Source organism: Micromonospora sp. NPDC005163, assembly GCF_053599835.1.
This window is the reverse complement of record NZ_JBSFYP010000003.1, coordinates 107,588-294,216: the sequence shown is the minus strand read 5'-3', so window position 1 is coordinate 294,216 and position 186,629 is coordinate 107,588. Positions and strand designations below refer to the sequence as shown.

The 186,629-nt window shown below is 72.5% G+C and carries 182 protein-coding genes, 1 tRNA gene, 1 pseudogene and 1 riboswitch (1 of these 185 cut by a window edge); of the genes and pseudogenes, 82 read left to right on the top strand and 102 right to left on the bottom strand.

Translation table 11 applies throughout. The annotated features are described in order from the left end of the window. Positions 1 to 111 precede the first annotated feature (111 nt). The gene (locus ACWD6N_RS04830; protein WP_354964567.1) at positions 112 to 1,068 is read right to left on the bottom strand and encodes an HpcH/HpaI aldolase/citrate lyase family protein; all 957 of its coding nucleotides are present in this window, start codon (positions 1,066 to 1,068) and stop codon (positions 112 to 114) included. 129 nt (positions 1,069 to 1,197) lie between these two features. On the opposite strand from ACWD6N_RS04830, the gene ACWD6N_RS04825 reads away from it, so the two are divergent. Both ACWD6N_RS04825 and ACWD6N_RS04820 read left to right on the top strand, forming a co-directional pair. Next, positions 1,198 to 2,022 carry an SDR family NAD(P)-dependent oxidoreductase gene (locus ACWD6N_RS04825; RefSeq protein WP_354964636.1) on the top strand — a complete coding sequence of 275 codons (825 nt, stop codon included), beginning with the start codon at positions 1,198 to 1,200 and terminating at the stop codon, positions 2,020 to 2,022. Positions 2,023 to 2,032: 10 nt separating this feature from the next. After that, positions 2,033 to 2,308 (top strand): hypothetical protein, encoded by a 276-nt coding sequence (locus tag ACWD6N_RS04820; RefSeq protein WP_354964566.1) that lies wholly within the window; start codon positions 2,033 to 2,035, stop codon positions 2,306 to 2,308. 8 nt (positions 2,309 to 2,316) lie between these two features. On the opposite strand, the gene ACWD6N_RS04815 is transcribed toward ACWD6N_RS04820, so the two are convergent. The 3 genes from ACWD6N_RS04815 to ACWD6N_RS04805 form a co-directional block, all read right to left on the bottom strand. After that, complete coding sequence (locus tag ACWD6N_RS04815; RefSeq protein WP_354964565.1) at positions 2,317 to 3,696, bottom strand: WD40 repeat domain-containing protein; 1,380 nt, start codon at positions 3,694 to 3,696, stop codon at positions 2,317 to 2,319. Further along, a complete protein-coding gene (locus tag ACWD6N_RS04810) occupies positions 3,693 to 4,217 on the bottom strand; it encodes a SigE family RNA polymerase sigma factor (RefSeq protein WP_354964564.1) in 525 nt (174 codons plus the stop codon). The genes ACWD6N_RS04815 and ACWD6N_RS04810 overlap by 4 nt, the downstream gene beginning before the upstream one ends. Before the next feature lie 108 nt (positions 4,218 to 4,325). Beyond that, positions 4,326 to 5,285, bottom strand: a complete 960-nt coding sequence (locus tag ACWD6N_RS04805) for a DMT family transporter (protein ID WP_354964563.1) — start codon at positions 5,283 to 5,285, stop codon at positions 4,326 to 4,328. A 105-nt stretch (positions 5,286 to 5,390) separates the two neighbouring features. On the opposite strand from ACWD6N_RS04805, the gene ACWD6N_RS04800 reads away from it, so the two are divergent. Then, the gene (locus ACWD6N_RS04800) at positions 5,391 to 6,098 is read left to right on the top strand and encodes an HAD family hydrolase (protein WP_354964562.1); all 708 of its coding nucleotides are present in this window, start codon (positions 5,391 to 5,393) and stop codon (positions 6,096 to 6,098) included. An 18-nt stretch (positions 6,099 to 6,116) separates the two neighbouring features. On the opposite strand, the gene ACWD6N_RS04795 is transcribed toward ACWD6N_RS04800, so the two are convergent. Both ACWD6N_RS04795 and ACWD6N_RS04790 read right to left on the bottom strand, forming a co-directional pair. After that, on the bottom strand, positions 6,117 to 6,647 hold the full coding sequence (locus ACWD6N_RS04795; protein WP_450004514.1) for a hypothetical protein: 531 nt from the start codon (positions 6,645 to 6,647) through the stop codon (positions 6,117 to 6,119). 15 nt (positions 6,648 to 6,662) lie between these two features. After that, the gene (locus ACWD6N_RS04790) at positions 6,663 to 7,532 is read right to left on the bottom strand and encodes a PhzF family phenazine biosynthesis protein (RefSeq protein ID WP_354964560.1); all 870 of its coding nucleotides are present in this window, start codon (positions 7,530 to 7,532) and stop codon (positions 6,663 to 6,665) included. Between the two features lie 33 nt (positions 7,533 to 7,565). Between ACWD6N_RS04790 and ACWD6N_RS04785 the strand changes: the two genes are divergently transcribed. The 3 genes from ACWD6N_RS04785 to ACWD6N_RS04775 all read left to right on the top strand — a co-directional run bounded on the left by ACWD6N_RS04785 (position 7,566) and on the right by ACWD6N_RS04775 (position 10,731). Further along, positions 7,566 to 8,852 (top strand): magnesium transporter MgtE N-terminal domain-containing protein, encoded by a 1,287-nt coding sequence (locus tag ACWD6N_RS04785; protein WP_354964559.1) that lies wholly within the window; start codon positions 7,566 to 7,568, stop codon positions 8,850 to 8,852. Further along, positions 8,845 to 9,495 (top strand): DUF1003 domain-containing protein, encoded by a 651-nt coding sequence (locus ACWD6N_RS04780; RefSeq protein ID WP_450004513.1) that lies wholly within the window; start codon positions 8,845 to 8,847, stop codon positions 9,493 to 9,495. The genes ACWD6N_RS04785 and ACWD6N_RS04780 overlap by 8 nt, the downstream gene beginning before the upstream one ends. Positions 9,496 to 9,582: 87 nt before the next feature. After that, complete coding sequence (locus ACWD6N_RS04775; protein ID WP_354964557.1) at positions 9,583 to 10,731, top strand: Mrp/NBP35 family ATP-binding protein; 1,149 nt, start codon at positions 9,583 to 9,585, stop codon at positions 10,729 to 10,731. 85 nt (positions 10,732 to 10,816) lie between these two features. Here the strand turns inward: ACWD6N_RS04775 and ACWD6N_RS04770 are convergent, their stop codons facing one another. Both ACWD6N_RS04770 and ACWD6N_RS04765 read right to left on the bottom strand, forming a co-directional pair. Then, complete coding sequence (locus ACWD6N_RS04770; RefSeq protein WP_354964556.1) at positions 10,817 to 11,239, bottom strand: Sec-independent protein translocase family protein; 423 nt, start codon at positions 11,237 to 11,239, stop codon at positions 10,817 to 10,819. A gap of 76 nt (positions 11,240 to 11,315) precedes the next feature. Further along, positions 11,316 to 12,782 (bottom strand): S1C family serine protease, encoded by a 1,467-nt coding sequence (locus tag ACWD6N_RS04765; protein ID WP_387323590.1) that lies wholly within the window; start codon positions 12,780 to 12,782, stop codon positions 11,316 to 11,318. Positions 12,783 to 13,082: 300 nt separating this feature from the next. Here ACWD6N_RS04765 and ACWD6N_RS04760 point away from each other — a divergent pair, with 300 nt between their 5' ends. Further along, complete coding sequence (locus tag ACWD6N_RS04760; protein ID WP_074319132.1) at positions 13,083 to 13,652, top strand: O-methyltransferase; 570 nt, start codon at positions 13,083 to 13,085, stop codon at positions 13,650 to 13,652. A 6-nt stretch (positions 13,653 to 13,658) separates the two neighbouring features. On the opposite strand, the gene ACWD6N_RS04755 is transcribed toward ACWD6N_RS04760, so the two are convergent. Beyond that, the gene (locus ACWD6N_RS04755; RefSeq protein ID WP_354964554.1) at positions 13,659 to 15,134 is read right to left on the bottom strand and encodes a leucyl aminopeptidase family protein; all 1,476 of its coding nucleotides are present in this window, start codon (positions 15,132 to 15,134) and stop codon (positions 13,659 to 13,661) included. Between the two features lie 147 nt (positions 15,135 to 15,281). Beyond that, a complete protein-coding gene (locus ACWD6N_RS04750; RefSeq protein WP_007455245.1) occupies positions 15,282 to 15,449 on the bottom strand; it encodes a DUF3117 domain-containing protein in 168 nt (55 codons plus the stop codon). A gap of 190 nt (positions 15,450 to 15,639) precedes the next feature. Between ACWD6N_RS04750 and ACWD6N_RS04745 the strand changes: the two genes are divergently transcribed. Beyond that, complete coding sequence (locus ACWD6N_RS04745; protein ID WP_354964553.1) at positions 15,640 to 16,458, top strand: PaaX family transcriptional regulator; 819 nt, start codon at positions 15,640 to 15,642, stop codon at positions 16,456 to 16,458. Between the two features lie 4 nt (positions 16,459 to 16,462). Continuing rightward, the gene (locus tag ACWD6N_RS04740; RefSeq protein WP_354964552.1) at positions 16,463 to 17,254 is read left to right on the top strand and encodes an enoyl-CoA hydratase-related protein; all 792 of its coding nucleotides are present in this window, start codon (positions 16,463 to 16,465) and stop codon (positions 17,252 to 17,254) included. Between the two features lie 23 nt (positions 17,255 to 17,277). On the opposite strand, the gene ACWD6N_RS04735 is transcribed toward ACWD6N_RS04740, so the two are convergent. The 4 genes from ACWD6N_RS04735 to ACWD6N_RS04720 all read right to left on the bottom strand — a co-directional run bounded on the left by ACWD6N_RS04735 (position 17,278) and on the right by ACWD6N_RS04720 (position 19,652). Next, a complete protein-coding gene (locus tag ACWD6N_RS04735) occupies positions 17,278 to 17,901 on the bottom strand; it encodes a hypothetical protein (RefSeq protein WP_354964551.1) in 624 nt (207 codons plus the stop codon). Positions 17,902 to 17,913: 12 nt separating this feature from the next. Then, complete coding sequence (locus ACWD6N_RS04730; RefSeq protein ID WP_450004512.1) at positions 17,914 to 18,495, bottom strand: DNA-3-methyladenine glycosylase I; 582 nt, start codon at positions 18,493 to 18,495, stop codon at positions 17,914 to 17,916. A gap of 87 nt (positions 18,496 to 18,582) precedes the next feature. Next, positions 18,583 to 19,077, bottom strand: a complete 495-nt coding sequence (locus ACWD6N_RS04725; protein WP_354964549.1) for an SRPBCC family protein — start codon at positions 19,075 to 19,077, stop codon at positions 18,583 to 18,585. Continuing rightward, positions 19,074 to 19,652, bottom strand: coding sequence for a DivIVA domain-containing protein (locus tag ACWD6N_RS04720; RefSeq protein WP_354964548.1), 579 nt, complete (start codon positions 19,650 to 19,652; stop codon positions 19,074 to 19,076). Before ACWD6N_RS04720 ends, ACWD6N_RS04725 begins: the two co-directional genes overlap by 4 nt. 155 nt (positions 19,653 to 19,807) lie before the next feature. On the opposite strand from ACWD6N_RS04720, the gene folP reads away from it, so the two are divergent. Continuing rightward, complete coding sequence (gene folP / locus ACWD6N_RS04715; protein WP_354964547.1) at positions 19,808 to 20,677, top strand: dihydropteroate synthase; 870 nt, start codon at positions 19,808 to 19,810, stop codon at positions 20,675 to 20,677. A gap of 66 nt (positions 20,678 to 20,743) precedes the next feature. Here folP and ndhC read toward each other — a convergent pair whose 3' ends face one another. Beyond that, complete coding sequence (gene ndhC / locus ACWD6N_RS04710; protein ID WP_074316464.1) at positions 20,744 to 21,121, bottom strand: NADH-quinone oxidoreductase subunit A; 378 nt, start codon at positions 21,119 to 21,121, stop codon at positions 20,744 to 20,746. 129 nt (positions 21,122 to 21,250) lie between these two features. Here ndhC and ACWD6N_RS04705 point away from each other — a divergent pair, with 129 nt between their 5' ends. From ACWD6N_RS04705 to ACWD6N_RS04695, 3 genes are all read left to right on the top strand, one after another. Next, positions 21,251 to 22,693 (top strand): hypothetical protein, encoded by a 1,443-nt coding sequence (locus ACWD6N_RS04705; RefSeq protein WP_354964546.1) that lies wholly within the window; start codon positions 21,251 to 21,253, stop codon positions 22,691 to 22,693. Between the two features lie 316 nt (positions 22,694 to 23,009). Next, positions 23,010 to 24,857: a 2-oxoacid:acceptor oxidoreductase subunit alpha gene (locus tag ACWD6N_RS04700; protein WP_450004511.1), complete on the top strand. Its 1,848-nt coding sequence runs from the start codon at positions 23,010 to 23,012 to the stop codon at positions 24,855 to 24,857. Continuing rightward, the gene (locus ACWD6N_RS04695) at positions 24,850 to 25,887 is read left to right on the top strand and encodes a 2-oxoacid:ferredoxin oxidoreductase subunit beta (protein WP_354964544.1); all 1,038 of its coding nucleotides are present in this window, start codon (positions 24,850 to 24,852) and stop codon (positions 25,885 to 25,887) included. The genes ACWD6N_RS04700 and ACWD6N_RS04695 overlap by 8 nt, the downstream gene beginning before the upstream one ends. 226 nt (positions 25,888 to 26,113) lie before the next feature. On the opposite strand, the gene ACWD6N_RS04690 is transcribed toward ACWD6N_RS04695, so the two are convergent. Next, complete coding sequence (locus ACWD6N_RS04690) at positions 26,114 to 27,916, bottom strand: trypsin-like serine protease (RefSeq protein ID WP_354964543.1); 1,803 nt, start codon at positions 27,914 to 27,916, stop codon at positions 26,114 to 26,116. A gap of 346 nt (positions 27,917 to 28,262) precedes the next feature. Next, positions 28,263 to 28,907 carry an FMN-dependent NADH-azoreductase gene (locus ACWD6N_RS04685; RefSeq protein WP_450004510.1) on the bottom strand — a complete coding sequence of 215 codons (645 nt, stop codon included), beginning with the start codon at positions 28,905 to 28,907 and terminating at the stop codon, positions 28,263 to 28,265. A gap of 82 nt (positions 28,908 to 28,989) precedes the next feature. On the opposite strand from ACWD6N_RS04685, the gene ACWD6N_RS04680 reads away from it, so the two are divergent. Next, on the top strand, positions 28,990 to 29,478 hold the full coding sequence (locus ACWD6N_RS04680) for a MarR family winged helix-turn-helix transcriptional regulator (protein ID WP_450004509.1): 489 nt from the start codon (positions 28,990 to 28,992) through the stop codon (positions 29,476 to 29,478). Between the two features lie 22 nt (positions 29,479 to 29,500). Here the strand turns inward: ACWD6N_RS04680 and ACWD6N_RS04675 are convergent, their stop codons facing one another. Beyond that, positions 29,501 to 30,514, bottom strand: coding sequence for a potassium channel family protein (locus ACWD6N_RS04675; protein WP_354964540.1), 1,014 nt, complete (start codon positions 30,512 to 30,514; stop codon positions 29,501 to 29,503). A gap of 167 nt (positions 30,515 to 30,681) precedes the next feature. On the opposite strand from ACWD6N_RS04675, the gene ACWD6N_RS04670 reads away from it, so the two are divergent. The 5 genes from ACWD6N_RS04670 (at position 30,682) to ACWD6N_RS04650 (ending at position 34,677) form a co-directional block, all read left to right on the top strand. Then, the gene (locus ACWD6N_RS04670) at positions 30,682 to 31,194 is read left to right on the top strand and encodes a SigE family RNA polymerase sigma factor (RefSeq protein ID WP_450004508.1); all 513 of its coding nucleotides are present in this window, start codon (positions 30,682 to 30,684) and stop codon (positions 31,192 to 31,194) included. An 11-nt stretch (positions 31,195 to 31,205) separates the two neighbouring features. Beyond that, positions 31,206 to 32,318, top strand: a complete 1,113-nt coding sequence (locus ACWD6N_RS04665; RefSeq protein WP_450004507.1) for a hypothetical protein — start codon at positions 31,206 to 31,208, stop codon at positions 32,316 to 32,318. 111 nt (positions 32,319 to 32,429) lie between these two features. Then, positions 32,430 to 32,927 (top strand): helix-turn-helix domain-containing protein, encoded by a 498-nt coding sequence (locus ACWD6N_RS04660; protein WP_450004506.1) that lies wholly within the window; start codon positions 32,430 to 32,432, stop codon positions 32,925 to 32,927. A gap of 136 nt (positions 32,928 to 33,063) precedes the next feature. Then, entirely contained in the window at positions 33,064 to 33,663 is a 600-nt protein-coding gene (locus ACWD6N_RS04655; RefSeq protein ID WP_387323103.1) for a ClpP family protease, read from the top strand. A gap of 261 nt (positions 33,664 to 33,924) precedes the next feature. Further along, entirely contained in the window at positions 33,925 to 34,677 is a 753-nt protein-coding gene (locus tag ACWD6N_RS04650) for a hypothetical protein (protein ID WP_387323101.1), read from the top strand. A gap of 75 nt (positions 34,678 to 34,752) precedes the next feature. Here ACWD6N_RS04650 and ACWD6N_RS04645 read toward each other — a convergent pair whose 3' ends face one another. Next, positions 34,753 to 35,238, bottom strand: a complete 486-nt coding sequence (locus ACWD6N_RS04645) for a hypothetical protein (RefSeq protein ID WP_387323099.1) — start codon at positions 35,236 to 35,238, stop codon at positions 34,753 to 34,755. Between the two features lie 305 nt (positions 35,239 to 35,543). After that, positions 35,544 to 35,870: a zinc finger domain-containing protein gene (locus tag ACWD6N_RS04640; protein WP_450004505.1), complete on the bottom strand. Its 327-nt coding sequence runs from the start codon at positions 35,868 to 35,870 to the stop codon at positions 35,544 to 35,546. A gap of 100 nt (positions 35,871 to 35,970) precedes the next feature. Here ACWD6N_RS04640 and ACWD6N_RS04635 point away from each other — a divergent pair, with 100 nt between their 5' ends. Further along, positions 35,971 to 36,522, top strand: coding sequence for a hypothetical protein (locus ACWD6N_RS04635; protein WP_450004504.1), 552 nt, complete (start codon positions 35,971 to 35,973; stop codon positions 36,520 to 36,522). Positions 36,523 to 36,614: 92 nt separating this feature from the next. On the opposite strand, the gene ACWD6N_RS04630 is transcribed toward ACWD6N_RS04635, so the two are convergent. After that, a tRNA-Arg gene (locus tag ACWD6N_RS04630) sits at positions 36,615 to 36,687 on the bottom strand. Positions 36,688 to 36,935: 248 nt separating this feature from the next. On the opposite strand from ACWD6N_RS04630, the gene ACWD6N_RS04625 reads away from it, so the two are divergent. After that, positions 36,936 to 38,165: a trypsin-like serine peptidase gene (locus tag ACWD6N_RS04625; RefSeq protein WP_450004503.1), complete on the top strand. Its 1,230-nt coding sequence runs from the start codon at positions 36,936 to 36,938 to the stop codon at positions 38,163 to 38,165. Between the two features lie 64 nt (positions 38,166 to 38,229). Here ACWD6N_RS04625 and ACWD6N_RS04620 read toward each other — a convergent pair whose 3' ends face one another. The 7 genes from ACWD6N_RS04620 to ACWD6N_RS04590 form a co-directional block, all read right to left on the bottom strand. Beyond that, the gene (locus tag ACWD6N_RS04620; RefSeq protein ID WP_450004502.1) at positions 38,230 to 39,375 is read right to left on the bottom strand and encodes an alanine racemase; all 1,146 of its coding nucleotides are present in this window, start codon (positions 39,373 to 39,375) and stop codon (positions 38,230 to 38,232) included. Further along, positions 39,372 to 40,970 carry an IucA/IucC family protein gene (locus tag ACWD6N_RS04615; RefSeq protein ID WP_450004501.1) on the bottom strand — a complete coding sequence of 533 codons (1,599 nt, stop codon included), beginning with the start codon at positions 40,968 to 40,970 and terminating at the stop codon, positions 39,372 to 39,374. Before ACWD6N_RS04615 ends, ACWD6N_RS04620 begins: the two co-directional genes overlap by 4 nt. Further along, positions 40,967 to 42,592 carry an IucA/IucC family protein gene (locus tag ACWD6N_RS04610; RefSeq protein WP_450004500.1) on the bottom strand — a complete coding sequence of 542 codons (1,626 nt, stop codon included), beginning with the start codon at positions 42,590 to 42,592 and terminating at the stop codon, positions 40,967 to 40,969. Before ACWD6N_RS04610 ends, ACWD6N_RS04615 begins: the two co-directional genes overlap by 4 nt. Beyond that, on the bottom strand, positions 42,589 to 43,758 hold the full coding sequence (locus ACWD6N_RS04605) for an ATP-grasp domain-containing protein (protein WP_450004499.1): 1,170 nt from the start codon (positions 43,756 to 43,758) through the stop codon (positions 42,589 to 42,591). Before ACWD6N_RS04605 ends, ACWD6N_RS04610 begins: the two co-directional genes overlap by 4 nt. 87 nt (positions 43,759 to 43,845) lie before the next feature. Next, positions 43,846 to 45,333: an MFS transporter gene (locus ACWD6N_RS04600; RefSeq protein WP_450004516.1), complete on the bottom strand. Its 1,488-nt coding sequence runs from the start codon at positions 45,331 to 45,333 to the stop codon at positions 43,846 to 43,848. A 71-nt stretch (positions 45,334 to 45,404) separates the two neighbouring features. Then, positions 45,405 to 46,655, bottom strand: a complete 1,251-nt coding sequence (locus ACWD6N_RS04595) for an MFS transporter (RefSeq protein WP_450004498.1) — start codon at positions 46,653 to 46,655, stop codon at positions 45,405 to 45,407. Then, positions 46,652 to 47,362, bottom strand: a complete 711-nt coding sequence (locus ACWD6N_RS04590; protein WP_450004497.1) for a siderophore-interacting protein — start codon at positions 47,360 to 47,362, stop codon at positions 46,652 to 46,654. Before ACWD6N_RS04590 ends, ACWD6N_RS04595 begins: the two co-directional genes overlap by 4 nt. Before the next feature lie 203 nt (positions 47,363 to 47,565). On the opposite strand from ACWD6N_RS04590, the gene ACWD6N_RS04585 reads away from it, so the two are divergent. From ACWD6N_RS04585 to ACWD6N_RS04575, 3 genes are all read left to right on the top strand, one after another. Beyond that, a complete protein-coding gene (locus ACWD6N_RS04585; RefSeq protein ID WP_387323032.1) occupies positions 47,566 to 48,126 on the top strand; it encodes a GNAT family N-acetyltransferase in 561 nt (186 codons plus the stop codon). A 227-nt stretch (positions 48,127 to 48,353) separates the two neighbouring features. After that, a complete protein-coding gene (locus ACWD6N_RS04580) occupies positions 48,354 to 48,539 on the top strand; it encodes a hypothetical protein (RefSeq protein ID WP_450004496.1) in 186 nt (61 codons plus the stop codon). Between the two features lie 422 nt (positions 48,540 to 48,961). After that, a complete protein-coding gene (locus ACWD6N_RS04575) occupies positions 48,962 to 49,762 on the top strand; it encodes an SDR family NAD(P)-dependent oxidoreductase (protein ID WP_450004495.1) in 801 nt (266 codons plus the stop codon). Between the two features lie 22 nt (positions 49,763 to 49,784). On the opposite strand, the gene ACWD6N_RS04570 is transcribed toward ACWD6N_RS04575, so the two are convergent. The 4 genes from ACWD6N_RS04570 to ACWD6N_RS04555 form a co-directional block, all read right to left on the bottom strand. Then, positions 49,785 to 50,852, bottom strand: a complete 1,068-nt coding sequence (locus ACWD6N_RS04570; protein WP_450004494.1) for a DUF2855 family protein — start codon at positions 50,850 to 50,852, stop codon at positions 49,785 to 49,787. Between the two features lie 60 nt (positions 50,853 to 50,912). Then, entirely contained in the window at positions 50,913 to 51,086 is a 174-nt protein-coding gene (locus ACWD6N_RS04565) for a hypothetical protein (RefSeq protein ID WP_354964507.1), read from the bottom strand. 297 nt (positions 51,087 to 51,383) lie between these two features. Next, positions 51,384 to 51,716, bottom strand: a complete 333-nt coding sequence (locus tag ACWD6N_RS04560) for a nuclear transport factor 2 family protein (RefSeq protein WP_450004493.1) — start codon at positions 51,714 to 51,716, stop codon at positions 51,384 to 51,386. 39 nt (positions 51,717 to 51,755) lie between these two features. Continuing rightward, positions 51,756 to 52,547: an SDR family oxidoreductase gene (locus tag ACWD6N_RS04555; protein WP_450004492.1), complete on the bottom strand. Its 792-nt coding sequence runs from the start codon at positions 52,545 to 52,547 to the stop codon at positions 51,756 to 51,758. Between the two features lie 115 nt (positions 52,548 to 52,662). On the opposite strand from ACWD6N_RS04555, the gene ACWD6N_RS04550 reads away from it, so the two are divergent. Then, positions 52,663 to 53,166, top strand: a complete 504-nt coding sequence (locus ACWD6N_RS04550; protein ID WP_387323021.1) for a winged helix-turn-helix transcriptional regulator — start codon at positions 52,663 to 52,665, stop codon at positions 53,164 to 53,166. 54 nt (positions 53,167 to 53,220) lie between these two features. On the opposite strand, the gene ACWD6N_RS04545 is transcribed toward ACWD6N_RS04550, so the two are convergent. From ACWD6N_RS04545 to ACWD6N_RS04535, 3 genes are all read right to left on the bottom strand, one after another. Next, positions 53,221 to 54,402, bottom strand: coding sequence for an NAD(P)/FAD-dependent oxidoreductase (locus tag ACWD6N_RS04545; RefSeq protein WP_450004491.1), 1,182 nt, complete (start codon positions 54,400 to 54,402; stop codon positions 53,221 to 53,223). Positions 54,403 to 54,482: 80 nt separating this feature from the next. After that, positions 54,483 to 55,427, bottom strand: coding sequence for an RNA polymerase sigma-70 factor (locus ACWD6N_RS04540; protein ID WP_449935857.1), 945 nt, complete (start codon positions 55,425 to 55,427; stop codon positions 54,483 to 54,485). 145 nt (positions 55,428 to 55,572) lie between these two features. Further along, positions 55,573 to 57,150, bottom strand: a complete 1,578-nt coding sequence (locus ACWD6N_RS04535; RefSeq protein WP_449935859.1) for an MFS transporter — start codon at positions 57,148 to 57,150, stop codon at positions 55,573 to 55,575. Between the two features lie 174 nt (positions 57,151 to 57,324). Between ACWD6N_RS04535 and ACWD6N_RS04530 the strand changes: the two genes are divergently transcribed. Then, the gene (locus ACWD6N_RS04530) at positions 57,325 to 57,804 is read left to right on the top strand and encodes a winged helix-turn-helix transcriptional regulator (protein WP_354964500.1); all 480 of its coding nucleotides are present in this window, start codon (positions 57,325 to 57,327) and stop codon (positions 57,802 to 57,804) included. Positions 57,805 to 57,813: 9 nt separating this feature from the next. On the opposite strand, the gene ACWD6N_RS04525 is transcribed toward ACWD6N_RS04530, so the two are convergent. Then, a complete protein-coding gene (locus ACWD6N_RS04525; protein ID WP_387323013.1) occupies positions 57,814 to 58,989 on the bottom strand; it encodes a zinc-dependent alcohol dehydrogenase in 1,176 nt (391 codons plus the stop codon). Between the two features lie 259 nt (positions 58,990 to 59,248). Here ACWD6N_RS04525 and ACWD6N_RS04520 point away from each other — a divergent pair, with 259 nt between their 5' ends. Continuing rightward, positions 59,249 to 59,407 carry a hypothetical protein gene (locus ACWD6N_RS04520; RefSeq protein WP_450004490.1) on the top strand — a complete coding sequence of 53 codons (159 nt, stop codon included), beginning with the start codon at positions 59,249 to 59,251 and terminating at the stop codon, positions 59,405 to 59,407. A gap of 50 nt (positions 59,408 to 59,457) precedes the next feature. On the opposite strand, the gene ACWD6N_RS04515 is transcribed toward ACWD6N_RS04520, so the two are convergent. The 5 genes from ACWD6N_RS04515 to ACWD6N_RS04495 are packed head-to-tail and all read right to left on the bottom strand — an operon-like array spanning position 59,458 to position 66,842. After that, the gene (locus ACWD6N_RS04515; RefSeq protein ID WP_449935863.1) at positions 59,458 to 61,668 is read right to left on the bottom strand and encodes a glycoside hydrolase family 27 protein; all 2,211 of its coding nucleotides are present in this window, start codon (positions 61,666 to 61,668) and stop codon (positions 59,458 to 59,460) included. 48 nt (positions 61,669 to 61,716) lie between these two features. Further along, complete coding sequence (locus tag ACWD6N_RS04510) at positions 61,717 to 63,810, bottom strand: alpha-galactosidase (protein ID WP_450004489.1); 2,094 nt, start codon at positions 63,808 to 63,810, stop codon at positions 61,717 to 61,719. Continuing rightward, complete coding sequence (locus ACWD6N_RS04505; RefSeq protein WP_450004488.1) at positions 63,807 to 64,628, bottom strand: carbohydrate ABC transporter permease; 822 nt, start codon at positions 64,626 to 64,628, stop codon at positions 63,807 to 63,809. The genes ACWD6N_RS04510 and ACWD6N_RS04505 overlap by 4 nt, the downstream gene beginning before the upstream one ends. Beyond that, positions 64,628 to 65,545 (bottom strand): carbohydrate ABC transporter permease, encoded by a 918-nt coding sequence (locus tag ACWD6N_RS04500; RefSeq protein WP_354964494.1) that lies wholly within the window; start codon positions 65,543 to 65,545, stop codon positions 64,628 to 64,630. Before ACWD6N_RS04500 ends, ACWD6N_RS04505 begins: the two co-directional genes overlap by 1 nt. A gap of 1 nt (position 65,546) precedes the next feature. Further along, positions 65,547 to 66,842: an ABC transporter substrate-binding protein gene (locus ACWD6N_RS04495; RefSeq protein ID WP_387323004.1), complete on the bottom strand. Its 1,296-nt coding sequence runs from the start codon at positions 66,840 to 66,842 to the stop codon at positions 65,547 to 65,549. Between the two features lie 158 nt (positions 66,843 to 67,000). Between ACWD6N_RS04495 and ACWD6N_RS04490 the strand changes: the two genes are divergently transcribed. From ACWD6N_RS04490 to ACWD6N_RS04455, 8 genes are all read left to right on the top strand, one after another. Next, a complete protein-coding gene (locus ACWD6N_RS04490) occupies positions 67,001 to 67,747 on the top strand; it encodes an SDR family NAD(P)-dependent oxidoreductase (RefSeq protein ID WP_387323002.1) in 747 nt (248 codons plus the stop codon). A gap of 37 nt (positions 67,748 to 67,784) precedes the next feature. Further along, positions 67,785 to 68,495, top strand: coding sequence for a FadR/GntR family transcriptional regulator (locus tag ACWD6N_RS04485; protein WP_387323000.1), 711 nt, complete (start codon positions 67,785 to 67,787; stop codon positions 68,493 to 68,495). Beyond that, positions 68,492 to 69,637: a galactonate dehydratase gene (gene dgoD / locus ACWD6N_RS04480; RefSeq protein WP_387322998.1), complete on the top strand. Its 1,146-nt coding sequence runs from the start codon at positions 68,492 to 68,494 to the stop codon at positions 69,635 to 69,637. The genes ACWD6N_RS04485 and dgoD overlap by 4 nt, the downstream gene beginning before the upstream one ends. Continuing rightward, the gene (locus ACWD6N_RS04475) at positions 69,631 to 70,479 is read left to right on the top strand and encodes a hypothetical protein (protein ID WP_387322996.1); all 849 of its coding nucleotides are present in this window, start codon (positions 69,631 to 69,633) and stop codon (positions 70,477 to 70,479) included. The genes dgoD and ACWD6N_RS04475 overlap by 7 nt, the downstream gene beginning before the upstream one ends. 11 nt (positions 70,480 to 70,490) lie before the next feature. Continuing rightward, complete coding sequence (locus tag ACWD6N_RS04470; protein WP_450004487.1) at positions 70,491 to 71,114, top strand: bifunctional 4-hydroxy-2-oxoglutarate aldolase/2-dehydro-3-deoxy-phosphogluconate aldolase; 624 nt, start codon at positions 70,491 to 70,493, stop codon at positions 71,112 to 71,114. Continuing rightward, the gene (locus ACWD6N_RS04465) at positions 71,111 to 72,052 is read left to right on the top strand and encodes a sugar kinase (RefSeq protein WP_450004486.1); all 942 of its coding nucleotides are present in this window, start codon (positions 71,111 to 71,113) and stop codon (positions 72,050 to 72,052) included. Before ACWD6N_RS04470 ends, ACWD6N_RS04465 begins: the two co-directional genes overlap by 4 nt. Before the next feature lie 46 nt (positions 72,053 to 72,098). Continuing rightward, a complete protein-coding gene (locus ACWD6N_RS04460; protein ID WP_387322990.1) occupies positions 72,099 to 72,983 on the top strand; it encodes an SMP-30/gluconolactonase/LRE family protein in 885 nt (294 codons plus the stop codon). Between the two features lie 103 nt (positions 72,984 to 73,086). Then, positions 73,087 to 74,190, top strand: a complete 1,104-nt coding sequence (locus ACWD6N_RS04455; RefSeq protein ID WP_450004485.1) for an L-dopachrome tautomerase-related protein — start codon at positions 73,087 to 73,089, stop codon at positions 74,188 to 74,190. Between the two features lie 5 nt (positions 74,191 to 74,195). On the opposite strand, the gene ACWD6N_RS04450 is transcribed toward ACWD6N_RS04455, so the two are convergent. Continuing rightward, positions 74,196 to 74,951 (bottom strand): dienelactone hydrolase family protein, encoded by a 756-nt coding sequence (locus ACWD6N_RS04450; RefSeq protein WP_387322986.1) that lies wholly within the window; start codon positions 74,949 to 74,951, stop codon positions 74,196 to 74,198. 166 nt (positions 74,952 to 75,117) lie between these two features. On the opposite strand from ACWD6N_RS04450, the gene ACWD6N_RS04445 reads away from it, so the two are divergent. Genes ACWD6N_RS04445 through ACWD6N_RS04435 form a run of 3 tightly spaced genes read left to right on the top strand, consistent with a single transcriptional unit; the run spans position 75,118 to position 76,495 of the window. Then, on the top strand, positions 75,118 to 75,567 hold the full coding sequence (locus tag ACWD6N_RS04445) for a hypothetical protein (protein WP_449935881.1): 450 nt from the start codon (positions 75,118 to 75,120) through the stop codon (positions 75,565 to 75,567). After that, complete coding sequence (locus ACWD6N_RS04440) at positions 75,564 to 76,067, top strand: universal stress protein (RefSeq protein ID WP_450004484.1); 504 nt, start codon at positions 75,564 to 75,566, stop codon at positions 76,065 to 76,067. Before ACWD6N_RS04445 ends, ACWD6N_RS04440 begins: the two co-directional genes overlap by 4 nt. Before the next feature lie 44 nt (positions 76,068 to 76,111). After that, positions 76,112 to 76,495, top strand: coding sequence for an SAV_915 family protein (locus ACWD6N_RS04435; RefSeq protein ID WP_387322980.1), 384 nt, complete (start codon positions 76,112 to 76,114; stop codon positions 76,493 to 76,495). On the opposite strand, the gene ACWD6N_RS04430 is transcribed toward ACWD6N_RS04435, so the two are convergent. The 7 genes from ACWD6N_RS04430 to ACWD6N_RS04400 form a co-directional block, all read right to left on the bottom strand. Continuing rightward, positions 76,483 to 77,163 (bottom strand): response regulator, encoded by a 681-nt coding sequence (locus tag ACWD6N_RS04430; RefSeq protein WP_387322978.1) that lies wholly within the window; start codon positions 77,161 to 77,163, stop codon positions 76,483 to 76,485. The two genes, ACWD6N_RS04435 and ACWD6N_RS04430, sit on opposite strands and share 13 nt — an antisense overlap. After that, positions 77,160 to 79,712: a sensor histidine kinase gene (locus ACWD6N_RS04425; protein ID WP_387322976.1), complete on the bottom strand. Its 2,553-nt coding sequence runs from the start codon at positions 79,710 to 79,712 to the stop codon at positions 77,160 to 77,162. The genes ACWD6N_RS04430 and ACWD6N_RS04425 overlap by 4 nt, the downstream gene beginning before the upstream one ends. 76 nt (positions 79,713 to 79,788) lie before the next feature. Further along, positions 79,789 to 80,670: a potassium-transporting ATPase subunit C gene (locus ACWD6N_RS04420; protein ID WP_450004483.1), complete on the bottom strand. Its 882-nt coding sequence runs from the start codon at positions 80,668 to 80,670 to the stop codon at positions 79,789 to 79,791. Continuing rightward, positions 80,670 to 82,877, bottom strand: a complete 2,208-nt coding sequence (kdpB, locus tag ACWD6N_RS04415) for a potassium-transporting ATPase subunit KdpB (RefSeq protein ID WP_387322972.1) — start codon at positions 82,875 to 82,877, stop codon at positions 80,670 to 80,672. Before kdpB ends, ACWD6N_RS04420 begins: the two co-directional genes overlap by 1 nt. Positions 82,878 to 82,897: 20 nt before the next feature. Next, entirely contained in the window at positions 82,898 to 84,553 is a 1,656-nt protein-coding gene (gene kdpA, locus ACWD6N_RS04410) for a potassium-transporting ATPase subunit KdpA (protein ID WP_449935893.1), read from the bottom strand. Then, positions 84,553 to 84,642: a K(+)-transporting ATPase subunit F gene (kdpF, locus tag ACWD6N_RS04405; RefSeq protein ID WP_089017935.1), complete on the bottom strand. Its 90-nt coding sequence runs from the start codon at positions 84,640 to 84,642 to the stop codon at positions 84,553 to 84,555. The genes kdpA and kdpF overlap by 1 nt, the downstream gene beginning before the upstream one ends. A gap of 325 nt (positions 84,643 to 84,967) precedes the next feature. Then, positions 84,968 to 86,008: a TRM11 family SAM-dependent methyltransferase gene (locus ACWD6N_RS04400; protein ID WP_387322967.1), complete on the bottom strand. Its 1,041-nt coding sequence runs from the start codon at positions 86,006 to 86,008 to the stop codon at positions 84,968 to 84,970. Between the two features lie 72 nt (positions 86,009 to 86,080). Between ACWD6N_RS04400 and ACWD6N_RS04395 the strand changes: the two genes are divergently transcribed. Then, complete coding sequence (locus ACWD6N_RS04395; protein ID WP_387323578.1) at positions 86,081 to 86,887, top strand: zf-HC2 domain-containing protein; 807 nt, start codon at positions 86,081 to 86,083, stop codon at positions 86,885 to 86,887. A gap of 20 nt (positions 86,888 to 86,907) precedes the next feature. Here the strand turns inward: ACWD6N_RS04395 and ACWD6N_RS04390 are convergent, their stop codons facing one another. Beyond that, positions 86,908 to 87,552 (bottom strand): TetR/AcrR family transcriptional regulator, encoded by a 645-nt coding sequence (locus tag ACWD6N_RS04390; protein ID WP_354964474.1) that lies wholly within the window; start codon positions 87,550 to 87,552, stop codon positions 86,908 to 86,910. A 458-nt stretch (positions 87,553 to 88,010) separates the two neighbouring features. Here ACWD6N_RS04390 and ACWD6N_RS04385 point away from each other — a divergent pair, with 458 nt between their 5' ends. The 9 genes from ACWD6N_RS04385 (at position 88,011) to ACWD6N_RS04345 (ending at position 97,579) form a co-directional block, all read left to right on the top strand. Next, positions 88,011 to 89,177, top strand: coding sequence for an acyl-CoA dehydrogenase family protein (locus tag ACWD6N_RS04385; RefSeq protein ID WP_387322964.1), 1,167 nt, complete (start codon positions 88,011 to 88,013; stop codon positions 89,175 to 89,177). Continuing rightward, the gene (locus ACWD6N_RS04380) at positions 89,167 to 90,381 is read left to right on the top strand and encodes an acetyl-CoA C-acetyltransferase (RefSeq protein WP_387322962.1); all 1,215 of its coding nucleotides are present in this window, start codon (positions 89,167 to 89,169) and stop codon (positions 90,379 to 90,381) included. Before ACWD6N_RS04385 ends, ACWD6N_RS04380 begins: the two co-directional genes overlap by 11 nt. Before the next feature lie 14 nt (positions 90,382 to 90,395). Beyond that, positions 90,396 to 92,564 carry a 3-hydroxyacyl-CoA dehydrogenase NAD-binding domain-containing protein gene (locus ACWD6N_RS04375; RefSeq protein ID WP_450004482.1) on the top strand — a complete coding sequence of 723 codons (2,169 nt, stop codon included), beginning with the start codon at positions 90,396 to 90,398 and terminating at the stop codon, positions 92,562 to 92,564. Continuing rightward, positions 92,561 to 93,718, top strand: a complete 1,158-nt coding sequence (locus tag ACWD6N_RS04370) for a CaiB/BaiF CoA transferase family protein (protein WP_354964470.1) — start codon at positions 92,561 to 92,563, stop codon at positions 93,716 to 93,718. Before ACWD6N_RS04375 ends, ACWD6N_RS04370 begins: the two co-directional genes overlap by 4 nt. A gap of 253 nt (positions 93,719 to 93,971) precedes the next feature. Next, positions 93,972 to 95,291 carry a reverse transcriptase family protein gene (locus tag ACWD6N_RS04365; protein ID WP_449935900.1) on the top strand — a complete coding sequence of 440 codons (1,320 nt, stop codon included), beginning with the start codon at positions 93,972 to 93,974 and terminating at the stop codon, positions 95,289 to 95,291. Between the two features lie 136 nt (positions 95,292 to 95,427). Beyond that, the gene (locus ACWD6N_RS04360; RefSeq protein WP_354964468.1) at positions 95,428 to 95,886 is read left to right on the top strand and encodes a YbaB/EbfC family nucleoid-associated protein; all 459 of its coding nucleotides are present in this window, start codon (positions 95,428 to 95,430) and stop codon (positions 95,884 to 95,886) included. A 4-nt stretch (positions 95,887 to 95,890) separates the two neighbouring features. Further along, positions 95,891 to 96,232: a WXG100 family type VII secretion target gene (locus ACWD6N_RS04355; protein WP_354964467.1), complete on the top strand. Its 342-nt coding sequence runs from the start codon at positions 95,891 to 95,893 to the stop codon at positions 96,230 to 96,232. After that, a complete protein-coding gene (locus ACWD6N_RS04350; RefSeq protein ID WP_354964466.1) occupies positions 96,216 to 97,295 on the top strand; it encodes a WXG100-like domain-containing protein in 1,080 nt (359 codons plus the stop codon). The genes ACWD6N_RS04355 and ACWD6N_RS04350 overlap by 17 nt, the downstream gene beginning before the upstream one ends. A 14-nt stretch (positions 97,296 to 97,309) precedes the next feature. Further along, positions 97,310 to 97,579 carry a hypothetical protein gene (locus ACWD6N_RS04345; protein ID WP_354964465.1) on the top strand — a complete coding sequence of 90 codons (270 nt, stop codon included), beginning with the start codon at positions 97,310 to 97,312 and terminating at the stop codon, positions 97,577 to 97,579. A 21-nt stretch (positions 97,580 to 97,600) separates the two neighbouring features. On the opposite strand, the pseudogene ACWD6N_RS04340 reads toward ACWD6N_RS04345, so the two are convergent. Further along, positions 97,601 to 98,431, bottom strand: a pseudogene (locus ACWD6N_RS04340) (cytochrome c oxidase assembly protein). Between the two features lie 47 nt (positions 98,432 to 98,478). Next, entirely contained in the window at positions 98,479 to 98,970 is a 492-nt protein-coding gene (locus ACWD6N_RS04335) for a DUF2243 domain-containing protein (RefSeq protein WP_387322953.1), read from the bottom strand. Positions 98,971 to 99,248: 278 nt separating this feature from the next. On the opposite strand from ACWD6N_RS04335, the gene ACWD6N_RS04330 reads away from it, so the two are divergent. The 5 genes from ACWD6N_RS04330 (at position 99,249) to ACWD6N_RS04310 (ending at position 102,923) form a co-directional block, all read left to right on the top strand. Next, the gene (locus ACWD6N_RS04330) at positions 99,249 to 100,505 is read left to right on the top strand and encodes a DUF2786 domain-containing protein (RefSeq protein WP_449938639.1); all 1,257 of its coding nucleotides are present in this window, start codon (positions 99,249 to 99,251) and stop codon (positions 100,503 to 100,505) included. 148 nt (positions 100,506 to 100,653) lie between these two features. Continuing rightward, positions 100,654 to 101,010, top strand: coding sequence for a YciI family protein (locus ACWD6N_RS04325; protein ID WP_354964633.1), 357 nt, complete (start codon positions 100,654 to 100,656; stop codon positions 101,008 to 101,010). A gap of 32 nt (positions 101,011 to 101,042) precedes the next feature. Further along, entirely contained in the window at positions 101,043 to 102,260 is a 1,218-nt protein-coding gene (locus tag ACWD6N_RS04320) for an RNA polymerase sigma factor (RefSeq protein WP_449938645.1), read from the top strand. A 38-nt stretch (positions 102,261 to 102,298) separates the two neighbouring features. Continuing rightward, positions 102,299 to 102,829, top strand: coding sequence for a dihydrofolate reductase family protein (locus ACWD6N_RS04315; RefSeq protein ID WP_450004481.1), 531 nt, complete (start codon positions 102,299 to 102,301; stop codon positions 102,827 to 102,829). Further along, entirely contained in the window at positions 102,804 to 102,923 is a 120-nt protein-coding gene (locus ACWD6N_RS04310) for a hypothetical protein (protein ID WP_450004480.1), read from the top strand. The genes ACWD6N_RS04315 and ACWD6N_RS04310 overlap by 26 nt, the downstream gene beginning before the upstream one ends. 20 nt (positions 102,924 to 102,943) lie before the next feature. On the opposite strand, the gene ACWD6N_RS04305 is transcribed toward ACWD6N_RS04310, so the two are convergent. The 7 genes from ACWD6N_RS04305 to ACWD6N_RS04275 form a co-directional block, all read right to left on the bottom strand. Then, on the bottom strand, positions 102,944 to 104,419 hold the full coding sequence (locus ACWD6N_RS04305) for an alpha/beta hydrolase (RefSeq protein ID WP_449938637.1): 1,476 nt from the start codon (positions 104,417 to 104,419) through the stop codon (positions 102,944 to 102,946). A 122-nt stretch (positions 104,420 to 104,541) separates the two neighbouring features. Further along, positions 104,542 to 104,811 carry a hypothetical protein gene (locus ACWD6N_RS04300; protein WP_387322947.1) on the bottom strand — a complete coding sequence of 90 codons (270 nt, stop codon included), beginning with the start codon at positions 104,809 to 104,811 and terminating at the stop codon, positions 104,542 to 104,544. After that, on the bottom strand, positions 104,808 to 105,155 hold the full coding sequence (locus tag ACWD6N_RS04295) for an ArsR/SmtB family transcription factor (protein WP_354964458.1): 348 nt from the start codon (positions 105,153 to 105,155) through the stop codon (positions 104,808 to 104,810). Before ACWD6N_RS04295 ends, ACWD6N_RS04300 begins: the two co-directional genes overlap by 4 nt. A 161-nt stretch (positions 105,156 to 105,316) precedes the next feature. After that, the gene (locus tag ACWD6N_RS04290; protein WP_121656519.1) at positions 105,317 to 105,490 is read right to left on the bottom strand and encodes a CsbD family protein; all 174 of its coding nucleotides are present in this window, start codon (positions 105,488 to 105,490) and stop codon (positions 105,317 to 105,319) included. A gap of 72 nt (positions 105,491 to 105,562) precedes the next feature. Beyond that, the gene (locus ACWD6N_RS04285) at positions 105,563 to 107,818 is read right to left on the bottom strand and encodes a heavy metal translocating P-type ATPase (protein ID WP_449938632.1); all 2,256 of its coding nucleotides are present in this window, start codon (positions 107,816 to 107,818) and stop codon (positions 105,563 to 105,565) included. 12 nt (positions 107,819 to 107,830) lie between these two features. After that, positions 107,831 to 108,835 (bottom strand): hypothetical protein, encoded by a 1,005-nt coding sequence (locus tag ACWD6N_RS04280; RefSeq protein WP_354964456.1) that lies wholly within the window; start codon positions 108,833 to 108,835, stop codon positions 107,831 to 107,833. A gap of 14 nt (positions 108,836 to 108,849) precedes the next feature. Then, positions 108,850 to 109,059, bottom strand: coding sequence for a heavy-metal-associated domain-containing protein (locus ACWD6N_RS04275; RefSeq protein ID WP_387322942.1), 210 nt, complete (start codon positions 109,057 to 109,059; stop codon positions 108,850 to 108,852). Between the two features lie 154 nt (positions 109,060 to 109,213). On the opposite strand from ACWD6N_RS04275, the gene ACWD6N_RS04270 reads away from it, so the two are divergent. After that, the gene (locus tag ACWD6N_RS04270; RefSeq protein WP_030329541.1) at positions 109,214 to 109,510 is read left to right on the top strand and encodes a metal-sensitive transcriptional regulator; all 297 of its coding nucleotides are present in this window, start codon (positions 109,214 to 109,216) and stop codon (positions 109,508 to 109,510) included. A gap of 39 nt (positions 109,511 to 109,549) precedes the next feature. Here ACWD6N_RS04270 and ACWD6N_RS04265 read toward each other — a convergent pair whose 3' ends face one another. Continuing rightward, positions 109,550 to 111,643, bottom strand: a complete 2,094-nt coding sequence (locus ACWD6N_RS04265) for a heavy metal translocating P-type ATPase (RefSeq protein WP_449938629.1) — start codon at positions 111,641 to 111,643, stop codon at positions 109,550 to 109,552. Between the two features lie 310 nt (positions 111,644 to 111,953). Between ACWD6N_RS04265 and ACWD6N_RS04260 the strand changes: the two genes are divergently transcribed. Both ACWD6N_RS04260 and ACWD6N_RS04255 read left to right on the top strand, forming a co-directional pair. Next, positions 111,954 to 113,330, top strand: coding sequence for a YibE/F family protein (locus ACWD6N_RS04260; protein WP_354964454.1), 1,377 nt, complete (start codon positions 111,954 to 111,956; stop codon positions 113,328 to 113,330). A 166-nt stretch (positions 113,331 to 113,496) separates the two neighbouring features. Beyond that, positions 113,497 to 113,627: riboswitch (cyclic di-AMP (ydaO/yuaA leader) on the top strand. A gap of 4 nt (positions 113,628 to 113,631) precedes the next feature. Then, positions 113,632 to 114,651 (top strand): coiled-coil domain-containing protein, encoded by a 1,020-nt coding sequence (locus ACWD6N_RS04255; protein WP_354964453.1) that lies wholly within the window; start codon positions 113,632 to 113,634, stop codon positions 114,649 to 114,651. A gap of 55 nt (positions 114,652 to 114,706) precedes the next feature. Here the strand turns inward: ACWD6N_RS04255 and ACWD6N_RS04250 are convergent, their stop codons facing one another. Next, entirely contained in the window at positions 114,707 to 115,435 is a 729-nt protein-coding gene (locus ACWD6N_RS04250; RefSeq protein WP_354964452.1) for a carbonic anhydrase, read from the bottom strand. A 199-nt stretch (positions 115,436 to 115,634) separates the two neighbouring features. On the opposite strand from ACWD6N_RS04250, the gene ACWD6N_RS04245 reads away from it, so the two are divergent. Both ACWD6N_RS04245 and mycP read left to right on the top strand, forming a co-directional pair. Beyond that, positions 115,635 to 115,973 carry a helix-turn-helix transcriptional regulator gene (locus tag ACWD6N_RS04245; RefSeq protein ID WP_354964451.1) on the top strand — a complete coding sequence of 113 codons (339 nt, stop codon included), beginning with the start codon at positions 115,635 to 115,637 and terminating at the stop codon, positions 115,971 to 115,973. Between the two features lie 51 nt (positions 115,974 to 116,024). After that, positions 116,025 to 117,272, top strand: a complete 1,248-nt coding sequence (mycP, locus tag ACWD6N_RS04240; protein ID WP_354964450.1) for a type VII secretion-associated serine protease mycosin — start codon at positions 116,025 to 116,027, stop codon at positions 117,270 to 117,272. Between the two features lie 96 nt (positions 117,273 to 117,368). Here mycP and ACWD6N_RS04235 read toward each other — a convergent pair whose 3' ends face one another. The 6 genes from ACWD6N_RS04235 to eccCa all read right to left on the bottom strand — a co-directional run bounded on the left by ACWD6N_RS04235 (position 117,369) and on the right by eccCa (position 125,793). Next, positions 117,369 to 118,733: a WXG100 family type VII secretion target gene (locus ACWD6N_RS04235; RefSeq protein ID WP_354964449.1), complete on the bottom strand. Its 1,365-nt coding sequence runs from the start codon at positions 118,731 to 118,733 to the stop codon at positions 117,369 to 117,371. A gap of 16 nt (positions 118,734 to 118,749) precedes the next feature. After that, the gene (locus ACWD6N_RS04230; protein ID WP_354964448.1) at positions 118,750 to 119,316 is read right to left on the bottom strand and encodes a WXG100 family type VII secretion target; all 567 of its coding nucleotides are present in this window, start codon (positions 119,314 to 119,316) and stop codon (positions 118,750 to 118,752) included. Between the two features lie 37 nt (positions 119,317 to 119,353). After that, positions 119,354 to 120,880 (bottom strand): S8 family serine peptidase, encoded by a 1,527-nt coding sequence (locus tag ACWD6N_RS04225; protein ID WP_450004479.1) that lies wholly within the window; start codon positions 120,878 to 120,880, stop codon positions 119,354 to 119,356. Positions 120,881 to 120,963: 83 nt separating this feature from the next. Beyond that, positions 120,964 to 121,242 (bottom strand): WXG100 family type VII secretion target, encoded by a 279-nt coding sequence (locus ACWD6N_RS04220; RefSeq protein WP_074316323.1) that lies wholly within the window; start codon positions 121,240 to 121,242, stop codon positions 120,964 to 120,966. Between the two features lie 26 nt (positions 121,243 to 121,268). Continuing rightward, positions 121,269 to 121,577: a WXG100 family type VII secretion target gene (locus ACWD6N_RS04215; protein ID WP_074316322.1), complete on the bottom strand. Its 309-nt coding sequence runs from the start codon at positions 121,575 to 121,577 to the stop codon at positions 121,269 to 121,271. Positions 121,578 to 121,827: 250 nt separating this feature from the next. Next, a complete protein-coding gene (gene eccCa / locus ACWD6N_RS04210; protein WP_450004478.1) occupies positions 121,828 to 125,793 on the bottom strand; it encodes a type VII secretion protein EccCa in 3,966 nt (1,321 codons plus the stop codon). A gap of 169 nt (positions 125,794 to 125,962) precedes the next feature. Here eccCa and eccD point away from each other — a divergent pair, with 169 nt between their 5' ends. Beyond that, a complete protein-coding gene (eccD, locus tag ACWD6N_RS04205) occupies positions 125,963 to 127,360 on the top strand; it encodes a type VII secretion integral membrane protein EccD (protein ID WP_354964445.1) in 1,398 nt (465 codons plus the stop codon). Positions 127,361 to 127,418: 58 nt separating this feature from the next. Here the strand turns inward: eccD and ACWD6N_RS04200 are convergent, their stop codons facing one another. Beyond that, positions 127,419 to 128,606: a type VII secretion protein EccE gene (locus tag ACWD6N_RS04200; RefSeq protein WP_354964444.1), complete on the bottom strand. Its 1,188-nt coding sequence runs from the start codon at positions 128,604 to 128,606 to the stop codon at positions 127,419 to 127,421. Between the two features lie 162 nt (positions 128,607 to 128,768). Here ACWD6N_RS04200 and eccB point away from each other — a divergent pair, with 162 nt between their 5' ends. The 8 genes from eccB to ACWD6N_RS04160 all read left to right on the top strand — a co-directional run bounded on the left by eccB (position 128,769) and on the right by ACWD6N_RS04160 (position 135,313). Continuing rightward, positions 128,769 to 130,295 carry a type VII secretion protein EccB gene (eccB, locus tag ACWD6N_RS04195; protein WP_387322928.1) on the top strand — a complete coding sequence of 509 codons (1,527 nt, stop codon included), beginning with the start codon at positions 128,769 to 128,771 and terminating at the stop codon, positions 130,293 to 130,295. 88 nt (positions 130,296 to 130,383) lie between these two features. Then, positions 130,384 to 130,752, top strand: coding sequence for a hypothetical protein (locus tag ACWD6N_RS04190; protein WP_449938614.1), 369 nt, complete (start codon positions 130,384 to 130,386; stop codon positions 130,750 to 130,752). Further along, on the top strand, positions 130,745 to 132,040 hold the full coding sequence (locus ACWD6N_RS04185) for a WXG100 family type VII secretion target (RefSeq protein WP_387322924.1): 1,296 nt from the start codon (positions 130,745 to 130,747) through the stop codon (positions 132,038 to 132,040). The genes ACWD6N_RS04190 and ACWD6N_RS04185 overlap by 8 nt, the downstream gene beginning before the upstream one ends. Before the next feature lie 194 nt (positions 132,041 to 132,234). Next, positions 132,235 to 132,594, top strand: coding sequence for a hypothetical protein (locus ACWD6N_RS04180; protein WP_354964440.1), 360 nt, complete (start codon positions 132,235 to 132,237; stop codon positions 132,592 to 132,594). 80 nt (positions 132,595 to 132,674) lie between these two features. Continuing rightward, complete coding sequence (locus ACWD6N_RS04175; protein WP_387322922.1) at positions 132,675 to 133,541, top strand: hypothetical protein; 867 nt, start codon at positions 132,675 to 132,677, stop codon at positions 133,539 to 133,541. Positions 133,542 to 133,650: 109 nt separating this feature from the next. Continuing rightward, the gene (locus ACWD6N_RS04170) at positions 133,651 to 133,989 is read left to right on the top strand and encodes a YkvA family protein (protein WP_387322920.1); all 339 of its coding nucleotides are present in this window, start codon (positions 133,651 to 133,653) and stop codon (positions 133,987 to 133,989) included. A 31-nt stretch (positions 133,990 to 134,020) separates the two neighbouring features. After that, positions 134,021 to 134,428 (top strand): pyridoxamine 5'-phosphate oxidase family protein, encoded by a 408-nt coding sequence (locus ACWD6N_RS04165; RefSeq protein WP_354964437.1) that lies wholly within the window; start codon positions 134,021 to 134,023, stop codon positions 134,426 to 134,428. A 240-nt stretch (positions 134,429 to 134,668) separates the two neighbouring features. Beyond that, positions 134,669 to 135,313, top strand: a complete 645-nt coding sequence (locus ACWD6N_RS04160; protein ID WP_387322918.1) for a C39 family peptidase — start codon at positions 134,669 to 134,671, stop codon at positions 135,311 to 135,313. A gap of 9 nt (positions 135,314 to 135,322) precedes the next feature. On the opposite strand, the gene ACWD6N_RS04155 is transcribed toward ACWD6N_RS04160, so the two are convergent. Together ACWD6N_RS04155 and ACWD6N_RS04150 are read right to left on the bottom strand one after the other, a co-directional pair. Then, entirely contained in the window at positions 135,323 to 136,627 is a 1,305-nt protein-coding gene (locus tag ACWD6N_RS04155) for an FUSC family protein (RefSeq protein WP_450004477.1), read from the bottom strand. A gap of 153 nt (positions 136,628 to 136,780) precedes the next feature. After that, positions 136,781 to 136,951 (bottom strand): antitoxin, encoded by a 171-nt coding sequence (locus ACWD6N_RS04150; protein ID WP_450004515.1) that lies wholly within the window; start codon positions 136,949 to 136,951, stop codon positions 136,781 to 136,783. A gap of 202 nt (positions 136,952 to 137,153) precedes the next feature. On the opposite strand from ACWD6N_RS04150, the gene ACWD6N_RS04145 reads away from it, so the two are divergent. Next, the gene (locus tag ACWD6N_RS04145) at positions 137,154 to 138,287 is read left to right on the top strand and encodes an AI-2E family transporter (RefSeq protein WP_450004476.1); all 1,134 of its coding nucleotides are present in this window, start codon (positions 137,154 to 137,156) and stop codon (positions 138,285 to 138,287) included. On the opposite strand, the gene ACWD6N_RS04140 is transcribed toward ACWD6N_RS04145, so the two are convergent. Continuing rightward, positions 138,282 to 138,959: a dienelactone hydrolase family protein gene (locus ACWD6N_RS04140; RefSeq protein ID WP_450004475.1), complete on the bottom strand. Its 678-nt coding sequence runs from the start codon at positions 138,957 to 138,959 to the stop codon at positions 138,282 to 138,284. The two genes, ACWD6N_RS04145 and ACWD6N_RS04140, sit on opposite strands and share 6 nt — an antisense overlap. 221 nt (positions 138,960 to 139,180) lie before the next feature. Between ACWD6N_RS04140 and ACWD6N_RS04135 the strand changes: the two genes are divergently transcribed. Further along, positions 139,181 to 139,360, top strand: coding sequence for a hypothetical protein (locus ACWD6N_RS04135; RefSeq protein WP_210911137.1), 180 nt, complete (start codon positions 139,181 to 139,183; stop codon positions 139,358 to 139,360). Positions 139,361 to 139,468: 108 nt separating this feature from the next. Here ACWD6N_RS04135 and ACWD6N_RS04130 read toward each other — a convergent pair whose 3' ends face one another. From ACWD6N_RS04130 to ACWD6N_RS04085, 10 genes are all read right to left on the bottom strand, one after another. Next, positions 139,469 to 141,841 carry a glycoside hydrolase family 65 protein gene (locus tag ACWD6N_RS04130; protein WP_450004474.1) on the bottom strand — a complete coding sequence of 791 codons (2,373 nt, stop codon included), beginning with the start codon at positions 141,839 to 141,841 and terminating at the stop codon, positions 139,469 to 139,471. Next, positions 141,838 to 142,632, bottom strand: a complete 795-nt coding sequence (locus ACWD6N_RS04125; protein ID WP_450004473.1) for an HAD family hydrolase — start codon at positions 142,630 to 142,632, stop codon at positions 141,838 to 141,840. The genes ACWD6N_RS04130 and ACWD6N_RS04125 overlap by 4 nt, the downstream gene beginning before the upstream one ends. Positions 142,633 to 142,691: 59 nt before the next feature. Beyond that, complete coding sequence (locus ACWD6N_RS04120) at positions 142,692 to 143,156, bottom strand: DUF4442 domain-containing protein (protein ID WP_450004472.1); 465 nt, start codon at positions 143,154 to 143,156, stop codon at positions 142,692 to 142,694. A gap of 62 nt (positions 143,157 to 143,218) precedes the next feature. Continuing rightward, complete coding sequence (locus tag ACWD6N_RS04115; RefSeq protein WP_450004471.1) at positions 143,219 to 144,226, bottom strand: hypothetical protein; 1,008 nt, start codon at positions 144,224 to 144,226, stop codon at positions 143,219 to 143,221. Positions 144,227 to 144,318: 92 nt separating this feature from the next. Further along, positions 144,319 to 145,668 (bottom strand): ABC transporter ATP-binding protein, encoded by a 1,350-nt coding sequence (locus ACWD6N_RS04110; RefSeq protein WP_450004470.1) that lies wholly within the window; start codon positions 145,666 to 145,668, stop codon positions 144,319 to 144,321. Positions 145,669 to 145,742: 74 nt separating this feature from the next. Beyond that, positions 145,743 to 147,953 (bottom strand): bifunctional glycosyltransferase/CDP-glycerol:glycerophosphate glycerophosphotransferase, encoded by a 2,211-nt coding sequence (locus ACWD6N_RS04105; protein ID WP_450004469.1) that lies wholly within the window; start codon positions 147,951 to 147,953, stop codon positions 145,743 to 145,745. Positions 147,954 to 147,968: 15 nt separating this feature from the next. Next, positions 147,969 to 150,038, bottom strand: a complete 2,070-nt coding sequence (locus tag ACWD6N_RS04100) for a DUF5941 domain-containing protein (protein ID WP_387322900.1) — start codon at positions 150,036 to 150,038, stop codon at positions 147,969 to 147,971. Continuing rightward, positions 150,035 to 150,781: an ABC transporter ATP-binding protein gene (locus ACWD6N_RS04095; protein WP_074316275.1), complete on the bottom strand. Its 747-nt coding sequence runs from the start codon at positions 150,779 to 150,781 to the stop codon at positions 150,035 to 150,037. Before ACWD6N_RS04095 ends, ACWD6N_RS04100 begins: the two co-directional genes overlap by 4 nt. A 1-nt stretch (position 150,782) precedes the next feature. Beyond that, the gene (locus ACWD6N_RS04090) at positions 150,783 to 151,610 is read right to left on the bottom strand and encodes an ABC transporter permease (RefSeq protein WP_387322897.1); all 828 of its coding nucleotides are present in this window, start codon (positions 151,608 to 151,610) and stop codon (positions 150,783 to 150,785) included. A gap of 70 nt (positions 151,611 to 151,680) precedes the next feature. Continuing rightward, a complete protein-coding gene (locus tag ACWD6N_RS04085; RefSeq protein ID WP_354964425.1) occupies positions 151,681 to 153,051 on the bottom strand; it encodes an L-serine ammonia-lyase in 1,371 nt (456 codons plus the stop codon). Positions 153,052 to 153,622: 571 nt separating this feature from the next. On the opposite strand from ACWD6N_RS04085, the gene ACWD6N_RS04080 reads away from it, so the two are divergent. Continuing rightward, positions 153,623 to 153,832: a PspC domain-containing protein gene (locus ACWD6N_RS04080; RefSeq protein ID WP_354964424.1), complete on the top strand. Its 210-nt coding sequence runs from the start codon at positions 153,623 to 153,625 to the stop codon at positions 153,830 to 153,832. Positions 153,833 to 154,079: 247 nt separating this feature from the next. Here the strand turns inward: ACWD6N_RS04080 and ACWD6N_RS04075 are convergent, their stop codons facing one another. The 7 genes from ACWD6N_RS04075 to pdxH form a co-directional block, all read right to left on the bottom strand. After that, positions 154,080 to 154,895: a DUF4230 domain-containing protein gene (locus ACWD6N_RS04075; protein WP_387322894.1), complete on the bottom strand. Its 816-nt coding sequence runs from the start codon at positions 154,893 to 154,895 to the stop codon at positions 154,080 to 154,082. Between the two features lie 99 nt (positions 154,896 to 154,994). Continuing rightward, a complete protein-coding gene (locus tag ACWD6N_RS04070) occupies positions 154,995 to 156,158 on the bottom strand; it encodes an acyl-CoA dehydrogenase family protein (RefSeq protein ID WP_354964422.1) in 1,164 nt (387 codons plus the stop codon). Between the two features lie 44 nt (positions 156,159 to 156,202). Then, a complete protein-coding gene (locus ACWD6N_RS04065) occupies positions 156,203 to 156,508 on the bottom strand; it encodes a type II toxin-antitoxin system VapB family antitoxin (RefSeq protein WP_007454850.1) in 306 nt (101 codons plus the stop codon). 188 nt (positions 156,509 to 156,696) lie between these two features. Beyond that, on the bottom strand, positions 156,697 to 157,299 hold the full coding sequence (locus tag ACWD6N_RS04060) for a nitroreductase family protein (RefSeq protein WP_387322891.1): 603 nt from the start codon (positions 157,297 to 157,299) through the stop codon (positions 156,697 to 156,699). 24 nt (positions 157,300 to 157,323) lie between these two features. After that, positions 157,324 to 158,253, bottom strand: coding sequence for an aldose 1-epimerase family protein (locus ACWD6N_RS04055; RefSeq protein WP_449935562.1), 930 nt, complete (start codon positions 158,251 to 158,253; stop codon positions 157,324 to 157,326). Between the two features lie 18 nt (positions 158,254 to 158,271). Further along, positions 158,272 to 159,570, bottom strand: coding sequence for an MFS transporter (locus ACWD6N_RS04050; protein WP_354964419.1), 1,299 nt, complete (start codon positions 159,568 to 159,570; stop codon positions 158,272 to 158,274). Continuing rightward, positions 159,567 to 160,196, bottom strand: coding sequence for a pyridoxamine 5'-phosphate oxidase (gene pdxH, locus ACWD6N_RS04045; protein ID WP_387323566.1), 630 nt, complete (start codon positions 160,194 to 160,196; stop codon positions 159,567 to 159,569). Before pdxH ends, ACWD6N_RS04050 begins: the two co-directional genes overlap by 4 nt. Before the next feature lie 280 nt (positions 160,197 to 160,476). Here pdxH and ACWD6N_RS04040 point away from each other — a divergent pair, with 280 nt between their 5' ends. The 3 genes from ACWD6N_RS04040 (at position 160,477) to sepH (ending at position 164,247) form a co-directional block, all read left to right on the top strand. Beyond that, entirely contained in the window at positions 160,477 to 161,583 is a 1,107-nt protein-coding gene (locus ACWD6N_RS04040) for a citrate synthase 2 (protein WP_387322887.1), read from the top strand. 271 nt (positions 161,584 to 161,854) lie between these two features. Beyond that, positions 161,855 to 162,982, top strand: coding sequence for a phosphoserine transaminase (serC, locus tag ACWD6N_RS04035; protein WP_387322885.1), 1,128 nt, complete (start codon positions 161,855 to 161,857; stop codon positions 162,980 to 162,982). Between the two features lie 185 nt (positions 162,983 to 163,167). Continuing rightward, positions 163,168 to 164,247 (top strand): septation protein SepH, encoded by a 1,080-nt coding sequence (gene sepH, locus ACWD6N_RS04030; protein WP_387322883.1) that lies wholly within the window; start codon positions 163,168 to 163,170, stop codon positions 164,245 to 164,247. Positions 164,248 to 164,331: 84 nt separating this feature from the next. Here the strand turns inward: sepH and thpR are convergent, their stop codons facing one another. The 5 genes from thpR to ACWD6N_RS04005 form a co-directional block, all read right to left on the bottom strand. Next, positions 164,332 to 164,910: an RNA 2',3'-cyclic phosphodiesterase gene (gene thpR, locus ACWD6N_RS04025; protein ID WP_387322881.1), complete on the bottom strand. Its 579-nt coding sequence runs from the start codon at positions 164,908 to 164,910 to the stop codon at positions 164,332 to 164,334. Between the two features lie 11 nt (positions 164,911 to 164,921). After that, positions 164,922 to 165,431 (bottom strand): hypothetical protein, encoded by a 510-nt coding sequence (locus ACWD6N_RS04020; protein ID WP_354964414.1) that lies wholly within the window; start codon positions 165,429 to 165,431, stop codon positions 164,922 to 164,924. A 147-nt stretch (positions 165,432 to 165,578) separates the two neighbouring features. Further along, positions 165,579 to 166,862, bottom strand: a complete 1,284-nt coding sequence (locus ACWD6N_RS04015; protein ID WP_450004468.1) for an MFS transporter — start codon at positions 166,860 to 166,862, stop codon at positions 165,579 to 165,581. Between the two features lie 72 nt (positions 166,863 to 166,934). Beyond that, complete coding sequence (locus tag ACWD6N_RS04010; protein ID WP_354964412.1) at positions 166,935 to 167,384, bottom strand: MarR family winged helix-turn-helix transcriptional regulator; 450 nt, start codon at positions 167,382 to 167,384, stop codon at positions 166,935 to 166,937. Positions 167,385 to 167,501: 117 nt separating this feature from the next. Further along, positions 167,502 to 168,980 (bottom strand): NCS2 family permease, encoded by a 1,479-nt coding sequence (locus ACWD6N_RS04005; protein ID WP_354964627.1) that lies wholly within the window; start codon positions 168,978 to 168,980, stop codon positions 167,502 to 167,504. Between the two features lie 88 nt (positions 168,981 to 169,068). On the opposite strand from ACWD6N_RS04005, the gene ACWD6N_RS04000 reads away from it, so the two are divergent. Beyond that, complete coding sequence (locus tag ACWD6N_RS04000; RefSeq protein ID WP_354964411.1) at positions 169,069 to 169,314, top strand: DUF2530 domain-containing protein; 246 nt, start codon at positions 169,069 to 169,071, stop codon at positions 169,312 to 169,314. A 35-nt stretch (positions 169,315 to 169,349) separates the two neighbouring features. Here ACWD6N_RS04000 and ACWD6N_RS03995 read toward each other — a convergent pair whose 3' ends face one another. Then, the gene (locus ACWD6N_RS03995; RefSeq protein WP_354964410.1) at positions 169,350 to 170,189 is read right to left on the bottom strand and encodes a DUF3027 domain-containing protein; all 840 of its coding nucleotides are present in this window, start codon (positions 170,187 to 170,189) and stop codon (positions 169,350 to 169,352) included. Positions 170,190 to 170,276: 87 nt separating this feature from the next. On the opposite strand from ACWD6N_RS03995, the gene ACWD6N_RS03990 reads away from it, so the two are divergent. Then, positions 170,277 to 171,878 (top strand): MFS transporter, encoded by a 1,602-nt coding sequence (locus tag ACWD6N_RS03990; RefSeq protein ID WP_354964409.1) that lies wholly within the window; start codon positions 170,277 to 170,279, stop codon positions 171,876 to 171,878. Beyond that, positions 171,875 to 172,525 (top strand): futalosine hydrolase, encoded by a 651-nt coding sequence (locus tag ACWD6N_RS03985; RefSeq protein WP_354964408.1) that lies wholly within the window; start codon positions 171,875 to 171,877, stop codon positions 172,523 to 172,525. Before ACWD6N_RS03990 ends, ACWD6N_RS03985 begins: the two co-directional genes overlap by 4 nt. A gap of 15 nt (positions 172,526 to 172,540) precedes the next feature. Here the strand turns inward: ACWD6N_RS03985 and ACWD6N_RS03980 are convergent, their stop codons facing one another. Further along, positions 172,541 to 173,371 (bottom strand): GNAT family N-acetyltransferase, encoded by an 831-nt coding sequence (locus tag ACWD6N_RS03980; RefSeq protein ID WP_354964407.1) that lies wholly within the window; start codon positions 173,369 to 173,371, stop codon positions 172,541 to 172,543. A gap of 477 nt (positions 173,372 to 173,848) precedes the next feature. On the opposite strand from ACWD6N_RS03980, the gene ACWD6N_RS03975 reads away from it, so the two are divergent. Continuing rightward, positions 173,849 to 174,697 (top strand): 1,4-dihydroxy-6-naphthoate synthase, encoded by an 849-nt coding sequence (locus ACWD6N_RS03975; RefSeq protein ID WP_354964406.1) that lies wholly within the window; start codon positions 173,849 to 173,851, stop codon positions 174,695 to 174,697. On the opposite strand, the gene ACWD6N_RS03970 is transcribed toward ACWD6N_RS03975, so the two are convergent. Then, positions 174,658 to 175,044 carry a cold-shock protein gene (locus ACWD6N_RS03970; RefSeq protein ID WP_088986676.1) on the bottom strand — a complete coding sequence of 129 codons (387 nt, stop codon included), beginning with the start codon at positions 175,042 to 175,044 and terminating at the stop codon, positions 174,658 to 174,660. The two genes, ACWD6N_RS03975 and ACWD6N_RS03970, sit on opposite strands and share 40 nt — an antisense overlap. A gap of 27 nt (positions 175,045 to 175,071) precedes the next feature. After that, positions 175,072 to 175,695, bottom strand: coding sequence for an HAD family hydrolase (locus tag ACWD6N_RS03965; RefSeq protein ID WP_354964405.1), 624 nt, complete (start codon positions 175,693 to 175,695; stop codon positions 175,072 to 175,074). An 83-nt stretch (positions 175,696 to 175,778) separates the two neighbouring features. On the opposite strand from ACWD6N_RS03965, the gene ACWD6N_RS03960 reads away from it, so the two are divergent. Continuing rightward, positions 175,779 to 178,265: a helicase-associated domain-containing protein gene (locus ACWD6N_RS03960; protein WP_450004467.1), complete on the top strand. Its 2,487-nt coding sequence runs from the start codon at positions 175,779 to 175,781 to the stop codon at positions 178,263 to 178,265. A gap of 35 nt (positions 178,266 to 178,300) precedes the next feature. Here the strand turns inward: ACWD6N_RS03960 and ACWD6N_RS03955 are convergent, their stop codons facing one another. Both ACWD6N_RS03955 and ACWD6N_RS03950 read right to left on the bottom strand, forming a co-directional pair. After that, positions 178,301 to 178,537, bottom strand: a complete 237-nt coding sequence (locus ACWD6N_RS03955) for a hypothetical protein (protein WP_354964403.1) — start codon at positions 178,535 to 178,537, stop codon at positions 178,301 to 178,303. 98 nt (positions 178,538 to 178,635) lie between these two features. Beyond that, on the bottom strand, positions 178,636 to 179,526 hold the full coding sequence (locus tag ACWD6N_RS03950) for a L,D-transpeptidase family protein (RefSeq protein WP_354964402.1): 891 nt from the start codon (positions 179,524 to 179,526) through the stop codon (positions 178,636 to 178,638). Between the two features lie 173 nt (positions 179,527 to 179,699). Here ACWD6N_RS03950 and ACWD6N_RS03945 point away from each other — a divergent pair, with 173 nt between their 5' ends. Continuing rightward, entirely contained in the window at positions 179,700 to 181,379 is a 1,680-nt protein-coding gene (locus tag ACWD6N_RS03945) for a DNA repair helicase XPB (RefSeq protein WP_354964401.1), read from the top strand. Positions 181,380 to 181,390: 11 nt separating this feature from the next. Here ACWD6N_RS03945 and ACWD6N_RS03940 read toward each other — a convergent pair whose 3' ends face one another. Together ACWD6N_RS03940 and ACWD6N_RS03935 are read right to left on the bottom strand one after the other, a co-directional pair. Beyond that, positions 181,391 to 182,110: a hypothetical protein gene (locus tag ACWD6N_RS03940; protein ID WP_354964400.1), complete on the bottom strand. Its 720-nt coding sequence runs from the start codon at positions 182,108 to 182,110 to the stop codon at positions 181,391 to 181,393. A gap of 176 nt (positions 182,111 to 182,286) precedes the next feature. Then, on the bottom strand, positions 182,287 to 183,243 hold the full coding sequence (locus tag ACWD6N_RS03935; protein ID WP_354964399.1) for a zinc metalloprotease: 957 nt from the start codon (positions 183,241 to 183,243) through the stop codon (positions 182,287 to 182,289). A gap of 247 nt (positions 183,244 to 183,490) precedes the next feature. On the opposite strand from ACWD6N_RS03935, the gene ACWD6N_RS03930 reads away from it, so the two are divergent. After that, on the top strand, positions 183,491 to 183,976 hold the full coding sequence (locus tag ACWD6N_RS03930; RefSeq protein WP_354964398.1) for a carboxymuconolactone decarboxylase family protein: 486 nt from the start codon (positions 183,491 to 183,493) through the stop codon (positions 183,974 to 183,976). A 27-nt stretch (positions 183,977 to 184,003) separates the two neighbouring features. On the opposite strand, the gene ACWD6N_RS03925 is transcribed toward ACWD6N_RS03930, so the two are convergent. After that, entirely contained in the window at positions 184,004 to 184,756 is a 753-nt protein-coding gene (locus ACWD6N_RS03925; RefSeq protein ID WP_354964397.1) for a TIGR03089 family protein, read from the bottom strand. Between the two features lie 141 nt (positions 184,757 to 184,897). Here ACWD6N_RS03925 and ACWD6N_RS03920 point away from each other — a divergent pair, with 141 nt between their 5' ends. Further along, positions 184,898 to 185,947, top strand: a complete 1,050-nt coding sequence (locus ACWD6N_RS03920) for a hypothetical protein (RefSeq protein WP_387322870.1) — start codon at positions 184,898 to 184,900, stop codon at positions 185,945 to 185,947. Positions 185,948 to 186,001: 54 nt separating this feature from the next. Beyond that, a protein-coding gene (locus ACWD6N_RS03915; protein WP_354964395.1) for an esterase-like activity of phytase family protein crosses the window boundary here: on the top strand, positions 186,002 to 186,629 show its beginning. Its footprint extends 1,682 nt past the window's final position; the window shows 628 of its 2,310 coding nt (coding positions 1-628); the start codon lies at positions 186,002 to 186,004; its stop codon lies off the right edge, out of view.

Sequence of the window (186,629 nt, the reverse complement as noted above, 5' to 3'; positions counted from 1 at the left end):
ACTCCGATCTCTTTTGTTTTTTTTTGGTTTTTTTTTTTTTTCTTTTTGTAGAGGGCCATGGCGGGGCGGCTTGCTCTGACGGGCGGTCCGCCCCGCGCCGCCCCGGCACGGTCACTCCGAGGGCGGGGTGAACGACGACGTACGGCTCATCCCGGCGGCCCGGCCCTTGGCGGCGACCACCAGTGCCATCTTGCGGGACGCCTCGTCGATCATCTCGTCGCCGAGCATCACCGCGCCGAGCTTGCCGCCGGCCTCCGAGGTGTAGTGCTGGTACGCGTCGAGGATCAGCTCGGCGTGGTCGTAGTCGGCCTGCGCCGGCTGGTAGACCTCGTTGGCGGCGTCGATCTGGCCCGGGTGCAGCACCCACTTGCCGTCGAAGCCCAGCGCCGCCGAACGCTTGGCCACCTCGCGGAACGCGTCCACGTCCCGGATCTGCAGGAACGGGCCGTCGATGGCCTGCTTGTCGTGCATCCGGGCGGCCATCAGGATCCGCATGAGGATGTAGTGGTACGGGTCGCCCGGGTAGTCCGGGATCAGCGCGCCGACCACCAGCGACTTCATGTTGATCGAGGCCATGAAGTCGGCCGGGCCGAAGATGATGGTCTCCACCCGCGGCGAGGCGCCCGCGATGGCGTCCACGTTGACCAGGCCGGCGGCGTTCTCGATCTGCGCCTCGATGCCGATCCGGCCGACCTCCAGGCCGAGCGTCTTCTCGATCTGGGTGAGCAGCAGGTCCAGCCAGTGCACCTGCTCGGCGGTCTGCACCTTCGGCAGCATGACGCAGTCCAGGTTGGCGCCGGCACCCTCGACGACCTCGATGACGTCCCGGTAGGTCCACGGGGTGGTCAGGTCGTTGACCCGGACCACGCGCGTCTTGCCGGCCCAGTCACCCTCGTTGAGCGCGGCCACGATGTTCTTCCGCGCATCCGGCTTGGCCAGCGGGGCCACGGCGTCCTCCAGGTCGAGGAAGACCTGGTCGGCCGGGAGGCCCTGCGCCTTGCCGAGCATCTTGACGCTGGAACCCGGTACGGCGAGGCAGGACCGGCGGGGACGACCGACTGCGGCCATGGATGCGCTCCTTCCAGCGTCCGGCGGGCACGCCGACGCCACCTGACGACAGATCCGAGAAACTTAACGATCCCAAAGGGCGTGGTGACGCCACGGTAACCTCGCGCCATGACCGGGGTGAATGGACCTGTGGAAGATCTCACTGGGCGGCGACTGGTGGTGGTGACCGGCGCCAGCTCCGGCATCGGACTGGCCGCCGCCGTGGACCTGGCGTGCCGCGGCGATCAGGTGGTGCTGGTCGGGCGGGACCCGGCCCGGTTGCAGGCCGCGGCGGAACGGGTACGGGAGACGTCGGGCGAGCGTCCGGAGTTGTTCCGGGCCGACTTCGCGGTGCTGGACGACGTGCGCCGGCTCGCCGAGCGGCTGCGCGACGCGTACGGCCGGATCGACGTGCTGGCCAACAACGCCGGTGCCATCGCACTCCAGCCGCTCACGACCGTCGACGGCTTCGAACTGTCGATCCAGGCCAACCACCTGGCGCCGTTCCTGCTGACCAACCTGCTCGCCGACCGGATCGGCCGGATCGTGGTCACCGCCTCCGGTGCGCACCGCTTCGGCACGCTGGAGCCGGACGACCTGAACAGGCCGCTGGGCCGCTACCGGCCGATGGGCGCGTACGGCACGAGCAAACAGGCGAACATCCTGTTCACCGCCGAGGCTGCCCGCCGCTGGCCGGGCATTGCGGCACACAGCTTCCACCCCGGGGTGGTGCGGACCCGGTTCGCCAACGACAGCCGGCTGGTCGCCCTCGGCATGCGGCTCCTGCCGTTCCGCAGCCCCGAGAAGGGTGCCGAGACCCTGGTCTGGCTGGCCAACCAGGACCGGTCCCGGCTGATCGACGGCGGCTACTACCACGACCGGCGGCCGCGCCGGCCGTACCGCAAGGCCGTCGACCCGCAGCTCGCCGCCCGGCTCTGGGCGGCCAGCGCCAAGGCCGTCGGCATCGCGGACTAGCGTGGCCACCGTGCTGACGCTTGTCGCGCTCGTCGAGTTCCCCGTCGGGGCCGAGGCCGCCGGAAAGCGCTACGAGGACGCCGTGCTGGCGCTGCTCGGCCGGCACGGCGGCCACCTGGAACGGCGACTGCGCGGCATCGACGAGCGGGCCGAGGTGCACGTGATCACCTTCGAGGATCGGGCCGGTTACGAGTCGTTCCTCGTCGACCCGGAGCGGGCCGCGCTGCGCGCCGCACTCGGCGGGTCCGCGCCGACCACGCGCGTGATCGAGGTGTACGAGGCGTAGGGCGTGTCTCAGAAGCGCCGGGCGAGCCGCCGACCCCGCCAGCGCCGCAGCAGCGACAGCACCGGCAGGCCCACCACGAGCGCCAGGATGAACCCCATGGCGAGCAGCCAGAACGGCAGTGGCCCGTAGTCGGGTCGGCCGGTTTCGCGTACCGCGCCGTCGATCGCCAGGTCGGCGGCGACCGTCAGCTCGGTGATGCCCTCCGGGGTGCGGAAGAGCACCTCCGGCGCCGGTGCGCCCCGGCGCAGCACCACGAGTTCCACCCGATCCGTGCCCGGCTCGTGATACGGACCCCAGGCGATGTCGTGGTCCTCCGGCCGGTCCACCGCCTCCGGGCCGGGCACACCGACCAGCGCGACCGCCTCGTCCGCCGAGCGCCAGCCGAGCAGTTGGACGAACGTACGGGAGCGCAGCGGCGGGAACGGCGCCCCGGCCCGCGGTGCGTCGTCGACGGTGGACCGGACGGCCAGCGTCCAGGTACGCGGGTAGCCGGGCACCGGGCAGTCGGTACAGGTGGACCGGTCCAGGACCGCCACCGCACGCCCGTCCGGCAGCCAGGACCCGGCCCCGCCGAGCCGCCCGCCGTGCAGCGGCAGTTTCCGGTACGGCTCGGCGACGCCGTCCGCGTTGGCGTCGGCGACCCGGGCGAGCCAGACCTCGCCCCGGACCTGGAGGGCCAGTTCACCGCTGTCCGGGGAGAGCGCCGCCGTGCGTCCCGGCGGAATCCAGGCGGTGCCCACCGGGACCCGCAGGACGTCCTTCCCGCGCTCCCGGTCGTAGACCCCGACGTACGGGGTGGTGTAGGTGTTCGGCGGGGTGAAGGCGGCGTCGTCGTCGGCGTAGACGAGTCGCTCGCCATCCGGCGCGAACGCGAGCGGGTAGCCGTCCGTCCGGTCCGGGGTGAACCGCCCGGATGTCAGGTCGAGCAGGGACGCGCCGATCCAGGCGTACCGGCCGTCCGGGGACAGCAGCGCGTCGAAGCCCGGGGTGAGCTGCCCGGCGTCCAGTACCCGGTACCGGTCGGCGTCGGCTGCCAGCACGCCCATCCGGGTCTCGAACCAGTCGGTGCGCACGGCCGGGCCGCCGAAGAGCATCGCCGCCGCGCCGGGTGCCGAGTCCCGCACCGAGGCGGTGCGCAGCGGCGGGTCGACGATTCGGGTGGGCAGGCCAGGGGCATCGGAGTGTGGGGCGGCGGGCGACGGCAGGGCCACCGGGTGCAGCGCGTACCCGGTGCCGAGGAGCAGGACCAGCACGGCCAGCGCGCCGGCGGCGACGGCCCGGCGACGCCGGTGCCGGGTCCGCGCGGAGTCGAAGAGCCCAGCCGGTACGCGCGCGGGCGGAACGTCGTCGGCGAGGCGACGCAGCGCCTCGCTGAGCCGGGCGGTCATCGAGCCACCTCCTGCGGGTTACGGCCAACCAGCTCGGCCAGCTCGGGGGCGAGGACGCGCAGCCGCCCGAGGGCGTGCCGGGTCTGGCTCTTCACGGTGCCGACCCGGCAGCCCAGCAGCACGGCCGTCTCGGTCTCGGTGCGGTCCTCGTAGTAGCGCAGGACCAGGACCGCGCGCTGCCGAACGGTCAGCCGGGCCAACGCCGCTTGGAGCACCAGCCGCAGGTCCGTGTCGTCGCCCGGACCGGCCCGCTCCGGCAGCGCTCCGCCCAACCGCTCCGGCGGGCGGGCCCGGCGCCACCGCCACCAGTTCGCCGCCTGCGTGTAGAGCACCCGGCGCAGGTAGGCGGCCGGGTCGTCGAGCCGTTCCCAACGCACCGCGACCCGGGCCAGCGCCACCTGCACCAGGTCCTCGGCGTGGTGCCGGTCGCTGGTCAGCAGGTACGCGAACCGGGTCAGCCCGGCGGTCTCGGCCCGTACGAAATCGGCGAAGCCGTCCCGGGTGCGGTCCTCAGTCGTCAAACGGATCGCCCTCCTCATCCGGGCAGACGCCGGGCGGGCCCGCCCCGGAGGGAACCGCCATCCACGTTCCTCAGGTCGTCCCGGATTTCGCCCGGGCCGGGCGGGCGGTCAGTCTGTCAACGGGGCGGCGTCGGCGGGGAGCGGGGTGGGCGGCGCGGCGCGGCGGCCGGCTCGGGCGCCACCGAGCACCACCACCGCCACCCCGACCAGCAGCAGCGCCATTCCCAACAGCGCGTACGGGCGGGGCAGCTGCCCCAGCCAGACCCAACCGAGCAGCGCCGCGCCGGGCACCTCCAGCAGGATCAGCACGCTGACCGTGGTCGCCGGAATCCGGCGCAGGGCGTAGTTGAACATCGAATGGCCGAGCAGTTGCGCGCCGGCCACCAGGGCCAGGATGGCCAGCCAGGTACGCCCGTCGAAGCCGGTCATCCGGACCCCGCCGAGCAGGCAGACCACCAGCAGGATCAGCGCGCAGATCCCGTAGCAGATGGTGGTGTACGTGGTGGTGCTGATGCTGGCCCGGGCCCGCTCACCGAAGGCGGTGTAGACGGCGGCGAACAGGCCACCGGTCAGCGCGAGCAGGTCTCCGAGGACGGCCCGCCCGGAGATGCCCACGTCCGCGCCGGTGGCGATCACCGCGCCGCCGACCGCCACCGCGATGCCGATCCAGACCACCGGGGGCAGCCCGCGGCCCTGGGCACGGGCGATCAGCCCCTGCCAGACCGGCTGGGTGGCGACCAGGGCGGTGGCCGTGGCGACCGAGGTGAGCTGCGCGCTCGGCATCCAGGTCGCGAAGTGCGCGGCGAGCGCGACCCCGGAGAGCACGCAGTACAGCCCCTCCCGCCGGCCCGCCCGACCGGCCAGCGCACGGAACTCGGCGCGACGTCGGGCCAGCGAGAACGGGCTCAGCACGGCCACCGCGAGCAGGTTGCGCCAGAACGCGATGGCCAGCGCGGGAGCGGCGGCGTAGGCGATCAGCGGCGCGGATGACGACACGGCGACCACGGCCAGGCCGACCGCGCCGGTGGTCAGCGGATCCGGGGGCGGGCGGTGTGAGGAAGGGGGCACGGGAAGCAATCCTCACACGCTCGCGGATAACACAGAACGTCAGCACTCCGTTACGATCACGCGGGTCCGCGCCGGCGACCCTCGACCGCCCGGAGGCGCTCCCCCATGCCCAGCTACCAGGCGGTGCTGTTCGACTTCTTCGGCACCCTGACCCGTCCGGTCCAGCGCGGCGCCGCCCACCTCGGCACCGCCGAGCTGCTCGGATGCCACACCGACACGTTGACCGAGGTGCTGGACCGCACCTACTACGAGCGGGCCACCGGCGGGCTCGGCAACGCGGAGGCCACGCTGCGGTGGGTCTGCGCCCAGGCCGGCGTACACCCTAGCGACCATGCGGTGCGCGCGGCCGTGGCGTCCCGGCACCGCGCGGTCCGCGCGGACACCCGGCTGCGGGCCGACGCGGTGCCCGTGCTGGCGGCGCTGCGCCAGCGCGGCCTGTGCACCGGCGTGATCAGCGACTGTACGCACGAGCTGCCGGCCTTCCTGCCACAGCTCGCGGTCGCCCCGCTGCTCGACGTGCGGGTCTTCTCGGTGCAGGTCGGACGGTGCAAACCGGATCCGGCCCTCTACCTGACCGCCTGCCGGCGACTCGGGCTCGCGCCGCGCGACTGCCTGTACGTCGGCGACGGCGGCAGCCAGGAGCTGACCGGCGCGGAGCGGGCCGGGATGACCGCGGTCCGGCTCGCCGCGCCCGACCTCGCCGAGCACATGGTCTTCAACGCCGACCGGGACTGGCGCGGCCCGACACTCAGCACATTGCGCGACGTGCTCGACCTCGTCGACGCCGAGGTCATCGGCGTGGCGTTCGGCTGACCGCACCGCGGCGGCGGGTCAGCGGCGGCGGACCCGGTGCAGGCGGAACGGCTTGCGGGTGGCCCGGACCGCCGGGGTCTCCCGGGGCGGTTCGGCCTGCGCGTCGGCCGGCAGGTCGGCGCCGGCCAGCGGGTCACCGGCCGGGGCGAGCCGGTTCACCGCGCAGCCCTCGGCGGCCCACCGGGCCACCAGGTCGGCGGTCGGGCCGGACGCGTTCAGCCGCTTACCCGCCACCAGCGGCGCGGTGGTGTCCCATGCCTCGGTGCCCGGTCGCAGCCGGGTCACCCGGGCCGGCCAGGTGACGATCCGGCCGCCGTGGTCACCGCGCAGGGTGACCTGCGCCTCGGCCGCCTCGGCCAGCCCCGGCGCGGCCTGCTCACCCGGCCCGCTGACCACGAACAGCGCGCCCTCCAGCGGGGCGCACCAGAGTGCGAGCGCCGGCCCACCGGCCACGCTGACCCACGCCACCGCAGCCTTCTTCATCGCCTCGTCGACCAGTGGCGTGCCACGGGGGGCATCCTCGTCCGTCACACCCGCATTGTCCCGCATGAGGACCTCCGCCGGTCAGCCCACGAAGGGCGGCACGGCGATCTCGCCCCGGGCCACCGGCATCACCTGGCCGGCGACCGTCGCGCCGACCACCACGCCGTTCTCCGCGGTGACCGTGCAGGCCAGCGCGGACGGACGGTTCATCTCCACACCCTGGCGCACGGCGTATCGGGACATCCCTTCGCCGGGCAGCAGGCCGCTGGCCACGAGCCAGACACCGAGACCGAGCGCCGCCGAGCCGGTCGCCGGGTCCTCCGGTACGCCGAGGCCGGGAACGAAGACCCGGGCGTGCGCGGTTTGGGTGGTCGGGTCCCAGGAGAAGACGCTGACGTGCGCCACCCCGTACCGCTCCGCCGCCGCCGGGTTCAGCCGTGCCCGGGCCACCGACTCCGGCCGCACCGGCAGGTACGGAAACTCCAGCCCGCAGCCGGCGACCCGTGGGGGCGGCCCGACGTGGTCGTCCGGGACCAGCCCGGCGATCTCCAGCAGCGGCTCCGGGTCCAGCTCGGGGCCGAGGGTCGGGCTTCCACCGGTGAGGGTCGCCCCGGACGCGGTCACCTCGATCGGCAGCACGCCGGCGCCGCACTCCTGCATGACCTGCCCCACACCGAACATCCCGCGCCGGCTCGCGGTGACCGCCGCACCGACGCTGGGGTGGCCGGCGAACGGCAACTCCTCCACCGGGGTGAAGATCCGGGCCCGGTATGTGGCGCCGACCTGGGTCGGGGCCAGCACGAACACCGTCTCGGAAAGGTTGAACTCCAGCGCGAGCGCCTGCATCTGCTCCGCGGCCAGCGCCTCCGCGCCGAACACCACGGCCAGCGGGTTGCCGGCGAAAGGGCGGTCGGTGAAGACGTCCACGATCTCGTAGGACAAGGTCGACATGTTGATAAACACTAGGCGCTTAGGCTGGTGCCCGTGAGCACGCCGACCCGGGTCTACATAGCCCGCCTCGCCGGAGTCGCCGTCTTCGATCCGAACGGCGACCAGGTGGGCCGGGTTCGTGACGCGGTGGCCCGGCTGCGGGCGACCAAACGTCCCCCGGAGGTCGTGGGCCTGGTCGCTGAGATGCCGATGCGCCGGCGGATCTTCCTGTCCATCAACCGGATCACGTCCATCGACGCCGACGCGGTCGTGCTCGGCTCCGGCACCCTCAACCTGCGGCGCTTCGAGAAACGCCCGAACGAACTGCTGGTGCTCCAGGAACTGCTGGACCGGCGGGTGCAGCTCGAACCGGCCGGCCAGCCCGGCGCGGTGGTGGACGTCGCCATGGAATGCTCCCGGGGTGGCGAGTGGTCGCTCACCCGGGTCGCGGTCCGCGAGCACACCGGCCGGCTCACCCGCCGCGGCCACCTGCACCAGGTGGAGTGGGACCGGGTGCGCGGGCTCAGCGGCATCGCCGACAACCGGGGTACGGCGAATCTGCTCGCCGTACTGGAGGACATGCGCCCGGCCGACCTGGCCAACGCCTTGCAGGACCTGCCCGACGCGCGGCGCAACGAGGTCGCGGCGGCACTGGACGACGAGCGGCTGGCCGACGTGCTCAGCGAGTTGCCGGAGCACGACCAGGTGGAGATCCTCGCCGCGCTGGACCGGGAACGGGCCGCGGACGTGCTGGAGGAGATGGACCCGGACGACGCGGCGGACCTGCTCAACGAGCTGCCTCCGCCGGAGCAGGACGTGCTGCTGGACCTGATGGAGCCGGACGAGGCCGACCCGGTGCGCCAGCTCCTCAAGTACACGCCGGGCACGGCGGGCAGCGTGATGACCTCGGAGCCGGTCATCCTGCCGCCGGACGCCACCGTCGCCGAGGCGCTCGCCCGGATCCGGGAGCCCCAGCTCTCCCCCGCGGTCGCCGCGCAGGTCTTCGTGACCCGGGCCCCACAGAACACCCCGACCGGCCGGTACCTGGGCATGGTGCACTTCCAGGCGTTGCTGCGCGAACCCCCGGCCGACCTGCTGGGCAAGGTCGTGGTCAACGACATCGACCCGCTACGCCCCACCACCCCGCTCCCGGAGATCACCCGCCGGATGGCCACCTACGACCTGGTCGCCATGCCGGTGATCGACCGGAACAACCGGCTGGTCGGCGCCGTGACGGTGGACGACGTGCTGGACCATTCACTGCCCCGGGACTGGCGGGACCGGGACGCCCTGGGCGCCCTGAACTCCCCGGAACCGGCGCCGGATGGCGCGGATGGCTGACCAGCGGCGGGCCGAACGGCTCGATCAGCCACGCGAGCCCCTAGGGATCAAGCTGCCCCGGTTCGACGCGGAGGCGTTCGGCCGGTGGTCCGAGGGCATCGCGCGCGGCATGGGCACCGCCAACTTCATCGTCGTCATGACGGTGGTGATCGCGATCTGGTTCGGCTGGAACACCCTGGCCCCGGCCGATCTGCGCTTCGACCCGTACACCTTCACGTTCCTGACCCTGGTGCTGTCGTTGCAGGCCAGCTATGCGGCGCCGTTGATCCTGCTGGCGCAGAACCGGCAGGCCGACCGGGACCGGGTGGCGCTGGAGGAGGACCGGCGGCGGGCCACCGCGCAGAAGGCGGACACCGAGTACCTGGCCCGGGAGATCGCCGCGCTGCGCATCGCGCTGGGCGAGGTGGCGACCCGGGACTTCCTGCGCTCGGAGCTGGCCCGGCTGGCCGAGGAGCTGGACGAGGCGGGGCAGCGCCGGCAACGGTTGGAGCGCCGCCAGCAGGAGAAGGACAGCCGGCAGGAGAGGCGTGGCCAGCGGCCGACCGACGGTGCCGGGCTGGACGAACCCCGCGACGATCTGGACGGCGACGTCGCCCGCGAAGCCCGGCCGGACGCCACCGGGCCCCGCCCGCAGGACGGCTGACCGGAGGGTTCGAGCGGGCCATCGATTCGCTCACACCATTCCCGGCCAGCGGCCGGAGCGGATGCCCCGCGACGTAGCATTGCGGGCATGTCAGCACCCGTCAGCACCGTCGAGGACGCGATCCAGGCCGCCCTGGCCACCGTCAACGACCCGGAGATCCGCCGGCCGATCACCGAGCTGGGCATGGTCCGCTCCGCCGCGATCGACACCAGCGGCGTCGTACGGGTCGAGTTGCTGCTCACCGTCGCCGGTTGCCCGCTCAAGGACAAGCTGCGCACGGACATCACCGCCGCGGTCGCCGCGGTGCCCGGGGTGACCGGCGTGGAGATCGACTTTGGTGTGATGAGCCCCGAGCAGCGGCAGTCGTTGCAGTCGCAGCTGCGCGGCGGAGGTGCCAGCGAGGAGCCGGTCATCCCGTTCGCCCAGCCCGGCTCGCGGACGCGGGTGTACGCGGTGGCCAGCGGCAAGGGTGGCGTCGGCAAGTCCAGCGTGACGGTCAACCTGGCGGCGGCGCTGGCCGCCCGCGGGCTCTCGGTGGGTGTGGTCGACGCGGACATCTACGGCCACTCGGTGCCCCGGATGTTGGGCGCGGACGGCCGGCCGACCCGCGTCGAGGACATGATCATGCCGCCGCAGTCGCACGGCGTGAAGGTGATCTCGATCGGCATGTTCACCGCCGGCAACGCCGCGGTGGTGTGGCGCGGCCCGATGCTGCACCGGGCGTTGCAGCAGTTCCTGGCCGACGTCTACTGGGGCGACCTGGACGTGCTCCTGCTCGACCTGCCCCCGGGCACCGGCGACGTGGCCATCTCGCTGGCCCAACTGCTGCCCAACTCGGAGATCCTGGTGGTCACCACCCCGCAGGCCGCCGCCGCTGAGGTGGCGGAGCGGGCCGGTGCGATCGCCCTGCAGACCCACCAGCGGGTCGTCGGCGTCATCGAGAACATGTCCTGGCTGGAGCTGCCGGACGGCTCCCGGATGGAGATCTTCGGTGCCGGCGGCGGTGCGGCGGTCGCCGAGTCGCTGAGCCGGACCATCGGCGCGCAGGTGCCGCTGCTCGGGCAGATCCCGCTGGACACCCGCGTCCGCGAGGCCGGTGACGCCGGTAACCCGATCGTGCTGGCCGAGCCGGAGTCGCCGGCCGCGCAGGCGCTCGGCACGATCGCGGACCGGCTCGCGCTGCGCCGTGAGTCGCTGCTCGGCAAGCCGCTCGGCCTCAAGCCCGCCGGGCGCTGAGCGCCCGGTCCGTCGTTAACCCGCCGGCCGTCCGGCCGGCGGGTGCGGGCCGGGCAGGTGGCGGGCCGGTCTGGTGACGGGCCGGTCAGGTGGCGTCGTCGTAGCTGGCTCGGGGAGCCGGCGCCGACGGGGTGCCGGTGGCCGTGCCGGACCGGGTCCCCTTCGTCCGCGGGTCCGCGGCGTTGGCCACGTCCTTCAGCTCGTTGTGCACGCCGCCGACATCCGCGCGCAGGTTGTCGTAGACGCCCTGCAACGGCTTGCGGATCGCCGCCTCGTCCTCCTCGCTGAGGAGGTGCTTGCGGATGAAGGCCTTCGGGTGCAGATCCTCGAGCTGAATGTCGGTGCCCAGCTCACGACTCAGGTCGCCGGTGGCGTTGCGGGCCATGTTGCGAAGGTTGCGCACCATCCGCAGGCCGTCGGTGATCACGGCGGGCAGCCGGTCACCGAAGATCAGCAGTGCCAGGAGCAGCAGCGCACCGATCTCCCACCAGTTCAGGTTGTCGAGCATCCCGCGGGCCTCCTCTCGGCGTCAGCAGCAAGACTACGCACGTCGGACGGCTTTCGGGCAGGGGGTGACCCGCTGTTCACTTGGCATCCGCGGCGAGGGTGACCGAGGTGTTCTGCCGGTCGGCGCCGCGCCGGAACTCGACGGTCACCACCGAGCCGGGCGCGAACTTGCGGACCAGCGCGATCAGGTCTGTCGGCTCGGTCATCGGCCGGCCGTTGAGCTTCAGGATCACGTCGCCGACCCGCAGCCCGGCGCCGGCCGCCGGACCGGACGGCTCCACCGCGGCGAGCCGTACGCCGCCGCTGGCTCCCGCGCCCGGACCGCCGACCTGGGCGCCGATCACCGTACGCCGGGCCTTGCCGGTGCCGATGATGTCCTGGGTCACCCGTTTGGCCTGGTTGATCGGGATAGCGAAGGCGAGACCGATGTTGCCGGCCTCCTGACCGTCGGCGACCAGCGACTTGATGGTGGAGTTCACCCCGACCACCCGTCCGGCCCCATCGACGAGCGGGCCGCCCGAGTTGCCGTGGTTGACCGCCGCGTCGGTCTGGATCGCCGCGTAGTACCGCACCGGACCGCCCGGCTCGCCGGCCTGCATCGTCCGGTCCAGGGCGCTCACGATGCCGGCGGTGACCGTGTTGGCCAGCGAGAGCGGCGAGCCGATGGCGAGCACCGGGTCGCCGACCGCCAACGCGTCGGAGTCGCCGAACTCCACCGGCCGCAGCCCGGTCCGGCTCACCTTGATGACCGCGATGTCCGACTCCGGGTCCTGACCGACCACGGTCGCGGCCGCGGAGCTGCCGTCGTTGAAGATCACCGAGGCCTTTCCGCTGCCGCCGGCCACCACGTGGTCGTTGGTGATCACGTGCCCGTCGGCGCTGGCGATGAAGCCGGAGCCCTCACTCGTCCCGCCGAGACTGCTCACCCGCACGGTGACCACGCTGGGCAGGACCCGTTCGGCCACCCCGGCCAGCGACTCCGGCTTGCGCTGGGCCAACGCCGGCGGCTGCGCCGGCTCGGCGCCGAGCACCGTCCCGCCGGCCCCGCCACGTACGGCGAACGCGTAACCCAGCGCGCCGCCGAGGGTGCCGGCGAGCAGCGCGGTGATCACCGGGATGAGCAGCAAGTGGCGCAGCGTCGGCCGGCCCGGCGCATCGGGGTCGGTGACCGGCTCTGGCTCGGTGCCCGCCGCCACCACCCCGGGCACCATCACGGCGGCCGGCGCCGCCGGATCCCGCCACGGATCAGCGAGCGCGTCGGACCACCAGGGCGACGTGCCGGCGGCGCCGGGCCCACCCGGCGCCGCGGTCGACGCCGGCCAGGTGGTCGGCGGCGCGGTCGACGCCGGCCAGGTGGTCGGCGGCGCGCTGGATGCCGGTGGGCTCCCGGCCGTCGACGCCCCGTCGGCCGCGGGCACGCTGCCGGCCCCCGGCGCTACCGGCGACCCCGCCGACGGGGCCTCTGCCCCGGGCGGTCGTGCCGGAGCCGGAGTTTCACCGCCCCGGCGCCAGTCCCAGCCGTCGGTCACGTCGGTGCCTCCCAGTCCGTCCCCGGATCCCGCGCCGCGTCGTCCGGCCACCGACCGGCGCGGTCGCGGCTGACGGGATACCGCCTCCAGGATTGCACGGATGCGCGCGGTGGAGTCAGCGGTTGCCTCCGGTGATCGCGGGGGACGGAGGCGCGGCTGCGCCACGCGACGGTCGCCTCTACGCTCACAGTGCCAACCCGCCCCCGCACCACGCACCGCCCCCGGAGGTGCCCCATCGCCACGGTCGCCGGTTCCGGCAGTTCGACGACCCAGGCTCAGCAGTTCGCCGAGTCGTACGTCACCGAGGATCTCGTCCTGCGCACCGCCCGCAGCCTGGCCCACGAGGTGGGCCTCGACGCGGTCACCCCCGGCGCCGGAGCGGCGCTACGACTGCTGGCCGCAGCCGGCAACGCCCGCGCGGTGGTGGAGATCGGCACCGGCACCGGGGTGAGCGGTCTCTGGCTGCTCCGCGGCATGCGCGCCGACGGCGTACTCACCACCATCGACGTGGAGGTGGAGCACCAGCGGATCGCCCGGCGGATCTTCAGCGAGGCCGGCTTCGCCGCCGGCCGCACACGGATCATCACCGGTCGCGCCCTCGACGTGCTGCCCCGGCTCGCCGACGGGGCGTACGACCTGGTCTTCGTGGACGCCGAGGCGACCGGCTTCCACGCCTGCGTGGAAGCCGCGCTGCGGCTGCTGCGCCCGGGCGGCGTGCTCGCGCTCAACGGCATGCTGGCCGGCGGCCGGATCGGTGACCCGGCCGCCCGGGACGCGGAGACCGTGACAGTCCGGGAGACGATCAAGGCGGTGCGGGAGTCCGAACACTGGATTCCCGCGCTGCTCCCGGTCGGGCACGGGGTGCTCGCCGCGGTGAAGTGCTGACTCCGGTCAGTCGACGCTGGCCAGCCACCGCAGGAGCGAGCGGACACCCCACCCGGTCGCGCCCCGGCTGACTTCGGCGTGGTCGCTGTCCGCCCAGGACGGGGCCGACATGTCCAGGTGCAGCCAGCGATCCCGCAGCTCGCCGGTGAACTCGCGCAGGTAGAGTGCGGCCACCACCGACCCGGCACCCTGGGTCGGAGCGCTGTACAGGTCGGCGATGTCGCTGCCCAGGTACTCGACGTAGTCGGTGTGCAGCGGCATCCTCCAGGCAGCCTCACCGGCCGCCTCGGACGCGGTGAGCACATCGGCGGCCAGCCGGTCGTTCTCGCTGTACAGGGCGGCGGTCCGCTTGCCCAACGCCACGGCGTTGGCCCCGGTGAGGGTGGCCAGGTCGAGCAGCAGGTCCGGCGCGAGCTGCCGCACCGCGTACGCCAGCGCGTCGGCGAGGACCAGCCGGCCCTCCGCGTCGGAGTTGGTCGTCTCGCTGGTCGTCCCGCCGTAGTGCCGGACGATGTCGCCGGGGCGGAACGCCGAGCCGCTGACCATGTTCTCGGCCAGCGGGGCCAGCGCGGTGACCCGGACCGGCAACCGCAGCGTCGCGGCGCCGAGGGTGGCGGCGACGACCGCGGCCGCGCCGGCCATGTCCTTGCGCATCAGCTTCATCGCCGGCACCGGCTTGATCGAGATCCCGCCGGTGTCGAAGGTGATGCCCTTGCCGATCAGCACCACATGGGTACGCGCGCCGGCAGGGTTCCAGTCGAGCTCGACCAGGCGGGGGCCGCTGGCCGAGCCGCCGCCCACGGCGAGGATCCCGCCGAAGCCCTCGGCAGCCAGCTCATCCGGCCCACGGACCCGTAGACGCAGGTCCGGCAGGTCGGCCGCGGCGGAGGTCACCTGGTCGGCGAACCACTGCGGGTTCTTCACGGAGGAGGGCGTGTTGGTCAGGTCGCGGGCGAGTCGGGTCATCGCGGCGGTGGTCCGAGCCGTGGCGATGGCGGCCTCGTGCGCGGCCGGGTCGGCGAGCAGCAGGTCGACGCCGGCGAGCGCGGGCGGGTTACCCGCCTCGGTCAGCCGGAACCGGTACGAGGCGAGCAGCAGCCCCTCGGTCAACCCGCGGACTGCGGCCGGTGTCACCTCCGCGGGAAGCGCGAGAGTGATATGCGTCTCATCTACGGCGGCGCGGGCCAGGGCCGCGCCGGCGGTCCGCCAGGCCGCCTCGTCGCCGTCGCCGATGCCGAGCAGCAGCAGCCGGCCGGGGGTACGCCCGGGGCGCAGATGGGTGCGGATCTCGCCGGCCCGGCCGGTCAGCCGGGCGACCGGCGCCAGCGCGGCGGCCTCCTCGGCGGTGCCGTCCGGCAGTGCGACGGCGGTGGGCGCCGGTACGGCGGAGGCGTCGCCATCCGCTGCCTGGTCGGCGGGACGGACGGGCAGGACAAGGACGTCGAGCCGGTCAGGCTCGGCGATCAGACGGATGGCGAGCACGCGGAACCGCACCTCCAGGAAAGTGTCGCGGAGCGGGGCCGGACCCGTTTCTCCGCACAGATGAAGACCCTGAGCCACCGGCGATGCCGGTGGCTCAGGGACCGAGGAAGGTTCCGGGCGGCGTACGCCGCCCGGATCAATCCTCACTCAGCCGGCGGCCGCCTTCAACGCGTCACCGAGCGCGTTGGCCTCGTCGGGAGTCATCTCGACGACGAGCCGGCCACCGCCCTCCAGCGGGACCCGCATGACGATGCCCCGGCCCTCCTTGGTGACTTCCAGCGGACCGTCGCCCGTCCGCGGCTTCATCGCCGCCATGTTGTCTCCCCTCAGACCTACACCAGGGTCGGTGGGTTGCCCCACAGCCACTTCGTCACGACCACCCGCAACGGTCGCGGGGGTGTCGACCAACGATTTTCCCTGATGAACACCGCCGGACCCAAACCGGAGCAGCATTGATGTAACAGCATCTAGCATATCTTGAGAAGGCCTGTCACAATGTGCGGTCATGCAGGCACGGTCGGCACTCTTCGACCTGTACGGCGACCACCTCCGGCCGAGGGGTGGCCGCGCACCGGTCGCCGCCCTGGTCAAGCTACTGGCACCGTTGGGAATCGCGCCGCCGGCAGTGCGCACCGCCGTCTCCCGGATGGTGCGTCAGGGCTGGCTCGACCCACTCCGACTGGCGTCCGGACCGGGATATTCGATCACACCGAAAGCCGCCCGGCGACTGGACGAGGCGGCAGCCCGGATCTACCGGACCGGCCGGGTCAGCTGGGACGGGCGGTTCGATCTGCTCGTGCTGGAGGCGCCCGGCTCCCGCCGGGACCGGCAGCGGCTCGCCGCCAACCTCAGCTTCCTGGGCTACGGCACGCTGGATGAGCAGACCTGGGTGGCCACCCGGCCCGCCGAGGACGTCGACCTGCTGCTCGCCGAGGCCGGTGTCCGATTCGAGCGGTTCACCGCCTCGCACTTCGCCGGCACACCCGGCGCGATGGGCGTGGTCCGCCGGGCCTGGAACCTGAGCGAGATCGGCCGCGCCTACGAACGGTTCGTCGCGGACCAGCGCCCGCTGCTCGCCGCGGTCACCGCACGCAGCAGCGAGGAGGAGGCGTACGCGGCCCGGTTCCGGCTCGTGCACGCCTGGCGTACCTTCCTGTTCCGGGACCCGCAGCTGCCCCCGGCGCTGCTGCCCGAACGCTGGCCCGGCACCGCCGCGGCCAGTTTCTTCGACCGGCACGCGGCCCGCCTGCGTCCGGCCGCCGACCGGTACGTCGAGCAGTGCCTCGACGCCGGCAACCGCATCGTCCGACAGAAGGGTCGTTAGACACGTGACCGAACCGTTGCTGGTCGACCGGACCGACGCCGTCGTCACCCTCACGCTGAACCGGCCGAACGCGATGAACGCCCTCGACGTGGCGCTCAAGGAGGCCCTGCGGGACACCCTCGCGGAGCTGGAGACCGACCGGTCCTGTCGGGCGGTCGTGCTGGCGGGCGCGGGTGGGTCGTTCAGCGCCGGTCAGGACCTGCGCGAGCACGTGTCGACGCTGGAGGGCGCCTCGGGTAACCCGCTGGACACCGTACGGGCGCACTACAACCCGATCGCCGCCCGGCTGGCCAACCTGCCCAAGCCGGTGGTGGCCGCCGTCCGTGGGATGGCCGCCGGGGCGGGCGCGTCGCTGGCCTTCCTCGCCGACATCCGGATCGGTGGCCCGGCCACGAGCTTTCTGATGGCCTTCGCCCGGGTCGGCCTCGCCGCCGACACCGGCGCCTCCTGGACGCTGCCGCGACTGGTCGGGCACGCCAAGGCGGTGGAGCTGCTGATGCTGGCCGAGCCGGTACGCGCCGAGGAGGCCAGCCGGCTGGGGCTGCTCAACCGGCTGGTCGACGACGACGAGCAGGTGCTGCCGACCGCGCAGGAGCTGGCCGCACGCCTCGCCGCCGGCCCCACCGTCGCGTACGGGGCGATCAAGCGGCAGCTCTCCATCGCCGACGCCGGCACCCTCGCCGACGCGCTGGCCGCCGAGGCGCAGGCACAGGCGATCTGCGGCGCCACCGCCGATCACCGGGCGGCCACCCTGGCCTTCGTCGCGAAGCAGAAGCCGGTCTTCGAAGGACACTGAGCGCGGCAGCCCGACGGGGCCTTCTAGTCGTCCTCTTCCGGGTCCTGGTTGGCCTCCGCGCCCAGCACGAACGCCTGCATGGCCAGCTCGTCGCCGGAGGGTGACACGAAGGCGGGCAGCTCACGCGGCCCCAGCTCCTGCACGTATGACCAGAAGAGCCGGACCGCCTCGGCCGGTGTGCCGGCCTCGATCGGCAGATCGAGGCTGACCAGCCAGGTGCGCCGCGCCGGGGGCGGGCCGAGCCGGTCGGCGAGCGCCCGGAAGGCCGCCGGATCCAGCGCGGTGACGGGCCCGTCGAGCGTCAACCGGTCGGCCGGCACCGGCTCGTCGAAGGCCCTCCGGGTGTACGCCACGACGAGCGCTCCGGGCTCGACCGGGGACTGCGGATCGTCCGGGTCCTCCCGGTGCCGTTGGGCCGGCGCGGTGACCCGGCCGAGCGCCACCAGCCGGGGCGGCGTGTCGGTCAGCACCGCCACCCGGTCACCGGGGCCCGGCCGGCTGACGCCCGTCAGCCCGGTCAGCTCCAGCGTGTCGTGGTGCACGAGCCGCTCGGCCTCGTACCGCTCGGCGGGCAGCAGCACCGCCCAGGTGCCCGTCCCGTCAGCGTGCCCGGCCTCGCCGGCCCGGTGGGCGGTCTCGGTCGTCATGCTGCCATCCCATCACGCCGCGGGTGGGAGCGTGACGTGGCAGCCGACGATGTGATCGTCGACCATGCCGGTGGCCTGCATGAGCGCGTACGCGGTGGTCGGGCCGACGAACCGGAAGCCGCGCTTCTTGAGCGCCTTGGCCATCGCCGTCGACTCGGGGGTGATCGCCGCGAGCTCGGCGAACGAGGCGGGGCGGACCGGCCGGTGCGCCGGGGCGAAGGACCAGAGCAGCGCGGACAGCCCGTCGGGCAGCTCGAGCGCGGCGCGGGCGTTGGCGATCGCCGCCTCGATCTTGGCTCGGTTGCGGACGATGCCGGCGTCGGCGAGCAGCCGGGTCACGTCGGCGTCGCCGTAGCCGGCGACGGTCGGGATCCGGAACTCGTCGAAGGCCAGCCGGAACGCCGGGCGCTTGCGCAGGATGGTCAGCCAGGACAGGCCGGACTGGAACGCCTCCAGGGTCATCCGCTCGTAGAGCGCGTCGTCGCCGTGCAGCGGCCGCCCCCACTCGGTGTCGTGGTAGACGGCGTAGTCGGGGGTGCTCGCCCCCCAGGCGCAGCGTGGCAGCCCGTCGGCGCCGATCACCAGGTCAGTCACCTCGTACACGCTAGGCCATCGGGCCGACAGCCCATCGCCGCCGGCGGCCCGGCGGCCGGCGGTGCCCGGCGGCCGCCGCGAGCATGGTCAGGGCAGCCGGCCCTGCTCGACCAGACGGGCGAACCTCTTCAGCGCCTGGGTGAGGCCGACCTTGGAGCCGGGCCAGAGCACCGGCCACGCCAGCCGACCGGCCGGGCCACCCGGCAGGTGGAACCACTCGTGCCAGACCACCTGGGTGCGGGCCCGGTCCATCTGGGTGCAGCGCAGCACACCCGGGCCGCGCAGCAGCCGGCCGCAGTGCACCACGCCGATCTCGTACGGCTCGTCGACCCGGACCACCCGCATCTCGTCGCGCAGCACCACCGGGCCGAGCGCGGTCACCGCCTCGATCAGGCTGCCCTCACGGCCGTCGCCCTCGACCACCCGCAGTCGGGTGAACGGGATCCAGTCGGACTGACGTTCCCAGGCGAGCAGCGCGGTGAAGACCCGTTCCGCCGGGGCGTTCACGATCACCGTTGCGGTCACCTCGCCGGCGCCGGGTTGGGCGGCCTCGCGAAGATCGTCGGCGCCCGGGTCGGTCACGCCGACTCCGACCGGACCACCGCGCCGTGCTGTCCGGCGCCACCGGCCGGCTCACAGTCGGTCGGCTCGTCATCCGCTGGCGCGACGGCCGGGGCCACGCCGTCGGAGTCTGCCGGGGAGGAACTGGCAGCGGGCAGCGCGCCGGCGGCGCCGGAGTTGGCGTCGTCGCCCGGCCGCGGACCCTGACGAGCCGCCGCATCCTCGTTCGTCGCCGCGGTGGCGGACTGCTCACGGGCCTGGCGCAGCGCGTCCGCGTCGGCGGTGCGTCCCGCACGCAACGCGGTGACCTCCGCCTCCAGCACGCCGATCAGCTCAGACTTGTAGCCGATGTCGTAGGCGGCGCGGCGCATCGCGTGATCGACCTGGGCCATCCGGTACCCGCGCAGCCCGGTGTCGAAACGGACCGCGCCCACATCGGATTCGCGCAACGGCCGGGTGACCGGCAACGACACGGCCTGCGAGTCCGGTTCGGCGGGCGCCAGGCCCGGATCACGACCGGTGACCAGCACCGTCACGCCGAATACCACCGCCGCGACGGTCAACGCCACGACCAGGAAGAGCAGAAGCTGACCCATGCACTGATCGTGGCATGGCGACCGGCCGTGAGCGAGCCCACCACCCACCCCGATCACGATCATCGCCGACGCCGCCGGGCGTCCTGGCCGGCTGACCGGCTAGCGTCGGGACCGGCCGACGCGGCGGCGACGGTGCGGACTCTCAGGAGGCGGGCATGGCCGGGGCGCTTCGGCTGGGTGGGCGGACGTTCGCCCCCGGCGAGCTGGTGGTGATGGCGATCGTCAACCGCACGCCGGACTCGTTCTTCGACCGGGGCGCCACCTTCGCCGCCGACAGCGCGCTGCGCGCGGTCGAACGGGCCGTGGACGAGGGCGCGGCGATCATCGACATCGGCGGGGTGAAGGCCGGCCCCGGCGCCGAGGTGGACGTCGCCGAGGAGATCCGGCGCACGGTGGACACCATCGCCGCCGTCCGGGCCGCGTTTCCGGAGGTGGTCATCTCCATCGACACCTGGCGCGCCGAGGTGGCGGTGGAGGCCGTGGCGGCCGGCGCCGACCTGCTCAACGACACCTGGTCGGGCGCCGACCCGGCGCTCGCCCAGGTGGCCGCGCAGACCGGCGCCGGCCTGGTCTGCTCGCACGCCGGCGGGCTGGTCCCGCGAACCCGGCCGCACCGGGCCGCCTTCGACGACGTGGTCGCCGACGTGGTCGCGACGGTGACCGGCCTCGCCGAGCGCGCGGTGGCGGCGGGGGTACGCCCGGACGGAATCCTGATCGACCCGGCACACGACTTCGGTAAGAACACCCGGCACTCCCTGGAGATCACCCGCCGGCTGGACGAGTTGACCGGGACCGGCTGGCCGCTGCTGGTGGCGCTCTCCAACAAGGACTTCATCGGCGAGACCCTGGACCTGCCGGTGGCCGAACGGTTGGAGGGGACGCTCGCCGCGACGGCGATCTCCGCCTGGCTGGGTGCCCGGGTCTTCCGGGCCCACCAGGTCGCGCCCACCCGCCGGGTGCTGGACATGGTGGCCTCGATCCGCGGCGACCGGCCGCCAGCGGTGACCCGCCGGGGCCTGGCCTGACCGCTCGCCCGGCAACCGGCCGCGAACGGCCGGACGGACCGGCACGATCGCCGGAGGCCCGGGCGGTCAGGTCCAGCGCAGGATGTTCCTACGCCAGGCATAGAGGATGCCCAGCGCGAGCACCGCGACGAACACCGCCATCTCCACCACCGTGACCAGGCCGAAGCCCGGCCGGTCGAAGACGACCGCCCAGGGGAAGAGGAACACCGCCTCGACCGCGAAGAGGACGTAGAGGTAGGCGTAGACGTAGTAGCGGATCTGCATCTGCGCCCAGTCCGCGCCGACCGGGTCGAGCCCGCACTCGTAGCTGGTCCGCTTGCCGTGCGGCTCGGCCGGTCGGGCGGGACGTAACACCCGGTTGGCCGAGAACGCAGTAACGAAGAACAGGACGCTGGCGAGCAGCAAGAGCCCGAGCGTCGCGTACGAGCCCAGGTAACCGGTCACGTCCGGGAGCCTACCGCCCGCCCGAAAGGGCCGTCCCGAACACGTTACGGACTTGTTTCCGAATGGGACTAGTGCTCGAAGGCAACTGTTACCGAATACTGGACCCCCACCCATGTCACCGGAGGACAGATGGCCAGCGCGCAGGTTCCGCCCGGCTCCCGGGCCGCGGGGCGGCGTCCCGCGCCCCTGCTGGCGACCTCGCTCGCGCTCGGCCTGCTCGCGGCGCTCGCCGTAGCACCGGCCTGGGCCAGCGCGGCGACGCCGGACGCCAGCCCGGTCGCGGTGGTGAGCGATCCGGTGACCGAGCCCGAGCCCGTCCCCGAGACCACCCCGGCGGAGGAGCCCACCCCGACCGAAGAGCCCGGCGGCGATCCCCTGCCCACCGAGACGGCCCCGGAGACCACCGCACCGCCATCGGAGACGACGCCACCGGCCCCGCAGACCACCGCGCCGGACGTGACACCGGCGCCGACCACCGCCGCGCCCGCGCCGGGCAGCACCACCCGCCCACCCACGCCCGGACCACCGGCGCCCCCCGCGCCGTCAGCGCCCCCGGTCCGTCCGCCGGCACCGGGCCCGGACGCGCCGCCGCCGAACCCACTCGGCGTGCGGGTCACCACCGAGGACGTCACCCTCACGGGCGGGTACTGGAACGCCGCCAGCACCGCCACCACGCTGCGGGTCACGGTGACGAACACCGGCACCACCGCCCAGCGGATCCGACTCTCGTACACCCTGCCCGCCGGGCTGACCGACGCCGGGACGAAGGGCTGCACCGCCACCGGTGGTGGCGCGTACCGCTGCGGGGCCTGGACGGCCGAGGCGGGCGCTCGGTTCAGCAGCCTGCTCCGGCTGCGGGTCGCCGGCACCGCCTGGAAGCAGATGCCACTCAGCGGGTCCGTGCGGGTCACCGCGAGCGCGCCGGGAATCACCGGCGAGGCGGCCGACGTCCAGGGCTTCGCGGTGCTCTTCCCACCGGGCCCGCCGGTGCCCGGGATCTCGCTGGCCGCCGACGAGGTGAGCTTCGACATCAGCGGCGCGGCGAGCACCCTCGCGGTCCGGCTGGGCAACACCGGAACGGTGGACGCGGCCGGCCGGGTCGAGGTGGTCCTTCCGCCCGGGGTGAGCGTGCCGGCCCCACCGGCGGGCTGCGTGGCGATCGACCCGACCCGCACCCGGTGCGACACCGGCCCGGTGCCGGCGGGCAGGACCGCCGATCTGCGGCTGCCGCTGGAGGCGACCGCGCAGGCCCAGCAGGAGGCGCCGCTGTCCGGCGCGGTGATCGGGCAACTCGACCCGCGTAGCGGCCCGACCCGACAGGTGCAGATGAGTTTCCGGATCACCGCGGCCGCCGCGCTGGCCACCCCGGTGGTCTCCCCGCCCGCGCCCACCGGCTCGCAGGGCGTGCTCCCCGCCGGGGGTTCGGCCGACGACGGCGGGATGACCTCGGTGCAGCGCACCGCGATCACCCTGATCGTGATCTCCGCGTCGCTGGTGGTGCTGGCCCTCACGCTGGCCACCACCTCGCTGCGTCGCCGGCTCACCGACCCGACCACGGCCCGCACCGACTGACCGGCCACACCACGTGTCCGGCATGCGGCGAGGGTCGCTGGCGGGACGGCGACGGTGATCTGAATTACGGCGGGCTGCGCGAAACGCCGCAATACGGCGTAATCCTCAACCGGATCCGGTCCCAGTCGGCGGACCTCCGGGGAAGGTCGGGGGTCTGTTCGACGTAGGCTCTCAGGTGAGGAACGACAGCGGACCGGACCAGCCTGGAGCGGTGCGGTGCAGCGTTGCGTCAAGGAGGTCCCGTGACCGGGCAAGGCGAGGTCACCATCATGTTCAGCCGCCCGCGCGACCGCGCGCAGCGAAGCGAGGTGCAGGCGTGACCAAGCAGATCCGTCAACTCGACCGGGTGGTCATCCGGTTCGCCGGTGACTCCGGCGACGGCATGCAGCTGACCGGCGACCGGTTCACCTCGGAGACGGCGCAGCTCGGCAACGACATCTCCACACTGCCCAACTTCCCCGCCGAGATCCGGGCGCCCGCCGGCACCCTGCCCGGCGTGTCGAGCTTCCAGGTGCACTTCGCCGACTACGACATCCTCACCCCGGGCGACGCGCCCAACGTGCTGGTGGCGATGAACCCGGCGGCGCTCAAGGCCAACCTGGCCGACCTGCCCCGCGGCGCGGACATCATCGTCAACATCGACGAGTTCACCAAGCGCAACCTCGCCAAGGTCGGCTACCAGGCCAGCCCACTGGACGACGACTCGCTGGCCGGCTATGTCGTGCACCCGGTGGCGCTGACCTCGATGACCGTCGGCGCCCTGGCCGCGTACGACGTGTCCAAGAAGGACGCCGAGCGGTCGAAGAACATGTTCGCCCTCGGCCTGCTCTCCTGGATGTACTCCAGGCCCTACGAGTCGACGCTGCGCTTCCTGGAGCGCAAGTTCGCCGCCCGTCCCGAGCTGGTCGCGGCGAACGTGGCCGCCTTCAAGGCCGGCTGGAACTTCGGCGAGACCACCGAGGACTTCGCAGTCCGCTACGAGGTCAAGCCGGCGAAGATGCAGCCGGGCACCTACCGCAACATCACCGGCAACACGGCGCTCTCGCTGGGTCTGGTCGCCGCCGGAGTCCGCTCCGGGCTGCCGGTCTTCCTCGGCGCGTACCCGATCACGCCAGCGTCGGACATCCTCCACGAGCTGAGCAAGCACAAGCGCTTCGGCGTGCTCACCATGCAGGCGGAGGACGAGATCGCCGCGGTCGGGGCGGCGCTGGGCGCGTCGTACGGCGGGTCGCTCGGGGTGACCACCACCAGTGGCCCCGGTGTGGCGCTCAAGAGCGAGACGATCTCCCTCGCGGTGGCGCTGGAGCTGCCGCTGGTGATCGTGGACGTGCAGCGCGCCGGCCCGTCGACGGGCATGCCGACCAAGACCGAGCAGGCCGACCTCAACATGGCGCTCTACGGCCGGCACGGCGAGGCACCCGTCGCGGTGATCGCGCCCAGGTCGCCGTCGGACTGCTTCTTCGCCGCGCTGGAGGCGGCCCGGATCGCGCTGACCTACCGCACCCCGGTGATCCTGCTCTCCGACAACTACGTCGCCAACGGCTCGGAGCCGTGGCTGCTGCCCGACGTGGAGTCGCTGCCCGACCTGCGGGTGGAGTTCGCCACCGAGCCCAACGGCGAGGACGGCACCACCTTCCTGCCCTACCTGCGCGACCCCGAGACCCTGGCCCGGCCGTGGGCGATCCCGGGTACGGCGGGCCTGGAGCACCGGATCGGCGGCTTGGAGAAGGCCGACAAGACCGGCGACATCTCCTACGACCCGGCCAACCACGACTTCATGGTCCGCACCCGCGCGGCCCGGATCGAGACGATCCCCGTGCCGGACATCGAGGTGGAGGACCCGGACGGCGACGCCCGCGTGCTGGTGCTCGGCTGGGGCTCGACGTACGGGCCGATCGGTGCGGCGTGCCGCCAGCTCCGCCAGCGTGGCCTGTCCATCGCCCAGGCGCACCTGCGGCACCTCGCCCCGATGCCCGCCAACCTGGCTGAGGTGCTGCGCTCCTACGATCGGGTGGTCATTCCGGAGATGAACCTGGGCCAGCTCGCCCACGTCATCCGGGCCCGCTACCTGGTCGACGCGATCAGCTACAACCAGGTCCGCGGCCTGCCGTTCACGTCCACGGAGCTGGAGACGACGCTGGAAGAGGTGCTGAAGAATGTCTGAGCCCGTCGCCCTCAAGCTGACCGCCAAGGACTTCAAGTCCGACCAGGAGGTCCGCTGGTGCCCCGGCTGCGGTGACTACGCGATCCTGGCGGCCATCCAGCAGTTCATGCCGGAGCTGAACATCCCCCGGGAGCGGACCGTCTTCGTCTCCGGCATCGGCTGCTCGTCCCGCTTCCCGTACTACATGAACACGTACGGGATGCACTCGATCCACGGCCGCGCTCCGGCGATCGCGACCGGCCTCTCGGTGTCCCGGCCCGACCTGTCGGTCTGGGTGGTCACCGGTGACGGTGACGCGCTCTCCATCGGCGGCAACCACCTGATCCACGCGCTGCGGCGCAACGTCAACCTCAAGATCCTGCTGTTCAACAACCGGATCTACGGGCTGACCAAGGGGCAGTACTCGCCCACCTCCGAGGTCGGGAAGATCACCAAGTCGACCCCGGCCGGTTCGGCGGACGCCCCGTTCAACCCGCTCTCCCTCGCGCTCGGCGCGGAGGCCAGCTTCGTCGGCCGGACCATCGACTCGGACCGCAAGCACCTGCAGTCGGTGTTGCGGGCCGCGGCCGAGCACCAGGGCTCCGCGTTCGTGGAGATCTACCAGAACTGCAACATCTTCAACGACGGGGCGTTCGACCAGCTCAAGGATCCGGCGACCCGGGACGACTACCTGATCCGCCTGGAGCACGGGCAGCCGATCACCTTCGGCGGCGCCGACGGCCGGTTCTGCGTGGTGCACCCGCCGGGCGGGTTCGGCCTGGAGGTCCGGGAGACCAGCTCGGTCCGCCCAGAGGAGATCGTCGTGCACGACGCAACGGTGGCCGACCCGGCGTACGCGTTCGCGCTGTCCCGACTGCCCGGCCTGGACCTGCGCAACACCCCGATCGGAGTGTTCCGCTCGGTGGACCGGCCGTCGTACGACAGCGTGGTGCAGAGCCAGCTCGCCGCCGCCAAGGCGAAGGTCACCGAGACCCCCGAGCAGCAGCTCGCCGGCCTGCTGGGCAGCGGCGACACCTGGACCATCCTCTGACCGGACGTTCCGAGCACGGCCGGGCCGGCGCCGGAACGTCCGCGAGCGTTATACCTCTGAGGCATAGATATGACTCTGAGGTATAACGCTCGTGACTGTGTTGGGCTGGCACGAGGGTTGGGCCGAGGAACCGCAGGGGCGCTCGTGGCAGCTGGACAGCGATGAGAAGGGGCCCGCAACCGATCCGGTTGCGGGCCCCTTCCGTTCGCGGTGGCGCAGACCTCGATCAGAAGATCGGGTTGAAACCGCCCCAGCCGCTGGAGATCACCTTGCCGCTCGCGTCGAGCCACTGGCCGTAGCCGTTGGTGGTGTAGAGACGCATCTGGTTGCTGCTGTTGACGCCCAACAGATCCATCATGTTGTCGCCGCTCCAGTCACCCGGAACCATGATGTTCTTGTAGTTGGCCCAGCCGCTGCCGATCTGGGTACCGGACGGGTTGGTCCAGCCGCCCGTGCCGTTGGACTGGTACATCTTCAGCACGCCCGTGGAGGTGCGGCCGATCAGCACCTCCAGCCCGTCACCCTTCCAGGCGCCCGGGGTGAGGAACAGGTTGAACCCGTTCCAGCCGGTGCCGATCCGGGTGCCCGACGGGTTCTCCCAACCGCCCGCACCGTTGCTGGTGTAGCGGATCAGGTCGCCGTTGGACTTGCGGACCATCAGGCTCGGCCGGTTGTTACCCAGCCAGTTGTTCGTCACCATGAGAGCGGTGAAACCCGCCCACCCGCTGCCAATCTTCCGGGCCCCGCCGACGAAGTTGCCCGCGCCGTCGGAGTCGTAGATGAACAGCTCACCGGTCGGCTTCATGGCCATGATGGACGGCTTGTTGTCGCCGTTCCAGTTGTAGACCCGGAAGACCCGGGTGAAGCCGGACCACCCCGCGTTGATCTTCCGCTTGTAGTAGAAGCCGCCACTACCGTCGTTGGAGAAGCCGCTGCCGTAGTACAGCTGGAGGTTGCCCGCGCTGTCCCGACCGATCAGGTCGGTGTGCCCGTCGCCGGACCAGTCGGCGTTGATCAGCTTCGGCCGGGTCAGGTCCGCCTTGATGGCGTTGCTGTAGTAGCTCAGCCGCTCGTAGTAACCCGGGGACGACCCGCACGGCTCGAAGCCCCAGTCGGTGATGCCGACCTGGACCCCGTTGACGAGCAGCGGACCGCCCGAGTCACCCCCGCAGGTGTCGCTGCCCGGCGTGGTGTCGGTGCCCGAACCGGCGCAGATCATCCGGTCGGATCGGTAGAGCGCGCCAGCTGCACAGTCCTCGTTGGACCGCATCGGGACGGTCGCCTTGCGCAGCCGGCTGTCCATCACCGCGTCGTTCGACGAGGTGACGCCGTAGCCCGCGATCTGGGCCGGCGTGCCGGCCGCGTACGGGCTCTGGTCGCCCTGGGCGCTCAGAGCCACCGGGGTGTACGCGCTGGGCAGGTTCTGCTTGAGCGTGAGGACCGAGACGTCGTCCAGGATCGGAGCGTAGGGGTCCTGGTACTGCTGGGCGATGTTCCAGCTCGGGTGGGTCCAGGTCGAGCTGACCTCGGCGACGTAACCGCTGCCGGGGATGATCTGACCGTTGCTGTCGAACAGCCGGTCCTTGCCGGCGAGGACCCGCGTGGTGCCGGGCCCGTCGGCGGTGCAGTGCGCGGCCGTCAGCACCTTGTTGGGGGCGATGATCGAGCCGGTGCACCAGTACCAGTAGTACTCCCCACCTTCCTCAATACTGGTGACGATGCCCACGATGTACGGAAACTCGGAGGCGCTCGCCAGACTTCCCTGGAAGACCTTGGGAGACGCAATCGAGCCGGACTCGAACGCCCGGCCCTTGGCGCCCGGCTCGGGAAGCGTGAGCTTCCCCTTGTGCAGGTTCGGCAACTTGCTGAACCGGTCCGGTTGGGAACTGCTCGCCGCGTCGTACACGTCGCCCCCGGCGGGGGCGGCGTGAGCACTGGTCGCGGGTGCGACCGCCGCCGCGCCCGCGAGAGCGAGGCCCGCCGCGACACCGGCGTACCACCGCCGTCGGGCTCCTGCGGATGTTGCCACTTCAGCCACTGATTGTTTCCCGTCGTCCGATTAACGAGGTACTCGGAACGGCCCGGATGAGATGCGTCCGAACGGACGGGAAGGTGACGACCGACGCCGGAGCCTCCGGCGCCGTGCGAAATTGTTTCCCCCGTCGTGCCTGCGCCAGCGACACCGCGCGAGCACTCGCTGCGGCGACCTCATTGGCAGTTCCAAGCCGCCACACCGTAGCAAGCATCACGGCGCGAAAGAAGCTCCGAATAGAGGGTCTTCGCTCGGCCTAGGGGAGGAACGTGGGACCTCCGTCCGGGGGTGGCTGGCCTTCCGGCGCGGAACGGCCAGCCACCGTCCAGACCAGAGGTCTCGCTCAGCGCTGCGCGGAGGACGGCAGCCAGAGGTTGTCGATCTCCTTCTCGGTTGCCGCGAGGCTCGCCTCGTGCAGCGGGACCAGCTCGGCCATCGCCGGGACCGACGGGGCGAGGGTCAGCTCGGTGCTGATGAAGCGCGGCTCCATGCCGGTCAGCGCGAGGCCGTGCGGAAGCCACGGCTCGGCGTGGTCCCAGCCGTAGCGGGGCGTGCCCTCGCCGTAGCCACCACCCCGGGTGGCCAGCACGACGAACTCCCGCCCGCCGAGCAGACCCTGCTGGGAGGCCGGGTCGTACGCCAAACCGGGCACGATCAGGTGGTCGACCCAGGCCTTGACGCTGCTGGGCGCGCCGTAGTTGTAGAGCGGCAGCCCGAGCAGCACCACGTCGGCCTGCTTCACCTCGTGGATCAACTGCTCGCTGAGCTCCCAGGATTCGCGCTGCGCCGGGGTGTGCTCGTCGGGGGGCGTCATCCGGGCCAGGCCGCCCGCCGCGTCCAGGTGCGGCAGCGGCTCGGCGCCCAGATCTCGGTACGCCACCGTGCCGTTGGGGTGGGCCGCCTGCCAGACGGCGACAGCGCGGGCGGTGAGCCTCCGGCTGACGGACCATTCGCCACGGATGCTCGAGTCGATATGCAGCAGATGCATGATTCCTCCTCCAGGGATCGTTCGTGAAGCGCCAACTATTTATAGCAGGCCGATGTTCCATCAGCTCGGTAGACTGGGTCACATGTCCGCCGCATCGCTCGACTCTTCGGAGCACCGCTCCGGCCCGCTGCTGGACCATCTGGCCCGGCGTATGCGGCTGCGGTCCGAGTCGGTGCTGTCGCCGCTGGGCCTGCGCCCGCGGCATCTGGTCGCGCTCACCGTGCTGCGGGACGGCGGCGGCACCAGCCAGCAGGCGCTCGCCCGCACCCTGGCCATGGACGGCACCAACATCGTCGGGCTGCTCAACGACCTTGAGTCGATGCAGCTGGTCCAGCGGCGCCGCTCGGCCGCGGATCGCCGCCGGCACGTCGTCGAACTCACCGATGACGGGGCAAAACGCCTCAGCGAGGCCGAATGCGCCATCGCCGCCGCCGAGAACGAGGTGTTGGGGGCGTTGGAGCCCGACGATCGGGAGAAGCTCTACCTACTGCTCCGACAGGCCGCCAGCGGGACGACGGTCGCCTGCGAAGCGGTGATCCTCGAGGACACGTCTCCCGTCGACGGCCGCTGACGCCGTCGCAGCGGCGGGCGCCTCAGACCGCCGAGGTCGACTGGGGGCGGTCGTCGCGGACGTGCACCAGCATGTCGCCGGTCTCGATCACGGCGCCGGCCCGGTCGGCCAGGGTGACCACCTTGCCCCGCCGCACCAGGGCGATCACCAGAGAATCCAGCTCGCGCGGCGAACGACCCACCTCGTCCCGCTCCGCCGAGCGCATCGCCAGCGCCATGCCCTGACCCGGGGTGAGCAGGTCCTCCACCACGTCGATGAGCGGCGGGGCCGAGGTGGAGAGACCGAGCAGCCGACCGGCGGTGGCCGAGGAGACGATCACGTGGTGCGCACCGCTCTGCTTGAGCAGCGGGGCGTTCTCCGCCTCCCGGGCAGCCGCGATGATCCGGACCTGACCCGCGGTGAGTTGCCGCACGGTCAGCGCCACCAGCACCGAGGCGTCGTCGCTGTCGGTCGCGATGATCACTGCCTTCGCGTTCCGGACGTGCGCCTCGTTGAGCACGGACGACCGGGTCGCCGAGCCCTCGATCGCGACCAGTCCGGCAGAGGTGGCCTGCCGCAGGGCAGCGCTACTGCGCTCCACCACCACGATCCTCGACCGATCGAGGCCGTTCTCCAGCAGGGCGGAGACCGCGCTGCGGCCCTTGGTGCCGTAGCCGCAGATGATGACGTGGTCCTTCACGGTTCTCCTCCACCGCGACAGGCGACGGCCGGTCCGGTACTGATCGGTCAGGACTTCCAGGGTGGTACCGACCAGGATGATCAGGAAGAGCACCCGGGCGGGCGTGACGAAGAGAACGTTGACCAGCCGGGCCGACGGCGCGGCCGGGGTGATGTCGCCGTAGCCGGTGGTGGAGAGCGAGACGACCGCGTAGTAGAAGCAGTCGAGCAGCGTCAGGCCGTCCTCGTTGACGTCGCGGTAGCCGTCCCGGTCCAGGTAGACCGCGCTGACCACGGCCAGGACCAGGGCCAGCGCGGCGGCCAGCCGTAGGCTCAGCGCGCTCAGCGGACCCCGGCGCTGCGCAGGGAAATGGATCACCGTCGAACCTGCTCCGCCACTGTCACCTGCACGCCCACAACATAGCGGGTGGGCCGTACGCCGCACGTCCGGGTCGCGCGGCGGACAACCGGCCCCGGGCCCGCACCCGACTACCTGACGACAACGACGAACCGGTGCGGGCCGGCAGACGGAGGGGCGCGACCCTCGTGACGACAAGCGGCGGACGGCGAGCCGAGGCCGACGACGAATACACCGAGTACGTGAGATCCCGGATGGTCCAGTGGCGACGGACCGCGTACCTCATGTGCGGGGACTGGGACCGGGGCGACGACATCCTGCAACGGGTGCTCACCGAGCTGTACCGCTCCTGGAGCCGAGCGCGGCAGGCCGACCACCTGGACGCGCTGGTCCGCACCATGCTGCTGCGGCGGCTGATCGACGAGCGGCGGTTGCGCTGGTCCCGGGTACGGCTCGGCGCCGCACTGCCCGACGTGTCGACGGCCGCCACCGACCCGACCGACCGGATCACCCTGGTCGGCGCGTTGCGACAGGTGCCTCCACGCCAACGCGCGGTGCTGGTCCTGCGGTACTTCCAGGATCTCAGCGTCGAGGAGACCGCCCGGGCCATGGGCTGCACGACGGGAACCGTCAAGAGTCAGACCGCGAAGGGTCTGGCCACCCTGCGCACCCTGCTGTCCACCAGCCTGACCGGCAACTGAGAGGAGCGACGATGCTGGATGAACGCCAGATTGGCGACCTGATGCTGGCCGAGATCGAATCGGCGGAGCGACCCTCCGCGGTGTTGGACGTGGACCAGGCGATGACCACCGCGCGGCGGCAGCGCCGCCGCGCACAGGGGGTCGGTGCGGCGCTGCTGGTGGCGGCGCTGGCCGTCGGCGGGCTGACCGTCCCCGACCTGTTCGCCCCGGAGGGCCCGCCGGCACCGTCCGGTGCGGCAGCCCCCGCCGGCCAGACCGGTCTGCCGGCCGCACTCACCGCGGTGGATCCACAACGCGTGTACGTCCGGTTCGGCTGGCTGCCGGACGGGTTGCCCAATCTCCAGTACCAGGCCGGGCTGCTGCTCTCCGGTCCCGGGGTCTACCTCGGCGCGTCCAACGCCCCCGGCAGTGACCAGCGGCGGAGCGTCAGCGTCGACCTCTACCCGAAGGGAGTGGAGCCACCGGCACCGCAGCGCGACAGCGGGCAGCCGGCCACTGTGACCGACACCAGCGACGGGCCCGACCTGAACGGCGGGGCCAGCACCTTCACCGCGTACGGCGGCGCCGAGGCGCCGGAGGCCATCCTGCGCTGGCGGTACGCCTCGGACGGCTGGGCACAGCTCCGGGTGGTCGGCACCGGACCGGACGTACGGGGCACCGCGGTACAGGTTGCCCGATCGCTGCGATTCGGCGCGGACACCGTCCCGATGCCGGCGACCGTGGCGGGACTGCCCACCAACCTTCGGATGATCACGGTCAACGTGTCCGAGTCACTGGACGAGCCCCGGTCCTGGTACGCCGGGTGGACCTGGACCGCGGAGCCGACCACCGCCGAGCCCCAGTGGCAGCGGGCCCGAACGCTGTCCGTCGGGGTCTCCCGCTACCGCCACATCACCGATCCCGCCGACAATGAGTACGTCGACCCGAACACCACCGTCGACGGGCACCAGGCGCGGTTCGGTGGGCAGAACGGCAACGAGTCGCTGACCGTCTACGACGTGAACGGGGCGAACGTGTCGTTCGACGACAGCGCCCTGCTGCCCGCCGGCGGCACCCGGGCCCTGTTCCGGCACATCACGCTGGCCCGGGACCCGGCCGACTGGCACACCCACCTGACCCGATGAACCGTCGGGCCCGCGCCGAGCCGCGGGGCGGGCCCGGACGGGTCGGCCCCGACGGCCGGCAACGGGCATGATGGGGGTGGCCAAACCGACGACCGCGAGAGTGAGGCCCGCATGTCGTTGCTGCGACGAGTGATCGGCGGGGTGCTGCGCCGCGTGCGCCAGAGCCAGGGCCGCACGCTGCGCGAGGTGGCCGCGTCCGCCGGCGTCTCCGTGCCGTACCTGTCGGAGGTCGAGCGGGGCCGCAAGGAGGCCTCGTCGGAGGTGCTCGCGGCGATCTGCCGGGCGCTCGGCATCCGCCTCTCCGACCTGCTGGAGGAGGCCCGCGACGATCTGCGCCGGGTCGAGCCGCGCATCCCGGCCGCGCCGCGGGCGGTGCTGAGCCGGCTCGAGCGGGTCGAGGTGGCTCGACGCGACGCCGGCAACCACACGCTGCGGGTGGGCCCGCGCACCGCCGGGCCGATCCTGCACCGGGGGCCGGGGGCGGCCGGCCCGACCCTGCACGTCGGCGCGGTGCCCTCCGCCGGTGGCTTGCGCCCCGGTCCGCGTACCGCCGCCCTGCGGGGCTGTGCGCGGGCCCGGGCGGGTGCGCGGCGGCTGACCGCCGCGTAGGCCGCGCGGGTTCTGCCGTCGGCGGATCTGCCGGCGGAAGAATCCCTGGGCCAGCCACCGTCGCCGCGCGCACGCTGGAGGGGCCGGTCCACCGGGCGGTCCCACCGCCCGCCGGCACGGCGGAGGGCGACTGCGAATGATCGACAATGGTGTACGGATGCTGGACGGCGGGCAGCCGTCCTTCGGTGATCAAGTGTTCGAGCGGCTGCTGCGGGAGCGCATCGTCTTCCTCGGCACCGAGGTGACCGAGGAATCGGCCAACCAGATCTGCGCGCAGATCCTGCTGCTCGCCGCCGAGGACGCCGAGCGGGACATCTACCTCTACATCAACTCGCCGGGCGGCTCGGTCAGCGCCGGGATGGCGGTCTACGACACGATGCGCTACGTCCGCAACGACGTGGCCACGCTGGCGCTGGGGTTCGCCGGTTCGATGGGGCAGTTCCTGCTGTGCGCCGGCGCGGCCGGCAAGCGGTACGCGCTGCCGCACTCGCGGGTGATGATGCACCAGCCATCCGGCGGGATGGGCGGCACCGCCTCGGACATCACCATCCAGGCGGAGAACATGCTGCACGTGAAGCGGACCATGCAGGAGCTGATCGCACAGCACAGTGGACGGACGCTGGACGAGATCCAGCGGGACTGGGACCGGGACCGCTGGTTCACGGCCGAACAGGCCTTGGAGTACGGCCTGATCGACCACGTGCTCACCCGCGCCGAGCAGCTACCGTCGGTCTGACCTGTGCCAACGCCGGACGCGGCCCCCTCGATCCGCGTCCGACCAGGCACGAGCGGGCCTGAGTGGTGCCGGCCCCGATACGTCCGAGCCTATTCCCGCCGGTGGGAATAGGCTCGGCTGGAGAGGCGCAGCGCATTTCCACAGATTCTCGTTACAGAGATCGGCGTAAATCTGATGCGCCCCAGCCACCGACACCTCGGCATCGCGATGGGGGTGATGCTGGAGAAAGGCGGCCAGCGGCGGTCCGTTAGGGTCGCGTCTATGCGTCGACTGATCCCAACCCTTTCGATCGCCCTCGCCGCCGCCCTCGTGGCTGGCTGTGGCACCAACTCCACCGGCGACTCCGCCGCACCTGCAACGTCCACAGCGGACCCGGTCACCGCCATCCGGCAGGCCATGGATCGCAGCCTCGCCGACACGGTCACCATGGACGCCTCGATCAAGGCCGGCACCCAGTCGATCACGCTCAGCGGAAAGATGGACCCCGCCTCCCGGGCGGTCCAGGTCACCGGCAACGCCCCGGAGCCGATGGAGGCCCGGCTGATCGACGACGCGGCCTACATCAAGTCGGACTCGCTCGAGGGCGAGAAGCCGTGGATGAAGATCGACCTCAGCAAGCTCAAGCCGACCAGCTCGCTGCGCCAGTCCTTCGACCTCAAGGCGCAGACCGGCATCATCGGCGGCGTCGTGTCGGCGCAGGATGCGGGCGGCGGCCGCTACACCGGCACCGCCGACCTGGGCAAGGCGGCCGAGGCCGCCAGTTCCGATGGCGGCATGCGCCAGGGCCTGGAGTCGTCCGCGAAGCTGGCGAAGGACCCGACGGCGATCCCGTTCGAAGCGACTGTCGACGCCGATGGCCGCCTCACCGCGCTGTCCTACACGATCGCCACGAAGACGGTGGGCGACCTGGTCACCGACATGCGCATGAGCGACTTCGGCGAGAAGGTCTCGGTGACCGTACCGCCCGCCAACGAGACCGAGCCCGCCTCCGCGGAGATGTACAAGTTCCTCTGATTCCCGATAGAACGCGGTGCCCTCCGGATGGTCCGGAGGGCACCGACCGTTTCTGCGGGAACACCACCGCCGCGATCAGCCATCGCGATCGGCCGCGTACGAGGCCGGCGGTTGGGCGCTCTTTGCCGTCGTCGTGGCGAGGAGCCCGCACACGGCGGTGGCCAGTCCGAGGGCGACCGCGGCCGGGTTGACGTACCCCGGCACGGACGACGTGACGTACGTGTCGCCACCGTCGAGGTGGCATTCGAAACGGAGCGGCAGGTAGCTGACCCCGTACCCGGTGACCTGGCTCGCCAGTTGCGTCCCGGCTTCCCGACACGGCTGGATCGGGAAGGAGCCAGCTCCCCCGTCCTCCGCCTGCATCACCGCGACGCCGACGTGGAGCAGTCCCCACGCGTACATGGCGACGGCGGCGGCGCCGACGAGGAGCGCCGCCGCCCGCAGCCGCGCCGGCCGGGAGCGCCCGCCTCTACGAAACACCGCGACGAGCCCCCGAACGGTGAGGACCACCGTAGTGACGGCGCCGCCGAGCGCGGCGAGGAGCAACACGAGAAAAAGCATGGCGCCGTCCTTGGTCTCGCGGGGTCGTCACGGCGCCGAGCGGGCGGCGCGGTGACTCAGCCCAGGTCCTGTCAGCAGTCGAACGGTCGACTGCTTCGGGAACCCAATCACCCGCTGACGGCCACTGTCCAAGACCGCACGTCTGTCGGTCCGATAGGCGTCCGGATATCAGCCCTGCCTGTGGGGGTCTGCGGGTCGTCCCGGCGAGAGGCACGGCGGGAGGCATCCAGAGCCGAAGCCCCCGTCGCCACGGCCGGGAGCGCCTTCGCCTCGCCTCGCCTACCTGGATCTTGCCCCAGAGGTCATCAGCGGAGTGGAGTGGGGAGAGGCACTTCTCCGCTCAGCGCCTTCTCAGCCAACTCGATGCGCTGGCGGTGGAGCGCGTCGTCGCTCAGAGGGTGGCCAGGCACGTTGACACAGCGTTGGGCTGCCAGGGCATCGCAAACCGGACATTGAAGGAACATCCCGCCGGATGGCACCAGTTCGACACCTTGAGCCAGGGCCGCTCGGCCGATCTTGACGATCGCCCTGTAAAGGTCGTAGTCCTGGTGCCGTGCAGCGGCAGCGGCCACCGCCCGCATCCCTTCCCAGAACTGTTCGGCGGCCCTTGGTTCGTCTACGTCGATGCGCACGATTGCGCATCCCCGCCCTCTGACCGGCCAAACCTCACGGTGTTGCTGTCCACACGGTGGGGTTTGTGTATGGTCCGTCGGTGGTCTTGGGGAGATCCTGTTGCCGGCGTGGCTTGCCGTGACGCCGATATCGCGGTGGCCGGTGCTCGCGCCGGCAGTCGCGGTCGGGGTGCTGGTGCTCGGCCTGGCGCTCAACGCCGCAACGATCATTTACGACCTTACGCGTTACGACGCCGTGTACTACGTGCCGCCCGGGGAGGCGTCCAACCGGAGTGGTTCTGCAGACCTCGGCATCCAAGTCGTCAATCAACTGGCCTTGGTTCTGTCCGGCCTGGCCGTGGCTGGCCTGCTCCTGTCCATAGCGGGGCTCGTGCGCGGCAGGACGTGGGCACATGTGACGACCTGCATCCTGACCGCTCCATTCGCTCTTTGCTGTGGCCTGACGTTCATCAACGATCCAGGCTCATCCGCTGAAAACCCGGGGCATATCTGGGCGCCGACCTGGGTTCGCGTTGGCGATGCGCTGGTGCTACCCCTGCTTGTGGGCGCGGCAACCGTCGTCGTGATCCTGCTGTTTGTCCCGGCGGTGCACCGGCGCTTCCACCCGTCCGGTCGGCAGCGCGACCCGCGAGGGCTCCGTCATCACGAATAGCTGAGCCGTTGCTGGGCTGCCACCGCAGGCCGGCTCCTTGCGGAGCCGGTGCGTGTTTCCTGCTCAGGTAGCTTTCTGGCTGATCATCGAGGTGCCCCCGGCAGGATTCGAACCTGCGACACACGGTTTAGGAAACCGATGCTCTATCCCCTGAGCTACGAGGGCGCGAGCGCTCAGTTTAGCGACCTGCGTGGCGGCCTGCGTTGGCAGGGAGCCACCCGCTTTGACCTGCGTTTCCCCGGCCGGCGGGCCCAGGCGGCGACCACACGTGCGCCAGCAGCAGCCCGATGCCCGGGGAAGAGTTGGCGCGGCGGTGCGTAGATCAACATTAGATAGTTAAATTTACATATCTCGTTGGCCTCGGGTATGAAGTCTGCAAGCACGTCTGGGTGCTGTCCGTGGGAGGAGCGACGATGAAGCATGCCCTGCGCCGCCTACGAACGGTGGCGATCGCGCTCAGCGCCGGCACACTCGGGCTGAGCCTGCTGTCCGTACCCGCCGCCGAGGCGTACTCGGTTCAACCTCTCGCACCGCACTCCGAGCGTGCACCCGAATCCGAGCAGTTCTCCGCCGAGGGCGTCACCACGGTCGGTGAACTAGGGACCACCACCGGCTCGCTGTCCTACGCGCAGGACGGCGGGACGCAGATCATTCGGCACCCCGGTGCGTCGTACGTCAAGGTTTACTTCAGCTCCCTGCGCCTGGCCCACGGCGACTACGTGACCGTGTCGAGCCCCGACGGCCGGGAGAGCTACCGGTACGACCGCTACCTGAACCGGGCGACCGGCGCCGACTACACCACCGACGGGCAACCGGGCTTCTGGGCGATGTCGGTGGAGGGCGACACCGCGGTGGTGACACTGCACAGCAGCCGTGCCTCCCGCAGCAGCGCCGCGACCATCGACCGGTTCTGGCGCGGCTACGACCGCACGGAGATCACGCAGCACAACTTCACCACGCAATCGGTCTGCAGCACCGACGCCCGCCGCGACGTGGTCTGCTACCAGACCAGCCACCCCAACGAGTACGCCCGGGGCAGGGCGGTGGCGCGGCTGCTGATCAGCGGCGGCGGGATGTGCACCACCTGGCGGGTCGGCAACACCAACCGCATGCTGACGAACAAGCACTGCTTCTCGACGCAGTCCGCCGTCAGCGGCAGCGAGATGCAGTTCAACTACCAGTGCGCCACCTGCGACGGCTCCAACCCCGGCGCCGGCACCAAGGTCAGCGGCGCCACCCTCTACAAGGTGAGCAGCGGCGGCTCCAACCAACTGGACTACACCCTTTACTCGGTGAACAACTTCGCCAACATCCAGTCGTTCGGCACCCTGTACCTGGCGACGACCGCCACCACCACCGGCACGCGGATGTACGTCCCGGGGCACGGCGACGGCAGCCCGAAGCGGCTGTCGATCTTCGAGGACACCCAGAACGGCGCGACGTGCACCGTGCGGAACGCGAACTACAACACCTGGAACATCAGCTACAGCTGTGACACCTCCGGCGGCAACTCGGGCTCGCCGGTGCTGAACGCCAGCCACCGGGTGATCGCCCTGCACCACCTCGGCGGTTGCCCGTCGAACCAGGGCGCGAAGGCACACCTCATCTACAACGAGATCGCCAGTCTGATCGACAACGGCTGACGACGGCTGACGACAACGGGCCGTCTGGGCGCGATCCGCCCCGACGGCCCACCGGCATCGTGGGTCACGGACGCAACGGCCGGGCCGCCCAGTCGGCGGCGAGCTCATCCGGATCACCGGTCCGGAACAGCGGCGGCTCGTGCAGCAGGAAGTCGCGGTGGCTGATGTTCCAGGCGTACGCGCCGGCCATGGCGAAGGCCAGCACGTCCCCCACGCCGATCGGCCCCGCGGTGGCCGAGCGGGACAGCACGTCCTTCGGGGTGCAGAGCTGCCCGACCACGGTGACCGGGCCGCCGTCCGTGCGCGGGCCGTCGGCACCGCGCCGCCGGTGCACGCTGAACGGTTGCGGGTGGCCCTTCGCCGCGGGTGTACGCAGGTGATGGGTGCCGCCCGCCACCACCACGAACCACTCGCCGTAGGAGCGCTTCACGTCGACCACCTCGGTGAGGTACGCCCCGCAGTAGGCGGTGACCGACCGGCCCGGCTCGATGCGCAGCCGCAGGCCGGGGTACGCGTCGAGGACGTCGGCCAGGGCGCGGCCGTAGCTCACCCAGTCGAATCGCGCCGTCGGGTCGCCGTAGTCGACGGCCATTCCTCCCCCGACATCGACCTCGGCGGCACCGACCTCGGCGACGGACCAGCGGACCACGGCGGCGGCGACCGCGCCGGCGAGCGGGGCGTCCAGTCCGCTGGCCAGGTGGGCGTGGATTCCGCGCACCTCGACGCCGGCGGGCGGCCGGCGGGCACACTCCACCGCGTCGGCCGGATCCATGCCGAACGGGCTGGGCCCACCGCCCATGATCAGGCTCGCGCCGGGCGCGGCCACCGGCAGGTTCACCCGCAGCAGCACCTGGGCCGACCGGCCCGAGGCGGCGGCCAGCGCGCCGATACGCCGCAGCTCGGCCGGCGACTCGACGTGGATGCGGTGCACTCCGGCGGCGAGGGCCGCGGCAAGATCCTCGTCGGTCTTGCCGGGCCCGGCGTACGCGCCCGGCGCCCGGCCCGGCAGCACCTCGGCCAGCCTGCGCAGCTCGCCACGGCTGGCGGCCTCGAACCCGTCGACGACCGGGGCGAGGGTCCGCAGCACCCCCGGGTCCGGGTTCGCCTTGACCGCGTACAGCAGCTCGATCCCCTGCGGCAGCGCCGCGCGGACGGACCGGGCATGCGCGGCCAGCCCGTCGAGGTCGTGAACGTAGACCGGTCGGGTCACCGTGGCCCGCCCATCGGATTCGGCACCCGCACGAACGGGGCGGCACGGTCGGCGTCGCGTCGCCACCGGACCAGCAGGTTCGCCTTGGCCACCAGCGGCTCCCCACTCAACAGCACACGCAGCTCGGGCGGATCGCCGAGGTCGGCCGACACCGCCTCGACGACCGTACGGAGCTCCTGCCACAGCCGCGGCTCGATCCCCGGTCGCCCGTCGGCGAGAGCGCCGCAGACCCCGCCCAGGTGGTTGACGAACAGGCAGTAGACAATCCGGCGGCGGGCGTCCCGCGGACCGTAGCCGACCTGCGGCGGGACGCCGTCCGGCCAGCTGGCCCACCGGTCGGTGTCCAGCTTCACCCCCTCCAGGTCCCGCAGCAGCATCCGCACCGGGTGACGCTCCCGGTCGAGGACCACGACCACGTTCTGCAGATGCGCCTCATGCACGACGCCGTGGCTGAGCCAGCAGCGCAGCACCGCCGGCACCAGCAGCCCGATGTACGCGCGCCACCAGGGCACCGGATCCGGTACCGCCAGCGGCGTGGCGGCCAGCGCCGCCGCCAGCACCGGGGTGTCCCCGGGTCGCAGGTGCGGACGCAGGCCGGTGCGCAGGATCGTCCCGTACGCCTCGTCCGCGCCCGGGACGCCGACCGTGCGGTAGGCGGGCTCGGCGAGCACCCCGACCCCGGCCGGCATCGGCACCCGGGCCAGCAGCTCGGTCAGGGCGACCGCGCCGGTGAGTTCGTACCGTGCGTTCTTGCGCAGGCAGTTGGTGATCCGTACGTGCAGGCTGGTCTTGACGAACAGATCGGCGTCGGGGGCGTAGAGGGTGCGGACGCTCGCTGTCGGTCGCACCGGAACACCGGCCGCGCCGAGGTGGCGAAGCCGCGGGTCCGCTGGCGGAATCAGCGACAGCTGCCAGGGGTGCACCGGCAGCACCCGGTGCCCGGCCGGGGGCCGCGGCGGGTCGAGGGCGGTGATCAGCGGGTCGAAGGGCCCGGCGCCGGCGACGAGGTCGTCCGGTACGGCGAGCCAGTGCAGCCGGAACGCGGTGCGCAGCTCCGGCGCGTAGGCCCGCCAGCTGTCCGGATCACCGCTGCGCCACTTCGGCGTGGGGTGGTGGGGGTGGCCGAAGATCAGCGACTGTTCGGAATCGACGTACGCGTCGATCGCCGGCTCGCCGGTGGGGGTGGGATCCTGCGCCGGACGCTCGGCGAGCAGCCGGGCCACCGTGTCCCGGCTGGCCTGGACCTGCCCGAGGAACTCGTCGTTCACCTGGCCGGTACGAGCGGCGAGTTCCGCCGCGACCAGGGCGGCCAGGCCGGCAGCGTCCAGGTCCTCCCACCGGCCGTCGTCGGTGTTCCGCTGCACCGGCCCGACGTACCGGTGCGCGCCGAGCGGCGAGGTTCGCACGACGGCGCAGCGCAGTGTCACGCCGAGGTGCCGCAGCAGCAGGCGGGCGGCCCCGCCGACCACGGTGGCGTCGCCGTCGGGCAGGGCGATCTCGCGCAGCAGGCAGCCGAAGACGGTGTGGGCCGCGGCCAGGTCGGCGAGGTGGCTGGCGCCGACGCCGGGCCGGGAGCGCAGCTGTGCGCTCGTCATCGTGTCTCCCGGAGGTAGTTCGGGCCGGTGCGCCGGTAGTACTTGTTGACGTCAGAGCAGCCGAGCCGCTGCTTGGGCAGCAGGGTGCCGGCGGTGAGCATCGCCTTGATGGGTAGGTGGGCGGCCCGCAGGACCCGCTCGGTGAAGGATCGCACCGCCGGCCCGTCGCCCCAACGGTCCCGCGCCGCCGCCAGCCGGGGCGCGAGCGCGGCGGCCGGTGCGGGCACCGGCAGCCCTCTGTCGGCCAGGGCGATCAAGGGCGCCGCCGCGGCCAGGTGCAGGGTGATGGTGATGAACACGTCGGCCAACTCCTGCGGGTCGCGTGCCCACATCCGCTCGTCCCGCAGCGGGAGCCCCGCCGGGCCACCATGCCGGAGGTCCAGTCGGGCGCCGTCGTTGTCCTTGTAGAGCAGGCCGACCGACCCGTCCGGGTGCACCAGCAGGTGGATGTTCTGCGGGTGCGCCTCGAGGGCCACCCCGTGCCGTAGCCAGAGGCAGACGTGCCAGTCGAGCAGCAGATCCAGGTAGGAGTCGAGCAGCGTCTCGGGCCGTCCGCGGCTGACCCGTTCGAGGACGGTGCCCGCGACCGGATCGGGTGCGGCGAGGGCGGCGACCGGCACCACCTGCACCCCATCCAGATCGCGCGGATACCGGCGCAGCAGGAAACCGCGACGTTCGTCGCCGTCGACGTACGCGTAGGTGCTCTCGTCGGCATGACGGATCCGGCCGGCGAAGGCCGGTTCCGCAGTGGCGATCCGGTCGAGCAGCCCGGCAACCGTCGCACCGTCGACCAGCGAGCCCGGGTGCAGTGTCCGCCGGTTGCGGGCCCCGAGGCTCGCGGTCGGCAGCGGCACCTTCAGGTGCAGGTACGGGTCGTGGTCGAGCGCGACGGTCCGCATGGAGAGGGTGGGCCGCGCGGAGATCATCGGCAGGTCCGCCGTCGGTATCGCGTCGCGTGCCGCGGTGAGCGGATGCGCCGGCATCAGCACCTGATCCGGGCGGGGAGCCGACGGCCACCAAGACGGAAGGTCGCCGGTGCTGGTCACGTCCTCGACGGGAACGGCGTACCAGCGCAGGGGGAAGCGCGGCGCGTGCTCAGGCGCGTACCGGAGAAGGTCGTCGTCGTCGAGTCCGTGCCGGCACCGATCGGTGGGGTAGACCGGATGACCGTGGTGCGCGGCGAGCACGTCGTCCAGGAGCGCCGCCGCCATGCCGGTCGGGGTGATCGCACGCTGGGCCGCCACGTCGGCGAGCACGCGTGGCCGGGCACGGGCGGCGAGCCGCCGGGCCCGCAGGTCGCCTCGGCACTCGGCACCGAAGTCCCGCCAGCCCGCCTCGGCCTCGACGTCCCCGTGCGGAGCGAGCAACGTCAGCAGACCGTCCAGTGTGTCCGTCCGCCGGGTGTCCCCGTCGATGACGACGTGCACCACCGGTGCGGCGCTGCGCAGGACCTGCTGGAAGCCGTCCGCGCGAACCGGAATCCGGAGCATCCCGGCGTCGTGCGGGACCTCCCACCAGTCGGGAGCCGCCAGTCTGCCTCCGCTGAGCAGGCCGAGGTGGTCCTCGCGCAGCAGCGCGTCGAGCACCCGGAGGAACACCTCCCGCTCGCAGTCGTCGCTCACTCGACAATCGTCCACTGGAGGTCGCGGCGGAAGGTGGCCAGGGACGCTCGGACGCTGTCCTGGTCGGGGCCGATCGCGTGCAGCACAGCGAGGTAGTCGCGGTTGGTGCCGGTGCGGGCGGCGGTGCGGCCCACCTCGCGTAGGGGTCGGCAGCTCAGCCGGACGTCGCCCCGGGTCGTGTCCAGCCGGCCGGGTGCGGCGGCGAGCCGGCCCGTCCGGTCCGCGCAGACGTACTCGACCCGGGCGTACCGGTCGACGGTGGCGGGCAGGTCGAGGGCGGCCAGCGGTTCGCCGAGGTGCAGCCGGATGACGTACTCGAACAGCGGCACGCCGAGCAATTCGGCGAGGATCAGGTCCATCCGATCACCGATGAGGCGGTAGTTGACCTCGATGAGGCGGACCCGGCCGTCCTGGACCACGTACTCGGTGTGGCAGGCGCCGAGGCCGACCCCGAGCGCGTCGAGCCGCGCTCGAAGCTGGGTGCTGGTCGGCTGCGCCGGGGGTGACCAGTCGAGGCTCTCCTCGGTGAAGGTAGGCGGCGGCCCGAGGTGGGTGCGCCACCCGCCGAGGTCGGCCAGCGCCGTACCGTCGCCGAGGGTGTCGTAGGTCCGCAGCTCTCCCGCGAGGTACTCCTCGACCACCAGGGCGACGTCCGGCCGCCGGCCGCGGATCTCGGCGACCCGGGCGCCCAGCTCCCGGTGGTCGGCCACGAGGTAGGCATCCTCGCTGGCCACCCCCTCGCGGGGTTTGACCACCGCCGGGAACATCTCCTCCGACACGGCGGGCGGGACACCGGGGCCGACGGCGACGGAGCGGACCAGGTCGAGCCCGGCCGCCTCAATCGCCCCGCGGGCCGCAGCCTTGTCCTTGCAGAGACGTGCCGCGTCGGGATCCTTGCCGGGAAGACCGAGCTTGCGGGCGGCGACGGCGGTCACCTCCTGAAGGTGGTCGCTGTTGGACAACAGCGCCACCGGTCGGTCGGGTGCTGTCGCCGCGACCACCGCTGCCGCGTCCCGGATCGCACACCGCGCCACCGGCGAGCCGGCCGGCCACTCCCCGGGTCGATCGGTCAGCACGGTGACCGGCAGACCGAGCGATGCCGCCGCCGGGAGGAAGCCCTCCAGGACGGCGTCGGTGGGGTTGAGCGCGGTGATGTAGAGCCGCATACCGCCTCCGTCGACTAGGACTATCGCCGTCATTAGGCTAGCCTATCCTTATTGTGGAGGTATGCGCGGTCTGGGTGGCTCTGCTGCCTACCCCCCGACGGGCTCAGACTCCGACCGGTGCGCCCGGTGCAGCAGCCCGGCGGCCACCAGGCCACCGACCAGGACTGCGACGGCGCCCACCGTCTGCCCGGTCTCCAGCGCCGAGGCGAAGGCGACGGTGACCGCCTCCCGTTCCGGCCCTTCACGGGCCGCGGCGAGAGCCGCCGGGAACGATCCGGCACCGGCCAGGGTGGCCGGCAGCAGGGCGGCGAACCGGGCGTTCAGCACGGCGCCCAGCACGGCGATGCCGAGGCTGCCGCCGACCTCGGTCATGGTGCCGTCGACCCCCGCGCCGGCGCCGGCCTTCTCCGCCGGGATCGCGCTCATCACCGCCTCGACGATCGCCGGATTGGCCAGAGCGCAGCCGACACCCATGACGAGCAGCCCACCCAGCAGCACTCCGTAGCCGTCGGAGGGGAGCAGGGTGACCACCGCGAGACCACCCGCGAGCAGCGTCATGCCCACGGCGATGGCAGCCGCCAACCCGAGCCGACCGATCAGGGCCGCGGCGACGCCGCTGACGTTCAGCAGCACAATGGACAGGGCGAAGGGCGCCATCCGCAGGCCGGCCTCCCAGGCCGGGTAGCCGCGGACGAACTGCAGGTGCTGGGTGAGCAGGAACAGCGCGCCGGTGGCCCCGAACGTGATCAGGACGACGCCGGAGATCGCTCCGACGAAACGCCGGTCCCGGAAGAAGTGCATGTCCAGCATGGGGTCGGTGGTCCGCCGCTCCCAGTGGACGAAGAGCCCGAGCAGGAGTACACCGACGGCCGCCGTGCCGAGCACCCCGGCCGACACCCAACCCCGCTCCGGCCCGGAGATGATCGACCAGACGACGGCGGTCAGCCCGGCGGTGGAGAGCACCGCGCCGACCACGTCGAGGCGGCCACCGGCCGCATTCCGGGACTCGGGTATCAGCGCACGGCCGACCACCAGGCAGACCAGCACGACGGGGACGTTCATCAGGAAGATGGCGCCCCACGGCAGGTGGGCGAGGATGGTGCCACCGATCGGTGGTCCGACAGCGAAGCCCAACGCGCTGGTGGCAGCCCAGATGCCGATGGCCCGGGAACGTTCGGCACCGTCGAACACCTGCATCGCGACCGCGAGGGTGGCGGTGACCAGCAACGCACCACCGATGCCCATCCCGGCCCGCGCGGCGATCAGCTGCCCGCTGGTGCTGGCGAGGCCGGCGGCCAGCGAGCCGAGCCCGAACAGGACCAGCCCGGCGAGCAGCATCCGACGGCGCCCGTACCGATCGGCGGCGCTGCCGGCGGTGAGCAGCAGACCCGACAGAACCAGCGCGTACGCGTTGATCATCCATTGCACGTCGGCGGTGCTGGCGCCCAGCTCGGTGGTGAGCACCGGCACCGCCACGGTCAGCACCGTGTTGTCCAGCACCACGACGAGCTGGGCGGCACAGAGCACGGCCAGGATGAGCCACCGGTGGGGCAGCCGGGCCGACGCGGTGGTCAGGGTGGCTGACCGAACCGCCGTCCGACCGGCGGTCGGCGCGTCCACAGCCGCCCCGTGTCCGCCACCTGATGTCACGCCACTGCCTTCACAGCGTCCGGTGTGGGCTCCGTGGCCGACCCGGGGAGGGGCGCGCGGGGGAACCGTCGCTGGTGCGCGAGGCCCAGGGCGACCCCGGCGACCACCAGCAGGATGGCGGCGACCGCGACGGCCGGATAGCCGACCCGATCGGCCGCCGCGAGGCCGACGGAGGCGGCCACGAACGAGCAGACCAGCCCGAACGACGACAGCACGGTGAAGTCGGTGCCGCCGGTGCCCGGCCGGGAGTAGTCCATGTTGACCGTGTAGAGCACGACGTTGGCGATCGTGTAGGCGACCATGAAACAGCAGAGCGCGACGACCGTCCCGGCCAGCGGCGCGCGGCCGTTCATCAACGGCAGCAGCATCATCGTCGACACCACCAGGGCCAGTCCCCCGACCACCAGCACACCGCCGCGCCCGAACCGACCGATGCCGAGGCCCGCGAGCAGACCGGCCACGATGGCCGGCGCGCTGATCACCACACCCGTCACCACGCCGATCCGGCCCAACGACCATCCCGCGTCGACCAGGGCCGGCGTCACGAGGGCGTACGCCATGCCGGCGCCGACGTAGACCAGGGGCACCACGCCGAACGTCCACCACCGGCACCCCGGCTGGCCGAACACCGACAGCAGCGCCCGGTAGGCCGTGCCGACCCCGGCCACCCGGTCGGTACGGGCCGGCTCACGGAACCGCCACACCACCAGCAGGCCGACGGCTGTCAGCGCGGCCAGCAAGCTGATCGCCGGCACCCAGCCGAACCGGTCGTAGACCACCACGCAGGCGCCGCCGCCGAGCAGGTTGCCGAGGTAGCTCGCCGCCACCTGGATGCCGTTGCCGGTCCCACGGGCCGACTCGGTGAGCATCCGCACGGCGACCGCGTCCACGGCGATGTCCTGCGTGGCGGAGAAGAGGACGTACAGCGCGCAGATGGCGATGACCGGGCCGAGCGCGTCTGCCGGGCGGGAGAACGGCAGCAGCGCCAGCAGGGCGATGACCAGGGCGCTCTGGAGCACGAGCAGCCAGGATCGGTAGTGGCCACGGCGACGGGAGCCGTACCGGTCGAGGATCGGCGCCCAGAGGAACTTGACGGGCCAGATCAGACCGACGATCTGCAGCAGGGCCAGGGTGTCCAGTGAGGTGCCGCCGTCCCGCAGGATGGCGGTCAGCCCGACGGTGATGAAGCCGATGCCGAGATACTGCGTGACGTACAGCGCGGTCAGGGTGCCGAGGCGACCCGTCATGCGGCTTTCCAGTACGCGAGAGACGTCAGCTGACCCTTGTCGACGCTCAGGGTGCGCCGGACGTGCCGGACGATGGTGCGGGTGCTGGCCGCCTCGCAGGCCACCCAGTAGTGGGCCGCGTCGCTGGCGGGCAGGGCGGCGCAGACCGTGTCGACCAGGTGCTGCCCGGCGTCGCGCCGAGGCACCCAGGTGACGTCGTGGTGCGCCCGGGCCCGTGGCGTGAGCGCCTTCTCGCCCTCGTGGGCGTACTCCAGCCAGACCGTCGCCGGGAGGCCGGCGCCGGCGTCGAGCAGGCTGTTCACCGCCGGCAGGGAGGCCGCGTCGCCAACGAGGTAGAGGTGCCCGGGTGCGGGGTCTGGCAGCTGGAACGCGCTGCCCTGGACGGTGGCGCCGATGGTGTCGCCGACCCGTGCCGTGGTGGCCCAGCGTGCGGCGCAACCGTCGTGGATGGCGAATTCGAGGCTGAACCGGCCCGTCGCCGGGTCGGGGTCCACCAGCGTGTACGCGCGCTGGTGTGCGCGGCCGTCATTGTCGAACCACAGCCGGACCCACATCGTGGGGTGGACCCCGCACGCCTCCAGCAGGCCGCCGCCGTCCAGGAGCAGCCGCTGGTAGTGCCCGTCGATCGATTCGGCGCCCAGCACGGTCAACCGAAAGTCCCGGCCTCCCATGGCTTTGAGGACCAGGGCCTCCCAGTTCCGTTTCACGCACCCCTCCAGGTAAGGTGAGCCTTCGTTAGGGGAGGGTAACCTAACCTGACACCGGACGGAACACGTGTCCCCCTCGCTTCGGCGCAGTGCCTGAATGAGCCACGCCGACCGCGACGAGCGCCAGTTGTGGGCGGACGGGCATCGACGCACTCGCCCGGTCACGGCCCACCTCACCGCCCCTCAGCAAAGGACAGCGCGACATGACATACCAGGAGAAGATCCCCGGCCTCGGCGAGTTGTCGCTGGTGACCGTCGACCCCGACCGGCACGCCGAACTCCTGCACGTCTGGGTCACCCGCCCCCGCAACTCCTTCTGGGGCATGGGGTCCCACACGCTGGAGCAGGTACGCGAGATCTACGCCTTCGTCGACAGCCTGCCGACGCACCACGCGTACCTGATCATGATCGACGAGGAGCCGGTCGGCCTCTTCCAGACCTACCAGCCCGAGGCGGACCCGGTCGGCGAGCGCTACCCCGTCCAGCCCGGCGACGTCGGGATGCACCTGCTGCTCAGCCCCGACCGGCGCCTCGCCCAGGGCCTCACCGCCGCCGCCGGTCCCGCCCTCGCGCGCTTCCTGTTCCGCGACCCGGCCGCCCAGCGGATCGTCGTCGAGCCGGACGTGCGCAACCACCTCGCGCTACGCCGACTGGAGGTCGAGGGCTTCACCTTCGGGGCCGAGATCGAGATGCCGGACAAGCGCGCCCAGCTCGCTTTCCTCACGCGCGCGCGGTTCGAGTCGGACCACCCGACCCCGGCCTGACCGCCGACTCGGTCGGCAGCGGAGGGTGCTCGCGCACTGAGGTCATGCGCTGGCGCATGACGAACGGCGATGCCGGGTATGGTGCGGTGTATTGGTGTCGCCGGGCCTTCCCCGGGATCCAGACACCGCGCTCTGGCGCCAGTGCGAGCGCCGCGTTTGTCACGAGGTTGTGCGGCAGGAGTTGCCGACGGCCCAGACTCACTCCTTGTTGAACAAAGGACCCGTGCATGACATCGAACGGAACTGATCGACCCGTGTTGTTTCTCGCCAACGCGGCCGCCGACGGGCTGGACAGCTCGGGCGTGACCGTCGACGGCAGCGAGGAGGCCATGCGGCGCCTACGCCATCCGTTCGCGGTGAAGCCGGCCCGGCCTACTGCGACGGCGGGCGACAACCCGGAGCAGCGCGACTGATTTGAGGCTCCACTCCATCTGCCCCACCACGGGCTCCCCACTCACGAGCATCCTGCCCTCGCCACGCTGCCGGAAACCGGGCGCAGGATCCTGAGCCGCGCTTCCACGGCAGCCTGGCCCAGGCCCAGGTCGGCATCTCGCGACTGCACGCCTCCGGGCTGATCACCCAATCGTTGGCCGGGCTGCGCGGCCACCTGTCCGACGACCGCGCCCGGACCTGTTCCGGCATAGATTTTCTGGGCCGGCCGGGGCCAGCCTCGGCGGCAGGATCCAGCGCCGATCCGGCGGGCGGTAGGCGACGAGACCCTCCTGACAGCACCACTCACGCTGCCGGGTCCGGCCGGCGCCGTTACGGTCGAGGTTGCCGGAAGCGGTCCCCCGACCCGGGGGTGGCCGGGGAAACGCCGACGAACAGGACAGCCATGACGGTTCACATCGATCTCGCCGGCAGGACCGCGCTGGTCACCGGTTCGACCCAGGGGATCGGCGCGGCCATCGCGGCCGGCCTCGCTCGCGCGGGGGCCCGGGTGGCGGTCAACGGCCGTACCGCCGCCAGTGTCCAGAAGGCGGCGGTGGCGTTGCGGAGCGAGGTCCCCGGTGCCGACGTGATCGAGGTCGATGCCGACGTGGCCAGCGACGAGGGCACCGCCCGGACCCTCGACCTGCTGCCGACCGTCGACATTCTCATCAACAATCTGGGCATCTTCGGCCCCACTCCCGCGCTGGAGATCTCGGATGACGAGTGGCGTCGCTACTTCGAGGTGAACGTGCTGGCCGGCGTCCGACTGACCCGGGCCTACCTGCCCGGGATGATGGAGCGCGGCTGGGGACGCGTGCAGTACATCGCCAGCGACTCGGCGGTCGCGATCCCGGCCGAAATGATCCACTACGGTGTCTCCAAGACGGCACTGCTCGGCGTCTCACGCGGGTTCGCGAAGGCTGCCGCCGGCACGGGCGTGACCGTCAACTCCGTGCTCGCCGGGCCCACCCACACCGGCGGCGTCGAGGGCTTCATCTCCGACCTCATGGGCGACAGCCTGCCGTGGGACGAGGCGCAGCGGGAGTTCATGCGGCAGCACCGGCCGCAGTCCCTGCTTCAGCGGCTGATCGAGCCCGAGGAGATCGCCAACATGGTCACCTACCTCGCCTCTCCCCTCGCCTCCGCGACGACCGGCGCCGCGGTCCGGGTCGACGGCGGCTACGTCGACGCGATCATCCCGTAGGCGTTCCGACTGACATCACCACTCAGAGCTGGACGATGTGACCCACCCGTGGTGGCGTACGGCCGCCGAGGACCTCGAGCCACGCGTGCCGCAGGGCTTCCGGCCCCACGCCGACCCGGACGTCGAGCCAACCGCTCACCACCGCGGTGAACCCTTGCCAGGCCTCGCTGAACCGTTGGTCCAGCCCTTCGCGGCCCCAGTCCAGACTGCGCTTGCGCATCTGGACCGGCGCGAAGAACACCTCCTCGGCCGCGTCGGCGTTCGGGGTCTGGTTGGTGAGCCCGACCGCGATGTCCCGGACGAGTTGGTCACCGAGGTGTCGTCGCAGAGCGGTACGGGTCGATGGCGCTCCGGACAGATCGAGATAGACGGTCGGAACCACGTCGAGGACGCCGATGTCGTCGTAGGAGTGGACCTCGTCGTAGCAGCCGAGCGACCGTGTGAAGGCGACGTTGCCCGGTGCGGTGAGCCCGACCAGGCGCGGGCCACGGCCGTGCAGTTCGAACGCCGTGGCGTAGGCGGTCTTGCTGGACGCCGACGACAGCACCAGCGAGGTTGCGCCGTGGAAGCCGTTGTCGACGACCTGGTCGGCCAGCATGAAGGAGGTGAAGAACAGCGGCCGGAACAGGACCAGCAGATCCTCCTGCTCGGGCCGGTACGCCGGGTCGCCGGTGGTCGACCGGTAGGCGTTGTACGGCGAGGGCAGCCCGGCCCGGTGCGTGCTCGCGTCACGGAACCCGGACGCGTCCACCCGGTGTGGCCGCACCACGAGGTGACCCGCGGGCGGGAGGTAGCCGTAGACCCGCTGCCCCTCCGCGACCTCCGAAACCGTCGACGCGATCACCTCGGCGAAGCCCCACAGCGGCGGGAGCCCCCACTGCGACCCGAGCCCACGGGCGTCCGGCGGGAAGAACTGCCAGTAGCGCATCGAGTCACCGAGCACCGCGTAGGTCACGTTGTTGGCGGTCAGGCCGACACGGTCCACCCGGAGCAGCGCCTCACCGTCGGACAGAGCGGAGGTCGCGCCATCGACGATGGTGGTCCGGCCGAGGTCATCACGGGCCACGGCGAATGTCCATGAGGCAGGCATGGTCTGAAGCTAGACAGTCCCGGAAACGGAGACAAGTGCACTCTCAATGCAAAATCCCGCTCACGGGGAGGGCGCGTCGGCCAGGTCGGCCGGGTCGAGGTGCAGGGTGGCGAGCAGGCCGGAGTGCTTGGCCGGGTCAACCTGCTCCGGGAGCTCGCGCTCGACCCAGTCGGCTCTGGCCTGCTGGCCCCGATCACGAAGTGCGTTGACGATCCGGTCCCTGGCGATCTTCATCTGGTGCTCCCTGGTTGAGCCGTCCCCAACGGTCATGCTCGCCGGACGGCGGTGTGAACGGGTCGGACTCCACCACCGGCCATCGCGCCGAACCCGAATGTGCGGTGACCGGTTGATCCGACAGCCGGACGTGGTCGGTGATCAACCAACACGACCAGCACTCGCGGCGATGAAGATGACAATCGTTAACGCCCCTCGTGGGCTGGTGGCGACAGCGACTGCCGGCCACCGGGATCCCGGGCGACATGCCCACCGTACGCCCTCGCCCTGTGGAAACGCACAATCCGGCGCTGGCCGTCAGGGTGCGATGCGGAGGACCCGGATCGCGCTGTCGTCGTGATCGCTGAAGCGGTACCTGAGCCCGGCGAACGGGCTGCCGGGAAAGTCCCCGGTGATCGTCGTGGTCACGATGGTGCCGGCGGGAGTGCTGTCGACGTCGGTGATCTCGTACGACACCAGCGGCACCTCGCGGCGCCACTCACGGATCGCCTCGATGCCGCGGTACTCGGTCGACTCGTCCTCGACGACGGCGTCCTGCGCGAACAGGGCGAAGTAGTCCTCGGAATCCGGCTGGCCGGCGAGTTCGAAGTAGCGGCGAATGATGTCCGGCGTCGCCTGGTTGGCGGTCATTGTTCGGTGTCCCTTCTGGACGGTGCGGGTCGGGTCGGGTCAGACCGTCGGAATGGTGCCGCCGTCGATCACGTGCTCCGCGCCGACGATCGACGAGGCGCGGTCGGAGACCAGGAAGGCCACCAGGTCGGCCACCTCGTCCGGGCGTGCCGGGCGGCCCAGCGGGATACCGCCCAGGGAGTCCATCAACTGCCCGAGGGCGGTGTCGCGGTCGACGCCGTTCCCGGCGGCGAGGCGGTCGACCAGGGCGTCGGCGGCGGTGGTCTGAATGAAGCCGGGTGCCACGCTGTTGACCCGGACGCCGTACGGCGCCACCTCGTTGGCCAGGCCCTTGCTGTACGCGGTCAGCGCCGCCTTGGCGGCCGCGTACCCGAGGGTGGCCTCGTACATCGGCTTGCGGCGCTGGATCGAGGAGAGGTGCACGATGGCACCGGCGCGCTTCTCGATCATGGATGGAACGAGGCACCGGTCGAGGCGTACCGCGCCGAGGAGGTTGAGATTCAACTCGTCGGCCCAGGCCTGCTCGGTCAGCGCGGCGAAGCCACCCGCCGGGGCGTGCGACCCGCCGACGACGTGCACGACGATGTCGGCGCCACCCTCGCCGAGCAGGCGTTCGGCCACCGCCTGCGCGCCGTCGACGCTCGACGTGTCGGCGGCGATGAACCGGTCGGTGAACTCGAACTCCTCGGGCTCACTGCGGGCACTGACCCACACGTCCGCGCCGACCTCGCGCAGCCGGGCGGCGATCGCCGCGCCGGCACCCTTCGTGCCGCCGGTCACCAGGGCGCGGCGGCCCTGGAGCGAGTCCCGTGCGGACACCGTTTCGGACATCGGACACCCCTGTCTGCGCAGCATGAAGCGGGCGTCGTCGGGACGCCGTATAGTTGCTTTTGAAACAGAACCTACTGACTTCGACAGTAGCACCGACTCGAAAGAGGGCACATCCGTGGCAGGAAAGATCCGCTTGGAGGACCGCGAGTGCCCGCTGTCCAGCGCGCTGGGCTACGTGGGCGAGTGGTGGACACTCTTGATCCTGCACGACGCCTTCGACGGGTACACCCGGTTCGACCAGTTCCAGGCCAACCTGGGCGTCTCGTCCAGCATCCTGACCAGCCGGCTCAAGACCCTCACGGGCCAGGGGCTGCTCGAACGACGTCGCTACCAGACCAGGCCGGACCGCTACGAGTACGTCCTCACCGACCTCGGCCGCAGCCTGCGGCCCGTCGTGGTCGCCCTGGCCGCGTGGGGCAACTCCCGCCTGGACCCGAGCGAACGCAGCATGATCCTGGTCGACCGGAACACCGGCGTGGAAGCCGATCCGGTCATCGTCGACCGGATCACCGGTCGTCCGCTCGACGACGGCGACTTCGTCTTCGCCGCCGGCCCGGCCGCCAGCGAGATCATGCGCAGGCGCTACGAGCACATCCCGACCCAGTCGGCACCTCTCTGAAGCACGCCTTGGTGGCCGCAGTCGTAAGTTCTTCACGCCGGCAACGCTCTTTCGTCATGACCGGGCGAGGAGTCGGGTCTCCACTGCGTCGGTGACCGCGAGGTGCCGGCGGCGGCTCGGCATCATCATGGTCGGGTGGGAGATGCTCCAGGCCGCGCTAGCGCAGATCATCTCCTTGATGCGGGCGGCGGTCCGACCCGTGATGACGGTGGGCGTGACCTGATCCTCGGGGGTCACGCGCTGGATGATTCCATCGCGGCGTCCGAGGCTGATGCACTGCAAGGAGTAGCCGATCGTGGTCTCGGGAACCTTGCGACCGGTCAAGCGCGCGGCGATGACGTCGGCTGCCAGCCACGCCATCGGGTTTGCCGAGGCGCAGGACATCCGCAGTGGCTTGCCGCCCGCTCCTTCGGCGAGCGCGGCGTCGCCGACGGCGTACACATCGGGGTGCGAGACCGATCGCATACTGGCGTCGACGACGATCCGGCCACTGTCGGACACCTCAAGGGTGGTGGCGGCCGCGATCGGGTGCACGGTGAAACCCGCGGTCCACACGGTCACCTGAGCCTCGATCTTTCTGCCTGCACCGGTGACCACGCCGTTCGCTTCGACGCGCGCGATGTCGGCATGGTCGTGGACCGTGATGCCAAGCCGGTCCAGGGCGCCGCGCAAGTGGCGCTGGGCCTTGTCGCTGAGCAAGCCGCCGACGCGGCCACGGGCGGCGATCGCGACCTCAAGGTCCGGGTGGGCTTCGGCGATCTCGGTGGCTGCCTCGATGCTGGTCAGGCCGCCGCCCACGATCAGCACGGTCCCACCGCGCTTCACCTCGCTCAGGCGCGCCCGCAGCCGGAGAGCGGCCTGCTTGCCGGCCACGTCGTAGGCGTGCTCTGCGACACCGGGGACGCCGTGATCGGTGATGGCGCTGCCCAGGGCGTACACGAGAGTGTCATAGACGAGGGTCTCACCGCCGAGATCGACGGTCTTGCCTTCCACATCGACAGCGGCGACCCGCGCGGTCCGGACCTGTACGCCGGTGCCCGCGTAGACGTCGCGCAGTGGGCGAGGCTGCAGATCTTGCCCGCTCGCGAGCTGGTGCATGCGTACCCGTTCGACGAACTCCGGGTCGCCGTTGACCAGGGTGATCTCGATGTCGTCGCGGTGCAGCCGCTTGGCGAGGCGCCCGGCGGTGTTGGCTCCGGCGTATCCGGCTCCCAGGACGACGATGCGGTGCTTCATGGCTCGCTCCTATCTGGTTGCTTTCACCTCCTGAACCGGACAGGCGCGCGATCCCTGACAGGGGACGAGTGTGAACTGGGTCACCAATTGACCACCAGTGGGCGATGGGGTCCAGCGGCCGCCCACTGGCGCGCGACGCGCTGAAGTTTGTCCGGGTTGACCTGGATGTGGATCGACGCCAGACCGTCGGGGGTCGCATCGAGGCAGAACACGCCGATGACCTGCTCGTCGACCTCCGCCAGCACGGCAGGACCGCCGTTGACGACGACGGCGTAGAAGGCGGGAGTGCCACCGACGAGGGCTCGCTTGGCATCGCTCGGCTGGAACAGAGCACGCAGGTACTTCGCGATGTCCATCGCTCCGATGACCGGGGTCCTGCGGGCATGAACCTTGCCGCCGCCGTCGGCCATGCTGACCGCGTCGTCGACGAGCAGCCGGATCAGCGGCTTGGTGTCGCCACTGAGGGCCGCGGCGAGAAACTCCTCGACGATCTTCCGGGCGGCGACCGCATCGATCTCCGTGCGGGATCGTTCGACAGCCAGATGCTGCCTGGCACGCCGGTAGATCTGCTGGCAGTTCGACTCGGTGATGTCCAGAATCTCCGCGATCTCGCGGTGCGCGTACCCGAACGCCTCGCGCAGCACATACACCACGCGCTCATTGGGGGACAGCCGCTCCATCAGGGTGAGCATCGCCATGGAGACCGACTCGCGCTGCTCGAGGGTGTCGGCGGGGCCGAGTATCCGATCTCCGTCCAGCACCGGCTCAGGGAGCCACTGCCCCACGTACGTCTCCCGCCTGGCCCGCGCCGAGGTGAGCTGGTTGAGGCAGAGATTGGTGACCACCTTCGTCAGCCACGCTTCGGGCGTCTCGATCCGTTCCCGGTCCGCCGCATGCCAGCGCAGGTACGTATCCTGTACCGCGTCCTCCGCATCACCGGCCGATCCCAGCAGCCGATAGGCGATCGCCTCCAAGCGGCCCCTGGAGCTCTCGAACAGATCGGCCTCGTGCGTGCGGAGCGACATTGCCCCATGATTGATCATGCGCGCGGGCCGCGTCTACTCGCCCCAGACACCCTGGATCACCCGTGTGAGACCGTGGCCAGGGATGCGGGCCCTGCCGTACTGGACCCCGCCGCATGACCCCCGAAGGATTTACACCTCAGACCACTTAGTGCTGGTGCGGCCGGTTTCGGACGAGGGCGAGAGCGAGCACGGCGGTCGCGAGGAAGACGACGCCGTTGACCCGCAGGCCGGCCTGCACACCGGCGGTCAGTGCCTCGGCGAGCGCGGACCGGACCGGTTCGGGCAGCGCCGGGTCACCGGTGGCGCCGCCGGCCACCGCCGTCCGCACCGCCGTCCGGGTCGGCTCGCCCACCTGGTGAGCGGCGAGCCGGTCGGGCAGGTCGGCCAGCATCGTGGTGGTGAGCAGCGTGCCCAGCAGGGACGAGCCGAGCACCGAGCCGACCTGGCGGGCGGCGTTGACCGCACCGGAGGCCATCCCGGCCTGGGCGGGCGCGACGCTGGCCAGCGCCGCCGCGGTCGCCGGGGCCACCACCAGGGCGCTGGCGGCGCCGAACAGGGCCAGCAGCGGCCAGCGGTGGTCGAACGGGGTGGTCGGGCCCTGGGCGGCCAGACCGAAGCTGGCCAGGGCACCGAGGACGAGACCGGCGGTGAGGGGGGCCTTGAACCCGGTGCGGCGGATCGCACGCCCGGCGGCGAAGGCGGCGACCGCGTAGACACCGAAGAGCACCAGCATCCGCCAGCCGGTGTCCAGCGGGCTGAGCGCCTGAGCACGCTCGTGGAACAGGACGAGCAGGATCGCCACACCGGTGAAGCCGAACAGCGACACCGCCGCGACGACCATGACGGCGCTGAACGACGCGGACCGGAACAGCCGTACGTCGAGCATCGGCGCGCTGGTACGCAGCTCGACCAGCACGAACCCGACCAGCGCGGCGGCGGAGACGATCCAGGTCGTCGCCACGACCGGGCTGGTGTAGCCGTCCCGCCCGCCCCTGATCATGGCGTAGACGGCGGCGGCGATGGCGATGGTGCCGAGCAGCAGACCCGGCACGTCCAGGCGGCCCGCGCCCTGCCGGGACTCGGCCACCCCGATCGCGGCCACGACGAGGGTGACCACACCCAGCACGATCGTCGACAGGAAGACGCTGTGCCAGTGAAAGTGCCGCAGCAGGGTGCCGGCGATCAGCGGCCCGACCGCCAGGCCGATGCCGGAGGCGGCCGACCAGGCGGTGATGACCTCGGTGCGTCGGTGCGGGTCGGTGAAGGTCGCGCCGAGGATCGCCAGGCTGTTCGGCAGGATCAAGGCCCCGCCGAGGCCCGCCACCAACTGCCCGGCGATCACCCAGGCCGCGGTGGGGGCCGCGGCGACGACGGCGCCACCAACGATCATGGCGATGACGCCAGCGGCGAACATCCGCCTGCGCCCGTACCGGTTGCCCAGTGTGGCGGCGGACAGGACCAGGCTCGCCACCACCAGGGTGTAGGCGCTGGGGATCCAGATCAGGGTGGTCGGGTCGACGCCCAGGTCGCGCTGGATGGTGGTCAGGGCGGAGACCGTCGCGGTGATCTGGAGAAACGTGATCATCGCGCCCAGGCACATGGCGATCAGGGTCACCGCGCGGGAGCCGCGAACGGATGGACGCGCGGTGGCGGTCGGTGCGGGTGCGCTCGCGTGCGGCGGGCGTGCTGATCCGATCGGGGCCGTGGTGCGCTGGTCGGTCACAGGGGGTCCTAAGGTTCGGTCCACGCGGGTGCCGGGGTCGACGGCGACGGCGGGGAGGCGGACGGCGCCGGTCAGGCAGCGCCGACTGACGTGGGCTGACTTGCGCATAGCGAAGCCAGAGCCCAGTCAAGCACCTGACTAGCGGTTGCGCAAGTCAGGCCGTACGCTGGTGGCATGGCGGATCTACGTGACGACCGCGACTCCTGGTCGATGGCGAACTGCTCGGTCGCCCGCGCGATGGACATCGTCGGCAGCAGATCGACCATGTTGATCATGCGGGAGGCATTACTCGGTACGCGCCGTTTCGACGACTTCGTCCGTCGGGTCGGGGTCGGCGAGCCGGCCATGGCCGCCCGGCTCAAGGAACTGGTCGGCGCCGGCCTGCTCGAACGGATCCCCTACCGGGAGCCGGGGCAGCGCACCCGCCACGAATACCAGCTCACCCCCAAGGGCCGTGAACTGCTGCCGGTGGTCACCGCCCTGCGCAACTGGGGTGACACCTGGGCCGCCGACGAAACCGGCCCCGGCCTCCTCGTCACCCACCACGGTTGCGGCAAGCCGATCCGCGCGGTGCTCCGCTGCGAAGCTGGCCACGACGTCAAAGATGACGAGACCGACATCCTCGCCGGGCCGGGCCTGATCCGGCGCGGGTGACCGCAGGCGTCATCCGGCCGGTTCGAAGACGGCCCGTACGCAGCCGTCGATCCTGTTCTTGAACATGCTGTAGCCCTGCGGAGCCTGGTCGAGCGGCATGGTGTGGGTCGCCAGGTGCTCGGTGACCAGTTCGTCGCGCGCCATCCGTTCGAGCAGCATCGGAATGTAGCGGTGGCCGTGCTGCTGGGCGCCGCGCAGCGTGAGGCCCTTGTTCATCACCGCGCCGAGCGGGAACCTGTCCACCAGACCGGCGTAGACACCGAGCAGGAACACGCTGCCACCCTTGCGGCAGTTGTGGATGGCGTCCCGGGCGGCTACCGGCGCGTCCGGCTCCAGCCGCAACTGCTGCTTGATCTGGTCGTACCAGGACTGCGGGCCGGTGCTGTGCGACTCCATCCCGACCGCCTCGATGCACACGTCCGGCCCCCGCCCGCCGCTGCGTTCCAGCAGCTCGCCGCCCACATCGTGGCTCTGGTAGTTGAGGGTCTCCACCCCCAGGTGCGTCTCCGCCATCCGTAGCCGGTCGTCGAAGCGGTCGATCACGATCACCCGTTCGGCGCCCAGCAGCACCGCTGCCCGCGCCGCCATCTGGCCCACCCCGCCGGCGCCCCACACCGCCACCACGTCACCGGGCCGGACACCGCCCAGGTCGGCGCCCATCCACCCGGTGGGAGCGGCGTCGGAGGCGAACAGCGCACGCTCGTCGCTCACCCCGTCCGGAACCGGGAACGCCCCCTGGTCCGCGTACGGGACCCGGATGTACTCCGCGTGACTGCCCGCGAAGCCGCCGAGGGCGTGCGAGTAGCCGTAGCAGCCGCCGGGCATTGGGCCCCGGGGGCTCTCGATGACCGCCGGGTTGGTGTTGCCGTTGTCGCACAGCGAGAACTGCTGCTGCTGGCAGTACCAACAGCGACCGCACGAGATGAACGAGCAGACCACCACCCGGTCCCCCACCCGGTGCCTACGCACCTGCGGGCCGACCTCGACCACCTCACCCAGGAACTCGTGGCCGAGGACGTCGCCGCGCTCCATGAAGGGGAGGTAGCCGCCCAGCAGGTGCAGGTCGGAGCCGCAGGTCACCGTCTTGCGTACCTTGATGATCGCGTCCTGCTCGTTGCGCAGCTGCGGCTCCGGCACCTGGGTCACCGCCAGCTCGTCGGCGCCCTGCCACACCAGTGCCTTCACCGCCGCCCCTCCTGTCGGCCCTGCCGTCTCACCGCCCGGTCCGACGCTAGCGGCGGGCCGGCGCGGCGGCGGTGGTTCAGCCGGGTTGCTGCCAGGCGGCGAGGCGGAGCCCAAAATGACGCGCAAAGTACCCGTGACGTTACGCTTGTTTCCAAGGTTTCCGGCCGGTTACGAGCGCTTCTCGACGATCGATACCGCTCCTACGTTTCGGCCACCGTCATCAGTCGTGGCGGCCGGCACCGAACGTGGAGGCAACGACGTGCCACAACCGAACGCACATCGGACCGGACGGACGGCGGCGGGTGAACCGGCGCGGGCCGCGGGGGCGATGGCCGAGCTGGAGGCCGGCATCGAGGGCCGCGGCGCGCCACTCGCCCTGGCCGTCCTGCGCCGGTGCCGGGAGCTCGTTCCGGACTGACGCGTGGTGTGCCGCCGACGGAGGAGCCGCCGACGGCACACCACAATGGATCAGAGAACGATCTGATGCACCCGGTCGTCGACGCCGCGTACCGCCAGCCAGGCGCTGCCGTCGGCGCCTGCGGCGGCCCCCGGTGCGCCCCGGAACGCGTCGGTGGCGAACTCGCCACGACGGAACCAGCCGCCCCACGCCCCGTCGACCAGGTTGCGCTGCCAGAGCCGGTTGTCGGCGGCCAGCGCGAAGAGGTAGACCCGCCCCTCGGTGGCCAGCAGGGTCGGGCTGCCGCTGGTGGTGCCGCCCAGGCTGGTCCAGGCCGACCAGGTGGTGCCGGTCCGGCTGCGCCACCACACCTCGTCGGTGCGGCTGCGGACCGCGACGTGCAGCACGCCGGCATCGTCGACGACGGCACTCGGCCGGCCGTAGATCGGCCGGTCGTCGGGCGCGCCGATGCCCGTCCAGCCGCTGCTCGGGGTACGCGAGAAGAGCATGCCGTCGGCACCGCGGACGATCAGCGTCCACTGGGTCGGGCTGGTCCAGGCCACCGTGGGCCCGTCGGTCACCGTGCCGCCGAGGCTCCGCCACGGCCCCCACTTGCCGGCGACGTAACTGCGCTGCCAGGCCGCGTTGTCGGTGCCCCGTACGAAGACGTCGATCCGGCCGCCGGCGGAGCCGTACGCGGCCGGCTGGCCGAGGATCCGGCCGCCGACCGGGCCGCCGAGGGACGTCCACCGGGTCCCCCAGGTCGCACCCGAGCGGGTGTTCACCGCCAACGCGCCCTGCGCCGTCCGGACGAAGGCGGTGGCGTGCGTGTCGTCCACCCGGACCAGCGCGGGGCTGGCGCTGGCGGTGCCGCCGAGGCTGGCACCGGCGACCTGGTCGGCGCCGGTCAGGCCGAGCATGGCCACCCCGTGCGCCGGGACCTGGACGGTGTACGAGCCGGTGAACGGCTGGACCCCGGCCGTGCCGGGCTCGGCGTCGACGGTGTTGCGGGCCCACAGGTCGCGGACCGCGACCGGCCCGCCGAGCGCGACGTCAGCGAAGTTGACGGTGATTTCCTGGGCGGTGTCGTGCCGGTTCAGCAGCGCGACCGCCCGCCGGCCGGAGCCGGTGAGCACCTTGCTCCAGACCTGCGCGTCGACCCCGGTGTCGGCGACCTTGACGCCCTGCCGGACCAGCCGGTCCTGGTTCACCGCGATGATCTCCGGGTTGGTCAGGGCAGAGATCATCTCGCTGGGCAGGCCGCGCGGGTCGGAGCCGATGACCAGCGGGGCGGCCATGATGGACCACATGCCGAGCTGCGTCTTGGACTCCTCCAGGCTCAGCTCGTATCCGCCGCCGGGCAGCGGACGCATCGGCAGCAGGTAGTCCGGGTCGTTGTAGTGCCCCGGCCCGGTGGCCGCCGGGTGGTACGCGTTGACGTCCATGTTGCGCAGCACCCACGGGAACGCCCACTGCGGCGTCGGGTCGGTGAGCCCCACGTCCGTGTAGGTTCGCCAGGAGTCGGCGACGGTGGGCGCGTACGTGTAGGTCCAGGTGGAGAGCTGCTCCGGGGTGTACGGGCCGCCGCCCCAGTCGGAGCTGACCGGGTTGCAGATGTTCAGCAGCATCGGCCGGGGCGACTGGCGTACCGCGTCGGCGAGCTCGCGGAAGGTCGCCTCCGGGTCGAGGCCCGCGGCGCGGCCGCAGAGCCAGTCGGCCTTGAGCGCGTCGAACCCCCAGCCGGCGAACTGGGCCACGTCGGCCCGGTAGTGGCCGTTGCTGCCCAGCCCGCACTGCCCGGGCAGGTACGGCCCGGCGTCGGTGTAGATGCCGGCCTTCATGCCCTTGCTGTGGATGTACGCGGCCAGCGCGCCCATCCCGCCGGGAAACCGGGCCGGGTCGGCGACCAGCCGGCCGGCCTCGTCACGGGGGGTGGGCGCGGCCCAGTTGCCGTCGATCCAGACGTAGGTGTAGCCGGCGTCCCGCAGGCCGCTGCTGACCATGAAGTCGGTGACCGATCGGACCTCGGCCTCGGTGGGATCGCCACCGAGGCCGAAGTAGGTGTTCCAGCCCTGGTAGGGCGTCGGGGCCAGCCCGCTGTTGAAGAAGGTCGGGGCGCCCTGGTCCTCGGCGCCGGTGGCGGCGGGGGCGTGGCCGGGCCGGCCGTGGCCGTGGGCCGGGGACGGATCGCTGTGCGGTGGGCCGGCCGTGGCCGGCAGTGGGCCGACCAGGCCCAGGCCGAGCACGGCCAGGGCGACGGTCAGCGGTCGGATCAGGCGCATGGGGGGTACTCCTGTCCCTCGGGGGTGGGGTGCGGTGGTGCCCCGGCCTCAGTCGCGGCGCAGCACGATGAGGTCGGCGTCGTGGGTCGCGCTCCAGTTCACCGGCAGGCCGACCGAGCTGAGGTGGCTGCCGGAGTAGTGCTTGTCGCCGTGCCGGTAGTGGGCGGCCGGGTCGAGGCCCCGCAATGGCAGCCGGACCGGGCGGGACGGGAGCAGGCCAGCGCCGTCGAGCCGGCCGGTGTGCCAGGCCAGCACGACCACCCGGCGCTCGTCCGGCGCGGTGTACTGCACCGCACAGCGAGCCTGGTCGGGGCCGCCGATCAGGTGCGCCTCGCCGTACGTGACGACGTCCCGGATCTCCTTGTACCGGGCGATCCAGCCGGCCGCCTCGGCCCGCTCGGCGGCGCTCCAGGCCCGGATGTCCGCGCCGATGCCGAGCACGCCGGCCATCGCGAGCACGAACCGGAACGCCAGCGAGCGCGGACGCGGATCGAAGAGGCCGGGCGCGTCGGTGACCCAGGAGCTGAGCAGGTGCGGGGCGTTGGCGTGCAGGAAGCCGTACTGGATGGCCAGCCGGTCCAGCGGGCCGGTGTTGTCGCTGGGCCAGAACACGTCGGCGCGGGCGGCCATCGCCAGGTCGGTCCGCGCGCCCCCGCCGGCACACGCCTCGATCAGCACGCCGGGGTGGTTCCGGCGCAACCGCTCGTAGATCCGGTGCAGGTTGGTCACGTGCGCGCCGTCCAGGTCGAGCGGGCCGACCCCGCCCGGGCGCCCCGGCTCGGTACGCGGCCGGTTGAAGTCCCACTTCAGGTAGTCGATCTCGTACCGGCGGAGCAGACCGTCCACGGTGGAGTGGACGAACTCGGCGACCTCCGGCCGGCCCAGGTCGAGCAGGTACTGGTTGCGTACGGGGGTGAGCGGACGGCCGTGGACGGAGTAGACCCACTCCGGGTGCTCGGCGTAGAGCCGGGACCGTGGGTTGACGCACTCCGGCTCGACCCAGAGCCCGAAGTTCAGCCCGAGCGCGCGGACGTCGGCGATGAACGCGTCGAACCCGGCCGGGAACTTCGCCGGATCCGGCGTCCAGTCGCCCAGCCCGGTGGTGTCGTCGTCGCGGCCGACGAACCAGCCGTCGTCCACCACGAACGTCTCCACGCCCAGCTCGGCGGCGATCTCGGCGAGCGCCAACTGGCTCTTCGCCTCGACCGCGAAGTAGGTGGCCTCCCACGAGTTGTAGAGCACCGGGCGCGGCGTCAGCCGCTCCCCGGCGAGCAGCCGCTGGTGGGTGTGCCAGACCCGGGCCAGGCCGTCCAGGCCGTCCGGGCTGTACGCCCCGGTAACCATCGGCAGGGTCAGCCGGTCGCCGGGGGCCAGCTCCAGCGGGCCGTCGACCAACTGGCGGCCGGCGCGGACCCGGGTCAGGCCACCGGTGTCCCGCTCGGCGCTGATCTCCCACGAGCCGGTCCAGGCCAGCGCCGTCCCCCAGGTGGGGCCGGCCGGCTCGGCGGTGTCCCGCACGGCCAGCCAGGGAACGTGCAGGTGCCCGGGTACGCCCTGCGAGCTGCCGATGGTGAACGTGCCGTGGCCCAGCTCGACGTGGGAGAGCTGGAACTCCTGCGCCCACTGCCCCCACTGGTGGCTGAGCAGCGCGCCGTGCGGCGTCGGCACACAGAACCCGGCCGACCCGGCCCGCACGACCCGCAGCGGACCGCTGCCCTCGTTGGTCAGCTCGACCCACCGCTGCACCACGTCGGTGCCGGCGGGCACCCGGTAGTGCACGGTGACCCGTAGCCCGGTCACCGGGTCGGCGAAACCGACCGCCAGCTCCCGCTGGTCGGCGTCGACCCGCACGTCGGTGTGGCCGAAGCCCACCCGGCGCTCCCCGCTGGCCGTCTCCACCACCAGGTCGGCGCCGGTGAACGGCCGGTCGGCGTCGGTCGCGTACTCGATCGGGGCGGCGTCCCCGGCGGTGAGGAACGGCACCGGGCCGTCGTAGGCGACCGGGGACGGGCCGTCGGAGACGCCGTGCGGACCCCACGCGACAAGCTCCAGCCAGCGGCCGTGCGCCGGCACGGTCACGGTGTACTCGGTGTGCGCGCCGCGCAGCGTCCAGCGCTGCCCGCCCGGCGCGGGGGCGGTCACTTGACCGCCCCGAGCGCCAGGCCGGAGACGAAGTGCCGCTGGAAGCGCAGGAAGACCGCGACGGTGGGTACGGCCGCGATGACCGTGCCGGCGGCGATGACGTTCCAGGACGAGACGAACTGACCCTGGAGGCCGAGCAGTGCCGGGGTGACCGGCATGTTGTCGTCGGTGCGCAGCACGGTGATCGCCCAGAGCAGGTCGTTGAAGATCCAGGTGAAGGAGAGCGCCCCGAGCGCGGCCAGCGCGGGCCTGGTCAGCGGCAGCATCACCCGGGTGAAGATCTGCGCCGTGCCGGCACTGTCGATCGTGGCCGCCTCCTGGATCTCACCCGGCAGGTCCCGCATGAAGCCGTGCAGGACGAAGGTGTAGAAGCCGAGCCCGAAGCCGACCTGCACCGCGATCAGCGCCCACAGCGTGTCGTACAGGCCGGTCAGCTCGCTGAACTTGGCCACCGGGATGAGCAGGATCTGCGGTGGCAGGAGGTTGCCGGCGAGCATCAGCAGCAGGATGGTCCGGCGGCCGGGGATCCGGAAGCGGCTCAGCGCGAACGCGGCCATCGCGGCCAGCCCCAGGCTCAGCGCCACCGACGGGATGGTGACCAGCATGCTGTTGATGAGCGCGCGCAGCTCGCCGCCGTCGGTCCACGCCTGCCGGTAGGTGTCCAGGGTGAACGAGCGGGGCAGGCTGCCGACCCCGTGCGCGGCGATGTCGTCGAACGACCGGGTGGACATCACCACGACCCAGAGCACCGGGCCCAGCCAGAGCAGCGAGAGCAGAATCATGCCGGTGTGGAAGGCCCCGGTGCGGAGCTTGTTCATCACGCTTCCTCCCGGAACGCGCGGATCAGGTAGCCGAGGATGACCGCCAGCGCCAGCACGAAGATCACGACGGCGATCGCGGAGGCGTAGCCCAGGCGCAGGCTCTGGAACGCGGTCGAGTACATGTAGGTGCTGAGCAGCTCCGACGAGTGGTACGGCCCGCCCTTGGTCAGCGACCAGACGATGTCGAACGACCGCAGCGAGTCGATCACGATGACCGAGAGCACGACGGCGTTGACCCCCTTGAGCTGGGGGATGGTCACGTGCCGCAGCCGCTGCCAGGCGTTGGCGCCGTCCATCCGGGCCGCCTCGTGCAGCGCCGGGTCGATCGCCTTCAGCCCGGCCAGGAACAGCACCATCACGTACCCGATCTGCCGCCACAGCGCGGGCAGGATCACCGCGTACAGCGCGGTCTGCGGGTCGGCGAGCCAGGGTCGGATCAGCTGCTCCAGGCCGACCGACCGCAGGAACGAGTCGAGCAGCCCGTCGGGTTGGTAGAAGACCCGCCAGACCAGCGCGGTCACCACTAGCGAGAAGACCACCGGGGTGAACAGCGCGGCCCGGTAGAAGCCGACCCCGCGCCGTTCCCGTTGCAGGACCAGCGCCATGCCGAAGCCGCCCAGCACGGAGAGGCCGCCGAAGAGGACCAGCCAGATCACCGTGTTGAGCAGCGCGCCCCGGAAGGTGGCGTCGCCGGCCATCTCCACGTAGTTGTCGACGCCGACGAAGGTGGGCGGCGACATGCCGTCCCAGCGGGTGAGGGAGAACCAGAAGCCCTGGATCGCCGGCCAGAAGACCCAGACGCTCTCGACCAGGAACGGTACGAGGACGAACGCCACCAGCAGCGGCGACAGTCGAGCCGACCGTCGCCGCCGCCGGGTGGGGGTGACCGAAGTCGTGGAGATCGTTGCTGTCACGTCAGCCCTTGAAGACCTTCTCGGCGCCGCTCTGCCACTCCCGCAGGATCGCGTCGATCTGGTCCGGCTTGTCCATGAACTTGGTCAGCGCGGTGTCCGCGGTCGGCTGGAGCGCGTCGCTGGAGTCGCGGTTGAAGAACTGGGTCAGCTCCTTGGCGCCGTCGAGCATCGCCTTGCCCTTGACCACGAGCGGCGAGTCGGACGCCTTGGCCTTCGGGTTGGCCGGCAGCACGATTCCGGAGCTGGCCTTGACGTACGCCTCCTGCGCCTCGACGCCGGCCAGGTAGGTGAGCAGAGCCTTGGTGCCGGTGGAGTTGGCGGTCTTGGCGCTGGCGAAGAAGCCGTCGGTCGGGGCCTCCTCGGCCACCGGCACCGCCGGGTCGATGATCGGGAACTGGAAGAAGTCCAGGTCGCCGAGAGCATCCTTGGGCGCCGCATCGGCGAAGAAGGTGCCGATCAGGAACATGCCGGTCTTGCCGGCCAGCAGGGCAGTGGTCGCCTCCTGGAACGGGTAGGCCTTGCCCTTGGGGTCGAAGTAGGGCAGGGCCTCGCGCCAGCGGGTGAAGACAGCCTTGACCCTGGGGTCGTCGAAGCGCTGCTTGCCGGCGAGCAGTTCGCGGTGGAACGGGGCGCCGTTGATCCGGATGTTGAGGTAGTCGAACCAGGCGGACGCCACCCACGGGGTGTCGCCGAGACCGATGCCGATGGGCGGGATGCCCTTGCTCTTCAGCGTCTCGCACAGCGCCAGGAACTCGGTCCAGGTCTTCGGCTCCCGCACGCCCCACTTGGCGAAGTTGGACTTGCGGTAGAAGAAGCCCCACCAGTAGTTGTTCATCGGCACGAAGACCTGCTTGCCGCTGGCGTCGGTGGAGAGGGTGCGTAGCGACTGGGGGTAGTCGCCCAGCGACTTCCAGACGTCGGAGACGTCCAGCAGGAGGTTGCGGCTGGCGTAGTCGTTGGCGACCGAGCCCGCGTACCAGGTGTAGAGGTCCGGCGGGTTGGCCGAGGTCAGGTACGTCGGCAGCTGGGTCCGGAAGGTCTCCGAGGCGATCGTGTTGAGGCTCGCCGTGCCCTTGCCCTGCGCGTTGAAGTTCGCGATCAGCTTCTCCATCGCCGCCTTGGCCTGCGGCGAGGAGAGGTTGGACTGGATGGTGACCGCGCCGGAGCCGTTGCCCGCCGTCGGCCCGCTCGCGGAGCTGGCGCACGCGCTGAGGAACGAGCTGGCGCCGAGGGCGCCCAGGCCGGCGAGCCCGAGGTGGCCAAGGAATCGCCGGCGACCGGGGTCGAAGTCGCTCACGGGGGTGTCCTTCCTCTACGACACGTAGCGTCACGGCGCAATGTGTCGGCCATGTGAATGGTGTGACCAGAAGGTTGCATCGACCCTCGGCGGCTGTCAAGATATCTTCGTAATTAATGATTAGATGAGACCAAGGCGAGGGTCAGGTGGATCAGCTTATGCGCCGGCTTGAGGGTAAGAACGCGCTGGTCACCGGCGCGATGGGCGGGATCGGCGCAGCCATCGCCCGACGACTCGCCGCCGAGGGAGCGGCAGTCGCGCTGCTCGACGTGGCCGACTCGACCCCGCTGGCCGGCGAGCTGACCGCCCGGGGCGACCGAGCACTGTCCGTAATGGGCGATGTCAGCGATGAGGCCGACTGGTCGGCCGCCGTGGCGGCGGTGCACGGCAGCCTCGGCCCGGTGGACATCCTGGTCAGCACCGCGTACGCCGTGCAGGTCGCCCCGGCACACGAGACCAGCCGACAGTCCTGGGACCACCAGCTCGGGGTCAGCCTCACCGGCTCGTTCCTCGGCGTACGCGCCTGTCTGGACGATCTGCGGGCACGCGCGGGCTCGGTGGTGCTGATCTCCTCGGTGCACGCGCTGGTCGGGCTGCCCGGGCGACCCGCGTACGCCGCGGCCAAGGGCGGCCTCGTCGCGCTCGGCCGCCAGCTCGCCGTGGAGTACGGCCCACAGGTGCGGGTCAACACCGTGCTCCCCGGGCCGATCCTCACCGACGCCTGGGCCGAAGTGTCCGAAGAGGACCGTCGACGCAGCGTCGCGGAGACCGTGGCGAAGCGGTTCGGCACGCCGGACGAGGTGGCCGCGACGGTGGCCTTCCTCGCCTCACCGGACGCCGCCTACGTCACCGGCGCGAGCCTGGTGGTGGACGGTGGCTGGACCGCGGTGAAAGCCTCGGCCTGAGAGATCGATACCGACCAGCGAGAAGGCCAGGAGAGCATTGGCACAGTACGCACGCCGCGGCGTCCACGGGCAGACCGTCGAAGCCATCGCCCGCCGCATCCTCACCGGTGAGATCCCCGCCGGGGCGACCCTGAACATCGTCGCGCTGCAGGAGGAGTTCGACGTCAGCCTGACGGCGCTGCGCGAGGCGCTGAAGGTTCTCTCGGCCAAGGGCATCGTCGACGCCCGGCAGAAGCGCGGCACGTTCGTCCGGCCGCGGGCGGACTGGAACCTGCTCGACGGTGACGTGATCCGCTGGCAGTTCGCCGAAGGCCCCCACGAGCGCCTGCTCGACCAGTTGCACGAGGTCCGCGCCATCATCGAGCCGGCCGCCGCGCGGCTGGCCGCCACCCGGGCCACCGAGGACGACATCGCCGCGCTCGACCGGGCGCTGGTCGAGATGGCCGAGGCCAACGGCGACCCCGCCGCCGCCGTCGCCGCGGACCTCTCCTTCCACCGCGCGCTGCTCGCCGCCACCCACAACGAGCTGCTGGAGCGCATGGAGGTGGTGATGGAGACCGGGCTCGCCGAGCGGGACCGGCTGGTGCACGGCGGCGCGCCGCACGACGACCCGGTGCCCAGCCACCGCGCCGTGGTCGACGCGCTGCGGGCACGCGACGAGACGGCGACCGAGACCGCCATGCGTGAGTTGCTGGACAAGGCTGTCCGCGACGTCGAGAAGGCACGGGGACAGAGGGGCAGTCAGTGAAGATCGAGCGGATCGAGACCTTCCTGGTCGCGCCACGGTGGTTGTTCTGCCGGGTGGAGACCGACGACGGGCTGGTCGGGTGGGGTGAGCCCGTGGTCGAGGGGCGCGCCGAGGTGGTGCGCAGCGCGGTCGAGGTGCTCTCCGAATACCTGATCGGCGAGGATCCACTCCGGATCGAGCAGCACTGGCAGGTGCTCACCAAGGGCGGCTTCTACCGCGGCGGCCCGATCCTCTCCAGCGCGGTCGCCGGCCTCGACCAGGCGCTCTGGGACATCGCCGGGCAGGCGTACGGCGCACCGGTGCACGCCCTGCTCGGTGGGGCCGTCCGGGACCGGGTGCGCATCTACTCCTGGATCGGCGGGGACGAGCCCGACGAGGTGGCCGACGCCGCCGCCGCGCAGGCCGCCGCCGGTCTCACCGGGGTCAAGATGAACGCCTGCGGGAGACTGTCTGCCATCCCCACCTCCGCCGAGGTGGACGCGGTGATCGGCCGGGTCGCCGCAGCCCGGGAGGTGCTCGGCCCCGACCGGGACATCGCACTGGACTTCCACGGCCGGGCCGGGCTGGCCGCGATTCGCCGGATCCTGCCCGAGCTGGCCCCCCTGCGTCCGTTCTTCGTGGAGGAACCGGTCCTGCCCGACCAGGCCCACCACCTGCGCGACATCGTCGCCGGTACGCCGATCCCGGTGGCCACCGGGGAACGGCTCTACGGCCGCTCCGAGTTCCTCGGCCCGTTGCAGGCCGGGGTCGCCGTGGTCCAGCCGGACCTGTCACACGCCGGCGGGATCTCCGAGGTGCGCCGGATCGCCGCGCTGGCCGAGACGTACGGCGCGTTGCTGGCCCCGCACTGCCCGCTCGGCCCGATCTCCCTGGCGGCCAGCCTCCAGGTGGCCTTCGCGACGCCGAATTTCCTGATCCAGGAGCAGAGCATCGGCATCCACTACCACTCCGGCTCCGAGCTGCTGGACTACCTGGTCGACCCGGAGCCGTTCCGGTTCGTGGACGGGCACATCGGCCGGTTGGACCGGCCCGGTCTGGGCATCACGGTGGACGAGGCGGCGGTGCGGCAGGCCGCGCGTACCCCACACGCCTGGCGGAACCCGGTCTGGCAGCACCGCGACGGGTCGTTCGCCGAATGGTGACCGGGGGTGCCGGGCCCGCGCCGGTGCCGCTGCGGGTGGCGTACGACGCGGCACGAGGCGGCCGGTGGACCAGCCTGCGCGGCGGCGGCCGGGAGTGGCTCTGGCGGGGGCCGGAAACCGGCCGGCACGAGGTACGCCCCGACGCCGCGTTCATCGACGCCGGCGGGCTGGAGGAGTGCCTGCCCACCGTGCGCGGCCGGCCCGACCACGGCGAGGTGTGGTCCCGGCCGTGGCGGACAGCCGGTCCCGGAACGGTGGTCATCGAACGCCCCACGTTCACGTTGACCCGCCGGATCACCGACCGGGACGGCGTGGTGGTGGCCGACTACCGGCTGGCCGCTGAGCCCGGCCACCGGTTCGTGTGGGCGGCGCACGCCCTGCTCGACCTCTCCCCCGAGGCCCGTCTCGACGCGCCGGCCGGCACTCCGACCCGGCTGCACCCGGAGGCCGCCGCTCTGCTGTCCCCGGGCACCTGGCCCGCCGGCAGCCCCTGGCTGACCGGGCCCTGGCCCGCGCCGGCCGGGCTGGCGCTGGACACCCTCGGCCCGGACGACGGCACCGCGCTCGGTGCGGTGCTACTCGACTGCCCCCGGGTTCAGGTGACCGACGGCGCCGACCGGCTGACCCTGGAGCTGGAGTGCGCCGACCAACCCCGCAGCACCGCGCTCTGGCGCAACCTGGGCGGCTGGCCCGCCACCACGCCCTACCGCAGCATCGGTGTCGAACCGATGCTCGGCGCCGCCTTCGACCTGGCCGATGCCGGTCCGTCCGACGCGGCGGTCGTTCCGCCCGCCGGTGAGGTCGCCTGGCGGCTCACCCTCTCCGCCCACCGCTTCCGGTAAGGACGCCCGCGATGAACCTGCTCGACGAACTGCGTACCCACCGACTGCTGGCCATCGTCCGCGGCCCCGACCCGGCCGCCGCGCTGTCGGGGGTGCTCACCCTGGCCGAGAGCGGCGTCGCGCTGGTCGAGGTCTCGCTGACCGGGGCCGACGCGCTCGGCACCATCCGGCGGGCCCGAGCCGCCCTCGGGCCGGACTTCGCCCTGGGCGCGGGCACCGTGCTTAGCGCCGAGGACGCCCGCGCGGCGGCCGACGCCGGCGCCGGCTTCCTGGTCACCCCGGCGTTGGCGCCGAGCCTCGCCGAGGGCGGCCGGCTCGGACTGCCGGTGCTGGCCGGCGCGCTCACCCCCAGCGAGGTGGTGCAGGCCAGCAGCGGCGGAGCCACCGCGATCAAGCTCTTCCCGGCGGCCTCGCTGGGCGGGCCCGACTACCTCGGCGCGCTGCGCGACCCGTTCCCCGGCATCGCGTTCGTGCCGGTCGGCGGGGTTGACGCCGACGGCGCGCGGCGCTACCTCGACCGGGGGGCCGTCGCGGTCGGCGTCGGCTCCCCGCTGCTCGGCGACGCCGTCCGCGGCGGCGACCCGGCGGCGCTGCGCGAGCGCGCCGCCGTCTTCCTGGCTGCGGTCCGAGCGTGACCGACCTGCTCACCCTCGGCGAGACGATGGCGGCCTTCCGCGCCACCGGCCCCCTGCGGCTGGGTGGCACCGCCGGGATCTCGGTCGCCGGGTCCGAGTCGACCGTGGCCATCGGCCTGGCCCGGCTCGGCCACCGGGCCGCCTGGGTCGGGGTCACCGGCGCCGACGAGCCCGGCGAGCTGGTCCGCCGCACACTGCGCGCCGAGGGCGTCGACCTGACCTGGTCCCGGGTGGACCCGACGGCCCCCACCGGGCTGATCCTCTTCGAGTCCCGGGTCGCCGACATCAACCGGGTCACCTACCACCGCACCGGGTCGGCCGGTTCCCGGCTGCGCCCCGCCGACGTCACCCCCGCCTTCGACCCGCCCCGGCCACCGCCCCGGCTGCTGCACGTCACCGGCATCACCTGCGCGCTGGGCGCCGAGCCGTACCAGGCCGTCGTGGCGGCCGTGCGGCTCGCCCGCGCGGCGGGCAGCACCGTCTGCCTGGACGTCAACCACCGGCACCGGCTCTGGTCCATCGCCGAGGCCGCCGCCGCGCTACGGCCGCTGCTGCCCTCGATCGACCTGGTGGTCGCCTCCGACGACGAACTGGCCGTGCTGACCGACGCCGCCGACCCGGTCGCGGCGCTCCGGGCGGCCGGCGTGACCGAGGTCGTGGTGAAGCACGGCGCCGACGGGGCCACCAGCCACAGTGCGCTCGGCACCGTGCACCGCCCCGCCCGCGTGGTGCCGGTGGTGGACACCGTCGGCGCCGGCGACGCCTTCGTGGCCGGGCTGCTCTCCGCCTGGCTGGACGGGGCCGACGCACCGGCCCGGCTGCACCGGGCGGTCACCACCGGCGCGTTCGCGGTGGCCACCCGGGGTGACTGGGAGGGCCTGCCCGACCGGGCCGAGCTGGCGCTGCTCGACCACGGGCCCGGCGGCACCGTGCGTTGAGCGCCGGTACGGCCGACCGCCGGAGAAGATTCGTTGGAGGAGCGAGATGGAGCTGACCGAACCGACCGCGTGGAGCACGGACCGGTTGGAGCTGGGCGAGGGGCTGCGCTGGGTGGCCGGCCGCCTGGTCCTGGTCGACCTGCTGGCCGGGCGGCTGCTGGAGACCGACGGCGACCGGCCGGGCCCGCTGCGGGAGCTGCGCCGGCTGGACGTCCCACTGGGCGCGGTCGCCCCGGTGGCCGGCAGCCCCGGCGCCTGGCTCGCCGCCGCCGGCACCGGCGTCGCGCTGCTGCCCGCCACCGGTGACCCCCGGCCGGTCGCCGACCTGGTCGCCGGCGGGCCCGAGCCGGCCCGGATGAACGACGCGGTCGCCGACCCGCACGGCCGGTTCTGGGCGGGCAGCATGACGTACGCCGGGGTGCCCGGTGGGGGCACGCTGTACCGGCTGGCTCCCGGCGCGGCGCCGGTGCCGGCCGTCACCGGGTTGACGGTGCCGAACGGTCCGGCCTTCGACGCCGCCGGCACCACCATGTACCTGGCCGACTCGCCGCGCGGCGAAGTCGACCGGTTCAGCGTCGACCCGGACACCGGTGCCCTGCACGGGCGGGAGCCGTTCCTGCGGCTGACCACCTCCGAAGGCGGCCCGGACGGGATGACGGTCGACGCGGCGGGTCACCTCTGGGTCGCGCTGTGGGGCGGCTCGGCGGTGCGCCGCTACCGACCGGACGGCACGCTGGACCGGGAGATCCGACTCCCGGCGAGCCAGCCGGCCGGCATCTGCCTGGGCGGCCCCGACCTGCGCCGGCTCTTCATCGGCACCGCCCGGTACGGGCTCGCGCCGGCCGGACCACTGGACGGCGCGCTGCTCGCGGTCGACGTCCCGGTCCCCGGCCTGCCCACCGCGCTCGCCGCCACGCCGGGCGACGGCTGACCGGAGGCATATCGGACGCCGGGGCGGGAATGACCACCCTCGGTCGGCGTGGGCCCGACCGACCGGCAGGGGGCGAGGCGATGAGATCCGCGCGGCGGGCGTCATGAACGGGCCGGTCGGCGACGAGCCGCTCGGCGAGCTGGAGCTGGTGCACACCTTCACCGGCCCGATGCCGACCGGCGTGAGCGTCTCGCACCGGGGCCGGATCTTCGTCAACTTCCCCAAGTGGGGCGACGAGGTGCCGGCCACCGTCGTCGAGCTGCGCGACGGCCGGGAGGCGCCCTACCCCGACCAGCCGTGGAACGACCCGTCGGGGGATGACGACGCGGGCGCGTTCGTCTCGGTGCAGAGCATCGTGGTGGACCCGGCCGACCGACTCTGGGTGCTGGACACCGGCAGCCCGATGTTCCAGCCGACGAAGCCGGGCGGGCCGAAAATGGTCCGGATCGACCTGGACACCGACCGGGTGGCCCAGGTGATCACGTTCCCGCCGGACGTGGCGCTGCCCACGACGTACCTCAACGACGTTCGATTCGATCTGCGGCGGGGCGAGTCGGGGGTCGCGTACATCACCGACTCGGCGAGCACCGGGCCGAACGGGATCATCGTGGTGGACCTGGCCAGTGGGGCCTCCTGGCGACGGCTGCACGACCACCCGTCCACCAAAGCGGAGCCGCTGACGACGTTCCGCCCGGTGGTCGAGGGCCGGCCCTTCCTCGAGCGGCCGGCGGACGGGCCGCCGAACGCGGTGGGCATGGGCGCCGACGGCATCGCCATCTCGGCCGACGGCACCCGGCTGCACTACTGCCCACTGGCGTCCCGGCGCTGGTACAGCGTGTCCAACGAGGCCCTGGCCGACCCCGGGGTCACCCAGGAGGCGGTCGCGGCGACCGTGGTCGACGAGGGTGACAAGGGCACCGCGTCGGACGGGCTGGAGACCGACGACGCCGGGCGGCTCTACCTGACCTCGTACGAGCACAACGCGGTGCTGCGCCGGCGGCCGGACGGCGAGTACGAGACCGTGGTCCACGACCCTCGACTGCTCTGGCCGGACACCATGTCGGTGGCCGGCGACGGGTACCTCTACGTGACCGCCAACCAGCTGCATCGGCAACCGCAGTACCAGCGGGGGCAGGACCTGCGGCGCCGGCCGTACGCGCTGTTCCGCACCCGGATCGACGCCGGGCCGGTGCTCCTGCTCCGCTGACCGGGTCAGCCGATCGGCAGCGCCCGGTCCAGCAGGTCGAACAGGGCCACCCAGTGCCGCTCGGTGGCCGGCTCGTCGTACGCGGCGCTGTCCGCCATGGTGTAGCCGTGGTGCGCGCCCGCGTACACCTCGGAGCGGTACCGGACGCCGGCCGCGTCGAGCGCCTTCTCCAGCGTCGCGATCTGCTCGGGCGTCATCGACTGATCCTCGTCGGCGTGCCCGAAGTACACCTCGCCGGTGATCGAACCGACGCCCAGGTGGGGGCTGTCCGGCGCGTCGGTGACGATCCGTCCGCCGTGGAAGCTCGCCGCCGCGGCGATCCGGTCCGGGTGCGCCTCGATGGCCCGCAGCGCGTTCGTGCCGCCCATGCAGTAGCCGGTGACCGCCACGGGGCCGGGCCGCACGTCGTCCCGGGCCGCCAGGAAGTCGAGGTAGGCCGCCGTGTCCCGGCTGATCACGTCGGCGGTCAACCCCCTGACCAGCGGCATGATCTTCTCCAAGATCGCGCCGCGCTGGTCCGCCTCGCCGAGGCGGGACAGGTCGAACAGCGGCGCGCGGCCGGCACGGTGGAACAGGTGGGGCGTCAGCACCAGGTAGCCCCGGGCGGCGATCCGCTCCGCCATCTCCACCAGGCGCGGGCGCGGGCCGAACGCGTCCTGGAAGAGCAGCACCGCCGGGAACGGGCCGCCCCCGTCCGGCCGGGTGAGGCAGGCGTCCGCCACCCCTTCGCCGGTCGGGATGTCCACCGTCGTCGTCTGCACCGGGTCCTCCTCGTACGCCCACCGTCGGTCCGTCAGGAACGCTACCCGTCAGGTCAGGTCGCCCCACCGGCAGTCGGCGTGAACAGGGCGTCAAGGATTGGCGGTGGCCCGTCAGAACGGCGTATCGACGGGCGGTCCGCCGTCGCCGACTGGTGACGATGGGTCCATGAGCCCTTGGCGGATGACGCGCTGGGAACGGGGACACCTGCCGGCCGGCACCGAGACACCGTCGGCCCGGGACGGCACACCACGTGACGACCGCCCCGGCCCGCTGGCGGAACCTCGCACGACCGGGTCGGACGAGCCCGAACGTCGGCACGAGGCGCTGGTCAGCGTCCGACTCGGCTCGTCCGCGCCCGGCAGTCACCTGGTGGAGTACCTGCGGCACGAGCCGTGCGTGGTCGCCGCGTGGTGGATCGCGGCCGACGTGGACGCCGTGGTGCGGCTCTCCGCCGACAGCATCACCGTGCTGCACCGGGCCGTGGCCGACCTGCGACGTCGCGCCGGGGTGGAGGTCGTGGTGGCGCATTTCATCCTCCGCGCGCTCGACCTGGCCACGCCGGCGGACCCGCGCGTCGTACGCGACGCTCCGGCCTGGGCGGTGCCCGCAGCATGAGCCGCACAGCCATCGCCCCGCGGATCGTGGTGGGCGTCGACAGGTCGTTCGCCGGGATGCAGGCGCTGCGCCGCGCGGTGCAGCTGGCCCGCCGCGACGGCACTCAGCTGGACGCGGTGCGGGCGTGGGTCTTCGCCCCGACGTGGCGGCCCGGCACGCTGACCTGGCGCTGGCAGGACGAGTGCGACCGGGCGGCCCTGGCATACCTGCGGACCGTCTTCGACACCGCACTGGGCGGCATGCCCCGGGACGTGGCCGTGCGACTGGTGGCGGCACAGGGGTACGCCGGGCAGGTGCTGGTCGACCACGCGCACCGGGAGTCCGACCTGCCCGTCCTCGGCAGCCCAGAACGGGGACGGTTGGGCCGGTCGCGCGGGCACGTCACCCGGTACTGCGTGGAACGGGCCGCCGTGCCGGTCATCGCGGTCCCCGCGCCGGCCTGGGCGCGGGCCGCGACGATCCGCCGCTTCGCCCGCGACCTCGAACGTTTCAGCCGATGACCGTCGCCAGAGCGACGGCACGAACGGAAAGGATCGCCCCGACCATGGACGAGGCCCCGATAATCTATGCCGTTCCGGTGCGGGATCTGCCGGGACGGATGGTGCGGACGGTGCGAACCGGCCGGTCACCGCAGGGTCAGCGGGTGGGCATCGCCTTCACCCGGTCCGAGTTGCTGGTCACCGCGATGGGCGCCGATCAGCCGTGGCAGGAGCTCTGCGAGTCGGCGCTGCGCGGCATGCTGCGTCCGCTCGGCATCGACCGGATCCAGGTCGACCCGCTGCTGGTGGCGCCGCCGCTGGACCCGAGCATCGGCGATCGGGCAGCTCCGACCGTGCCGGCCCGGGGACCAGCCACCCTTGTCGGCCCACGCGACATGATCGACCCGGTCCCGGTCGGCACCGGATCGGGCGCCGGTCAGGGGCGGTAGCGGTAGCCCATCCCGGGCTCGGTGATGAGATGCCGGGGCCGGGCCGGGTCGTCCTCCAGCTTGCGCCGCAGCTGGGCCAGGTACTGCCGCAGGTAGTTGGTCTCGTTCTGGTACTCCGGCCCCCACACGTCCTGGAGCAGCTGGCGCTGGCTGACCAGCTTGCCGGGGTGGCGCAGCAGCTTCTCCAGCACACTCCACTGGATGGGGGTCAGCTTCACCTCGGTGCCGTCGTCCCGCCGGACGGAGTGGTCGGCGAGGTCGACGGTGTGTTGGCCGATCCGCAGCGCGGGTACCGCCTCACTTGACGCGCCGAGCCGCCGGGTCACCGCGCGGATGCGGGCCAGCAGCTCCTCCACCCCGAACGGCTTGGTGACGTAGTCGTCCGCGCCGGCGTCGAGCGCCGCGACCTTGTCCTCGCTGCCGGCCCGCCCGGAGAGCACGATGATGGGTACGGCGGTCCAGCCCCGCAGCCCGCGAATCACCTCGACCCCGTCGATGTCGGGCAGCCCGAGGTCGAGCACCACCAGGTCGGGCGGGTGGCTGGCGGCGGACTTCAGCGCGGCCGCCCCGGTGCCGGCGACGTCCACGTCGTACCGGCGGGCGCGCAGGTTGATCCGCAGGGCCCGCAGGATCTGCGGTTCGTCGTCGACGACCAGGATGCGCGTCATTCCTGCGGCCCCTCCGAGCTGGTCTGCGCGGCGGCGGGCAGCCGCAGCACCATGGTGAGCCCACCGCCAGGGGTGGTCTCGGGGCTGATGCTGCCACCCATCGCCTCGGCCAGACCCCGGGACAGGGCAAGCCCGAGGCCGACGCCGGTCTGGTTGTCCCGGTCACCGAGGCGCTGGAACGGCAGGAAGACGTGCTCCCACTGGTCCTCCGGGATGCCCGGCCCACGGTCGATGATCCGCAGTTCCACCTGGCCGGCGTGCGCGCTCGCGGTCACGGTGGGCGGCTGCCCGGACGGGCTGTACCGCAGCGCGTTCGCGATGACGTTGACCAGCACCCGCTCCAGCAGGCCGGGATCGGCGGTGGCCGCGGGCAGGTCGGCCGGGATGTCGGTCACGACGGCGGCGGCGGGTGGGCCGAGTTCGTCCAGCGCCCGGGGTACGGCGTCCTCCAGGCCGATCGCGCTCGCCGTGATGCCGAGGACACCGGCCTGGAGCCGGCTCATGTCCAGCAGGTTGCCGACCAGCCGGGCGAGCCGGTCCAGCGACTCCTCGGCGGTCTCCAGCAGTTCCGCGCGGTCCTGCTCGTCGAACTCGATGTCGGGGCTGCGCAGGCTGGTCACGGCCGCCTTCGCCGACGCCAGCGGCGTACGCAGGTCGTGGCTCACCGCGGCGAGCAGCGCGGTACGCATCCGGTCCGCCGCGGCCAGCGGCCGGGCGGTGGCCGCCTCCTCGGCCAGCCGTTCCTGGCGCAGCGCTACGGCGGCCTGGGCGGCGAACGCCTCGACGATCCGCCGGTCGGCCGCCTCCAGCCGCCGGCCACTCAACACAACGGTGATCCGCTCGTCCACCGGCACCGCCGTCTCACCGCCGTCCGGCGTGCAGGCCGGCCGCTCGCCGACGCTGGCCACCACGCACCAGGCGCGCTCCTCGCGGGCGCGTTCCGGGCGACCACCGGCCTCCTCGGCCAGCTCCAGCACGCTCACGGCGCGCAGCCCGAAGGTCTCCCGAAGCTGATCCAGCAGCGCGGGCAGCGGGCGTTCGCCGCGCAGCACACCACCGGCGACGGCGGCGAGGGTCTGCGCGTCGGCGGCCGCCCGCGCCGCCTCGCGGGTCCGCCGCGCCGCCACGTCGACGATCCAGCTCACCGCCAGCGCCACGCCGACGAAGACGGCCAGGGCGAGCAGGTTGTCCGCCTCGGCGATGGTCAGCGTGCGGTACGGCGGGGTGAAGAACCAGTTGAGCAGCAGCGAGCCGCCGAGCGCGGCGACCAGGGCCGGCCACAGCCCGCCGACCAGGGCGACCGCCACCACGGCCACCAGGAAGAGCAGGATGTCGTTGGTCAGAGTCAGGTCGGGCAGCGACCTCAGCAGCAGGGTGAGCAGCGGCACGCCGAGCACGGCCAGGGCGAAGCCGAGCAACCGGCGGCGCCGGGACAGCGCCGCCGGCACGGCCCCCGCCCGGCGTCCCCTGCCGGCCTCGGTGTGGGTGACCAGGTGCACGTCGATCGAGCCGGAGAGCGCGGTGGTGGTCACGCCGACGCCCCTGGCGAACAGCTGCGCGAAGCGGCCCCGGCGGCTGGCGCCGAGCACCAGCTGGGTGGCGTTCACGCCGCGGGCGAAGTCCAGCAGCGCGGCCGGCACGTCGGTGCCGAGTACCTGGTGGTAGGTGCCGCCGAGGCTCTCCACCAGCACCCGCTGCCGGGCCAGCTGCGCCGGGTCGGCGCCGGCGAGGCCGTCGCTGCGGGCCACGTGCACGGCGAGCAGGTCGGCGCCCTTGCTGCGGGCGGCGACCCGGGCGGCCCGCCGGATCAGCGTCTCGCCCTCCGGGCCGCCGGTCAGCGCTACCACCACGCGTTCCCGGGCCTCCCAGGTGGTTTCGATGCCCTGCTGACTGCGGTACCGGTCGAGCTGCTCGTCGACCTTGTCGGCCAGCCAGAGCAGCGCCAGCTCGCGCAGCGCGGTGAGGTTGCCGACCCGGAAGTAGTTGCCCAGCGCGGCGTCGATCTTGTCGGGGCGGTAGATGTTGCCGTGCGCCATCCGCCGGCGCAGCGCCTCGGGGGTCATGTCGACCAGCTCGACCTGCTCGGCGGCGCGGACGATCTCATCCGGCAGGGTCTCCCGCTGAACGGTGCCGGTGATCTGGGCGACGACGTCGTTGACCGACTCCAGGTGCTGCACGTTGACCGTGGAGAGCACGTCGATCCCCGCGTCGAGCAGCTCCTGGACGTCCTGCCAGCGCTTGTCGTGCCGGGAGCCGGGCACGTTGGTGTGCGCCAGCTCGTCGACCACCGCGATCTCCGGCCGGCGGGCCAGCACCGCGTCCAGGTCCATCTCGGTGAACTCGGCGCCCCGGTAGTTCATCGTGCGGCGGGGCACCTGCTCCAGGTCGCCGAGCATGGCCGCGGTGCGCTGGCGGCCGTGGGTCTCCACGAAGCCGATCACCACGTCGGTGCCGCGCGCGGCCCGCCGCTGGGCCTCCTCCAACATCGCGTACGTCTTGCCGACGCCGGGGGCGGCTCCGAGATAGATGCGCAGTTCTCCGCGTGGCACGAAACCATCCTCTCCGATCAGAAGGAAGGGCCCCTTCTTAACGCCTGGCGATAAGAAGGGGCCCTTCCCAACGCGGTCAGCGAGCGGGGAACTGCTTGTCGAGCGCGATGTTGAGCTCCAGCACGTTGACGCCCGGTTCGCCCATGAAGCCGAGCGCCCGCCGGGTGGTGTGCTCAGCCACCAGCCGGCGGACCGCCTCCGGGTCCGCGCCGCGCTCACGCGCGACCCGGTTCACCTGCAGCTCGGTGTACGCCGGGCTGATCTGCGGGTCGAGGCCGCTGGCGCTGGCGGTGACCGCGTCGGCGGGCACCGCCGGGTCGGCGGAAGCGTCGCCACGGATCGGGGTGACCACCCCACCGGCGGCCACGTAGTCCTCGCCGGGCTGGGCCAGCTCCACCTGCACCCCCTGGTACGAGGGGACGAACGGGGTGGCCGGGGCGGTCTGGTTGACGCTGACCACCCGGATGACCGGGCCGGTCAGACCGTCGGCACGGAAGACGGCGAGCACCGCGCCCACCCCTTCGGCGGTGCAGAACGGGCGCCCGCCGTCGACGCCGTTGAGCTCGCCGACCTCCTTGCTGCGCCCGCAGACCTGGGTGAGCAGGCTCTCGCTGGACTCCTCCGGGTCGGTGGCGATGGTGTCGACCACGCTCTCCGGGCCCAGGTTGCTGGCCGAGGTGGCGGTCGGGTCGTAGCCGTCGCCAGCGGCCGACGGGCGGGACTGGAAGTACCGCGGGACGGGGTTGCCGTCGCCGTCGGTGAAGGACTGGCCGATCAGCGAGCTGCCGACCGTCTTGCCTCCGGCGTCGATGAGCGACCCGTCGGCCTTGTGGTTGAGGCCGGGCAACTGGCCGACCGCGACCAGAGCCAGCGGGTAGACCAGCCCGAGCAGCACCGTGAAGACGAGCAGGGCGCGCAGGGCGGCGAGGTGTTGGGCGAGCCAGGTGGGTAGGCGCATCACGAAATCCCCGGGATGAACTGGATGAGCAGGTCGATGAGCTTGATCCCGATGAACGGCACGATGATGCCGCCCAGTCCGTACAGCAACAGGTTGCGGCTGAGCAGCTTCGACGCGGCGGCCGGCCGGTACCGCACGCCACGCAGGGCGAGCGGGATCAGCGCGATGATCACCAGGGCGTTGAAGATGACCGCGGACAGGATCGCCGACTCCGGGCTGGACAGCCGCATGATGTTCAGCGCGTCCAGGCTCGGGTAGAGGCCGGCGAACATGGCCGGGATGATCGCGAAGTACTTCGCGATGTCGTTGGCGATGCTGAACGTGGTCAGCGCGCCCCGGGTGATCAGCAACTGCTTGCCGATCTCCACGATCTCGATCAGCTTGGTCGGGTCGGAGTCGAGGTCGACCATGTTGCCGGCCTCCTTGGCGGCCGACGTGCCGGTGTTCATCGCCACCCCGACGTCGGCCTGGGCGAGCGCCGGCGCGTCGTTGGTGCCGTCACCGGTCATCGCGACCAGCCGGCCACCCTCCTGCTCCCGCTTGATCAGCGCGAGCTTGTCCTCGGGCGTCGCCTCGGCCAGGAAGTCGTCCACCCCGGCCTCGTCGGCGATCGCCTTCGCGGTGCGCGGGTTGTCGCCGGTGATCATCACGGTCCGGATGCCCATCCGACGCATCTCGTCGAAACGCTCCCGCATACCGGACTTGACGACGTCCTTGAGGTGGATGACGCCCAGCGCGCGGGCGGGCTCGCCGTCGACCTGCTCGGCGACGACCAGCGGAGTGCCGCCGGTGCCGCTGATCGCGTCCACGATCTCGCCGACCTGCTCGGTCGGGTGCCCGCCGTTCTCCCGGACCCACTTCATCACCGCGGCGGCGGCGCCCTTGCGGACCCGACGCGCCGTCCCGACCGCGCCGCCGTCCACGCTGGCGTCCGGCGTCAGGTCGACGCCGCTCATCCGGGTCTGGGCGGTGAACGGTACGAAGGTGGCGTGCGGCATCACGCCGGGCTCGCGCTCGCGCAGCCCGAACTCGTTCTTCGCCAGCACCACCACCGAACGGCCCTCGGGGGTCTCGTCGGCCAGGCTGGACAGTTGCGCGGCGTCGGCCAGCGTTGCGGCCGTCACCCCCTCGACCGGTACGAACTCGGCGGCCTGCCGGTTGCCCAGCGTGATCGTGCCGGTCTTGTCCAGCAGCAGGGTGTTGACGTCGCCGGCCGCCTCGACGGCCCGGCCGCTCATGGCCAGCACGTTGCGCTGCACCAGTCGGTCCATGCCGGCGATGCCGATGGCGGAGAGCAGGGCGCCGATGGTGGTGGGGATCAGGCAGACGAGCAGCGAGATCAGCACCACCCCGGTGACACCGGAGTCGGTGATCGCGCCGCTGTCCGGCGCGGCCGCCTGGTACGCCTTGGAGAAGATGGCCAACGGCTGAAGGGTGACCACGGCCAGCAGGAAGATGATCGTGAGCGCGGCGAGCAGGATGTTCAGCGCGATCTCGTTCGGCGTCTTCTGCCGGTTGGCCCCCTCGACCAGGGCGATCATCCGGTCGATGAAGCTCTCCCCCGGCTTCTGGGTGATTTTCACGACGATCCGGTCGGAGAGCACCCTGGTGCCGCCGGTGACCGCGCTGCGGTCCCCGCCGGACTCCCGGATGACCGGGGCCGACTCGCCGGTGATTGCCGACTCGTCGACGCTGGCGATGCCCTCGACGATGTCGCCGTCACCGGGGATGATCCCGCCCGCATCGACCAGCACGATGTCGCCCTGGCGCAGTTCCGGCGCGGGCACCGCCTCGTCGGAGTAGGCGTTCGCCCGGGCGCCCGGCGTCCAGTTGATCAGCCGGGTGGCGATGGTGTCCCGCTTGGCCTGCCGCAGCGTGGCGGCCTGGGCCTTGCCCCGGCCCTCGGCAACCGCCTCGGCCAGGTTGGCGAAGAGCACGGTCAGCCAGAGCCAGATGGTGATCGCCCAGGCGAACACCGACGGGTCGGTCACCGCCAGGACGGTGGTGAAGGCCGCGCCGACCTCGACGATCAGCATCACCGGGTTGCGCCACAGCGTGCCCGGGTTGAGTTTGCGCACAGCGTCCGGCAGGGACCGGATCAGCTGCTGGGGGTCGAGCAGACCCCCACCGACCCGGTTGCCCTGGGTCGCCGGGGTGCCGGGCGTCGGTTGCTCGCCGGTCCCCGATTTCACAGGGGTGACGGACATGTCCTCGTTCCTCATGATGGTCACAGCCCCTCAGCCAGCGGGCCGAGCGCGAGTGCGGGAAGGAAGGTCAGCGCGACGAGGACCACGGTGACGCCGACGACCATCCCGATGAACAGCGGTCGGTGGGTCGGCAGGGTGCCCTCGGACGCGGGGGTGGGTGCCTGGCGGGCCAGCGAGCCGGCCAACGCGAGCACGAAGATGAGTGGTAGGAACCGGCCCAGCAGCATGCACAACCCGAGCGCGGTGTCCCACCAGGTGGTGTTGACGGTGATGCCGCCGAACGCGGAGCCGTTGTTGTTGCTGGCCGAGGTGAACGCGTACAGCACCTCGGAGAGGGCGTGCGGGCCGACGTTGAGCGCGGTGGAGTTGTTGCCGGTGGCGAACGCGGCCGCCGTACCGACCAGCACCAGGATCGGCGTGATCAGGAAGTAGAGCGAGGCGAACTTGATCTCCCGCGAGCCGATCTTCTTGCCCAGGTACTCCGGGGTGCGGCCCACCATCAGGCCGGCCACGAAGACGGTGATCACCGCGAGGATGAGCAGGCCGTAGAGACCGGAACCGGTGCCTCCCGGGGCGACCTCGCCGAGCATCATGTTGACCATCGGCATCATGCCGCCGAGCGAGGTGTACGAGTCGTGGAACGAGTTCACCGCACCGGTCGAGGTCAGCGTGGTGGCGGCGGCGAAGGTGGCCGAGTTCGACACGTCGAACCGCACCTCCTTGCCCTCCAGCGCCGCGCCGACCGCCTGCGGCACCGTGCCGTGGCCGGCCAGCTCGAAGACGTTGGTGATGGCCACGGAGGCGAGCGCGAGGATGCCCATCACCGCGGCGATGGCGTAGCCCTGGCGGTTCTGTCCGACCATCCGGCCGAAGACCCGGGGCAGGCTGAACGGGATCAGGAGGATCAGGAAGATCTCCAGCCAGTTCGTCCACGAGGTGGGGTTCTCGAACGGGTGGGCGCTGTTGACGTTGTAGAAGCCGCCACCGTTGGTGCCCAGCTCCTTGATCACCTCCTGGCTGGCGACCGGACCACCCGTGATGGTCTGGGTGCCGCCGGTCAGGGTGCTCACGTCGGTGCCGGCGGAGAGGTTCTGCACCGCTCCGCCGATCATCAGGAGGATGGCGCCGAGCACCGCGACCGGCAGCAGGATCCGCAGCGTGATCCGGGTCAGGTCGACCCAGAAGTTGCCGAGCTGCCCGGTGCGGCTGCGGGCGAAGCCCCGTACCAACGCCACCGCGACCGCGATGCCGACCGCCGCCGAGACGAAGTTCTGCACCGCCAGGCCGGCCATCTGCACCAGGTGACCCATCGTCGACTCACCCGAGTACGACTGCCAGTTGGTGTTGGTCACGAACGAGACGGCAGTGTTCCAGGCGCCGTGCGGCACCACCGGGTCGAAACCCAGCGACAGCCACAGGTGGTTCTGCACCCGCTGGAACAGGTAAAGGAACAGGATCGAGACCGCGGAGAACGCCAGCACGCTGCGGGCGTACACACCCCAGGTCTGCTCGGCGGCCGGGTTGACCCCGACCAGGCGGAAGATCCCCCGCTCGACCCGGGACTGCCGGGTGCCGGAGACCGCCCGGAACATGTAGTCGCCGAACGGCTTGTAGACGGCGACCAGGGCCGCCACCAGCGCCAACACGAAGATGACGCCTGCTGTGGTCATCGTCATCAGAAGCGCTCCGGGAACAACAGGGCGAACACCAGGAACGCGCCCAGGACGATCGCGAGCACCAGGCCCACGGCGTTGACGGCACTCACAGCTTTTCCACCGCCCGCACGACCAGGGCGAGCACTGCGAACAGCGCCACCGTCAGGACCACGAACACCACGTCAGACACGCTGACTCCTCATACCGGAAAGGTTCGTCGCGACCGCCTCCCGGTCGCGCCGGGCAATCAAAGCCCCACCACCTCCCCGACGACAGGGGCCATAACGCGACCATGACGGCGGTGGACTTTTTCTTGACGCGGTTTTCACAACCGCACCCTCAACAGGTGAAATGCGGCACGAATCGCTCAGGTACGGCGGGGTGCGGCAGCGCCCGTGCGCGGGCGGAAGGAGAGGAGAGGAGGCGCGCGCCGGGTCAGGCCGGCCGGCGGGCCACCAGCACGTCGCGCATGATCGACTGGTCCACCCGGTGCCGCAGCGCCAGGTAGGGCTCCGCGTCGACCACAGTCAGGCCGGCGGCGGCCAGCGCCGCCGCCGCGTCGTCCCGGCCTGCGACGTGGGTGTTCCAGGAGATGCCGAGCGCCCCGCCGGGGCGCAGCAACCGGGCCCAGACCGGCGCGGCGTCCGCGAGCAACGCCAGCGGGTCCCGGGTCAACCCGTGCTCGGCGGTACGGCTGCCGTGCTGGACGCCGTACGGTGCGTCCGCCACGACAAGGTCGAAGGTCTCCGGCCGGAAGAACTCGGCGGCCCTGGTGGTGTCGGCGTTGACCACGTCCAGCAGGTGGAGCTGGCCGGCCTTGTGCTCCTCGCGGGTGGGCGCCAGCTCGATCCGCACCCGGCGACCGACGACCTTGCGCTCCCGTCGCACCGGCCCGGACTCCAGCACCCGATGCTTGATCCGCTTCTGCTTCAGCCAGGTGGTGATGAACGCCCGGTAGGCCTCGACGTCCTTCTGATCGCGCTCCACCCCGGCGGCGTCGAAGCCGTACATCAGCGCCTGGTTGAGGGTGGTGCCGCGACCGCAGAGCGGGTCGAGCACCCGGAACCGCCGGGTGGTCAGCTCACCGGCCCAGTCCGAGGCGAGCAGGGTGACGTTGAGCAGCAGCTTGGTGAACTGCTCGTTGGTCTTGCCCGCGTACTTCTGGATGGTGATCAGGTCGTCGTCGTAGCGGTCCAGCCGGCTCCACTCGATCGGGCGCAGCAGCTCGCCGACGACCTCGAACAGCGCGTACCCCGCGGAGAGGTTGCCCAGCATGGCCAGGTCGCGCTCGGTCAACCCGTCGCCGGCGAAGGTGAGGTACGTGGCCCCGCCGACCGTCGTCGTGTCCACGTCGCCGATCCGGCCATCGAGCGCCGACCGGCCGAAGATCTCCAGCTCGGCCCGGGTGAGGTCGATGGCGGAGCGGGCGTACACCCGGTTGGTCGAGGGCAGGATCAGCAGGCCGTAGCGCGTCATGGTCCGGCGAGTATTCCACAGGCAGCCAGGGTGCCCGGGAACTGGAGCGGGGGCCGGACCGACTACCCGTACATGGGGTGTGAGCAGTGGCGGGAGGTCCTGTCGGCGCAGTTGGACGGCGAGGAGACCGCCGCGGAACGGTCGGCGGCACAGCGGCACCTCGACGGGTGCGCCGAGTGCCGGGTCTGGTTGACGGCTGCGGCGGCGTTGACCCGTCGGGTCCGTACCCGTCTGGTCACCCAAGCGCCCGACCGGACCGACGCGATCCTGGCCGTCGCGGTGCCACCGGCGCGACGGTCGCGGTGGCGGTCGCGGTGGCGACCCGGCGCGGCCTGGCGCGGCCGGCTGGTCGCCGGGCTGCGGGCGGCGCTCGGGCTGCTCGGCGCGGTGCAGCTGGTGCTCGGCCTGGCCCAGGTGGGCCGTGGTGCGGCCGCCGACCACCTGCACCCGACCGGCCAGCACCTGTGGCACGAGTCGGCCGCCTGGAACGTGGCGGTGGGCGCCGGCTTCCTCTTCGTGGCGGTACGCCGGAGCCCACCGGCCGGCCTGGTGCCGATGCTCAGCGCGTTCGTCGGCACGCTGCTGCTGCTCTCGGTCAACGACCTGGCCACCGGCACGGTGGGTGCGCAGCGGCTGGTCAGCCACGGTTTCCTGGTGGGCGGTTACCTGATCACCGTGCTGCTGTCCCGGCCCGGACTGCGACCCGGAGGCCCCGCGCCGCAGCGGCAGCCGGCGCCGTCACATTGGCGGTTCCGGGCGGACGAGGTCGACCGGCCGCTGCGGGTGGTCCGCTCGGAGTCCTACCCGGCGCAGGCCGCCGACCGCCACGCCACCCCGGCCAAACGAGCTGGTCAGGCCGGTGACCGTCGCGCAGCCTGAGCGCCGGAGGCGCGGGCCGGTCAGCTCGCGCCGGCCTGGCCGCTGCCACCCACGATGACCTCCGGGATGACCTGCTCGACGATGGTCAGCAGCGTGATGGTGAGCAGCACGTGCACCTGGGCTCGGGTCAGCGCGCCGCGCTGGAGCCATTCCCGCGCGGTCGAGGTAGCCAGCCCGCCGTAGGCCCGAACCATCCCGCGCAACTCCTCGCGGTGCTCCGCCTCGTGGGCCAGGCCGACCGCGACCAGGATCCGGTCCGCGGCGACCTCCTCGGCCTCGGCGAGCACCCGCTCCACGTCGGCGTCGCCGCCCATCCCCCGGGCGGTCACGGCGGCCAGCCAGGAGGTGCTGTGCCGGGAGACCACGTCGAGGAACCAGGAGACGCTGGCGTCGACCCGGGACCTCAGGTCCCCCTTGGGCAGCCGCTCCAGGGCCACCTCGGGGATGGTCACCATGACCCGGACGACCTCCAGGTAGAGCTCTTTCTTCGTGCCGAAGTAGTGGTTGACCAGGCCGCGCGCGACACCGGCCTCCCGGGCGATGTCGGTGGTCGACACATCCGGGTACGCGCGCTCACCGAACAGCCGGACCGCGCAGGCCAGGATCTGCCCGCGCCGGGCGTCCGGCTCCAACCGGCGGCGGCGCGGAGCCGTCTCGACACTCATCTGCCCGACCCTATCGGCGGCTCACTGTTCCGGCCTAGGTTCGGGCTCACGCGGAGGGCACAGGTGGGGCCACGCCCTCCACACGCAGAGTCAGTGGACCGGCGTCCTCACGGTGGGTCGCCTCTGCGCCGGGAGCCCCTGGCCTCCATCTTCCCTTTGCTCTGCTTCACTCCACGCAACACAGGCTGTGAGCAGCAGGTACGCCCCGGTCGCCGTGCGACCGCGCGATTGCCAGAATGAGCGCACGGTAACTGTTGCGCCCGTTGAAGCAGAGCAAAGGGTGCAGGGTGGGAGCGCCCAGCTCAGGGACCCGTCACGTTGGGTCACGGGACATGGGGGCGCTGAGTAGTGCCGCAACCGCCCGCCGCCGACCCTCGTCGAGCCATCGGCAGTCGCGGCGTCCGCCCGATGATCGAGAGTTATTGACATGCCGCCAACAGGGCGCGAGGGTGTTGCACATGCCGACGCTCACATCCGACGGTTCCTCCTCACCCTGGCGTGAGGCGGAGCACGACGACCTGGCCGATCTCGCCCGCACCTTCTTCACCAAGGAGGTGCTGCCGCACGCCGAACGCCTGCTGGCGCAGGGCCATCCGGACCGCGAGCACTACCGGCGCGCCGGCGAGCTGGGGCTGCTCGGCCTGTCCGTCCCGGAGGAGTACGGCGGCGGGGGCGGCGGCTTCACCCACGAGGCGGTCATGCTGCACGAGCAGGCGTACACCGGGGAGAACAGCCTCGGGCTGGCCGTCCACAGTGGGATCGTCACCGGCTACCTGGCGGCGTACGGCAGCGAGGAGCAGAAGCGGCGCTGGCTGCCCGGCCTGTGCCGCGGCGACCTGATCGGCGCGATCGCGATGACCGAGCCGGACGGCGGCTCCGACCTCCAGGCGATGCGTACCCGGGCCGTCCGCGACGGCGACGACTACCTGGTCACCGGGGCGAAGACGTTCATCACCAACGGCGGCCTGGCCGACCTGATCATCGTGGCCGTGAAGACCGACCCCGAGCAGCGGGCCGCCGGTGTCTCGCTACTGGTCTGCGAGGTCGGTGGCGACCCGGCGGGCTTCCGCCGGGGTCGGCTGCTCTCCAAGATCGGGCTGCACGCCAACGACACCGCCGAGCTGTTCTTCGACGAGTTCCGGGTGCCGGCGGCCAACCTGCTCGGCGGCGCCGAAGGGCTGGGCTTCATCCAGCTCATGCAGCAGCTCCCGCAGGAGCGACTGGTGATCGGCGTCGGCGCGGTCGCCGCGATGGAGCGTGCGATTGAGCTGACCGTCGCGTACACGAAGGAGCGGGCCGCCTTCGGCAAGCCGCTGATGGGCCATCAGAACACCCGGATGGTGCTCGCCGAGTGCGCCACCCGCACCCGGGTCAGCCGGGTCTTCCTGGACGACTGCATCGTCCGGCACACCCGCGGCGAGTTGGACGTGGCCACGGCCGCGATGGCGAAGTTCTGGCTGACCGACGGCCAGTGCGAGGTCATCGACCGGTGCCTGCAACTCTTCGGCGGCTACGGCTACACCACGGAATACCCGATCGCCCGGATGTACGCCGACGCCCGCGTTCAGAAGATCTACGGCGGCACCAACGAGATCATGAAGGAGTTGATCGCCCGTGCCCTCTGAGGCGTACGTCTATGACGCGGTCCGCACCCCGCGCGGACGCGGCCGGGACACCGGCGCGCTGCACGGGGTCAAGCCGATCTCCCTGGTGGTCGGCCTGATCGACGCGCTGCGCGAGCGCAACCCCGGCCTGGACGTCGACCGGCTGGAGGACCTGCTGCTCGGCATCGTCACCCCGATCGGCGAGCAGGGCGGCGATCTCGCCCGGGCCGCGGCGCTCCTGGCCGGGCTGCCCGACCAGGTCGGCGGGGTGCAGCTCAACCGGTTCTGTGCCTCCGGGCTGGAGGCGGTCAACTCCGCCGCGGCGCGGATCCGCTCCGGCTGGGAGCATCTGCTGCTCGCCGGCGGGGTCGAGTCGATGTCCCGGGTGCCGATGGGCTCCGACGGCGCGGCCTGGGCCACCGACCCGCAGACCGCGCTGGCCACCTCGTTCGTGCCGCAGGGCGTCAGCGCCGACCTGATCGCCACCCTGGAGGGCTTCACCCGCGACGACGTGGACGGCTACGCGCTGCGTTCGCAGGAGCGGGCCGCCAAGGCGTGGGCAGGTGGCCACTTCGCCCGCTCGGTGGTGCCGGTCCGCGACGGCAACGGGCTGGACATCCTCACCGTGGACGAGCACCCCCGCCCGGAGACCACCCGGGAGGCGCTGGCCCGGCTCACCCCGTCCTTCGCCACCATGGGCGAGGCGGCCGGCTTCGACGCGGTCGCGTTGCAGAAGTTCCACTGGCTGGAGGCGATCGAGCACGTCCACCACGCCGGCAACTCCTCCGGCATCGTGGACGGCGCGGCGCTGGCCCTGATCGGCTCGGCGGAGGTCGGCCGGGACCTCGGCCTCACCCCGCGCGCCCGCATCGTCGGCGCGGCGGTCAGCGGCGCCGATCCGACGCTGATGCTGACCGGCCCGATCCCGGCCACCCACAAGGCGCTCGCCGCCGCCGGGCTGACCGTCGCCGACATCGACCTGTTCGAGATCAACGAGGCGTTCGCGGCGGTGGTGCTCAAGTACGTCCGCGACCTGGGCCTGGACCCGGACCGGGTGAACGTCAACGGCGGCGCGATCGCACTCGGCCACCCACTCGGCGCGACCGGAGCGATGCTGCTCGGCACCGCGTTGGACGAGTTGGAGCGCCGCGACCTGCGCCGCGCCGTGGTGACCCTCTGCATCGGCGGCGGCATGGGCGTCGCCACCGTCATCGAGCGCTGCTGACCCGGAGGACGACCATGACCGACACCATCCGGTACGACCGCGGCGCGGACGGCATCGTCACGCTCACCCTGGACGATCCCGACCAGTCCGCCAACACGATGAACCGGGCGTACGCCGCGTCGATGAGCGCGGTGCTGGACCGGCTGGAGGCCGAGCGGGACGAGCTGACCGGGGTCATCGTGACCAGCGCGAAGTCCACCTTCTTCGCCGGCGGTGACCTGCCGGAGATGGTCCGGGCGACGCGCGCCGACGCGCCCGCGCTGGCCGAACTGCTCGGCACCATCAAGCGGGACCTGCGCCGGCTGGAGACGCTGGGCCGGCCGGTGGTCGCGGCCGTCAACGGCTCGGCGCTCGGCGGCGGCCTGGAGATCGCGCTCGCCTGCCACCACCGGGTCGCGCTGGACGCGCCCGGCAGCCGGCTCGGGTTGCCCGAGGTGACCCTGGGCCTGCTGCCCGGCGCCGGTGGCGTCACCCGGACGGTGCGGATGCTCGGCCTGGCCGGGGCGCTGACCACGGTGCTGCTCACCGGCCGGCGGATGCGCCCGACCGACGCCCTGGCTGTCGGCCTGGTCGACGAGGTGGTGTCCACCCCGGCGGAGCTGCTGGACCGGGCGCGGGCCTGGATCGCCGCCAACCCCCGGCCGAGCCAGCCGTGGGACCGTCCGGACTACCGGATGCCCGGGGGGACCCCGGCCAGCCGGTCGCTGGCCGCGCAACTGCCGGCCTTCCCGGCCACCCTGCGCAAGCAGCTCAAGGGGGCCCGGCTGCCCGCGCCGGAGGCGATCCTGGCCACCGCCGTCGAGGGCGCCCAGGTCGACCTGGAGACCGCGTTCACCGTGGAGACCCGGCAACTGATCGGGCTGCTCACCGGGCAGGTCGCCAAGAACATGATCGGCGCGTTCTTCTTCGACCTGAAGGCGGTCAACGGCGGCGCGGCCCGACCGTCCGGAGTGGACGCCGCACCCGTGCGCCGGGTCGCGGTGCTGGGCGCCGGCATGATGGGCGCTGGCATCGCGTACGCCTGCGCCAGCGCCGGCCTCGACGTGGTGGTGAAGGACGTCTCGCCGGAGGCCGCGGGCCGCGCCCGGGAGCACGCCGAGAGGCTGCTGGCGCGGAAGGTCCGCAAGGGCCGCGCGACCGAGGCGGACGCCCGAGCCGTGCTGGACCGGATCACCACCACCGACCGGGTGGACGCGCTGACCGGCTGCGACGCGGTGATCGAGGCGGTCTTCGAGGACCCGAAGCTGAAACGGTCGGTCTTCGCCGAGGTGCTGCCGGTGCTGGCGCCGGACGCCCTGCTCGCCTCCAACACCTCCACCCTGCCGATCACCGGACTGGCCGCCGGGGTGGACCGCCCGGCCGACTTCATCGGCATGCACTTCTTCTCGCCCGTGGATCGGATGCCACTGCTGGAGATCGTCGTCGGCGAGCGGACCGGCGACGCGGCGCTGGCCCGGGCGTTCGACCTGGGCCGGCGGATCGGCAAGACCCCGATCGTGGTCAACGACGGCCGGGGCTTCTTCACCAGCCGGGTCATCGGCCGGTTCATCGACGAGGCGGTCGGCATGATCGCCGAGGGGGTGCCGGCCGCCTCGGTGGAGCAGGCCGCCCTGCAGGCCGGCTACCCGACCGGGCCGCTGGCGCTGGCCGACGAGGTGAGCCTCACCCTGATCCAGCGGATCCGCCGGCAGTTCGAGGCGGCCGGCGAAGGCTTCCTACCGCTGCCGGCGCACCGGCTGGTGGACGAACTGGTGGACGCGTACGACCGGCCGGGGCGCGCCGCCGGGCGCGGCTTCTACGGGTACGCCGACGGCACGCGGGGCCGGTTGTGGAGCGGTCTCGCCGAGCTGACCACCGACGCGGGCCGGGCGGTGCCGTTCACCGACCTCCAGGAGCGGATGCTCTTCGCCGAGGCGCTCGACGCGCTGCGCTGCCTGGACGAGGGGGTGCTGCGGACCGAGACCGACGCCAACATCGGCTCGATCCTCGGCATCGGCTTCCCGGCCTGGACCGGCGGGGTGATCCGCTACGTCCGGCAGTACGCGGGTGGCCCCGCGGGCTTCGCGGCCCGTGCCAACGAGCTGGCCGACCGCTACGGCGGCCGGTTCGCGCCCCCCGCCGACCTGGTCGACCGGCTCGCCTCCTCGGCCACCCGCCCCACCGAAGCGGTGAGCGCAACGTGACGGCCACCGACGTGCCGGCGGGCGGCAGGCCGGACGGGCCGGGGCGCGGTGGGCCGCTGGCCGGGGTACGGGTTGTCGAGCTGGCCAGCCTCGCTCCGGCGCCGTTCGGCTGCATGGTGCTCGCCGACCTCGGCGCGGACGTGGTGCGGGTGGACCGGCCGGGCGGCCCGGCCGCAGGACGGCTGGCGGCGCCGACCGGCGGGCCGCTGCAACGCGGCCGGCGGGTGACCACGCTCGATCTGAAGTCTCCGGCCGGAGTGGCGGACCTGCTGCGCCTGGTGGATCGGGCCGACGTGCTGGTCGAGGCGTACCGGCCGGGGGTGGCCGAGCGGCTGGGCTTCGGGCCGGAGACCTGCCGGGCCCGCAACTCCCGGCTCGTGTACGCGCGGATGACCGGCTGGGGTCAGGACGGCCCGCTGGCGCCCCGAGCCGGACACGACATCGACTACATCGCGGTGGCCGGGGCGCTGGAGCCACTGGGTCGGGCCGGCGAGCGTCCGTACGCCCCGATGAACCTGCTCGGCGACTTCGGTGGAGGCGGCATGCTGCTCGCCGTGGGCGTGCTGGCCGCGCTGCTGGAACGGGAACGCTCCGGCTCGGGCCAGGTGGTCGACGCGGCGATGGTGGACGGTTCCGCACTGCTCACCGCGTTCCTGCACGGGTTGCTCGGCACCGGCTTGTGGGCCGCACCGCGTGGGCGCAACATGTTCGACGGCGGGGCACCGTTCTACGACACGTACCGCACCGCCGACGACGGCTTCATGGCCGTCGGCGCGATGGAACCGGCCTTCTACGCCGAGCTGCTGACCGGCCTCGGCCTCGCCGACGAGCCGGACCTGCCCGCCCAGTACGACCCGAGCGGCTGGGACGAGCTGCGCCGGCGGTTCACCGAGCGGTTCGCCGAGCGGACCCGGAACGAGTGGACGGCGGTCTTCGCCGACCTGGACGCGTGCGTCGCGCCGGTGCTCGCCCCCCGCGAGGCGCACCGGCATCCGCACAACGCCGCCCGGGGCACCTTCGTCGAGGTCGGTGGCGAGATCCAGCCGGCCCCGGCACCCCGCTTCGACCGGACACCGACCGGCCAGCCTGCCCCGGCACCGGACCCGGAGCACGACGTCCTACCCGTCGACACGATCCTCGCCGACTGGCCGTGACCCGCGCGGCGGGCCGGCCACGGACCCGCCTGGCACCGGGCGACCGGGGATACGCTGCCCGGATGGCAGCGTGCCCCGAGCTGACCTGGCCGCGCCCCCACCGGGGACGCGGTCGGAGTCTCTCCGGGGCAACCCCGGGGGCGTCACATCCACCTGGGCACCACACCACAGGTGCGTCGGCACGCTCCGCGAGCCTGTGCACCCGTACGACCGGGATTCGTCGGGGCACGCTGTCATCCACCCCGGGCCGGCCGTGACGACAGTCGGCTCGCTGGCCGTCGCGCTCGCCGACGCGTTCCTGGCGGCCGACCGCTGGCAGCGCGGCGACCTGGTCGCGTCCGGCGGGCGGGTGCTGAGCGTACGCCGCCGTTGGCTGTGGCCGGTCGCGGACGCCGCGCTCGCCGCGTACCCCCGGGCCCCGCGTGACCGGCCCCGGGAGCTGGCCGCCTTCCTGGCCAACCTGGCGCTGCTGGGCGAGGTGGTCGGCGCGGCGCGGCAGCGCGGCCGACCCGTCGCGGTCCGCGCCCGGCCGGTGACGCCGACCCGCACGGTCCGCCGGCCCTGGTCGACCCCGGTCCTGGACGACCTGGCCGACCTGGCCCGGCTGCTCGACCTGGCTCCGGAGCAGCTCGACTGGTACGCCGACCGCCGGGCGATGAACCGTCGCGCCGACAATCAGCGTCTGCACCACTACCGGTATCGCTGGGCCGCCGGCGGCCGGTTGATCGAGGCGCCGAAGCCACGGTTGCGCGCGCTGCACCGGCGGCTGCTCGCCGAGGTGCTGGGCCCGCTGCCGGTGCATCCGGCGGCGCACGGGTTCGTGCCCGGCCGTTCGGCGCACACCTTCGCCACGGCGCACGCTGGGCGGGCGGTGGTGGTCCGCGTCGACCTGGCCGCGTTCTTCAGCAGCGTGCCGGCCCGACGGGTGTACGGGTTTCTCCGGACCGCCGGCTATCCGGAGCCGGTTGCACATACGCTCGCCGCGATCTGCACCACCCGAACTCCACCGGCGGTGCTCCGTGCCGCGCCGGCCGACCTGCCCGAACGGCCGTGGCGGCTGAGCGTGCTGCGCGGCGGGCACCTGCCGCAGGGCGCGCCCACCTCGCCTGCGCTGGCCAATCTCTGTGCGTTCCGGCTCGATCGCCGGTTGACCGGGCTGGCCGCCGCCTTCGACCTCGACTACCAGCGGTACGCCAACGACCTCGCCTTCTCCGGCGAGCTGCCGCCCCGGCGGGTCGCCGACCTGCTCGCCGCGGTGACCGAGGTGACCCGAAACGAGGGCTTCCGGGTGCACCCGGGCAAGACCCGGGTCCGTGGCCGGGCCGACCGGCAGCTCCTCGCCGGGCTGGTGGTCAACGAACGGCCGGCGGTGCCGCGCGACGAGTACGACCGGCTGCGCGCGATCCTGCACAATGCCGCCCGCACCGGCCTGGCCGCCCAGAACCACGCCGGCCACCCGGCCTTCGCCGAGCACCTGGCGGGCCGGGTCGCGTGGGTCGGTCACGACAGTCCCACCCGCGCCGCCAAACTTGCGCCCCTCCTCGCCGCCGCCCTGGCCTCCTCGGGGCCCTGACGGACCAGAGGGACGCGACGACCAGCAGGTCACCGGCCATCTGTGGAATCCACAAAGGACTTCAGGCCGCGAGGGCAGGCGTCGCGTTGGTACTGTCGCTCCCCGGACAAGGACTGCGAGTCGTAGGGGGACGAGCATGGCGAGCGGAATCGATCCGTCCGGCCTGAGTCGCTCACTCGAAGAGGCGATGCGCCTGCTGAGCCGGGCCACGGATTCCGCCTCGGCACAGCCGGGCGGGGCCGACGAGCAGGGCGACGGGCCTGTGCCAGCTGCCGAGCAGATGGTGGGGCGGGGCACCGGCGGTGACGGTCTCGTCGAGGCGGAGGTGTCCGCCTTTGGCGGCCTGGAAACTCTGGTGATCGACCCGAGCCTGTCCCGTGCTGGCACCAGCGCCATCGCCGAGTACGTCCTGGAGGCGGTCAAGGCGGCACAGGCCGACGAACGCGCCCGGCGCGCCGAGCTGACGGCCGCTGTCGGTGCCGACAGCGCGGCCCTGACCCGGCAGCTCGAACGTGTCTCGGAGGACGCGTTCCGCGGGTTCGAGCAGATGATCGGCGACCTGGACGCGGTCACCCGCCGGATGGATCGACGCTGAGCCCATGTCCGACGGGATTCAGGTCGACGTCGACGCCCTCCACGCCGCGGCGGGCTCGCTCACGACCACCGGCCAGCAGCTCGGTGCAGAGGTCAGCAGCCTCGAGTCGACGGTGAACGGCGCGGGTAATCCGTGGGGCGCCGACGAGGCGGGCTCCCTCTTCGGAGCCGTGTACGTCGAGGTGCTCACGCATGCGCTCGACGTGTACCGGTCGATGGCTGACCAGTTGCTGGAGGCCGCCGCGAACCTCGACCTCGGCGCCGACGCGCACGAGGCGACCGACATCGCCAACGCGGAACTCTTCACGAGGATGGAGCTGCCCGGTGGGTATGCAGCTACCTCCTGAGCTCGTCGAGGCTCTGGGCTGGGTCGGCTTCACCTGGCCGACCGCCGACGAGGAGCTGCTGTTCGAGGCGTCGCAGCTGTGGTTCGCGTTCGCCGGCCGACTGCGTACGGCGGTCGGGGAGGCGGAGGCGGGCGCTGCGAAGGTCGGGGCGACCAACATCGGGGACGACGTCCGGGCGTTCGAGCAGGCATGGCAGGGCGAGGAGGGCGCGCCGCGCCGGATGGAGGACGGCGCGCAGGCGGCCGAGCTGATCGGCATGGCGTTGCTGGTGATGGCCATCATCACTTTGACGCAGAAGATCCTCGTCATCGTCCAGCTGACGATCCTCGTCGTGCAGGTGGCGATCGCGCTGGCGGCGGCCGCGCCCACCCTCGGCGCCTCGCTGGCTCAGATCCCCGTCTCGATCGGCCTGGCCCGGATGGCGATCCAACGGATCATCAAGGAGGTCATCGAACGGGTCGTCAAGGAGATCATTCCGCGGTTGCTGAAGCGGGCGAAGACGCTGCTGCGCCGTTTCGCGCGCAAGGGCCCGAAGCGCGGCGGCCCGGGACGAACCCCGGTGCCCGGCCCGCACACCACGCCCCGTTACCACAACACCAAGCCGATGCTCGACAAGTACCGGAACGAGCACCTGCCGGGAGGGCACTTCCCGACGGCGGTGCGCCGACTCAGTCCGGAGGAACTCGAACAGCACCGGGTGTTCTTCGACAGCAACGGCGTCCTGCGCAGCGCGAAGAACGGCGAGCCGTTCGACACCTCGAGCGCCCAGACCGTGTTCAGCGGCAACGGCCAGGCGATCTTCGTGATGGACCGGAACGGCAACCTCTACGCGTCCAACTACCAGAAGGTGGGCGACTTCCACCACTCGACGCTGGGTAACGGGCAACCGGTCGCGGCGGCGGGCGAGCTGGTCGTCAAGGACGGTATGGTCCAGCACGCGACGGCGCGCAGCGGTCACTACCAGCCCGACGTGAGCCACATGGGCAACCTCGATGCCGAGTTCAAGCGCAACGGCCTCAGTGACGTCCCGATCATGGGCTGGGACGGCAGACAGATCTTCTAGGGGAGTTCACAATCATGGGTACGGACAGTTGGAAGGGCCACGTCAACGGGATCCTCTACGGGATCCAGTTCGACCGGGCGCTCGACGACACCGTGGTGACGCGGGTCGCCGACGGCGTGGTCGGCGGGCTCTACCCGGGTGACCGGGCCGAGACGCTGGACGCGCTCGATCAGGCGCTGCGCTACTCGGGCCCCCTCAACGACCAGGCCGAGACGCACCACAGCGAGGAGAACATCCGGGCGTTCCTCGGCCGACTCTCCACCGCCCTCTCAACCCGCGGCTGACCCCCCGGGCCTCCGTGTCGATCAGGAGGTTCCCGCCCGGGACCTGACCTCTCGTTCGGGGAACCTGGTCGACCGAGATGGTCGCGCCGGGTGGCGGCGCAAGGGGCGGTGGTACCAGGTGGCGAAGAGGGCGACGGCGAGCAGCAGCTCGGCCACGTCCCCGCCGTAGTACATGAGCTGGGCTGCGGAGCGGAACGCCGCCGGGTCGGGGTCGGCCAGCCCGGGCGGCAGGGTGCCGGCGTGCGCGTAGAGGTACTTGGCGAGCGCGGAGTGCCCGGCCGCCGCGCCCAGCAGCGCGCCGAGCCGCACGGCCAGCCCGGGACGGCGGGGTGCCGGGTCCAGGCCGACCAGCGACCACGCGAACAGGTATCCGGCGGCCAGGTAATGCAGATGCAGGGCGTGGTGCAGGGTGGGCTGGCGCTCCGCCGCCGCGTACAGCGGGGGTGAGCAGCACCAGGGCCAGCCCGCCCGTGCTGAACAGCGCGGCGGTGACCGGGTGGGCGATCAGGTGCAGCGGGCGGGCGCGCAGCAGCCGGCCGATGAACCGGCGGGTGGTGTGGACGCGATCCGCAGCAGCAGTGTCACCGGGGCGCCGAGCACCAGCCCGAGCGGGGCCACCATGCCGAGCAGCAGGTGCTGCGTCATATGTCCGCGCGGATCGTCGGGGAGCTGCGCGAACGGCCCGACCGCGACCGCCAGCACGGCGCAGCCGGCCAGCCAGGCGCCGCTGCGCCGGTGGTCCCAGCCCCTTGGATCGCGTGCGGCGGCCACGAGGTAGCCACCGGCCAGCAGACCGACCGCCGCCAGCGGAAACCAGCCCGGGCCATCCGCGGCGTGCCCCCCGTGCGCCATCACCGGCGCCGCGAACCAGCCCGGGGCGTCCGGGGCGAGGGTCGCCGTCACCGCTGGCCGTCGCCTGGCGGTCGGGATCGCGCCCGCCAGACCAGCGCGGCGCCCACGAGCAGCAGTATCGCGCCGCCCACGTTCCACACCACGTCGTACGGCACCAGGTGGACGCCGTAGCGGATCTGGTGCAGCCGGAGCACCTTGTGGTCGACCAGCCCGTCGAAGAGCTGGAAACCCCCGGCGCCGAGCAGGACGCCACCCCAGGCGAACCGGGCCGCCAGGGCGCCGCGCCGACGCAGGTCGGCGAACCAGAAGAAACCACCGACCAGGGCGATCAGCTCGGCTGCGTGCAGCAGCCCGTCGGAGAGCAGACCCACCGACAAGGTGGACCGGTCGTAGAAGTGGTGCCAGGCCAGCAACTGATGGAAGACGATCTCGTCCACCGCGGCCATCACCGCGACCCCGATCAGGACACCGGCGAGGATGGACGACCGGACCTCCGGCACGGCGGCGGTGCGCGCACTCGGCAGGCTCGAACCGACCACCACACACCTCGCATCCGCCTCAGGTGAGGGTCGAACTACCCGAGACCGGGCGGAACATGCCCACCGAGCCGCAACGCGCGTCCAGCCGGCGGTGATCGACACGAGATTGGCGATGTCGGGGTGTCGGACCTGATGGGACACCGCGACTTCCCGGACCTCGTGTTGATCGAGGCCCCGCCGGTCAGCGGGGCGACGACATCCCCGTTTCGCGCCTCCGGCACGGCTGACGGCATGATCATGGAGCCTGAGAGGCAGCGAACCCGGAGAGGGAGGTGCACGTGCCGGACGCGGACGAACTCGTCGCCGAGGCGCTCGCGGCGGTGCGCGGCACCGACGTACGGCAGGCCGAACGGCAGCTGGACCAGCTGATGGTCGGCACCGGCGCGACGGACGGCACGGCGGCGGTGGACACGGCGCTGCTGCGTCGCCTGGTCCGCGGCGTGGCGCGGCTGTGGCCGCGCGGCTGGCAGCCGGCCGACCTGGACCGGCTCACCACCCGGCGGCTCGGCGCCCGGTCGGCACGACTGGTGCGGGACGCGATGGCCGCCCAACGGCGCGAGCAGACCGGGCCGGTTCCGGCCTGGTGGGACGAGCAGTTGCGCGAGCTGGCCGCCGAGGTGTGGTGGGACGACGACCGGAGCGTGCTGGCCGGCTGGTCCGCCCGGGAAGGGCTGGACCGGGTCGACGCCCTGCGCACGGCCGTGGACACCCTCGTCCTGGTGGAGAGCCTGCCGCCGATCGCGGTGCTGCGTCCGCCACCCGGCACGACCGGGGCGGCGGCAGCGAGCCGCCCGGCCGGCGCGGCCCGCAGTGGGTCCGGCATGCTCGAACGGGTACGGGCGCTGCTGGCCAAGGCCGAGTCGACGACCTTCCCAGCCGAGGCGGAGGCGTTGACCGCCAAGGCGCAAGAGCTGATCGCCCGGCACAGCATCGACGAGGCGCTGCTGGCGGCCGGGGCCGACCGGGGCGACCTACCCGGCGGCGTGCGGCTCGGCACCGACACCCCGTACGCGGGTGCGAAGGCGCTGCTGGTGCAGGAGGTCGCGGCGGCGAACCGCTGTGCGGCGGTCTGGTCCGACGACCTCGGCTTCGCCACCGTGCTGGGCTGGCCGGCCGACCTCGTGGCGGTGGAGCTGCTCTACACCTCGCTGCTGGTCCAGGCCACCGCCGCGATGCTGCGCGGGCGGGCCGAGCGGCGACCGGGGGCCGGGCGGCGGACCCGCGTCTGGGACGAGTCCTTCCTCAACGCGTTCGCGCTGCGGATCGGCGAGCGGCTGCGCGCGACCACCGAGGCGGCGGACCGGGCGGCGGCCGAGACGGCCGGCCCGGAGCGGCTCCTCCCGGTGCTCGCCGCGCGCGGCGAGGCGGTCCAGGAGCGGCTCGACACCCTCTTCCCGGGCGTCACCCGGCACCGGCTCAGCGTCCGCGACGCCGAGGGCTGGTCGTCCGGCACCTCCGCGGCGGACCGCGCGTCGCTGGACGTCGGCGGGGGGCCACCGCCCCGACAGGTACCGGGACGCCCCGACCCACGTTGACCCAGGCAGCGTGGGAACCGCCACCGTCGAAAAATTCTGCGATGTTCTTCGGTAGGCGGTAGGGAACGGAGCTTCGGCTCCGACCCTCCGGTGAACCGCGTCCCGACCGGGGCGCGACCAGGACCCGAGGAGCATCGCCGTGAAGTACATGCTGCTGATCTGGAACCGGCCCGGCTTCACCGAGGAGCTGACCGAGCGGGAGCGCACCGCCCTGTTCGGCGAGGTCGACGAGATCATGAAGGAGCTGACCGAGTCCGGTGAGCTGGTCGGCGGTCAGGCGTTGGCCGACCCGTCGCAGACCCGGACGGTCCGGCTCGCGGGCGGCCACCCGGAAGTCGTCGACGGGCCGTTCATGGAGAGCAAGGAGCAGTTCGCCGGCTACCTGGCCGTCGACTGCGACACCCCGCAACGGGCCGCCGAGATCGCCGCCCGCTGGCCGGACGTGCGCTTCGGCGGCGCCCTGGAGGTCCGCCCGATCATGGACGAGGCCGGGACGGAGATGTGACCGACGACCGGACGGTCGAGGACCTGCTGCGTATGCTCGCGCCGCAGGTCCTCGGCCTGCTGGTCCGCCGGCACGGGCAGTTCGACCGATGCGAGGACGCGGTGCAGGAGGCGCTGCTCGCCGCCGCGACGCAGTGGCCCGGGCAGGGCTTGCCGGACAACCCGCGCGCCTGGCTGCTCACCGTGGCCAACCGCCGGCTCACCGACGAGTGGCGCAGCGAGCGCGCCCGCCGGGACCGCGAGGTGGCGGTGGCGCTGCGCGAGCCGGCGTACGCCGGGGTGGCGCCGGCGGCCGACGCGGAGCCCTCGGTGGCGGACGCCGACGACACCCTGACCCTGCTCTTCCTCTGCTGCCACCCGGCGCTGGCTCCCTCGGCGCAGGTGGCGCTGACCCTGCGCGCCGTCGGCGGGCTCAGCACCGCACAGATCGCCCGGGCGCACCTGGTGCCGGAGGCCACGATGAGCCAACGGATCCGCCGGGCCAAACAGCGGATCGAGGCCGCCGGCGCCCGGTTCAGCATGCCCGCGCCGGGTGAGCGCGACGAGCGGCTGCGGACGGTGCTCCGAGTGCTCTACCTGATCTTCAATGAGGGGTACACCGCGTCCAGCGGGCCGGACCTGCACCGGGTGGAGCTGACCGGCGAGGCGATCCGGCTCGCCCGCGTCCTGCACGGGCTGCTGCCCGGAGACGGCGAGGTGACCGGGCTACTGGCGCTGATGCTGCTCACCGATGCGCACCGGGCCGCCCGGGTCGGCCCGGACGGCGAGCTGGTGCCGCTGACCGAGCAGGACCGGGACCGGTGGGACCGGACGGCCATCAAGGCCGGCGTCGCGCTGATCACCGAGGCGCTGACCTGGTCACCGCCCGGCCCGTACCAGCTCCAGGCGGCGATCGCCGCGGTGCACGCCGAGGCGCCGACGGCGGCGGCGACCGACTGGCGGCAGATCGCCGCGCTCTACCGGCTGCTCGCCCGGATCGCGCCGAATCCGATGGTCACCCTCAACCAGGCGGTGGCGGTGGCCATGGTGGACGGTCCCGAGGCCGGGCTCGCCCTGCTCGCTCCGCTGGACGCCGACGAGCGCACCGCCGGGCATCACCGGCTCGCCGCGGTCCGGGCCCACCTGCTGGAGCTCGCCGGGCAGCTTCCGGCGGCGCGGGACGCGTACCGGGCGGCGGCCCGGGGCACCACCAGCCTGCCCGAGCGGCGTTACCTGGAGCTGCGGGCAACCCGACTGGCCGCCCAGCGATGAGTTCCGGCGGTCGCGGGAGTCGACGTGGCATGGGAATGGTGAGCAGTCAATTGTCGATCTCGTTGGACGGGTACGTGGCCGGGCCGGACCAGAGCCGGCAGGATCCGCTGGGCCGGGGCGGGCTGCGGTTGCACGAGTGGTTCTTCGGCCTGGACAGCTGGCGGGCGCAGCACGGGCTGACCGGCGGCGAGCGGGGAGTCGACGCCGACCTGGTCGACGAGCTGACCCGGGACATCGGGGCGTACGTGATGGGCCGGCGGATGTTCGGCGGCGGGGACGGCGACTGGGACGAGAGCTGGCAGGGCTGGTGGGGCGACGATCCGCCGTTCCACACCCCGGTCTTCGTGCTCAGCCACCATTCCCGGGCGCCGCTGGTGATGCGGGGCGGCACCGAGTTCCGGTTCGTCACCGACGGCATCGAGTCGGCGCTGCGGCAGGCCCGGGAGGCGGCGGGTGACCGGCAGGTGTCGATCGCGGGCGGCGCGAGCACGGTCCGGCAGTACCTGGCCCGCCGGGCTGATCGACACCCTGCATCTGCACCTGGTGCCGATCTTCCTCGGGGCCGGTGAACGGCTCTTCGACGGGATCGCGCCGCGGCTGGAACAGGTGGCGGTGGTGGCCGGGCCGACCGTGGCGCACCTGCGCTACCGCGTCCTGCGCTGATCGCGGCACCGGCGGGTCGGTCACGCCGACGGGTCGACGGCCGGGCAGCTGGTGCCCGGACGGGGCACGACCACGCTGGTCAGGTAGCGGTCAACAGCGCCGGCCACACACGGGCTGGTGGTATAGCTGCCATGCCCCCATCCCTGATAGGTGAGCAGCACGCCGTGCTCGCCCAACTGCCGCGCCACGTTGGTGGCCCAGTTGTACCCGCTGGCCGGGTCGTGCACGGTGGCGGCGAGCAGCAGCGGCACCTCGGTGCGGACCCGCAGCCGGTGCTGCGGGTTGGCGACCGGCGCCGGCGTTCCCAGGCAGGTCACGGGGGCGAACACCGCCGGCGGATAGCGCAGGTCGGGCGCGAGCCGGCCCATCCGGCGCAGGTGTCCGGCGTACTCGCGGTAGTCGCGGACGGGCAGGCTCCAGTCCTGGCAGAAGACCGCGAACGGGTACGGAGCCACGGCGTCGCCCGTCGACGTGTCGCCGGCCGGGGGTGCGGTCGTCGGCGCGGTGACGGCGTCCATTCTGGCGATCCACCCGGCCAGCTCCGGCCACCGGTGCGTCTCGTAGAGCTTCTTGTGGGCGAGCCGGCTCAGCTCGAACGGGGTGAGCGCCGCACCGGGCCGGTCCGGGTCGGTCAGCGTCCCGCGCGCGGCCCGGCCGTGCAGCCCGGCCCAGACCTCCCGGACGTCCCGCCCCCTGAGCGGGCAGCCGGCGGACCGGGCACACCAGGCGACGAATTCGTCGAACGCGCCTTCCGCGGTGACGGCCTGGGTGTCGAGGAAGGCACGGATGTCGAGGCTGTGATCCATCGCGGCCTCCAGCACCATGGCCCGGACGCGGTGCGGGAACAGCTCCGCGTACCGCTGCCCGAGCAGGGTGCCGTACGAGCTGCCGTGGAAGGTCAGCAGCCGCTCGCCGAGCGCGGCGCGGACCGCGTCGAGGTCGCGGGCCGCGCTGGTCGTGTCCACGTGGTCGTAGAGCGGCCCGGTCCGGGCCCGACAGTCGGCCCGCAGCAACGCGTTGCCGGCCAGCGTGGCGTCGAACTGAGCCTGGTCCGCTATCAGCTGCGGTTGCCGGGCGAGCAGGTCCGTCGAGCAGATCACCGGGTGGCTGCCGCCGGTGCCGCGCGGGTCGAAGCTGACGATGTCGAAGCGGCGGCGCAGCTCGGCGCTGAACCGGGAGCTGCCGGTCACCACCCGGTCGACCCCGCTGTCGCCCGGCCCGCCGGGGCCGAACACCAGTGCGCCGGTCCTTGCGGACGGGTCGGTGGCCGTCCGACGGGCCAGCGCCAGGTCGAACCTCTCGCCCCGAGGCCGGCGCCAGTCCACCGGCAGGGACAGCGTGCCGCACTCGGCGGTGGCGTCCCCGGGGCAGGGCCGCCAGTCGATGGTGGGGCCCGGTTGTGCTCGGGCGGCGGCCGGGCCGACCGGGGTCAGGCCGGTGACCGTGAGGGCCAGGGCGACCGCCCAGCCGACGGTGGATTTGCGTACGCGCAGCATGGAGTGCTGTCCTCTCCTCGAAGGAGCGTCACGGGAGAAACTCGCCCACCGGGCGAGGTGGTGCTGCTTCCACCGGGCCGTCGAGTAGCCGCTCGACGGCCCGGTCCTTTCGTGCGCCGGGTTCACTCGACCTCGCGCAGGACGCGTTCCAGCGCGCCCATCCGGGTCTCCATCCCGCTTAGCCGGCCGTCCAACGCCGCGAGCAGTCGGGCGTTCTCCGCCTGGGCCTGAGCGGCGGTCTCGGCGAGCCGGCGGTAGTCGTCCGCGCGGGCCGATTCGAGCCGGGCCCGTCGGGTCTTGGCGAGCTGCACGATGGTCACCGTGAACACGCTGATCAGCAGGGCGAAGATGCCGATCGCGCCGACCACCTCGGTCCAGTCGTGCTCGCTCATCGCTCCGCTCCGGGCTGCTCGGCCGAGTCGGGCACGGTCAGCGTCTCGACCGCCGCCGCGATGATCTCGGGGGTGAGTGTGAGCACGAAGGGCTCCACCTCGTAGTAGTTCATGGCTTTCCCGTCCTCCGACAATTCCAGGCGTGCGGTGACCAGCCCGGCCGCCGCCAGCTTCCGTAGGTGGACCTGCAACAGCGCCCGGCTGATGCCCAGTTGCCGGGCCAGCCGGCTCACGTAGGCGCGCTCGCGGGCCAGTGCGGCGACGACCCGCAGCCGGTGCGGGTTGGCCAGCGTGGCCAGCACCCGGACCAGGTCGTCACCGGTCGGCGGCGGAGCGGCACTCATAAGCAGCCCTTGCACATGCCAAGAGAAGTTAGCAGGTGCCGACGTGCGGCGACCGGGGTTCGGGAGCGAATCAGGGGGATCTCAGGGTCCACCGAGGGGCCGGACAGACAGCACGCCGGGCCGGTGAGATCACCGGCCCGGCGTGCGGAGTGCGTCGTACGTCAGCTCTTGAAGGCGTCCTTGATCTTCTCGCCAGCCTGCTTGAGCTTGGCTCCGGCCTGGTCGTTGCGACCCTCCGCCTCGAGCTGCTCGTTGTCGGTGGCCCGACCGGCGCCTTCCTTCAGCTTGCCGGCCGCATCCTCGGTGGCGTTGTTGATCTTGTCGTCGATACCCATGTGCCAACCTCCATCGCGAGCGTCGCTACGCCACCAGCAGTACCCCTGCCATCGCCGGTCCAACCATCCCGACTACACCCCGTCGACGGGGGCGGCCGGGCGGAACCGGCGCAGGCGCAGGCTGTTGGCCACCACGAAGACCGAGGAGAGGGCCATCGTGGCGCCGGCGATCATCGGGTTGAGCAACCCGGCAGCGGCCAGCGGCAGGGCCGCCACGTTGTACCCGAAGGCCCAGAACAGGTTGCCCCGGATGATGCCGAGCGTGCGCCGGGACAGCCGGATGGCGTCCACCGCGGCGTCCAGGTCGCCCCGGACGAGGGTGAGGTCCGACGCCTCGATCGCCACATCGGTGCCGGTGCCCATCGCCAGGCCCAGGTCGGCCTGCGCCAGCGCCGGGGCGTCGTTGACCCCGTCGCCGACCATCGCCACCGACCTCCCCTCGGCCTGGAGTCGCCTGACCACGTCGACCTTGCCGGCCGGCAGGACCTCGGCGATCACCTCGTCCACGCCCACCTCGGCGGCGACCGCCCGGGCCACGGTGACGTTGTCCCCGGTCAGCAGGACCGGGGTGAGCCCCAGGGCGCGCAGCCGGGCCACCGCCGCCCGGCTGGTCGGCCGGACCACGTCGGCGACCGCGAGCACACCGCAGGCCCGCCCGTCCCAACCGGCGACGATCGCCGTCCGACCGGTCGCTTCCGCGTCGGCGACCGCCCGCTGGACCTCCGGCGGTACGTCGAACCCGCGCTCGCGCAGCAGCCGGAGCCGACCGATCAGCACACTCCGGCCGTCCACCGTGGCGCTGACGCCCAACCCCTCGACGTTGGCGAAGCCGGTCACCGGGGGCAGCGTCCCGGCCTCGGCGGCGCCCGCCGCGACCGCCCGTGCGATCGGGTGCTCGGAGGCGGCTTCGACCGCCCCCGCGAGCCGGAGCAGATCGGCACGGTCCGTACCGGCCGCCGGCACGACGTTCACCAGGGTCATCCGGCCGGTCGTCACGGTGCCGGTCTTGTCCAGCACCACGGTGTCCACCCGCCGGGTCGACTCCAGCACCTCCGGTCCCTTGATCAGCACGCCGAGCTGAGCGCCCCGGCCCGTGCCGACCAGGAGTGCGGTCGGCGTGGCCAGGCCGAGCGCGCAGGGGCAGGCGATGATCAGCACGGCCACCGCGGCCGTGAACGCGGCGGTCGGCCCAGCCCCGCTGCCGAGCCACCAGCCGAGGGTGCCCACGGCGAGCGTGATGACGATCGGCACGAACACGCCGGAGATCCGGTCCGCCAGCCGCTGCACGGCCGCCTTGCCGCTCTGGGCCTGCTCGACCAGGTCGGCCATCCGGGCGAGCTGGGTGTCCCCGCCGACCCGGGTGGCGGTGACGACGAGCCGGCCGCCCGCGTTGATCGTGGCACCCACCACGCCGTCGCCCGGGCCGACCTCGACCGGGACCGACTCGCCGGTGAGCATGCTGGCGTCGACGGCCGACGTGCCCTCGTCGACCACGCCATCGGTGGCGATCTTCTCGCCGGGGCGGACCACGAACCGGTCACCGACGGCGAGCTGGTCCACCGGGATCAGGGTCTCCACCCCGTCGCGGAGCACCGCCACCTCCTTGGCGCCCAGTTCGAGAAGGGCGCGCAGGGCGGCGCCGGCGGTCCGCTTCGAGCGGGCCTCGAAGTAACGGCCGGCGAGGATGAACACCGTCACCCCGGCGGCGGCCTCCAGGTAGATGTTGCCGGCGCCGTCGGTGCGGGTGATGTCGAAACGGAACGGGTGGGTCATGCCGGGCATCCCGGCGTCGCCGAGGAAGAGCGCCCAGAGCGACCAACCGAACGCGGCGAGGGTGCCGAGCGAGACCAGGGTGTCCATGGTCGCCGCGCCGTGCCGCAGGTTGGTCCAGGCGGCCCGGTGGAACGGCAGCCCGCCCCAGACCACCACCGGGGCGGCGAGCGTCAGCGACAGCCACTGCCAGTAGTCGAACTGCCAGGCCGGCACCATCGCCAGCACGACCACCGGCACGCTGAGCGCCACCGACACCCAGAGGCGGGTACGCGGGCCACGCAGCGCGTCCACCGGCTCCTCGGCGGTGGAAGGTGGGGACGGCAGGGACGCCGTGTAGCCGGTCTTCTGCACCGTGCCGATCAGGTCGTCCGGCGTGACGCCGTCGACGTACCGGACAGTGGCTTTCTCGGTGGCGTAGTTGACGGTCGCGCTGACCCCGTCCATCCGGTTCAGCTTCTTCTCGATCCGGGCGGCGCAGGCGGCGCAGGTCATTCCGCCGATCGCCAACTCGATCCGGTTCGGCGCCTCGGGCAGCGGTCTGCTGGTGGTGGTCATCATCTGGTCCCGTCAGTTGTGCCCGTGCCCGGGGATGCCGTGGTCGGCGTCCCCGGTCGGCGCGGGTCCGCTCGGGGTGGGATCGGTCGGGGTGGGATCGCCACCGGTCGTCGGTGCGCCGGTGGGCGGGGTGGGCGAGGTGCCGGCGACCACGGTGAACTCGGCGGTGTGCACCGACCCGCCGTGCCGGAAGTCGAGGTAGAGCCGGTAGCTGCCGGCCGAGGGCACCTCGGCGAGGAAGGTGACAGCCGGACCGGGCGGGGTGCGCCCGTCGCCGGGTGTCCCCTCCGGGTGCACGTGCAGGTATGCCAGGTCACCCCGGCGCAGCGCCACGAGATGGCCGTACGCGCCCAGGTAGGGCTCCAGGTCGGTCACCGGCCGCCCGTCCCGGCTGACGGTCAGTGTGAGCGGCGAGGTCCGGCCGGGCTGCACCGCGCCGGCCAGGGTGACCGTGTAGCCGTCGACGGTCGTGCTGGTCGCCGGCGCGGGCAGCGGCCGTTCGGCCAGCGTTCCGGGGACCGTCACGTCCACCCCGAGGGTCAGCGGCTCTCCCCCGGTCGGGGCGAAGTCGGCGAACGCCCGCCACTGCCCGGGGCCGGCCAGTGGGGTGGCGACGCGCCACGTGCCGTCCGGGGCCAGGTCGGGATGCACGTGGCGGAAGCCGGAGAGGTCCCGCCGAGCGACGATGAGATGCATCCGCTTGTCGTGCGCCACGTCGAACCGGGTCACCGGTCGGCCGTCCGGGCCGCCGATCCGAAAGGCGAACTCGCCGGCCGGCGCGGCGACCGGTTCGAGGGTGTAGCCGCGGTCGGCGACGAGCAGGCCGCCGGGGAGCCGGTCGGCCGCCTCATCGTGCTCTCCGTGGCCGGCCGGGCCCGGCTCGTGGGCGGCCCCGTCGTCGTGCCGGTTCTCGGCGACCGGGGCGGCGGGACCGGCCACCTGACCGATCCCGTACGCCGCGCCGAAGACCGCCGCGAGGCCGAGGGCGAATCCGCCCAGTCTGGTCACCGTATTCATGCCGGGCCTCTCGATCAGGCGTCGACGAGGTCGTAGCCGGCCTCGTCGACGGCGGTCCGGACGACTTCCACGTCCAGCGGCTGGTCACTGCTGACGGTGACCCGGCCGGTGGCCAGGTCGACCTGAACCTCGCGCACACCCGCGATGGCGCCGACCTCGGCGCTGACCGAGCTGACGCAGTGCCCACAGGTCATGCCCTGCACCTGGTACGTCGTGTTGACCATCGAACCGTCTCCCTCCGCCACCTCCGAGCCTATACCCCCCAGGGGTAAATCGAAGGCGGACGTCTGTCCTTGTGTTGTACCGGTACCCGGTGGGGGTATCCCCGACAGAAAGGGACAGTACCATACCCCCCAGGGGTAGGCTACCCTGGTCGCCATGACCGCACCCACTCCGATCCGCGGATACACCGCCAGCAAGGATCAACTGCTCGCGCGGCTCCGCCGTGTCGAGGGGCAGGTCCGGGGCATCGAGAAGATGGTCGACGACGACCGCTACTGCATCGACGTGCTCACCCAAATCTCCGCGATCCAGGCCGCGCTGGACAAGGTGGCGCTGGGGCTGCTCGACGGGCACGCGCGGCACTGCATGCACGAGGGCGCCGCCGAGGGCCGGGCCGACGAGATGGCCACCGAGATGATGGCGGCGGTCGGCCGGCTGATGAAGCGCGGCTGAGACCGGGTGACGCTCGCCCGGTCCGACCGGACCGGGCCGTCACTCGGTCTCCGGGTCGAGGCGTACCCCACGCAGCAACTGGGCGTTGAGCGCCACCACGATGGTGGACGCGGACATCAGCACCGCGGCCAGCGCCGGGCTCAACGCCACCCCGGCCCACGCCAGCACCCCGGCCGCCAGCGGCAGCGCCACCACGTTGTAGCCCGCCGCCCAGGCCAGGTTCTGCCGCATCTTCCGGTACGACGCCCGCGAGAGCCGGACCACGGCACCGACCCCGCGCGGGTCCGACGAGGCCAGCACCACCCCGGCGGACTCGATCGCCACATCGGTGCCCGCGCCGATCGCGATGCCGACGTCCGCCCGCGCCAGCGCCGGCGCGTCGTTCACCCCGTCGCCGACCATCGCCACGGTCAACCCCCGCCGCTGAAGCTCGGCCACCCGGCCGTCCTTCTCCGCCGGCAGCACCTCGGCGAAGACCTCGTCGACACCCCGCCGGAAACCCAGGTCGGCGGCGACCGCCTCGGCCACCGGACGGGCGTCACCGGTGATCATGGCGATGGCGCGGACGCCCGCGGCGCGCAGCTCGACGATGGCCTCCCGGGCCTCCGGACGTACCTCGTCGGTCAGCGCGAACGCGCCGAGCACGGCGTCCGGCGGCCGTACCAGGTACAGCACCGCGGCGCCCCGCGCCGACCAGTGGCCGATCGCCGCCTCCAGCTCGGCCGGGAGCGACAGGCCCAGCTGCCGCAGCAGCGCCGGACCGCCCACCGCGTACTGCGTACCGTCGACGGTGGCCTGCACCCCGCGCCCCGGCAGCGACCGGAACCCGACGGCCGGGGCCGGTCCGACGCTCCCGGCCGCCGCCACGATCGCCCGAGCCAGCGGATGCTCGCTGTCGGACTCCACGCCGGCCGCGATCCGCAGCACCTCGTCCCGCGCGACGCCGGGTGCCGTCGCCAGGTCGGTGACCACGTGCTCGCCCCGGGTCAGGGTGCCGGTCTTGTCGAACAGCACCGCGTCGACGGTCCGCATCCGCTCCAGCGCCAACCGGTCCTTGACCAGGATCCCGGACCGCGCGGCCAGTGCGGTGGAGAGCGCGACGACCAACGGAATGGCCAGCCCGAGCGCGTGCGGGCAGGCGATCACGAGGACGGTGACCGCGCGGACCACCGCCTCGTCGGGCCGGCCCAGCGCGGTCCAGACCAGCACGGTCAGCACGGCGGTGCCGGTGGCCAGGTAGAACAACGCGGCCGCGAACCGGTCCGCCAGCAGCTGGGCCCGCCCGCCGGAGCGCTGCGCCTGCGCGACCATCCGCTGGATGCCGGCGAGCGCGGTCTGCTCACCCAGCGCCTCGACGCGGACCCGGATCGCCGAGTCGGTGGCGACGGTGCCGGCCACCACCCGGTCCCCTGCCGACCGGGCGACCGGACGCGACTCTCCGGTGATCATCGACTCGTCCAGCTCGGCGCCGCCGTCGACGATCCGCCCGTCCGCCGGAACCCGCCCACCCGGCCGGACCAGCACCACCTCGCCGACCCGCAGCTCGGTCACCGGCACCGGCTCGACCCGCCCGTCCGCCGCCACCCGCTCGGCATCGTCGGGCAGCAGCGCGGCCAGTGCCGCGAGCGCGCCCCTGGCCTGACCGATGGCCTTCATCTCCTGCCAGTGCCCGAGCAGCATGATGGTGACCAGCGCGGCAAGCTCCCACCAGAAATCCAGGTCGAAGGCGCCCACGCTGGTGGCCAGTGACGCGGTGTAGGCGACGGTGATGGCCATCGCGACCAGCAGCATCATGCCCGGCGCCCGATCGCGGACCTCGCGGACCGCGCCGACCAGGAACGGCCAGCCGCCCCACCAGAACACCACCGAGCCGAGCACGGGCCCGACCCAGGACCGGCCCGGGACGTCCAGCCCGAGGCCGAGCCGGTCCAGCACCAGGTGGCTGGTCAACACCACCGGCACGGTGAGCACGAGGCAGACCCAGAACCGGCGGCGGAACATCGCCGGATCGTGCCCGGCGTGCTTGTCGTGCTGATGTGGCCCGCCGTCGGCGTGTCGCTGGTGGCCACCGGGCCCGGCGTGGCGCTCGTCGGCGGCGGGACGATCGGGGTCGGGCGGCGACGGAGCGGGCATGACTCCAACATGCCGGTCCGGAACCCGCCACGCGAGCGGTTCGACCACCCGACACTCCGGCACGACCTGCGTCCCCGGGTCGGGCTGGTTAGCATTCCGACGATGGCCCTCCGGATCCCGCTACGCAGTTGGGCAGAGGTGCCGCCACGTTGTGGCGTCACCTCCCGCCGACCGGGCCGAGCTTTCACCCTGCGTGGTCACGAGGTCGCCGTCCAGCGATCCGGCGCGCTCGTCGCCGCTTTCCCGCGGCGGCGGTGAACCGACCGGCCCGTCGGCACGTACCCCGCACCGGATCGTTGGGAGTCTCGCATTGGGTTCCGACCACACCCGCTCCGCTCCGTCCGCCCCACCCCGGGTGCGACGGATCCTCGTCGCGACGGTGGTGCCCCTCTTCGTCGCGACCGTGCTCGCCGCGGTCGTGCTCTGGCCTCGCGACGGGTCACCGCGGACCGACGGCGGTGCGAACGTGCCGCGCTACCACGGCACGGTGACCCGGGTGGTGACCGAGCCGTGCCCAGCGGCGGCGCCGAACCCCGAGGGCACACCGAGCGTCGGGGACGGGCCGTGCGGCACGGTGGACGTCCGGGTGAACGACGGGCCGGCCTCCGGCCAGCGGATCCAGACACCCGTGCCCGCCGGACCCGGCGCGCCCCGGGTCGAGGTCGACGACGAGGTCATCCTGGTGGAGCTGACCGACCCGACCGATCCGACCGCCAGCAGTTGGAACATCGCCGAACACCAGCGCGGCGCGCCGCTGCTGTGGCTGGCGGTGATCTTCGCCGCCGCGATCGTCGCGTTCGGCCGGTGGCGGGGCCTGGCCGCTCTGGCCGGGTTGGCCGCCAGCTTCGCCATCCTGCTCACCTTCGTGCTGCCCGGAATCGGCGCCGGCCGGTCGCCGCTGCTGGTAGCGGTGGTCGGTGCCGCGCTGATCATGTTCGTGGTGCTCTACCTGACGCACGGGGTCAGCGCGCAGACCTCGGTCGCGGTGCTCGGCACCCTGGGCAGCCTGGTCCTCACCGGCGTACTGGCCACCATCGTCAGCGGCGCCACGCACCTCACCGGCTTCGGCAGCGAGGACGCCACCACCCTGTCGATGTTCCAGGCCGACGTGGACCTGCACGGCCTGCTGCTCGCCGGGATCATCATCGGCTCGCTCGGGGTGCTCGACGACGTGACCGTCACCCAGGCGGCCACCGTGACCGAGCTGGCCAACGCCAACCCCGGGCTGACCCGGTTGCAGCTCTACCGGGCGGCGACCCGGGTCGGCCGGGCGCACATCGCCTCCACCGTCAACACCATCGTGCTGGCGTACGCGGGCGCCTCGTTGCCGCTGCTGCTCCTGCTCACCGCTGACTCGCGACCGATCGGGCAGATCCTGACCAGCGAGTTCCTCGCGCAGGAGATCGTCCGCAGCGGGGTCGCCACGCTCGGGCTGATCGCCGCCGTACCGCTGACCACCGGGCTGGCCGCGATGGTGACCGCAGCCGGCCGGCAGACCACCGCGCCCGCCGCCGAAGCGCCCGCCCCGCGACCCCAGCCCGACCGCGCCGAGGCACTGGCGGCGCTGAGCTCCCCGCGCACGGATCGGCCCGACCTCACGTCGCCCGACCCGACGCGGACCACACCCTCATCCACCGCCACCGACCGGTGGCCAGAGCCGAACAGGAGCACGGATACGGCATGGTGACACTCCTCAACGTGACCACGTCGGGCGTCCGCCCTGAGAACCGCATCACTGGTCACTCAGCGCCATGGCGAAATGACGCTTTTAGTCGGTATCAGGGCGTAGCTCAGCCGGTGGGCTCTCGGGTAACCTCACTGCCGGTTACCGATGAAGGCGCGAAGCGGCGCCTGCGGTGCCACCGCCCAATCGCCAACCGGCGAGCCGGGAACCCAGGTACGTGGGGTGAATCCGCGACAGCGGTAGGGGCCACTTCCGCCCCGAACCCGTCAGCTAACCCGGTCGGCGGTCGACGGAAGGGAACATTGTGACGGCACCCCTACGCCGCTGGTTGACACCCGTGGTGGCCGTGATCGCCGCACTGACCGTGCTCGCCGGGCCCCTCCCGGCGCAGGCCGCCCCGACGACCCCCACACCGTCCGGGCACGAGGAGGACGGCGAGCCCCAGTTGCTCAACGACGTGATCGAGCAGACCAACCGCAAATTCTCCGCGGCCAAGTCCAAACTGAACACGTCGAAGAAGAAGCAGCTGCAGCTGGCGCTGGAGGTCGACCGGGCCAAGGCCGACCTGAACGCACTGGCGCCGCAGGTCGGGCAGATCGCCGCCCAGTCGTACCGCACCGGCCGGATCGGCCCGCTGGCGATGCTGCTGGAGAGCGAAGCCCCGGACTCGTTCGTCCAACGTGCCGCCGCGCTCGATGAGATGAACATGGTCAACGAGAAGAAGCTCGCCGAGGTCAACGCGGTGAAGACCCGCGCTGAGCAGGCCAAGCTGGCCCTCGACGCGGAGGTCCGCGAGCAGCAGAAGCAGACCGCCCTGATGGCCAAGGAGAAGCGCGAAGCGGACAAGGCCCTCGCCCTGGTCGGTGGGAAGGGCTTCACCGGCGGGCTGGTGTCGGCCACCTCACCGGTCGCCCGGCTCGGCCCGGGCCGGACCGCCGACGGCGACTGGAAGTCCGAGTCGTGCAGCCAGAACGACCCGACCACGTCCGGCTGCGTCACCCCGCGCACGCTGCACGCGTACAAGGAGGTCAAGCGGGCCGGATTCAACCGGTTCGTCGGCTGCTACCGATCCGGGGGGCCGTGGGAGCACCCGAAGGGCCGCGCCTGCGACTGGTCTCTGCAGAAGAGCGGCTTCAGCCCGTGGCACAACGAGGACACCCGGACGTACGGCAACAACGTCGCCGCGTTCCTCATCCGCAACGCCGACCGGCTCGGCATCTACTACGTGATCTGGAACCGGCAGATCTGGTTCCCGGCGACCGGCTGGAAGTCGTACAGCGGGCCGTCGAACCACACCGACCACGTACACATGTCGCTGCTCTGACCCACGCTCTCCGTCGAGGGCCGTTCCGCGTGACGCGGAGCGGCCCTCGACGCGTTCAGGCGGCGGGCGCGGCCGGACCGACCGGCGTGCTGGCGTCGATCGGTCCGTCGAGCGTCGTGGCCGGCACGGCGGCCACCGGACGCACCACTCCGGCGGCCAGCCGGTACGACACCCCTACCACCGCGCACCGCCCCCGCTCCACCTCGGTGGCCAGCACGGGCGACTGCCCGAGCAGCGCCTCGACGGTCTGTGCGATGTGGATGTCGACGATGCGGCCGATGTCGTCCACCCCCTCCGCCTCGGCCCGACGCAGGCTGGGCAGCACGGCGTCGACCACCGCGCCCAGGTGCCCCTGGGGCGGGTTGCCGGTGGCTGCCGACTCACGGGCGGCCTGCACCGCACCGCACGAGTCGTGGCCGAGCACCACCACCAGCGGGGTGCCGAGCACGGTCACCGCGTACTCCACGCTGCCCAGCACCTCCGGGCCGGTGGTGTGCCCGGCGGTACGGACCACGAACAGGTCGCCCAGCCCACGATCGAAGATGATCTCGGCGGCCAACCGTGAGTCGGAGCAGCCGACGATCACCGCGAAGGGGTGCTGCCCGTCGGCCACCGCGGCCCGGTGTCCGGCATCCTGGTTGGGGTGGCGGGGTGCGCCGCGGACGAAGCGCCGGTTCCCGGCGATCAGCTCGGCGTACGCCTGGGCCGGCTCGGTGAGTGCCGGCGTCGGGTCGGCAGTACGCTGCGAACCCGGCTGCTGGCCGGGTGTACCGGGACGGCTCATCCCCGCACCTCTTTCCACGCGTTGACCTGCTCAACCGACTCATCAGCGGGGCGGCGGCGGGCGCTGGTCCGGGTTCCACGGTCACACGCACCACAAGATGCGTCAAGTTATACGTGATATAGATTTCATACGTTGCCCCTCGGAGCGCCGCTCCGGCGACGCTCCAGGGGGTACGAAGCACCGGAGAGGCGGACCCACGATGGCGAGCTCGGCGACGGCGGCTGGCGACACCGGCGGCCGGAACTGGACGTTCCTCACCAACCACGGGCACGTTCTGCTGGCCATCGGCCGCGACCCCACCGCCCGGCTGCGCGACGTGGCGGCCGAGGTCGGCGTGACCGAGCGGGCCGCGCAGGCGATCGTCGCCGACCTGGAGGCCGGCGGCTACCTGCGCCGCACCCGGGTCGGGCGGCGCAACGAGTACACCCTCAACCCGGCCGGCCACTTCCGGCACCCCGCCGAGGCCGACCGCCAGGTCGGTGCTCTGCTCGCGCTCTTCGCCGAGACACCCGCCCCGGAGGCCGCCCCCCGCTCCTGAGCGCCCTCGCCGGGCCGTTGCCCGACCGCGACACAGCGGTAATCTCTGCGGGTGCGCGAATGCCTGCCGTTGAGCGCGACCGACCCGTCCCGCCGCCGTACCGGACGTGCCGTCCACGCTGTCCTCAGTGGAGCGCTGGCGGTCCTGCTCGGCGCCGCCCTGGCGGTCGTCCCCTCCCCGGCGGTCGCGGCGCCGCCCACCTGTGGCCCAGGTGGCGAGGACGGCCTGGTGGAGATGCCGTGGGCACTGCGCCGGCTGGACCCGGCCTCGGCGTGGCCGCTGTCCCGGGGCGCCGGCGTGACGGTGGCGGTCATCGACTCCGGGGTCTCCGCCGTCCACCCGCTGCTCAAGGGCCAGGTGCTTGAGGGCCGGGACTTCAACGGCCTGCCGGCCAGGCAGGGCCAGTGCGACGAGGCCGGGCACGGCACGATGGTGGCCGGCATCATCGCCGGCAAGGAGGGCACCGGCGTGCCGTTCAGCGGCATCGCCCCGGCGGCCCGCATCCTGCCGATCCGGGTGCTGCCGGACACCAAGGGCACCAACGACGAGGCGCTGCCCGGGCAGATCGCCGCGGCCATCGACTACGCGGTCGGGCAGGGCGCCGACGTGATCAACCTGTCCCTGGTGACCCTGGACCGCCCCGAACTGGAGGCGGCGGTCAAGAACGCGCTCGCGAAGCGGGTGGTGCTGGTTGCCGCCGCCGGCAACCGGCAGGAGCAGCAGCAGGAGAAGACGGGTTACCCGGCCGCGTACGAGGGTGTGATCGCGGTGGCCGGCGTCGACGAGCAGGGCGGCCACGTGGGCACCTCGGTCAGCGGCGCCTACGTCGACGTCGCCGCACCGGGGTTGAACATCGTCGGCCCGGCCCCGCGCGGGAGCGGCTACCGCGCCGAGCCGACCGGCGGCACCAGCTTCGCCGCCGCGTACGTGTCGGGAGTGGCCGCGCTGGTCCGGGCAGCCCACCCGCAACTCGACCCACAACAGGTCGCCGACCGGCTGGAACGGACCGCGGACAACCCGCCGGACGGGCACAACGCCGAGATCGGCTACGGCGTGGTCAACCCGTACCGAGCCGTGTCGAGCCTGCTGGGCACTCGTACCGATCCGCCCGCCGGTGCGCTCCCCGCGCCCGCCCGGTCGGACGACCCGCTGGGCTGGCAACGCAGCGCCGCGATCTGGGCGGCGGCGGTCGGCGGGCTGCTCGCCGCGCTGCTGCTGGCCGCCCGGCCGATCATGAATCGAGGCCGCCGACGCGGCTGGCGCCCGGGACGGCGCACCGACGCAGCGATCACCAACTGACCGGCGCCGCTTGATCGCGCCTGGCACGGTCTCCGGCGGCCGTGCCCGCCACGGCACCGACGAGTCGTCCCCGTCGGTGCCGTGCCGTCCTGACGATCAGCGCAGGATGCCGGAGGTGCCGCCCCCGTCCGCGCCCCACACGTCCTCGTCCTCCTCCAGCCAAGTGTTGCGGGGAGTCTCCTCCTCGCCGTAGCCGGCGCCCGCACCGGCGCCCATCCCGGCCATACCCGCGCCTCGCGCACCCGCGCCGCGGCCGCCGGCCCCGGCACCCGTCGCGCCCCGACCGGCACCGCCCCGGCCGGCACCGCCGCCGGCGGCGCCACCCATCCCGGGTGCCATGCCGCCGCCCGCGCCCAACTTGCCGCCCGCGCCGACGCGACCGCCGCCCCGGCCACCACCGCGGCCGGCGCCCGCCGCGCCACCACCCATCATCGGGCCCATGTTGGGGGAGACCGCCCGGCCGAGAGCGCCACCGCCCGCGAGAGCGCCCGTGCCAGCGCCGGCTCCGGCGCTACCCAGGCCGCCGCCGCTGCCGAGCCCACCGGCACCGCCGAGACCGGAGGAGCCCAGGCCGCCGCCCCCCAGGCCGGAGCCGAGACCGGGCGTCCCGCCGCCGCCGGCACCCGCGAGCCCGCTGCTGTAGTCGTCCTCCAGACCCCCGGTGCCCGGCACCCCGCCGGTGCCGGGGTAAGCGCCCGAGCCGGTGCCGTACCCACCGGAGAGGTCGGGGTGCGTGCCGGAACCGCCGGGCAGGTTGCCGGTGTCCGGCATGCCGTTGGCGTCGATCGAGGGCCTGGCGCCCAGGTCGCCGATGGACGGTTTGCCGCCGCCGATGTCCGGTACGCCACCGACCCCGCCACCACCGCCGCCACCGTTGTCCAGCTTCGGAATCTCGGTCTTCGGTGTCTGGTTCTGGAAGCCGCTCGCGTCACCCGGGGTGCCCGGGGCGATGTTCTGGTAGTCGCCGCTGACCCGCTGGTATACGCCCGCAGCCTCGTCGGACCGGTCGTTGATCCAGTCGGCGACCGCGGTCACCGGATCCAACCAGCCGAGGAAATCCGGCGCCACCTTGGCCTCGAAGAAGCCCACGCTGAGGGTCAGCTTGGCGTTCCGCGCCTCCAGCACGTCGTTGACGCAGGTCGCCGGGACCGGGAAGTCCCGCTGGGCGGCGGTGAGTTTCTCCGCGGCGCTCTTGAGCGACTGGACGATGCCGGTGCCCTTCTCGGCGTCCGCCACGATGTTCCCGGTGTCCTTGGCGATCTGCTCGACGTGCCCCTTGAACGCCTCGTACGCGGGGCCCTTCCAGACCGTGCCCAGGTCCTTGATGTTGGTGTCGAGACTCTGCTTGACGTTGTCGAGATTCTTGATCAGCTGCTCCCAGCCAAGGGCGGCGCTCTCCACGTCACCCGGCCGGCCGTCGATGACGACCTTCTGGCACATCTCTTCCCAGCTCAGGCCCATCTGCGTCCTCCCCGTTCTAGCGACCGTCGCCGTTGCCGGCCACGTCGCCGAAGACCCGCTGCATGTCGGCGGCGGACATCGCGTTGGCGTGCTCCGCCGTCTCGTAGTTCTCCTTGACCTGACGCAGTGCCTCCGCCGCGTCGTACAGGCTCTGGGAGAGCCGCCGGACGCCGCTCTCGGTGCCCTGGTAGAGCCCCTGGTGCTTGGCGGCCAAGCGACCGGCCCAGTCGAAGCCACCGAGCGGGCTCGCCGGGCCCCCGGGCGCCCCGGTCGCCGCGCCGGCGGCCGCGCCGCCCATCAGGTCCTGGATGTCGACCATGTCGTAGGAGAGCTTGTTCAGGTACGCCGCGTGGGTCTCCAGCCAGTCGATGGCCGAGTCCAGGCTGGTGGCGTCCCACTCGGTCTTGACGCCCGCCTCGCCGGGCGCGGTGACCAGACCCTTCGGCGTCGCGGCGTGGTTGACGTTGTCGATCTCGAAGCCGGTCACTGCCAGACCCGGCGTCATCACCCCGGCCGCCGGGACCGGGATGTAGATGTCGTTTGCCTCGAACCGTTCCGGCTGCTTGGTCGTGTCGTCCGTCATCGGTCCCCTCCCCGAAAACCTGACTGGTGGTCCGCGCTCACTGCTGCTGTGGGCCGGTTGGCGGTGGAGCGTGCCCCGGGCCGGCACCCGGCCAACCAGGCCCGCCCGACGGCGGTGCCGGCGCGGCCTGAGCCGGCGGGTAGCCGGGCGCGGGTTGGCCCGGCGGCGGATAACCCGGCGTGGTCTGAGCCGGCGGATAGCCCGGCGGCGGATACCCGGGCGCGGGCTGGCCCGCCGGCGGACCGTAGCCCGGGCCGGGATGTTGCGGTGGAGCCTGACCCGCTGACGTCGGCCAACCGGGCGGACCCGCGGGCCAACCCGGCGGCGGCCCCGGGGGGCCGGAAAGCGGACCGCCGACGGCCACCCCCTTACGCCGCTTGCGACGCCGCAGCACCACCAGCAGGATGACCAGCGCGACAATCGGCACAGCCAGGCAGAGCCCCACCTGGACGATGGCGCCGGCTTTGTTGGTGACCCCGAACTCGACCGCCGAGCCGCCATCGTCGCCGGGCCGGGCGGCGCCACCGCCGGGCCGGGTCGGGTCGGCCGCCGTGCCCTCCAGCAGCGGATTGGCCGTCACCGCCGGCACCGAACGGGTCAGCGCGGCGAGCGGGTCGACCGCACCGAAGCCGAACTGCGGGTCCCGACCGGCCGGCCCGGCATCCCGAGCGGTCTTGACCAGCCGGTTGATGACGTTGACCGCGTCGAGGTTCGGATATTTGGCCCGGACCAGCGCCGCCACCCCGGAGAGGATGGCGGCCGCCGAGCTGGTGCCGCTGGCCACCGTGTAGCCGTTCGGCGAGACCGCCTTGGGCGCCGGCCCGATGATGCTCTCCATGGGTGCGGCGAGCACGATCTCCGGGCCCTGCACCGAGCCGGCGAAGAAGCCACCGCGCTTGTTCAGCCCCGAGACGGCGATCACGCCGGGGATGTTGGCCGGGAGGGTGACCTGCCGGTCGCCCTCCTCGATGTTTCCGGCGGAGACGACCACCACCGCGTCCTTGCCCAACGCGTACTTGACGGCGTCCGTCAGGTCCGGATCGGGGCGAGCCGGGTCGCCACCGTAGGAGATGTTGATGACGTCCGCGCCCGCGTCCGCCGCCCAGCGGATTGCGAGGACCATGTCGACGCTGGCCGCACGGGGCCCCATGGAGACCGGGAGGATCTTCGCGGCCGGCGCGATGCCCAACTCCCGCGTCGTGCCCCCGCCGCGGCCGGCGATGATGCCGGCCATCGAGGTGCCGTGCCCGGACTCCGCGTCGTCGTCGCGCCGCCCGTCGGGAGCGGCGGCAGCATTCACGCCGTGCCCCGGCAGCACCTGACCGCGCAGGTCAGGGTGCGAAGGATCCACACCGGAGTCGACGACCGCGACCACGACGCCCTTGCCCCGGGTGATCTCGTGCGCCTGGGGAATCTTCAGCGAGTCGAGATACCACTGCAGGCCACGGACCGTGTCGGCGGCGCGGGCGGGTGCCGGGACCGCGGTGGAGGCCATCGCGGCACACAACGCCAACACGGCCGCGGCGGTGACCCGCGCCGAACGGAAAGACTTCCCCGTACCCATCGCTCTCCCAGAACCTGTGTCGACGCCAACGCAATGCGGCTCCGGTCCGGTCGAACCGGACCGGAGCCGCACCGGTGATTGTCTCAGCCCCACACCTTGGCGTTGCTCATCTCGGTGGAGACGTAGTTCTCGCGGGCGATGCCGACGGCGCCGCCGATCTCGTTCAGGATCCGGTTGATGTCCCGGACCGACGAGTCCCACTTCGCCTGGTGCTGCTCGTAGGCTGCCCGGTCCTCGCCGTCCCACTGGAGCTTGGACAGCATCGACCGCAGCGTGTCCAGCTTCTCGTCGATGGTCTTCGAGATGGCCTGCATCTGCTGGTTGCTGCTCTCGAGGACCGCGTAGTCAACCTTGATCGTCACGATTTCCTCCTCTGCTAACTACGGGATCACGGGTTGAGAGCAGAGTGGAACTTGTCCAGCATCTGCTGCTGCTCTTCGTCGTTGACCTGGTGCGTCGTACCCGACTTGTCGAGCAGGTCAGCGATGCTGTCCATCGCCGTCAGCAGGTTGACGGTGTCCTCGTTCCAGCGCTGCATGAGCGACTGGAAGCCAGTGGACGCCTGACCCTTCCACGCCATGGCCAGGTCGTCGACTACGTTCCACAGCTTCTTCAGCTCGCCGTCGACCTCGCTGCGCGTGGACCGCACGTCACTCGCGGCGGTATGCAGAGTCGCAGCTTCGACCTCGAACGCCATGCTTCACACCCTTCCGTCATGTTGTGGCGGCGGCTTTGCCGCGCCCCTCCCCCGCGGCAAGGCAGCAACACCCCACCGACGGACACTCCAGTGAAGACCGTAGCGGAACCGGTCCAGCCCGCGCAGCCCTGACCGGCCACGTTCGATGGATAGTGATGAATCAGGGCACGCGGATCCGATGGTCCGCGGCAATTCGAGCGTTCCGTGGCCTGGTCGGCCACCGGAACGACCCGGCCCGAGCCGACCCTCGTCACGACGGCTCGGACCAGGCGGTCTGGATCAGCTGCTGGCCGTCCCGGCGGCGAACGAGAGTGCCCCGGCCGGGTGGCTGCGGGCTCGGTCGCAACGTGCCGAAGATCGCGCCCTCCTCCCGGTTGCCGGACATCAGCAGGCCGGGCGAGTCCAGTTCGCGCAACCGTTGCAGCACCGGCTCGTAGAGCGCCCGGGACACCCCGCCGACCCGGCGCGTGACGATCAGGTGCAGGCCGATGTCACGGGCCTGCGGCAGCAACTCCTGCAGGGCGCTGAGCGGATTGCTGCCACCGGACGCCACCAGGTCGTAGTCGTCCACCATGATGTACAGGTCCGGGCCCTTCCACCAGCTGCGGTCACGCAGTTGCGCGGTGGTGACGTCCGGGCCGGGCAGCCGGTTGGCCAGCGCGCTGCGGATCGAGCCGAGGCCCTGGGCGAACGCCTGGTTGGACGGGGCGTAGTCCAACAGGTGGCCCCCCTCCACCGCGCCCAGCAGCCCGCGCCGGTAGTCGGCGATCACCAAACGGGCCTGCGCCGGCGTGTACCGCTCGGTGATGCCCCGGGCGATCAACCGCAGCAGGTTGGTCTTGCCGCACTCGGCGTCGCCGAAGACCGTCAGGTGCGGCTCGTTGGCCAGATCCAGGTAGACCGGTGCGAGCGCCGACTCGTTGACGCCGATCGGCAGGCCGGGCGCCGACCGGTCGATGATCCGGGCCAGCTCGGCCACGGGCAGCCGGCGCGGCAGCAGCCGCACCTTCGGCGCCGGACGGCCCGGCCAGTTGGCCGCCACGTGCCCGGCCAGGGCGATCGAGGCCTCGCTCAGGTCCTCGATGTCCCGGCGTCCGTCGATCCGCGAGATGGCGGTGAGGAAGTGCAGCTTGTCGCGGGTCAGGCCGCGACCGGGTGCCTTCTCTGGCACGTTCGTCGCCGCGCGCCGGTCGATCTCGGACTCCGACGCGTCACCCAGGCGCAGCTCCAGCTTGGTGCCGAGCAGGTCCCGCATGTTGATCCGGATCTCCGCCCAGCGCACCGCCGTGAGCACCACGTGCACGCCGAAACCGAGGCCCCGGTTGGCCAGCGTGGTGATGGTCTGCTCCAGCTCCTCGTACTCCTGGCGCAGCGTGTTCCAGCCGTCCACCACCAGGAACACGTCGCCGAACGGGTCGTCGGCGAACTCGCCGGCGGCCCGGCGACGGCGGTAGCTCGCGACCGAGTCGATGCCGTGCTGGGCGAATCGCGTCTCCCGGTCGTCCAGGACGGCGACCACCTCGGCCACCGTACGGCGCACCGCCTCGACGTCCCGCCGGCCGGCGACCCCGGCCATGTGCGGCAGCCGCTCCAGGCTGCGCAGCGCGCCGCCGCCGAAGTCCAGGCAGAAGAACTGCACCTCGCGCGGGGTGTGTGTGAGCGCCAGCGAGGCGAGCAGCGAACGCAGCATCGTGCTCTTGCCGCTCAGTGAGCGACCGACGATGACCACGTTGCCGCCGGCGCCGGCCAGCTCCACCATCATCGGGTCACGGCGCTGCTCGTACGGGCGGTCCACCACGCCGACCGGCACGGTGAGCCGTCCCCGGCCCGGCCAGGACGCGGTGCACAGCCCGTACGTCGGGTCGACGGCCAACTGGCCGAGCAGCTCACCGAGGCCCGGCGGGTCGGCCAGCGGCGGCAGCCACACCTGGTGCGCCGGCTGGCCCCGGCCCTTGAGCTGGTCGATCAGCACGTCGAGCATCGCCATGGCCTTGCCGTCGGCCGGCTGCTCCGGCTCCGGCGCGGTGTCCACCGGCAGCTGCGGGGTCTGCGCCGGGATGAAGTCGACGCCGTACGGCACGATCCGGCGCTGCACCAGGGCCTGCGACGCGGACGCCTGCTGCCCCGGCGCCCGGTACGGCCCCGACACGTACGCGGCACGGAACCGCAGCATCGTGCTGGTGTCCGTCTTCAGGTAGCCGTGGCCCGGCGCGTTCGGCAGCTCGTACGCGTCCGGAACGCCGAGCACGATCCGGCTCTCCACGGCCGAGAAGGTACGCAGACCGATCCGGTAGGACAGGTGGGTGTCCAGGCCGCGCAGCTTGCCCTCCTCCAGCCGCTGGCTGGCCAGCAACAGGTGCACGCCGAGCGACCGGCCCAGCCGGCCGATCATCACGAACAGGTCGATGAAGTCGGGCTTGGCGGCGAGCAGCTCGCTGAACTCGTCACAGATGATCAGCAGGCTGGGCATCGGCGCCAGTGGTTCGCCGGCGGCCCGGGCCTTCTCGTACTCGAAGCGGGAGACGTAGTTGCCGGCCGCCCGCAGCAGCTCCTGTCGGCGCACCATCTCGCCCGCGAGCGCGTCGCGCATCCGGTCGACCAGCGGCAGCTCGTCCGCCAGGTTGGTGATCACCGCGCTGGTGTGCGGCAGAGCCTCCAGCGAGGCGAACGTCGCGCCGCCCTTGAAGTCCACCAGGACGAAGTTCAGCTCCTCCGACGAGTGCGTCACCGCCAGCGCGGCCACCACCGTTCGGAGCAGCTCGCTCTTGCCGGACCCGGTCGCACCGATCACCAGACCGTGCGGGCCCATGCCCTCGTGCGCCGACTCCTTGAAGTCCAGCTCGACCACGTTGCCGTCCGGGCCGACGCCGAGCGGGATGCGCAGCCGGTCCCGGTGACCACGCGGACGCCAGGTCTGGTGCACGTCCACGGCCGCGGCGTCGCCCACGCCGAGCAGGTCGGGCAACTCCATGCTGCGGGCCAGCGGCTCCTCGTTGCTGGCCTGCTGCTGGGACAGCCGGTAGGGGGCGATCTGCCGGGACAGCCCCTCGGCGGCCTCGGCGGTGAGCCGGTCCGGTCGACCCAGCCGCGACGACGAGCTGCCCCGGACCAGCTCGAGGTTGCTTCCGTCGCCCACGTCGAGGCAGAGCAGCCAGCGCCCGGCGTCGCGCGGCACCGTCCCGGACAGGTCGATCAGCGTCGCGCCGAGCAGCCCCTGACCCAACAGCTGGCAGGTCGGCGCGATCTCACCGCCGTCGACCACCACGACCACGTGCGGCGCGGTGGTCAGCGGCTTGGCCTCGGACGCGAACCGGGGTCGCCCGGCCAGCTCCCCGGCGAGTGACTCCTCGGCCTCGGCCAGGCTGGCGAAGACCATCCTGCGGGCGCCGGCGGCGTCGGTGCGCCCACTGTGGTGGGCGTGCGGCAGCCACTTCACCCAGTCCCAGACCGACTGCCGATCCGGTGCGGCGACCACCGCGATCACCAGGTCGTCCGGGGCGTGGAAGGTGGCCAGCTGACCCAACGCCGCCCGGGTCAGGTCGAGGACCGGCTCCCGGTCGCCGCGCAGCACCACCCGGCTGAACGCGCGCACCGACAGCGCGGTCGGCAGGTCGGGCACGGTGGAGTGTGCCCGGACGAACCGGCGCAGCGCGATGGCGCTCATCGGCTCCAGGTCCTCGACCGGCTTCGTCTCCGGCGGGACGATCTCCACCGCCAGCCGCTGCGGGCCGAGCGCGATCCGGGTCTCGCCGAAATCGTCCTCGGTGATCCGCCGCTCCCAGAGCCGCCGGGACGCCGCGATCGACCAGAGCGCGTCGGGCTCCGGGTGCCGCCAGGCCATCGCCGCCCGCTGCTGCCCCGCCGCGCGCCGGGTGCGCTTGCGCATCTGGGCGAGGTAGCGCATGTAGTCGCGGCGATCGGCGTTCAGCTCCGCCTTGTCGTTGCCGCCGCCGTTGGTCAGCGACCCGATCGCCATCCCGAGCATCGAGACGCCGAACAGACCGCCGGCGACGTACGTCATCATGCCGCCGCCCCGGCCGGCGTAGAGGAAGGCCATCGCGCCGACCCCGCAGACCATCGGCAGGATCATGAGCAGCTGCCCCATCCCGCGGGGCGTCGGTTCGGGCAGCTCGGGCGGGGACTCCAGCAGTACCTCGCCGCGCGGCAAGGCCGGCCCCGGCTGACGCGGGAGCCGGCGGAACACCACCGTGCTCACGGCTGTCTCCTCCCCAGAAGCGGCCTCAACGACCTGCCGTCGCGGACCCAAGTCCGCGGGTGGGCATCGTACGTGCCCGTCATCGTAGGTAATCTCCCGTGGGCGCGGTGGACCCGCACCGCGCGGCACCGCGGGCCCGCTGATCGTAGAAGGACACCAGGAGGCCACTGTGGCAACGAAGACGGCGACCGGTGGTCTGAGCCGGATCACCATCGTGGCTCCCCGTACCCGAATGGATCTGGCCCTGCCGTCGGACGTGCCGATGGCCGACCTGCTCCCCACCCTGCTGCGCTACGCCGGGGAGGACCTGGCTGACGAGGGGGTGCGGCACGGCGGGTGGGCACTGTCCCGGTTGGGCGGTGCGCCCCTGGACGGTGGGCGTACCGCCGGGCAGCTCGGCGTCCGCGACGGCGAGGTGCTCTACTTCAACCCCCGGTCCGAGGCGGCCCCGGAGGTCGTCTTCGACGACGTGGTGGACGCGGTCGCCACCGCCACCAACCAGCGCCCCGGCGCCTGGCAGGTCGGCGCGACCCGTTCGTTCGCGGTGTTGTTCGCCGCGGTGGCGCTCGGCGCCGGCGCGCTGGCCGCGCTCTTCGCCGGCCCGCCGCACCTGCCCGGCGCGGTGGCCGCCCTGCTGGTCGCGGTGGCGCTGCTGGTCGGCGCGGCGGTGCTGTCCCGGGCCGCCGGGGACAGCCGGACCGGTGCCGTGCTGGCCATGGTGGGCCTGGTGTACGCCGGCACCGGCGGCCTGCTGCTCCTCGCCGGCGATCGCCCGCTGACCGAGCTGGCCAGCCCGCACATCCTGCTCGCGGCCACCGCCGTGGTGGTCGCCGGGGCGGTCGCCGCGCTGGCCGTCGGCGACCGCTACCCGCTCTTCTTCGCCGCCCTCGGCGTGGGTGCCGCGATCGGCCTGGGCGCGCTGCTCTGTCTGGCCTTCGGCATGGACGCGCCGGGCTCGGCGGCGGTCGTGGCAGCGGTGGCGTTCGGCGTGGTGCCGGCGCTGCCGATGGTGGCCTACCGGATGGCCCGGTTGCCGGTGCCGTCGATCCCGACCGGCCCGGAGGACCTGAAGACCGACAGCGAGTCGGTCGACGGCCGGCAGGTGCTCCAGCAGAGCGAGCGGGCCGACGAGTTCCTCACCGGCCTGCTGTGGACCGTGTCGCTGCTGGTGCTCGGCGCCCAGCTGGTGCTGGCCCTGGACGGACGCCTCCCGGCGGTGCTGCTCTGCCTGGTGCTGGCCCTGCTCTCACTGCTGCGGGCCCGTCCGCTGCTGGGCCGGGCCCAGCGCACCCCGGTGCTGCTCACCGGCACCGTCGGGCTGGGTCTGAGCGCCGCGGCCACCTTCGCCAGCGGGTCGCTGCCGGTCCGGCTCGGCCTGATCCTCGGTGGGCTGCTGCTGGCCGCCGTGATCAGCCTGATCTACGGGCTGACCGTGGCCGGTAAGCCCATCTCCCCGGTCTGGGGCCGGCTGCTCGACATCGTCGAGATCATGCTGATCATCGCGCTGGTCCCACTCGCCGTCTGGGTCTGCGGTCTGTACGGCTGGATCGTCAACCTGCGGCCCTGACCGGGGGCTTTCCCGCCCGCAGACCAACGAGCCGGAGGGCTGGTCGGCGGGCGGGCGATCAGCGCGGTTGCGGACGGACGGAGCCGCCCAGCACGGAGGCCACCGGCGCGCTGGCGTAGACACCCGGGCCGTGCTGACCGTCCACCGACCGAGCCGGCGTGCCGGCCCGCTGCGCGATGTCCCGGACAACCTTGACCAGCGCCTCGACGTGGTTGTCCATCGCCGCGACACGCAGCAGCGGCGCCGCCACCCGACCGTCCGGCGACACCGCCGCGGCCACCGTGTGCGACGGGGCGGAAGTCGCGGTGATCGCGTCCACCAGCGGGCCGAGCGGGGCGTCCGACCGGCTGCGCAGGGCCAGGCAGCGATGCGTCCAGCCGCCGCCGCGCAGCCCCTGCCAGGATTCCGCCGGGGGCTCCGGCACCAGGTCCAACCCGGCGGCCGAGACCACGGCCGCCCGCAACTCGTCGCGGCCCAGCGGCCGGTGGGCCAGCCCGGCGGCGGTCAGCGCCTTGCCCAGCCGGCCGATCCCGGCGGCCAGTGTCCGGTGTACGCCGGGCAGCCCGCCACCCCGGCTCACCGCCTCGACCCGCGCGTCGCGGACGGTGAGCCGCAGTGCGACCCACACCGTCCGGTGCGCGGCCGGCGGCGCACCGGGCGCCGGATACCAGACCAGGGTGTGCGCGACGACCTGAGCCCGGGACACCGGGGCGGCGAAGTCCGCGAGCACCCGCAGCGCCTGGTCCATGGTCGACGCCTCCACCGAACCGACGACCGCGCCGGTGGTGGGTTGCAGCGCGACCGCCGCGAACCAGCCCTGGTCGTCCTGCCCGATGCCGAGCCGGGTGCCCCGGTCGGTCAGCTCGATGACGCTCAGCTCGGGGGCGAGCGCGGCCAGGCGCGGGTCCGATGCCGCGCCGCTGGTCAGGGCCGCCGCCGCGCGCTCGCGGCGGCGTCGCAGCCGCCGGCGCAGCAGCAGGTCCTCGAACCACCAGCGGCCGCCCCGACGGGCGAACGCGGCCAGTACGACCAGCGCCGCCGCCGTGCCCACCGTGGCGAGCAGCCAGCTGGGCCCGGTCGCGGCGGCCCAGACGGCGACCGCGCACAACTCCAGCACGACGAGCTGCCCGACCAGCACCGGACCGACCCGTCCCCGGCCGGGCCGATCGGCCGGCGGCGTCGCCCGCGCCGGAACGTCGGACGGGTTCGTGGCCACTCGGGCGGGTCGCGCCTGGACCTGCGTCATCGGTGACTGTCCCTCCTGCACGGTACGGCTCCACGCCGGGTCGGTCCGGCGCCGGCCACGGGCGGTGGTCCCAAGGACCCGCCGTCGGCCCCTTATCGTAGGGAAGCCCGCGACGGCACCCCGACCCTGATCGTCGCGGATCCACCCCGCCGGAGGTAAGTCATGCGGACCCGCCGCGATCAGGTGCAGGCGTACCGCTTCGTCACCCGCCGGATCGTCTCCGCGTTGCTGTCGGGCGATCCGGAGACCACGAACCTGCCGATGCGACGGCTCGGCATGGCCGTCTTCGGCAGTGTGATCGCCGCGGCCGTGGTGCTCGGCGGTGTCGGCGCGTACGGCCAGTTGACCGGGAACACCGCGCCGCTGGAAGAGAACACGCTGGTCATCGAGCGGGAGACCGGTGCGACGTACGTGTTCGTGGAGGGGCAGCTGCACCCGACGCTCAACTACACCTCGGCGCGGCTGATCCTGAACGAGGCGGACCCGGCGGTGCGCACGATGTCCCAGGCGTCCCTGCGGGACCGGCCGCGGGGCGGCACTGTCGGCATCGTCGGCGCGCCGGACGCGTTGCCGGACCGCAAGTCGCTGACCGGGCTGCCGTGGTCGGTCTGCGACGTGCCCGACCCGGCGGACCCGCGCCACTCCACCACCCGGGTGGTCATCGACCGGGCGCTGCCCGGCGGCACGCCGCTGGGTGACCGCGCGGTGCTGGTCACCGTGGACGACCAGCGGCACCTGCTCACCGGCAACGCCCGCCTCCAGGTGCTCGGCGGCGACCAGGCGATCGCGGCGCTGCGGATGACCGGCACGGCACCACTGCCGGTCGGGCAGCAGCTGCTCAACGCCGTACCGGCCGGGCCGCCGTTGCGTAAGCCATCGCTGCCCGGCCTGGGCGAACGCAGCGGGTTGAGCCTGGCCGGCAAGCAGGCCTCCGTCGGTCAGGTGTTCCGGGCGGCCGGTCAGCACTACGTGCTGACCCGGGAGGGGCTCGTCTCAATCTCTGAGATCACGGCCCTGCTGATGATCAGCGGCGGCGGTCAGATCATTGACATCACGCCGGATCAGGCCGGCCGGCTCTACACCGACAAGCGGCTGGACGAGGAGGGGCTGCCGCAGACGCTGCCCGCCCTGTACCCGGCCAGGGCCGGGCAGACGCTGCTGTGCGCGACGTACCGGGCCGGCAGCGGCGGCGGGCCGCCGACCACCACCGTGGAGGTCTTCGACCGGGCACCGGCGGAGCTGACCGCGAGCGAGTCGGGCCCGGTGCCGGTGCGGCAGACCGACCGGGACGCGGTACGCACGGCCGAGGCCGTGCTGCTGCCCGGCGGTAAGGGCGTCCTCGCCCAGGCCGCGCCCGGCGCCGGGACCAGCGGATCCGGTGCCGCCGGGTCGACGGTCTACCTGATCAGCCCGCAGGGCATCCGGTATCCGCTCGGGTCCGGTGAGACGCTGGCTGTGCTCGGCTACGGCGGGGTCACCCCGCTGGCGGTGCCCGGCTCGCTGCTGGCGCTGATCCCGACCGGGCCCACCCTGAGCCGTGAGGACGCGTCGACCTACTTCTCGCCCGGCGGGAAGCCGTCGACGACGCCGCCACGGGAGCCGACCCCGTCCGCCACAGCCAGCGGCGCTCCGGCGACCGGCGGAACGGGTGGTGGAGTGGCCACGGCATCGATCGAAACCGACGACTGAGCGGCCCGGACGGGTCGCCCCGGATCGCACTGGTGGACTAACCTGGGCTCGCTGACGGTTGTCAACCAGAACGACGGGGATGTTTGCCATGACCGGGCGTACGGAAGTCGACCTGCTGTCCCTTGAGGACTTCCACCAGCACCTGGCGGCGCGGCTGAGCCAGGCCGAGTCGGTGCTGCGCAAGCTCAACACCGAGATGCAGTGCAGCCCCCCGGCACTGGGCTCGTTCACCGACGCCACCCACAACGCGCGTCGCTACAGCGAGGTCCACCAGTCCTATGTCGACCAGGCCGAGCGGCTGCGGCAGGCGGTGCTCGCCGCGCAGCAGGCGACCAGCAAGATCCTGACCAACTACCGCACCGCCGAAGCGCGTAACGCGGCCAACGCCACCGACATCACCGCCGCGCTGACCGGCGTCGACCGGGCGTTGCAGCCGAAGGGGGACGGGCGTGTCTGAGTACACCCAGCGCTACCAGGGCAGCAGCCACCAGCAGCTCTACGACGCAGTGATGGCCGGCAAGCCGGAGCAGATCGACGGCGTGGCCGCCCAGTGGGCCTCCCTCAAGGGCATCCTTGACGGTCTCGGCCGGGAGCTGAGCGGCGACCTCGAAAAACTCGGCAACACGTGGACGGGCTCGGCAGGTCGGGAGTTCCAGCGGCGGCTGACGCTGATCGTCGACCACGCCGAGTCGCTGGGCGCGGGGATGGCCGACGTCAAACAGGCGCTCACCATGATGGCCAGCCAGTTGCGCACCGCGCACAAGCAGGCGGAGAGCCCGGACGAGACCGACGACAACGACAAGGCGGTCTCCGGGGCGCTCAAGGGCGCCGCCTTCGGCCTGCCCGGCGCGATCGTCGGGGGCATCATGGGCCACCAGCAGGACAAGGAAGAGCAGGAGAAGGCCCACCAGCGGATGGTGAACGTGGTGGCCGAGCTGGCCGCCGGTTACGACCTCTCCGCCTACGACCGGGTGGTCAACCCGCCCCCGCCCCACCCGGACACGCCGAAGACCACCAGCGACGACGCGACGACGCCACGCAGCGTCCCGGCCACCACCACGCCGACCGCCGCGCCCACCGCCTCCCGTAGCACCGCGCACACCGGCGGCGCGACCATCGCGACGCCCGACGGCGTCGCTCCGCCCCCGGTCGCCGGCGACGGGTCCGGCCCCGGCCAGGACGGCGCGGGCACCGGCGGCACGCCGGCCGTTGCCACCGGTCCGGGCAGCGGCGCGGGTGGTTTCACCACCTCCCTCGCCGGTGCGGATCCGGTGGTCGGCGGTGCGCTGCTCGCCGGCGGCGCCGCCGGGCTGGCCAACCTGTCCGGGCCGACCACCGTGGCCGCCAGCGCCGGCGGCACCGGGCCGGGTCTGCTCTTCGGAGCGCAGGGCGGGGCACCGGCCGGCGGGGTGCTGCGGACGTCCGCCCTCGCCGGTTCGGGCAGCACGCCCAGCACCCCGGTCCGAGCGACCACCGGTGGTGCGGCCGCGGCCGAGAACCGCGCCGCCAGCGGAGTCGGGCGCAGCATGGACGGTCGGCGCGCCGAGTCCACCGGCCGGTCGGCGGTGGCCGGTCGGCAGGGGGCGGCGGGCGGCAGGGGAGCCAATCGCCCGGGGGTGCTCGGCGGGCACGGCCGACCGGAGTCCGAGGAGTCCGACGAGCGGATGACCTGGCTGACGGAGGACGAGATGGTGTGGCGAGACGGCGGAGACGCTCCGCCGTCGGTGCTCGGCACCGCCGACTGATTTCCGCACCGGCGCACGCCTGTCGGCGGCGCCGTAAGAACGCTCCGCCGTGACCCCTGCCGGACCAGATCCGGCGGGGGTCACCGCTGTTTCGGCCCGCCAGCTCCGTCCACAGTGCGCGGCGTGGTGACGGTCACGCGCGAACGGGCCGTTGCCGAGCTGCGTCGGCGCGGGGCGGGGGTTAGGTTGGTCGGGTGTCCTCCGCAGCGCCCGTCCGCCCAGCCCGGTGGGCCGTGCTGCGGTCCCTGCGGGAGCTGACCCGGCTGGCGGTCACCGCGCTGGTGCTCGCGGTCGGCCTCGGCGGCGCCCTCGCCGCGACCCCGCCCCCGGCACCGACACAGCTGCGGCCCAGCGTCGTGAGCAGCCGGGTGGAAACCCTCCGGCCCGACGCCGTTCCGGCCGCCCAGCGGGCGGACCAGCCGGCCGCGTCGCGGCCCGTCAGCACTGTCGACACCACCGCGGCGACCGGCCCGGTCACCGGTGGCGCGAAGCACCCGCCAGCCGATCAGTTCGGGCGTGGTATCCCGCCCCGGCGCGGCCCGCCCACTCGCTGACCCCGGCCGACCACCGGCCCGGCGATTTCCGCAGCCCGATCCGGCTCATCCGTCCGGGCGCTCCCGTCACCGTCTTCGACGTGACACCGCCGGCACACCGGACGTCCGCCGCCACCCGTCGACACCCGTCGTTCGACCCTGAGGTGCTGATCATGCAGACCGTCCTCTCCACCGTCCTGCCCGACGTGCCTCGAGCCGCCGCCATCTGGCTGAGCCTGCTCGGGGTGGTCGCTGTCACTGTCGCCGCCCTGCTGTTGCGGCCCGGCCGGATCCGTCTCGATCCGGGTGCTCGGATCCGCCGCGCGGCCATGCCCAGCCAGCTTGAGCAGGTGCAGGAGGAACGGGAGCAGAGTCGCTACGCGCAGGAGGTCGCGGTGGCCGCCGAACGGGCCGCCACCACCGCCCAGCGCCGCCGGGCGGAGTGGGTCGCCGCGCAGGAGGAGGTCGAGACCGCCTGGCAGGCCTACGAGGCGGCCGAGGCAGCCGTACGGCGACTGAGCGCCGCCGCCGCGATGCCGTTGCCGCACACCTCCCGGACCCCCGCCGAGTACGTCGACCGCGAGCGCTACCTGCACCGGGCAGCGCTGGACGCGTACTGGCGGCGGGAGCTGTCGGTGGAGCAGCTCAGTGACGTCTTCGCGCACCGCGACGGCTGGGACCCGCGGCTGCACCCGGTCGAGCAGGAGCTCGTGTTGCAGCGGGCGATCCGCGACAATCTGGCGGCCCGGCACGCCGCCGCAGGAGAGCGGGAGCAGGCCGCGTGGCGTGCCGCCGAGCTGGCCGTGGCGGCGGCGCGGAGCCTGCGGGAGGAGGCCCACGCGGCGAGCGGACGGCGGGTTGCGGAGTCGGCCTCCGTGCTGCCGCTGAGCGAGGTCGTCCCGTCGGTCGAGCAGACCCGGGAGACCCAGGTGATCGCCCGCGGCCGCGCGGCGGTGCCCGCGTTCTGACCGGCCGGCATGACCGGCTGCCCGGCGGCGCGTTCGGGAGCGGAGAACCAGGCCGGGTGCCGGCCCCCGTCACCGGGCCGTGCGGGCTCCGGTGGGTTAGCGTGACGGAATGTCCCGACAGGCATGGGTCCTCGTGGGGATCGCCGGCATTCTGGCGATCGCCACACTGGTCGGCGCGGTGGTGCTGGCGGTGCGGGTGGTGCGGACCCGACGGCTGCTGGCCGGGCTCGGCGCGGGCGGCAAGGTCGCCTTCTACGGGGCGCTGATCTACACGATCTTCCCGGTCGACCTGCTCCCGGACCCGATCTACCTGGACGACATGGGTGTGCTGGCGGGCGCCTTGATCTACCTGACCCGCCTGGTGCACCAGCGCCGGGCGGGCCGCCGGCTGCCCGGGCAGCCGGACGCGCCCCCGGACCCGGACCGGGCGCGCCGCTCCGTGCCATGATCGTGGTCGGGTCGGCAGACGGGGGACGGTCATGGCGGGCGATCATCGACTGGACGTACGTGATGAGCGCGTTGCCGCGTTCTGCGCGGAACGGCACCTCGCGACGCTGACCACCGTGCGCGCCGACGGCACCCCGCACGTGGTGCCGGTCGGGGTCACCCTCGACCCGGCGGCCGGGCTGGCCCGGGTGATCACCTCCGGCGCCTCCCGCAAGGCCCGGCACGTGGCTGCCGGGGGCGCGGCGGGCGTCCCGGTGGCCGTCTGCCACGTGGACGGCCGACGCTGGCTGACCATCGAGGGCCGGGCGGTGCTCCGCTCGGACCGCACCGCCGTCGCGGAGGCGGAGCGCCGCTACGCCGAGCGGTATCGGACTCCGCGTCCGAATCCGGAGCGGGTGGTCATCGAGATCACCGTGACCGGCCTGCTGGGCAGCCTCTGACCCCCGATCGGGGACGTCGGCCTGATGACCGTTTCCTGCCCTGACGCCTGATTGGCCGCTCACCGTCGCCCGTCCCGGTCAGCCGGCAGCGGAATGCCGGCCGGAGCAGGGCCGTTACACCCCCGGTACGCCCCGGCCGAGACTGCCGCGGGTCATCGCTCCTGTTGAGCCGACCGCCATTCCCGGTGCTGCCGCCCTCCGCCACTCGGAGGCGCCAACCCCCCGAACGGAGACTCGACCATGAATCCGATCATCCAGAAGAGCGGCCTGTCCGTCGCCGGCATGCTGGTCGCCGGCGGTTGCGCCCTCGGCCCCGCGGTGGCCGCGCAGGCCGCCCCGGTGCAGGGCGCACCGACCTCGGCGAGCCAGAGCGACCGTTCCGCCGAGCGGGTCCTCGGCATCGACTACCAGGCTCAGCCGAACTTCTACTACTGCGGCCCGGCCGCCACCCGCATCGCGCTCTCCGCGCAGGGCAAGGCGCTCTCCCAGGACGAGGTGGCCAAGCTGCTCGGCACGACCGAGGCGGGCACCCCGTCGGCCCTGGACACCACCCGGGTGCTCAACGACCTGACCGGCGGCAAGTACCGGACCACGGAGATCCGTGACTCGGTGGCCCGCCCGGAGCAGGTTGAGCAGCTGCGCCGGGACGTGCTGGCGGCGGTGGACGCCGGCCGACCGGTGGTGGCCAACATCAAGGGCACGACGGTGGACACCGACGGCAACCCGCACTCGTACGAGGGCGGGCACTATCTGACCCTGGTCGGCTACCGCGACGGTGGCGACATGATCCGGATCGCCGACCCGGCCGACCCGGCGCTGGGCGAGTACTGGATGACCCTGCCGAAGGTCGCCAACTGGATCGCCGAGCGGGGCTACTCGTCCTGACCCTGCCGTTCATCGGGCCGGTCTCCCCCTGTCGGGGAGGCCGGCCCGCTCATCGTCGCGGTTGCGGGCGGCGAGGTGCGAACGCCGTCGGGCCCGGGCGGCCCGGGTCGGCCGGGACCGGTGCAGGCGTCGCCGGAGCGGCGGGTGGACGACCGCCTCGCCGGCCCCGGCCGCCCGGCGGACGACCGCGTTCGCATAGTCCGGCTCGCATCCGGCGGCCCGGAGCAGATCGCTGGCCGCCGTACGCAGGCCGGTGACGAGCGCGTCGCCGAACGACTTGAGACCGGCGGCGGTGGCCCGCCCGGCCAGTTCGGCACACTGTTCGACCAGCCTGCGGGTGCACTCGGTGTCATTTCCGACCCGGCACTCCCTGCGCATCTCCGCCACCGCCTGGCCCAGTCGGGCGACCGCGTCCGGCAGCTCCGGCGGGATCGGCTCGTCGTACTGGAGGGCGGTCGTCGACCAGCGGGCCATGGCCCGGCTGTCCAGCGTCAGCCGCTGGAGGTAATCGGCACTGCGGGCGTACCGGTGGAACTGCTGGCGCCGGTGCCAGCGCACGGGTGCGATCGTCACCACCTCCTCCGCCCCGCTCAGCGAATCGTTCAGCCGACCCAGATCACCCTCGGTGGCGCGGAGCCGTTCCAGGACGCGCATCGCCCGGTCGGAGTCGCGCTCGCGCAACGCATGTGCCAGCTCGTCGAGCTGCTCGCAGAGGACCGCGTAGATCGGCGTCGCGGCGCGGTCGAGCGTCCGCACCGGGTTGATCGGCAACAGCAGCGCGACCACCACCAGGCCGACCACCCCACCGACCAGCGCGTCGAAGATGCGGGGCAGCTCCAGGCCGCGCTCCATCGGAGCCAGCGTGGCGATCAGCACGGCGGTACCGCCGGCCTGACCGACGAGCTGGCCACCCTTTCCTGCCACCAGCAGCGCGCTGGCGATGGCCAGGGCCACCACCATGCCGGTCTGCCACGGCCCCGAGCCGAGGAAGAACCGCAGCGTGTCGCCGATGACGATGCCCAGGCCCACGCCGGCCAGCAGCTCGAAGGTGCGCCGGGCCCGCTGGCCGATGGCGGTGGCGATCGTACCGACGGCGGCGGCGGGTGCGAAGACGTGCGCGCCGGGGCCGAGCAGGTGCTGGGCGATCAGGGCGGCGAGCGCCGCGGCCAGCCCGGCCTGGATGGCGATCACCAGGGTGACCTCCCACTGCCGGGCTCGGACCCGGCCGGCCTCCCCGCTGCGGCGCAACGCCCTCTCGGCGGCCTGGTCGAGCCGTGACCGGTCGCTCTCGGCTGGTGGTCGGTCATCGGCCATGGCGACGGTTACCCGGACGTCGGGGGGACAATCGTTCCCATCCGCCCCGGTGGCCCCCAGCGGCACCGATCGCTTCGGCGAGCTGCTCGCCCAGCGCCCGGCAGGGGACCCGGGCCGCCGCGTGCACGGCGACCCGGGGAACGGCCCGGTAGGTCAGCGGACCTGGTCGCCCTCGCCGGTACGCGCCTGAGCCTGGTCCACACCCTTGTCGATCTTGTCGTCGTACTTTCCGCCGGTGCGCTTGTCGGCCATGTCGCCGGCCTTGTCCAGCCCCTGGTCGACCTGCTTGTCGTGCTTGTCCGCGAAATCCTTGGCCTTGCCCATGAAGTCACCCACGGCGCTCCTCCTCCACTCTGGTCACTCCCGTCAGCGTTCCCTGGGCCCGGCAGCGCAAACCGGTCGCAGTGGGTGGCCAGGAACGGCCCGCTACACCCGCCACGCCGGCCGTTCACCCACCGTTGAAGCGGTACGGGTGTCGGCGCACGCCGGGCCGGGTACCGACCTCGCGAGATCGAGGAGGGCCGACATGGCGGCAGACGAGCCCGGGGCGGGCATCGGGGCGACAACGGGCGGCCCTGGGCCGCGCCAGGCGTGGGCGGCGCTGCCCTGGCTGGTCCGGATCGCGGTGCTGTGGAGCGCCTGCCTGGTGGTGGTCGTCGCCGGGCTCTATCTGCTGGGCCGGATCGCCGTGCTGCTGGCGCCGTTGGCCATCGCGCTGGCCGCCACCATCTTCCTCACCGCGCTGCTCGACCCGGTGCTGCTCCGGCTGCGCCGGTTGCGGCTGCCCGCGGCGCTGGCCGCGCTGCTCACCGTACTTTTGCTGCTCGGCATCCTGGTGGGGGTCGGCGCGCTCGTGTGGAACCTGACGGCGAGCCAGTTCGACCAACTCAGCCAGGAGCTGACCCAGGGGCTGGACCGCACCCGGGACTTCGTCACGTCCACCCTGCCCGTCACCGACGCGCAGCTCGACCGCCTGGTCGACCAGGCGCGGCAGGGGCTGAGCGGGAGCTCCCCGGACCCGGTGGCCGGCGCCCGGACGGTGACCGAGGTGCTGGGTTCCGCGTTGCTCGCCCTGGTGCTGCTCTTCTTCCTGCTCAAGGACGGCCGCTCGATGTGGCACTGGGTGCTGTCCCGGACGACCGGCCCGAACCGGCCTGTCGTGGCCGAGGCCGGCCGGGCCGGCTGGCGGACGTTGGGCGCGTACAGCCGGGGCACCATGCTGATCGCCGCGATCGACGCGATCGGCATCGGCCTGGCCCTGGTGGTGTTGCGGGTGCCGCTCGCCCTGCCGCTGGCGCTGATCACCTTCCTCGGCGGTTTCGTGCCGATCATCGGCGCGACGGTGGCCGGCGCGGTGGCGGTGCTGGTGGCCCTGGCCGCCAACGGGCCGACCACGGCGCTGCTCACCCTGGCCGCTGTGATCGCCGTGCAGCAGATCGAGGGCAACCTGCTGGAGCCGCTGGTCATGAAGCGGCAGGTCCGGCTGCACCCGGCGGTGATCCTGGTGGCCGTCACCGCCGGCACCCTGATCGCGGGCATCGCCGGCGCCTTCGTCAGTGTCCCGATCACCGCCGTCCTCTGGCGCATCATCGACACCGTCCAGCGCCACCACAACCCCAGCACTCCCGCCGGGGCGTCGGATGTCCCGTCAACCTCATGATCGACGCGACGGGGCGGTCGACCGGCTGAGGTGCGTGGTGAACCAGGTGCCGGCCTGGTCGGCGACCTGGTCGAGGGTGCCGGGCTCCTCGAAGAGGTGGGTGGCACCGGGCACCACCCGCAGCTCGCCGACCTCCCCCAGCTCGGCCAGCGCCTGCTCGTTGAGCGTGATCACCTCCTCGTCCAAGCCGCCGACCAGGAGCAACGTCGGCGTACGCACCTGTGCCAGAGCGGTGCCGGCCAGGTCCGGTCGGCCGCCCCGGGACACCACCGCGCCCACCAGGTCCGCGCGGGACGCCGCCGCGACCAGGGCGGCGGCGGCACCCGTGCTTGCCCCGAAGAGGCCGATCGGCACGTCACCGGCGGGGCGCTCGGCCGCCATCCAGTCCACGATCCCGGCCAGCCGGCCGGCCAGCAGCCCGATGTCGAACCGCAGTTCGGCGGTGCGCGCGTCCTCTTCGTCCTCGGTTGGGGTGAGCAGGTCCGCCAGTACCGTGCCGAGCCCACGAGCGTTCAGCGTCCGGGCCACCGCCACGTTGCGCGGGCTGTGCCGCGAGCTGCCGCTGCCGTGCGCGAAGAGCACCGCGCCCACCGGCTGAGCGGGCAGCATCAGATCTGCGGGGAGTTGGGCGTCCCCGATTGGGATGGTCACCGTGCTGCGCTGCTCGTCCATGCCCCACCTCCCCGTACTCGCCTGTGCTGTGGGTACCCAACTCGTCGCGCCGCACGCACCGCCGCCGTGCCGGGTCAGCGGACACGGCGGCGGGACGCCGCCGGCTGCCAGTGACCGCACCGGCCGTGGGTGGTGTTTGCCGGGTGGACCGTCGGGTAGCCGTGGGGCGACCGCAGACCGTGTCGGCGCACACCGCGCCCCGACGGATCGCGAGGATCGTCATGGCCCAGCAGCAGACGTCGCGGCAGCAGCAGATGGACGAGCGGAACCGGCGGGAACAGGACGCCGAGCGAAGCCGGGACTGGGGGGACGAGGCCGCGCAGGCGCGTACCTCCGAGGATCCCCGGGCGATGGCGCCCAGGGACGCGTTGGGGCGCCCTTCCACCGGCGAGCCCGTCTGACGCACCGGCCGGGTCCACCGATCCGACGGCCGGGGCCGGCCCGGCGCTCGACGGTCGGGGCCCACGTGAGATTCGAGGGCCGGGACGGGAGCTATCCCGTCCCGGCCCTCACTCCTCGTGCTCGGGCAACCGCAGCAGCGGTGACCTGCCCGGCGGCTGCTCCGGCTGCGGCCCGGACGGATCGGCCGGCGGCACCGGCACGGTCACCGGCTCGTCGCAGGTGACCCGCAGCACCTGGTCGTGGTGGCGCAGCTCCACCACGTCGTCCGGGCCGCCGTGGCGCAGCGAGTACGTCGTCTGGTGCGGCCGGACGTCCACCCGCAACGCCAGCCCGCGCCACTGGAGCGAGAACTCCAGACGGCTGAGTCGGCTGGAGAGCCGGGGCGCGAACGACAGGCGACCATCGTGGTCCCGCAACCCGCCGAGCCCACCGACCAGGGCGAGCCAGGCGCCGGCCAGCGAGGCCATGTGCACGCCGTCCCGAGTGTTCTCGTTGAGGTCGTGCAGGTCCATCAGCGCGGCCTCGCGCAGGTAGATGTGCGCCAACTCGGGATGGCCCACCTCGGCGGCGAGCACCGCCTGGGTGCAGGCCGACAGTGACGAGTCGCGTACGGTGCGACGCTCGTAGTACAGGAAGTTACGCACCTTCTGATCCGGCGTGAACGCGTCCCCCCGCCAGTGCATGGCCAGGACCAGGTCGGCCTGCTTGACCACCTGCTTGCGGTACAGGTCGAAGTACGGGTAGTGCAGCAGCAGCGGGTACTTCTCCGCTGGCGTGTGCGCGAAGTCCCACTCCTGAAGCCGGGTGAACCCCTCCGTCTGCTGGTGGACCTGGAGCTCTTCGTCGTACGGGATGTGCATCGAGCTGGCCGCGTCCCGCCAGCTCGCCGCCTCCTCGTCGGTGACCCCGAGGTGGAACGCCTCATCCTGGTAGCGCATCACCACCTCGGCGGCGGCGAGCAGGTTCCGCTGCGCCATCAGGTTGGTGTAGATGTTGTCGTTCTTGATCGCGGTGTACTCGTCGGGGCCGGTGACCCCGTCGATGTGGAAGTGCCCGTGCCGGTCGTGGTGGCCGATCGAGCGCCACAGCCGGGCGGTCTCCACCAGCAGCTCCAGCCCGATCTCCCGTTCCAGCTCGGTGTCCCCGGTGGCCAGCACGTAGCGCCGCAGCGCATCGGCGATGTCGGCGGCGATGTGGAAGGCCGCGGTGCCGGCCGGCCAGTACCCGGATGATTCCGGACCTTCGATGGTCCGCCAGGGGAAGGCTGCGCCCTTGAAGTTGAGCGTCTCGGCCCGCTCCCGGGCCTGCGCCAGGGTGCTGTGTCGCCAGTGCAGCGCGTTGCGCACCGCGCTCGGCTGGGTGTAGGTGAGCACCGGCAGGACGAACATCTCGGTGTCCCAGAATGCGTGCCCGTCGTAGCCGGGGCCGGTCAGCCCCTTCGCCGAGATCGGCCGACGCTCGGCCCGGGCACCGGCCTGGAGCACGTGGAAGAGGCCGAAACGGACGGCCTGCTGCACCTCCGGGTCCCCCTCGACCCGTACGTCGGCGGCGTCCCAGAACGCGTCGAGGTAGGCGCGCTGCTCGCGGCAGAGCCCGTCCCACCCGTCCAGTCGGGCCCCGGCCAGCGCCGCGCCGACCTGGTCCCGCAGCGCGGGCAGCGAGCGCCGGCTCGACCAGCCGTACGTCAGGTACTTGACGATCCGCAGTTTCTCGCCGGGCTTGAGCACGCAGGCGACCGTGGTGCGGACCCAGTCCTCGTACCCCTCGGACTCGATGGTGGTGCGGTCCGGGCCGTGCACCTCGTGCTCCATCGCGGCGGCCACCCGCAGGCCGGAGACCTTGGTGCGGTGGATCAGCTGCCCACCATCCGGTGTGGTCAGCTCCTCCTCGGCCTGCAACGGCGATTCCAGCACCGCCGCGACCCTGGGGTCCGAGCTCTGCGGTGGCAGCGTCTCGTTGGCGACCAGCTCGGACTGCACGATCAGCCGGAGCGGCCCGTCGACGGGCTCCACCTCGTAGCTGATGGCGGCGACCGACCGCTGGGTGAACGACACCAGCCGGGTGCTGCGGACCTTGACCTCGTGGCCGGCCGGCGAGCGCCAGTGCAGCTCCCGGTGCAGGGTGCCGGCACGCATGTCGAGAATCCGCTCGTGGGAGAGCAGCTCGCCGTAGCGCACGTCGAGTGGTTCGTCGTCGACCAGCAGCCGGATCAGCTTGCCGTTCGTGACGTTGACGATGGTCTGCCCGGACTCGGGAAAGCCGTAGCCGGCCTCCGCGTACGGCAGCGGACGGAGCTCGTAGAACGAGTTGAGGTAGGTGCCGGGCAGGCCGTGCGGCTCGCCCTCGTCGAGGTTGCCGCGCAGCCCGACGTGCCCGTTGGAGAGCGCGAAGACGGACTCCGACTGGGCCAGCACGTCCATGTCGAGCCGGGTCTCCCGAACGTGCCAGGGCTCGACCGGATAGGCCCGCTCCCGGATCACGCCGGGCCCCGCTCCGCCGTCGTGTGGCGAGCCGCGGGCGGGCTAGCGTCACCCGCGTCGAGCAGGTCGGCGAGGTCGCTGACCACGACGTCGGCGCCGTGCGCGCGCAGCTCGTCGGCCTGACCGACCCGGTCGACGCCGACCACGTAACCGAAGCCGCCGGCCCGGCCGGCGGCCACCCCGGAGAGCGCGTCCTCGAAGACGGCGGCCTGCGACCGGTCGACACCGAGCAGCCTGGCCCCGGCGAGGAAGGTGTCGGGGTGCGGCTTGCCGCGCAGGCCCTGGGACCGGGCGACCAGCCCGTCGACCCGCTCCTCCAGCAACGGTTCCAGCCCGGCGGCGGCGACCACCTCGCGCCCGTTGGCGCTCGCGGTCACCACGGCTCGACGCAGCCCTGCGGTGATCGCCGCCTCCAGGTAGCGCACCGAACCCGGGTAGACCTCGACGCCGGAGCTGCGCAGGCGTTGCAGCAGCAGGACGTTCTTACGGTTGCCGACCCCGTTGACCGTGTCGGCGTCCGGCGGGTCGTCCGGGCTGCCCTCGGGCAGCACGATCCCGCGGGAGGCCAGGAAGGACCGGACGCCGTCGGCGCGGGGTCGGCCGTCGACGTAGCGGTTGTAGTCCGGGCCGGGGTCGAACGGCTGGAACGGTTCACCGGTGGCTGTGGCGCGCTTCCGCAGGAATTCGTCGAACGTCTCCTTCCACGCGGCGTTGTGCACCTTGGCGGTCCGCGTCAGCACACCGTCCAGGTCGAAGAGACAGGCGGTCACGTGAGCAGGTAGGCCCAGCACGCTACGAATCTAACCATCCGTCCGGGTCGGCAAACCATGTTTCCGCCGCCAGACGGCGTTCAGTTCGGCCGCAGCGTCCAGACCACGGTCATCGCCGAGGTGGGCGTGCCGTCCTCGGTGGTGATCTCGACCTCGACCGGGAACTCCGGCCGCCTGCCGGACTCCAGCTCGTCGATCACCTCCAGAGCCGGCCGACCGAGCCGCGCGGTGGCCAGCACCGGGCCCCGTGCCAGTTTGCGGTAGGCGATCTCGGCGCGGACGGCGAGCGGCACGGCACGGTCCAGCAGCTGCCCGAAGGCGGCCAGCACGACCGCGCCGGAGGCCGTCTCACCCAGGGTGAACATGGCCCCGGCGTGCGGCCCGCCGACGTGGTTGTGGGTGGCCGGCGAGTCGGGGAGACGGACGACCGCCCGCACCCCGCCTTCCGCCTCGGGTGCCACCTCGACAAATTCGAAGCCGAGCGTACGGGCGAACGGCACCGCTTCCAGCATGCCGGCCGCCACCTGGCGGGAGTCGATGGTCATAGGCTGACGTTACTAGCCGGTAACCAGCCCGGCAACCAGGGATTTCCCGGTCCCGTCGGTGCTCAGAGGTTGGCGATGGTCCGCAGGATCTCCGCGTAGAAGTTGCCGTCGATGCTGCGGAAGAAGGCGAAGTCCTGACCCGGGTCGCCGAAGAACGGACGCAGCGTCCACGCCAGCTGGGTGCCGACGAAGCCGAAGAGCAGGATCCAGATGTAGAGCAGGGTCATGCTGGCTGGCCGCTGCGTCGGCTCGCCACGGCGTACCGGCTGGTTGGCCCACTGGCGGTGCGGCTGCGGGTAGCCGGGCGGCAGCATGCCGGGCGGGAACGAGGCGTCGGCCGGCTGCCCGCTCCACTGGGCGGGGACCTGCGCCGGGGCCTGCGCGGCGGTCGAGCCGGCCTCGGGGGTGGCGCCGTTCGGGACCGTACCGGCCGACCCGGCCGCCGCGGCGCCAACCGGCACGGCGACCGGCTCGGCGACCTGGCCAGCCGGCGCGGCAGCCGGCACCGGGCCGGCGGGCACGGCGGCCGGCACGGCCTGCGCCGGGGCCTGAGCCTGGGCCGCCGGGGCGAGCAGGCCGTGGTCGTTGAGCACCTGCATCCCGCCGGTCAGGAAGCGCAGCCCGACCAGCGCCGACAGGGTCAGGATCGCCACGTTGAGCAGCTTGAAGAAGCCGTAGTCGGGCGCGGTGATCAGGAAGAAGAGGCTGATCGGCGCGAACGCCACGGCGAGCATCGAGGTGACCGTGATCGCCACCATCACCAGTGCCAGTGACTGGCGCACCGAGAGGCGGGCACCGAAGACCAGATTGAACAGGTAGAGCGTGGGCAGGCAGATGGCCAGCGTGACCAGGAACAGCAGCGGCAGCTTCAGCGCGGAGGTCAGCGCCATCAACGGACTGTGAAAGGCACCCAGAACCGCCCCGTAGCAGGCGAGCGCGATGGCGGAGCTGACCAGCATGCGTCCGGTCAACGCGTTCAGGTCGCGCTCGGAAACGATCTGCTGCCAGATGCCCTGCCGGTCGCGCAGGATGCGCTCGATGACGAGCGGGCTGGGACGGTCACCCGACACGGATGCACCCCTCTCGGTGGTCTTTCATGTGGACTGGGTGCGCAGACCGTAGGACACCGGCAGCGCCTTCGCCACCCCGCTCCGGCGTGGCGTCAGCGCCATCCCACGTCGATCCGGCCCCCGCGCTCGTCGAAGAAGTGCAGCGCGTCCATCCGGACCGCCACGGCGAGTGGGTGACCCGCGGCGACCGCCGGGTACGGCGCCAACCGCACCGCCAGCTCCGCCGGGCGGCGATGGTGCCGACCGGGGTCGGGGAGCACGCTCGTCCGGGTGCCACCCGCGGAGTCGTCCGCCTCCACGTCCTTGCCCGTCAGCCGCTGCATGACCGAGCTGAACCGGCGCAGGCCGCGCTGGCCCACCGGCGGCTCGTCCAGCCGCGCACCCATCTCGTCGACCACGATCGCGGTGGCGCCGATGTCGAGGAACGCCAGCGACTCGTGCCCGTGGTGCTCCAGGTAGCGGATCCGGCCACGCAGCACGTCGCCGGGGCTGTCCGGGGAGACCGGGGTGAGCGCCTCGGCTCGCATGCCGACCACGATCCGCTCGCCGTGGTAGTGCGCCACGGCCCGGCTGCGGATGTCGTCCCAGGGTAGGTAGAGCGACTGCTCGCCAAGGTTGAGCGTGACGTACCGGTCCAGGTGCACGTAGACCGACGCCTCGAGCAAGTTCATCCGCGGGCTGCCCAGGAAGGCGGCCACGTAGAGCGTCGCCGGCCGCCCGTACACCTGGGTGGGGGTGCCCACGTCCTGGAGCACCCCACGGCGCATGATCGCCACCCGGTCGGCCATGGTGAGTGCCTCGGCCTGGTCGTGGGTGACGTAGACGGTGGTGACGCCCAGCTCCCGGGTGAGGCCCGAGATCTCCGCACGCAGCTCCGCACGCAGCCCGCTGTCCAGGTTGGACAGCGGTTCGTCCATCAGGAACAGCCCGGGCCGGCGGACGATGGCGCGGCCCATCGCCACGCGCTGCCGCTGCCCGCCCGAGAGCTGACCCGGCTTGCGGGCGAGCACGTCGCCGATGCCCAGCGCGCTGGCGACGTCGGTGACCCGCTCACCCCGCGGGGTCGGCTCCATCCCGGCCAGGCGCAGCGGGAAGGCGATGTTGTCACCCACCGTCATGTGCGGATAGAGGGCGAAGTCCTGGAAGACCATGGCGATCTTCCGGTCCCGCGGCGGCAGGTCGTTCGCGAGCTCCCCGTCGAGCAGCACCGCACCCTGGGTCGGGTCCTCCAACCCGGCGATCATCCGCAGCACCGTGGACTTGCCGCAGCCGGACGGGCCGAGCAACACCATGAACTCGCCGTCGTTCACGTCCAGATTGATGCTGTCGACGGCCAGCGTGCCGTCCTTGAAGAACTTGGTGACATCCTTGAGCGCGACGGTGGTCACCGTCTCCTCCCCCAGCTCGTCGACCGAACTCCAGAAGACTGTGACCAGGATCATTGAATCAGCACATCGGGTGAACGTCTCATGTTCGACTGATGACGCTGCCATTAAGCGACACCGGGCCGGTGCGATCAGCAGCGCGAGGCCCTCTCGTCCGGCTCACCCAGGAACACCCGGCGCACCACCCGCTCCGCCGCGCGCCCGTCGTCCAGCCCGCAGAACCGGCCCCGGAAATGGGCGCGGGCCTTGGTCGCCGCGTCCGAGCGCACCGCGTCGGTGCGGAACAGGTCGAGCAGGTCGGCGAACGTGGTGGCCATCGCGCCCGGCGGCTCCGCCGTGACGTCGAAGTAGACGCCCCGGGCCAGCCGGTACGCCTCCCAGTCCGGGGCGTAGAGCACGATCGGCCGATCCAGCACGGCATAGTCGAACATCGCCGAGGAGTAGTCGCTGACCAGCACGTCGGCCACCAGGTAGAGGTCCTCCACCCGCTGGTGGCCGCTGACGTCGCGGACCCGTTCCCGGTCCACCGCGCGGCGGGGGCTGCGATCCCGGTCGTGGAAGTAGTGGCTGCGCATCAGCAGCCGACCGGAGTCACCCAGCGCCTCGACGAACCGGTCCGGGTCGAACGGCGGCCGGTAGCCGGGCAGGTGCTCGCGGTGCGTCGGGGCGTACAGCACCACCTGCTCGTCGGGGCCGAGACCGAACTCCGCGCGCAGCCGGCGTACCTCGTCGGGGCCGGCGTTGACCAGTCGGTCGTTACGCGGGTAGCCCACCTCCAGAGTGGTGTACGTGGCCGGGTACGCGCGGTCCCACATCTGGGTGGAGAAGCTGTTCGCGCTGACGCTGTAGTCCCAGCGGTCCACCCGGCGCAGCAGCCCGGCGAAGTCCATCCGGCCGGCACCGATCGGGTAGCGCTGCTGGTCCAGCCCCATCACCTTGACGGGCGTGCCGTGGTGGGTCTGCACGTGCACCTGCTCCGGCCGCTTGCGGACGAAGTCCGGGAAGTTGACGTTGTTGACCAGCCACCGGGCCCGGGCCAGCGCCCGGTAGTAGGCCGGGGTGCCGGCGACCACGTACTCCGCCCCGGCCGGCACGGTGTCCACCCGGTCCCGGCGCACGATCCACACCCCGCGTACACCGGGGGCCAGCCGGCGGGCCACCTCGTAGATCGCCGCCGGGTTGCAGGCGTACCCCCGGTACCAGGAGGCGGCGTACACCGCGAGCGTCGGATCCACCGGCCGCCGCAGCTCGGCGCGGTAGTACTCGCGCAGCAGGCCGTCGCGGGTCAGTCGGGCGCCGCGCCGGGCGGCCGGCCCGACCCGACGCCGGGTGGTGCGAGCCCGCCGGCGGGCGGTGTCGCGGGCCCGGCTCGCCGCCCGCAACGCGCTGAACGTCCGCCAGCGGCCGGTGGCGACCAGCCGGTGCTTGATCCCTTCCACCCCGTCCGGCGCCGGGTACCCGCCGTCCGGCAGCCAGCGCGCGTAGTCGGCGGTGATCTGCGCGAAGAAGGCGGGCCGCAGCTCCGGGGCGATCCGCTGGCCGTTGCCGAGCACGGTCAGGTAGTGCCAGATCATCCGCTCGAAGACCGCCGGCCGCAGGGCGTCCGCCGCCGGCCCCCAGGTGTCCATGAGGTGGAAGACCCGGTGCCACTGCGGGAACACCTCGAAGTGCCGGTCACCCCGGGTCCGGGTGATCGCGCCCGCCCGGCGCTGCCGGTAGTTGACGCAGACCCGATCGAGTACGCCGATCCGCTGCGCCGCCATCAGCACCGGGTAGCTGAACGAGACATCCTCGTACCAGCCGGGCGCGAAGCGCAGCCCCAGATCGACGAGGAACTCCCGGCGTACCAGCCGGTTCCACGCGGTGTGCAGCAGCCGCATCGCCTCCGGCCGGTCCCGCAGTCGGAAGGTGGCCGCGCCGGGCGACTCCGGGAACACCTCCGCCATCGCGCTGCGCGTGGCGGTGTCGTTCCAGTGCGTCCGGACATGGTCGACCAGCAGCACGTCCGGCCGGGTGGCACGTAACCGCTCGGCGACCTCCGGCAGGCACTCCGGCGCCAGCCAGTCGTCGCCGTCGAGGAACCAGACGTACTCCCCGACGGCCCGGTCCAGCCCGACGTTGCGGGCCGGACCGAGGCCGACGTTCTCCGGCAGCCGGATCGACCGGACCCGCTGGTCGCGGGCGGCGTACTCGTCGATGATCTCGCCGCTGGAATCCGGGGAGCAGTCGTCGACCGCGATCACCTCGAGGTCGGTCTCCGGCTGGCCGAGGATCGAGTCCAGGCACTCGCGCAGGTATCCCTGCACGCGGAAGGCCGGCACCACGAAACTGATCAGGGTCATCCGGCCGTCCCTCCGTCAGCGCGGCGCGCCACCTCCCGCGCCCGCCGGCGCGGCCGACGCCCGCGCGCTACGGGCCGGCCGGACGAACCAGGCCAGGACGACGCTCGCCACGAAAACCACGAGAAGGTATGTACCGAGTGTAGCCATGCCGATACTCACGATTCCGGCAATCGCCGCGAGGGCCAGCAGCACCGAACGTCCCTCCCAGCCCAGCGTGGCCGGGTGCAACGGGGGCGCCGCCTGCCGCTTCTCCAGCCGGGCGGTCAGGTCGTAGTGGTGCACGGTGAGCACGAAGACGTAGCCGAAGATCAGCCACCCCGGCGCGCCGCCGACCACCCCGACCGCGATCGCGAACAGGTACTCGGCGGCCCGCAACGCGGCGGGCACCAGCCAGTCCAGCGGACCGTTGTGCGCGGCCCCGGCGCCCAGGCCACCGACCAGCAGCACCAGCAACGCCACCGGCACCGCCCAGCGCAGCCCGTCGGGCACGTCGCCCAGCAACGCCGCGACCAGCAACGCCGCCGAACCCAGCGCGGCGATCACCGCCAGGGTGAGCGGCCCCATCGGGCGGACCACCGGCAGCCGGCGGGCCAGCGGGCCGTCGTCGCGGTGCAGCGTGGCATCGACCGTGTCCAGCACCGGCACCCACATCCAGCGGGCCCGCAGCGTACGCAGCGCCCCGGTGTACGCGAACGCCAGCACACCCCACACCAGTACCGCGATCAGACTGACCAGCGGATTGAACAGCGCCACGGTCAGCGCGATCAGCGCCCACCGCTCGCCGATCGGAAAGACCACGGTCCGCTTCAGCCAGTACGACAGCGAGCCGGTGTCCGCCTGCACCCGGGTCGACGCGGCGTTCAACCGGTCACCGATGCCGCCACTGGCACCCGTCGCCGCCCGGGGCCGACGCGCCGCCTCGTCGTGCAGCACGCCGTACCAGGTGTCGGTCATGTGCCGGACGGTCTGCAACGTCATCGCGGCGATCGCCAGCGCCCAGCCGTTGCCCAGCCCGGCGTGGCTCACCCCGAAACCCAGCCCGGCGTAGACCAGGTACTCCTTGGCGCGGTCGGCCATCGTGTCCAGCCAGCCACCCCAGGCGCTGAAGTGCCGGGTGTAGCGGGCCAACTGGCCGTCCACGCAGTCCAGCACGAACCCGAGGTAGAGCAGCACCGCGCCGCTGACCAGCGCGGGCCGCCCGCCGACCCCGAACAGCACCGCGGCGGCCAGCGCGAAGAGCACCGAGATCACCGTCACCCCGGTCGGGGTGAGCCGGAGCCGGGCCGCCACCCGCACCACGTACGGCGACCAGGTGCTGACGAAGTAGGTCGAGAAGAAGTCGTCCTTCTCCTTCACCGCCAGCCGCAACTCGGCCCGGTCCTCGTCGACCGCGGTCACCGCCGCCTCGGCGGCGACCAGCCCAGCCGCGTCGTCGACCCGGTGTGCGACGAGCAGACGTACCCGCTGGGCGAAGATCAGGGTGCCGAGCGCGGCGAGACCCGCGACGAGCCGGTCCACGGCGGACCCGGGGCCGCCGGCCGGGACCGGCGCGAGACGCCCGGCCGGCCCGGCGCCCTCGGTGGGCCGGAACGCGGAAACCTCCCCGGGCGGACCGAGGGGGGTGGCGACCGGCAGCACGCCGATCGCGGCGGCCCGGGCGGCGGCGGCCAGGGTCGGCAGGTCAGCCACGCCGACCCGCAGCGCGCCGCCGAACACGCCGGTGGCCTCGCCGTCCAGGGCGTCCACCGCGCCGGCGTCGACCACCTGGCCACGTTCCTCGCGCACGGCGGTCCGCCCTGGCACCGCCGGGTCGGTGAGCACCAGTGCCACCGTCGGCCCCACCGGGCTGGTGGCCAGGTGTCTCAGCACGGCGGTGTGCGCGACCAGGTCGGTGCCGGTGATCAGCAGCGGGCCGGTGGCGTGGTCGGCCAGGGCGGCCAGTTCGTCCAACCCGGCGGCGAAGCGCACCTCGTCCGCCCCGGCCTGCCGCAGCTGGGCGGCGAGCCGGTCGGCCAGCGGCTCGCCGGTCGCGGTGGTCAGGCCCGCCGCGGACGTCCCGGCGGCGAGCACGATCGCGAGCGTCACCGCGGGACCGCGGCGTGGTACGCGTCGAGCGCCTCGGCGATGGTGCCGTCGAGCATCAACCGGCCCGCGTCGAGGTACAACCCCCGACGGCAGAACCGGGTCAGGTCCTTTTCGTTGTGTGACACCAGCACCAGCGTGCGCCCCTCCCCGAGCAGACGATCAATCGTCGCGTAACACTTCTTGCGGAACTCCGCGTCACCGACCGCGGTCACCTCGTCCATCAGCAGGATCGGGTGCGGCAGATGCGAGATGATCGCGAAGCCGAGCCGCACCTTCATCCCCGACGAGTAGTGCCGCACCGACGTGTCGATGGCCCGTTCCACCTGCTCACCGGCGAACTCGACGATCTCGTCGAAGTGCCGCTTCAGATAGCCCGTCGACAGCCCGTGCAGCCCACCGACCAGGTGCAGGTTCTCCCGCCCGGTCAGGTCGTTGGAGAAACCGGCGGAGAGCTCCAGCAGTGGCGCCACCGCGCCGTGCACCCGGATGCTGCCCTCGTCCGGAATGAGCACCCCGGCGATCAACCGCAGCAGGGTGCTCTTGCCGGTGCCGTTGCGGCCGATCACCCCGACCGTCTCGCCCGGCTCGACGGTGAACGACACGTCGCGCAGCGGCCAGAACTGGCCGGGCAGGGCACCCCGACCGCCCCGGTGGATGAACAACTCCCGCAGCCGCAGTTGCCGGCGGCGGTTGCGGACGAACCGGATGCCCAGGCCGTCGGCCTCGATGATCGGCGCGGCCATGTCAGAGTTCCTTGAGCACGGCGGGTTCCAACCGGCGGAACGACCACCAGCCGGCGGCCAGCACCAGCAGGCTGCCGACGACCGTGGTGGTGAGCAGCCGAGCGTCCGGGAACTCATCCGGGTACCAGATCGCGTGGTGCAGCTGGAAGATCCCGACCAGCGGGTTCAGCTCGTACGCCACCTTCAGCCAGCCCGGCAGGCCGGATTCCCGCACCAGACTCAGCGGGTAGATGATCGGAGTGGCGTAGAAGAGCACCCGGATGATCAGCCGCATGAACCGCTCCACGTCACGCATCAGCACGTTCCACGCGGACAGCAGCAGGGCCAGCCCGATCAGCAGGACGGCTTGGACGGCCACCGCGAGCGGCAGGGAGAGCAGCGACCAGCCGGGATGGATCCGGCCGTGCGCCCCGTAGATCACCGCGATGGCCATCAGGATCGGCAGACCGGCCACGTACTCGGCGAACCGGCCGGTGACCCGGCCGATCGGGAAGACCTGGCGCGGCACGTTCATCGTGGTGATCAGCCGGGACTGACCGGTCAGCGCGTTGGTGGCCTCGCTCAGCGCCGAACTGGTCCACATCCAGGCGAAGATCCCCGTGATCAGGAACAGCGGATACGATCCGGCCGCCTCACCGAGGTGCCGCCCGGTGTCCCGCGAGTAGAGCACGCCGAAGACGAACCAGTAGATGGCGCCCATGCCGAGCGGCTCGATCAACGACCAGAGATAGCCCAGCACCGACTGCTGGTACTTGACCGCCAGGTCCCGTCTGACCAGGATGCGCAGCGAGTTGCGGTGCGACCACAACACCGCGACGCCAGAGGTCACCGCTGCCTCCCGCCTCCTGAAACGGACGACAGGTTAGCAGTCGGTGAACGAATGCCCCGAGTCGGCCAGATCAGCACTCGATCACGTTGACGGCCAGGCCGCCCCGCGCCGTCTCCTTGTACTTGACCTTCATGTCGGCGCCCGTCTCCCGCATCGTCTTGATGACCTTGTCCAGCGACACCGCGTGCACACCGTCGCCGCGCAGCGCCAGCCGGGCGGCCGTGATCGCCTTGATGCTAGCCACCGCGTTCCGCTCGATGCAGGGGATCTGCACCAGGCCACCCACCGGGTCGCAGGTGAGCCCGAGGTTGTGCTCCATCCCGATCTCGGCGGCGTTCTCCACCTGCTGCGGGGTGCCGCCGAGCGCCTCGGCGAGGCCCGCCGCGGCCATCGAGCAGGCCGAGCCCACCTCGCCCTGGCAGCCGACCTCGGCGCCGGAGATCGAGGCGTTCTCCTTGAACAGCACGCCGATCGCGCCGGCCGCCAGCAGGAACCGCACCACGCCGTCGTCGGAGGCACCCGGCACGAACCGGGTGTAGTAGTGCAGCACCGCCGGGATGATCCCCGCCGCGCCGTTGGTCGGCGCGGTGACCACGCGGCCGCCGGCGGCGTTCTCCTCGTTCACCGCCAGGGCGAACAGCGTCACCCAGTCCATCGCGCGCAGCGGATCGGTGGTCGCGGTGTCCGCCTCCAGGCTGCGCCGCAGCTCCGCCGCGCGCCGCCGGACCTTCAACCCACCAGGGAGTACGCCGTCCCGCTCGCAGCCACGCTCCACGCACTCCCGCATCACCCGCCAGATCTCCAGCAGGTCGGCCCGGATCTCCGCCTCGCTGCGCCAGGACCGCTCGTTGGCCAGCATCACCTCGCTGATCGAGAGACCGGTGGCGGTGGTCACCTCCAGCAGCTGCGCCCCGGTCAGGAAGGGGTACCGCACCCGGGTGCTGTCCGGCTTGATCCGGTCCGCGCCGGCCGCCGCCTCGTCCACCACGAAGCCGCCGCCGACCGAGTAGTAGGTGCGGCTGCGCACCTCGGCGCCGGTCCCGTCGTACGCCACGAAGGTCATCCCGTTCGGGTGGTACGGCAGCGACCGGCGGCGGTGCAGCGTCAGGTCCCGGTCCGGGTCGAAGTCGATCTCGTGCGCGTCCAGCAGGCTGATCCGCCGCTCCGCCCGGATCCGCTCGACCCGGGGGCCGACGGTGTCCGTGTCGACCGTCTCCGGTGCCTCGCCGGCCAGCCCGAGCAGCACCGCCCGGTCGCTGCCGTGGCCGTGCCCGGTGGCGCCCAGCGAGCCGAACAGTTCGGCCTGCACCCGTGCGGTGTCGGTGAGCAGCCCGTCGGCCTTGAGCCCGGCCACGAAGGTGCGGGCGGCCCGCATCGGCCCCACCGTGTGGGAGCTGGACGGCCCGATGCCGACGCTGAAGAGGTCGAAAACACTGATCATGGCTGCGCTGCGCTTCCTCGCCGTCGTCCCGTGGTGCGGGATCCGGCCCGGTCGTGGCCACCGGTCCGGCGGCCCCGCTCGTGGCCGCCCGGTCGGGTGGCCGCCGGCCACCCGGGGTGTGGGTGCCCAACCAGCGAGCCTACCCGCCCAGTTCACGGCCCACCCGGCCACCGCGACGTGATCGCCGGACCGCCACTCACCCGCCGTCCCACCGCCACCTCCCCGCCGCGTCCCGGCGACGTCCCGCCGCAAGATCGCGCACAATCCAGGATGTAGTGGCTTCCGCTCATGCCCGAGGGCACTACATCCAGGATCGAGCACGATCTCCCTCGGGGAGTGCGCGTCGCGGAACGTCGGCCCGGCGCGGAATCCCCGCGTGGCGCCGACGCCAGCGCGGGCCTCGGATCGGGCGGGACGGGTGCGGCATCGGAGGCGTCGCAGCTGAGCCGCACGGGTAAGTACCTACGGGTCCACGGGTTGCCGATCCTCCTCGGGACCGAGGGTGAACTGGCCGTCCCTTTCTACCGTGGATTGCAGACGCGGCGTACCGCCGCAGAGTGGGAGTACGACGATGAGTCGCAAACTGGTTCGGCCCCGCCAGGGGCGCATGATCGCCGGTGTCTGCGCCGGCCTCGGTCAGCGGTTCGGCATGTCCGCCGGGATGGTCCGGCTGCTGTTCCTGCTGTCGCTGCTGCTGCCCGGCACCCAGGTGATCGTGTACCTGATCCTCTGGATCCTCATGCCGAACGAGGACCGCTACCTCGCCTCCACCCGGCACTGACCCTCACCCGCATCCCACCCCGACCGAAACCGCCCCCGCCCCCGGCCCGCCCCGGGCTGAGGCAGCAACTTCTGGGAAGTTGCTGCCTCACGACGGCCGGAAACACCAACATCCCTGAAGTTGCGTGGATCTTGCGCCGGGACGGAGCGCGAGGCACGGCGCGGCGCGGGGCGCGGAGAGTTCGATGACGGAAGCGCCCGCCCTGACGGTCGTCGGGGCGGGCGCTTCGACGTGCGAGGTCCAGCAGTCAGGGAGCGGTGTAGGTGACCGTGACCTGCTGGTAGCCGAGGGAGCGGAGCAGCCCCTCCAGCATCTTGCGGGTGTTCTCCTCGGCTCGGGCGGAGAGCCCGCTGTCCCGGGCGGCGGCGGTGATCCGTTCCTCGGCGAGCTGGTAGACCTGCTGCTGCCGGTTGGGGTCGTTGCCGACCAGGTCGCCGAGCCGGTTGATCAGACCGCGCTGCTCGGCGAACACGTAGCTCTTTTCCAGGTCGAGGTTGGTCTCGCCGAGCTGCGGCGCGGGCAGCTTGATCTCGACCGAGGTGCCGTCGGCGGACTCGACGACAGCGCCCTCCCCGATCTTGCCGAAGTCGACGTACGCCTCGACGCTGCCCGCCCCAACGAACAGGGTGCGCTCGTTGAGCAGGAAGTCCGGTACGTTGCGCCGGTCGTTCTGGGTGTCGACCACGACCTGGAAGTTGCCCTCGGCGGCCACGTATCGGCTGAGGTCCTGGATCGACTTCAGCAGCGGCGGCTGGCTGCGGTCGGTCTGCTCCTTGGCGAACGGGTTGCGGAACTCCGGCAGGAGCCCGGTCGCCTGCACGCCGAGCAGCACCACCACGGCCAGCGCGGCGGCCCCGAGAAGCACGAGCAGACCGCGGACCGGACCACCGGCACCGCCGCTCGTCGGCCCACTGGTGCCGCCGGGGCCACCGGAGTCGCCCGTGCCGGCCGGGCCGCCCGGCACGGGTTCCGTCGGGGTGTCCGACCGTTGCCGGAGATCGTCGCCCGTGGGGTATCCGGGGAACTCCCTCGTAGGCTCGTTGATGCCAGCGTCGCGGGCCATCACGCTCACCGTCCTCGTCAGACACGTCGTCTGCCATTGACGGTACGGCCCCCGTACGACACCCGCGCGTCGAGCGACCGGAAAGCGTAAACGGGCAGGTCAGGCGAAGGCCGAGACCCCGGTGAGCCGCTGTCCGATGACGAGCTGGTGGATCTCCGAGGTGCCCTCGTACGTCAGCACGCTCTCCAGGTTGTTCGCGTGCCGCATCACCGGGTATTCGCCGGAGACGCCGTTGGCGCCGAGGATGGTGCGGCACTGCCGGGCGATGGCCAGGGCCTCCCGCACGTTGTTCAGCTTGCCCACGCTGACCTGCTCGGGCCGCAGCCGGCCGGCGTCGGCGAGCCGGCCCAGGTGCAGCGCGAGCAGTTGCCCCTTCACCAGCTCGACGGCCATGTCGGCGAGCTTCGCCTGGGTGAGCTGGAAACCGGCCAGCGGACGACCGAACTGGGTACGGGTGGTGGCGTACGCCAAGGCCGTCTCCAGGCAGTCCCGGGCGGCGCCGACCGAGCCCCAGACGATGCCGTACCGGGCTTCGGTGAGGCAGCTCAGTGGGGCCTTGAGCCCGACCGCCTCGGGCAGTTGGGCGTCCGCCGGGAGCCGGACGTCGTCCAGCACGATCTCGCCGGTAACCGACGCGCGCAGCGACATCTTGCGGCGGATCTCGCGGGCCGTGACACCGGGCGTGTCCATGGGTACGGCGAAACCCCGGACGCCCTCGTCGGTGCGCGCCCAGATCACCGCGACGTCGGCGATCGGCGCGTTGGTGATCCACATCTTGCCGCCGGTGAGCACCCAGTCGTCGCCGTCGCGGCGGGCCCGGGTGGCCATCGACGCCGGGTCCGAGCCGTGGTCCGGCTCGGTCAGGCCGAAGCAGCCGATCGCCTCGCCGGTCGCCATCGACGGCAGCCAGCGCTGCTTCTGCTCCTCGCTGCCGTAGCGCCAGATGGCGTACATGGCCAGGGAGCCCTGCACGGAGACCAGGGAACGGACGCCGGAGTCGCCGGCCTCCAGCTCCTGGCAGGCCAGCCCGTACGCGACCGCGGAGGCGCCGGCGCAGCCGTACCCGGTCAGGTGCATGCCGAGCAGTCCGAGCTTGCCGAACTCCCGGGCCAGCTCGCGGGCCGGCACCCGGCCCTCCTCGTACCAGTCGGCGACGTGCGGGCGCACCCGATCGTCGATGAGCTGACGTACGACGTCGCGGATCTGCCGCTCCTCCTCGGTGAGCGACGGGTCCAGGTCGAGCAGGTCCAGTGGAGCGGTCATGGACGCCACCTTAACGAAGACTCAGGCCGATGGGCGCGGACGCGTCATTCGATCGGCTCGGAGAGCACCAGCACCCGGGCGTGGATCTGGTTGCGCTGCTGCAGGGCGGCGCGCAGGGCCCGGTGCAGGCCGTCCTCCAGGTAGAGCCCGCCATTCCACTGCACCACGTGGGGGAAGAGGTCCCCGTAGAAGGTGGAATCCTCGGCGAGGAGCTTGTCGAGCGCCAGCTCACGCTTGGTGGTGATCAACTGGTCCAGGCGCAGCGGTCGCGGCGGGATCTCCGCCCACTGCTTGAGCGTCAGGTTGTGCTCCGGATAGGGACGCCCGTCCCGGACCGCTCTGAAGATCACGACGGCACGCTCCCCTCCCCGTGGCCGAGCCGACCGGCGGCGCCGAGCCGGGTCGCGGCAGGCACCGCGCGGCGCGGTACCGATGACGCGTGCCAGCCTAGCCGCCCAGCGCACACCACGTTCTGCTCCCTGATGTCAGTTTCGCTACCGCTCGTCCGATCCCCAACCGGACGAACGGGACGCCGCACTCAACTCCACCGGCCGCGCCGCACCACCTCGTCCAGCGGACGGCGACCTCGGCGCAGCGACGGTGACCTATGGTCGGGTGCGCGGTAACCGATTGTGATGGCTCCGACGGGTCGATGGTCCGTCGGCACGCCGAACGCGTCCCGGTAAGCGGCCAGCCGCTGCGGCGGGATGCCGAAGAAACACGCGCCCAACCCCTCGTCCACCGCGGTGAGCAACATCAGCAGCGCGGCGAACCCGGTGTCCACGTACCAGTAGGGCACCGGCCAGCGGTCGGTGGACACGTCCGTCCAGCCCTTGTCCGGCTCCGCGTACCGCTGGAGGTAGGCCGACTCGTTGGCGTGCGGCACCACGATCAGCGGCGCCCGGCGCATCCCGGCCAGCCACCGCTCCCGCCCACCACCGTCCGGCGTGGTGGCCGCCCAGAACCGCTCCCGGTCGGCCGCCTCCTCCAGCACCAGGAAACCCCAGCCCTGCGCGAACCCGGCCGACGGGGCGCGCACCGCGTGGTCGAGCAGCCGGTCCACCACGTCGGGCGGGACCGGGCGGTCCGGGTCGTAGTTGCGCACCATGCGCCGACGCCGGACGACCTCGGCGAACTCCATCCCGTTCTCCCCCGCCGGCCCGGCTCAAGCCCCGGGGCGGATGCCCCAGGCGCCCCGCCAGGTCGCGCCGGGCTTGAGCGTGAGCACATCCTTGCCCGAGCGGAACGCGTCCGGAGGGCAGGTCATCGGCTCGATCGCCACCGAACGACGATGCCGTTCGCCCGTGAGCGCGTCCCCGGTGAACACCTGCCACCAGCCGAACTCCTGGTCCGCCCAGATGCTCACCCCGGACGAGCCGTCCGGCGCGGCCAGGCTCACCGACGAGCCGCCGTCGGCGTCGGCGATCACCTGACCGAAGCAGAGGTCCAGCTGGGCACGGCCGATCCGGCGGGGGCTGGTCCAGTCGTACTCGGTACCCGCCACCGGGGTCGCGCCGACCGGCAGCAGCCGCCCGTCCACCAGCAGCCGGGTACGCGTCGGCAGCCGCATGACCAGGTCGTCCACCGCGACGCCCGGCAGTTGCAGGTACGGGTGCACGGAGAAGCCGAACGGCGCCAGCGCAGCGCCGGTGTTGGTCACCTCGTGCTCGGCGCGCAGCCCGCCCCGGCCGACGCTCCACCGGCTGCGCAGCCGCAGCGGCCACGGGTAACCGGGCTGCGGCGGCAGGTCGTAGCCGACCGTCACCGCGTCCGCCGACTGCTCCAGCAGCCGCCACGGCACCCAGTTGACCAGCCCGTGGATCGCCACGTGCCGCTCCGGCTCGGTCAGCGGGAGCTGGTGCGTCCGGTCTCCGAAGGAGTAGCGGCCGTCGCGGATCCGGTTCGGCCAGGGCGCCAGCACCTGCCCGGCGCAGCCGGGGCAGACCTCGTCGGCCTGGTACCCGTCGACCAGGTCGACCCCGTCGTGCTGGTACGTCCGCAGCCCGCCGCCCACCTCCACGATGACGGCCTCGTGGCCGGCGGTGGAGATGGTCCACTGGGCGCCGGAGAAGGGGCGCTGGTCGGGGCTGTCCATGCCGGCGACCCTAACCGGTCACGTCCGGTCCCCGCTCGACGCCGCCGCCCGGTAGCGCAGCAGCGCCGGGAAGGCGGCCGCCAGCGCCACCACGAGCACCGCCGAGGCGAGCCCGCCGGCCACCCAGGCCACCCCGACGCCGAACCCGGCGGCCATCGTGCCGGCCCGCAGGTCGCCCAGGCGCGGACCGCCGGCCACCACGACCGTGTTCACCCCCTGCAACCGGCCGCGCATCCGATCCGGCGCGTAGATCAACAGCATCGACTGGCGCAGCACCGAGCTGACCAGGTCGGCGGCACCGGCCACGGCCAGCAGGGCGATCATCAGCCAGAGCTGACGGGCCAGGCCGGCCGCCGCGATCGCCACCCCCCAGCCGACCACCGCCAGCACCAGCCCGAGCCCCTGCCGGCGAAGCCGGCCGATCCAGCCGGAGGTGAGCCCGCCGATCATCGAGCCGATCGCGATGGCGCTGTAGAGCCAGCCGACCGCGGCGGGATTGCCGAACCGCTCGGTGGCGATCTCCGGGAAGAGCGCCCGGGGCATGGCCAGGATCATCGCGATCAGGTCCACCCCGAACGAGAGCAGCAGCACCGGCGTGGTGGCCAGGTACCGGAACCCGTCGATGACGCTGCTCAGGCCGGCCCGACGCGGACCGTTCTCGGCCGCCGGGTCCGGTTCGGGCGGCATCGCCGGCAACCGCCACGTCGCCCAGAACGAGGCGCCGAACAGCACCGCGTCCACCGCGTACGCGATCGGCAGTCCCACATCGGTCCGCCAGATGGCGAAGATCAGCCCGGCGGCGAGTGGTCCGAAGACCGAGGTGGCGGTGAAGGTGGTGAAGTTCAACGTGCTCGCGGCCGGCACCAGCTCGTCCGGGACCAGCCGGGGCAGGATCGCGCTCCGGGTCGGTGAGGTGATCGCGAAGGCGGTCGACTGCAACGCCACGAGCAGCAGCAGGAGCAGCGGGCTACCCAGCCCGAGCAGGGCGTGCGCCAGCAGCGCCACCGTCGAGGCCCAGAGCAGCACGCCGCCGCCGAGCAGCACCCGACGCCGGTCCCGGGCGTCGGCGACCGCACCGCCCCACAGGCCGAACACCAGCAGCGGCAGGAAACCCGCCACGCCGAGCAGGCCGACCCAGAACGATCCCTTGGTCAGCCCGAACATCTCCACCGGCACGGCCACCGCGGTGAACTGGAAGCCGAACATCGCCACGCTGTTGCCGAACCACACCCTCCGGTACGCCGGCACGCGAAGCGGACGCAGATCGATCGCCCAGCGGCGCGCTCCGCGCGGCCGGGCCTCCTGCACACCGGTCACGGTGCCAACCGCTCGACGGTCCAGCCGCCCTCGTCGAGCAGGCGGAAGCGCAGCCGGTCGTGCAACCGACCGGCCCGGCCCTGCCAGAACTCCACCGTGTCGGGTCGGACCCGCAGCCCACCCCAGTGCGGCGGGGTCGGGATCACCGGCTCGCCGTCGAACCGCTCGGCAGCCGCCCGGTAGCTCTCCTCCAAAGCCGCCCGGTCCGGCACCACCTGCGACTGCGGGCTGGCCCAGGCGCCCAGTTGGGAGCCGCGCGGGCGGCTGGCGAAGTACGCCTCGGCCACCGAACGGTCGACCGGGGCGACGCGCCCGGTGGCCACCACCTGACGCTGCATCGGGAACCACGGGAAGACCAGGCTGGCGTACGGATTGGCGGACGCCTCGACACCCTTGCGCGAGAGGTGGTTGGTGAAGAAGACGAAGCCGTCCGGGTCGTACCCCTTGAGCAGCACCGTCCGCCCGCTCGGCCGGCCGGCGGCGTCGGCGGTGCCCACCACCATCGCGTTGGGTTCGGGTAGCCCGAAGGCCACCGCGTCGGCGAACCAGCGGTCGAACTGCGTGTGCCAGTCGGCGGCCAGGTCAGCCTCGGTCAGGCCCAGGTCCGCGGCGTACTCGTTACGCATCGCGGCCGGGGCGGGTGTGTCGCCCGTCACGTTCCCACTCCTTCTCGGCGGCCCCGCCGGCGCCCTCCCGCGCTGGCCAGACCGCAGCGCCCAGTCTTGCCGAGCGGCGCGGAGAATGCGCGTCCGGGGATGTCGTGTGCAGCACAGTCGCAGCGGGTCGCGTATCCGGTTACTCAGCAGGCAAGATGTTCCGAACACATCCCTGAGGGTCGCCTGAGGCGCTCGGCCGACCGGGCCGGATGAGCTCACCGGGCGCACCGACCAGATCCAGGAGAGCGACATGGCCGATTTCAAACCCGGGCTGGAGGGCGTCGTCGCCTTCGAGACCGAGATCGCTGAACCTGACCGTGAGGGTGGCGCGCTGCGCTATCGCGGGGTCGACATCGAGGATCTGATCGGCCAGGTCTCGTTCGGCAACGTGTGGGCGCTGCTGGTCGACGGCCGGTTCGGGCCGGGCCTGCCGCCGGCGGAGCCGTTCCCGGTGCCGGTGCACTCCGGCGACATCCGGGTGGACGTGCAGTCCGCGGTCGCCATGCTGGCCCCGTACTGGGGTCTGAGCCAACTGCTGGACATCTCCGACGAGCAGGCCCGCGAGGACCTCGCCCGGGTCTCGGTGACCGCGCTCTCCTTCGTCGCACAGTCCGCCCGGGGCCTCGGCCTGCCGGCGGTGCCGCAGAAGGAGATCGACAAGGCGCAGACCATCGTCGAGCGGTTCATGAAGCGCTGGCGGGGCGAGCCCGACCCGCGGCACGTCAAGGCCGTCGACGCCTACTTCATCTCGGCTGCCGAGCACGGCCTGAACGCCTCCACCTTCACCGCCCGCATCGTCGCCTCCACCGGGGCCGACGCGGCGGCCTGCATCTCCTCCGGCATCGGCGCCCTCTCCGGCCCGCTGCACGGCGGCGCCCCGTCCCGGGTGCTCAGCATGCTGGAGGCGGTGGAGCGCAGCGGGGACGCCGAGGGCTACGTCAAGGGCGTGCTGGACCGCGGCGAGCGGCTGATGGGCTTCGGCCACCGGGTCTACCGCGCGGAGGACCCCCGCGCCCGAGTGCTCCGGCGTACCGCCAAGGAGCTGGGCGCGCCGCGCTTCGAGATCGCCGAGTCGCTGGAGAAGGCGGCGCTGGCCGAGCTGCAGGCCCGCCGCCCGGACCGGGTACTGGCGACCAACGTCGAGTTCTGGTCGGCCGTGGTGCTGGACTTCGCCGAGGTGCCGGCGCACATGTTCACCTCGATGTTCACCTGCGCCCGGATGGGCGGCTGGAGCGCGCACATCCTGGAGCAGAAGCGCCTGCAGCGGCTCGTCCGCCCGTCCGCCCGCTACGTCGGCCCGGAAAGCCGCAAGCCCAGCGACGTCGAAGGCTGGGGCGCCATCCCCCACGGCGTCTGAGCGGTAAGGAAGGGCCCCTTCTTAACGCCTCGTGTATAGGAGGGGCCCCTTCCTAACAACGCGCCCGGCAGGCGGCGCCGGGTGTGGCGAAGGACTCAGGCCGGCCCTCGGGACCGCGACACCCACCGCCCGGCCAGGGTGCGAGGATGGGGGCCGGCAGTGTCGCCGGATCGCCGGTACGGATCCCGGCCCGCCGTGCGCCCCGCGTACGCGCCCGCCGCCGGTCCGCACCGGGCCCCGCCCCCGCCCATGCGGAAGGACCTTCAAGACCGTGGCTGACGCACCGCTCATCCGGATTCCCGACGAGATCAAGCCCGCCGACGGACGCTTCGGCTGCGGCCCGTCCAAGGTCCGTCCGGCGGCCGTGTCCGCCCTCGCCGAGGTGGCCACCAGCTACCTGGGCACCTCGCACCGGCAGAAGACGGTCCGCGACCAGGTGGCCCGGCTGCGCTCCGGTATCGCCGAGTTCTTCTCGCTGCCCGAGGGCTACGAGGTGGTGATCGGCAACGGCGGCACCACCGCGTTCTGGGAGGTCGCCACCTTCGGCCTGATCCGGGACCGGGCGCAGTTCGCCAGCTTCGGCGAGTTCGGCGCCAAGTTCGCCAAGTCGGTCAAGGACGCCCCGTTCCTGGGCGATCCGACCATCCGCAAGGCCGACGCGGGCAGCGCGCCGACGCTGGTCGCCGAGGCCGGCGTGGACGTCTACGCGACCCCGCAGAACGAGACCTCGACCGGCGTGGCCGTGCCGATCAGCCGGGTGGCGGGGGCGGACGAGGGCGCGCTCCTGCTGGTCGACGCCACGTCCGGCGCCGGCGGCCTGGAGGTCAACGTCGGCGAGACCGACGTCTACTACTTCGCGCCGCAGAAGTGCTTTGGTTCCGACGGTGGTCTCTGGCTGGCCCTGATGTCCCCGGCCGCGCTGGACCGGGCCGCCGAGATCAAGGCCTCCGGGCGGTACATCCCGGCCTTTCTCGACCTGGTCACGGCGATCGACAACTCGCGGCTGCAGCAGACCTACAACACCCCGGCGCTGGCCACCATCTTCCTGGCCGCCGAGCAGACCGACTGGATGAACGCGCAGGGCGGGCTGGCCTGGGCCGCGAAGCGCACCGCGGAGAGCGCCGCGACGGTGTACGGCTGGGCGGAACGGTCCACCGTGGCCACCCCGTTCGTCAGCGACCCGGCGCTGCGGTCCAACGTGGTCGCCACCATCGACCTCGTCGACGGGGTGGACGCCACGGCCGTCGCCAAGGCACTGCGCGCCAACGGCATCGTGGACACCGAGCCGTACCGCAAGCTCGGTCGCAACCAACTGCGGGTGGCGCTGTTCCCGGCCATCGAGCCGGCCGACGTCGAGGCGTTGACCGCGTCCATCGACTACGTGGTCGAGCGTCTCTGACGATCGTCACGGTCGGTGTCCATCGGGACCTCGGCGGACACCGACCGTGATCATCGTTGCAGCTCAGTCGCGACATGCGGGGTGTCGCTTCCCCCACCCCGAGACAGATGCGCGTACGGTGGTCCGAGACGCCTGGGTGGCCGACTCGTGGCGTGCGGCCAGCGAAGCGGGACGGAGGCAACGCTATGCGCCCAGTACGCTTCGTCGCCCTCTCCGAGGACGGCCATGCTCTGGTTCTCGCCGACGAGGTCGGGCGGCTGCTCGCCCTGCCGATCGACGAGCGGATCGCCGGCGCCCTGCACGCCGAGCCGGGTGCTCCGCCGCTCGCGGTGGCGCCGACCGCCGCCGACCCGATCCCCTCACTGTCCCCCCGGGACATTCAGGCCCGCATCCGCTCCGGTGAGTCCGCCGAGGACGTCGCCCGGATCGCCGGTGTGCCGGTCGACCGGGTCCTGCGCTATGCCGGCCCGGTGCTCCAGGAGCGGGCGATGCTCGCCCAGCACGCCCGCCGCACCCGGCTCAAGGGTGCGGAGAAGCCCACCCCGCTGGCCGAGGTGGTCAACGGCCGGCTGAGCCAGCACGGCATCGACACCGAGAAGATCTCCTGGGACGCGTACCGCCGCGACGACGGCACCTGGCGGATCATCGCCACCTGGCCCTCCGGCAAGGCCACCGCGCAGGCGATCTGGGATCTCGACAAGACCCGGCAGGCGGTCACCCCGCACGACGACATGGCGCAGTACCTGTGCGCCGAGCGGCCCACGCCGATCCTCGGCCAGGAGCCGGCGCCGGAGCGGGGCGGGCACGCCCTGCCCGGTCCGTCGCGCGGCGAGCCGAGTCGCGGTGGGCACGGGTTGCCGGCAGCCTCCGAGCACCCGCGTCCCGGCCGGGACCCGATCCGAGCCGGGCGGGACGCACTGCTCGCCTCACTGGACCGCCCGCTCGGCGCCTCGTCGGGCCGCGGCCTGGAGCCGCGTACCCCGGCTGCCCTCGCCGGGTCCGACGCGCCCCGGCAGCGGGCGGTCGGTGGCGGCGCAGCGGCACTGCTGGGCGGCGGCCAGGGGTCGGCCTTCGACGACGACTCGGACGCGCCCAAGGAGGTGCCGGCCGTGCCGTCGCTGGCGGTGCTGCGGCCCCGCCGGACGGGCGCCGCGGCGGCTGCCGGCGGCGAGTCCACCGATGCCAACGGCAAGCCGCGCAAGCGGCTGCCGAGCTGGGACGACGTGCTCTTCGGCAGCGGTCCGGCCGCGCGCGAGTCCTCCTGACGCTTCGCGTTGGCGGGTGGCGGTTCGCCACCCGTCAGCGCGAAGCACGCCAAGTGCCCGTGGCAGGGCCGGTTGCGGGCTGAGTCAGAGCGGCCAGGCGGCGAGGCGGTCGTAGCGCGGCCGGGGGCCGAGGTGGCTGCGTACCAGCAGCAACTCGGTCGCCGCCCACGGCGGGCCCTGGTAGTCGTCCAGGGCGGCCCGGTCGGCGTCAACGTCGGCCACGTCCACCAGGTCGCCGGGCCGAGCGACGGTCAGGTGCGGGCGGAACGGCTTGTCGTCGTGCGGCAGCCGGGCGTGCCGCAGCCGGGACCGGATCAGTCGCGCCAGCACGTGCAGCGCCTCGACGTCACCCCGGCAGTCCACCCAGAGCACGGTGAACCGCCCCCCGCCGAACCGGCCGCCGCCGCCGAGGCTCAGCCGGGGCGAGGCGTCCCGGCCGTCCCGGAACCATTCGGCGGCCAGCCCGAGCGCGCTCTCCACCTCGACCAGCCGGGCCGTCTCGACGTCACCGAGGAAGGCCAGGGTGAGGTGCAGGTGGGCCGGGTCGGCGAGCCGTACGTTGGTGCCGGCGGCCGCTGCCGCCCCGACCCTCAGCCGGGCGACCTGCGCGCCGAGATGGGTGACCGCTTCGGCGGGCGGACAGACCGCGACGAAGAGCCGCAACCGTCGACCGCTCAGCGGTGCCGCTGCCGGTGCCCGGCTCGGGCCGCCGGCAGGGTCAGCCCGGCGGCGTGCAGCACGCCTTCCACCCGGACCCGCTCGATCTCCTGGTCGACGCCGCTCAGCTCGGCGAGGTGTTCGGTGATGCCGAGGGCTCGGCACGCCAGTCGGAGCCGGTCGTCGTACGCCTGGACCACCGCGCCGTGCCAGACCATCGGCCGGCCGGTGCCGCCGAGCCGCTGGCCGCCGAGGCGCCGCAGGTCGGCGGCGAGTTGTTCCAGGGGCCGCCGGTCGGTGCGGTCGAACTCGCTGAGGTCGATGTCCCGAGTCAGGGCGTCGGCTTCGATGGCGCGGTCGAGACGGGCGATGGTGCGTCGTTCCCGTCGGCGCTCACGCCACTCCGACCAGCCGCAGACCACCCGATCCAGGATCTCGTCGGCGCAGAAGAGCAGGGCGAACGCCGCCGGAAGGCTGGCCACGGCGAGGAACGCCAGGGCCAGCATCAGCGCGCGTCCGACTCCCACGTATCGACGCTAAGCCCCATCGTGCCGGCCCGCCACCTGATTGGCCGCATCCGCGCCATGCGCTCAACACGACGTGCTCCCGGGCCCGGGTTAGGAAGGGCCCCTTGTTATGCAAAATCCGATAACAAGGGGCCCTTCCTTCACACCTCAGCAGTCGGTGGAGGTGACGTAGAAGCGGGGCATCGGCAGCACCCGGAAGCGCAGCCGGGCGCCGGCGCGGCGCAGCTGCCAGGTGAGCGCGATCAACGCGGTGGCCAGCGAGATCAACCCGCCCATCCAGATGCTGGCGCCAGCGCCGAAGTGCTCGGCGATCCAGCCGATCAGCGGCGCGCCGACCGGGTTGGTGCCCAGGAACACCAGGACCCACAGGGCCATCACCCGCCCCCGGAAGGCCGCGTCCACACCCAGCTGGACCCGCTGGTTGGCGGCCTGGGCGAAGAAGACCATGAAGAAGCCAGTCGGCACCAGCAGCGTCACGACCAGCCAGTAGGTCGACGCGAAGCCGACCAGGGTGCCGAAGCTGGCGCAGGCGATCGCGGCACCGAGCACCAGCCAGACCGACGGTCGGCTGCGCCGGCCGGTGCCGCTGAGCGCGCCACCCAGCGCGCCGACCGCCAGCGCGGTGCTGAACAGGCCGAACGAGGCGGCACCGGTGTGGAAGACCGTCTTGGCCAGCGCGGCCAGGGTGAGCTGGAAGTTGAACAGCGACATGCCGATCACCGACATCACCGCCATCGGCAGCAGCAGGTCCGGGCGGCGCCACACGTACCGCAGCCCGTCGACCACCCGGGCGGACGCCCGCTCGTCCCGCGGCGGCAGGGCGTCGCGGTGCAGTTCGGCCGTCCGCATCCGCACCACGTTGACCAGCGGCGCGATCGAGCTGAGCGCGGTGAAGAGGAAGACCGGCCCCACGTCGAAGGCGGCGATGGCCAGGCCGGCGACGGCCGGGCCGACGATCCGGGCGGAGTTGAACACGGCCGCGTTCAGCGACAGCGCGTTGGGCAGCAGCGACGTGCCGACCAGTTCGGAGACGAACGCCTGCCGGACCGGGGTCTCCACGGCGTTGGCCGTGCCGAGCAGCGCGGCGAAGGCGAAGACGTGCCAGAGCTGCACGAGGTCGGTGAGGACCAGCAGGGACATGCCGAGCGCCAGCACGGTCCAGAAGGCGTTGGCCGCGAAGAGCAGCACCCGCTTGTCGTACCGGTCGGCGAGCCGGCCGGAGAGCAGCGTGAGCAGCAGCACGGGGGTGAACTGCAGCGCGGTGACCACGCCGAGCGCGGTGGCCGAGTTGTCGGAGAGCTCGAGGACGAGCCAGTCCTGGGCGATGAACATCATCCAGACGCCGATCAGCTTGATCAGCTGGCCGGATGCGAATAGCCGGTAGTTGCGAACCTGCAGGGACTGGAACATCGTGCTCAACTTGGCCCGCACTCTTGGTGCGCCTCCTCCGGGACGTACGCGTCATCGACAGGTGACGGCACGGCCCGGTGGCGCGGGCGCGGCTCAGGCGCGAGCGAGCTGCTGAAGAATCTGGGCGGCCCTCTGCAGGGTCTCCCGTTCGTCCTCGTCGAGCGCGGCCAGCCGGTGGGCCAGCCACTCATCGCGGGCCCGCTCGAACTGGTCGAGCACGGCCTGCCCTCCTTCGGTCGCCGCGAGGATGACCTGCCGGCCGTCGGTCGGATGGGGGGTCCGCTGCACAAGGCCGCGGTCCTCCAACTTCCCGACGATCTTGGTCATCGTCGGTGGCTGCACCCGCTCCACGTCGGCCAGTTCCCGGGGCGTCAGCGCGCCCGCCAGCCGCAGGCTGGTGAGCGCGGAGACCTGGGTGACCGTGAGGTCGCCGACCGGTCGGGCCTGGCGGACCCGCCGGTTGAGTCGGGTGATCGCATCACGCAACTGGGGAGCCAGTTGCGCCGGTGGCACGCGTTCCGCCGTCACCGTCCGCTCCGTCACGATAGTTAGCTTAACTAATGAGCCTGGCTAACGACATCCGATATGACCAGGCTCACGAGGACGTTCGTGCTGTTCCGGGCGGGGGATTCCGATTCTGACCCCCCGCCCGGACGTGCGTCAGAGCACCAGGGACTCGATCGGCCCGCGCAGGAAGTACAGCACGAACAGCGCGGCGACCCCGTACAGCAGCGGGTGGATCTCCCGGGCCTTGCCCCTGGCCAGCTTGACCACCACGAAGGTGATCAGGCCGGCGCCGATCCCGTTGGAGATCGAGTAGGTGAACGGCATCAGCACGATCGTGAGGAACGCCGGGATGGCGATCTCGTAGTCGGACCAGTCGATCGTCCGCACCGCGGTCATCATCAGGAAGCCGACCACCACCAGGGCCGTCGAGGCCGCCTCGAACGGCACGACCACCACCAGCGGGGCCAGGAACATCGCCAGCAGGAAGAGCACGCCGGTGACCAGGTTGGCCGCCCCGGTCCGGGCGCCCTCCGCGACACCGGCGGCGCTCTCGATGTACGACGTGTTGCTGGAGGTGCTGGCCGCGCCGCCGGCCGCCGCGGCGATCGAGTCGACCAGCAGGATCTCCTTGGCCTTCGGCGGGGTGCCCCGCTCGTCGAGCAGGCCGCCCTCCTGGCCCACCGCCACCATCGTTCCCATGGTGTCGAAGAAGTCCGTGATCAGCAGCGTGAAGACGAACATCAGCACGACCAGCCAGCCGGCCCGGCCCCACGAGTCGAGCACGTTGAACTTGCCGAGCAGCGACAGGTCCGGCAGGTCCACCACCGTCTTCGGCAGCTCCGGCACGTTCAGCGACCAACCCTTGGGGTTGGGCTGACCGTTGACGAAGGACGGGCCGATGTTGCCGATCGCCTCCACGATCACCGCCAGCACGGTCGAGGCGAGGATGCCGATCAGGATCGCGCCCTTCACCCGGCGGACCACCAGCACCAGGGTGAGCAGCAGACCCACCACGAAGACCAGCATCGGCCAGCTCACCAGCTTGCCGCCGATGCCCAGGCCGACCGGGACGGTGGTGTTGGCGGCGTCCGGGATCCGCCGCACGAAGCCGGCGTCCACCAGACCGATGATCGTCAGGAACAGGCCGATGCCCACCCCGATCGCGGTCTTCATCTGGGTGGGCACCGAGCGGAACACCGCGGTCCGCAGGCCGGTCAGCACCAGCACCGCGATGATCACACCTTCGATCACCACCAGGCCCATCGCGTCGGCCCAGGTCATCTCCGGCGCGATTTCGTACGCCACCAGCGCGTTGACGCCCAGACCGGCGGCGAGCGCCAGCGGGAACCGGCCCACCACACCCATCAGGATCGTCATCAGGCCGGCGACCAACGCGGTCGCCGCGGCCAGCGCGGGGATCGGGAGAGTCTTGCCGTCGCCGTCGACGGCCCCGCCGAGGATCAGCGGGTTGAGCACCACGATGTACGCCATCGTGAAGAAGGTCGCCAGACCACCGCGTACCTCGCGGCTCAGCGTCGAGCCACGGGCGGAGATCTCAAAGAACCGGTCGAAGCCGTTACGCGGATGAGCGGGGTCGGGTGGTGTGCCGTTCTCGGGCGGCGTTACTGCCATCAGGTCCTCGCAGGTGATCTTCCAGTTGTCGCGCGCATCGTCCCAGATCACCAGCGGGCAGGGGAAGTCGATCGCGTACGCTTGCCGGGTGCCGAACGAGCAGCCTCCGCGGCCCGCGCCGCTGGACCCACCGATGGTGCCGTTCGCCGTCGCCGGGCTGATCGGGTGGGCAGTGGCCGGGCTGGTCCTGTTGATCTTCTTCCGGGGCTGGCTGACCGAGCACGATCACGAGAACTGGCTCTGGACCTGCCTGGCCGGTTTCCTGTGGGGCTTCCCCGGCCTCGCCGTGATGATGCGGCACGACGCCAACCGACGCCGCCGCCGCACGAGCTGATCCCGCCGGAGCGCCGGCACACCCGGCGCGGACCGTCAGGGGTGCCCGTACGGCTCCGCCGGCTCGGCGGCCTCCACCGAACCCGGGGCGCGGCTCACCGACATGGCCTCCACCGCGCTGTCGTCGTAGACCGTGGGCAGTTCCTCCACCGCGGTCTCGGCCGCCTCGATCAGCGTCTCGGAGTGGGCGCCGCAGCCGTGGTCGGCGCTCACCACCCGGCCGTCGTCGGGAGCGTAGAAGTTGCCGCACGCGCCGAAGGCCAGCCGCATCGCGCCGGCCAGCGGCAGGTAGAAGCCGCAGGTGCCGCAGCGGGCGGCGGCCGGGGCAGCGGTGGAGATCGCCGCGGCCGGGCCGTGATCGCCGTCGTACCAACGCTGCGCCGCGTCGGCGCGGCCCTCCCGGGAGAGCACACGGGCACGACCGAGGCCCAGTTCCCAGGCCGTCTCCTCGACCGCCGGGTCGTCCGAGAGCAGGTAGGCGGGGGCCAACCGCTCATCGTCCGGCGCGGTCGGCAGCAGGTCACCAGGGCCCAGGTCACCCGGCTTGAGCCGCTCCTGCCAGGGCAACCAGCCGGGCGCGAGCAGCGCGTCGGGGCCGGGCAGCAGCACCGTCTCGCAGATGGTCACCGTGCGGCTGCGCGGCACCCGGGTGACGGTGACCGCCCAACGCCAACCGCGGTAGCCGGCGAGACGGCATTCAAAATAGTGGGTGACCAGCCGGTCGCCCTCGGCCACGACCTGCAGGTGGTCGCCGACTTCGTCGGCGTCCACCTCTGTGATGCCGGCGCGGGCCACCTCGACGGCAGCGGCGCAGACCTGGTCGAGACGGGCGGCGCGGGTGGAGGCGGGCCTGGTCACCTCACCATTGTTCCCCATGCGTCGAACAGGGGTGACAGGGACTCCCGGGGAACCTTTCGCCGCAGTGCTGCGCGTACCTCGATCGGATGGGCGAGGATGGTGGACATGCCGTCGTACTCCCGCTCCGGGCGATCCGTCCTCGGGCGCACCGTCGGCACCAGCATCCGCACCATCCGGCTGCTGTTGCGTGGTTCGGTGGGCAGCGGGCGCTGGGTGACCCGCCGGGCCGGCCGGGCGCGCGCCCGGGGTGCCGGCGGCGAGGTCGGCATGGTCCGCCTGTTCGACCTGCACGCGGTGTCCTGCGCCGGAGACACTCTGATCGCCATCGGCCTGGCCGGGACGATCTTCTTCAACGTGCCGTTGGGCGAGGCCCGCAGCAAGGTCGCGCTCTACCTTCTGGTGACCATGGTGCCGTTCGCGATGCTCGCCCCCGTGGTGGGCCCGCTGCTGGACCACTTCCGGCACGGCCGGCGGTACGCGCTGGCCGCCACCATGCTCGGCCGGGCGTTCCTGGCCTGGTTGATCTCCGACTACATCCACGGCTTCGGGCTGTATCCGGCCGCGTTCGGGGTGCTCGCGCTGTCCCGGGCGTACGGCGTGGCCCGGTCCGCGGCGGTGCCCCGGCTCCTGCCGGAAGGGCTCGGCCTCTCCCAGGTGGGCGCGCGGGCCAGCGTCTACGGCACGGTAGCGGGCGCACTGGTGGCCCCGATCGGGCTGGCGGCGTTCTGGTTCGGGCCGCAGTGGCCGCTACGGGTCGCGTCGGTGATCTTCCTGATCGGCATGGTGATCTCCCTGCGCCTGCCACCGAAGGCGGATTCGGAGCCACCGGAACGGGTCCCCCGGCCGCTGCGCGCGCTGGGCCGTCGCCGGGGGGACCGCCCACTGGGGCGGGGCCGACCCGCCGGCCGTCTGGTGATCGCCACCCTGATCGGCTCCGCGACCCTGCGCGCGGTCTACGGCTTCCTGCTGCTGTTCCTCGCCTTCGCCATCAAGAAGGGCGACCTGACAACGGTGATGTTCGGTCGGGACCTGGGCGCCGAGTGGGCGCTGGGGCTGGTCGGCGGCGCGCTGGCGGTCGGCAGCTTCCTGGCCACCGCCGTCGGCACCCGCCTGCGCATCCACCGGCCGACCGCCATCCAGTCCAGCAGCATGATCATCGTGGCCGGGGTGGCCGTACTCACCGTCATCCGCTTCTCGCTGCCGATGGTGGCCCTGCTCTGCCTGGTCACCGCGCTGGTCAGTGGGGTGGCCAAGCTCGCCGTGGACGCCTCGATCCAGGAACGCATCCCGGAGCGGCTGCGGGCCAGCTCCTTCGCCCACTCGGAGACGGTGCTGATGCTGGCCTTCGTGGCGGGCGGCGGGCTCGGGCTGGTGCCGTTCGACGGTCGCACCGGCATCGCGGTCGCCGCCGGAGTGGGCGTCCTGGCGGCGACCCGGGGTGTGCTGGTCGCCGCACGGCTGCGCGGCGAGAAGCTGGCCGGCCGGCCGCTGGGCGACGACGAACTGGCCGACGACGAGTCGACGGACGACTTCGGTGACCGAACGCCCACCTCTCCGGCGCCGACCCAGGCCGGCTCGCCGCAGTACGACGACCCGGGGCTCGCACCACCGGGCTACCACATCTACCGCCCCTCCTCGGCGGTCGGCGGACCGGGTGGCGGCGCGGACGACGAGACCCGCCGGGAGTCCCCCGGGCCGCTGTCGTGACCGGCCTGCTGGTGGTGACCGCGGTGCCCGCCGAGGCGGACGCGGTCCGCGCGGGGCTGACCGACGCCACCGTCACCGTGGCCCCGGTCGGGGTGGGCCCGGCCGTGGCCGGAGCCGCCACAGCCCGACTGTTGGCGCTGGCCGAGGCGGCCGGGCGCCCGTACCGCGCGGTGGTCAGCGCCGGCGTGGCCGGCGGCTTCGTCGGGAGGGTGGAGGTCGGCGACATCGTGCTCGGCACCGCCAGCATCGCCGCCGACCTGGGCGCCGAGTCACCGGACGGCTTCATCCCCGTCGACGAGCTGGGCATGCCGCCCGCGCTGCTGGGCAACGGCAGCGTGGTGCCAGCTCACCCACGGCTGCTGGCGGCGCTGCGGGCCGCTCTGCCGTCCGCCACGACCGGCGCGGTGCTCACCGTCAGCACGGTCACCGGCACCGTCGCCAGCACCGAGGAGCTGCGCCGCCGACATCCGGGGGCGGTCGCCGAGGCCATGGAGGGGTACGGGGTGGCGGTCGCCGCGGCGCAGGCCGGGGTGCCCTTCGCCGAGCTGCGTACCATCTCCAACCCGATCGGCCCCCGCGACCGCGACGCCTGGCGGCTACGCGAAGCCCTCACCGCCCTGACCACAGCGGCCCCGGCGCTGCGCTGACCCCGGCAGGGCGGCTCAGACTTCGAGGGTCAGCGCCGACGGTCGATTCGCCTGCAGCTCGAACCCGCAGGCGAGCAGAAATTCCACGTTGCCAAACTCGGCAATCGCGTGGGCGGTCCGGATGCCGGCCGTTGCCATCTCCTTGGCCAGCAGCCCGATCAGTTGACGCCCAATGCCCAGGGTCCGTAGGCCGGGAGCAACGACCACGCCTTCCAACACCAGCTCACGCCGGTCACCCCAATCTTCGCCGAGGAGGAGGTCCACGCTCCGCTCATGGGCCCTCAGCTCACCGACCGGCCCGGCCCCGGGCACCTCGGCAAGAAAACGCCAGGACGTGGTGGGCAGTCCTTCGGGGGCACGTCGAAACCCCACCTGGGCCCGCGTCCGGTCCCGCCTCCGCCGCTCGTCTCGCCGCGCTCGATCCAGGTCGTAGGTCAGCTCTGGAACGCGCACCGGCCACAACCGCTCGGGGAGCGTGTACGAATGCACCCACCAGGCACCCGGCCAGTCCCGCAGGGTCCGGACCCGACGGACGTCGAGGTGCGCGGGGTAGCGACGCCCAGCCTCGTCCCGCGGTTCGTCGTCCGACACGCTCGACGATTCGGCGTCGTCTGGGGTGGAGCACGGGTCGCCGGGCAGCCTGAGCGCAAGCTCGCCGCCTGCCGCGCGGACCAGACGCTCCACCGTCCGGAACGCCGGCTCGCCGCCCTCGCCCGCCTCAATCCGGGCCAGCGTGCTTTTCGGGACCCCGGACCGCTCAGCCAACTCCCGCTGGCTCAGGTCGGCACGTCGACGAAGATCCCGCAGAGCCGCCCCGACGTCGATCGCACCCTTGCCAGCAGCCATCCGTCCATGGTTTTCCGCTCAGCCTCGCGCCGTCAACAGCCCTCTCCCACCTGTGGATAAGCCTGTGGACAGCGCCGCCGCCGCTGCGCGTAGCCCCTTCGTCGGCGCCTGTAGAGCTGCCCCATTGATGGGGCGAGCCGATGGGCAGCTGGGACAGACCCACGATCGGGCACCGTCACGGCCACCAGCTACCCGCCACCCCCCACCACCGCCGCCGCCATCAGCCGCCGCAACCAGTACGCCCACCCAAGGTCACGGCGCCCCACAGATGGGGCAGCTCTACAGGAGTGACAGTGACACCCCATACCCTGACGGTGTCTTCCGAGCAGCTGGCAGTGAGTGCCAGGGCGTGCGGCGGGAGTGGCAGGGGCGTGGGGCGTGCGGCCGGGGGCGTGAAGGCTCGCCGGAGGGCCAAGCAGGTCACAGTGAGCCGGGTGGGCGCGCGGGAGCGTGCGGGGGCGGGGCTAACGTGGAGGCGTGGCGCTCTCCCTGGCGATCTCGCCCTGCCCCAACGACACGTTCGTCTTCGACGCCCTGGTTCACGGCCGGGTACCCGGCGCACCGCCGGTCGAGGTGACGTACGCCGACGTGGACGTCACCAACACGGCCGCCGAGCGGGGCGCGTTCGACCTGGTGAAGGTGAGCTTCGCGGCGCTGCCGTGGCTGCTCGACGACTACCACCTGCTGCCCTGCGGGGGCGCCCTCGGCCGCGGGTGCGGGCCACTGGTGCTCACCCGGGGCGACCGCACCGGCGGGCCGGACCGCACCGACCTGACCGGCGCCACGGTGGCGGTGCCGGGTGACCGGACCACCGCGTACCTGCTGTTCCGGCTCTGGTCGGCGGGCCGGCCGCCGGCCCGGATCGAGGTGGTCCCGTTCCACGAGATCATGCCGGGCGTCGCGGCCGGCCGCTACGACGCCGGGCTGGTCATCCACGAGGCACGGTTCACCTACCACCGGCACGGCCTAACCGCGCTGGTCGACCTCGGCGAGTGGTGGGAGGCCGACACCGGCCTGCCCATTCCGCTCGGCGCGATCCTGGCCAAGCGCGGCGTGGTGGACCCGGAGGCCGCAGCCGGCTGGGTCCGCGAGTCGGTCCGACAGGCCTGGGCGGACCCGGCGGCCAGCCGGGAGTACGTGCTCGCGCACGCCCAGGAGATGGAACTCGACGTGGTGGACCGGCACATCGGCCTCTACGTCAACGAGTTCACCGCCGACCTGGGCGAGGCCGGTTTCGCGGCGGTCGCGGCGCTGCTCGACCGCGCCGCCGACGCCGGCCTGGTGCCTCAGACCTCCAGCTCGCGCGCGACCGCGTGGACCAGCTGAGCGATCTTCTGCGCGGTCTTCTTGTCCGGATACCGGCCCCGGCGCAGATCCGGCTGAACCTTCGCCTCCAGCACCTTGATCATGTCCTCGACGAGGCCGTGCAGTTCCTCAGCCGGCCGGCGCCGCAGCTCCGCCATCGACGGCGGAGCGTCCAGCAGCTTGACTCCCATGGCCTGCGCGCCCCGGCGGCTGTCGACCACGCTGAAGTCGACCCGCTGGCCACCCTTGAGGTCGGTGACGCCCGCCGGCAGCGCGCCCTTGGGCAGGAACACGTCGCCGCCCTCGTCACTGGTGACGAAGCCGTATCCCTTGGCCGTGTCGTACCACTTCACTCGACCCGTAGGCACCTGAAAACCCCTGCTTCACTTGAGCCGCTACTGCTCCAAGGCTAGCTGGATCATGCCGTCGAGCGCCGCTGGGAATCCGGTGAGGTCGTCCAGCACCATTTCCGCCCCGGAGGCACGCAGCTCATCCGGGGAGCACGGCCCGGTGGCGACGCCGATTCCGGGCACCCCGGCCGCCCTCGCCGCCACCATGTCCGCCACATGATCCCCGACGTAGTGGGTCGCCCCGTGCTCCCGCAGAGCCGTCGCCTTCTCCTCGGCGAACAGGTCACCGGCCAGCTCGTCGACCGCGAGGCCGAGGTGGTCCAGGTGCAGGCGGGCCAACCGGCCGACCTTGGACGTGACGACCAGCACCCGTCCGCCCCGCGCGCGGATCCCGTCGATCGCCTCCCGCGCGCCGGGCAGCGGCACCGTCGGGGTGATCGCGTACGCCGGGTACAGCTCGCGGAACGCGTGCACGGCCGACTCGACCTGCTCCGGCGGGAACCAGTGCGCGATCTCCGTGCGCAGCGGCGGACCGAGCCGGGACACCGCCAGGTCCGCGTCCACCGGCACGCCGGTCCGGGCGGTCAACGCCCGGTAGGCCGCGGCGATGCCGGGGCGGGAGTCCACCAGCGTCATGTCGAGGTCGAATCCGACGGTCAGAGCGGGCATGCCCAGAAACGTACAGGCGACTCCCTGCCGGGCGGACGTCCGAGGGGCGCGACGGCCCGGTGCCGGGCTAGCGTGGTAAGACGATGACCACCTCACTCGCCGACCACCTGCGGTCGCTGCCCGACGAATCGCTGGCCGCGCTCCTCCAGCTGCGGCCGGACCTCGTCGTGCCCGTGCCGGCCGACATCTCCGCCCTGGCCATCCGGGCCCAGTCCCGGGTCTCGGTGGCCCGCGCGCTGGACGGGCTGGACCAGTTCACCCTCCAGATACTGGACGCCGCCCGGCTCACCCGGGACCCGGACGAGGGCACCACGGCCACCGAGGCGGTGCTCGCCATGGCGACCGCCGGGCCCCACCCGCCGGCGCCGACGGCCGTCCGGGCCGCCGTCGGCCGGCTGCGCGCGCTCTTCCTGCTGTACGGCCCGGAGCACGCGCTCCAGGTGGTACCCGCCGTCGACGAGGTGGCTCCGTACCCCGCCGGGCTGGGCCGGCCGGCCGCGGAGCTGGACCCGCGCACGGCCGCGCTCTGCGCGGACCCGGCGAAGCTCCGGCGGACGCTGCTCGCCGCTCCTCCCTCGGCCCGGGCGATCCTGGACCGGCTGGCGGCCGGACCACCGGTGGGCAGCGTGCCCCCGGGGGCGTTGCAGGCACCGCCGCTCGGCGCGGAGGACGCCCTGCTCTCGGACCCGACCAACGGCGGCGCGCCGACCGGCTCCCCGGTGCGCTGGCTGGTCGACAACCGGCTGCTGGTCCCTGTCTCGACCGGCTCGTCGACGACCACCGGCACTGTCGAGCTGCCCCGCGAGGTCGGCCTGCTGCTGCGCCGCGACAGCGGCCCGCTCGGGCCGCTGCGCACCAGCCCGCCGCCCGTGGCCGCCGCGCCGCGCGAGGCGAAGGCGGTCGACTCCGCCGGAGCCGGACAGACGATGGAGGTGGTCCGGCACACCGAAGGGCTGTTGGACCAGCTCGCCGCCGAACCCGCGCCGGTGCTGCGCTCGGGCGGCATCGGCGTACGGGACCTGCGCCGGCTGGCCCGCACCGCCGGGCTGGACGAGCCGACCACCGCGCTGCTGCTGGAGGTGGCGTACGCGGCGGGGCTCGCCGGCGAGCTGGAGCTGCCCGGTGCGACCACCACCCGGTACGGGGCGGATCAGCAGGTGCTGCCGACCGGCGGGTACGAGGTGTGGCGGGCCGCCTCGCTGGCCCAACGCTGGGAGCAGCTGGCCCGCGCGTGGCTGACCATGACCCGGCAGGTCGGGCTGGTCGGCCGGCGCGATGACCGGGACCGGCCGATCACGGCGCTCTCCGCCGAGGCCGAGCGCGCCGGAGCGCCGGGCACCCGACGGGCGGTGCTCGCGGTGCTCGCCGACCTGGAACCGGCGACCTCACCCACTCCGGAGGAGGTGCAGGACCTGCTGGACTGGCGGGCGCCGCGACGCAGCCGGGGCCGGGAGGCCGCCCACCGCGAGGTGCTGGCCGAGGCGGCGCAGCTCGGCGTCACCGGCCTGGGGGCGCTCACCTCGTACGGCCGGCTGCTGCTGGCCGACCTGACCTCGGCCGACGAGTCGGGCGGCGAGGACCCGCTGGGGCTGCACGCGGACGCCGAGAGCGGCGACCCGTCCAGCGCGGCACGGGCGCTGGACGCGCTACTGCCCGCCCCGGTCGACCACTTCCTGGTGCAGGCCGACCTGACGGTGGTGGTGCCCGGGCCACCCGAGCCGGCGCTCGCCGCCGAGCTGGAGGCGATGACCGAACCCGAGTCGGCCGGCGGGGCCAGCGTGCACCGGGTCACGACGGCGAGTGTGCGGCGAGCGCTGGACGCCGGTTACTCGGCCGACGACCTGCACGACGTATTCCGGCGGCGGTCGCGTACCCCGGTGCCGCAGGGGCTCACCTATCTGGTGGACGACGTGGCCCGCAAACACGGCAGGTTGCGGGTCGGCCTGGCCGGGGCGTACCTGCGCAGCGACGACGAGACGCTGCTCAGCGAGGTGCTTGCCGACCGGCGGCTGGAATCGCTGACGCTGCGCCGGCTCGCCCCGACGGTGCTGACCACCCCGTACCAGGTCGGTCGGCTGCTGAGCGCGTTGCGCGACGCCGGGTACGCCCCGGCGCAGGAGGACGGTAGCGGCGGCACGGTGCTGTCCCGGCCACGGATCCGGCGGGCCCCGGCCCGGGTGCCCGTGACCATCCGGACGTTGGATCCGCTGGTCGCCCCGAAGCTGCCGATGCCTCGGCTGCTGGGCGTGGTGGAGCACATCCGGCGGGGTGAGGCGGCGGCGCGGGCGGCCCGACGGGCACCGGCGGTGGTGCGCGGCGGGGCTGTCGGCCTCGGCGGCGGCCCGGTGCCGGCGCACACCCACAGCGAGGCGCTGGCCGTGCTTCAGCAGGCCGTGCGGGATCGGGCGCTGGTCTGGGTGGGATACGTGGACGCCCATGGTGCGACCGCGTCCCGACTGGTCAAGCCGGTCTCGATCGGCGCCGGCTACCTACGCGCCGAGGACGAACGGACCGAGATGCTGCACACCTTCGCGCTGCACCGGATCACCGCGGCGGTGCTGGCGGACTGACCGGAGGCCGGGCGACGCCGGTCGGTGCGCGCTGGTCAGCGTCGGCTGCGGCGTACGGTGCCGACGACCGAGATGATCAGCAACAGCGCGAAGCCGGCGCCGGCGGACTCCCCGATCGAATCGACGAAGCCCTGCCGCAGCACCAGCCAGCCGAAGAGAAACCACCCGACGAGGAGCGCCGCCGCGACGGCGTACGCGACCACGGTCGCGCGGGACACCTCGTCCGGTGGAGCCTGGTCGTGCGCTTCTATGACGTCACGGTCGACCGTCATACCCAGCCTCCCCGCCCGGTCCGGCCCTGGACTCCCAGGGTGTCACTACCGGGACCGGTGTGACAGGGGATAAAACCCCGAGTCGGGCGGGTCGTCGCTCAGGTGCCGGGGCGGCGGCCGATCAGCACCACCCGGGTGCCCACCTTCCCCAGCTCCCACATCCGGACGGCGTCGGCGTGCAGCAGGTTGACGCAGCCGTGCGAGCCGATCGACTTGTTGTGCAGGTAGGTGGTGGTCTCGTGGAAGCCCATCCCCTGGGTGAAGTGCTGCCAGTACGGCAGCCACACCTCGTACGGGTCGGACCACTCCTTCGGATTGCGGTAGTTGACCTTGTAGGTGCCGGCCGGGGTGCGGTAGCCGGCCATCCCGGTGCGGGTCACCGTCGGCGCCATGATCACCTTGCCGCCTCGGACCGCCCAGACGGTCTGCCGGGTCAGGTCCACGCAGAAGGTGGTGCCCGTGCCGGCCTTGCAGCGAGCCGTGTCGGTGGTGCCGAGGCGCTTTGCCACGTCGTAGGTGGTCGGCCCGGCGCGACCCTCGACGGGGCGGATGCCGTACCGCCGCTGGAACTTCTTGATCGCGGCGCAGTCGGCGGCGGACTGCCGGCCGTCCACGGTCACCGGCCCGAACCCACCCAACCGGGCCAGGTAGGTCTCCACGGCGCGCTGGTGCTCGCCCTGCGGGCAGCCGGCGGCCGGCTTGGCGGTGCTGGTGGCCGGTGCCGGCCGCGTGCTGCTGGTCGGCGTCGGCGTGACACTCCGGGTGGGCTTCGGTGTCGGCGTCCGCGTCGGCGCGGTCGTCGCGGGCCGGCCGCGCTGGTCCGGCCCGGGCGTGCCGCTCGCCCCCGTTACCTGTTCCGCCGCACCTGCCGGGGCGGCTCCCCCGCCGCCACCCCCGCCGGCCTGCGGATCGAACGCGCACGCACCGGCGCCGACCAGCGTGACCACCACCAGGGCGACAAGTCGGGAAGTGAGCCGGACATGCTTCATGGGACCTCCCCTGGGCTGTCGTCCCTTTGCTAGACGTTTGCAAGTGCCATGTCGGTTGCGCCCGGTGAGCATCTTTCTTCCGACAGTCCGCACCGTGCAACACTGGATGGTCGGCCAGCGGCGGGTAAGCAGGCGCCACGACCGGACGGCCAACCGGAGGAGAGGACCCTGGCGTGAGCGGTGGACCACTGATCGTGCAGTCGGACAAGACCCTGCTGCTGGAGATCGACCACCCGGACGCGCAGGCCTGCCGAATTGCCATCGCACCCTTCGCCGAGCTGGAGCGCTCTCCCGAACACGTGCACACCTACCGGCTGACCCCACTCGGCCTGTGGAACGCCCGCGCGGCGGGGCACGACGCCGAGGGCGTGGTCGACTCGCTGATCAAGTACTCGCGCTACCCGGTGCCGCACGCGCTGCTGGTGGACGTGGCCGAGACGATGGACCGGTACGGCCGGCTCCAACTCGCCAACGATCCGGCGTACGGCCTGGTGCTGCGCGCACTGGACCGGCTCGTGCTGATCGAGGTGGCCAAGAGCAAGAAGCTCGCCGGCATGCTCGGCAACAAGATCGACGACGACACCATCCAGGTGCACCCGTCCGAGCGCGGCCGGCTCAAGCAGGCCCTGCTCAAGCTGGGCTGGCCGGCGGAGGACCTGGCCGGCTACGTGGACGGCGAGGCCCACCCGATCGAGCTGGCCGAGGCCGGCAAGGACGGCGGCAAGCCGTGGACGCTGCGGTCGTACCAGCGGGAGGCCGTGGAGGCGTTCTGGGCCGGCGGGTCGGGCGTGGTCGTGCTGCCCTGCGGCGCCGGCAAGACCCTGGTCGGCGCGGCCGCGATGGCCGAGGCGAAGGCCACCACGCTGATCCTGGTCACCAACACCGTCGCCGGCCGGCAGTGGAAGCGGGAGCTGATCGCCCGCACCTCGCTGACCGAGGAGGAGATCGGCGAATACTCCGGCGAGCGCAAGGAGATCCGCCCGGTCACCATCGCCACGTACCAGGTGCTCACCTCGCGGCGCGGCGGCGCATTCACCCACCTGGACCTGTTCGGGGCCCGCGACTGGGGCCTGGTCGTCTACGACGAGGTGCACCTGCTGCCCGCGCCGATCTTCCGGTTCACCGCCGACCTCCAGGCCCGCCGCCGGCTCGGCCTGACCGCCACCCTGGTTCGCGAGGACGGCCGGGAGGGTGACGTGTTCAGCCTGATCGGCCCGAAGCGGTACGACGCCCCGTGGAAGGACATCGAGTCCCAGGGCTGGATCGCCCCGGCCGAGTGCACCGAGGTCCGGGTGACGCTGACCGACGCGGAGCGGATGTCGTACGCGACCGCGGAGGCCGAGGAGCGCTACCGGATGGCGGCGACCGCGCGCACCAAGCTGCCGGTGGTCCGGGCTCTGGTCGACCGGCACCCCGACGACCAGGTGCTGGTGATCGGCGCGTACATCGACCAGCTGCACCAGCTCGGCGAATACCTGGACGCGCCGATCATCCAGGGCTCGACCACCAACAAGGAGCGCGAACGGCTCTTCGACGCGTTCCGGTCCGGGGAGATCCGCACGCTGGTCATCTCCAAGGTCGGCAACTTCTCCATCGACCTGCCGGAGGCGGCGGTGGCGATCCAGGTGTCGGGGACGTTCGGGTCTCGCCAGGAGGAGGCGCAGCGGCTCGGCCGGGTGCTGCGGCCGAAGGCCGACGGCCGGCAGGCGCACTTCTACACGGTGGTGTCACGGGACACGATCGACACCGAGTACGCGGCACACCGTCAGCGCTTCCTCGCCGAGCAGGGCTACGCGTACACCATCGTGGACGCCGATGACGTCCTCGGCCCGAAGCTCCCGACCGTCGACTGACACGTGCGAAATCACGACGTTGGGGGCGGGCAGCGGTCCGGGAGCGTGACCTCGCCCGGCCGGTGGTCGAACGTTGTCATCGTGAACCACTCGTCCAGCTCCGGGTCGAAGAGGTTCTGCAGGCCGAACTGCAACACCTGCCACCACCGGCTCGGATCCCGCTGGTCGACGTAGATGTCGCCGAGCGCGATCGGGAACCGGAACACCTCGCCCGGCACGGAGGAACCCCCGACGACACCGACCCGCCAGTGGTCGACGTGCCGGTCCTTCTCCCCCTGCAGGATTTCCGGTCCGACGAAGCGCGCGGCCTTCAGCTTGTCGTTGAAGATCTGTCGGTTGAAGAACCCCGGGACCTTGCTGCACGCCCGCGGCGGAAACAGTGGGATGTTCGGCCACTTGTAGGTGAGCGTGTAGAGCGTGTTCTCGTAGATCAGGTTCGTGAACCAGATCGGATGCTCCGGGCCCCCGGCGATCATCTGGCTGTTGCCGTCCCTGCCCTGCCAGGTGAACGGCACGTCGATCCCGAGGTCGCGAACGATGTACCGGCCGGTGCCCTGGAAGTCGGCCGGGAGCTGCGGGGGCCGGGGCTCTTCCGGGTGGGACGAATCGGCTGCCTGCGCCGCGCGGGGCAGCGGCGGCGCGGCGGCCGGGCCCGGTGCGAGCACACCGAGGGCGAACAGGCCGCCGGCGACCGCCGAGATCAGTGTCCGACGTGTACGCCTCGACGCCATGTCCCCTCCGCCGGTGTGGAAAGCGGCCGGCGCTCCGACAGCGCACGTGCCTTCGGCGAAGCGTATGAGCGGGCGAGATGTGAGAAATGGTGGAACACGTCGGCTCCACCGGAAGGGTGAAGCAACGGGGTCGACGAGCCACCATCCAGCGGCCCGTCGACCCCGAGACGCGCTATCTACCCGGCGCCGCCGGCCCGGAACGCCACCCAGGCGTCGCTCATCCGGTCCGCCTGTCCGACGGTGAACATGTTCATGCAGGAGTCCTGCGTGTAGTCCATGAAGTTGTGGATCGGGTCCAGCCCGGGTGCGGTGCAGGTGTCCGCGCCCAGCGGGCAGTCGAACTGCGGCGCCGCCTCCCGCGGAGTGTCCGCGACGAAGTCGCCGGCAGCGGAGCACCCGTGGGCGAAGGTGTGCTCCAGCATGAGCCAGTGCCCCACCTCGTGGGTCAGGGTGTCACCGAGGGAGTACTTGCCCGCCGTACCGCCCGGCATCGACTCGTCGAGCATCACCACGCCGTCGATGTAGTCCCGGCCGTTGTTGTAACCCTTCGGGAAGTACGCCCAGCCGAGGAGCCCGCCGCCGATGTTGGCCGCGTACACGTTCAGGGTTTTCGAGTCGCCGGTGTACAGCGCCTTCTTCATGTCCCGCTCGTTCTTGCCCGGCTCGACCGTGTACCAGGCGCTGTTCACCGTCCACGTCGTGTCGACGAGCGAGAACCGGAACGGCGTGTCGGAGGCGTTCGCTGCCGTGCGCCCCGCGAACGAGTCGTTGAGCACCGTCATCTGCGCCGCGATCAGGGTGTTCCACCTGGCCGTCTCGGCCGCGCTGAGCGGTTGGTCGGAGACCATGTGGAAGACCGTCGGCACGGTCACGCTGCCGTTGGCGAGGCGCGGGGCGTCCTTGATCACCCCGTAGGCGTTCGCCTCGTTGTTGGAGTACAGCTTCGGCTCTTGCGCAGTGGCGCCCTTGGCGACCCGGGCCGCGCTGTGCGCCTCGGCACCCGGCTCACACGCGCCGACACCCGGGGATACGGGAGCGGGTGCCGCCACCGCGGCGTAGCCGCCACCGGACGCCAGGAGCGTCGCGGCGGTGGCGGTGAGGACTGCCAGTCGGAAGATTGGTCTCCTGTGCATCGGTGCACCTCTCGAGGGAATGGAGACGGCGCGGGGTCGTCGTGATCAGCTCGACGACGTCGTCTTCCCGGTATGAGATCACGTCGGTGGCAGCGGCAAAAGGCCTGCGTACAGGGCTGATGGGGGGTGTAACGGCAGGGGGCCGAGGAGCGCTGTTATCGCTGTCACCCTGCCGTTCTGTCACAGGACTCTGCTCGCCGGCATCTCATGTTCGTCCGATCGAACGCCGGAAGTGAAGGACGGAACCATGGACGCCCGATTCAACATGTTCGACAACGAGATCGCCATGAAGTTCGCCAAGCGGTTCGCCAACGCCGGCATGGTGATTCAGCAGTCGCCGCTGCCGAAGTCCACGCAGGAGTTGGTGTCCCTTCGGGCCAGCCAGATCAACGGCTGCGGCTGGTGCATCGACGCGCACACGAAGGACGCCGCAGCGGCCGGCGAGAGCCCGGTTCGGCTCAACCTGGTGGCCGCCTGGCGCGAGTCCACCGTCTTCACGGAGGCCGAGCAGGCCGCGCTGGCGCTCGCCGAGGAGGGCACCCGACTCGCCGACGCCTACCAGGGCGTGTCCGACGAAACCTGGGCTCAGGTGCGCAAGCACTACGACGACGACCAGATCGCCGCGCTGGTCGCCCTGGTCGCCCTGATCAACGCGGCCAACCGCCTCGCCGTGATCGTGCACCAGCGGGGCGGTTCCTACGAGCCCGGCATGTTCGCCGCCGCGTTCGACTGACCTGGACGACGGCCGGAGTGACATCCCCTAGAGAACCCGGGTGACCTGCTCGGCGGCGACCACCGCGTCCCGCCGAGCAGGGTCGAGGTTGGCGCTGATCACCACGGACGCGCCAGCGGAGAGCGGGGCCAGCAGCCACTTCAGCGGCTGCTCGTGCTCGGCGGCGTCGACCAGCAGCCGGTCGCCGGCACGTAGGTCCAGCATCTCGGCGATGCCCTGGGCGAGCGCGCCCCACTGGCCGTAGGTCGTGCCGTCCGCGCTGGCCGGGTCGGACGGGTGAATGGCGGTGTGGTCGGGCGTGGCGTCCGGGTGCCGGAGCACCTCGGCGGACCAGTCGAGCCAGCCCAGCGGCACGTCGGCCAGCGCCCCCGGCCCGGTACCGACGAGGTAGCGGTGTGGAGCGTCCGGCACGTCCTCCAGCCAGTCGTCCTGCCGCTCGGGGGTCACGAAGACGGCATCGAACGGCCGGTCGCCGCCCGGTTCGAGGACCGGCAGGCCAGCGGTGGCGCGGGGCCGGAACGACACCGCGAGGCCGGAGGCCCAGGCGCCCAACAGAACCGCAGCGGTACGCCAGTGCGGCGGCAGCAGCACCGCTACGCGGCTGCCGGGGCCGAGCCCGCAGCCGTCCCGCAGCAGACCGGCGCTGCGCGCCGCCCAGGCGCCGACCTGGTGCGCGGTCAGGTCGACCCGCTCGCCGGTCGCCTCGTCGCGGTAGCTGAGCAGTGGACGCTCGGCGTCGGCGGGCGGGACCGACAGGTCGGCCGTGGCGGTTGGCTGCATCTCCACGCTCCCCGGGTGACGGCGTCGAACCACCCTACTCAACGACTTTGGTCGCGCCCGTCGTCGGCCGATGGCCGTAGTGGATGTCCGGGTGGCCCGCGCAGGGTACGGGTGGTCCCGGAACGTCGCCGAGGAGCGCCCATGCCGACCGAGTGCCACCCCGCCGCCGACTCGCCCGTCACCGCCGACCGTCTTCCACTGCGCCGCCGGCTCGTGCCGGTGGTCGCGTTGCTGCTGCTCGCGCCCTGGGCCGCCGAGTGCTCCTGGGGCGGTTTCACCCTCGAAGACTTCCTCCCGGTGGTGCTCATCCTCGGGCCGATGTACGGCGGGGCCGCCATCCTGATCCGGGAGACCGCCCGGCACCTCGGCGCGGGATGGCCGGCGATCGTGCTGCTCGCCGCCGCGTTCGGCGTGCTCCAGGCGGGCCTGGTCGACCAGTCGCTGTTCAACCCGGGCTACCTGGACGACACCGAGTACGCCGACACCCGAGCCGCCGCCGAGGCGACGCTGGTGCCGGGACTCGGGTTCAGCGTCCGACAGGCCTTCGACTACGTGGGCAACCACATCACGTTGACCATCTGCGCGCCGATCGTGATCGTCGAGTCGTTCCTCGGCCGAAACCGCCGGCTCCGCCCGTGGCTCCGCCGGCCCGGGCTCGTCGTGGTCGGCGTGATCTACCTGCTCGGTAGCCTGCTGATCTTCTCGGACAGCGGCCGGAAGGGCTTCCTGGCCAGCCCGCTCCAGCTGACGTTCGCCGCGGCGGTGGTCCTCGCGCTCGTCGCGCTGGCCCTGCTGCCCCGCTGGCGCCACCCAAACCCGCGGCGCGCCCGTCGGGTGCCCGGCCCGATCTGGGTGGGCCTGGTGGTCGTTCTCGTCCACCTCGGCACCGACCTGACACCCGGTTGGCCGGGAATGGCCGTCGCGCTGGCGCTCGCCGCCGGCACCGGAGGGCTGATCGCGTACTGGTCGTCCCGCGCCGGCTGGGGGCAGCGGCACGTGCTCGTCGCCGGCTCTGGGAGCCTGGTCAGCGCGGCCGCGTTCGCGTACCTGGTGCCGCCGTACTCCCCGGCGAGCCCGGCGGCGGCGCTGGCCGGCGACGTGGCGGTCAGCGTGGTCACCGTGGTCCTGATCGGTGGCGCCTGGTGGCGGCTGCGCCGCACTTCGCCGGCTGTTCATGTGCGCGCAAGCTGATGCTCCTTCTCGGGTGTCAACCTCCGTCCGGGTACGACCTAACGGAGGAAGTCCTTGACATTCAGAAGAGCATTCACCGCGCTCACCGCGGCCGGTGTCGCTGCCGCCAGCCTGACCGGTGTCACCCCCGCGTCGGCCGGCGGACACCACCACTCGGACACGTCGCGCGCCTTCGATCGGGTTGCCACGTACCCGGTCTTTCAGAACCGTCCGGCCGGTGAGGACCCGGCGACCCCGACGGTCGCCGAGATCTCGGCGGTCAGCCCGGACGGCCGGACCCTGGTTCACACGGACGCGCTGGCCCGACGGATCGGCTTCCTCGACATCTCCCGGGCCGACCGGCCGCGCGGCCTCGGCACCCTCTCCCTGGCGCAGCTCGGCAACGCCGAGGACGAGCCGACCTCGGTCGCCGTGGTCGGGAAGTACGTAATGGTGGTGGTGAACACCAGCAGCAGCTACACCGAGCCGTCCGGCCGGCTGGACGTGATCGAGCTGGTCAGCCGCAAGCGGGTCGCGAGCTTCGACCTCGGCGGCCAGCCCGACTCGATCGCGATCAGCAAGGACCAGCGGTACGCCGCGATCGCCATCGAGAACGAGCGCGACGAGGAGGCCACCCCGCCCGGCGGCGAGGAGGGCGACCTGCCGCAGGCACCCGCGGGCTTCGTGCAGATCGTCGATCTCG

Excerpts from the sequence above, each read along its gene's own strand:
- ACWD6N_RS04830 (WP_354964567.1), bottom strand. The coding sequence starts at position 1,068 with ATGGCCGCAGTCGGTCGTCCCCGCCGGTCCTGCCTCGCCGTACCGGGT.
- ACWD6N_RS04815 (WP_354964565.1), bottom strand. The coding sequence starts at position 3,696 with ATGACCGCCCGGCTCAGCGAGGCGCTGCGTCGCCTCGCCGACGACGTT.
- ACWD6N_RS04800 (WP_354964562.1), top strand. The coding sequence starts at position 5,391 with ATGCCCAGCTACCAGGCGGTGCTGTTCGACTTCTTCGGCACCCTGACC.
- ACWD6N_RS04795 (WP_450004514.1), bottom strand. The coding sequence starts at position 6,647 with ATGCGGGACAATGCGGGTGTGACGGACGAGGATGCCCCCCGTGGCACG.
- ACWD6N_RS04790 (WP_354964560.1), bottom strand. The coding sequence starts at position 7,532 with ATGTCGACCTTGTCCTACGAGATCGTGGACGTCTTCACCGACCGCCCT.
- ACWD6N_RS04780 (WP_450004513.1), top strand. The coding sequence starts at position 8,845 with ATGGCTGACCAGCGGCGGGCCGAACGGCTCGATCAGCCACGCGAGCCC.
- ACWD6N_RS04775 (WP_354964557.1), top strand. The coding sequence starts at position 9,583 with ATGTCAGCACCCGTCAGCACCGTCGAGGACGCGATCCAGGCCGCCCTG.
- ACWD6N_RS04770 (WP_354964556.1), bottom strand. The coding sequence starts at position 11,239 with ATGCTCGACAACCTGAACTGGTGGGAGATCGGTGCGCTGCTGCTCCTG.
- ACWD6N_RS04750 (WP_007455245.1), bottom strand. The coding sequence starts at position 15,449 with ATGGCGGCGATGAAGCCGCGGACGGGCGACGGTCCGCTGGAAGTCACC.
- ACWD6N_RS04745 (WP_354964553.1), top strand. The coding sequence starts at position 15,640 with ATGCAGGCACGGTCGGCACTCTTCGACCTGTACGGCGACCACCTCCGG.
- ACWD6N_RS04735 (WP_354964551.1), bottom strand. The coding sequence starts at position 17,901 with ATGACGACCGAGACCGCCCACCGGGCCGGCGAGGCCGGGCACGCTGAC.
- ACWD6N_RS04720 (WP_354964548.1), bottom strand. The coding sequence starts at position 19,652 with ATGGGTCAGCTTCTGCTCTTCCTGGTCGTGGCGTTGACCGTCGCGGCG.
- folP (WP_354964547.1), top strand. The coding sequence starts at position 19,808 with ATGGCCGGGGCGCTTCGGCTGGGTGGGCGGACGTTCGCCCCCGGCGAG.
- ACWD6N_RS04705 (WP_354964546.1), top strand. The coding sequence starts at position 21,251 with ATGGCCAGCGCGCAGGTTCCGCCCGGCTCCCGGGCCGCGGGGCGGCGT.
- ACWD6N_RS04695 (WP_354964544.1), top strand. The coding sequence starts at position 24,850 with ATGTCTGAGCCCGTCGCCCTCAAGCTGACCGCCAAGGACTTCAAGTCC.
- ACWD6N_RS04685 (WP_450004510.1), bottom strand. The coding sequence starts at position 28,907 with ATGCATCTGCTGCATATCGACTCGAGCATCCGTGGCGAATGGTCCGTC.
- ACWD6N_RS04680 (WP_450004509.1), top strand. The coding sequence starts at position 28,990 with ATGTCCGCCGCATCGCTCGACTCTTCGGAGCACCGCTCCGGCCCGCTG.
- ACWD6N_RS04665 (WP_450004507.1), top strand. The coding sequence starts at position 31,206 with ATGCTGGATGAACGCCAGATTGGCGACCTGATGCTGGCCGAGATCGAA.
- ACWD6N_RS04660 (WP_450004506.1), top strand. The coding sequence starts at position 32,430 with ATGTCGTTGCTGCGACGAGTGATCGGCGGGGTGCTGCGCCGCGTGCGC.
- ACWD6N_RS04655 (WP_387323103.1), top strand. The coding sequence starts at position 33,064 with ATGATCGACAATGGTGTACGGATGCTGGACGGCGGGCAGCCGTCCTTC.
- ACWD6N_RS04650 (WP_387323101.1), top strand. The coding sequence starts at position 33,925 with ATGCGTCGACTGATCCCAACCCTTTCGATCGCCCTCGCCGCCGCCCTC.
- ACWD6N_RS04645 (WP_387323099.1), bottom strand. The coding sequence starts at position 35,238 with ATGCTTTTTCTCGTGTTGCTCCTCGCCGCGCTCGGCGGCGCCGTCACT.
- ACWD6N_RS04625 (WP_450004503.1), top strand. The coding sequence starts at position 36,936 with ATGAAGCATGCCCTGCGCCGCCTACGAACGGTGGCGATCGCGCTCAGC.
- ACWD6N_RS04615 (WP_450004501.1), bottom strand. The coding sequence starts at position 40,970 with ATGACGAGCGCACAGCTGCGCTCCCGGCCCGGCGTCGGCGCCAGCCAC.
- ACWD6N_RS04605 (WP_450004499.1), bottom strand. The coding sequence starts at position 43,758 with ATGCGGCTCTACATCACCGCGCTCAACCCCACCGACGCCGTCCTGGAG.
- ACWD6N_RS04595 (WP_450004498.1), bottom strand. The coding sequence starts at position 46,655 with ATGACGGGTCGCCTCGGCACCCTGACCGCGCTGTACGTCACGCAGTAT.
- ACWD6N_RS04585 (WP_387323032.1), top strand. The coding sequence starts at position 47,566 with ATGACATACCAGGAGAAGATCCCCGGCCTCGGCGAGTTGTCGCTGGTG.
- ACWD6N_RS04580 (WP_450004496.1), top strand. The coding sequence starts at position 48,354 with ATGACATCGAACGGAACTGATCGACCCGTGTTGTTTCTCGCCAACGCG.
- ACWD6N_RS04575 (WP_450004495.1), top strand. The coding sequence starts at position 48,962 with ATGACGGTTCACATCGATCTCGCCGGCAGGACCGCGCTGGTCACCGGT.
- ACWD6N_RS04570 (WP_450004494.1), bottom strand. The coding sequence starts at position 50,852 with ATGCCTGCCTCATGGACATTCGCCGTGGCCCGTGATGACCTCGGCCGG.
- ACWD6N_RS04565 (WP_354964507.1), bottom strand. The coding sequence starts at position 51,086 with ATGAAGATCGCCAGGGACCGGATCGTCAACGCACTTCGTGATCGGGGC.
- ACWD6N_RS04560 (WP_450004493.1), bottom strand. The coding sequence starts at position 51,716 with ATGACCGCCAACCAGGCGACGCCGGACATCATTCGCCGCTACTTCGAA.
- ACWD6N_RS04555 (WP_450004492.1), bottom strand. The coding sequence starts at position 52,547 with ATGTCCGAAACGGTGTCCGCACGGGACTCGCTCCAGGGCCGCCGCGCC.
- ACWD6N_RS04545 (WP_450004491.1), bottom strand. The coding sequence starts at position 54,402 with ATGAAGCACCGCATCGTCGTCCTGGGAGCCGGATACGCCGGAGCCAAC.
- ACWD6N_RS04540 (WP_449935857.1), bottom strand. The coding sequence starts at position 55,427 with ATGTCGCTCCGCACGCACGAGGCCGATCTGTTCGAGAGCTCCAGGGGC.
- ACWD6N_RS04530 (WP_354964500.1), top strand. The coding sequence starts at position 57,325 with ATGGCGGATCTACGTGACGACCGCGACTCCTGGTCGATGGCGAACTGC.
- ACWD6N_RS04515 (WP_449935863.1), bottom strand. The coding sequence starts at position 61,668 with ATGCGCCTGATCCGACCGCTGACCGTCGCCCTGGCCGTGCTCGGCCTG.
- ACWD6N_RS04505 (WP_450004488.1), bottom strand. The coding sequence starts at position 64,628 with ATGAACAAGCTCCGCACCGGGGCCTTCCACACCGGCATGATTCTGCTC.
- ACWD6N_RS04490 (WP_387323002.1), top strand. The coding sequence starts at position 67,001 with ATGCGCCGGCTTGAGGGTAAGAACGCGCTGGTCACCGGCGCGATGGGC.
- ACWD6N_RS04475 (WP_387322996.1), top strand. The coding sequence starts at position 69,631 with ATGGTGACCGGGGGTGCCGGGCCCGCGCCGGTGCCGCTGCGGGTGGCG.
- ACWD6N_RS04470 (WP_450004487.1), top strand. The coding sequence starts at position 70,491 with ATGAACCTGCTCGACGAACTGCGTACCCACCGACTGCTGGCCATCGTC.
- ACWD6N_RS04460 (WP_387322990.1), top strand. The coding sequence starts at position 72,099 with ATGGAGCTGACCGAACCGACCGCGTGGAGCACGGACCGGTTGGAGCTG.
- ACWD6N_RS04455 (WP_450004485.1), top strand. The coding sequence starts at position 73,087 with ATGAACGGGCCGGTCGGCGACGAGCCGCTCGGCGAGCTGGAGCTGGTG.
- ACWD6N_RS04445 (WP_449935881.1), top strand. The coding sequence starts at position 75,118 with ATGAGCCCTTGGCGGATGACGCGCTGGGAACGGGGACACCTGCCGGCC.
- ACWD6N_RS04440 (WP_450004484.1), top strand. The coding sequence starts at position 75,564 with ATGAGCCGCACAGCCATCGCCCCGCGGATCGTGGTGGGCGTCGACAGG.
- ACWD6N_RS04435 (WP_387322980.1), top strand. The coding sequence starts at position 76,112 with ATGGACGAGGCCCCGATAATCTATGCCGTTCCGGTGCGGGATCTGCCG.
- ACWD6N_RS04430 (WP_387322978.1), bottom strand. The coding sequence starts at position 77,163 with ATGACGCGCATCCTGGTCGTCGACGACGAACCGCAGATCCTGCGGGCC.
- ACWD6N_RS04420 (WP_450004483.1), bottom strand. The coding sequence starts at position 80,670 with ATGCGCCTACCCACCTGGCTCGCCCAACACCTCGCCGCCCTGCGCGCC.
- kdpB (WP_387322972.1), bottom strand. The coding sequence starts at position 82,877 with ATGTCCGTCACCCCTGTGAAATCGGGGACCGGCGAGCAACCGACGCCC.
- kdpA (WP_449935893.1), bottom strand. The coding sequence starts at position 84,553 with ATGACGATGACCACAGCAGGCGTCATCTTCGTGTTGGCGCTGGTGGCG.
- ACWD6N_RS04400 (WP_387322967.1), bottom strand. The coding sequence starts at position 86,008 with ATGACGCGCTACGGCCTGCTGATCCTGCCCTCGACCAACCGGGTGTAC.
- ACWD6N_RS04395 (WP_387323578.1), top strand. The coding sequence starts at position 86,081 with ATGGGGTGTGAGCAGTGGCGGGAGGTCCTGTCGGCGCAGTTGGACGGC.
- ACWD6N_RS04390 (WP_354964474.1), bottom strand. The coding sequence starts at position 87,552 with ATGAGTGTCGAGACGGCTCCGCGCCGCCGCCGGTTGGAGCCGGACGCC.
- ACWD6N_RS04385 (WP_387322964.1), top strand. The coding sequence starts at position 88,011 with ATGCCGACGCTCACATCCGACGGTTCCTCCTCACCCTGGCGTGAGGCG.
- ACWD6N_RS04375 (WP_450004482.1), top strand. The coding sequence starts at position 90,396 with ATGACCGACACCATCCGGTACGACCGCGGCGCGGACGGCATCGTCACG.
- ACWD6N_RS04360 (WP_354964468.1), top strand. The coding sequence starts at position 95,428 with ATGGCGAGCGGAATCGATCCGTCCGGCCTGAGTCGCTCACTCGAAGAG.
- ACWD6N_RS04355 (WP_354964467.1), top strand. The coding sequence starts at position 95,891 with ATGTCCGACGGGATTCAGGTCGACGTCGACGCCCTCCACGCCGCGGCG.
- ACWD6N_RS04350 (WP_354964466.1), top strand. The coding sequence starts at position 96,216 with ATGCAGCTACCTCCTGAGCTCGTCGAGGCTCTGGGCTGGGTCGGCTTC.
- ACWD6N_RS04345 (WP_354964465.1), top strand. The coding sequence starts at position 97,310 with ATGGGTACGGACAGTTGGAAGGGCCACGTCAACGGGATCCTCTACGGG.
- ACWD6N_RS04325 (WP_354964633.1), top strand. The coding sequence starts at position 100,654 with ATGCTGCTGATCTGGAACCGGCCCGGCTTCACCGAGGAGCTGACCGAG.
- ACWD6N_RS04320 (WP_449938645.1), top strand. The coding sequence starts at position 101,043 with ATGCTCGCGCCGCAGGTCCTCGGCCTGCTGGTCCGCCGGCACGGGCAG.
- ACWD6N_RS04305 (WP_449938637.1), bottom strand. The coding sequence starts at position 104,419 with ATGCTGCGCGTACGCAAATCCACCGTCGGCTGGGCGGTCGCCCTGGCC.
- ACWD6N_RS04300 (WP_387322947.1), bottom strand. The coding sequence starts at position 104,811 with ATGAGCGAGCACGACTGGACCGAGGTGGTCGGCGCGATCGGCATCTTC.
- ACWD6N_RS04295 (WP_354964458.1), bottom strand. The coding sequence starts at position 105,155 with ATGAGTGCCGCTCCGCCGCCGACCGGTGACGACCTGGTCCGGGTGCTG.
- ACWD6N_RS04290 (WP_121656519.1), bottom strand. The coding sequence starts at position 105,490 with ATGGGTATCGACGACAAGATCAACAACGCCACCGAGGATGCGGCCGGC.
- ACWD6N_RS04285 (WP_449938632.1), bottom strand. The coding sequence starts at position 107,818 with ATGACCACCACCAGCAGACCGCTGCCCGAGGCGCCGAACCGGATCGAG.
- ACWD6N_RS04280 (WP_354964456.1), bottom strand. The coding sequence starts at position 108,835 with ATGAATACGGTGACCAGACTGGGCGGATTCGCCCTCGGCCTCGCGGCG.
- ACWD6N_RS04275 (WP_387322942.1), bottom strand. The coding sequence starts at position 109,059 with ATGGTCAACACGACGTACCAGGTGCAGGGCATGACCTGTGGGCACTGC.
- ACWD6N_RS04270 (WP_030329541.1), top strand. The coding sequence starts at position 109,214 with ATGACCGCACCCACTCCGATCCGCGGATACACCGCCAGCAAGGATCAA.
- ACWD6N_RS04265 (WP_449938629.1), bottom strand. The coding sequence starts at position 111,643 with ATGCCCGCTCCGTCGCCGCCCGACCCCGATCGTCCCGCCGCCGACGAG.
- ACWD6N_RS04250 (WP_354964452.1), bottom strand. The coding sequence starts at position 115,435 with ATGAGCCGTCCCGGTACACCCGGCCAGCAGCCGGGTTCGCAGCGTACT.
- ACWD6N_RS04245 (WP_354964451.1), top strand. The coding sequence starts at position 115,635 with ATGGCGAGCTCGGCGACGGCGGCTGGCGACACCGGCGGCCGGAACTGG.
- ACWD6N_RS04235 (WP_354964449.1), bottom strand. The coding sequence starts at position 118,733 with ATGGGCCTGAGCTGGGAAGAGATGTGCCAGAAGGTCGTCATCGACGGC.
- ACWD6N_RS04230 (WP_354964448.1), bottom strand. The coding sequence starts at position 119,316 with ATGACGGACGACACGACCAAGCAGCCGGAACGGTTCGAGGCAAACGAC.
- ACWD6N_RS04225 (WP_450004479.1), bottom strand. The coding sequence starts at position 120,880 with ATGGGTACGGGGAAGTCTTTCCGTTCGGCGCGGGTCACCGCCGCGGCC.
- ACWD6N_RS04215 (WP_074316322.1), bottom strand. The coding sequence starts at position 121,577 with ATGGCGTTCGAGGTCGAAGCTGCGACTCTGCATACCGCCGCGAGTGAC.
- ACWD6N_RS04200 (WP_354964444.1), bottom strand. The coding sequence starts at position 128,606 with ATGACGCAGGTCCAGGCGCGACCCGCCCGAGTGGCCACGAACCCGTCC.
- eccB (WP_387322928.1), top strand. The coding sequence starts at position 128,769 with ATGCGGACCCGCCGCGATCAGGTGCAGGCGTACCGCTTCGTCACCCGC.
- ACWD6N_RS04190 (WP_449938614.1), top strand. The coding sequence starts at position 130,384 with ATGACCGGGCGTACGGAAGTCGACCTGCTGTCCCTTGAGGACTTCCAC.
- ACWD6N_RS04170 (WP_387322920.1), top strand. The coding sequence starts at position 133,651 with ATGTCCCGACAGGCATGGGTCCTCGTGGGGATCGCCGGCATTCTGGCG.
- ACWD6N_RS04165 (WP_354964437.1), top strand. The coding sequence starts at position 134,021 with ATGGCGGGCGATCATCGACTGGACGTACGTGATGAGCGCGTTGCCGCG.
- ACWD6N_RS04160 (WP_387322918.1), top strand. The coding sequence starts at position 134,669 with ATGAATCCGATCATCCAGAAGAGCGGCCTGTCCGTCGCCGGCATGCTG.
- ACWD6N_RS04155 (WP_450004477.1), bottom strand. The coding sequence starts at position 136,627 with ATGGCCGATGACCGACCACCAGCCGAGAGCGACCGGTCACGGCTCGAC.
- ACWD6N_RS04150 (WP_450004515.1), bottom strand. The coding sequence starts at position 136,951 with ATGGGCAAGGCCAAGGATTTCGCGGACAAGCACGACAAGCAGGTCGAC.
- ACWD6N_RS04145 (WP_450004476.1), top strand. The coding sequence starts at position 137,154 with ATGGCGGCAGACGAGCCCGGGGCGGGCATCGGGGCGACAACGGGCGGC.
- ACWD6N_RS04140 (WP_450004475.1), bottom strand. The coding sequence starts at position 138,959 with ATGGACGAGCAGCGCAGCACGGTGACCATCCCAATCGGGGACGCCCAA.
- ACWD6N_RS04135 (WP_210911137.1), top strand. The coding sequence starts at position 139,181 with ATGGCCCAGCAGCAGACGTCGCGGCAGCAGCAGATGGACGAGCGGAAC.
- ACWD6N_RS04120 (WP_450004472.1), bottom strand. The coding sequence starts at position 143,156 with ATGACCATCGACTCCCGCCAGGTGGCGGCCGGCATGCTGGAAGCGGTG.
- ACWD6N_RS04110 (WP_450004470.1), bottom strand. The coding sequence starts at position 145,668 with ATGATCCTGGTCACAGTCTTCTGGAGTTCGGTCGACGAGCTGGGGGAG.
- ACWD6N_RS04105 (WP_450004469.1), bottom strand. The coding sequence starts at position 147,953 with ATGACCCTGATCAGTTTCGTGGTGCCGGCCTTCCGCGTGCAGGGATAC.
- ACWD6N_RS04095 (WP_074316275.1), bottom strand. The coding sequence starts at position 150,781 with ATGGCCGCGCCGATCATCGAGGCCGACGGCCTGGGCATCCGGTTCGTC.
- ACWD6N_RS04085 (WP_354964425.1), bottom strand. The coding sequence starts at position 153,051 with ATGATCAGTGTTTTCGACCTCTTCAGCGTCGGCATCGGGCCGTCCAGC.
- ACWD6N_RS04080 (WP_354964424.1), top strand. The coding sequence starts at position 153,623 with ATGAGTCGCAAACTGGTTCGGCCCCGCCAGGGGCGCATGATCGCCGGT.
- ACWD6N_RS04075 (WP_387322894.1), bottom strand. The coding sequence starts at position 154,895 with ATGGCCCGCGACGCTGGCATCAACGAGCCTACGAGGGAGTTCCCCGGA.
- ACWD6N_RS04070 (WP_354964422.1), bottom strand. The coding sequence starts at position 156,158 with ATGACCGCTCCACTGGACCTGCTCGACCTGGACCCGTCGCTCACCGAG.
- ACWD6N_RS04060 (WP_387322891.1), bottom strand. The coding sequence starts at position 157,299 with ATGGAGTTCGCCGAGGTCGTCCGGCGTCGGCGCATGGTGCGCAACTAC.
- ACWD6N_RS04055 (WP_449935562.1), bottom strand. The coding sequence starts at position 158,253 with ATGGACAGCCCCGACCAGCGCCCCTTCTCCGGCGCCCAGTGGACCATC.
- pdxH (WP_387323566.1), bottom strand. The coding sequence starts at position 160,196 with ATGCGTAACGAGTACGCCGCGGACCTGGGCCTGACCGAGGCTGACCTG.
- ACWD6N_RS04040 (WP_387322887.1), top strand. The coding sequence starts at position 160,477 with ATGGCCGATTTCAAACCCGGGCTGGAGGGCGTCGTCGCCTTCGAGACC.
- sepH (WP_387322883.1), top strand. The coding sequence starts at position 163,168 with ATGCGCCCAGTACGCTTCGTCGCCCTCTCCGAGGACGGCCATGCTCTG.
- ACWD6N_RS04005 (WP_354964627.1), bottom strand. The coding sequence starts at position 168,980 with ATGGCAGTAACGCCGCCCGAGAACGGCACACCACCCGACCCCGCTCAT.
- ACWD6N_RS03995 (WP_354964410.1), bottom strand. The coding sequence starts at position 170,189 with ATGGGGAACAATGGTGAGGTGACCAGGCCCGCCTCCACCCGCGCCGCC.
- ACWD6N_RS03990 (WP_354964409.1), top strand. The coding sequence starts at position 170,277 with ATGCCGTCGTACTCCCGCTCCGGGCGATCCGTCCTCGGGCGCACCGTC.
- ACWD6N_RS03980 (WP_354964407.1), bottom strand. The coding sequence starts at position 173,371 with ATGGCTGCTGGCAAGGGTGCGATCGACGTCGGGGCGGCTCTGCGGGAT.
- ACWD6N_RS03965 (WP_354964405.1), bottom strand. The coding sequence starts at position 175,695 with ATGCCCGCTCTGACCGTCGGATTCGACCTCGACATGACGCTGGTGGAC.
- ACWD6N_RS03960 (WP_450004467.1), top strand. The coding sequence starts at position 175,779 with ATGACCACCTCACTCGCCGACCACCTGCGGTCGCTGCCCGACGAATCG.
- ACWD6N_RS03955 (WP_354964403.1), bottom strand. The coding sequence starts at position 178,537 with ATGACGGTCGACCGTGACGTCATAGAAGCGCACGACCAGGCTCCACCG.
- ACWD6N_RS03950 (WP_354964402.1), bottom strand. The coding sequence starts at position 179,526 with ATGAAGCATGTCCGGCTCACTTCCCGACTTGTCGCCCTGGTGGTGGTC.
- ACWD6N_RS03940 (WP_354964400.1), bottom strand. The coding sequence starts at position 182,110 with ATGGCGTCGAGGCGTACACGTCGGACACTGATCTCGGCGGTCGCCGGC.
- ACWD6N_RS03935 (WP_354964399.1), bottom strand. The coding sequence starts at position 183,243 with ATGCACAGGAGACCAATCTTCCGACTGGCAGTCCTCACCGCCACCGCC.
- ACWD6N_RS03930 (WP_354964398.1), top strand. The coding sequence starts at position 183,491 with ATGGACGCCCGATTCAACATGTTCGACAACGAGATCGCCATGAAGTTC.
- ACWD6N_RS03925 (WP_354964397.1), bottom strand. The coding sequence starts at position 184,756 with ATGCAGCCAACCGCCACGGCCGACCTGTCGGTCCCGCCCGCCGACGCC.
- ACWD6N_RS03920 (WP_387322870.1), top strand. The coding sequence starts at position 184,898 with ATGCCGACCGAGTGCCACCCCGCCGCCGACTCGCCCGTCACCGCCGAC.